Origin of the sequence: Dyadobacter sediminis, assembly GCF_005860765.1 — a bacterium.
Lineage (GTDB): Bacteria > Bacteroidota > Bacteroidia > Cytophagales > Spirosomataceae > Dyadobacter > Dyadobacter sediminis.
Map to the genome: position 1 here is coordinate 115,343 of NZ_VCEI01000029.1, position 230,686 is coordinate 346,028.

A 230,686-nucleotide genomic window follows, 5' to 3' on the forward strand; every position below is an offset into this window, starting at 1 on the left:
CTCCGGTTTCTTTCACCTTCAAGCCTTCGGCAAACAACTTCACCTGTAATTTTCGGGTATTCTTTGGTGCCGCATCAATGATAAAGTTCTGACGCACACCTTCCCTGCTATTGATATATTCTTCAACAAAGCCTTTATGCCTGATTTGCAGTTTATTTTCAATACTTTCCGTCATTGCATCAGATTGGGGCCGAAGGAACTTTCTTCCATCTGCGTAAATACCTTTATTCGTTAGTTTAAGCCTGAAATTATGCCCTGTGGAATCAATGCGGTTCTGAATGGCCAGTTCGCCGGACTTGTAATATGCCCTTAGATTTTGCCTCCGGTTTGGACTCTGAAGCAATCCGTTAGCAACATCTCTGGAAATGTAATATTCCCTATTTGCAAGTTCCTCCTGAATCTTCCCGTTTGTACCTTTCGGCATTTGCAGTGTCTTTGTTAGAGATCTGTTCTTCAAATTGGTTTCAGGTGCCGGATCAACAGGCCTGACAAGTAAATAATCCTTGCCTGCATAAATCGCGGCCAATGCAGTCATGGCAAATATCAGAACGAAAACAGGTTTGTAAGTGTGCTTCATATTTATTGGTTCTAAAATGATGGAATATAAACTGGGCCAGTGCGCTGCCGGTGTAAGTATATACAGTGCTTTTATATTTCCATGTATGAAGTTACCCAGTGGCAGGTATTAAGGAATATTCGGTTGATGCAGGTATAGCATCAGTAAATTATAATTTGAAAAGTCAGTTGCTGTGCAGCTGCATACCAGTCATTATAATTACACGGTGCAGGATTCATTTAGCACTGTCAAGCCTTTTACTCAACCGTTTACACCTCCGGCTAATTCTTTTCCAAATTGACAGCCAATAAAATCATCTTTGGTGATTCAAAAACGAACAAAATTTAACGCTCTTTTACTATGAGAAAACTTGTATTGCTTGCAGCGACTTTTGCCTGCAGCCATTGGCTACATGCCCAAAATGTAGGAATCAACACCATTACGCCTCATCCGAGTGCGTTGCTGGATATTCGGAAAATTGAGGGTCCACAGTTTAAAGGTGTTCTATTTCCTGAAGTAGATTTAACTAAAACTTCTCCGGTTGATCAGCTTAATTCTAAGCCAGCTCATAATCTTATAATATTTAACACCGGACAAACTCCTGTAGGATCCGCAGGAATAGGATATGATAGGGGACTCTATTACAATAATGGCAATGAGCAAAATCCATCCTGGATTGAAGTAGGTAAGGAAATTCCTCATGATGGATACTATAATCAAGATTATATTTTCAAAATAACAAATACAAAAAACGGAAACTTTAATTCTTCAATTTGGGGTGTTTCAGAAACTGATGGAATTGGTGTACGGGGTGAAAGTGACAAAGGAAGTGCGGTGTACGGCGAAAGCAAAGACGGAAACGGAGTTTATGCCGTAAGCGAAACCGGAAATGCATTGAACGTAAAAGGGAAAATAAGGCTGCAGAACAACGGAGAAGGAGCCGGAAAAGTACTTACTTCGGATGCGAGCGGCAATGCCTCATGGCAAGCTTCAGGAAGTTTACCAAATGTTGCTTTTTCTGTTAAAGGTATAGTCAATAATGATAGTGAAATAATGAGTGGCACTGCAAAAATTGTACATTTTGCTGCCGAAAAGTATGATTTAAATAATAACTTCAATTGTGCGTGTTTACAGCCACAGGTACAGCCTATAAGTAATTTTGTAGTACCTTATCATGGCATTTACCACTTTGATGCTTCTGTTATTGTTAATGAAAACGTCGGAGAAGGTGTGCCTCACTTTGTCGGTCAGGAAATGTATTTACGGGTACAAAGAGGAAATATTACATTTAAAGAAGCTGGTTATTATATTAGTATATGGGAAGATGGAGGCTCGGCAGAAGGCTCAGCCACATTGGTACTAAGTAAAGACGTTGAATTGTGGCCAGGTGATCTTGTTTCTATATTTTGTTCAGTTAAACCAACTGGATCACTGCCTACTTCAAGTCTCAAAACAAGTGAAGAAGATGCCTACTTTAATGGAAGATTAGTTATAAAACTAAACTAATATATAAATTCAATAATATTAAAGCCCGACTGTCTTTGTGAGCAACCGGGCTTTTTGTTTAAGATACTTTATTTGCTACTGCCTCAATTTACTTTCTTAAGGCAGCATTCACTTTTTCATTACTTTTTTCGTCACAACAATTCCATCTGTTCGGGTGGTTTTAATCAGGTAAATGCCGGAAGGCAGGTTTTGTAAATTAAACTCCTTTTTCCGCAGGTTGTCGTTAATGGATTGCATCGGTACAAACTGGGATTTACCGGAAGCGTTATAAATATCCACGCGCTTTATTTTTGTCCAGTCATCAGTTTCAATAACCATTTTTCCAGTAACCGGATTAGGATAAACGTTTAGTTCTTCATCACTATCAAAATGCAGATTCCTTATTTTACTGAATGTAAAAGTGCCATCGGTGTCAACCATTTTCAGCCTGTACAAATTTTCACCGGCAGCAGGGCCAAAATGCAGAAATGCATAGGACTTTAACGTTTTACTTTCGCCGTTTGCCTCCACTTGTCCAAGCAGATGCCATTCCTTGCTGTTTGTCCTATGCTGCACTTCAAAATAATCGCTGTTGATTTCCTCGGCAGTACTCCATAGCAGTTCAGCGTAATTCTCATTTTTTCTTGCTGTAAAGCCTACAAGCGTAACCGGATATGCACTGTTGCCGTCACCTGCTGTCATTCTGTAAAGATCAAGATTTGCAAAATTGTTGGAAACATAATGCAAGCCCGCATCAACCGTACTGCCGGATGTAATTACATATTTTTCAGCAGCTTTATGAATGATCTGTAAAATTGCTTCCGTGTTTCCGTTCAGCTCCGATGTGTTGTAAATAATTCCTGCCTTTCCACTAAAAGCGACTGTTTCATTGAATGTATAAACCCTGTTAATGCTATTTGTCGGTGAGCCCGGCACTGCTTTGGACGTTCTTGTCAAGGTTTTATTATCCAGTAGCAAATCTGTACCTGGAATAATGATCAGTCCGTCAAGAGAAACAGGAGTTGTCTTTGCAATAAAAAAATGGCCTGCAGTAAATGGCCCGTCCGGGTTATTATCGGGAAACGGGTTTTCAGGATTGCCATTGCCGGGATTTCCGTTGTCCGGATCAATGTCACCTGCAGCTGTTATTTTTTGCAAATTCCGGTTCTGGAAACTGTTGAAAACAAGATGTGCACCTGCTTCCACCGTATTTCCGGAAGTAATTACATAACCTTCGGCAAGGTTCCAGTAAACCATCTTAAGCGTGGCCTCAACATTACTGTTCAATTCCGAAGGAAGATAGATTATTCCTGCTTTTCCGGTAAAATTAATTTCTTCATTGAATGCATAAACCCGCTTGATACTGCTGAATGATGATCCGGTTACGGCTTGCTGCTCACGGGTCAGAATTTTATTATTTAATTGCAAGTCATTATCCGGAACAAGAACAAGTCCGTCAACAGAGACCACAGTTTTGCCTGAAATGAACAGACTGCCGGAATTGAATTGCGCCTGTACGCTTGAATGAAAAAGCAATGGCAATAAGACAGATGCCAGAAAGGAGACTTTTTTCATACCATGTTTAAATATTAAAAGGTTATTGGATTGCTTTGGTCATTCCGTATTGATCAGTACTTTTTGCGAATGTTGCGATCCGTCCTTACTGGTAATCATTACTACATACATTCCACTTGCAAAACTTCCGACATGAATCTCATTCTGAACTGGTTCAGCTTTATAAACTGATTTTCCATAAATGGTAAAAAGCTGAATACTTTCCATGTTGTCCCAATCCGGAGCGACAATAACAAGCTTGTCCCTAACCGGATTGGGAAACAAAGAAATAGTTAAAGAAGCGCTTACCTTATTCCTTACAGTATGATGCATACTGTCAAAAATATCTTTGGGTCTGACTTGTTTTTGACCAGACTGCGCCACCATTTTCTTTCCGGCAACTTCCAAAGTATCTGCGCTATCTGGTACATGCGGGCTAATGAAAGTATCCGTCTTACAATGCGGAGATCGCAGCATAACATCCAGACAAATTCTTTTTTGATTGTTCATGTACTTTACTGCAAGATCTTCACGATCGTCTGACAGCTTGTTGCCTTCATTTTTTATAACTTCTCTTCTTTTATTACCATAGATCTTTTCATTATCAATACAAAATTTCTTGGTTGTCCGGTACAATTTAACATTTTGATCATCAAGATCTGGCCTATTCTGAACAACCCGTTTTTCAGGTTTGTAATAAGTTCGAGTATTTTGTTCAGGGCTCGGGCTTGAAAATGGCTTATCCTTAATAGTGGTCCTGTATTCACTTCCAATCACATGATGTACTGCAACATTTTCCACTGCAAATGAATCTTTACTGTACCCGTTACTTACCGAATCGAAATCGTTAAAATTGGGATTTTTGTCAAAAAGCAGACATTCAGCAGCGATCAGCAATGCACCCATGAAAATGACAGGGAAAATACAAAATCGGAATATTGCCTTCATCTGATGATTTGGAGTGATGGTAACGATAAACATTTACGTATGCCTTAACAATGAGCATAGTAAATATTATAATCACTCTTGTACTTTCAGGAAAGCAATGATTTAAAGTAAACCATCAATTACCGAAAGGCAATCACTACCTAAATTACAGCATGCAGAAACCTTTTCAATCCTGAAATCAGGTTGTTTAGTAGGGAAATGAATTCATAAAACGATTCAGCACTAATTTATTCCCGTTTGTACTGTCGGCAGAAAAACAATACAATCCACGATTCCAGGCAAAGAAAGCAATTTTAGGACCAACCAAATGAATATAAGCAGGATCCGTTTCCAGATTAATCACAGACGTGGCATTGGCAATATGCATGTCAACTTCATCCATAATTACCTTCATTACTTCTTTTACATCATCTGAATGATCCTGACGGCTAAACAGCATAAATATTTCGCCATCTTCACTTTTGTACAAAGCCTCACCATCCTGTCCGGGCTCCGGAGCCTGATATTCTATACGAATAAATTCACCAACCTTTTCAGGAATCAATGCACTGAATTCAGATATTTCCGGAGCGGCCCGCTGGTCAACATGATAAGGAATTTGCTTTGACTTAACCTGACATACCGCATTATCAGAAAAAAGAATGAGACTAACAGACAGTGCTGAGCCTAAATAATTCAATTTCATACTCAAAAACGGTTAGGTTACACGGATAATATTGACATTAATGTTTCCATTTCCAAAGGCTTGGCAAAAAGACCCATAATAAGCGGATTCGTCCTAGCTTGTTCAATATGCTGCGGGTCCATGCTCGATGTTACCATAAAAATTTTGATCTTTTTCCGGATTGTATCGGGCAATGCTTCAAAACCTTTTATAAATTCAAACCCGTCCATATCAGGCATTTGCAGATCCAGCAGTATAATCGTTTCTACAAGTTGCTCTCCATGTTTTTTGATGTATTTCAATGCATTTCTGGGAACATTAAAAGCTTTTACGGATTTTGCCATTCCGGTCCTTTCAATAAGTACTTCATAAGTCATTAATACGAAAGAACTATCGTCTATCAATAAAAAATCCAGCTTCCGATTCATATAATTTGTGTCAAAATTTGATAGCATGTGTACCAATTATTTAAATAAAAAGACATTAATAACATAAGCGATTTTGTGGTATGGTTGTTTGCTCAATCGAAATAGTAAACTTTCCTAAACAAGCAACTTATACCCATTGCCATACAACCCTCTTACTTCATTGAAAACTTTCCTATACCACAGAATAAACTTATTTTGACTATGGATCAAATTGCTGTACATTAAAACACCTGCTTACACAACCATACGGGAACAACATACACGAGGAAGAAAATTGTAGCATCATTTGTACAAGTTTTAAGATTTCATTAATAGTTTATTGAGCACAAAGGAAAGATTAAGTTTTAAAATTAAGAAAGTACAATTACCCCACGACATGCCTCAGCTACCAATCGGAAAATAGAGACTTAATCATATGTAAATACTTCTAAGTATACCCTTACCTAACCGAAGAATAACTCAAATATGCCGATTGATAACTAATGGTATATTTTCTTTTATGTTTACATTGATATAGTATAGATTTATACACTTTGTTGCTTTTAAAAACAATATTATCTTACGTTGTCAAGCATTGAAGTATAGAACTTACTACATCAATTCTATTTCTATGTTTTGGTTTAAAGCAGGAGTTATTATTAACAGTATTGGAATTTTCCTAGTAATTGCCAATGCTGTTTATGATACACTTACATTAAATGAAAAGTACAATAATCATAATGGAGTATTAAACTTTATTGGCCTGGTGCTCATAATTGTTATTACAACCGCTTTCAGTTTAAAATTAACGGGTAAACTTTTAACTGCAAACATTATTTTATGGATTCCAGCTGCTCCTTTACTGCTGTTCCTAACATTCACGACACTTTATATGATGGTGATTGCTTTTTCAAAAAATAAAAATTGGCATTAACAATTTCTGAGTTAAACAAATAAAGACAGGCATTTGCCTGTCTTTATTTGTTTAACGTTTTTAACTTTGTATTAAATAAGATAGGTTATCTAATTATGTTTTTTATTAAGCCAGATAGCTGCTTTAAATGAACACTTAATCATTTGCATGAATTAACAAATCGATCTCTATAATATTTTGGCTTTACACCCGTAATTCTTTTAAAATGCCTGTAAAAATTTGAAATATTTTCAAATCCGCTCATATAACTGATCTGGGATACACTATGATTATTTTGCATCAGTAACTTACAGGCATGACTTACCCGAACTTCCGTAACGCAATCTGAAAATGTTTTAAGCGTATGATGCCTGAAATATCTTGAAAAAGAAGCCGGACTCATACTCAATAAAGATGCAACTTGCTCCACATAGATTTCCTGTGTATAGTTATTCTGAATAAATTCAAAAATCTTTGTTATTCTCTCAGTATCATAACTTTTACGAACAGAAACACTATTGGAAAGTAAAGGTTTCAATTCTTTACTCTCGGATAATTCAACAAGAATGGATAACAGACTTAATATTCGCCTTGTACCATTTTCTTCATTAAGCTGTTTAAGCTGTCTTGTGATACTTCTCTTTGTTTTACCATAAATTTCAAGCGCCAGTGACGAATTATCAAGAAGCCTTCTGACCGAATTCATTTCGGGAATATCAAAGAAACCGGAGCCAAGAAAGTCTTCCTTAAAATGAATAAAAACGGATTTTGCTTCCATCTCACCATTTTTCAAGTAATACTCATCACTGTTCCTGAACAAATGCGGAATGTTTGATCCGATCAATGAAAGATCCCCTTCATTAAAGTCACTAACATGGTCACCAATGTACTTTATTCCACTTCCTTTTTCGATCATAACAAGTTCATATTCCTTATGAAAATGCCATGGTTTATCAAAGTAGTGGCACTGCCATGTTTCGTAAAGAAACGATGTTTTTCCAGGAGGTATTAAACTGTGTAATTGCGGTTTCATAATCATATAAATCTCGGAACATTAACTTGAATAAGTCATTTACGTATTGTAAGCTAGTGAGACCTTACAGATTTTCTTTAGATTACCTTGCTGTCGGCCAGTTTGAATTATTTTACGGCTAATACTCTGCTTATTAAGCCCATACGAACTTCAATTTTTAGAATATTATATAACCTTACATTCAGGCACTGAATAGTGCCTTATTTGAAATTTGATTAATTAGTTATAATCTTTTAGCACTAACTAACGAGAAGTAAAAAATACTTCAATCTAACAAGTAACGTCTTTGTTAAAAAAGTATAAACAAGTAATCAAATAGCATAACTACAGCGCATTGCAAATGTATAATTTTGACATATTCAAATTGGTTTCATCATACCCACCCAAAGTACCTATTCATAAACTTTTGCAAGTCTGAACTACAATCGCATATAGAGTATAGATATTTGGAAAACGATATTCTATAAGTAAGTTTTTTAAAGCTTGTAAAAAGCCGGACTTTTAACATAACAAACCTGGTATTTGAAGATGTAGGTATTCTAAATTGAAAAAGTTATATGAAGGCACTCTTGTTTACAGCTTGTTTATTATGGTTCAATATAGCTGGTTATTGCCAGGATGAATTTTATATCAATGCTGATAAAAACAAGATAACCATTCGTGCAGGCATTGTTCAAAAAGTATTATCGATTGATCAATTTTCGGTTAATACGGAAAATATAAGTCTTAACAACCAGATTATTTCTGATCCGGAATCCAATGAACTTTCTATGTCTATTTATTATGCCAGTTCAAATAAAGCACCTGAAGGAATAATAGACACGGTGAATAATAATATAAGTCAGACTGCGCAAAAGGAAAATGCAACGGATATTCTGGAAGTTTCCAAAAGCAATGCAGAAGTTATACAAAATGCTTCCTGGATTAAAATAGCTGATTTACAAGCAAATAAATGGACCAATGCTTTTGATCATGTTAATTGTGCCGTGAGTGAGCCTGACAACACTATCAAAAGGCTTAACTTACGTGTAAGGGCAATTGAAAAAGAGCAACTGGCCAATGTTTCCATTAACATCTTCTATGAAATTTATCAAGGCCATTCTGCAATCCGGAAATGGGTTGAAATTTGCAACAATAGTCCTAAATGGTTAAAAGTTGACAATCTGAATCTTGACAATTTTATTATCTCGGAAAAATACAGAAACATCACTGAACTTACCCCTTCCGAACGCGGAGCAACTTCCAGTATTATCAGTTTTGGAAATAGCGATCATTCAGCGGGTGTAATAATAGGAAGCGAAGTGCCGTCAGCATTAAGATTTATTAATAATGACGGTAAGACGGGCTACGCTCCGGAACACTTTGAATGGGTGATTGGTCCTGCTGAGAAATTTGTATCAGAACCCGTATTTTTATATGCTTACAGCGGCGATAATGTTAAAACTGTCTCTGCAATATCAACCAGCTTGGACCGAACAGTTGAAGGGACCTACAAAAAGTTTCTTTATACAATTGTTGGTCTGAAAAAAACCACCCTGAAAGCCTTTGTACCACAATGGTGTACCTGGTCGAATTTCGGTGCATTTATTTCACATGACAATATTTGCCAAATGGCGGATATAGCTTCAGAAGCTGGTTTCAAATGTTTATTGCTTGATGCAGGCTGGGCGCAAAGTGAAAGTCCAGGCGCATGGGCTACGTCAAGTACAATCCCTGACAAAAATAAATTTCCGGATTTCTCACAAACAGCATCCTACATTAAAGAAAAGGGTATGAAGCTGGGATTATGGGTATCCTGTTATCGCAATCCCAGATTAGCTGCTGACTTCAAGAGCATTCAAAATGGATTTAGTATTCCTTTAATAAAACGGGACGGCGGTCTGGCAATGAGTTTCGCAAGTCAATGGCGCCATTACTACGCAAATGATATATCTTTTTTACATGACAAATATGGTGCAAGTTATTTCAAGCAGGATCTAACCAATATCAAATTTGGAGATATTGCCAAAGGACATGAAAGCAGGACACAGAAAGAATCACTTTTACGCGGGTTACGATCTCTGCTTGCAACAATGGATGAAATCAGCCATACATCTCCGGCCGTCCTGATGGACATAACGCATGAAATTTACTGGGGAACTCCGGGGGTACCCTGCGATCTGGCAGCACTTAAACATGTTTATGCCTATCATATTCCACCGAATGATTATTCCGGAGCAGGTAATCCTGGCCAACGTTACAGTCTTAACTGGAATTATCAACCTGATAGTATGAAAGCCAAGTTGATCGAAGGCTGTTTTAATGCAAGAAAAGAGCTGTATAAACATCGTGGACTTCCTTTACAATCTATTGAATACTACGGAGCAGCTACACTGAACTATAAAGGCAGCCTTACTCCAGATGTTCAAAAACGACAGGTTTGCAGTTGGCTGATGGGGGTACCTGCTGTATTTTCCGGTGACTTAGCTTCCCTGACAGAAGAAAATATAAGAGTATACCGCACCTGTTTTGATTTGCTGGAGAATCTGAATAACAAATACAGCATTTATCAAAATTTTCAGTTTAGCGGTGTTCCGGCACCTACGGATACCGATTGGCACTGGTGGGGCAAATTAAATGAAAAGGGAGAAGGTGCAGTAGTGGTTCTGAGAGGCAGCAAAGGAGAAAATTCCAGAAAAATAAACATTCCCTGGGTTTTACCGGACAAAACATACAAGCTCAGGCTCTGCTTTGATAAAACAAATAAAGGATCATATAAAGGAAAAGATCTGATTAATGGAGCATTGTCATTAGCACTTTCTACTTATAGCCAGGAAATTATTGAAATATCAGAAAATTGAAATTTGTCATTTTCCATTGATATAAACTTACTTAATTGATGAAAAAAGAAGTTTCAATTGCAAAAAATTTATCAAAGCAGATTTTGGATCGTCGTAAGTTTATTGGACTTGCAAGCTTTTCTATGTCTGAAATACTTTCTCCCTTTTACAAAACCAAGTTACATGGTAAAAAAACAATTATTTTAACAGAAGAATACAGGACTTTGCGTGATGGACATGTCTTTTGTAAAAATAATCAGGTGTTTGTCAGTGTTTTTAAGGCAATGCGATTTTCAAAGCCTATCCATGATGATTTATATAAAGAAATCAGAATCTATCGTACAGAATGCCCGGACTTTACATTTGGAACCGATTACGAAGAGTATTTTCATGCATTGGACTATAAACAAGCAACCCTTATTTTTCATGGCTCCATTAAACCTGCTCTTCAAAGCAAATTTTCTTTTACAGATGATCATGTAAGAACAGGAGTGGTATACTGTTACTGGATTGCATCATCGGATGGTGAGCCAGAAGGTCCTCTTCCGGTTAAAGTCAGAGATCCGGATGTTTGGTGGACTTTTGAGAAAGTTAAAGCTAAAATCGAACTCCTTAAAAATGCATATCCTAAATATATACAAGTCCAACAGATTGGATTTACAGCAAATCGTAAGTCAATAACCGGTATAAAAGTTGGCCAGGGTAAAAAGTGCATTGCATTGGTTGGTGCTGTACACGCCGGAGAAGCAGGACCTGAACTAATCATGTTTGTATTGGAGAATTTGCTTGATAAGCACCAGGATTTACTCAAGAAAGTCTCGGTCATTGCAATACCTTCAGCAAATCCTGATATGCGTGACAAATTAGCACTTGGAAATCCCTGGTATATAAGAAGAAATGCCAATCTTGTTGATATTAACAGAAATTTTCCGACTGACTGGGAAAAGACTGAACAGAACTATGGATATTCTACTGATGATTCTCAGGGATATACCTATCGTGGGCAATATGCGGCCAGTGAAAGTGAAACTGTTGCAATAATTGATTACATACAACAGGAAAAACCGGCAGCTTTATTTTCATTTCACTTTCTGGCAAGTATTGCTGGGGGCACTTTACTGACTTCAAAGGATGCTGTTAATGATAAGGAGTATGTTGATCTGTGTTATAAAATTGCCTGCCCTTACTGGAAAGGAATGAATTTGAATGAACCCACAAAAGAAGAGATTGTCTTTTACTGTACGGCCGGGAGTTTGCCGACCTGGGGTTACAAGTCATTAAGAATACCAACTTTCGATGTTGAAGATCCATTTGATTCAGCAGATTGGGCTCAATGTGCAAAAGATCAGACGGACCCTGTTTTGCTTCATAAATATCAGCAACTACAATTTCAGGGGTTTACTTCTTTGCTGCAAAGTATAAGTTCCTAATGATTGAAATTACAGATTAATTGCTACGTATATAGACATTAGTTAAAATCTGTACTAAAATAATTGTTTGCCATACTTTTTCAATTTAACCCATAAACTATGCGACACTCTGTATTACTTTCTATTTATGAACGAAGGAGTACCTGTTTACTCTTATGGCTATTCGTATACAGCACACTGGCTTTTTCTCAGAGTGTTACAGTCAGCGGTACAGTATCAGACTCTAACGAGAACATACTTTTACCAGGTGTTTCAATCAGAGTCAAGAACTCATCTGCTGGCTCAATTACAGATGTTAATGGGGCCTTTACTATTACAGCCCCAAGAGGAGAAACATTGATATTCTCTTTTATAGGATATGAAGCGCAGGAAGCAGTTGCCAATGATAATGTCGAGATGCAAATCAAGCTTAATCCACAAAGTAAAAACCTTAATGAAGTAGTTGTGGTTGGTTATGGTACCCAAAAGAAAGTATCGCTGACCGGAGCAGTTTCATCGATCAGTTCAAGAGATGTGAAAAATCAGATTACCAAGAACGTTCTGGAAGGAATAGCCGGACAAATTGCCGGAGTTCAGGTTACTGCATCAACCGGAAGGCCAGGAGCAGCGCCAGTAATCCGTGTTCGAGGCTCAGGTTCTATCAGTGCAGGAAATGAGCCCTTGTATGTTGTTGACGGATTGCCGTTAGGATCAGGGAGTGACATTAACACGATTAATCCCAATGATATAGAAACAATGGATGTACTCAAAGATGCATCTTCACAGGCTATTTATGGCTCGCGCGGATCGAACGGAGTTGTGCTGATTACAACAAAAAAAGGTAAAGCCGGCCAATCAAAAGTTGAGTTTAACTACTATACCGGTTTTCAAAATGTTCCCAAATTAATAGATGTGCTTGACCGTAATCAGGAAATACAATATTGGAAGGAAACCAGTTCAGCATTGTGGGCAGAAATGGGTGGAGATCCAAATGTTCCTAACGGCTCCAGAGTAGCTCCGGATGGCTCCAAAAAATTCATTAATTATCTTCCTGAATATGACAATCCATCCAGCCTGCCTAATACAAACTGGCAAAAAGAAATATTCAGAACAGCCCCAACCTCCAACTATCAATTATCGGTTCGTGGAGGAACTGACAAACTGCAATACTTTGTTTCAGGAAATTACTTTATGGGTGATGGCGTTTTAAAGGCTACGGACTGGAAGAGGTATACAGTGAGAATTAACCTGGATGCAACGGTTAATAAATATTTCCGCATTGGTGCAAATCTTTCGCCTTCCTATGTAGTTGAAAACAGAAGGTGGAGTGATGGATATGTTGATAGTCCAGATGGAGATGCTTCCGCTACTATGACAGCCATGGTACTTCCATCCAGTATTGCTCCAAAAACACCGGATGGACTTTATGACGGAACCGGCGGAGGAATTAACATACCTTATACTTCCATTGGTTGGGCTGGTGCCAATAATCCTTTACAACCGCTTGAAGACCCCAACTACAAATTCGTTGAAGAAAAAGCCCGGATAACTGGAATAACTTATGCAGAGCTGGAACCAGTCAGAGGATTAGTATTTCGTACTGATTTTGGACTGGACAGAATTGATGGTGTCATAAACAAATACCGCCCATCAACAGTATCAAATTATCCCAATCAGGTAAAAACGCGCTATCAGCCTTTGGCAAAAGCCATTACAATCAGATCATCCCAGCAGAATCTTCAGGACCTTACTTTTTCATGGAACAATACACTGACATGGCAAAAAATATTTGCGGAAGCTCATGAACTGAATATTCTGGCAGGGTACTCCTATCAAAAAGGTATTAACGAAACTGCAAGTCTTACCGGAGCAGCGGGAACTTACCAGAATGATGCCGTTCAATATGTTACCGGTGCTGCTACAATTAACGGGAATGCAGCTAAATCAGAATGGAACTTACTAAGCTATCTCAGCAGAATAAACTATTCGTATAAGGATAAATACCTGTTATCCGCCAGTGTAAGAAGAGATGGATCAAGCCGTTTTGGAAAAAACAACAGGTTTGCCATTTTTCCGGCAGCATCTATTGGATGGCGGGTAACAGAAGAACCATTCATGAAATCAATAACTAACCTGAATGAATTGAAGGTAAGGATTGGATATGGGAAAACAGGTAATTTTAATATTGGGAATTACTCATCCATTCCGCAGCTAACATCTGATAATTATAATTTCGGTGGCGGGTTGGCAGTTGGTTATGCTCCTCAAAGCCTTGCCAATGAGAATCTAAGCTGGGAAACCAATACTTCAATAGATGCTGGTTTTGACATGGGACTTTTCAAGAACCGACTAAATATTAGCTTGGATATTTATAAGAGAATAACAGACAATCTATTGTATAACCTGCCAATCCCCTCTCTTTCTGGATTTACAAGTGTATTTGCCAATATCGGGAAAATTGAGAATAAAGGCTTTGAGCTTTCTTTAAATACAATCAATTTCAGCGGGAAAAATTTTCAGTGGTCAAGTAGTTTTAACTTTTCCAGAAATAGGAACATTGTTTTACGGCTTGGCAAAGATAATTTACCTATCACCTCATTTTCTTCAGGAAATTACTCCATGCAACGAATGGAAGTAGGCAAACCACTTTCTTATTTTTATGGTTACAAGCTTGGAGGAATCTTTAAAGATCAGCAGGATGTAGACGCACATCCGGAGATGCGTCGCAAAAGCGCAACAGGCGAATTACTAGGTGAGCCAGGAGACAGCAAAATCGTTGATATTAACGGTGACGGCATAATTACACCTGATGACAGAACTGAAATTGGTGACCCCAATCCGGATTTTACTTATGGATTTACAAACCGGTTTACTTATAAAGCATTTGATCTTGACATTCAAATTCAGGGTGTTCAGGGAAATGATGTTCAGTTTATAACTGCCAGATACATTGGCTCAAATACGCTGGTATGGAATCAATTGACTGAAAGCGTATTGAATCGCTGGAAGTCACCATCTGAGCCTGGTAATGGAATATATGCAAGAGCAGAGGGGCCAATTGCTGCCGTAGGAAATGCTGAGACGCAATCAGACCGGTTTCTTCGCAACGGATCATACCTTCGCATACGAAATGTTACATTGGGCTACAACCTGCCTTCTTTACTAACAAAAAAGCTACATATCAGTTCTTTAAGAATATATGCAAGTGCACAAAATCTTCATACTTTCAGTAAGTATATCGGATATAATCCTGATGTAAGCGTTAATGGAGAAAGTGTTACATTGCCTGGAAACGATTTTGCTACATATCCATTAGCACGCACATTTACTTTCGGAGTTAATCTTGGATTATAAAATACATTTAAAATATTCAATCAATGAAATCCTATAAATTTTACACAACACTGCTCCTGCTTTTGGCAGGCTGCAAAGAGAATATTATAGATCTTGTTCCGGTAAGTACTCCTACAACCGAGACTTTCTACAAAACCAGTGACGATATGATTAATGCACTTAATGGAGTATATTATATACTAAGAACTAACGCGGCTGCTTCAACTGAATTTTTTTATGGCGATATAGCTACTGATGATGCCAGAGCTGTGCCTGGCTATCCAGATCATGCCGATTTCGATAACTTTACACTGAACCCTACTGCTACAGCACCGATCAATGGGCGCTGGAATGATGCGTATAAAGGTATAAGCCGTGCCAATATTCTGCTCGAAAAAATTGAGGCCATTTCAATGGACAACAATTTGAAAAACAGAATTATAGGTGAAACCAAATTCCTTAGGGCTTATTACTACTTTAATCTTGTGAAGGTATATGGTGATGTGCCATTAATTTTAAAGGAATTAAAAACGCCGGATGAGGCGTATACATATGGACGTGAGCCGGCTTCAAACATTTATGCACAAGTAGAAAAGGACTTTAACGATGCCATTCCTCTCTTGCCTGCCAGTTACCCGGCTGCTGAACTGGGCAGGGCAACAAGCGGAGCTGCCAAAGGAATGCTGGCCAGAGTTCTCATGTACGAAAAGAAATTTTCACAGGCAGCTCCTCTTCTTAACAGTATCATTTCTGAACAAGGCGAAGCCAAATATCAACTACTTCCAAATTATGCAGATGTGTTCAGGTATGATAATGGAAATAATAAGGAAATACTTTTTGCTGTACAATATACGCCCAACGCGGTGGTTAGCGGGCAAGGCTCTCCTCCAACATCTACTTTTGGACCCATAACAGGAGCAGATGTTCCGCTGTTTGGTTCGAATGCCAACCAGCCTACATTGGATATTTATAATGCATTTGAAAAAGGAGACTTGCGCAGAGATATTTCCATTGCATTTACAACCGATGCCAACAAGATGACATATGTTAACAAATTCATCAATAAAAGCGTGCTTTTACGGGCTGAAGATGGCACAGACTATCCCGTTTTAAGATATGCTGATATCCTGTTGATGTATGCGGAATGTTTGAATGAAGCGGGTACTCCCGCGCTTGCCTTGCCATATATTAACCAGGTCAGGGAACGGGCATTCGGAAATAACGCGCATAATCTTCAATCAACGGATCAGACAGCAACCTCTACTTACGTGTCTGGCCAAGCGGACTTGAGAGAAAAGATTCTGAAAGAAAGACGGTTGGAACTTTGCTTTGAAGGGTTGCGGTTTTTTGATTTGCTCAGAACCGACCATCTGGAATCTGTCTTGAATAATTATTTTACAAAAAATCAAGTAACGTTAAACGGAGCAATTATCCAGATTGGAGCCAACAACAAGCTGTTTCCAATCCCACAGGCTCAAATAGATGTTAATCCGTCGAAGATCAAACAAAATCCTGGATACTAATTATTAGTTGGATGATGAACCGGAAAAAAGTAATAATTTATATTTCTCTGTTTATACTCTTACTACAAAGCACCTATTCTAATGCTTTGCAACAGGATGAATTCGAGAGATATTTTAAGTTACTGCCAAAACCACAGAAAGTTGAGCTTACTAAAGGAAAACCGCATTTTTTTAATGATCTCAGGTTTTTGAATCTGAAAGGATTTACTGAAAAACCTGTACTTGGTGAAATACTAGCTGTGCTGCCAGTGCAGGACTCTGTTAAAGAAGGAACATTGACTCTGGAATTATCTTCCGATCCCATTTTACCTGCTTCTTCAGAAGGTTATATGCTTGAAATAAATGGAAGCCAGATTACAATCAGGTCGAAAGGAAAAGCAGGAATTTTTTATGGTTGCCAGACGCTTGTTCAACTGTTAGAAGATGCTCGGGATCAGCACGTATTAATTCCTGCCTGTAAAATTACCGACTTCCCGGATCTTGACTGGCGAGCAGTACATCTTGATTTGAAATACCACCTAGACGCCGGAAACTATTACTATGATCTGATTGACAGGCTTTCACATATCAAGGTTAATGCAATTATAGTCGAGTTTGAAGATAAATTACGATATCGAAAGAACCCGTTGGTTGGGGCCAGTCATGCCATTTCAATTGAAGAATTTACTGCGCTCAGCAACTATGCCAAGGATCGTCATATCGAAATCAGCCCACTGGTTCAGGGATTAGGACATGCTTCCTATGTATTGAAACACGACATGTACAAGAAGCTGCGTGACAATCCAAAGTCAGACTATGTTTTTGATCCTTTAAACCCGGAAACCTACAAGTTGCAGTTTTCGCTCTATGAAGAAGCTATGGCCGCAACGCCCCATGGAAAATACCTGCATGTGGGCGGTGATGAGGTTTACAATCTTGGAATGTCCGAACGCTCCAAAAAGTCTGGTTTAAAACCTTTCGAGTTGCAAATGCATTGGTTGAACAAGGTAAGTAAATTTGCCATTGAGCATAACCGGATTCCTATCTTTTGGGATGATATGCTTTTTTCATTATCGGGCTTATACAACACCATGCGGGATCCGATACCCGAGGAAAAAGTGGAAAAAGTATGGAATGAAAATGAACACAGACTCCGGGAAAATGTTGATCTTTTCCCGAAGAAATGTATTTACATGCGATGGAGTTATTGGGAGCCGGGAATATTGGGAAACCTGAAAGCCATGGATTGGCTGAAATCCCATAATTTCAATGTAATGGCTGCTACTGCTGCTCAGGATATGTCTCCGATGCTGCCACGGAACAATTCCAACTTTCTGCCTATAAAGGAATTTTGTAAAATTGCTGTTGATAAAAAGCTTAATGGAATATTGTGTACAACCTGGGAGGATTCTTCTCCGCATTTTGAAACGTTCTGGCGAGGACTTTATGATTTCGGAACACTAAGCTGGAATTATGAAGATATTCAAGTTCATGAGGCGCATGCCTTGTTCCGCCATCGTTTTTATTCTCCTGCATTCAGTGAAGTTTCATTTGAATTTCAGGATGATCTGGAACAAGCTCTTTCTTTTTGGGATACTGCTCTTATTGATCAGGATATGCCTGTTAAACTGGATCGCGGCCGCGGTGGCCGCATCGTATTTCCCAAAGTAATTGATCTGATTGAACTCCCCGATTCTCTTCAAATTGGAAAGTGGAGTAAAACCTATGCCCAGAGAATTATTATGGCACAACGCGAACTTTCCCGGTATGATTCAATAAAATCGAAAATTGGAATTGCTGAAAAGCTGGCAATCAGAAACAGTTACTCTGTTTCTCTGATGAAACAAATTAATGAACTGCAAATTTATCCCGCCAAGTTAATTTTACTTTTAAACAAGTATGACATTGCCACAGACAAGAATGAAAAGAAGATTGCACAAAGAGAAATCAGGGAATATGTAGCTAATTTTAAAGTAATAAGGAAATCTTTTGAAGATGTATTTTCTAAAACCCGTTTTATTAAAAATCCGGACGATTACATCAGAGATCAGAACAGTGGCAATATGCTGGCCAATGGCACCAGCAACAGTGACTGGATGCACGTTTATGAACTGGCTATGAATAAGCAAATCAAAAGCTGGCTGTCTGTTAAATAATCATTTGTAAAACATAAAGCGATGTCTGACTATATTTATATATACAACAGACATCGCTTGTTTTAAAACTGATTTATTAAAAATCTGGCTATGAAGCTGATTTTAAAGCATTAGTAAGTTGCTCTTCCGCCGGAAAGATCAAAAGTAAAGCCTGTGGTAAAGCTGCTTTCCTTGGAAACAATAAATGCTGCCATGTTTGCAACCTCTTCCAATGTGCCGCAACGTTTCATCGGTATTTTGTCCGTCATGTATTTGACCTGTATTTCAGGCATGGCATCCACAAGCGGGGTTTGTATTACTGCCGGAGCTAAAGCATTTACAGTAATGCCGCTTTCAGCATATTCCTTTCCCTGAACCTTCGTCATGCCAATAATAGCAGCTTTGGAAGCAGAATAAGCAAGCATTCCGGCATTTCCTTCTTTTCCTGCAATAGATGAAATATGTAAAATACGCCCATAATTGTTAGCCAGCATGTACGGTAAAACCATTTTTGAAGTATAAAAGCAACTCATAAAATTGACATTGAAAACCAGTTGCAGGTTTTCAGAACTTACTTCATGGCTTCTGAGATTGGTCATACCCGTAATCCCGACACAATTAACAAGAATATCTACTTTTCCAAACCGGTCAATGACTTTATAAACCGCATTCCGAACCTCATCTTCATTTGTTACATCGAGACCGACAATTTCGCTGTGATCTTTATATTCTGCAAATTCATCCCTCAGCATGCTTTCATTTATATCCAATAAGCCTGCATGTACGCCTTCATTTAACAGTTTATGTGCAATAACCAATCCTAGTCCGGATGCTGCTCCTGTAATGATTGCTACTTGCTTGCTGAAATTGCCCATTTTACTATATTTCTTTTGATTGTGACAAATGTGGTTGGATTCAAAAGTGTATTACGTCTTTTTTATAATTATAATATATTGATAATCCTTTGGTTAAGCTCTTTTATATAACGGATAGATGACGGATCAGGAATGTAAGCTGCTTTTCTTGAAATACTGTTTTTCAAGACCCCTCTTGCTATCAGCAGTTCTTTTTCGGCATAATGGAAAAGCTCCATGTTTTGTAATGCAAAAAATATTTGCGGCATCACTTTTTCGAAAAGGTCAAATGCTTTGCCATGCTCTCCCTTGGAACGAAGGTCAAATACATTTTGAAGAATATCAGCAACTGCCAGCCCGGGCATTACACCTGCAATCCCGATCGGAATCAGTTCCAGCATATACAATCCGCCCCAACCTTCAAAAAGACCGACTTTACCGCCTGTAGCTTTGATGATATTTTCAAATTTCGGAGCACATAAAGGTTCCTCCAGTTTAAGGTATTTAAAGTTGGCATGCGCATGCATCAGATCTTTTATAAATTCCACACTGACTGAAGATCCTCCGGGGTTAAAATCCTGGATAAGAACCGGCGTTTCAGGAACAGAATCAAGAAAATGTGACAAATATTCTTTCAGGGCATTTTCGGGTAAGCCAAAAATCCTGGGTACTGCCAGTGAAATCACATTTGCGCCCGCATGAACATTGGCCTTAGCCAAACTGATTGCAACATTTAAAGCAGGATGGTTGCATTGTGCAACAATTTTTAACCGGCCCGCTGCTTGTTCCACGGCAATACGTACAACCTGCAATTTCTCCTCATCAGTCAGTTTGTAAAATTCACTTGCATACGCCGGCAGGCATACAGCTTTTACTCCGCTCGTTATAGCAAAATCAATCAGGCGACGGAGTGCATCTTCATCAATTTCTTCTTTTTCATTAAAGGGAGTAGGAACAATTGGTACAACCCCGGAAAGCTCATTTTCAAAGTTTCTATTCATGACTTATGTTATTAATTGATCAATTTCCTTTGTTGCGCATTTTTATCAACGATTGTCAAAATCAGTGTTGAGGCAAGCACCAGAATACCGCCGATCACGGCCTGACTGTTCAGCGTTTCACCAAGGACAAATGCCGCAATCGGTAAACCCATGAAAGTGATCAGATAGTTGGACAATGCTACTTGCGTCGCGTCCAGTGATTTAAGTACCTTGAAAAACATGACCATGGACAAAAAGTTATGAAACAAGGTCAGCGCTATCATTCCGGTCCATGTTTGAGAAGTAAAATGAGGAATTTTTGAAAACATTTCCGGCTCATAGTATACGACGAGCGGTGCAAGAAGTACAACCATTACGAGATAGGTATAAAAAACCATTTCCACTTCGGTGTATTTCCCTGCAATCTGTTTACAGCCGACATTGTAGTAAGCGTTTCCTACAATAGCCAGAAAAATAAGCAGGTTTCCCGAAGCATAATCCGAGCTAAGGTCCATTTTCTTGATATCATCCGTTGAGCAAAGCAGTACTCCGGCAATTGCAACAATGAAACTCAGCCACCTTATTTTATTCATTTTTTCATTCAACAGCAGAAATGCAAATACGGCTGTGACAACAGGCAGTGCGAGCGCAAGAATAGCAGCATTGCTGGCCAGAGAATACTGTGTTCCCCATGTCATTAAGACCTGAGAAGGAAATGCACCCAAAATAGCCAGCTGAACGAAAACCACAACATCTTTTATCTTCTTGTCACCTTTTTGAAAATTTCGTATAACGGAAGGTGCCAGAAAAAGGGAAGCTACTAACATGGGCGCCCAAACGGTAAAGTAAGGCCCGACTTGCTCCTGAGTAAGTTTGATACAAGTAAATTGAAATGACCAGATCAGGTTACAGGCAAAAAGAATCAGCCATGACAGAAATGCTTTTTTCATCGGCCAAGAGATATATACTGGCCTGTCTGGTACTTTTCAATTGCTTTCTTATCCAGCTCGATTCCCAATCCGTGACCTTGCGGTACTTTTGCAGCTCCGTTTTGAAAATTTACAGGATCAATAATCAGATCATCCTCGCGCACCAGCTCACCAAAAATGTCGGAAGGCATGCTGCAGTTAATGCTTGCGGCTGCGATATGAAGGCCCATGGTTTCCGAAATCCCTAAATCTACTTCCGATCCGCGCCAGCAGGATTTACCTTCCAGATGAGCAATTTCAGCAAGCAATATGCAATTGAAAGCGGATCCATTGAAGTTGTAGCCATCTGCCGCATCCGCTCTTATATATGCAATGATATCTCTGATATCCTGCGTATAGGGAAGCGAGATATGTCTGAATATCGGAATTCCCAGATTTTCTTTCAGGAACTTGAATGCGTTAATATCACCATGCGGTACAGGATCTTCCAGGCCAAACATCATGTCAGGATCAACACCATTCATCAGCTTCATCGTTGTTTCCTTGTCATTCCAGCGTTGATTGGGGTCCAGCAGTACTTTGATTCCCTGATTACATTTTTTCTTTATTTCCTCTATCCACAGCTTAACGGGATCCTCATCAGAGCATTTGAATTTGAATACAGAATGACCTTTCTGCATAGCTTCAAAGGCCTTCGTTGCAGCATCTTCCGGTGTTCGCCTTCCGGTCCAGCCCATACAAGCGACAAAATCACGGTAGCTGCCTCCGAAAATTTGATAAACAGGCACTTTCAATATTTTTCCGACAAGATCCAGAACAGCACATTCAAATGCTTCATACATCCGCTGATCATCAATCGGAAGTCTTCGCCAGTTCATTTTAAGAATGTCCGTGCCCAGAAACGTGTGCATACCTTCCCTGATACGTTCAGCGGAAGCATTTCTGTACGTTTCGCCAATTCCAGTCAATCCATTTTCAAGTTCCAGTTCAATAATCCATTTGGGTTGGTTGGCAAAATCTGTCCAGCTTTCTCCTGTCAGGAATTTTTTTGCAAACTCAGAACTGTTATCAGATACCGATTCTGAATTTAGACTTCCGGGCTTTGCAGGTACGATTACTTGTGTTGCTTTGATTGAGGTTACAATGGTCATTCCGTTTCAGTTTGAGAATATTTTTCAGCCAGCCTTCTTATGTCATAGCTGAACTCAATGAATTTTTTCTCCCATCTGGCAGCCGTTTCTGTGGTATAAGGGTAGAATCCATTTGCATTGCTTATTCCTTTAGCTCCATTACCGACTATTTTTCTCAGCAAGTCCGGTGATTGGACCGCACGGTTCAAATCCGGGGCAAGATCCTCCATCACGGTCAGATAAGCCGGAATGCCCGTCAGATCCATAAACCGGAACGGGCCGGCAAAGGTCATCCAGTAGCCCATGTCATTCCGTAGCGATCTGTCCACATCCTCAACCGTTGCATATTCATTTTCTACCAGATAAAATGCTTCCCGAAGCATCGCATACATGATCCGGTTTGTTATAAATCCTCTTATATCTTTTTTCAATAAGGAAGGTTCTTTACCCCATGTCTCAGCCAAGACAATAAAACGGTTTGCATAGTCTGCCTCTGAATGCTTGCCGCATATCACCTCCATAAATCGGGTAATGTGTGCGGGTTCAGCCCAGTGAATGCCCAGCAAGCGCTGGGGGTATTTCAATTCACCTTGTAAAATCGAGACCGGAATGGCAGAAGTATTGCTTCCGATAATGGCCGTTGGTGAAATGACAGTTTCAAGGGATTGAAAAATTTGCTTTTTATCAGAAACACTCTCCTGAATGGATTCCAGGACAACTTCATGACCTGCGAGCAACGACACATCATCTGTAATTGTAATTCTTTGTATAACTGCTTCAGGTATTTCTTTTAACAAACCTTCTGCATACATTTCCTTTAAAAACACAAGGATCCGTTTCAGTGCATTTTCCCTTTCTTCGAGGTTTTTCACCAAAGATGTAACTTCATGTCCGGCTGCCAGAATACAGGTTGCAATGCTGCTCCCCATCAATCCGAGACCTACTGTTCCGATTCGCTGTTTTTCAATCATCATACTCAGTTCAGGTAAGCGTTTTTATAACCTTATTACGGAAAAACAGCAATGGCATCAATTTCCACTTTGATTCCATCTGCCAGCACAGACTGAACCGTTGTTCGTGCAGGACGTATTCCGGTAAAAATGGAAGCATAGGCCGCATCGAACCGGTCAAAATCGTTGATTTCACTCAGGTGTACCGTACATTTTACAATGTCTTCCATGTGCCCGCCTGCCGCCTCCACAATCTTCTTGATGTGAGCCAGCGTCAGCCATGTTTCTTCTTCAATTGTTCCGTGTATCACTTTGCCCGATGAAAGATCCAGCGGGCCTTGTCCGCTGATAAAAAGGGTTTTATCAACCAACACGCCTGCGGAATATGCTCCGGTATTTACAACTTTATCCGGATGTTTAATTTCTTGTCTGGACATATCAAACTGGCTTTTTCATACTAACTGATTTTAATTTGAAGCTTTTTTCACCTTTCAACATCTGATATTTACAGCAGCATTTTCACTACATAACATAGTCGGAAGTGTCATTCCTTTTTATCAATACGCCCCAGAAGCGGCCAGCTGTGAAATGCTGTAATGAACGTTTCAAGTGCCTGAACTGCTTGGTTAAAGAGGATTTCGCCTTTTTCCGCGGTTGCCAATTGCGGTTCTCCACTGTTCCCGTTACTGGATACGATCGAGGTTTGTTTAAACAAAGTCACTCCCCGATAAGGCTCGTCGTCTTCCCAGGCTACATAGCCGTTACTTTCCGGGCGCACAGATCGCTCCACATTTTCCATTCGGACCTTATCGGGAAAAAGATGCAGCATGAGGCTTGTTTCATATTCGCAGGCATGGCTTAGTGCCGGACTTTGCATCGGAAGCTGGCCGGCAAACGATTTTCCGGCCAGTTCCCAGTATGTCACCAACGCGATGTTAGGTTTGAGAGAGAAATCATACTGGCAGCTTAGCATAGCCAATGCCTGTTTCACCGGCGTTATATTCCCGCCATGACCATTTAAGAGCACTATTTTTCTGAACCCGCTTTCAACAAAAGACTTCACAAGATCCACTATGGTTTGCGTATATAACAACGGGTTCAAACTGACCGTACCTCCGAATGAAAGATGATGATGGCTGGACCCGAAAGGCAGTGTCGGGCAAAGAAGAATTTCATTGGTCATCCGCATTTCCGTTGCCAAAGCCAGGCGTGTTACAATATCCGTATCCGTAGAAACTGGCAAATGCAATCCATGTTGCTCCGTAGCTCCGAGCGGAAGCACAATGACCGCTTCTTCCGTCAGTTGGTTAATAACCGGATAACTCAGATTTGAAAACAGCATTTTCGAGTATACTCTGATTGTAATTTCAGGAATTCAGAATCAACTTTATTCATTTTGGAACCCGCAATTCATATGGTCAAAATTATAGATTGCTCAGATACCGGAATTATGCTTTTCAAGTGTTTGTATATACTTTTTTGATCATTTAAATCAAAAAAGTATGGGGCAATCAGCAGAAAACGTGCAGCAGAATAAGCCATGCATACAAAAAAACCGGTGAGAACCGGACGTCCCGAATCTGCCTTGTAAAGTGGCTTTCCGGCTAATACATGGAAGTAAAGTGTGAGGCAGAGTTTCATAAAAAAACCCGCCAGAACAAACTGGCGGGTTCAGAGTACATCGGAATGTAGTTGCTTTTGGCTAAATCAGTTCTTTTTTGCTTTTGAAGAAGCATCTGCTTTTTTATTGCTTCCGTTTTCACTTCCTCTCTGCAAAGGTCTCTGCAAAGGGCCGGGTGCCTTTGACCCTGCTTCGTTACCGTGCGCTTCGTTACCTTTCTTGCCTGTTCCCGAACTTGCATTGGAACCGTTCACCTGGCCTGCTCTGCCCGCCTGCGTTGCTGTATTGTTGTTATTTTCATGATTGGCGCCCTGAGTAGTTCCCTGCGTATCCGTTCCGTTGTTTGCCTGGTTGTTGCTGCCTTCATTGGCGGTTCCGGCTTGCTTCGGATTGGTTGAGTTGGTCGTTGACTGTGCAAATGCTGCTCCTGAAACTGTCAGGATAAATATCATGATGCTTGCTATCTTTTTCATGTTTGCTGATTTTTATTAAAATGGGAATCTTGATGATACATTACCTGCTTTAAAAATCATTCCAATACTTAAAAACCTCAGGTTCCGGTCTGTTTTCACTGCCGTACTCCGGAAAGTAGGCTTGTTATGGTCGGGCATCCGGCCTTATTCATTTCTTCCTTCTTTAAGTTCCCGCTTTTTGGCAATGGAATCTGCATCTGCATCCGGACCGCCTTTTCTTACCGCCGGCGTACTGTTTATATTGGGATCACTTTGAGGAATACTCTTTCTTAATTCAACTGAATTGGTATCTTTTCCGACTACTGCCGGATCTGTTGTACGATTGTTATTTTCATCATCGGATTTGGGTGTGCATGCGTTCAGATTTATGATTGTGAATCCAATGACAATGGCTAAAATGGTTCTCAGCTTTTTCATTTTTTCTCTGTTTACAGTTTGATGACATTTGATAAGAAAAAACCAGCATATAAAATCGTACCCAGCCTTTGCAGCTTGCTGATCGTCCTGTTTTTTACAGACGAGGTGCTTATTCCATTCATTTTTCCGGAAAGGATCATTGAAAAAGGCAATATGCCCTGCTTTCCTTGCAATATGCCCTGTTTTAGCCATCTGGCATGAATATTGATAATTCGGTAACGCATTTGAACAGTCAAATTTCTATCATAACTGAAAATATGGCCAAGATAAAATTTATAATTTCCCTGATAAAAGACAGCGCCAGCGAATTTGTTGAGGATAATTGCATGAAACTAAGTGCTGCTTTATCCTATTATACGGTATTTTCAATGGCTCCCATGCTTCTGGTCATCATCTCGATTGTGAGTATCGTATATGGTAAAGAGGCATTTCAGGGTGAACTTTTCGGGCAGATCAGCGGCCTGGTTGGAAAACAGGCTGCTGCCCAGTTACAGGAAATTATTAAGAATGCCGAACTGTCAAATAAATCGGGCATGGCTGCAACGATCGGTATTGTTACCTTGCTGATTGGTGCTACGGGTATATTTGCCGAAATTCAGGATTCGATCAATTATATATGGTCTATAAAATCAAAGCCTAAAAAGAGCTGGCTTCAGTATCTTAAAAACCGGCTTCTTTCCTTTTCCATTATCATTACTTTAGGATTTCTGCTTATCGTTTCACTAGGTGTCAATACAATGGTTGATCTGCTGAGCAGCAGGCTGGAGCGTTACTTTTCCGAGGTTTCCGTCATCCTTTTTTCAGCACTGAATATTGCTTTGGTACTTGTCATTATCACAGCACTGTTTACCGTTATTTTCAAGATTCTTCCCGATGGCCATGTGCGCTGGAAAGAATGCCTGGTCGGAGCTGCTTTTACTTCTGTTCTGTTTGCAATCGGTAAATTTGCAATCAGCTTTTATCTTGGGAAGCAAGATCTTGGCGCATCTTACGGCACTTCTGCCTCTATTGTTATCCTGCTTACGTGGATTTACTACTCATCCATCATTTTGTATTTTGGCGCCGAATTCACAAAAGTTTATGCAAAAACCGACGGCACAGGCATTTCCCCCAATGAGCATGCCGTACTGATGATCAGAAGAGAACAGGTAATACAAACGCCGGATATGCCGCAACCAATTTCTGGACATGCACTGAATGACTCTGGTGACGGAACAAAAGCCAAAGATGAAAAGAAAAGCCTGCTTGATACGGCAAGCAGCTTTCTGGATGCCAAGTTTCATGCCATTACCGTTGAAATAAAAGGCAGGCTTGCGGAGCTGGCAACGCCTGCATCATATTACGCATGGATTGCAGTGCTTGTCTTTATGGTTGTAATTTCCCTCATTCTTTTGCTGGGACAAATCCTGAATGAATTGTTTGACAGCAATTACCTCGGCTATGTAACTTTACTTGGCATTGCCATCATTGTGATGATACTGGGCTTGAAGTACCGTGTCAAAAGCATAGAGACGATCCGTAAGCTGCTCATGAAAACAGATCATAAGGCGTAACTTGTTTGAATAAAACAGAAATAAAAAAGGACAGCTTTAAAAGCTGTCCTTGGCATTAACTGCTGATGAAGGTATGTGATTATTGAAAATTCTGCTTTTGAATAACCCACATCCAGTTTGTAGGCCACAAGTCAGAATTTATTTTTTCGTGACTTACCAGTTCCTCGTTAACCATTTCATAGCCGATCAGCTTCCCTCCCTGGCTTTCTACATCCGCTCTTGCATAATCCTGCAACTGTATCCAGAATTCCGGAGAAATCAACTTCTCTGTAACAAAACCCACTTCTTCCCATTCGGGATCTGATGCTTTACTGACATATTTCAGCAGCAAATAATGCTTGAAACTGTCATTATTAAACGATAAAACAACACGCCCTTTTTTATCATGTACCATGTTCACGTAAATTTAAATAATCATACAGGTTGCTTGAAATCAGTTAATTCGTACACTAATATACATGGTGATTACTACAAATATCGTATTTGAGAAAAAATATTTTTAAATCGCTTTGTCTAAATACTAGTTATATAAAAAATTACAATTGTAATATTATTTCTATATCTTTATTATTAGTATTTTGGGTATTCGGAAAGGCTTAAAGCAGATTCCGATATGGCACAGCATTTGCATTGTACAATCAATATCAAAATCTATATAATTAACTAATGGTTACGTTGAAGTTTGTCAGAGATGACTGGGTGAAAGAAAAAAACGGATCCAGGCTTATGCAAATTGATGAATACCAGATTGTTGAAATTGTAACTTTTGAAAATGGCAATCTCTCCATGCCTGTGGTCAAAAGAGCTTATAATGGAAAAGTCTGGTGCACCTGGATTAATGAAAACAAGGCAGTTGTTACTCAGCCTTTTTGGGAAACCGATTTGGAAGCTGTGTCGCAACGCAGCGCCCGGGTATAGAAAATCAAATTATAACAATTGAGAGTTAATACGCTATTGATAACCAAATGCCAAACCCCGGGCAAAACAAGTTTGACGGAGGTTTGGCTTAAAATCACATCACGGCTTCCTTATCGAATCGGTTCTCGTATTGATTAAAGCTGTATCGGCATTCATTCCTCTTCTCTTGTTTTTACGGCGACTTACTTTATCGTTTTTTGTTGCAGAAGGCATTAAAGTGTCTTTGATTATTGCACCGGAACTTACTTGTCCTTTGATCAGAGTATCCTCGGAAGGTGTATTTGCAGGCCTTACAGGGGTCTGCGGAGCAGCAAACTCCTCCTTTTTTTCACTTGTTGGTGTCGTAGGAACCGAAGTTTGTTCCGGGGTGGATTGCGGCGTAGTCGTTTGGGCATAAGTAATGCCGGTTGATGCAAGCAATGCTGTTATTATGAGTACGTTCAGATTTTTCATTGTCAGCCTGTTTTCAGATGATCAGGAACCGATTCCGATCCCTGATCAATGTTATCCAAAAGCATTCCAGCTTTTGGATTCATCTGTAATCTGAAAAAGGTCTCCGGACCAAGCCAGGTATAACGCATGATGCAGGCTTACGGGCTGTAAAGCAAGAATATGAGCATTATATTTTAACACTTTTATCCCCAAACTGCGTATTCGTATACACATAGAACCATGCAGTTCAGGGAATAGTATTTGGAAAAAACATCAGAAATTGCCTAGCTGTAAACCCTTCTCATTCTTATTTTTTCGGCCGGCGTTAAAACAAGCGGCACTTTTTCCACCTTTACAGAACTGCTGTCCAGACCAAACCATTTATCCTCGGAAGTAGTAATGCTTTTGATTGTAAAATAGATTTTCATAATCAGTTCTTCCATAAAAGGCAGATTGTTTTCTATGGAAAGGTAACGTTCCAGCACTACAAACCGGAAGTCGCCGGTTATATTCTGGCGGTTCAAGGATTCATAACGGCTTGTGATATCCACTTCTTTGTTAAGAACCATGTCTTCCACAACTTTCCTGAAAAACAGATTGATCCGCTGTTCAATCCGGAAGCCAAGCCTGAACGTGACTTTAATAACATCGTCTTCGGCAATGATATTGACATGATAATCCATTGTATAAGGTTCATCCGTTGTTTCCACATGTATAAACCAATATATGTCCGCACGTTTTGGCCTTTTGTAAAAAATAGAATAAATAATCTTGTTTTCAATCTCCGATTCATGTGCTGCATTCGACATGAAAATCAGGTGTGTTGAGTATTTGGGAATGCTGATGTCGTTACTTAGTTCTTTCAGAGGCCCGATGTATTTTTCCAGACTTTCAAATTCTGTCAATCTCAGCTTGATGGAATAGGCCTTTAACCAAACCGTGATAACCAATGCAATAATAGTAGCCAGCAGAAGGGAAACCCAGCCTCCATGCGTAAATTTCAAAAGGTTTGCGGCCAGGAAAGACCCTTCAATAGCCAGGTAAACGATCAGAAAAATCCCAATGATCCATTTGCTTACATTGCTGAAATATAAATAGACTGACATCAGGATCGTAGTCATAATCATGGTCAGTGTGATTGCCAGCCCGTAAGCCGCTTCCATATGAGCGGACTCCTTGAAATAAAGCACAATGCCGACGCATCCTGCCCACAAAAGCCAGTTGACGCTTGGCACGTAAAGCTGCCCTTTTTTGTCACTCGGATAAATAAGCCTGACTTTTGGCCAGAAATTCAAACGGATCGCTTCTGAAATCAGTGTAAACGAACCGCTTATCAATGCCTGGCTTGCAATAATAGTCGCCATGGTAGCAATACAGATTCCCGGCAGCAGAAACCATTCGGGCATGATTTCATAAAAAGGTTTTCTGCCGCCCAGTGTCGTTCCGGCATGTACGATCAGCCATGCGCCTTGTCCGAAATAATTGAGCAGCAGACAAACTTTTACAAAAATCCAGCTGATCCGGATATTTCCTCTTCCGCAATGGCCAAGATCACTGTAAAGTGCTTCCGCTCCCGTTGTACACAGAAATACAGAACCAAGCATCCAGAATCCGCCGGGATGCTGGGCAAGCAGCTTGTATCCGTAATACGGATTAATCGATTTCAGGATTTCGGGATGGCCGATAACTTGCGAAACACCAAGCACTGCAAGCATCAGAAACCAGATCATCATAACCGGCCCGAACGCTCTTCCTACGATTGTGGTCCCAAAAACCTGAATAATAAACAGCAACGTAAGAATACCGATTACAATCGGGATGGTCTGGATATGCGGATAAAGTATTCTGAGCCCTTCAACTGCGGATGAAACCGAAATTGGCGGCGTAATGATACCGTCTGCAAGGAGCGTACTGGCTCCGATAATGGCCGGGATCGTAAGCCATGCTGCATTGCGCCTTACCAATGCATATAAAGCCAGGATTCCACCCTCGCCTTTGTTGTCAGCTCTGAGGATCAGTATAACATATTTTACCGTTGTCTGAAGGGTCAGTGTCCAGAAAATGCAGGAAACCGCACCATAAACTACTTCTTCTGATATGCTGTTATTGCCGATAATGGCCTGCATAACGTAGAGCGGAGACGTACCAATGTCTCCAAAAATGATTCCTAATGCAACCAGCAGACCCGCAGCGGAGGCTTTATCAAGATGTTTATGAGAGCTCATTTAAAATAAGAAATGAAATATAAAAGCATACTTTAAAAGCATATTCCGTTTAAAAAGTGTAAAATTCATAGTTTACTTTCCATGTGATTTCCTCATTCGGCTTTGCAGAAAGTCTGACATACGGTTCCGGGCATGATGTTGTCGGGCAAGCCCAGTACACCAGCTTTTCCAAGGCACGATCACTTGTGATCCGGACGCCGGCGCCTGTCTTCGTATTTTCAATTCGGATATCATAATCCTTGGAAGTGTTACCAAATCCCTGCAACCCGCTGCTAAAAACCTGATCCCCTTTTACAACTTCGCGCGTGTAACGAAGTGTTTTATCCTTCGCATTAATAATTGTACCAAAACCTTTGCCTTCTCCGGTAACATCAAAGGGAAAAACAATCCTGATGTTCTCATTGGAAGGCTCTTTGTCAATCATAAAAAAATTGTGATTATAGACGCTTGTATTGATTTCTTTAGTGCCTGTATTTTTAAGGCTATGCTCCAGAACCAGTTCAGGCTTTCCTTTCACGAGCCTGACTGTTTTTTTATAGATATAGGAAAATCCCGCTCCGTCCTGCATTACATGTGTAAATTCCACATGATCGCTTTTTTTGTTTACCGTCCATTTACCTGCATTTTTGATGGCATAATTAGTCGCAAATGAATACTTTTTGTCATCCGGTTTTATCAAAGTACCAACGCCTATTTTCAGGAATTCTTCTCCTGTTTTGGCTTCGTCGAAATTCAAAGGTGTAAATTCTTCAACCGGTCCCATAATGGCGTCGTGCAGTTTGGGATCATACGTGGAAAACCATTGTCCGAAATACGTATGTCCTTTGTATTCAAGGCTCGGGACTACGCCCGCCCAGTCAAAACGTGTTCCCTGATAATAACCGGCCGAGGCATCCGGCAAATACAGCTTTGCCTTGACAATTCCGTTATCTATTGCTGCTTCAGGAAATTCAACCAGACTGAACGCACTCAGGCCCAGACCAATCAGAAGGCAAATAGCAGTCATTTTCTTTTTCATATCATTGTCAAAGGTTACGGTTGCACAGGAAAAGGAATTGCTCGGCAATATGTTGTTGTAAAACAAAAGACAGAAAGATAAAATGTAATATTACATTTTATCTTTCTGTCTTAAATTGATTGGGAATAATATTTATGAAATGCCTTTAAAAGCTTCTTCGTTGATAAATGGCTGATTGCGCAATCGCTGCTTGGTTGCTTTGTAAAATGCATTGGCAACTGCGCCTCCGGCCGGCGGTAAAGCCGGCTCGCCAAGACCTGTAGGCGAAATGCCGTTATCTACAAAATGCACGTCCACTTCCGGGATTTCATTCATTCGGATCAGTCGGAAACCATTGAAATTACGCTGATCCGGCGCTCCGTCCTTAAACGTCATGTTGCCGTACATAGCATGTCCGAGGCCGTCTACAACACCGCCTCTAACCTGCTGCAACGATCCGCTTTTATTGATGACAATTCCGCAATCCACAGCAGCAATGACATTTTTCAGAACAGGTTTACCTTTTTCCATTACAACTTCTCCCACTTGCGCAACATACGACCGGTGAGAAAAATAAACGCTGAATCCCTGATAAACGCCTTTCTTTTTACCCCATTTGCTCTTTTCCGCCGCAAGCTTGACAACGCCGATCATTCGGTCCACATCATACTTGATATCTCCGACTGGCGACTTTTTGGCTTTTTCCAGCAATGCCAATCTGAATTCAACCGGATCTTTTCCTGCTGCTTCTGCTACTTCGTCCAGAAAAGACTGTTCGGCATAGGCAAGGAAATTGGTAATCGGTGCACGCCACGGACCGGTTGTAATCGGCGACTTATATTCAACAGAATCAATCAGAAGATTTTCAACAGAACCGGAAGGAAAATTATCCTCGCGTGTGGAATTTCCAGAATTCATTCCTACGCCCCGAAGCTTGTAACCGATCAGTTCCCCACTTTTATCCAGTGCGGCTTCAAAACGGTAACGTACAGCCGGACGGTAAATACCACCGGTCATATCATCTTCCCGTGTCCAGATTACTTTCACCGGCGCTTTCACCAGTTTGGAAACATTTGCCGCTTCCAGAACAAAATCGGCAGCCAGACGCCGCCCGAAGCCCCCGCCCTGACGAGTGATTTCCACGGTTATTTTTTCAGGAGCAATTCCGGTCAGTTTTGCCACTTCGGTACGCGCTCTTTCCGGCGTCTGCGTAGGCCCGATAAGCTCTACGCCATCTTCCCGCACATGCGCGAAAAAGTTCATGGGTTCCAGCGGGCTATGCGGCAGGAACGGGCACTGGTATTCGGATTTAATCACTTTTGCCGCATTCTTGAATGCCGTTTCCACATCACCGTTTTTACGGCGTACTGTAGCTTCCCCATTTTCCATTAATTGCTGGAAAATTCGGTTATGGTCCGCAGAACTTTCCAGTTCTGCTTCTTTTTCATATTCAATTTTCAGGGCATCCTTGGCCTTTTTCACCTGCCATGTGGACTTTCCAACGACAGCTACGCTGTTATCAAAAGTTACAACATCCACAATACCCGGCATCGATTTTACAGCTTCCTTCTGTACGGATTTCAGCTTCAGACCAAATGCTTTCGGACGCTGAATCATGGCAAACAACATGCCTTCTCTGTAAACGTCCAGGCCGAAAAGCGGTTTACCCGTTGCTATATTGTTATTGTCAACATTCCGGACCGATTGCCCGATCAGTTTGAAGTCGCTTTCCTTTTTCAGTTTCACCTCTGCCGGAGCCGGCATTTTCGAAGCAGCTTCGGCCAGTTCTCCGTAAGATAGGGATTTACCGGAAGTTCTGTGCAAAACCTTTCCATTCTCGGTTGTACATTCTGACGCCGGAACGCTCCATTGTGCCGCGGCTGCTTCCACCAGTAAATAGCGTGCAGTAGCACCGGCTTTGCGAAGGCGTTCCCATGAATGCGGAACAGCACCGCTTCCGCCTGTAACCTGCCGCTCGTAAATACCCGTATCCAGATTTCCCTGCACCGTTTTGACCTGTTTCCAGTCTGCATCCAGTTCCTCGGCGACCACCATTGGAAAAGCGGTCTTTATTCCTTGTCCGATTTCAGGATTCGGGGATATGATTGTAATGACATTATCCGTTCCGATGGACAGGTAACTATTGAAATTTACCAAACCTGCTGCGACTTTTTGAGCGTCTACAACCACCGGAAGCGCAGATGAATTTGACCAGTTGAAGCCCAGGAATAATCCGCCGCCTGCTGCTGCCGCAATTTTAATAAAATTACGTCTGGAAGTTTGTTCTGATGTCTGCATGATCAGTTGGTTTTAGATGCTGCTACTTTGACTGCTTCACGTATACGGTGGTAAGTTCCGCAACGGCAAATATTTCCGCTCATCGTCGAAACAATTTCTTCATCTGACGGCTTGGGATTTTCTTTCAGCAATGCAGCCGCAGTCATAATCTGTCCGGCCTGGCAATAACCGCATTGCGCCACGTCCACTTCGTCCCAGGCTTTCTGAACAGGATGATCTCCCTTTTCCGAGAGCCCTTCGATTGTCGTTACTTTCGCTTTTCCTACGGCCGATACTGGAAGTACGCAGGAACGTACCGCCTTGCCATCCAGATGCACTGTACACGCGCCGCATTGTGCAATTCCGCAGCCGTATTTGGTACCGACCAGGCCCAGATTGTCGCGCAGAACCCACAAAAGCGGAGTATCCTTCTCCACATCTGCATCATATGCACGATTGTTGATTGTAAGTTTAAATGACGCCATGATGAATTTTTAATGTTACATACGTGCTTTATAATAATACAAAGCAGACCAAGTAATTAGTAATGTAAGATTTACAAGAGGTTATACTGAAAGGGAACTACGTAATGGTTATTTCCGAGATTACAAACAATCTTCTTGTTTGATCCCGGCAAATACCATCAGACTAAATTATTGCAAATGCCGGATTATAATACCTTAAGAAGCCGGTATTAGAGTAAAAATAATGAAGTAACGTTAAAATTATTTTTTTCTTGCCAAACAAGCCATCAAGCTTCGCCGCCGGGACCGCCAAAGCTTATCGGAAAATTGAATGTCGGCTCATTGTCCTGAGAACTGGGGATTGTTCCATACTGATCTTCATACTTTTGAATGTTATCGGTCAAAGCAGCAATCAGACGTTTGGCATGTTCGGGCGTAATGATAATACGGGCTTTTACCTTGGCACGCGGAACGCCTGGCATGAGCCGGATAAAGTCCAGAATGAATTCGCTATTGGAGTGTGCGATCATGGCAAGGTTGGAATACACACCTTCCGCCATTTCTTCGGACAACTCCACATTTATCTGTTGCTCGCTTTCTTTATTGTTATCTTCCATTTGTAAGTTTTTCTGATTCAGGGTTTTTACAACATTTGGGTTTGCAGCCGGAAATTACTAAAAATAAACAGTATCAAAAAGCAAAGAGCCGGTTCCGCATAAGCAGAACCGGCTCTTTTTTATGAAAGATGATGTTTACACCAACTCCTTTTTCTTGCGTGATTGTTTTTCACGCGAATCAGTCAATGCATCAAATTCTTCTTTCGATCCAACGATCAGGTTTTCGTACTGACGCATACCTGTTCCGGCCGGAATCAAGTGACCTACGATCACGTTTTCTTTCAATCCTTTCAGTTCGTCGCGCTTTCCTCTTACGGCTGCTTCGCTCAATACTTTGGTTGTTTCCTGGAACGAGGCCGCAGAAACAAAACTTTCAGTACCCAAAGAAGCTTGTGTAATACCCATCAAAGTAGGTTTCGCAACAGCTGCCTGCGCATCACGTGCAGTAACCAGTTTCAGGTCACGACGTTTCAAGCTTGAATTTTCATCACGCAAACGGCGTACAGAAATGATCATACCCGGTTTAAGTGTTTCGGAGCTACCTGCGTCCTCAACTACTTTCATATCCAGAATCTTGTCATTTTCTTCACGGAATACTACACGGTCAACCGGTTGCATTTCAAGGAAGTTCGTATCACCTGCATCCAGGATTTCCACTTTCTGCATCATCTGGCGTACGATACACTCGATATGCTTATCGTTGATCTTCACACCCTGCAGACGGTATACTTCCTGAATTTCATTCACAAGATATTCCTGCACCGCAGTTGGTCCTTTGATGGAAAGAATATCAGCTGGCGTAATGGCACCGTCGGACAATGGATCACCTGCTCTTACAAAGTCGCCATCCTGAACCAGAATGTGTTTCGAAAGTGCCACCATGTAACGACGTTGTGTTCCGTCTCTTGATTCGATATGAATCTCGCGGTTACCGCGTTTCACACCTCCGTAAGAAACTACACCGTCGATTTCAGAAACCGTTGCCGGGTTAGACGGGTTACGTGCTTCGAAAAGCTCGGTAACACGCGGCAGACCTCCTGTAATGTCGCGGGTTTTACCAACAACACGAGGGATTTTTGCCAGAGGCTGACCTGCTTTAATGTTTGTTCCGGATTTAACAACCAGACGTGCTCCAACCGGAAGGTTGTAACCTTTTTCAGTCTGATCTTTCAGCAACGTTGACTTGCCTTTTACCACGATGGCCGGGTTTTTGGTTTTATCACGTGTTTCAATGATCACTGATTCCTGGAAGCCAGTCTGCTCATCAAATTCCTCACGGTATGTAATGCCTTCTTCAATTGCATCGAAGGAAACTGCTCCGGTGAATTCGGAAAGGATTACAGCATGATATGGGTCCCAGGTACAAAGTTCCTGTCCTTTGAACACCGTGTCGCCTTCTTTTACCAACAGGGTAGCACCGTAAGGCACGTTGTTGGAAATAAGCAGTTGTTTTGTTTCAGGGTGAATGATTTTCACTTCACCGGAACGTCCCATTACTACTGTAATGTCATCTCCTTCTGAATTTACAGACTGCACAAGTCGAAGGTCTTCAAATTCAATTACACCGTCGAATTTCGCCTTGATATTTGCTTCAACAGAAATGTTGGAAGCCGTACCACCAACGTGGAATGTACGGAGTGTCAGCTGCGTTCCCGGCTCACCGATCGACTGCGATGCAATTACACCCACAGCTTCACCAATGTTCACCATGTGTGCAGAAGCCAATGAACGTCCGTAGCATTTTGCACAAACACCATTACGTGTTTCGCAAGTCAGTACCGAACGGATTTCGACTGTTTCAATGCTGGTTTCATCGATGTATGCGGCGATTTCTTCTGTAATTTCCTGACCGGCAGTAAGGATAATTTCATTAGAAAGCGGATCGAACACATCATGAACGCTTACACGGCCAAGGATACGTTCAGAAAGCGGCTCAACAATATCTTCGTTGTCTTTCAAAGCAGAAATTGCAATACCGCGCAATGATCCGCAATCTTCTTCCACAACAACAACATCCTGTGCCACGTCATGCAAACGACGGGTCAGGTAACCTGCATCCGCTGTTTTCAAAGCTGTATCGGCAAGACCTTTACGTGCACCGTGTGTCGAGATAAAGTATTCAAGAACGTCAAGACCTTCTTTAAAGTTGGAAAGAATCGGGTTCTCGATGATTTCACCTGCACCACCGGCAATATTTTTCTGAGGTTTGGCCATCAGACCCCTCATTCCACCCAGCTGACGGATTTGCTCACGCGAACCACGTGCACCGGAGTGCATCATCATATAAATGGAGTTAAATCCACCCTGATCCGTTTCCAGCTGTTTCATCAATGTTTCTGTGATGCGTGAGTTAACACGAGTCCAGATATCGATAACTTGGTTGTAACGTTCGTTTTCAGTGATAAGACCCATCAAATAGTTACTCCAAACGTTCTCTACGTCACCTTTGGCTTGCTCAATGAGTTTCTCTTTTTCGTCCGGAACCATTACGTCATTCAATCCCATTGACAAACCGCCTTTGAAGGCCATCTGGAAACCAAGTTCTTTGATCTCATCAAGGAATTGAGCTGTACGGGCAACGCCGGCCATTTTAAAAACCAGACCAATTATCTGCTGAAGTTTTTTCTTCGTCAGCAACTCATTGATATATCCTACTTCCTCAGGAACAGCCTGATTGAAAAGAATACGTCCGGCTACGGTATCAACCAGTTTTGTTTCAAACGTTCCGTCGTCGTTACGTACACGCAGACGGCATTTGATATTGGCGTGTTTAGAAAGTTTGCCTTCATTAATGGCGATAACAACTTCGTCAGGGCCATAGAAAATTTTACCTTCTCCAATAATCGGATATTCAGGCGTACTTACACGGCCTTTTGTAACATAATACAGACCCAAAACCATGTCCTGTGAAGGAACCGTAATCGGTGCGCCGTTGGCAGGGTTAAGGATATTATGTGACGAAAGCATCAGCATCGAAGCTTCCAGTACGGCTTCCTGACCAAGCGGCACGTGAACGGCCATCTGGTCACCGTCAAAGTCAGCGTTGAATGCAGTACAAACCAACGGGTGCAACTGAATCGCTTTCCCTTCGATCAGTTTTGGCTGGAATGCCTGGATACCCAAACGGTGAAGCGTCGGAGCACGGTTCAGCAGAACAGGATGTCCTTTCAAAACGTTTTCCAGAATATCCCAGATCACAGGATCTTTACGATCTACGATCTTCTTCGCTGATTTTACCGTTTTAACGATTCCACGTTCGATTAGCTTGCGGATGATAAACGGCTTGAATAATTCTGCCGCCATATCTTTCGGCAAACCGCATTCGTGCAATTTCAACTCAGGTCCAACGACGATTACCGAACGACCTGAATAATCGACACGCTTACCAAGCAAGTTCTGACGGAAACGTCCCTGCTTACCTTTGAGCATGTCGGAAAGTGATTTCAATGCACGGTTTCCTTCAGAACGTACGGCATTTACTTTACGGCTGTTATCAAAAAGGGAGTCAACCGCTTCCTGCAACATCCTTTTTTCGTTACGCAAGATCACTTCCGGCGCTTTGATCTCGATCAGACGTTTCAAACGGTTGTTCCGGATGATTACACGACGATAAAGGTCATTCAAATCGGAAGTCGCAAAACGACCGCCGTCCAAAGGCACAAGCGGACGAAGTTCTGGTGGAATAACCGGAACCATTTTGATCACCATCCACTCCGGACGGTTTTCGATGCGTGTATTGGCATCACGGAATGCTTCAACAACTTTCAGACGCTTTAACGCTTCTGCTTTACGTTGCTGCGAAGTATCCGTTGCAGCCTGGTGACGAAGTTCATATGAAAGCTCATCCAGTTTGATCCGGTTCAAAAGCATTTCAAGTGCATCCGCACCCATTTTCGCGATAAATTTGTTTGGATCCGTATCCGGAAGCAACTGGTTTTCGCGTGGCAGTTTATCCACGATATCCAGGTATTCGTCTTCGGTAAGGAAATCAAGATAGCTAACGCCGTCCTCTTCTTTAATACCCGGCTGTACTACTGCATAGCGCTCGTAGTAAATAATCTGATCCAGTTTTTTGGTAGACAATCCAAGCAGATAACCTATTTTGTTAGGCAAGCTGCGGAAGTACCAGATATGAGCAACAGGAACGACCAGTTCAATGTGACCCATACGCTCACGACGTACTTTTTTCTCAGTAACTTCCACGCCGCAACGGTCGCAGATAATTCCTTTATAACGAATACGTTTGTATTTCCCGCAATGACATTCCCAGTCCTTTACAGGTCCGAAAATACGTTCGCAGAATAACCCGCCCATTTCCGGCTTGTAAGTCCGGTAATTGATGGTTTCAGGCTGTGTTACTTCACCGAAAGAACTCTCAAGAATCGATTCGGGTGAAGCCAGACTGATCGTCATTCTGGAAAAATCACTATTAAGTTTTTTGTTCTTTTTGAAAGACATAATTAAAAAGTCGTTTGTCTATAAGTCGAAACTCAATCTTTATTGCATTTCTAAGGAGAACTGTACTTTCGCACAATTCTCCTTACGACTATAAATTAGTCCAGCGTAATCTCCAAAGCCAATCCACGAAGTTCGTGAACAAGTACGTTGAAGGACTCCGGAATATTCGGTTTCGGAAGGTTTTCACCTTTTACGATTGCTTCGTATGCTTTGGCACGGCCAACAACATCATCGGATTTAACGGTAAGAATTTCCTGAAGAATATGCGATGCACCGAATGCTTCAAGTGCCCATACTTCCATTTCTCCGAAACGCTGACCTCCAAATTGTGCTTTACCACCCAAAGGCTGCTGCGTAATAAGCGAGTACGGTCCGATTGAACGGGCGTGCATTTTATCATCCACCAAGTGACCAAGCTTCATCATGTACATCAGACCAACGGTTACCGGCTGATCAAACTGCTCACCACTTAATCCATTGTAAAGATAAGTACGTCCCCAGTCAGGCAATCCTGCTTCTTTCAGCTCAGCTGCCACTTCGGCTTCGGTAGCACCGTCAAAAATCGGTGTAGCATACCTGCGGCCCAGTTTCAAACCTGCCCAAGCAAGAATTGTCTCGTAAATCTGGCCGATGTTCATACGTGAAGGTACACCAAGCGGATTCAACACGATATCAACAGGCGTTCCGTCTTCCAGGAAAGGCATGTCTTCATCACGAACAATACGGGCAACAACCCCTTTGTTACCGTGACGACCCGCCATTTTATCTCCAACTTTCAATTTACGTTTCTTAGCGATATATACTTTCGCCAGTTTCACGATTCCGGCAGGAAGTTCGTCACCGACTTCAAGCGCAAAACGATCACGTTTGAACCGACCCATCAATTCACTGCGCGCGTTCAAATAGTTCTTAAGAACCAATGAAACCTGTCTGTTTGTTTCTGCATCTTCAGTCCATGAATCAGTCAGAACATCACCAATCAGGTTTACTTCTTCTGCAACTGCATACTGGCTTTCGTCGCGGTAAGGGTTGTTTGCCGGGAACAAGTTTTCCGAGATATTTCTCACATTAAACTTCATTCCTTTTGAAATCAGCTCATCACCAAACTTATGCTTAACGCCTTGTGTCGTTTTGCCGTCAACAAGTTCAACCAGCTTTTCGATAATACGTCCGCGAAGCTGAGTCAGGTCACGGCTGTATTTTTTCATGAGCAGGCGAAGCTCGTCTTTATGTTTTGCACGTTCTTCTTTTGTTGGACGTGAGAACAATTTCGTATCAATAACAACCCCTTTCATGGATGGCGGTGCTTTTTTGGAAGCATCTTTCACATCACCGGCTTTGTCACCAAAAATGGCACGAAGCAGTTTTTCTTCAGGAGTCGGATCGGATTCTCCTTTCGGAGTGATCTTACCGATCAGAATATCTCCTTCTTTTACTTCCGTACCAACCTGAACGATACCGTTTTCATCCAGATTTTTAACAGTTTCCTCACTTACGTTCGGAATTTCAGCCGTAAGTTCTTCTTCTCCACGCTTGGTATCACGAACTTCCAATTCAAATTCTTCAATGTGAATCGAAGTAAAGATATCTTCCCGAACTACTTTTTCAGAAATTACAATCGCATCCTCAAAGTTATATCCCTGCCATGGCATAAATGCAACCAAAAGATTGCGGCCCAGTGCAAGTTCGCCGCCTTCGGTACCGTAACCCTGGCAAAGTGCTTCTCCTTTCTTCACTTTCTGGCCTTTAAGAACCATTGGCTGAAGGTTAAGGCAAGTATCCTGGTTGGTACGACGGAATTTTACAAGATCGTAAGAAACGCTGTCTTCAATAAAGCTCACGAGACGTTCTTCATCTGTTCTGTCGTATTTAACAACAATTTTCTTGGCATCTACAAACTCAATAACGCCATCTCCCTCAGCAACAACCAGCGCACGTGAATCCATAGCAACACGTTTTTCAAGACCTGTTCCAACAATCGGCGCTTGTGGACGCAGCAATGGAACACCTTGACGCTGCATGTTTGATCCCATCAATGCACGGTTGGCATCATCGTGCTCAAGGAACGGAATCAGAGAAGCCGCCACAGAAACGATCTGATTGGCAGCAACGTCCATATAAGATGCCTGAGAAGGATCAACCATCGGGAAGTCACCTTCAAAGCGTGTCTTGATTTTTTCTACGGTAAAGTTTCCTTTATCATCTACAGAAGCATTCGCTTGTGCAATGTATTTGGAATCTTCTTCTTCCGCAGTCATATATATCAGTTCATCCGTCAGCTTACCAGCGCCATCAATAACACGGTATGGCGTTTCGATGAAGCCCATTCCATTTACTTTTGCAAATACACAAAGTGAAGAAATCAGACCGATGTTCGGACCTTCTGGAGTTTCAATGGTACAAAGACGTCCATAGTGCGTGTAGTGAACGTCACGAACCTCGAAACCAGCTCTTTCACGGGAAAGACCGCCAGGTCCAAGCGCTGACATTCTGCGCTTGTGTGTAATTTCAGCCAATGGATTGGTTTGATCCATAAACTGAGACAACTGGTTTGTACCAAAGAATGAGTTGATAACAGAAGACAACGTACGCGCATTGATCAAATCAACAGGCTTGAAATCTTCGTTATCACGTACGTTCATACGCTCTTTAATCGTACGCGCCATACGCGCAAGACCAACACCAAACTGCGCATAAAGCTGCTCGCCTACAGTACGGACACGACGGTTTGACAAGTGATCAATATCATCCACAACCGCTTTTGCATTGATCAGACCGATCAGATACTTTACGATAGAAACAATGTCACCTGTTGTCAGAACGCGAACATCAAGGCTGGTGTCAGAACCCAGTTTTTTATTAATTCTGTAACGACCAACGTCACCCAGATCATAACGCTTGTCACTGAAGAACAAGCTCTGGATTACATCACGAGCCGTTTGTTCATCCGGTGCTTCTGCATTACGCAGCTGACGGTATATTTGCTCAACGGCTTCTTTATCAGAGTTAGAGCTATCTTTTTGCAACGTATTATAAATGATATTATAATCCGCTACATTCATATCTTCTTTATGCAGAATAACAGACTTCTGTCCGGATTCCACAATCACTTCGATGTCTTCCGGAGAAATCGTTGAATCACGTTCCAGCAATACTTCATTACGCTGAATCGAAACAACTTCGCCGGTATCTTCATCCACAAAGTCCTCAGTCCATGTACGAAGAACCCTTGCTGCCAAACGACGACCAACGGCCTTTTTGAGGTTTGCAGGTGTCGCACTAATTTCTTCAGACAATCCGAACAGATCCAGAATGTCTTTATCAGAACCAAAACCAATGGCTCTCAGAAGTGTAGTTACCGGAAATTTTTTCTTACGATCGATGTAAGCGTACATGACGTTATTCACGTCTGTAGAAAATTCAATCCATGAACCTTTAAACGGAATGATCCGCGCTGAATATAGTTTAGATCCGTTTGTGTGCTTGCTCATCGAGAAAAACACGCCCGGAGAACGGTGAAGTTGCGAAACAATCACACGTTCAGCACCATTGATTACAAATGAACCTCTTTCGGTCATGTAAGGAATATTTCCCAGGAAAACTTCCTGTTCAATGGTTTCAAATTCTTCGTGATCGGCATCATTACAGATCAGGCGCAATTTTGCTTTAAGCGGAACGGCATAAGTCAAACCACGATCAATAGATTCATCGACGGAATACTTTGGCGGTTCAAGGAGATAATCAATAAATTCCAGCACGAAATTGTCGCGTGAATCAGCAATTGGAAAGTTTTCAGCGAAAACTTTGTACAATCCTTCGCCGGACCGATCTTCAACAGATGTATCCAAACTGAAAAAATCCCGGAATGATTGTACCTGGATTCCCAACAGATCCGGATAATCGATAATCTGATTAATCCTCGAAAAATTTTTTCTAGGTGTTGCTTTAATTGTAGCCAAGGCTATGTTTGATTTGGGTTAGTAGACAAACTAATGCGTTGAAGTAACCTTTACAGCACGCAATGGTATTAATTAGTTTTAAACCTAATCTAATGCCTCGTAGAAGAATAAATAATTGTCCCTTTTCTGTCTTTTCTACGAATAAAGAAGTGTTTCGGACAAATTATTCAATATGGAGAAATACAACCTTAATAAATCGCAAAGGCTGTTATATACAAACGCAAAAAAAACGATTTTGGTTTAGTATGTATATAAAATAGGAAAAAGACCTGATGAAAACCAGGCCTCATTCCTAAAAGTTATAGGTTGACGTTGTAAGCAAATTATTTTACTTCAACTTCTGCACCTGCTTCTTCAAGTTGTTTTTTCAAAGCTTCAGCTTCGTCTTTAGCAACTCCTTCTTTAACAGGTTTTGGAGCACCATCCACCAATTCTTTCGCTTCTTTCAGTCCAAGTCCGGTAAGGTCTTTTACCAATTTAACAACCGCAAGTTTACTTGCACCGGCTGCTTTAAGAATAACATCAAAAGATGTTTTTTCTTCAGCTGCAGGAGCATCTGAACCACCACCAGCAGCAGGACCTGCCACCATTACTGCACCAGCAGCTGCAGGCTCAATACCGTACTCGTCTTTAAGAATTGCAGCCAATTCGTTCACTTCTTTAACCGTAAGGTTAACAAGCTGTTCTGCGAAAGCTTTCAAATCTGCCATTTTTATTTTGATTTTTTGATTATACAATAAGATGTTTTAAAAGCTCTGATTTACATTAACCCGGAGAGCTCAGCCTGGCTTTTTATATTAGTCTTCTTTCTCAGATAAAGTTTTGAGAATACCAGCCAATTTGTTTCCTCCGCTGGAAAGAGCAGAAATAACATTTTTGGCAGGCGATTGCAACAATCCGATAACCTCTCCGATCATTTCCTGTTTGGATTTCAGAGCGATCAGAACATCAAGCTGGTTTTCACCAACAAAAACCGACGAGTCAACAGAAGCTCCTTTGAACTTAAGCTTGTCGCTACCTGATTTTTTCTTGAATTCTTTAATCAATTGTGCAGGAACTTTACCTGACTCCGGGTGAAACATTACTCCGGAAAATCCCTTTAAAACTTCGTCAAAAGAGGAATAATCCGTATTTAATGTTTCCAGTGCTTTCTTAATCAATGTATTCTTAACAACACGATACTCAATTCCGCGTTCGAAGCAAAGGCCTCTAAGCTGGTTTGTTTCACCGACAGACATTCCGTTTGCGCTAGTGATATAGAAGTATGGAGTGCTAGCGAATTTTTGACTTAATTCGTCTATAATTACTGCTTTCTCTTCCCGTGTCATATTATAATCCTGGAATCGTGTTTTTATCAATAGTAACACCCGGGCTCATCGTACTTGACAAGTGAATGCTTTTTACGTAAGTTCCTTTTGCCGAAGATGGTTTAAGGCGAACCAAGGTATTGATAACTTCCTGAGCGTTTGCTACAAGCTGATCATTTCCAAAAGAAACTTTGCCTACACTGGTATGAATAATTCCTGTTTTATCAACTTTGAAATCGATCTTACCTGCTTTTACTTCTTTAACAGCTTTTGCAACATCCGGAGTTACAGTTCCTGATTTAGGATTCGGCATAAGTCCGCGAGGACCCAAAACTTTACCCAACCGTCCTACTTTTGCCATTACACTAGGCATAGTAATAATCACGTCGATATCTGTCCAGCCTTGTTCTATCTTTTGGATATACTCATCAAGACCAACGTAATCTGCGCCTGCTTCTTTCGCTTCTGCCTCCTTGTCCGGAGTACACAAAACCAATACACGAACTTCTTTTCCGGTTCCATGCGGCAATGTTACCACGCCACGTACCATTTGATCAGCTTTACGAGGATCAACGCCAAGACGAACGTCGATATCTACAGAAGAATCAAATTTAGTATAGGAAATCGTCTTAAGAACGTCCGCTGCCTGCTCAAGAGAGTAAGCCTGATTTGCATCGAATTTCGAAAGAGCTTCTTTTTGCTTTTTAGTCAGTTTTCCCATGTTCTTTTTTTCTTTAGCGTATTAATTTAATCTACGCTCAGTTGTTTTCTTCCCACGGGGCTTTGCCTGCTACAGTAATACCCATACTACGAGCCGTTCCCGCTATCATTTTCATGGCAGAATCAATAGTAAAGCAGTTTAAATCCGGCATTTTAGTTTCAGCGATCGTACGAACCTGATCCCATGATACAGAACCTACTTTTAAACGGTTAGGCTGAGCCGAACCTGTTTTTACTTTTGATGCTTCCAGAAGCAGAATTGCGGCCGGGGGAGTCTTGATGACAAAGTCAAAAGACTTATCCTTGTAGTATGTAATAACTACCGGCAATACCACACCCATTTTGTCCTGGGTACGGCCATTGAATTGCTTGCAAAACTCCATGATATTCAAACCCTTAGATCCCAGTGCAGGACCAATCGGAGGTGAAGGATTGGCTTGACCACCCTTTACCTGAAGTTTGACGTATCCACCTATTTCTTTTGCCATTGTTTTGTAAAATTTGTCGGTTCATTGATCATCTAACGGCTCACATGCAAGTGGAAGCTTACCTGCCCGCTAATTTTCAACTATCCTTTTCTACTTGTGCGTAACTGAGTTCCACGGGTGTATTACGCCCGAATATTTTTACAACTACATTGAGTTTTTTCTTTTCATCAAATACCTCCTCAACCAGTCCGATAAATCCGCTGAACGGCCCATCCACTACCTTAACAGTCTCTCCTTTTATAAATGACATACTAGGAGCTTCTTCATGCTGCTCTGCTTCATCTACTTTACCGAGAATTCTGTTAATTTCAGATTGGCGAAGTGGAACCGGAACTTTTGAAGTTCCTTCTGCATTGCCTAAAAAGCCAATTACGCCCGGAATACTGGTTATGATATGAAGTACTTCACCTTTTGATAAGTCTGCCGAAATGATTATGTATCCTGGAAAGAAGTTTTTTTCCCTAACACGTTTCTTTCCGTTTCGCATTTCATATATCTTTTCAGACGGAATCAGAATCTGCGGAACGAATTCATTAAGCTTTTGCCGTGCTATTTCATTTTCAATGTAGGACTTGATCTTTTTCTCTTGCCCTGACACTGCTCTCAATACAAACCAATTTAGACTACTCATATTATTATGGGGTTGCCGCTACAATAAATAGCCTTAGAAAGACTGATAAAACAGCTTCAATGCATTTTCAAAAACGAAATCCATTACACCTACCACAAAGGCAAAAATAAGGGATCCGACAAGCACTAAAGTTGTATTAGCCTGAAGCTCGTTAAAAGGAGGCCATGTAACATGCTGGGTTATTTCTTCCCAGGATGCTTTCAAAAAAGAAGTAAATTTTTCCATTTTCCTTTTTAATATGCACGGGTGGAGAGATTCGAACTCCCATCAACGGTTTTGGAGACCGCTATTCTACCCTTGAACTACACCCGTATTTGACACAACCCTAACTTTCGGGCTGCAAAGATACAATATATTTACAAAAAACAAGTGCATTTCTTCAGAAATGCACTTGTTCAGTATACTTATTGCAATTAATCTAGAATTTCAGTTACCTGACCAGCACCTACGGTACGTCCACCTTCACGAATCGCGAAACGAAGACCTTTTTCCATAGCAATTTTGTTGATCAATTTCACATCAATTGTGATGTTATCACCTGGCATAACCATTTCAACACCTGCAGGAAGTGAAATCTCACCAGTTACGTCCGTGGTACGGAAATAAAACTGTGGACGGTATTTGTTGAAGAATGGAGTATGACGTCCACCTTCTTCTTTTGAAAGAACGTAAACTTCACCTTTAAATGCAGCGTGAGGCTTAACTGAACCCGGCTTGCATATTACCATTCCACGGCGAATATCTTCTTTGTTGATACCACGAAGCAATAGACCTACGTTATCACCAGCTTCTCCGCGGTCAAGGATTTTACGGAACATCTCAACACCAGTAACGGTAGATTTAAGACCTTCTGCACCCATACCAAGAATATCAACAGCATCACCAGAGTTGATAACACCTCTTTCAATACGACCAGTTGCAACAGTACCACGACCAGTGATCGAGAATACGTCTTCAACAGGCATAAGGAAAGGAAGATCAGTCATACGCGGAGGAATTGGAATGTAGCTATCAACAGCATCCATCAAATCTTCGATCGTTTTAACCCACTTGTCTTCACCATTCAATCCACCCAAAGCAGAACCTTGAATAACAGGAATGTTGTCGCCATCGTAATCATAGAAACTCAGAAGTTCGCGAATTTCCATTTCGACAAGTTCAAGAAGTTCAGGATCATCAACCATATCCACTTTATTCATGAATACAACTAACTGAGGAACACCTACTTGACGAGCCAAAAGAATGTGCTCACGAGTTTGTGGCATGGGACCATCAGTCGCAGCAACTACGATGATAGCACCGTCCATCTGAGCAGCACCAGTTACCATATTCTTTACATAATCCGCATGACCTGGACAGTCAACGTGAGCATAGTGACGGTTTGCTGTCGCGTACTCAACGTGGGATGTATTAATTGTGATACCACGTTCTTTCTCTTCAGGTGCATTATCAATTGATGAGAAATCACGAAGTACTGCTAAACCCTTTTTCGCCAACACAGTTGTGATAGCAGCTGTAAGGGTAGTTTTACCGTGGTCAACGTGCCCGATAGTACCAATATTTACGTGGGGTTTCGAGCGGTCAAACGTCTCTTTTGCCATGACTTAAGTACGCTTAAAATTAAAAAGTTATTACGAATTTATTAAACACTAATTATTGATTCTGTTCAGCTTTATAGTACCAAGCCCTTCAAATCAATCACCAAATACATAGAACCAAAATCTTCGGAGCATTGAACGGGTCTAAACCATATCTTTTTTAATCCGATATTTTCAACCACAAAAATGCTCCTTTATGAGCCATTGGGGGGATTTGAACCCCCGACCTCTTCCTTACCAAGGAAGTGCTCTACCCCTGAGCTACAACGGCAAAATTTGTTATAACCAAAAAGCGATCAGCGAAAAAGTTTCAATTGAATGTTTTCGCTGATCGCTTCGATGGTGTTTCTATATGAGCGGAAGACGAGGTTCGAACTCGCGACCTATAGCTTGGAAGGCTATCGCTCTACCAGCTGAGCTACTTCCGCATTCATTTTGCCTTCTCCTGAACTGGTAATAAACAGGAGCAAATTTTCATATAGGCAGTGGGGGCGGATGGATTCGAACCACCGTAGGCATACACCAGCAGATTTACAGTCTGCCCCATTTGGCCACTCTGGTACACCCCCAGACAACATTTCAACACAACTGTGAAAACCGCTTGTTTCACTTTTGGAGTCGCAAAATTATACTCTTTTCTTAAATTCTCAAATTCTTTTTGAAAAAAAATAAATAAAAATAGCGACTCAAACAGAAAATGCCGTTTAGAGCCGCTATATGCACTATTTGTTTTTAAAATAACCTTATTCCAAAGCTCAGCATTCTGACGGAAGGACCTTTATTTTCTTCATAAAGCTTGTTCAGATCATAACTTACAAATAAATCCGGAAAATTCCTGAGCCCTATTTCAGCGCCTAGCCCGTACCTTAAATTCTCAATATGGAAATTTTGCCGGACATGATCAACATCTTTGCTTCCTTCTTCCCGGAGTTTCGTATAACTTCCGAGACGATAGCCTCCGTATACACCTGCACTGATGTAAGAAACAAACGACCTTGAAAAGCTAAGTGTCGGCATAATGGAAAAGTTAACATACGGAACAGTCAGCTTGCTCTTTTTCATGCTGATTTCCTTTCCTTCATCATCGGTGATCAACGGAAAATATACTTTTGAAGCATCTTTTGTAATGGTGTTGTTTCCATCAAACATCAAGTTGTACCATGAAAAATCTACTCCGAAATCAAGATGTAATCTGGCATTTTTACTACGTATAACGGTTGTACTTGCAATGTAACCCAAGCTCACAAAGCGTGATCCGAATGGCCGCAAGTCATAATCCGATTTTACATAGCCCGGTGTTGTTTCATTTGTTCCGTATGTATTCAAGCCGAGAGCGATGTTAAAACCTTTACGAGGACTAGAATTCCAACTCTTTTTATAAAAATGCTTTCCTTTCCGCTCGTATGTAGAATCACTTGACATAGAATCCTCATCCTTTACTTCCACGCCTTTTGCATTGATTGTGACTTCGGTGGCTCCGTCCTTGATATGAATTCCACGCAATCCAATTCTTACATAGTCTTTTTCATTATCCGATTTGTCTCTCAGGTATTTGTTTCCGTCAACTTCTTCTCTCAGATAAGTTGTGTCCGCACTTGTACTGTCTAAACGTATTTTCAGGTCATGCAGCAACGTATTCAGGTCATATTTCATGATTTTGTCCAATTCCTTCCGGTCTTCTCCGTAAATGATCAGACGTGTTTTGTTGCCAAATGTGACAATAATCGAATCCTTTTCCGTGGCATTTCTTACCAATTGCCGATTCGAGGCATAAGCGTTAACGTTTATTAAAAACAGGATCAGAACTAACGTGAAATATAGTTTCGTTTTCATGGCTGATGCAGATTACAATTTTGTTTTTTCTTTAAGATGATGGTATTTTTCTGACACTTTTTCTTCTCCGTTGCGCAAGTGGTCGTCTACTTTCGCAACAAGACTTTTCGGATTAAAGCCAATTTCTTCCCAATCCACTTGTTCGCCCGCTCTCGCATTTTTTAGCTGGCGAAATACACGTGAAAATTTGGAAGTTTTAGGCTTGTCTTCTTCATTACCCGAAGTTTCAACGGCTATAACAATTGTTCTTGAAAGCTCATTTGCAACAGTTTGCACCGGTAAAGGCTTTACCTCCGTTTTTGCATTTACCTCAATTTCCTCAGGAACGATTTCCGGTTTGATAACAGCCAACTCCGTTTCTTCTACAGCAATGATATTTTTCTCCTGGGCTGGTTTTTCCTGTTGTACAAGAGCTTTGTGCTGTAATTTCCCAGGTTGTTTTTTACTTATCCTGATTTCAGATTTTTTTTCAGAAACAGCCAGTTTTTCAGGCGTGCTATCTTGCCTGATTTGACTGTCTATTGGATCAGCCGGCATTTGTTTAACCGTAGCTGCAAGCCTTTCTGTACCTTTTCCCGGCATGGATGCATTGCCATTGTATTTCCATACTGCATATCCAGCGATTAAGGTCATTACGACACTTGCAGCCGCATACCAAGGCCAGCTAATTACTTTCCGGTTTCTTTTATTTTCCTTCTGAATTTTTTCCCATGCTGAAACAGAAGGTTTTTTTTCCCATTCCGACAGTTTGTGTTTAAAAAGATCATCAACAGGATGCTTTTTCATATGCTACTTTTTTTTTTAAATCACGATCCCAATCAGAAACCATTTTCTGCAACATTGCCCTCGCGCGGTGCAATTGTGATTTGGAAGTACTTTCCGTCACGCCCAACATCTGAGCAATTTCAATGTGTGCATATCCTTCAATTGCGTACAGGTTAAAAACTGTGCGGTAACCCACCGGCAATTCTTCAATCAGTTTCAGCAGTTCTTCGGCTTCCAGATGCTGATCGGCACTTGCATAATCCGGAATGTTAACAGCTTCTTCGGATAAAGTATCTTCCAGTATCCTTTTTTGTCTCCTCAGATAACCAAGTGCTTCGTTGACCATGATTCTGCGAATCCATCCTTCAAAACTTCCTTCGCCGCTAAACTGATCTATTTTACCAAATACCTTCAAAAATCCCTCCACCATTACATCCTCGGCCGCCATATCATCGCTTATATAACGAAAGCATAAACCCAGCATGCGAGCGCTGTATTTATCATAGACTTGCCGCTGCGCTTTCGGATCGTCTTTCCTGAGCGCTTTTACAAGCTGTGCTTCGTTACTAAAAAATGATAGAATTCGACCCATTTATTTTGGTGGTTTCAGTAGCAAGATGCTCATTGCAATTCTCAAGGTTGCATGCTGTATCAAAATTTTACGGTTTTTTTCAATTCAGGTTTTATTTTCCAGAACATTCTAATTTTTAAATAAGCAAAATCTCTCATTTACAACCATTTAAGTATCATTACTTTTTCGCCGCACGTTTCACATTGTATTTTATTCCGATTTAAAAATTTTATTAAATCCGTTCTTTTAGTTTTGAGCAATATATTTGACAATCATGAAAAGTTCTTTTTTCTCTCAACATGTTTGATTCATCAGCACCAATCGGGATTTTTGACAGCGGAATCGGCGGTATGACCGTTGCCAGTGCTGTGACCCGGCTTTTACCTCAGGAAAATACCATTTATTTCGGCGATACCGCCCATCTTCCTTACGGCGACAAGTCAACCGCTGCCATTCAGGCTTATTCCATCAAAATCTGCAACATGCTTTTACAGCAGAATTGTAAATTGATCCTGATCGCGTGTAACTCGGCTTCTGCCGCAGCTTACGAGCTTGTGCGTGAATATGTCGGAAGCAAGGCAAAGGTTATGAATGTAATTGATCCTGTTGTTGATTACATTAAGGAGCACTACGAAGGCAAAACAATCGGTCTGATCGGTACAAAGCAGACGGTGCTTTCCAATGTATACAAAAAGAAAGTGGATGCGATTGGAAAAAACATTCATCTGAAATCTCTTGCAACACCTCTGCTTGCCCCTATGATCGAAGAAGGTTTTTTTGATAATAATATTAGTGAAAGCATCATTGCAAGTTATCTTTCAGATGCATCTTTGTCCGATATTGAAGCATTGATTCTGGGCTGTACGCATTATCCGCTTATCAAAAATCAGATCAGCAATTTCTACATGGAATCCGTGGAAATACTGGATACTTCCGAAATCGTTGCAAATTCACTGCGTGCCTGGCTTGAACAGCATTACCTCGTCAATGAAAAAGGAGCAGGCAAAAGGGCGTTTTATGTTTCAGATTACACGCTTTCTTTCGAGCAATCCACAAACATTTTTTTCGGGCGCCAGATTCAGCTTGAACATTATCCGCTCTGGGAATAAATGGTCAGTAGTAAATCAGTTTGACAGGCCCGAGCAAACCCGAAGGCATTGGGTCCCATTTGGATGCGTCAAATTTTTTGTAGGTTATATCAACGATATTGATGTCGTAAAACTTTTTCCATTCCGGCGCCTGCTGATCGCGCAGGCGCATGTAATTGGCCGAAAGATTGGTTACTTCAATTTCCAGTATATTATTTTTTGATTTCAAAACTTTATTCAATGGAAGCTGAAATGGAATGCTCCAAGCAGTTCCTATAGACTTCCCGTTCAATGTAACCGTCGCTACTTCCCGGACATCGCCGAGATCCAGTAAAACAGATTTGCTGCCAAGCAATTGCCGGGGTATATCGAAACGAATTTTGTAGCGTGCCTTTCCTGAAAAATAAACTGCCGAATCCGGAAGCATTGTCCATGATTTCAGTTCGTTCAGCTTCGCAGCGGCAGGAATATGTGGCCTGCCTTCTAAAAATGTCAGTTCCCAGCTTCCATTGATTACTAATTCATTAGGTTTGAAATTCCTGAACGGGACAGTCGATGCAGTATGTGTTTCCTGTAAAAAGCAGGACTGGCCCGGAAGCAAGGACAAAAAAATCTCGGTTTTCCCCTTGTTGGTTCGGTGAGGCAACGATGATTCTCCTTGTAATGGATCGTACTTTGAGAACAGGGCCGGTTTACTTACTGCAATCCAGTCCTCCTTAAATGTATTTCCAAGATTCGCTACAAAGTAAAGTGCCTTTCCGTCACCGGTTTTTTTTCTGATAAATGAAAGTCCCTTGCCAGCCAGTTCTTCCTGCATCGCACCATTTGCAATCAGGTCCTTTGTGAGACTGCCCGATACTTTACTGTTTTTGTTCTTAAGCAAATTGCTGATATCATCAGCAAAACTTTTCTGTCGGCTTTCATGATTGTAAAAGCCGGTTATTTTAGCGGGAGTATGTTGATCAAAAATGATTTTCGCACCTGCCCCCGACAATCTTTTCAGTTCTGCCAATGTCTCTTCCGGCATGTACGTGCTGGCCGGAATCAGCACTGTTTTATAGGAAGTATTTCCTGTAATGACATTTCCGTTTTCATCAACATTCAACCGGCCGAGCTGTAAATCGGAAACGTAATCGAAAGTGAACCCTTCTTTCCACAGCCATTGTGCAAGCTTCCCGAACGGTAAATCAAGAAGCCAGCGATCCACATGATGCACTTCAAGCAAATGAACGTTGCCCGGAGATTTGGCTTGCGTTGCCCAAAGGTCATGAATCGGGAAATACAACAGAATATCATTGTCGGAAACACTGCTTTGAAGCCGTTCCTGCGTACGTTGTACATAATCATTCAGGAAAGGAAAATGCTCAGCAAAATGTGCGTTTTTTCCAAAGTTGGTTGAAGCATAGAATAGCCAGCCGGGATACGTTTCATTCTCCGGCGAATAAGTAGCCCCGTGATAAAAAATGTGATTGATTCCAGCCGTAAAAAGCTCATCTATCTGCGGCTTGATCTGTGACAGAGAAACTTTAAAATGATTGGCAAGCCATGTTCCCGTTTCTGAACTCACCAGCTTTTTTCCTGAAAAATTTGCAGCGGAAGAGGCGAACTTCATTGCAAGCGGATTGGGTGTTCCAAACTGATTAATGCTGTAATCGGGATCAATGCGTAGCCCGGGAATAGCAAAGCGGCTTGTACCAAAAGATTCTGTTTCGGGAATATCTGCTGTTTCATAAAGATCCAGCAAATTACCCGGAGAACCATGCGCCTGATACCGGGTCAGAAAACCATGCGCTTTACTCCACTGTGTCCAGGGCAAAGCATACCTTTCCCTCAGCAGCTCGGCCAAAGTCTGGTGATAATCTATTTTTACAAGAATCCCGTCTTCCTTGTTTGTTGAATCGATTAAAAGCGATTGTTGCTTTCCGATTTCGTATCGTCTTCTTTTTTGAAATTGTTCCGGAAAATCAGTTGTCCAGTTCGCTCCGTATGCTTCATAGGAATCATTGTACATGGAACGCGGCAAATTCCTGGCATTGGCAAAAGCAGAATCAAACCTTGAAAGGTATTGCGTCATTGCAGACGGATGAAACGGATCGAGCACGTAACCTTCGCCGCCCGGAGCAGCGCGCTTCACCTTTTGCTCAGTTAGCGTTACATCCAGCTTTTCATTTACTGGTTTCATATTTTTGGCTGCCCTATCAAGCGGCACATTCGGGCCTCCGAAAGGCCAACCGGTCCCTGTCGTCATATCTACGCCCATTCCCAAACGATTACCTTCCTGCACGGTATATTGCATCACATCAATCCATTCGGGACTTAGAAAAGGGATGTAGCCGGATTCGTAGCCCTTTGCTCCGTAAATCGGGATGATGTGTACACCTCCGATTCCTGCTTTATTAAAATATTCCAGTTGAGCAGAAATATCATTTTTGGTAACGGCACTTCCCATCCACCACCAGTATGTCCATGGCCTGGATGTTGAAACGGTTTGTGCTTTAAGTTGCACAGAAATAAAAAGAAGCAGCAGAGAAAGGATAAGACGCATAAAACAACTTTTTGATTAAAGTCCGAAAAGCAGTTTTCTACGCTTTGAATAAAAAGTATTAATTTGATTTTACATAAAAAAAGCGAAACCGTTCAGGCTCCGCTTGTACAAAAAATATGTCGGACATTCAGCTTTGAAACGCCGATTTCACACGGGATGCCACAAATTGGCGTTCCTGCATGTTTCGTTTGCTGTTGCGGTACCATAAATAGCCTATAACTGCCACTAGCAAATAAGGCATCACAAACAAAAATAAAATACCTGTATTCAGACCGATGCCTACATTATTACGACCATTCCCCATGGAACTTTCTACTGTGCCGCGGCACATGGCGCATTGCGCCCATACATTTGAACCGGTCAGAATGCATGAAATTATAAACCCTGTAATGATTAATGATTTTTTCATACGTAATAAGGACTGATCATCAGATAAACGGCAACTCCACTGATACTTACATACAGCCAGATCGGCAAAGCCCATTTTACTGCTTTTCTGTGCTGCATTAACTGGTTCGTATATCCGAAATAAACTGCTCGCAATACAAACCAAACGACTACGATCGACAATATAATGTGTGAAAGAAGTAAAAAATAATAAACCGGCCTCATGAATCCTTGTCCTCCGTATGAAGTAGAATCGTTTGAAATATGATACAAAATATAACATACAAGAAATACAGCACCTAGGATAAAAGCTGCTGTCATTGTCTGCCTGTGCGCATTCACATTTCTTTTTCGGATAAAGTAGAAGCCAGCAAGCAACAAAATCGCAGTAAGTGTATTGATCACACCAATAACATGCGGTAATACCTTTGTCCATGCACCCAAATCAATTTTCTGGCGGATACCCAGCAAAATTGCCACAGCTACAGGAATGGCAATTGCCAGAATATTAATAATGCGCTCGTATTTTGGTTTTTTCTCTAATATCAAAGTGGCCATGTTCTCAGTGTGTACTGTTTTTGTACTCGTATTGTAAAATTTTTATTTCAGCCATCAGACGGTCTGAATCCTCCGGATCAGCTCCCTTGTAATATCCTCTTGTATAACCATCCTTGTCAACCAAAACCAACATGTTATGCAAATCATCCTGACATGAACCAGACAATTTTTCCATAACATCTGTAGCTTCCTCTTTGCCGGTCAACAATATTTTCCAGTTTTGTTTTCCCAGTTCATCCGGATAGTCGGAATGTTGCATATATGCAGAATCGGCCAGCGTTGTAATGACAAGATCAGGAATATCAATCGTTAAATTATTTACTCTTTGAATCTGAGCCAGCATTAGCAAACACGAATCTTTGCAAACTGCCGGCAAATAATTTATAACGGTTATCTTTCCAGCAAGCTTTATTTCTGAGGATTTCAGTTTTATTTCCGGATTTTTTTTGAACAGCGTATCACCATTTTCAACTATAACCTGTCCGTTTGAATCTGTCTGCGGGTTATAATATGAAAGAACATAATGGTTTGTACCAAAAAATTTCAGAAACACAAAAATCAAAGCCGGAGTTACTAACGTTAAAATCAGTAATCCGGCCTTGGAAAAATTCTTCATATAGTTACTTAATCGAATACGGCATCAAAGATTGCATTTCCTTCAAGAAGAAGTGCAAGTATCAACCATGCAACAAAAACTACTGGAACTAAGATAGACCATATCAGTGATTTTGTCTCATGCTTCAAGTGCATAAATTCTCCAACGATGTAAAATGCTTTGACAATAGTCATCACAATGAATATGGTCACTTTCAGAATTCCATGAGGGACGGTAAAAGCAATCAAGAATTCAACTGCGGTTAGTATCAATAGTATCCAGAAAGTTTTCCAGATAGCTTTGCGCTGTTCTGCGCCGGCATTAGGATCCTGATTATGAATATGATGTATTTCTGCCATTTTGAGTTAGGATAAATCTTGTTAAATATTTTAAACCAGGTAAAAGAATGTAAATACAAATACCCAAACCAGATCTACAAAGTGCCAGTAAAGACCTACTTTTTCAACCATTTCGTAACTTCCTCTTTTATCGTAGAAGCCGGTTGCAGAACGGAAGAAAATAAGAATATTCAATATTACTCCACTAAAGACGTGTGTTCCGTGAAAACCGGTAATAAAGAAAAAGAAATCTGCAAACGCTGGCGGGCCATATTGGTTTTCAGTAAGATTCGCACCAAATACGGTTTTGTCAACCCAGACACCATCTTGAATCACTTTCATAACGCTTCCTGTATCCGTACCGTGAATGAAGTGGCTCCATTCCCAAGCCTGACATCCCAAAAATGTAAATCCTCCCAAGATCGTCCAAAGCATGTATTTTTCCACACTCTCCCGATCCATTCTGTGTCCCGCTTCTACTGCCAGAACCATTGTAACACTGCTGGCAATAAGAATAAATGTCATGATACCAACAAATACCAAGGGCAGCGTAACACCATGTAGGAACGGTACAGCTTCATATACTTTTTCTGGGATTGGCCAGTACATGTTTGAGAAAGTGAAGTCTTCTGCTTTTCCGGAAAACGCAGGAAAACTAAACCGTGCTGTGCCATATGCCACCAATAAGGCGGAGAAAGTAAAGGTATCCGAGATAAGGAAAAACCACATCATCAGTTTACCATAACTTGCTTTCATAGGCTCAATTCCCCCCATCCACATTTTGGGTTCTATCGCACCTGGTGTTGTTACATTTGCAGCCATTGATAAGAAATTATTAATTAAAGGTCAATAAAAAAACAAAAAGGTATAACCAGAGTATATCCAGAAAATGCCAGTAAGTGGCACAGATCTGAATACGTCTTAGATTCTTTGCATGCACTTTCAGACGAAAAGCTGCCATCCATGAAAATAACAGTACAATCAGACCGCTAATGATATGAAAACCATGTAATCCTGTAAATACATAAAAAAACGATCCAGAAGGATTGCCGACAAAGTAAACATTCATTGCAACCAGCTGTTTCCATCCTTCAAACTGCATCCACAAAAATGCCAGGCCAAGTACAAAAGTAATAGAAATTGCTATTTTCAATTGTTTGAACTGATCTTTTTTTGCTGCGAAATAAGCCCATTGCATGGCAATGCTGCTGATCAGCAATACAACAGTACTGTACCAGAAAATACGTGGCATCTCAAATTCAAGCCAGTTACCCTCAGCCCTGCGTACAAGGTATGCGCTGGTCTGTGAAGCAAACAACATAATAATACTTACCAGAAACAACCAGAGGATAAACTTCATTGGATCCATCGCCAATGTTTCCTGTGGTTCTTTTTCTACTTTATAATTGATACTTTCCATTTCTCACTTTCCTTTTCAACATTAAATTTTGTCTAACAAAAATGCGATCTGCACAATCGGCAGATAGATAAACGAACCAAACATCAATTGACGTGCAGTTTTGTCTGTACAAGTTCTCATTAAATGAAATGTTTGTGCCAGAAACAACACTCCAAAAATCGTTGCTATGAATGCAGAGTTGATTCCGGTCATTCCCAGTTTATACGGTAACCAGCCTACGGGCAAAAGAAACAGAGTATAAATCATTATCTGCATGGTTGTATCCAGATCTTTCAGGCCGTTTGCCGGCAAGAGTTTGAATCCTGCTCTTTTGTAATCTTCATCTAAAACCCATGCAATAGCCCAAAAATGTGGAAACTGCCAGAAAAATTGTATAGCAAACAAAATACCCGGTTCAAGCCCGAAATGGTTCGTTGCTGCAACCCACCCAATCATTGGAGGAAATGCGCCCGGAAATGCCCCAACAAAAACGGCAATTGGCCCTACTCTTTTCAATGGTGTATAAACAAAGCCATACAGCACCAGTGAAAGCAGGGAAATCAATCCAGTACTTAAATTAAAAACTGTTATAAATATAAACAAAGACGATATACCTAATATAACAGCCCAGATTGCTGCCTGCTCTTTGGTAATCCTTCCGCTTGGCAGTGGCCTGGAAGCCGTTCGTTTCATCATTTTATCCAGATCCTTTTCCAAGATCTGATTGATAATATTAGCTGCACCTGTAATACCGATTGAAGCCAGAATGAAAAGAATCATTTTATAAAATTCAACCTCTTTTGCTCCAAGGCTGTAACCCATTGCACCAGAAAATGCAATTAGGGAAGCTAATCTGAATTTCAATAACTCAAATAAAACTCCTATTCTTTCTTTGATTTTACCAACTCCTACTAAGCTACCTTCCGCTGATGTCATTCTATTAACTTTAACTAAATTGTAGTATGCTTAACTTTCAAATTATCTTTATAGACAAGGTATTTCTTCCCATTTGTCAGAAGCCAGATGATAAACTGTAATCCAATCAGCAATATGGCAAGTGTCAAGTGGATAGGCTGAGCAAAAGGCGGTACTCCAAAATAGGCCATTAAGATGCCCGTTCCAATTTCAGCAACAAGTATCCAAAGGCAAGCCGTGGCGATTTTACCAGCAACTGAACCTTTACCTTCTGATTTGATAATCAATGAAATCCAATAGATGTTAACTCCAAAGATTATTAAAGAAAAAGACCTGTGTATGTAGAACTCAAAACCTAAGGAATCCATCCACTGATTCCGGGCATCGTATCCCATTTTTACAATCACTTCATCCATCGTTTCCCGAACTTGCGTTCCCAGCAAAATCTGAGCAAGGGATAAAACAAGTATGATCAATCCTAACTTGTTCGCATTCTTATCATGAATGAGATTTAGTTTTAAAGGATTATTGGCATAGTATGCCCATGTGAACAGATACAGAAGTAAAAACACAATGACGATTGCCAAAAGCATGTGCAATGTTACAACTATCGGCAACAATTCATAAGAAACTACTTTTGCGCCTAACCAGCCTTGAAACCCGACCAAAATAAAAGCTGACAAGCTCAATAAAAAAATTTTGGTATTTCCAGATTTCAATATGGGAACAGATGCCAAAAGCGTAAGGAATATCATAATGCCGGTAAAAGCACCAAGAAGTCTGTTAACGTATTCAATCCAGGTTTTAATCGGATTGAACTCAATTTCACCCTTTAACTTCGCACCGTATATTTCCTTGTAATCAGCAGGCAATTGGGAAATTTCTGTTGGAGGTATCCATCTGCCGAAACATCTAGGCCAGTCCGGACATCCCATTCCTGCACCTGTACTTCTTACAACACCTCCTGCAATAATGAGAAAGTAGAGTGTAATGACAGTGTTTAAAGCCAATCGCCGAAATCGGCGATTGGCTTTGGAATCAATGTGCGTTTTTGAACTGGTCATTAAAGTTTTGCGACTCAATTGCTTTTTCAGTAGCAATTAATTCATTCTCATGTGGGAAGTTGGATTCCAGTGTCTGAGAATAAGGTATATTCTGTGGAATAAAATCTTCTTTAGCTCCCGGCTTGCTGTAGTCATATGACCAACGGTAAACTGCTGGAAGCTCGCCTTCCCAGTTACCATGACCGGGATTAATCGGTGCAGTCCATTCCAGTGTATTGGAGCGCCATGGATTTTGTGGTGCTTTTCTTCCTTTGAAAATGCTATAAAAGAAATTCCATAAGAAGATAAACTGCGCAACAAATGTGAATATTGCTGCTACCGAAATAAACATGTTCATATCCATGAACTTGTTTGTAAAATCATAGCTTGTAAACTGATAATAACGGCGTGGGAAACCAGCAATTCCTACATAGTGCATTGGAATAAACACTAGGTAAATACCAATAAATGTTAGCCAGAAGTGTATTTGTCCCAATGAATTGTTCATCATTCTTCCAAACATCTTAGGGAACCAGTGATAAACTCCGGCAAAAAGGCCGAAAGCTGAAGCAGCTCCCATTACAAGGTGAAAGTGAGCAACTACAAAATAGGTGTCATGCAATTGAATATCCAGCGCACTGTTTCCAAGTATAATTCCTGTCAATCCTCCGGAAACAAACAGAGAGACCAGCCCGATTGAGAACAACATTCCCGGAGTAAAAACGATATTCCCTCTCCAGAGTGTTGTAATGTAGTTAAAGCCTTTTACTGCAGATGGTACTGCAATGATCAATGTCAGGAACATAAATACTGATCCCAGAAAAGGATTCATACCTGTTACAAACATATGGTGTGCCCATACAATAAAAGCAAGAAATGCAATACCCAACATGGAAGCAATCATTGCACGGTAACCAAAAATCGGTTTACGAGAGTTTGTAGCAATAATTTCAGAAGTGATGCCTAGACCCGGTAAGAGTACAATATATACTTCCGGGTGGCCTAGGAACCAAAATAAATGTTGAAACAAAATTGGACTGCCACCTACGTTTGGAAGTGCTTCTCCATTGATATAAATATCAGACAGATAAAAACTGGTACCAAAATGACGGTCAAATATCAATAACAAAACAGATGATAAAAGAACCGGAAAAGATATCAATCCCAAAACAGCAGTAATCAAAAACGCCCAAATGGTTAGTGGAAGTCTGTCAAACGACATTCCTCTTGTACGCAAATTGATAACAGTAGTAATGTAATTGATACCACCTAATAATTGCGAAACTATAAAGAATGCCATACTTGCAAGCCACAAAGTCATTCCTAATCCGGAACCGGGATGTGCTTGCGGCAATGCACTTAATGGAGGATAAATCACCCATCCACCAGCGGCAGGACCTGTTTGTATAAACAGAGATGCAAACATGATTACACTGGCCAGAAAGAAAAACCAGTAAGAAAGCATGTTCATGAAACCTGACGCCATGTCTCTTGCTCCAATCTGAAGCGGAATCAGGAAGTTACTGAAAGTACCACTTAGACCTGCAGTTAGCACGAAAAATACCATAATGGTACCATGCATGGTTACAAGCGCAAGATAAAAATTAGGATCCAGTTTGCCGGAATCACTAATCCATCCGCCTAGAACAGGTTTAAGCCATGATAGATTGGCATCCTGAAATCCAAGCTGGATACGGAACACAATGGACATGGAAATTCCTATTACAGCCCATAAAATCCCTGTAATAAGGTACTGTTTTGCTATAACTTTATGATCTTCAGAAAATATATATTTCTGCCAAAAGTTAGGTGCCTCATGGTGGTGTTCATGCTCAGTATCATGATGATGAGCAGTTTCCAATCCTTCTATAGCTGACATATATCTTTAATGTATTTAAATTATTAAAATTAGCGTAAACTAGTGCTGCTTCCAGCGCCACCACCTGTTGAAGAACTATCTGCAGGTGCTGCGGCTTCCGCAGGAATATATTTCATTGCCTTAGCCTTCAGATTTTCAGGAACCTTCGCCAGATACTCCGGATAAGTTTGCAGAAATGTAGCTTGTTCCGAGCACCACTTTCTATAAGAAGCTTCGTCTTCTACAATCAAACGCATTTTCATCGAAAAATGTCCCTGTCCGCAAACTTCGGTACAAGCAATTTCGTAATCAAAATTTGGATTGTTTGTTTCTGATCGCATTTCAGCAGTTGTTTTATCCGGAACAAACCAGAATTTAGTTGGTAAGCCGGGAACTGCATCCATCTTAACACGCATATGAGGAATGAATACACTGTGCAATACGTCACGCGCTCTGATTTTTAACAGCACAGGACGATTTACAGGAATATGCATCTCACTAGGGTTTGTAAAATCATCAAATGAATTCTCATCAGACAAGTCAATTCCTACCTCATTTTGCGGATCAATCAATTTATAATTGTAATCACCCAACTTGTTATCGCTGGCACCAGCATAACGTACAATCCAGTTAAACTGCTTGCCTGTAATTTCAATTACTTCTGCATCGCGGGGTGCATCCGAAGTAATATCAGACCATGCTTTCCAACCTGTAAAAACCAACATAGCCATTACAATCGCAGGAACAATAGTCCATATAAGTTCTAATCTGTGATTATCAGGATAGAATGAAGCACGATGATCTTTTTTATACTGATATTTCCACGAGAAGAAGAAGATCAGGAAGTTCACGATGATAAATGGGATTGTAAGAATTCCCATTGAAAACCAGAACAAGTCATCAACTCGTCTGCCGTGTATAGAAGATGCAGTTGGAAGAAAATATTCACGCGAGTGAAGGTAAGACCAAGTTATAGCTACTGCCCCGATTATAAGCACAACTATAAACATAGCACCATTTATCTTGTTACCGGATGGTGCTGCATCAAGAAAATCTGTTTTGTTTACACTTTTAAGCACATTCTGAAGTCTGGCAACCACAACGCCGGTTAAAACCAGAAATACAAGTGCAACTAACGCGATAATAATATACATAATAATTAACTAGTTTAGCAATTAGGCAATATCGTGATGAAGTGATTCTTCCAACATAGGATGATTCCTTGGGATCAAATTCGCCTTTTCTAACTGAGATGCAACTGAATAGCCGAATGCACATATAAAAAGCAGGAAGAAACCCCACTCTAACGGACCGAAGCCAGCATTTGCTCCAAGCGTTCCCGGCATTATATTGGTATAGAAATCCATATAATGTCCGATAATCACACTCCAGCAAGCCACTTTAAGAATTGAGTGCGTGAACTTAGCATCTCTTGTCATTAACACAAGAAACGGAAAGAAGAAATTTAATAGCAAAGTGATGAAGAAAGGCGCTTTGAAAAAACCACCATGACCTCTGAACCTCTCTATATAATAAATATTTTCCTCCGGTAAGTTAGCATAATATATCAGTAAGAACTGTGCAAACCATACATACGTCCAGAAAATACTGAATGCAAATACAAATTTACCTAAATCCCTTAAATGGCTTGAATTAACTGCTCTCAAGTATCCTCTGTCTCGCAACATAACGATTATAAGTGTAATTACTGCCAATCCTGCAACATGCCAGCTCGCAAGTGTATACCATCCGAACATTGTGCTAAACCAGTGTGTATCTACTGACATCACAAAATCCCATGCAGAAGTAGAAGATGTTACTCCGAAAACAACCAAAAAAGCTGTTCCGAAACGAATTGATTTTTCGTAAAACTCCGTTCCACCAATTTCATCTTCTTGCAGAGATAGATTACGGATTACACGCCACATTCCATACCATACTACAAAATAAAAAACCAATCGGAAAATGAAGAAAGGGGTATTAAGGAAACCTCTTTTACCCGCAATAATAGGATCATATTCCGGACCTCCCACCTCGTACAACCCTTCATGTGTCCAGTGAAAAAGATCATGTCCACCCAGAAAAAATGTAACCAGCATAATTACTCCGGTAATTGGAAGAAATGCGGGAAGTGCCTCAGGAACTCTTTTAAAAACAGCCGACCATCCTGCCTGTGCAAGGTAATTGTAAGAAATAAAGAACATACCAATTACCGAAATACCGGTAAAATACACTCCGTTCACCCACAGATTAGCCCAAACACGTGTCATCCAGCTGGCACCATGACCTTCTGCAGCCTCATGCCCGGCTGATGCATGCTCTGCGGCTCCATGTCCAACAGCTGCTGCTGCATGTTCAGCTCCACTTGCTGCTGCTTCATGCCCGCCACCGCCAGTTGCTGCAAGATAAACTCCAAGTAAAACCAATCCAAGGCCGATGCCTCCACCAATTAGTAAGTTCCTTTTAGCCCCTGATGTAAATTCAAACCGTTCTTCAATAGAAGGAATCGAATGTGCTGATGCCATTATTTATTTAATTTCGCTGTTATCAATTGTATTTAAGCTCCCTTTTGCAACTTCTGTACATAATGTACAATCTTCCAACGTTCCTCGGGATTTATCTGAGATCCATGTGGCCACATCCTGTTTCTTCCATGTGTAATAACATGAAAAATGTGTCCTTCATTCAAATTCTTGTAAGCGTCGCTTGCATAGTTTGGTACACCTTTATAGGTAGCACCAACTTTGCCATCGCCTGCGCCCGTTGCACCATGACAATGCTGGCAATATCTTTCATACAGGACTTTTCCCTCTGCTAACGTATTATCATTTAAAGGAACCGGATTTTTTAATACCCTTTCAGAAATGGAAATGCTATCTGCTGGAATATTGTATACCATCAGATCCCTAGTTGCGGAGTCACTGTCTCCGAATGACGTACGGTAATTTCTTCTGGATACGGTTCCTGCTACCGGAAGGCGCATTGTTAAACCCATTGGGTTTACAGGATTGGCTTTTTCCTGCTTGTAAGGCTCGTAACCAACTGGGAGATACATATTAGGAGCATATTCTTTTCCAGGATCGTTCGGATCTCTCTTGCAGCTGGCTGCTGCTATGATAATGACTCCTCCTAACAATAAATATTTATATAAATCTTTGAATTTCATTTCTCAAACTCCATTAAAATTGCTTGATGTTGACTTCTTCAGCCCCACTATCTTTTAGTGCTCTTGATATATCTTCAATACTCATAGAGTTTCTTCCCAAATCAATCGCCATAACAAATTTATTATCCGTTGAACGAACATCAAACCTAGGATGAAAATGTGTTCCGGGTCCTAGTCCATTGGAAATAAAAAAAGTAATGACCATTCCAAATGCAGTGAACAATACAGTCAGCTCAAAAGTAATCGGAATATAATTTGGAATTGAAATAGGATCTTTACCACCAACAATCATGGGCCAGTCAATACCCATCATCCAGATCATCATGGTTAATGCAGTACAACATCCTGTAACACCAAACATAAATGCCGCAATACCAATTCTTGTTCTTGGATGGCCTAATGCTTCGTCCAGTCCATGTATTGGAAATGGAGAATAAACTTCTTTAATCTTTACTCCGGCTTTTCTGAGCCTTGGCACTGCATGAAGTACAGTATCGTCGTCGTCATAGACTCCAACCAAATATTTACCAGATAATTCTGCCATGTTATGCTATAATTAGAAAACTTACTTCTGCTGTTTATTCTTTATCCTTATTGTAAACGGGTTCAGCTGTTCCACGCTGTCTTACTTTGGCAACACCAGCAATTTTTTGTGGTAAGTTGGCAGATGTTGAACGTATTACAGCCTTAACCTCAGCCATATTCACAACGGGTAGATACTTGGAGAACAGTAAGAATAATGTAAAGAACAAACCGAATGAAAAGATATAATCACCGATATCGTACCTTGTCGGAGAGAACATTGTCCAGCTTGATGGCAGGTAGTCTCTGTGCAAGGACGTTACAATAATTACAAAACGCTCGAACCACATACCAATATTTACCACGACGGAAATAAAGAATGTAAATGTAATACTGCGACGTAGTTTTCTGGACCAGAATAGCTGTGGAGAAATTACGTTACAAGTCATCATAGCCCAGTATGCCCACCAATAAGGACCAGTCATACGGTTAAAGAATGCATAATATTCGTATTCTACACCTGAGTACCATGCAATAAAAAACTCCGTAATATAAGCTACACCCACCACTGAACCGGTAAGAGTGATTACTTTGTTCATTGTTTCAATGTGCTCCAAGGTAATATAATCTTCCAGACGGTAAACAACTCTGGTGATCAGCATCAGGTTTTGTACCATGGCAAATCCTGAAAAAATGGCACCTGCCACAAAGTATGGAGGAAATATGGTTGTATGCCATCCCGGAATAACCGATGTTGCAAAGTCCATACTTACAATAGTGTGCACTGATAGTACGAGCGGAGTTGATAAACCTGCGAGAATTAAGCTTATGTATTCATAACGGGCCCATGTTTTTGCCGATCCATCCCAACCCATTGCGAAAGTTCCATACATGAAGCGTGAAACCTTGCTGGTTGCACGGTCACGGATAGTAGCTAAATCAGGAATTAATCCAATATACCAGAATACCAGAGATACTGAAAAATAGGTACTGATTGCAAATACGTCCCAAACCAATGGAGAATTGAAGTTAACCCATAACGAACCAAATGCATTTGGCAAAGGAAGTGCCCAATAGGCCATCCATGGACGTCCCATGTGCATAAGGATAAAGGAAGCAGCGCAAATAACCGCAAAAATTGTCATTGCTTCAGCTGCGCGGTTAATGGATGTTCTCCATTTCTGACGGAACAGCAGCAAAATTGCTGATATAAGAGTACCTGCGTGACCGATACCTACCCACCAAACAAAGTTTGTAATATCCCAAGCCCAACCTACGGTTTTGTTAAGGCCCCACACACCAAGTCCTTCCCACCAGGTCCATGCAAGACAAACAGATCCATATGCCAACACGATAAGGGAGATTCCAAAAGCAATTTTCCATTCCTTTGTTGGAGATCCCTCTACATGGCGGCATATATCTTCCGTCACGTCTGCGTACGTTTTTCCACCCTGAATTAGCGGTTCTCTTACAGGCGAAGTAACATGCATACTACTATAATTTATAATGATTTAATCTTCAACAACTTTATGATACAATCTTTATGCCGGCTGCTTATTGCTAGCAACATCCTTGTTTCTCACCTTCGTAAGGTATGAAACCTGTGGACGCGTATTAATTTCCTCCAACATGTGGAATGCACGTCCTTCTCTTTCTACTTCCAGCATTTTGGAAATATTGCTTTCCGGGTCATTCATATCACCAAATGTGATTGCATTGGTTGGACATGATTGGGCGCAGGCCGTAACAATTTCTCCATCTGCAACGCGTCTTCTTTCTTTTCTTGCTGTAAGCTTTCCTTCCTGAATACGCTGAACACACATAGAACACTTTTCGATAACACCTCTTGAACGTACAGTTACATCCGGATTTATGGCCATTTTGCCTAAATCATTATTGAAGTTGTAATCGAAATTATCATTATCAAAATACTTGAACCAGTTGAAGCGACGAACCTTGTATGGACAGTTGTTTGCACAATAACGGGTTCCTACACAACGGTTGTAAGTCATTTGGTTCAAACCTTCTGAACTGTGAGTGGTTGCAAGTACCGGACAAACAGTTTCGCAAGGTGCATTGTTGCAATGCTGACACAACATTGGCTGAAAGGTCACTTCAGGGTTATCCGAAGCAACTTCCATAGCTTTGTAATCACCAATTTCGGCATCCGTACTGTAATAACGGTCAATGCGCATCCAGTGCATTTCACGACTATTTATAACTTCCTGACGGCCAACAACCGGGATATTATTTTCTGATATACAACTTACTACACATGATCCGCATCCCACACAGGAATTAAGATCAATAATCATTCCCCAGGAGTGATTTTTATATTTATGTCCATTCCATAGTGTCAGATCTGTGGCATTAACCGGTCCTTCTGCAGTTTCTACTTTTGGTATAAATCGCCCTGCAAGCGGATCTTTTTGGAATTGCCCCAAGACAGTTTCCTGAAGAACTGACTTACGGCCCATAACTGTATCATGCGTCTGAGTCTGTGCAATTTCACGGAAGTTACCCGTTTTAGATATGGTTGCTTCACCAGGATACAATGAAACAAATCCGCCGGAAATAACAGCTAACGGGTAGACGTTTTTACCAACACCATCTCCGGATTTACCTGACTTCTCACGACCATAGCCAATTGAGATTGCAACGGTTCCAGTTGGTTGACCTGGCTGGATAATCACAGGAACTTCAACAGATTTTCCTTTGACATCAACCTTAACGACATCGCCTTGAACCAAGCCAAGATCAGTAGCTGTTTTTTGAGATACGCAAGCATAATTGTCCCACGTTGCTTTGGTAACTGGATCTGGCAGTTCCTGTAACCAAGGATTATTTGCACAAGCTCCTGTTCCAATAGCTACATTTTCATATAATGCCAGTTCAATACCCGTTGTGGCTTTTGCATTTCTTGCGATTGCAGCAGCAGCTTCGTCAATATTGCCTGTAAATGAGGTTCCTGAAGAAGCAACAGGTTGCTGAGCTTGATAAACTCCGTCATGCAGGGATTGAACCCAGAAGTTTTCAAAGTTACCGGTTCCTCCTTGTGTAAAGATATTTTTTCTCCAGTACGATTTTATATATTCATGATAATCATCAGGTAAACCGGCCCATTTCAGTAAGCTGGCTTGTGCCTGACGAGTACTGAAAATCAAGCTGATTGTTGGCTGACCTAAACTGTACATTCCAGCCATTGGCTCTGCATCATTCCAGCTTTCCAGATAATGCGGCGCCGGGCAAATGTACTGAACCAAAGATGCTGTTTCATCCGCACGGTCATTAAAAGAAATACCCAGTTTAACTTTCGGAAGTGAGCTGGCCAACTCAGCACCACGTGGATGATCATAAACCGGATTAGCACCATATATGATGACAGCAGCCACTTTCCCTCCTTTAACTTCGTCAATAAACTCGTTCATCTGAACGTCGTTCCCTTGACGCAAATTTAATGGAGTATCCAGATTGATTGTAGCCCCGTAACTGCCAAGCATAGCATTTAGTGCATTCACAACCGTCTGAACCGAGGGATCGTTGATTCCACAAACAACAAGAGCCTGGCCCTTGGCTGCAATCAGATCCGTCGCAGCTTTATCCAAATTTGAAATTTGAAGTGCAGTTCCGGAAATGCTTTTTCCACCTAGTTTGGAAGCAACTTTGTTGTACAAAGAAGTAACCACCGAACCAATTTGTGAAGGTTTAACGCCGGAACGGTAATCTGCATTGGAACCAGTCAAAGACAATGTTGTCTCAAACTGATAATGCCTTGACATATCTTTTTTGCCATCCTTTGCACTGCTAATTCTTCTGGTTTCTGCATATTTGCTGGCAAATCCGTCAGCCATTACCCATGAACCAAGGAAATCGGCATCAATACCAACAATAACCTTTGCTTTGCTGAAATCATAGGATGGAAATACTGCTTTGCCAAATGAAAGCTCATTTCCTTTTACAATACCGTAAGATGAATTTGCGTCATACATGATGTGACGCGTTGTTGGGTACTTTGCAGTAAAGTCAGCAATAACAGCTTTTGTGGAAGGACTTACAATTGTTGGTGAAACAATTCGGATTGCACCGCCGCTTGCCGCAATCTGGCCAAGTTGCTGTTGAATCTCTTTGTCAATTGTATCCCAGCTAACTTTCAGATCACCACCTTTTTTCGGACCTTTTAATTTTTCATTGTCGTATAAACCTAAAAGCGATGCCTGAACCCTTGCGCTGGTTCCGGTAGAGATTTTAGATAAAGCATTGCCTTCAATTTTGATTGGCCTGCCTTCGCGTGTTTTAACTAAGATGCTGGCGTAATCACCACCATCCAAGTATGTTGACGCGTACCAGTTTGCTATTGTTGGAAATTCTCCCTCAGGTTTATTAACGTAGGGAATCGCTTTTTTTACCGGTGTTTCACATGCAGCTAATGACACTGCTGCCATTCCAAATCCAAGTACTTTAAGAAAATCACGTCTATGGGTACCAGATCCGTCAAGCAAACTTTCATATTGGGTTTGAGCAGGAGCATCGCCGAATTCTGAACTTGCGTTTTTAATGAATGATTCGTCATTACGCAACTCCTCGAGTCCTCTCCAATATCTTTTATTAGTATTTTCCATAAAACTTTTCAATACAATGAGTTGTATTCGGGTATTAATATTTTCTGATTAATAATGGCATTTAGAACACTCCAACCCACCTATATCCGCCACCTTAAGTGCTTGCTTGCTTTCTCCTGAGTGCAGCTGTACCAATTTATCGTAATACTTGTTATCTTTTGTATTTACTTCAGTTTTACGGTGACAGTCAATACACCAGCCCATTGTCAGTGAAGAGCGTTGTTGTATCACTTCCATTTTTTCAATTTCACCGTGGCAATTCTGACACTCCAGACCACCAACATTAACGTGTTGAGCGTGGTTAAAATAAGCAAGATCCGGAAGATTGTGCACCCTTACCCATTCAATAGGCTGGTTGTTTTCAATAGAAGTATAAATTTTCTGGATTTCCGGAGATTCTTTTTTAATGACTCCATGACAGTTCATACAAATATTTGCAGAAGGAATATGTGCAGACTTTCCTCTGTTTACACCTGTATGGCAGTAGTTACAATCTATTTTATACTCACCTGCGTGTAGCTTATGTGAAAATGCAATTGGCTGTTTTGGAGCATAACCTTGCTGAACACCTACATTATAAGCGCCATCTATGGTAGCCTTAAGTACAAGCAGTACAAAAATCCAGATTGTTGCAGATCTTATGGCAGGATCACCAGCTATTCCTTTGAGTGTATTGCCTAGTCTTGCTATAAAGTCTCCTTTGTTAACAGTATCTGTTTCAGTACCCACCGCCTTGGAAAGCAAGGATACAATTACAAGCAAAACTCCCAGAACCAGTAACATAACAATTACAAGAGCAGCCAGTACAAGTACAAATAAATCAGAAGGCCCACCACCCTGCGCAGAAGCAGTACCACCAGAAGCACCACCTCCTGTTGCTGGTGCAGCCGCCGCCGGTGCAGCAGTACCAGCCTTATCCACATAAGCAAATATTCCTTTTATATCATCATCTGATAAATTGGGAAAACTTGTCATTTGTGCTTTGGCATACTCATTGTAAATTTTTACTGCATAAGGATCACCGGATGCAATTACAGCCTGAGAGTTGCGTACCCATTTTGACAACCAAGCAAAATCATGACGTGCACTTGCTCCTTTCAGACCAGGCCCTACAACCCGCTCTTCAGTTACAGCATGGCATTGCGCACAATTATTTTTAAACAAAGCTTCACCCTTTGCAGCATCGCCACCGCCTGCTCCTCCTGCCGGGGCTGCTCCGGCTGCCGCAGTACTATCTTGTGCATGCACCAAGACGGGTAAACTTAATAACATAGCTATTATTATAGCTACAAAAGTTTTTGAGTAATTTGAGAAGGAACAAAACGCAGCGTCCTTTCGAAATGGTATATACATAATCAACTATTCATTATTCTTCAACAGACAAAACTAGCTTACGATTTTTTATCCACAAAAGTATTTTGGCACTATTTTGACCCTCCAACTTATTTATAATTTGTCTAATTTAGGAGCTTTGTGTTAAATTAACATGATCTATATTAAAGCCTTATAATCAAGTACTTAAAAGGAAAAATGCCATTTGTAAAACGTATAGACCGTTTTTAACAAATGGCATTTATATGCTACTTTATATACGTTACAAGTATAATAACATACCTGCTTTTTGAGGTTCCGAGCGGATTCGAACCGCTGTACGAGGTTTTGCAGACCTCTGCCTAGCCACTCGGCCACGGAACCAGTTTGGATTAGCTGTTACCAGCAGTGATATCAGCTAATCCGGGTGCAAAAGTATCAAAATTTTTCGCTACTCCGCACTTATAATTATTTTTTTCCTTTCTTTTCGCTTTCTTCCATCTGTTCTTTCAAAGCAGACAATACGCTAAGGTCACCGAAAGTTGATTTTTCACCTTCCTTGCTGGAGCTTTCTGCTGGTGCAGCACTTTTTGCAGGAGCTGAAGCCTGCTTAGCTGGCTTATCTTCTTTCTTCTCCTCCGCTGCAGGTGCAGCTTTTACTTTGGAATGCGTAAGAACAATCTTTTTCTCATCTTTCAGGAATTCCAGAACGGTGAAGTCAAGGCTTTCACCTACTTCTGCAAATGTTCCGTCTTCTTTTGCAAGATTTTTGATTGCTGCTACACCTTCAATTCCGTATGGAAGTTCAAGTGTAGCAAATTTGTCGCCTTTTGCAACAATTGTGCTCTTATGAACAGATCCAACTTCAAAGATGGTTTCAAAAGTATCCCATGGATTTTCTTCCAGTTGTTTGTGACCTAGCGCAAGACGACGGTTTTCTGCGTCAAGTTCAAGAACGACAACTTCAAGTTCATCATTGACTTTTACAAAGTCTGAAGGATGTTTGATTTTCTTGGTCCATGAAAGGTCAGAAACGTGAACAAGGCCGTCTATACCTTCTTCAAGCTCGATGAACAAGCCGAAGTTTGTCAGATTACGAACAACACCTTTGTGACGCGTTCCGATTGCATATTTTTCTTTAAGCGAACCTTGTGTCCATGGATCTTCAGTCAGTTGTTTGATTCCAAGTGACATTTTGCGTTCCTGACGATCCAGTGTCAATACAACGGCACTGATTTCGTCATTTACGTTCATGAACTCCTGAGGATTGCGCAGGTGCTGAGACCATGACATTTCCGAAACGTGGATCAAACCTTCAACACCTGGTTTGATTTCAAGGAATGCGCCGTAATCAGCAACATTAACGATACGTCCTGTAACTTTTGATCCAACCTGAATTTCTTCATCCAAAGAATCCCAAGGATGTGACTGAAGTTGTTTAAGACCTAGTGAAATACGTTTTTTCTCTTCATCAAAGTCAAGAACAACTACGTTCAGTTTCTGATCCAGTGCCAGAAGGTCAGACGGGTGATTGATACGTCCCCATGAAATATCTGTAATGTGCAGCAGACCGTCAACACCACCAAGGTCGATGAACACACCGAAGTTGGTCATGTTCTTGATCACACCTTCCAGAACCTGGCCTTTTTCAAGATTGTTCAGGATTTGCTGACGTTGTGCTTCAAGATCTTTTTCAATCAGTATTTTGTGAGATACAACTACGTTATCATTCGCATAATTGATCTTAACCACTTTAACCTCCATGCGCTTTCCGACAAAAATATCGAAATCACGGATTGGCTTCACATCGATCTGTGAACCTGGCAAGAAAGCTTCAATGCCGAATATATCAACGATAAGACCACCTTTGGTTCTTCTTTTCACATTTGCATCAATAACCACATCCTCGTCAAATGACTTCTGGATATTATCCCATGCAGTTATTACTTTCGCCTTTTTGCGTGAAAGTACAAGCTGACCTTGTGCGTCTTCCTGGTTTTCTACGTAAACTTCTACTTCATCACCGATTTTCATTCCGGGCAAATCACGGAATTCGTTGGATGATACAATTCCATCAGATTTGAAACCGATGTTAAGGATCACTTCACGATCCGTAATACCAACTACAACACCTTTTACTACTTCTTTTTCCTGAACCGGAGAAAGCGTAGTTTCGTACATTTGTTCCAGACGGTCACGATCAGCGTTTGAATAACCTGTACCAAAACCTTTGTCTGCTGCTTTATCCCAATCGAAATCAGGAATTGGTTGATTTTGTATTTCCTTAGACATAAATAGGAATTATTGCTCTTTATACATCAGCTCCCGAGCTAAATAGCTGAAAATTAGTTAAAAAAGTTTTTTTTTGAAAAATCAGAGCGCAAAGGTACAATTTTTCCCAAATATTTTCGATAGGGAAAACATAAATTATGCAGAAAAGCAAAGCATTCGGATGAATGCTGCATGAAGGAAGCAAAGATAATCAGTAAGTTCTTTCTTTTACGCCCAGGTAAGGCAGCCATTCGTCATCTGCCAAACCGGAGAAGTCCCGGATAAACATCAGAAAAGAAGGGCGGAAAGGACGTTGGCGAAGCGGCATGCCCATTTCTTCCGGCGTATGATCGCCTTTTCTGGAATTGCAGCGTTTACAGGCTGTTGCAAGATTATCCCACGTTGTTTTACCGCCTCTCGATTTGGGAATTACATGATCCAGCGTCAGGTTATCGTGCGTTCCGCAATACTGACAGCGGTTGCCGTCCCGTTTGAAAAGGTTCTGCCGCGTCATCACAACTCCTCTGTACGGAATGTGAATGTAACGGTTAAGGCGGATAACGACCGGCATCGGATACTGGTCCTTAACAGTTCTCAAATATTGCTTCTGAGATTCGGCGAGCATTTCAGCCTTGTTCATGTAGACTAAAAGAAACGCCTTCGGAACTGTGCAAATACTTAACGCACTATAATCTTGATTAAGAACCAGTACTTTACCCATGAGCCCTTTAGGTGTTAATTCTGACAATATAAGAATTTTTCAGCATAAAAAACGCTCCAGAAATTCTATTATTATCAATAAACATCAGGCAATCTGCACCTTAGTAGCCTATACGCTCATTCTCGCGCTTTATGTCTTTTTCCTTGATAGAATCCCTTTTATCATAAAGCTTTTTCCCTTTTGCCAAGGCAATATGCAATTTTGCAAAACCGCGTTCACTGGTAAACAGTCTTACAGGAATTATGGTCAAACCCTGATCTTTGAGATTTTCTGTCAATTTCTTTTTTTCCCGCTTGGTAATTAGCAGCTTCCGATCGCGCATCGGATCGTGATTATAATGCGTTCCTTCCGTGTAGGGCGAGATATGCAGGCTCCGTATAAAAAGCTCTCCGTCCATAAATAGACAGTAAGCATCCTGAAAGTTTACTTTTCCCTGCCGTATGGATTTGATCTCGGTTCCGGTCAGCGCCATGCCAGCGGTAAATTCTTCAAGGAAAAAATATTCGAATGAAGCACGTCTGTTACGTATATCTACTTTTTTTACTATTTTTTCCGACATATTAGATTCTTTATTAGCCAAAGAGGCGCAAAATTAACTTTTTGCTAAAACTATACCAACAGATGAGATTTACACATAGCCGTCCTTTAAAGAACCTTGTCTTGCCGGCAATATTTTGTATGCTTGCTGTACATGTTGTAAAAGCGCAGGAGAACGAAAACGTGCGCAAGGCCGTAGATCTTTTGTTTGATGGAATGAGAACAGGCGATTCCACATTACTGCGAAAAGTTTTTAATCCTAATTCCTCACTGACTTCTTTTTCCAGAAATGAAAAAGATTCCGTTATCATTCACAAAAGTGATGCAGAGAGTTTTATTAAAGCAGCAGGAAAGCCGCACAAGGAAAAATGGGATGAAAGAATTTATGATGTGAAAATACTTATTGATGATATGATGGCCACTGTTTGGGCACCGTACAAATTTTATCTGGGCGATACATTTTCACATTGCGGTGTCAATGTATTTTCCATGATCAAGACTGCAAGCGGCTGGAAAATTTATGAAATAAAGGATACTCGCCGCAAAACAGAATGTCTCTGATCAAAATTTTACCATTTGCTTCCACGTGCCTTTGATACGGTTGTATTTGATTGTGCTTGGCAGTGCTTTCCACCAGTATTTGTTCATTTCCACAGCAAAGGACGGCTGCATGTAACAATTGATTGCACAGCCTTCACAAGCTGGCAGCTTGCCTTCCAGCGCCACCAGTTTTTGCACTTCGTCGGAATGGTACAGATCAAAAAGTTTTCCTTCAATGGCAAAGTCTTTTAATCCCAAATGGTAGCATGGCAGAACAAGCTTGTTTTCAGGAGAAATTACAATCGTTGTGCTTGCTGCCTTGCAAACCGGATCAGCAACTTTATTTCCGCCGTCAAGCCGCAACTGGATAAATGCTTCGTTGAGGTAAACATTTTTCTGCTTTCCCCACCATTTCAGTTCGTTCAGTGCTTCGGGAGAAAGACTGGAACCTACGTTATTGTATTCAAAAACAGGATTCAGAATCAAGATCAGGTTATTCGGCAGACAAACCTCTTCCCACATCTGACGTATTTTATGGACGTTGTCTTCAAATACGGTAAAAATAATGTCCGGCCTTTCGCCAAGTGCCTTGGCAACGGCAATGGATTCCATTACTTTATCAAAACATTTGACATTTCTTGACTTGTCATGCTCCTCGCGATCCGGAGAATCCAGAGAGAAATGGAGCATATCAACAAGCCCTTTCAGCTTTTCCGCATATTTTGGATAAAGCAGGCCGTTACTCGTAACGGTCGTTATCATGCCCTGTGACTTTGCTTCTTTCAGCAGTAAATCCAGTTGCCGGTGAAGCAAAGGCTCTCCGCCTGTAAAATCAATAACCTTTACACCGAGCTTTTTGAGGTCCCGGATATTTTCTCTCAGATTTTCAACGGTAATGTAAGGCGAAGGTTTTTCCCATATGTCACAGAAACTACATGATGCATTGCAGCGGTAGGTCACATAGTAATTGCAAAGGACAGGATGAGAAATCAAACGCATATCAACGTAGCATGGTAAGCAGGCTTGTTAGTTTATCCTTCAGATCTTTCCTGTCAACAATGAAGTCCAGAAATCCGTGCTCCAGAACGAACTCGGCACTCTGAAATCCTTTCGGAAGATCTTTGCCGATTGTTTCGCGGATCACACGCGGTCCTGCAAATCCGATCAATGCTTCCGGCTCGGAAATATTGAAGTCACCCAGCATTGCATAAGAAGCAGTTACACCTCCGGTTGTCGGATCGGTAAGTAAAGAAATATATGGAAGTTTTGCTTCGGATAATTGTGCAAGCCTCGCAGAAGTTTTAGCCATTTGCATCAGTGAAAATCCGGCTTCCATCATACGCGCCCCGCCTGATTTGGAAATCATCAGAAACGGAAGTTTGTTTTCCAGTGCATATGTAATGGCGCGTGCTATTTTTTCACCAACAACTGAACCCATTGATCCGCCAATGAAATTGAAATCCATACATGCGATCACAATTTCCAGATCGTTCATTTTCCCATAAGCCGAGCGTACAGCATCTTTCAAGCCTGTTTTCTGCATCGTTGACTTGATCCGGTCCGGATACGCTTTTGTATCGACAAACTGAAGCGGATCTGCGGAAGTCAGATTTTCATCCAGCTCGGTGAATTGATTTTCATCAAACAAAATGCTGAAATATACTTCCGATCCTACCTTTTCGTGATAGTTGCAATGCGGACAAGTAAAAGCATTTTGCTTATGTTCTCTGGTTGGTGTAATTTTTTTGCAATTGGGACATTGATACCATAAACCATCAGGCGCTTCGCGCTTCATTTCTGTTGGTGTATTAATGCCTTTCTCTTTCCGAATAAACCAGGACATATTATTCTGTGGGTTAATACTAATAAAAGCTTGAAAATTAAGCCGTTAATATATTTTCATAATGAATAAGAACCTCAAATATAACAATAATTGTTCGCTAAAGTGAAAGCACGACAATTATCGTTCATGTTATCTACTTCCATTTTTGTAGCATCCGGCTTTGTTTGAACAAATTTGGTCATAAATTGTTACTGAAACATAACTACTCACCCGGATAAACTATACCTGCTTTTACCAATAGCCTAGAAATGACTTTACCAACTTCTCCAATTGTGATTATTGTCGGGACAAACAGACCGAATTCCATGTCGCGAAAAATTGCCGAGTATTATCAGGACATTCTGAATCAGCTTCATGCGCCCAGCATAATTCTGGATCTTGTTAATCTTCCGCATGATTTTACCGTTTCCGCATTGTATGAGAATTCAGGAAAAAATGAAGAATTCAACAGCTTGAAATCACTTCTGGAGCAAACAGACAAATTCGTTTTTATTGTTCCGGAATATAACGGATCCTATCCGGGTGTGTTAAAAGCATTTATAGACGGGCTTCCTTATCCAAACAGTTTTTCAAACAAGAAAGCGGCGTTGGTCGGATTGTCTTCCAACATGCAAGGTGCTGCAATTGCCATGAGCCATTTAAACGATGTATTCAGCTATTTGGGCATGAATACGTTAGCGATGAGGGTGAAACTTGCACAAATTCGTAATCATTACAGTGACAAGGTTATTTCCAATGCATTATATAAAGAACTGCTGGAAATTCAGGCCGGACAACTAATTCATTTCTAAAACAAAAGAGAGCGCATTGCGCTCTCTTTATTATTTCAACCAATGTTGTTCCATTTCGCTGGCCGGAATGGCAGGTCTTTTCCAGAGCTCCACTCTGCTTCTGCGATAAGCCGGGCCTTCCAGATCCGAGTATTTAACAAGTCCGTCTCTAAAGGACTTGATCATTAATTCCAGATTTTCCGTTTCTTCATTCGACCAGTCTTTGTTCTCTTCGGTATGATGAGAAACAGATATGTTTTCCGGTCTGTATTCTATCGAAACAATATCTTCTTCAATAACGAGATCAATTGTGCTTGTGGGTGTATTTACTTCCAGTTCACTGGTCAGAACCAATTCCTGAGCAGGAGTATCCATCATGTTTTTGTTACCATAACTGAATTCTATAACCGGCTCGATTTTCTTTCCTTTGTTACCGTTTCTCAGTTCAATTCCCGGAATCGGAGATTCAATGCTGTCAAAGCCTGCCGCTACGATTGTTACCCTCAATTTATCCCCAAGAGAATCGTCTGTAATGGTCCCGAGCTTAAACATACGGGCTTCGCCTCCAACCTGTGAAAGGACATAACGCCAAATTTCGCGCTGCTCTTTCATCGTCGCCTCTTTTTTCTTGCTTGTAGCCAAAGTTACAAGTATGCGTTTTGCGCCACGAATGTCTCTGTCATTAAGCAATGGTGAATCCAGTGCTTCTCTGATGGCAGTCTGAGCACGATCCGCTCCGGTGGACTCGGATGTTCCCATAACGGATTGCCCGGCATTTTTCAGAACTTTTTCAACGTCTTTAAAGTCTGTATTGATATTTCCGTTTGTCGTAATGATTTCGGAAATACTTTTAACTGCATTCAAAAGAATTCCGTCTGCTTCGGCAAATGCCTGTGTCAGTGTCATATCTTCATACAGTTCTTCCAGCTTGTCGTTCAAGACGACGAGAACAGTATCGCTGTATTCCTTCAACTGCTCAATTCCTTCCAGTGCCTGTTCTTTTTTATCAAGTCCTTCCCAGGTGTAAGGCGCAGTCACAACGGCAACGGTAAGTTTACCCATTTCCTTGGCCAGCTGCGCAATCACCGGAGCAGCACCTGTTCCGGTTCCGCCGCCCATACCTGCGGTAATGAAGACCATTTGAATGGAACCTCCCAGCAAACCTTTGATTTCTTCAATTGTTTCCAGAGCGGCTTCTTTTCCCTTGGCTGCATCTGTGCCGGCACCAAGGCCCTGCGTCAGTGTTGCACCCAGTTGAATTTTTACAGGAACCGGACTATTGGCAAGAGCCTGGCGATCTGTGTTGCAAACGGCAAATTCCACATCCTTGATTTTATTCTCAAACATGTAGTTAACCGCATTACTTCCTCCTCCGCCAACTCCTATCACCTTGATGATTGCAGGCTCATTACGGCTTGTATCATTAGGTTGATCTTTTATGATTTCATTCACAATGTAGTCCTGATCTAAAGAGTGCAACAAGCTAGTATTCATAATTTCGACGTTGATAAGGTGCTACTTATGCTTTATATTTTCAATAGTCTCCCAGACTGTCATCTTTTTTACCGATAAGGCTGTTGATATTATCCCAAAAGCTTCCGCCGGATTTTTTTACCGGTTCTTTTACTTCCTTCGGTTTTTCTTTCTGGACAATACCCGTGTTGAAAGCAGTTGCCGGCTTGCATACGGATTTTACTCTGGGATCAATCGGTTTAAGGCCTGCCCATGCAAGCCCTATTGCTGTACTGAATGTCGAATTGCTTACTGCATCTGCCTTGGCGGTACGTTCCAGATTTTCCGGATAACCTACCCTGACAGACATATCCGTTACTTTTTCAAAAAGCACTTCTATTTCATCAATGTTTGCAGAACCACCCGTAAGTACAATGCCGCCAATAAGTTTGTCGAGGTACCCGGACTTTATAATTTCCGCATACACCATTGCAGCGATTTCTTTCAACCTTTCCTCAATAATCAGGGCTACATTTTTTTTCAGCACTTGTTTTGGCGGCCTGCCCGCCAGGAAATTCACAAGCACTTCAATATTCAAAGGAATATCAGCTGAAACAGCAGCTCCATACTCTTTCTTTAATTGTTCCGCATTTTCAAGCTGGATGCCGCAACCGATTGCCAGGTCACTGGTTATATGCCTGCCTCCGATTGGAAATGTTGCAATATGACGAATGATACGGTCCTGATAAATAATCAGATCCGTTGTATGATCACCGATATCGACCAGCGCAATGCCGGCTTTTATTTCATTATCTGTAAGAACCGCGAGACTTGTGGCAAGAGGGCCAAAAACCATTTTATCGCATTTGAGATTCTGATCCGCATCCGCCAGACTCTTTTTAGTACGCTGAATGGATTGGTTATTTGCGGATACAATCAGGAAATTTCCGCCCAGTTTGATTCCGGTTCTTCCTACAGGCTCGCGAACACCTACGGAATTATCCACGACAAATTCCATCGGCAACACATGCAGCACATCGTAATTGGGTTCGATCTTGGCCCGGTACATATCATCCACCAGCTGATCCACATCCCTTTGTGTCACTTCCTCACCCGAAGAAGCAGACGGACGTATAACACCATCGCTGTGAGAACTTATTTTTACCTGCGTACCTCCGAAGCTGACATTTACAACACCAATATCAAGATCTGACCGTAAGGATGCTTCTGACAATGCTTCTCTGATTGCACTTCCGACTTGTTTTATATTTTCAACAGAACCATTCACAACGGCTCCTGCAGGCACAGGAACTTCACTGAAACCTAAAATTTCAATATTGCTTTGGCGAGATCCTGATGATGTTCCCTGTGCAGCAACCACGGCTATTTTCGTGCTCCCGATATCTACTCCAACTACAATTTTGTCGTGTGCCATGCTGATGGTGAATTATTATTCACAAACTATTTGATCTTGAAATTTAACACTTATTCTTTTATATCTGCTCCAGTCCTGGCTTAGCACTTTTCCGTAAAACATTCTCAGTTTTTTGAACTTTGGCTCATAATTCTCTGCTGTACCAAATTCTATCTGCTGATCACCCAAAACGGTCAGAAAATGAATTTCACCATCTTTGTCAACGTCCAGCTGAGCTATTTGTGCTTTCCAGAAAGGATCTGTATTAAGAAAACGCAGCAGAGCCACCAGTGAAGCTCCCTTTTTTGTCTCTAGATTCTTAGGATTTTTGAAAAAGGGTCCGGAAACCAGCAAGGTTCTTGCTGAATAACTTTCTGAAAGTGGAAAAAAAACGCCTTCTTCATTGATATAGTAACCCGATGTATTTTGCAATTCTTCATTCTGAGAAGTCTGGATCCATCGTGCTAATGGCCTCTCCTGCTCAACTTTGACTACGATATTACCCTTTAAATCCCGAAATACCTGACATTTCTTTATCAATTTATTTCTACGAACGCGGCTCTCAAGATCATGCAGGGCTACATCGTCCAGTTTGTTACCCATCAGTGGGTCTCCTCCATTCTCTGTCACAAGCATTTGAACGTCCATCTGATTCAAAAAGCGCGTACCCGAATCACCCTGAATATCTATCACCAGATTTGTACATCGTTGATTACCAAGCTTATTTTCTGCCATACCTATGCCTATAACCGGCATAATGAGCCACAAACTACGTTTAAACAAAAGCCATGGATAGTCAAATTTACGTAACATCTTAGTAATATTAAAAATGCTTGCACTAATTATTCGTAAATGAATTGTTCAGCCAGTTTTTCACCGGTTCCACTAAAGTATCAATATCTCCGGCTCCAATTGTAACGACTATATCCGTTTTCAAATCAGCTAAAACATTAAGGACATCTTCTTTAGCTGCTAATTGTTTGTCTGCAATACTTACTTTTTCCAGCAGCATACCAGCATTTACGCCTTCTATCGGCAACTCTCTTGCAGGATATATTTCAAGCAAAATCAGCCTGTCTGCCAAGGACAGGCTTTCTGCGAACCCGTCTGCAAAATCGCGTGTTCTCGTAAAAAGATGCGGCTGAAAAATGGCCGTAACATGCCTTCCCGGATACAATCCTTTAACCGAAGACAAAAATGCCTGAATCTCTGCCGGATGATGCGCATAATCATCAATGTAAATGTGAGAACCATTTTCAACCTGATACTCAAAGCGTCTTTTTACACCTTTATAATTCTCGAGAGCCTCTTTAATTTTTTCCGGCTTCACACCCAGGTGCATAGCTACGGCACTGGCTGCAATGGAATTCTCGATGTTATGATACCCGGGAATTTTCATTGCTATACCGGCAATCTTTCCTTCCGGATGTTCCAGGTCAAAAACAAAACGGGCATTGCTGATGTGAATATTGGATGCATGATACTCACCGCTGTTCAGACCATAGGTAAAAACCTGTGCTTTGGTTGCAGATGCAATTTCAAGCCCGTTTTTCATAAATAATATGCCATTATCATCAATCTGCCCAACAAATTCACGAAAAGATTCCAGTACTGCTTCGTGCTTGCCATAAATATCCAGATGATCTGCGTCTGTGGACGTCACAATGGCGATTTCCGGAAAAAGGGTCAGAAAGGATCGGTCAAATTCATCTGCTTCGACTACACAAATTACTTCTTCCAAATGGTGAGTTGGCTCATTAAGCAGAAGGTTGGTACCATAATTCTGTGTAATCCCGCCCAGAAAAGCCGTGCTGTTGACATGGGCATGACGAAGAATATGCGCAACCAGGGATGAAGTAGTGGTTTTTCCGTGTGTTCCGGCCACACCGACGGTACGCAAGTTTCTGGTCAATAATCCCAGTACCTGCGATCTTTTCAGGATCAGGAAGTTTCCATCCCGGAAGTAATTCATTTGCTTGTGCTGAACAGGAACTGCAGGTGTATAGATAATCAGTGTCTGTGCCGAATCTTCTCTGAATGCAGCCGGAATAGTTTCAACTTCATCATCCAGATTAACTGCTATGTCTTCTTCAATCAATTTCTGGACCAGCGGAGTCAGTGTTTTGTCATACCCGGCAACATGAAAGCCATTGGCTTTAAACCATCTTGCCAGCGCGCTCATGCCGATACCGCCGATTCCTACAAAGTAAACATATTTCCAATCCGTCATTGAAGATGACATAAGCACTTAAATTTCTGATAATTATTTAAATTAATTTTAATACCTCCAGAGCTATATCGTTCGCAGCTGATGGCCTTGCCAGTTTTCTGATATTGGTTTTAAGTTCTTCCTGTTTGCCTATATCGCTCATCAATGCAAGCACATCCGGAATCAGATCTTCTTTCGCTCTGGAATCGCGGATAAGCAAAGCTGCCTGCTGCGATACGAGAGTCAAGGCATTTTTGGTTTGATGATCTTCGGATGCCAATGGATAAGGCACCAGAATTGCAGGCTTGGCCGCAAGGCACAGTTCGGAAACGGACAATGCGCCGGCCCTTGAAATGACTACATCCGAAACGGCATACGCCAGATCCATTTCATAGATAAACTCAAAAACCTTGATTTTATTGGTTTTAAGCTTTTCAACAGCTGCTTTGGCTGTATCAATATATGCTTTGCCCGTCTGCCACAAAACCTGATGCCCGGCTTCAATCAGCTTGCCTAAACCTGCATCTATACTCTCGTTTATAGACCTTGCACCCAGACTTCCGCCCATGATAAACAGCGTTTTGTCTGAATCCGACAAACCAAAATGAACTATTCCGGCTTTTCTTTTGGACGATACATCCACAATATCATTCCGGACAGGATTGCCTAAAAGCGCAATTTTCTCTTTTGGAAAGAATGCTTCCATTTCAGGATAAGCAACACAGATCTTTTTTGCCCTTTTAGCCAACAATTTGTTGGTAATTCCCGCATAGGAATTCTGTTCCTGAATCAGGGTGGGAATGCCGGCAAGTGAAGCCATCATCAGCAGAGGCCCGCTGGCAAATCCGCCAACCCCAACGGCTACATCCGGCCTGAAATCACGGATGATCTGCCTGGCTTTTGACAAGCTGTTAACGAGTTTGAAAGGGAACGCAAGGTTGTCGAGAGACAACTCTCTTTTGATGCCGACTATGGGCAAACCGACAATTTCATACCCTGCGCGCGGCACTTTTTCCATCTCCATTTTACCCAGTGCACCTACAAACAGCACTTCCAGATCAGGAACCTGCTGTTGTAATGCGTTTGCAATGGCAATAGCCGGATAAATATGTCCGCCCGTTCCGCCTCCGCTGATAATTACTCGTTTTGACATTTTTTAAATCCTTTTTTCTTCAAGCGTTTCTCCACGACTCACACTAAGGATCATTCCCATAGCAATACCTGTAAAAATCAGGGAAGTTCCCCCCTGACTGAAAAACGGCAATGTCTGACCGGTAACAGGAACCAGCCCGACCGTCACTGCCATTGCAGAAAACGCCTGACTAACCACAATAAATGTCAGGCCAGCTGACAGAAGTCCGCCGAAAGGCCTTTTTGTAGCTTCAATTGCTTTGAGTCCCCGGTACAAAAGGATCAGATAGAAAACAATCAGGATCGTGCCCCCGACTGTTCCGTATTCTTCAACGGCAACTGCGAAAATAAAGTCTTTTTGAGGTTCCGGAAGAAATCGCTTCTGTCTGCTTTTGGAAACACCTTCTCCGTATAAACCGCCACGCGCCATCGCCATGTAAGACTGCTGAGACTGGTAAACGACAACATCTTTATCAAAAAAAGTAGCAATTCTGCTCTGTGCCGTTCCCGAGCGTTGAGTAGAATTAAGAAGGATTGCAATCGTGGCAAAAAACACTAATCCAAGCGCCGTAAACAAGAGATAATGCAAAGGAACTTTTCCTACGAACATAAGTAAAAAACAAATGCCCGCAAGCATCACAGCCGTTGAGACATTACTGGTAAAAATCAGTCCGCATACGACACCGACCAATGCAAGCGGCTCCATAAAAAGCTCACGGGTGTTCCAGCCACCTTTGATATGACGTGCGAGGATAAGCGACAAATGTGCAATCAGAGCAACTTTTGCCCATTCGGATGGTTGAAATCGCTGCCCGATAATCGGAATTTCAATCCATCTGGCAGCATCATTTACAGACCGCCCGAAAAACATGGTAAAAATCAGCAGCAGAATAGAACTCCATACAGCCAGCCTTGTAAAATAGACAAACCGTATATAAGGAATCCGGTGCACAAAAAACATCACGACCAGGGAAACGACACACAACAGTACATGCTTGTAAAGATAATACTCCGTGTCCCCCCCCATCTGACTATACGCATCTTTAACACTCGCACTATATACTACTACAATACTCCACAGTAGCATGATAATGCATATTCCCCATATCCATGGATCACCTTTCAGATTCTTTGCAATCCATGCCTGCGTATCTTCCCTCGATTTTGTCAAAAAACTCATATTAACTGCCTGAAATGTGTGAAGCTGAAATACTATGAATGAACAAGATTTCTTACAGCAGCCTTGAACTTGTTACCCCGGTCTTCGTAATTCTGAAACAAATCGAAACTTGCACAGGCCGGTGAAAGCAAAACAACATCGCCCGGAACACTCCATTCCTGCGCTTTGTTCACTGCATTCTGGACATCCTGCGTGGTATATATATGTGCGACTATTCCCGTAAAATAGTCTCTAAGCTTTTCAAAATCTTTGCTTAAAATAATCAGCCCTTTGACCTTGTTTCGTACAAGTTCTTCAATCTGGCTGTAATCATTTCCTTTATCAACGCCTCCTGCAATCAAAATAACAGGTTGTTCAAAACTGCCCAAAGCATAAAATACGGAATCGACATTGGTTGCTTTGGAATCATTGATATAAGTCACCTCATGAATCGTTTCCACTTCTTCCAGCCTGTGCGGGGCATTCCGGAAAGAAAGCAATCCTTCACGTATGGCAACCGGGTTCAAGCCGCAAAGCTGGGCAATCGTTATTGCAGCAAGTGCATTTACCGCGTTGTGCGGGCCTTTTACAGGCAATTCTGCAAAATCCTCTTCAAACGATTTTCCGCTAACGTTCGAGATCAGTTTTCTGTTAAAGAAATACGCACCTTGTTCTGTTTCGCTTTCAAGAGAAACTGCCAGCATGGAAGAAGGAATATTTCTTTTCTCGATTTCTTTTCTGATTACTTCACTGTCCTGAAAATAAATAAAATGATCTTCCGCTGTCTGGTTACGAATGATATTGAATTTGGAATCAATGTAGTTTTGAAAATTATAATCATACCGGTCCAGATGATCCGGCGTAATATTGAGCAGAACGGCCATATGCGGCCGGAAATGAATGATATTGTCCAGCTGAAAACTGCTTATTTCCAGAACGTAATATTCATAATCTTTTTCAGCAACCTGCCATGCAAAGCTATCGCCGATATTGCCTGCAAGTCCGACATGAAGGCCTGCATTCTTTAATAAATGATAAGCAAGAAGCGTAGTAGTAGTTTTACCGTTGCTGCCGGTAATCGCTATTATTTTTGCATCGGTATAGCCGGAAGCAAATTCAATTTCAGAAATAACAGGAATTTCTTTTTCCTTCAATGCCCGGATTAAAGGCACCGTATCCGGAATTCCCGGACTTTTAATGACCAGATCTGCATCAAAAATCCTTGCTTCAGAATGGATTCCCTGTTCGAAAGGTATATTTTCACGGGTCAGAATGTCACTGTATTTCTGGTGCAATTGGCTGCGATCTGATAAAAACACATCAAAACCTTTATTTCTGGCCAGAATTGCAGCTCCGACTCCGCTTTCTCCTCCACCCAAAACAATAACCTTTTTTTGCACAAGAATTTATTTAATCGTTAAAGACAATCATCCGATACGAAGGTAAATCTTTTAAAGAAAATTTTTTTTACTCTTGTCGAATAACTATAATAAAAAAGAGACGCATGTGCATGCGCCTCTTTTTCCCGATTTATTTTTGCCCGGAAACTTTTTTGATGTATGTCTTTAAATAGTTTGAGTTACTGAATTTTAAAAAGTTCCGTTCCGGAAATTCTTAACTCAAATAGTATTATTTAAAAGTGTATAAAAAGCCGATGCTCAGTGCTTGTGCAAACTGGACTTTCCGGCTTTGATCTTCATCATAAACGATGATAGCGCCCAGATTGGCATTGATGTATTTGTTTACTTTTGCTGTAAACATGGCATCAAGCCGGTTATCCGTATTAAAAGGCTTTGCAAAGCCGGAAAACAGCTGATACCTGAATTTCAGGTTTACATTTTTAGCAAGGTCTTTGTCGAAATTGGCAACAATCTGTAATAATGCAGCTTCATTCCTTAATCTTTTTCCGATTGGAACACCATAATTTTGTTGATCCGGCGTGTTGACGTATAAATATCTGTCCATAACGATGGTTTGACGAAGTGCGCCGGGCGCAAAATCAATAAAGAAATAAGAAGCGGGCCGGAACTCAATACCGATTGCCTCGGTTACATAGGCCGGCGAAAACAATCCGGAAACTTTTCTTTTGAAGAAAACAGAATCTGTTGCTGACGAATAATTGTAGCCCGGCGAGAATTGGGAAAGAAAATTGATGTTTGTAAACAAGCTCCATTTCGCAGTCAGTTCACGGTTATACTTTGTATCAAAGAAAATCCTGTCCGCATTTTTACGGCTTTCCTGTCCTTTGTTCCTGACAATGCCGTATTGCGACTGAAAATCGTTCCGCCATGCATTCCGGCCTGATTTCTTTTCTTTCAATGCATTGAAAAACAGCCCAACGGCAACCGAGTTTACGCCTCCACCCGTCCAGTTCGAGCTGAAAGATCCCTGATTTAAGTTCGCACCAAACTCAATTTTCTGCCATATGGTATCTTTTTGTAATTTAAGTTTTGCAAGGTTAACAGGATTGGTAAAATCAACAATACGTTGCGAATATCCGGGTAAGACTGCAGCAATCAGAATTAAAAGAAAAAGAAAGCTGCTACGAAATTCCTCACTCATTTACTTTAATATTAGTGAACATGCCTGCCTAACAAAATCATATGGCCGGTTAAATTTCAATGCCATAATTCTGTAAACAATTGTAAAATTAGTTACATCAAACAGCTAAAATAAAACATTTTCACCTACTTTTTAAAGTTATTCATTGAAAGAGGAGTGCTTCGTAATACTTTCTTTTCAGCTTTTCGCGTGATCGCATCAGCCGCATTTTTACAGCACTTTCGGTCAGCTTGAATGTTTTTGCAATGTCCCGGATGCTCAGATCGTCCATATATTTCATGAACAACAACGCTTTATCATCCAGAGTCAGCTGGTCCAGAGCATGTTTGAGGCTTTGCATATTTACTTCATCTGCTTCAAAGACGGCCAGTATATCATAGTCATCAACGAGATCGGCTGTTTCTTCGTACACAGTCACAACCCTCTTTTTGTTGGAGCGCAGCAGATCCATACAGTGGTTGTAAGTAATTGAAAACAGCCAAGTTGAGAATTTGGCATCTTCCTTAAACGTATCCATTTTGAATATCAGTTTAAGAAAAACATCATGGGTAAGATCTTCGGCCTTGGAAGCGTCCTTGATCAGGGAAAGGCACTTTTGATACACTTTAAAGGAGTATCTTTCATAAAGCTTTTCAAAATAACGATTGTCCTGCGATTCGAGGAAAAGCTTGACTAACTCTTCATCCGTTGAATTATGCCGTGCATAATTATCTAATTGGGATTTAACCATTCTGATTTCACAATGTCGCCGATAGTGTGTGTTCAAAAAATTAACCGGAATTAATTTTTTGTAAATATTAAAAAACAACGCCTGGTATACAAGCAGATACCAGGCGTTGTCAATATTATTTTGTTATGCGCAATTACTATGCACCAATTGCTACACGCTTGAAGGATTTAACCGTAAGTCCTTTTGCAGTTTTTTCTAGTAACTGGCGGATGGTTAATGAAGAATCTTTTACAAATTCCTGGTTCAAAAGTGTATTGTCTTTGTAGAACTTCTGAAGTTTTCCCTGAGCAATTTTCTCAAGCATTGCTTCCGGCTTGCCTTCTGCTCTTGCCTGCTCTTTTCCGACTTCGATTTCACGTTCAACCGTTACAGAATCCACTTCATCTTTATCCAGTGCAATCGGCTTCATCGCGGCAATCTGCATGGCAACGTCCTTACCAAGTTCGTTAACATCAGTTCCGTTTACTCCGGTAAATGCGACAAGCACACCCAGTTTGCCATTGGAGTGGATGTATGGAACAACCTGATCAGCCGTAACATTTTCGTAAGCAGTAATTTCGAGTTTTTCACCCAGTTTGCCTACAAGGTCAACGATATGCTCGCTTACCGGACGGCCATCGGCCAATGTAGCGGACAATAAAGCTTCTTTATCCGCAATGTTATCAGCTACGGCTTTATCCAAAATGCTTTGTGCAAGATTTTTGAAATCCTCAACATTGGAAACAGGTTCCGTTTCACAGGCCAGAGCGATCAGTTTTCCGTTTGTTCCGTCTTCACTGATTTTTACGAGTACAGTTCCTTCTGAAACAGCGTTATCTGCGCGCTTTGCAGCTACTTTCTGACCTTGTTTACGTAGGATATCAACAGCATTGTCAAAATCGCCATCAGCTTCCTGAAGTGCTTTTTTGCAATCCATCATGCCCGCGCCAGTCATCTGGCGGAGTTTGTTTACGTCTTGAGCGGTAATTGCCATGATTTGGTTAAATATGATTTATTAATGTTTGATAGAAAAGACCGGAGTTACCCATTTTTGAACAGCTCTGATCAGTTTCCGGTTGAATTAAAAAAACTGTAGCCCATAGCAAAAAGGCTATGGGCTACTTTTATCTGTTCAGACAGGAAAGGTTGCTGGAACCAAGTCCATATCGCCCTGATTATTCTTCAGTATTTTCAGCTACGCTTGTTTCTTCAGCCGCATTTGTTTCAACAGCTATTTGCGTACGAAGTGCAGGGGCTGCTTCTTCATTGCCTCTGTCCACCTGACGTTTAGCTTCTTCTTCCTCTACAAGGCGCTGATCGTCTTTATCTTGCTTGCGTTCCATCAAACCTTCCTCGATCGCTTTTCCGATTGCCAGTGTGATCAATGAAATTGCTTTGTAAGCATCGTCATTGCTCGGAATAGGAAAATCAACCAGTTCAGGATTTGAATTTGTATCGCAGATTGCAAAAATTGGAATGTTCAGTCTTTTTGCTTCTGCAACCGCAATGTGCTCGCGTTTTACATCAACGATGAAAAGTGCGGCAGGAAGACGAGTAAGGTCAGCTACACCACCTAGTACTCTTTCCAGCTTGTCCTTTTCACGTGTAAGCATCAGGCGTTCTCTCTTCGCTATGTTGTTAACCGTGGTTTCGTCTTTCAGCATCTTCTCAAGAGTCTGCATTTTTTTCAAAGACTTGCGAATTGTGCCAAAGTTTGTAAGCATACCACCTAACCAACGATCAGTTACATAAGGCATTTTAAGGCGTTTTGCCTCTTCCGTTACGATTTCCTGCGCTTGTTTTTTAGTAGCAACAAACATGATCTTACGTCCTGAACGAACGATCTGCTTCAGTGCGGCTTCTGCCTGATCGATGCAGTTAAGGGTTTTGTTCAGGTCAATGATGTGGATTCCGTTTTTCTCCATGAAGATGTATGGAGCCATACGTGGATCCCACTTGCGGGTAAGGTGACCAAAGTGTACACCTGCATCCAATAGTTCTTTATATTCTATTTGTGCCATTACAGATTAATGTTTTGAAAAAATGTCTTAATGAAATTACGCAGCACAGCACATCGGGCACGATAAGTACTGTCTGGACATTTGCATATTAACGTTTCGAGAACTGGAATCTCTTACGAGCCTTAGCACGGCCGTATTTCTTACGTTCCACCATACGCGGGTCACGTGTAAGAAATCCTTCTTTTTTCAAAGCGCCACGGAATTCTCCGTTATATTCGCAAAGTGCACGGGAAACTGCCATACGGATTGCTTCTGCCTGACCCGTAATTCCGCCGCCTCTTACATTTACTTTAAGATCGTAACCATTTCCTCCGCTGATCACAGCAAAAGGTTGCTGAAGAACAATCTGGTGAACTTCAAATGGAAAGTATTCTTTGTAATCGCGTCCGTTTACTTTGATATCTCCTTTACCCGGCGTCATGTAGATACGGGCTACGGCTGTTTTTCTTCTGCCTATTGTGTTGATCACTTCCATGAATTACAACTTGATTTCTTTTGGTTGCTGAGCGCTGTGCGGGTGTGTTGCATCAGCATAAACAAACAGATTTGTAAATAAACGACGTCCCAAACGGTTCTTTGGAAGCATGCCTCTTACGGCTTTCTCGATTACACGACCCGGGTGTTTTTCGAGCAACTCGCGAGGAGTCTGAAAACGCTGACCTCCTGGATAACCTGTATGGCGAACATAAATCTTGTCCGTCATTTTCTTTCCTGTCAACTTGATTTTATCGGCGTTGATAATGATAACATTATCACCACAGTCCACATGAGGAGTGTAACTTGCCTTGTGTTTGCCTCTGATAATTTTCGCAACTTCACTGGCCAGACGACCTAAAATTGCATCCTGAGCATCCACAACAACCCACTCCTTGTTCACTGTGTTTTTGTTCGCCGAGATGGTTTTGTAGCTTAACGTATCCACGATTAACAAAAATTTTAATTGATTTTCAATATATTACACTGTAACAAGACAGTCCATCGCAAAATGGGAGTGCAAATATAGAGTTTAACAAATTGAATTACAAGTATGTTAAGAAATTCTGTCAAACCATAGTGCCGCAAATGCTTACTTTCCCGGCCAGATTACCTTTTCAAAAACCCAAATTACATGTGCAGACTTTACAGCAGTCCTGAACCAAAAACTTCCTTAACCTTTATGAAACCGTTCACTGTCATTCTTTTTCTGATGCTATGCAGCGTTCCTGCAAAATCGCAAGGCTTTGAAATGCTGTCCTTCAAACCGCTTTTCAATGGCAAAAACCTGAAAGGCTGGATTGATGTAAATACTTCCAAAGAAACCTGGAAAGTGAAAAAAGGTACGCTTGTATGTTCCGGAAAACCGATCGGTGTCATGCGTACAGAAAGGCAGTACGAGAATTTCATTCTGGAAATTGAATGGAAACACATGGAGGCAGGCGGCAATTCAGGCGTTTTTGTATGGAGCGAAGGTACGCCTTTTGAAAATGACCCGTTAACAAAAGCCATCGAAGTACAAATGCTAGAACTGGACTGGGCCAATCAGCATAATGCAACGGATGCTTATGTGCATGGCGAACTGTTCCCGACGATGGGCATGAAAGCCATTCCTGATAATCCAAGAGGAACCCGCAGCAAATCCATTGAAAAAAGATGCTAGGGCAAAGGTGAATGGAACAAATACGTCGTCGTATGCGTGGACGGAATGGTAAAATTATCCGTTAATGGAAAATTTGTAAACGGGCTGCGCGGTTCCGAACGCAAAAGAGGTTACATATGCCTTGAAGCAGAAGGCGCCGAAATCCATTTTCGCAATATCCGGATTCTCGAACTGCCGGACGGTGTAACAAGCCCGGAACAAATTGCTCCGTTGGTAAATTGATTTGCAAAATTGATTTTCTGATCTAACTTAGAGCTGTTATAAACCCTTTTACATGAAAATCTCCTTTGTTGGTTCAGGAAATGTCGCCTGGCACCTTGCTCAGGCTTTTGAAGATGCCGGTCACTGGATTTGCGAAGTTTACAGCCGTGACACCCAAAAAGCCCGTCAGCTTGCTTCATATTTGTATGACACCGACATTCAGCCGGACCTTAATTTCTCTGAAAGTGAAGCGGAACTGATCGTCATTGCCGTAAGCGACGATACCATCGAAAGCATCATTGAACGCATTGTGCTGCCCGAAGGCGTTATCCTTGTTCATACTTCCGGAACCCGTTCCCTGGCGGAATTTCAGAAACTGGTTGAGATTTACAGCGATGTATACGTTCACACCGGCGTTTTTTACCCGCTTCAAACTTTTACAAAAGAGGTGGAGATGGACTATAAAGAACTGCCTTTTTGCATTGAGTCCAAAAACGAACTTATTGAAAACAAGCTTATTCAACTGGCGCAGACAGTAAGCAACAATGTAAACCGGATGGATTCGGATGAAAGGTTCATACTGCATGTCGCGGCCGTTTTTGCAAGCAACTTCACCAATCATCTCCTGACCATTTCTCATTGCCTGCTGGAAAAAGAACAACTGAAATTCGATCTGCTTAAACCACTTATTCAGACAACATTCCGGAAAGCATTAGAATCGGACGATCCGTCACTCGGACAAACCGGCCCTGCAAAGCGTGGCGACTGGAAAACCACCGGAAGGCATCTGGAATATCTGCAGGAAACCGATGAGGACTGGACTGAAATTTACAGGCTTCTTACCGATAAAATCAGGAATTTCTATATTTCTAAATGATCCTAAGGCTGCGGTCCGGAAAAAAGTTAGGCTATCTTTGCAGAATTCATCATTTGGTTGGTCATGGATTCTACATTAACGGATCGCTTCAGGCGCATTACTACTTTTATATTTGATATCGATGGCGTCATGACGGACGGAAGCGTTATTGCGCTTGAAACCGGTGAACAGCCGCGTACTTTTAATGTCAGAGACGGCTATGGTATCAACCGTGCCGTCAGACTTGGTTACCGCGTTGCAATTATTTCTGCCCAAAATCAGGTTGGTGTTCGCAAGCGTCTCGAATATCTTGGCGTTACGGATATTTTCATAGGAACTTCTCCGGATGGAAAATTGCCGATTTTTAAAAAATACCTCGCAGAAACCGGCATTACTGAAGATGAAATTGTTTTCATGGGCGATGACCTGCCCGACTATGAAGTAATGCAGACCGGTGTTCTCAAAGCTTGTCCGGCTGATTCTGTTGATGAAATTCTTGAACTTGCCGATTACATTTCTTCGAAAAATGGCGGTCACGGCGCAGTCCGCGATCTGATCGAACAGGTGATGAAAGCGCAGGGCAGATGGATGACATGGTTTGATCAGGCAAAGTAAGCAGCAATTGAAAGCGGATTAGTGGAAAAAAAGCGTTACTTCCCAAACCTGAACGGCATACGCTGCATTGCAGCTTTTCTGGTCATTTTCCATCATCTGGAACAGGCCAAGCATGCAATGGGAATTTATAATTTGTACGAAATTGCTCTTGTTCAGCATGCCGGACGACTTGGGGTCGGGCTTTTCTTTGTGCTGAGCGGTTTCCTGATCACCTATTTGCTGCTGGAAGAAAAAGGCCGGTTTGGAAATGTGGATACAGGAAAATTTTACCTGCGCAGGGTTTTCCGGATCTGGCCAATCTATTTTCTGATCGTCTTCTTGTCCTTTTTTGTATTTCCGCACATTGATTTACTTGCTTTTCCCGGAACAGACGAAAAACTGCAAACCCACGTTACCGAACGCCTCACCCTGCTTTTCCTCGTGTTGCCCAACTTTGCTTTTGTGCTTTACGATCTTCCTTACTGGTGCGCGCAAACATGGTCAATCGGCGTGGAGGAGCAATTTTACTACTTATGGCCATGGCTGATCAAATATCCCAAAAAGCGCATTTTTATCCTGCTGCTGTTTCTGGCAATTACTGCAGGGCTTTTGTATCTGGGATTACAGCTTGTGCATGTTCCTGAACAAACGCAAAATGCCATGATCAGTACATTTCTGGGTCAGTTCAGAATACAGACCATGGCGTTGGGCGGATTTTGCGCATGGCTTGTCTACAATCGCAAAATGCGCTTTCTGGAATTTATTTTCAGAAAAGACATCCAGATTGCAGCTTATGGTATGCTTGCCGTTCTGTTCTTTTCAGGACTTCATTTTTTCGGTTTTCTGGAAGTTTACGCCTTTTTCTTTGCCTTTTTTGTGCTGAATGTTTCCTGCAATAAAAACACGATTGTGAGTCTGGAAAATCCGGTTATGAATCATCTCGGTAAAATATCGTACGGACTTTACATTTATCATGTTTTCGTCATTGTTCTAATCATCAACTTTTCAAAGCGCTATTTTCCTGATTTTACCGGAATTTATTATCAGATCGGGCTGTATATTTTAAGCTTTGCCGGATCTGTTCTGGTCGCTTCATTTTCTTATTTTTTCCTTGAAAAACCGTTGCTGGCATTTAAAGACAAACGGTTCGGACGTTGAATTCAGAATGCATTCTTGTTTACATCCGGAAGCTGTGACATCGTATAAAATTTCAGATTCCGGCGTTGGGCTTCTTTAAGGATTTTTTCTAAAAAACGTACATCAAATCCATATTCTCCGTTTTGCGGCGCCGAATGCAAAGGCGCATGCCCGAACAGCATTAAAGCCGAATTGGTCTGCTTTGCTTTTTCAATGGCTTCATTCATTTCTTCTTCCTTCAACTCGGCGTCCGTATCAATCAGAAGGGCGTCCACTTTCCGCTCATGCCCGAAAGGATAAAATATCCAGCTCATGATTCTTGGAGCCAGCGTATAAACCGGAATCCCGTATAATTTCCGCCTGGAAATGGCCACGTCCCGAAGTATCTTAAAACCATTGGCAAACAAAACAGAATCCGCTTCATCATTATGATTGCCGCCCGGATGTGCATAGGATTTCGGGTAAAAGCCGGCTTCCGATAAATAGTTCAGACCGGGAAAAAGCTCCGTTTCAGCAAACTTTTGCGGACCCAGTGATGCAATAAGTTCCGTAGACTTCCCATGAATGGTTCCGTGAAAGCCAATTTCATGACCGTCTTCCTGCAATGCTTTTAATTGACGGATTTCTTCTTCCGTCAGGCTTTTTCCACAGGTAATAAAAAAAGTAACCTTTGCATTGTATTTCCGGAACAAAGGCCGCAAATCATGCCATTCATTGATAAAATGATCATCAAAAGAAATGGCTATTCCACTGTTTTCATGATTTTCCGAACTTTCCCGGCAGGAAATCAGAAATATGCTCATGAACAAAAAACTTGTTTTCCAGAAATACAGGAACCCTGGCCTTGTCGTTGAATATTCCAATACTTAGCGGACGAAATGTTAATTTCGCTAAATTAATTACACAAAATGAAAATTCTCCATACCGCCGACTGGCATATCGGCAAAAAGCTTGACAACCATTCCCGGCTCGATGAACAAAGGCTTGTACTGGATGAAATATGCGCTATTGCAGAGCAGGAAATGGTGGATGCCGTCATTGTTGCCGGAGATCTGTTTGATAACTTCAATCCTTCTTCCGAAGCCACCGAATTACTGTACAGCACTTTGCACCGGCTTTCTGCCAATGGAAGCAGGGCTGTTGTGGCCATCGCCGGCAATCACGATTCACCCGAACGCATTCAGGTTCCGGATGCGCTGGCAAAAGTCTGCGGAATTATTTTTGTCGGCTTTCCGAATACAGAAATCCTGCCGTTTTGCACACAAGGAAAAGTGGAAATCATGCGTTCGGCAAAAGGATTTATAGAACTCAAACTGCCCAATTCCGATATTCCGCTCCGGATCATACACACGCCTTATGCAAATGAACAGCGTCTTAAAACTTTTCTGGGTACCGAAGATTCGGAAGAAGCGTTAAGAATCCATCTTCAGAATCACTGGCAGGAATTGGCTGATCAGTATTTTGATAATAAAGGCTTTAATCTGCTGACCACGCATTTGTTTGTCATGCAGAAAGGCGAACCGATGCCGGAAGAACCCGATGACGAACGCCCGATTCTTCATATCGGAGGTGCGCAGGCCATTTACACAGACAACTTCCCGAAAGAAGTTCATTATGTCGCGCTCGGACATTTGCACCGTTATCATGTCATTTCGCAAAATCCTGCTCCGGTTATTTATTCGAGCAGCCCGCTTGCTTACAGTTTTTCCGAAGCAAATCAGTCCAAATACGTCATTATAATAGAAGCAGAAGCTGGATTACTGGCCGGTTACAGACCGATTGAACTGCAGAAAGGCAAGAAGCTGCGAAGAAAAAGTTTTCAGGATATTGAAGAAGCCATTGTCTGGCTGAAAGAAAATCCGGAAGATCTGGTGGAATTAACCATTGTTTCGGATCATTATCTGGAAGCGGCGGACAAGAAGCGGCTGACAGAAGCACATTCCGGATTAATCCAGATTATTCCGCAGATCAGGAAAGAAGAACTTTCCGATTCGGCATCTCAAATTGACTTGTCGCTAAGCGTTGAAAAATTGTTTCTTGAGTATTTCAAGAATAAAAACAAAGGCCAGGAACCTTCGGAAGGTTTGATGGAAGTGTTCAGGGAAGTTCTGGGAAGCGAAGAAGATTAGGATCAGAAGACAAAAAGCCTGAAAGCTGTCCGGAATGCAGGCAACTTTCAGGCTATATTTATATTAGAAAGCTTAACTCGCTCTTTTCAGTTTTGCTTCAATGGTTTGCTGGGTATGCGGCACAATTCTCAGCCTTTCTTTCGGGATCAGTTTTCCGGTATCGATGCAAATTCCGTAGGTTCCGTTTTTAATCCTGACCAAAGCATTTTCCAGCTGAATGGAATACTTCTGAAGTCTGGCAGCTAACTGGCTCAGGTTTTCGCGCTCACTGGCATCGGCGCCGTCTTCCACAAGCTTGGCAGAACCCGCAGTAACATCTGTACCGCTGTCATTTTTTTTACTCAAACCTCCTTTGATATAATTCAGCTCGCTCATTGTCGCCTGCAATTTTCCGCGAATGAGCTCTTCAAATTCCTTCAATTCTTCTTCGGAATATCTTGTACGTTCTTCTTGCATAATCTTAATTGAATTTGTTATCAGTATGAAGGAGCGTTTTAAAATACAAAAGTACTAGTATTCTGTTTATTTCGAAATAGTATTTTATCAATATAGCTTTCTATTCTGAAAGTAACTGTAAAATTTGCTCAAACCGCTATAAAGTAACAAAGCCATAACCTTTACGGTTATGGCTTTACTTAAATATTTAGCGAACTACTTGTACAAAACCGATTTTACGGCTTCAATGACACGCTTTGTGCTTGGCAGGATTTCCTCAATCAATGTGGGCGCGTACGGAAGCGGTACATCGCGGTTTGTAACCCGGATCACCGGCGCATCCATATAGTCAAATGCATGACGCTGAATATGATAAGTGATTTCTGTGGATATCGAAGCCAGCGGCCAGGCCTCTTCCACGACTACGCAGCGGTTGGTTTTTTTCACCGATTCAATGACTGCAGCATAATCGATCGGACGAACGGTTCTGAGGTCCAGAACTTCTACATCAATGCCTTCTTTTTCCAGCTGAAGTACGGCCGGCATCACTACTCTCGGGATCATTTTACCAAATGAAACAATGGTTACATCTTTACCCGGACGTTTGATGTCGGCTTTTCCGAGCGGAATCAGATATTCTTCCTCCGGAATCATCATTTTATCGCCGTACATTACTTCCGATTCCATGAAAATAACCGGGTTATTGTCGCGGATCGAAGATTTCAGAAGCCCTTTTGCATCATACGGATTGGAAGGAACCACTACTTTCAGGCCGGGCGTATTTGCAAACCAGTTCTCGAAGTTCTGCGAGTGCTGCGCTCCAAGCTGTCCTGCATTACCCGTCGGTCCACGAAAAACGATCGGACAGCCATATTGGCCGGCCGACATGGAAAGAATTTTGGCCGCACTGTTGATAATCTGGTCAATGGCAACCAGAGAAAAGTTGAAAGTCATGAATTCAACGATCGGGCGAAGTCCGTTACCGGCTGCTCCTACTGCAATCCCGGCAAAGCCAAGCTCCGCAATAGGCGTATCGATGACACGATCAGGTCCGAATTCATCCAACATTCCCTGACTGGCTTTGTAAGCGCCGTTATATTCCGCAACCTCTTCGCCCATAAGAAATATACTTTTGTCAAGGCGCATCTCTTCCGACATGGCGTCGCGAATGGCATCTCTGAATGCTAATTCTTTCATCCGTAATTTTATAATTATTTAATTCTAGAAGAAACCATCACAAAATTCTCATATCCGAAAGGATATAAACCTGTGCGGTTCATTAAAACAGGTTTGTATGCTTATTTCAAAAATGATCTGGTAAAATTAGAGAAACAAGGCCAATTCTCAAATCTTTACGGTAAGCATTCCGATAAAATGGAATTAAATACGCAACTTATTATCTGCTATAAAGGAATTACATCCACTTCCACCGAAAGCGTGTGTTTGCCATAACTGAAAATAATGCCTTTCAGCGGCGGAACGTCGTTGTAATCACGGCCCCAGGCTGTGACAATATGCCTCTCTCCGGGCACCACATTATTGGTCGGATCAAAATCGCACCAGCCGTAATCCGGAATGTAAACCGAAATCCATGCATGCGAAGCGTCTGATCCCTGCATTTTCTGCTTTCCGGGCGGCGGCAGCGTTTCCAGATAACCGCTTACATACCGTGCTGCAAACCCGAAACTCCGGATGCATGCAATGGCCAGATGCGAAAAATCCTGACAAACGCCTTTTCTGGCGGCAAGCACATCTTTGATCGGCGTATGGATCGTGGTAAAATCAGAAACAAATTTGAATTCGGTATAGATTTTCCTGCATAAATGCTGCACGCATTCATAAAGCGGCTTGTCGTCCAGAAAACATTCCTGTGCAAAATCCATTATTTCCTGATCCCATTTCACAAACGGGCTTGGAAGAATATATTCCAGAAAAGCGATTTTCAGCGACCGCTCGTTCAGCATGCGGTTTCTGGCTTCTCGGCAGGTCACTACGGAAGGAATGAACAAAGATCCGGTCATTTCGCTCTGTCTTTCTACCATTCCGGTCGTGAGCACAGTCAGTTTTTTATGCGGGGAATGCAGCGAAAAATAATGCGTTTTGTTGCCGTAAAAATCGGTTCTTTCAAAAATCTGACTAGGTTCCGGCGTTACTTCTATCCTGAATTCCGTGCATAGCTGATCCGGCAAAGTTCTGGGCGTAAGGCATAGCAAGCTGTGGTAATTGCTTACCGGCTCGGCATACCTGTATTCTGTTTTATGGATCAGCTTATATTTCATCCTTATTGTAATCCACAGGTTCGAAAAAAGAATGATGCATGATGGTATGGCTGAAATACATGTTGGTCAGGTTAACGGAAACGGAGCTGATCAGCCTGGATACTTCTGACAACAGTTCAAAAAGCTCCGACCTGTCTGATTTTCCATTGCTTTTGCTGAGAGCGGGAATGTCTGCAAGCTTGATTAAAGTTGAAGCTTGCAATACGTATTTCTGTGCGTCGTTCAGCCGTTCTCCGCGTGTAGTGGACGGCAGTCGGCCAAGATTGCTTTTCAGTTCGTCCAGCATATACACCAGTGAAAACGGCAATGTTTTTTCCAGCAGAATCATATCCAGCATGGCTTCCACGCTCAGATGTGATTTGTATATCTGACGGTAACTGACCAGCAGATGATGATTGATCAGCGTTGCTTCAATCAGCTCGTTCTCAACTCCCGACGAATTTTTTACACCAAAGTTGGATTGTATCACACTGATTCTTGATAAAATCCGCTCGATCAGTTTTCCGGTTTCAAGCAGTAAAAAACTGTTATCCCTCGGCATGCTTTCAGCAATGATGCCCAAGAAGGTGAACATGTTATTGAACAATCCGTCCAGCGTTTTCTGAATGTTGTTGCTGTTCATATGACCGGCATTCCTGATTTCCTGAAAACCGTTATCAATCAGATCCACAATGCGCCATGTTTCCATGTTCCATTGATTTCGTACGGCGCTTACGGCATTCAGAAACGAACTGATGCTGGATGCAATGCTTCCCGGACGGTTTGTATTTGAAACAAGGTCAATAATTTCCTTATATGGGTCAGACATCCGTTCTTCCTCTTCCAGAAAACCCGGATAAGTTGCAGAAAGATGCGTTAAGGACTGAAGGAGAATTTTGATATGTTCCTGTTTTGCCGAGCCGCCAAAGTTCCGGTCCAGGTTAAGCACATTGATCGTAATGTTCATAAATTTAATCACAGCCATTGTCCGCTCGCAGTAACGGCCAATCCAGAACAGATTCTCAGCACTCTGACTGGGCAGGGAAATATGCTTGTTAACCGAAGCGGGTGCTGTATAGACTATTTTCTCAGGCACTTCACCGGTTTTATCCGAAACGATCCAGGTATCTTTTGACAAACCGCCGTACTGATTGGAAATCACAAACCGGTCTTTTACCGGCGAACTTCTTGTAAGCCCTCCCTGCATGACATGGTATTCATTGCCATTTGCAACCAGAAAAGCCCGCAATGCGGCATAGCGCGGTACAATGTTCCCGTCAATCAAAGACGGGGTTGTGGAAAGGCTTATTTCCTGCTGCGCAATGAATTCATGCGGTTTCTGCGAGATCATTCTTTTAAGCTCGTCCTTTTCGGAAGCAGACAGCAGGCGCCCGTAAATAGACCTGAATTTTGTTTTCCGATTTGCTTTCTTGATAATCAGTTCGTCCATGTGTGACAGTACATAATTCAGCTCTTTCACATGTCCGCACCACCACGTAGCAACAGAAGGCATAATCAGTTTTTCCCCCAGAAAATACGTGCAGATATTTCCCATAAAAGCATGAAACGCATGATTTTCCAGCACGCTCGAACCGGGCGCGTTCAGTACCTGTACGTTTCCCATTCGAATAGCTTGTAGCAAGCCCGGAACGCCGAGGCGGGAGTCTTCGCGCAGTTCCAGCGGATCACACCAGTCGTCATCAATCCGGCGTATAATGACGTCTACTTTCTGCAAGCCTTCAATGGATTTGAGCCACACGCTTCCGTTGCGCACAAGCAGATCGTCGCCTTGCGCCAGTGTATAGCCAAGGTAAGAAGCCAGATAGGCATGCTCAAAATACGCTTCATTGTTCGGACCCGGCGTCATGTAAACGATATTGGGCGCTTCCTTGCTTTTGTCCGAAAGTTTCAGAACGGTATTCTGCAGACTGTTAAAGTAAGGCGACAGTTTGCTTACATACATGCCATCCGCAAGTTCGGGCAGCAGCTTGCTCATCACAATCCTGTTTTCCAGCGTATAACCGGAACCCGACGGAGCCTGCGTACGGTTATCGACAAGCCACATTTGTCCGTCCGGGCCGCGCGCCATGTCAGCGGCAAATAAGGTCAGCTGTTTATCGGAAGAAAGTTTTATGTCTGTGCACGGCCTGAAAAATCCGGCGTTGTCAAAAACAAGCTCGGCCGGAATGATGCCGTCTTTAATCAGGTTTCTTGGTCCGTAAAGATCTTTTAATATCAAATCCAGCAGCACTGCCCTTTGCTGAAGACCTTTTGCGATTCCGTTCCATTCTTTTTGTTCAATTAAAAAAGGGATCGGGTCCAGCTGCCACGGACGGTTCAGGCCGTCGGGTGTTCCGTACACGTTATAGGTAACACCGTTTTCCCGCAGCTTGTTTACGATTTCCTTGTTCCTGTTTTGAAGTTCGTCAATTCCCAGTTTTTCCATCGTGGAAAAAAGTGCTTTCCAGTAAGGTTTTATTCTTCCATTCAAATCCAGAACTTCGTCATAAGAACTAAGTCCGCTTTGATAAGACTGCAGCAGGTTTACGGAAGCTTCGGCAAGCATAATTAATTAACGGTTGTGCGTTCTGAAAGAAGAGAAAATATTGTCAGGAATGCACGTATGCGATAATTATACCACTGCATGACATTCCGGACAACATTCCTGAAAATACTTTATTTAACCTGGATTCCAGCTGTTTTACTATTCTTTTGATTTCCAGAATTTACGCAAATCCAGCGTGTTCGGATATTCCGGATTGATCAGTTCTATCGGCGTGTCGCTTCGCATTTCTTTTTTTGTTTCGGCTACAAAGCGGGAAACACTTCCGGTCGATTTTTCCAGAATCGGAACTTCCTGCTTGGCAGAAGGCGTATGCCCGAAACCCTGAAACAAACTTATTTTTCGCGATTCTGCTTCAAAACTGTTTACGGGATACGTGTCAAAACTGCGTCCGCCGGGATGTGAAACAAAGTAAGTGCATCCGCCCAGAATACGGTTGTTCCAGGTATCCACAATATCAAAAACCAGCGGAGCATCCGCTCCGATCGTTGGGTGCAATGCAGATGGGGGGTTCCATGCCTTATAACGAATTCCGGAAACATACTCGCCTTTTATGCCTGAGCTGCGAAGCGGAACGCGGCAGCCGTTACACACCAGAATATGCCTTCCTTCTACAAAACCGCTTATTTTTACCTGCAGTCTTTCCAGGGAAGAATCTACAAAACGGGCTGTGCCCGAGTTGGAAAGTTCTTCACCCAGTACATGCCAGGGTTCAATTCCAAGCCGCAGATCAAGCTGGATATTATCGACTTTAATACCGCCGTAATGTGGAAACCGAAATTCGAAGAACGGATCAAACCATGAAATATCGAAGTTGTAGCCTGCTGATTTCAGGTCATTTACGACATCCACCATATCCAGATAAGCAAAATGCGGAAGCAGGAACCTGTCGTGCAGCTCTGTTCCCCAGCGGATCAGCTTGTGCTTGTAAGGTTCTTTCCAGAATTTGGCGATCAATGCGCGTACAAGCAGCGTCTGAACAAGGTTCATATGCTTGTGCGGCGGCATATCAAAAGCCCGGAATTCGAGTATTCCCAGTCTTCCGGTCGAAGAATCGGGCGAATACAGCTTGTCCATGCAAAATTCGGAACGGTGCGTATTTCCGGTAATATCAACAAGTAAGTTCCGGAATATCCTGTCCACCATCCAGAATGGCACTTCTTTGTCTTCGGGGATTTGTTCAAAAGCAATTTCAACTTCATACAACCTTTCGTCGCGGCCTTCATCAATACGCGGTGCCTGGCTTGTAGGGCCAATAAACGGCCCGGCAAACAAGTAGCTCAGTGCCGGATGATGCTGCCAGTAAGTGAGCAGGCTTCTCAGTAAATCAGGACGGCGGAGAATCGGGCTGTCGGAAGGTTTTGCACCGCCGATGGTTACGTGGTTTCCGCCGCCGGTTCCGGTATGGCGGCCGTCGACCATGAACTTGTCGGTTCCCAGCCTTGAAAAAAATGCCTCTTCATAAAGCGCACTGATGTTATCAACAAGTTCCTGCCAGTTTTTGGCCGGATGGATATTCACTTCAATCACGCCCGGATCGGGTGTAACAATCAGTTTTTGCACGCGGTAATCGGACGGAGCCGGATAACCCTCAATCCGGACCGGCATTTGCAATTTCTCTGCTGTAGCTTCAATGGACGCCATCAGATCCAGATAATGTTCCAGATAATCCGTTGGCGGCAGGTAAATGTAAATAATACCGTCACGCTCTTCTACGCAAAGTGCCGTTTTGATAACCGGAACCTGAAATAGCAGCGGATCTCCCGTTTGTTTTTCTTTTTTACTCTTTTGGTCGTCTTCTTCCTCTTCTTCCGGCAATGCATTTACAGGAAGTTCATAAGCCGGCGAAACCGTTCCGTATCTTGCTTCTGCAACCGGCTTGTAATCCGTCAAGGCTGGCAAGTCTTCAAAAAGGCTGCGTTCAACGGGTTGCTCGCGATTTTCTCTGGCTACTTCGGGAAGTGATTTTAGCGGCAGCCGGAAACCGATGGCGGAATTTCCCGGAATCAGAAAGCAATGATTCCGCTTGAACTGCCACGCAGAACTTGACCAGTGTTTTCCTTCTTCGTTCCATTTGACGGGCAGCACAAACCCGGCCGGATTGTTCAGTCCTTTTTCCAGCAGTTTTGCAAGCGTCCTTCTTTCAATGGAATCTTTGAGATTTACTTTCAGCGGATCTACATTCACAGGCAGCTTGCCTTCTTCCATGGCCCAGTAAATCGGGTCTTCGTAGGCCGGCGTAATGTTGTTGGTATCAATCCCCAGATATTTTGTCAGTTCTGTCGTAAAAAGTTCTGCTTCGCGAAAAGTATATTTTGTCTGGTTTTCCTTGGCTACAAGGTCATCGTTGCGCCACATGGGAACGCCGTCATTTCTCCAGTATAAAGCATATTGCCAGCGCGGGAACGGCTCGCCCGGATACCATTTTCCCTGTCCGAAATGCAGCAATCCGCCATGTGCAAAACGCTTTTTAAGCCTCAGTGACAAGTCGTACGCCAGTTGTCTTTTCAAAGGCCCGTCCGCTGCTGTGTTCCATTCCGGCGATTCAAAATCATCAATGGAAATAAAAGTCGGTTCGCCGCCCATGGTCAGCCGCACGTCGCCTTCCTGCAAATCTTTTTCCACGGCATTTCCGACTTCCATAACAGCCGTCCACTGTTCTTCGGTATACGGTTTTGTAACGCGCGGATCTTCATGAATGCGGAAAACCCGGTTATCAAACTCGAATGTAACCTGACAAATATCCGTAGCGCCCGAAACCGGCGCAGCACTCGCATAATCGGGTGTGCAGCACAACGGAATATGGCCTTCGCTTGCAAAAAGGCCGGAAGTCGGATCAAGCCCGATCCAGCCTGCGCCGGGCACATAGGCTTCCGTCCACGCATGAAGGTCTGTAAAATCGGCTTCCGGTCCGGACGGACCGTCCAGTGACTTGATATCCGACGTAAGCTGGACAAGATACCCGGAAACAAAGCGGGAAGCAATGCCCAGATGCCTGAGTATCTGTACAAGCAGCCATGCCGAATCCCGGCAGGAACCGCTTTGGATGTCCAGTGTTTCCTCGCAGGTCTGCACTCCGGCCTCCATTCTGATATTGTAATGAATAGCCTTGTAAAGTTCCTGATTCAGATGAACAAGGAAATCTACAATCTTGATGTCACGGTTTACTTTGGTTTTTTCAACCCATTGCATCAGTTTCGGCCCCGATTCACGCGGTTCCAGATACGGGCCGAGTTCCTTCTTCAAAGTAGCTTCGTAATCAAACGGATATTTTTCGGCATATTCTTCTACAAAAAAATCGAATGGGTTAATCACCTGCATTTTGGCAATCACTTCCACTTCAATGCTCAGTTCTGTTGTCTTTTCCGGAAAAACAACTCTTGCCTGATAATTTCCGAAAGGGTCCTGCTGCCAGTTTATAAAATGATTTTCAGGCTGGATTTTCAGCGAATAGCCTTCAATGGCCGTTCGGGAATGAGGCGCGGGGCGAAGCCGGAAAATATGCGGTGAAAGTGAAACACTCCGGTCAAACTGGTATTTTGTTTTATGTGAAATTGCAACTTTTATAGCCATAATTGGAGTAAAACGATAGTCTTGAATGATTTGAGAACCTGAAAAATGCCAGATCCGGAAAAATCGTATTATACTAAATTTTTGAAAATGTAGCCTTATAATATATTTAAATTTTGCCTAATGTAGTTTTTGTACAATTAAATTTCCTTCAAATACATTTTCGTAAAATTCTCATTTATATTGGAAATAAGCTTGGATACAATATTATAATTAAATAAACATGTAATGCACTTTGTATTTTTTTATTCATTTTAACCAATTGGTAACTGACTTCAGCCGGTAATTCATTGATTATCTGTTAATCAAAAATCTTCTGTTTTGTTTGTCGCAAAAGAGCGGTGTAATCAATGACAAAATGAGATCTGAGCCACACTATAAAAAGGATAACCCGGATAGAAAGATAAACGTGCTTGTCGAAGATGAACTTTCTGTGAACCCAAAAACAGACAGAAATCCATCTCACTATGCCGTTCAGGGCCTGCTTACATTGGCAGCACTGGCTTTATTCCTTCTGGTTCAGAATTTTCTGGGAAAAGCAGTGTTTGAAAAAGTGAAGTTTTACAAAGAAGAGTTTAATGCAAGAAGAAAAGCCATTGACACCGATTTGCTGATGGGCGAAAGATTCGGTCTGGATTATTTGTTGCCCAAGTATCTCACTGAAATCATGAAGCCCCAACCTGTCGTACTGCTTACTTCGCCGGCCGCTTATACCAAAAAATACATCAAGAATTCATCCTCTTTTTCACTTACCAATCCGGTTTACATGTTCTATATGAATGATGCAATCCGGACCGTTTCGATGGACAGCAAAGATTATAAAAAGGCAAATTGTACTATATTGATTGACGCAGAAGGCAATTGTTATCCGCTTAAAATCACGAACAACGAAGATCTGGCATTTGCAAGAAACCTCTTTCTCGAAGATGTTCCGTATACGCCAAAGAAATAAGCGGTCATTTTCTGTCAATTTTTCCCATTCCGATGCTGTTTATCTGTATTCTGTTACTGCAATTTCTTGCCGGCTTTGGAATTGTTGACCGGTTTCCTGTCCTGACGCGATTGGCCCAGAAAATTTCCTTGTCCATTCTGACCGGCTTCTTTCTGTCAACGCTGGCCGTTTATGTGCTGGAAATTCTGCATTTTCCGATTTCAACTTTTTCAGTACTGACCGCAAATGTCTTGCTTGCAGCTTCCGTTAATTATCATCCTGCAAAACTGATCAGAAGCCTTAAACTGCTTGTTATCAAGGAAAATGTTTCCATTCAGATTTATGAAATCATTTTCCTGACTGCCATTGCATATCTTCTGTTTTTCAGCTTCTGGCGAACATACAGCATTCCGGTTACGCCTTACGACTCCATCGTCGGCATTGATCTGGTTGCCCGGCGGGCACTTAAAGAAAGTCATATTGTTTCCTCCCTGTTTTTTCGCGAGGATTTCCGGCCTTATCTGTCAACACAGCCGTATTACGCGCCGTTCACCATGCTGATGCAGATCATTTACCGTTCTGTCGGTTTACCGTTCGGACAAGTCTGGCTTGGGCTGCTTACAGTTTGCTTTTTTGTGTTTGCTTATAGCAAAATGTGTGAAAAAGTACATCCAATTATTGCAGGTTTCTGCATACTTCTTCTGTTATGCGCGCCTGAATTATATGCTTACACCTTTCTGCTGCAAACCGATTTTTCCAATGCCGTTTTCTTTGCCATCGGAATGATCTTTACGGTTAACTTTTTAAGATCAAGAAATCTGCAGCATTTCACGCTTGCGGCCATCTTTATGTCGGCGGCATGCTGGACACGTACGGAAACCATTATCATCGTAGCTGCCATTGCATTAATCCTGGCTATTTTGCTGTATTCGGAATTGAAGTTCAGAGCGATCCAACTTGCTTGCATTTATCTGGCTGCATCTGCGGCATCTACTTTTTTATGGAATGTCATTTTTTTTAAATTCTACTTTCCCGTCACACCGCAGGTCAAGGAACAGATAATCTGGAAAGGACTATACTCTTACGAGAAAACCAGCACAATTTTTCATGGCATGAACTTCTTTCTTTTCAGCATGGATTACTGGGGATTTACATTGTACCTTTTCATTCTGCTCTGGCTGATCAATTTCTTCATTTCCCGCAATGGAAAAGCATGGGCGAATCTTGGCTGGCCATTGCTTATTTACATTTGCTTTTTTGTTATGCTGCATCATTTCAGTCTGATGAATATTGAATACACATTCCGGAGAGGCGTCATGAAATTTCTGCTTGTCATGTGCCTGCTTACTTCCGAATTTCCCATTTTGAACAAGCGTTTCGCGTTTTCGCAAAAATCCTGACGTTTGTTGGCGAAAGAAACAATATATCAGAACAGTCGTGTCAGCAGCTTTCCGGCGATTTCCGAGCAAATTATATTAAACCGCCTTTCCGCTAATATTTGTCTAAAAGTTGCGTAATTCGCTTAAACCTGAAATACCAATCTTATCTGAAATGAAAATTGCAATCATCGGATGCGGCAATATGGGCATGGCCTTTGCCCGCGCTTTCCTGAAATTTGATCTTGTAAAGAAAGAAGACTTCCTGCTTGTCGAGAAAAGTGAAGATCGCATGGAAAGCCTGAACAGCTTTCAGCCCGGCGTAATTACCGGCATTATCGGCCCGCAGATCAGCAGTTACGACCTGATTATCCTTTCTGTAAAACCGCAGGACTTCACATCTGTTTCACAGGCTTTGCGCGAAGTTGTCAGGCCAAATCAGGTTGTACTTTCCATTATGGCCGGTGTTACGATCCAGATCATACAAAACGCACTGAACCATAAAGCCGTGATCCGCGCCATGCCCAATACGCCGGCCATGCTGGGAATGGGCATTACCGCTTACTCCGCTTCTCCGGAAGTAGATATCAATCAGTTACGAAAAATTGAAAACCTGATCAATGCGACGGGCCGTTCGGTATTTCTGGAAGATGAGGAACAACTGAATGCCGTTACGGCGCTGAGCGGTAGCGGGCCTGCTTATTTCTTCTATGTAGTAAAAGCGATGATCGAAGCCGGGAAACAGATGGGTTTTGAAGAATCTGTTGCTGCTTTACTTGTAAAACAAACCATGCTGGGCTCATTCCATCTGATAAATACTGCCGACAAATCGCTTGATGAACTTATAAAAGCAGTAGCTTCCAAAGGCGGAACGACCGAAGCGGCCCTGAAACAATTTGAAACCGGAAAGCTGGACGAAACCTTGAAACAGGGAATCATTGCGGCACAAATCCGTTCTTCAGAATTATCCAAAGGCTAGCCTACCAAATCTTCATCAACAAACATACAGGCTTTTCTTACGCTTATCCGATTGTCATGCCGGAAGCCAAGGCAGTTTACAATTCATTCATTGACCAGAAAATGTACGATCCGGCATGCGGCACCGGTGCTTTTTTCATTTTTGTCGCTGGAAATGGTCAGTTGCAAAGTATGCCGCCCGGAGGAAAGTTCGTCGTTCAGCATCAGATACCACGGCAGATGCAGCTGCGTGCTCCATTCCGTGAACAAGTCCAGCGTTCGCGGATTCTTGCCATCAATCGTATAAGTAATTTTTCCCGCATCCGGACCTGAAATAATGGCAATGCCAATTCCCCGGCCTTTAAAATCGAGCGTTAATGCTGCATTTGCTTTTTCACCGACGAGCATGGGAACATTTACAAATCCTTCTCTTGTAGAAACGTTATCTTCGGGCTTCCATGCCGGAATCAGCGTAAATCCTTGCAGGTTTCCGGCTTCATTGATGGAACGATACCCTGCCTTTTCATACGAGAATTTATCCAGCGGAGCGGGCAGCTTTGTGTCACTGGACGCGGCAGACGGTTCTGTTTTCAGCAGTTCTTTTATCGTCTGGAAATATACTTCCTGCCCGTATGGAGAAGGATGAAGATCTTTAAAATCGTATTCCCATGAAAATTCTCCGGCTTTTACCCGGTCGTAAACTTCACGCGCCAGATTCATGTAAGCAGCTCCGTAATACTTTGCCAACTTCTGATGCACGCCAACTTCAACAGGCTCTTTGCCGGCGTTATAATCAGCGCTTTTATCCGGATCTGCAAAGGCCATCATAACAACATTTGCCTTTGGATTTGCAGCATACATCTGGCGAAGAATGCCTTCCAATCCACGAACCTGCGCCTTTTCACGGAATCCGTTTGCGCGGTCATTTACAGCAGCTTCCACAAAAAGCAAATCAGGAATTCCTTTTGCCAAAACATCTTTTCCAAAACGGAATGCATGCGGCGTGCTGCCCAGCGAAGGAATCCCGGCAGCGATGAAAGTGAATCTGGTATCAGGAAAATGTTCCTGCAGATATTGCGACGTCTTGTTGCGCCAGCCGGGATTATGCGTAATGGAACCGCCCAGAAATGCAACGGTACCTTTTTTCAGCGTTCTGAATTTTTCAAATGCATTGCCCAAACCTTTGTTAGCTTCGATATAGGGCAAATGCGGCAAAGGTTTTTGTACGGGAACGCTGTTCTGTTCAATAAAACGGGCAAAAAATTCCGGATGCTCAATCGGAAAATGATGGCCTTCCAAGGTCTGTTGGCCGCGTGTCATCGGGTATACACTTACCGGTCCGCCGAGTTTCATGTAGTTTGCAACGAGCAAATCACTGTTTTCAGCCGCGGGTACATATTTGTCATGGAGGCCAATAACGTGCAAAACGGGCACTTTGAATGCAGCCAGTCCTGCCAGATCATTGAGCGGAATGTCACTGAGTTTTACAGCTTCTTCTTCCGACAATCCGTAGATTTTCAGAAATGCAGCCCAGTCTTTTTCCGAACCCAGCCCTTTTCCTTTTCCGCCGGGCCAGCTTTTCGGATCACAAACCGGCGCCTCGGCATAAATGCAGCTTACTTTATCGGGATTTCTTTTTGCCCAGCCATACACATACAATCCGCCGCGGCTCACGCCTTCCAGTGCCGGTTTGGGTGAAAACTGTTTTTCTTTGACAAGGTAATCGTAAAAAGAATCCCAGACCTGCATGGCCGAAGGATACGCAAAAAGATCGTTGGTATTTACGTATGCGATATAAAAACCTCTGGAAAGCAGTATGCTGTCCATTTCGGTATGCCAGTCGGGAAAGTGCGCTCGCCATACCCAGGGATTGCCTTCAATAGCTTTTTGAGGTTTCACAAACCACGCTTTTCTGTTTTCAAAAGTGAACTCCACTTTGTCAAACCCTTTCCATTTCACAATATTTTCCGAAGGCTGTGCGAGTACCGGATTTCCTGCAATCAACAGCATTACGGCATAAAACCAGATTTTGCAATTCGTTTTCATACAACGTCAAAGCAATATTATGGAAGGATTTACCGACAGATCATTTGGCACTGGTACGATAATTGAACTGGTAATTTCAAATTTCAAACAGAATATATGAACAATATAGAAAAGTATAAAAGCATGGAGAAGATTCTCCGTGAAATTGAAGACCTGAAAAACAGCGAGACTGCGGTCATTAAGAAAATCGGGCAGATTGAGACAGAAAACATGAACCTGAATGTTGAAAATCTTGATAAATCGTTGACTGACATTTATGACGGCGTATATCAGAATCTTCAGCATGTAGAAGATCTTCATACCTCATTTACAGAAACTGTTGCTGACTTCAAGGCAAAAAACAAAATTACTGATGAGATGTTGCTTGAAATAAGAGAGTAGTTCCATTCAGTGTTTTAATGAACAAAAAAGCTGCTAAAAAGCAGCTTTTTTGTTTTGCTATAATCCGGCATCATCGGAAGCGCCCATGGCAAGTGCTCCCCAGTCTAGGTTTTCACGGCCTTTTGCCAATGCGGATACAAACCGGTTACGAAGCAGGTCGGCAATGGGCATGGAAACATGCACGCTTGCCGCTGTCTGTAAAGTAAGGTTAATGTCTTTGAGTCCGAGCGGCAGTTTAAAAGCAGCAGGTTCATACGTATGCTGCGCTACTATTTTGCCGTAGTTCTGAAAAATAGGTGCTGCAAACAAAGTCTGCGTAAGCATTTCGTAAATACTCTGACGCGGAATACCGTTTTTTTCGGCCATCGTAAATGCCTCAGCCATCATTTCCATACTTGCCGCGATCATAAAATTTCCCGCAAGCTTGATCACGTTGGCTGCGCCCGGATCTTCGCCAAAATCAAAAACGCCTTTAACAAGTGTCTGTACAACAGGCTTTACTTTCTCTTTTGCGTCTGCATTTCCCGAAATGCAAATGTTGCCGACACCGGATTTCACAGCTTCGGGTCTTGCAAAAATGGGTGCTGCCACGTACGCAACATCATATTCCTGATGATTCCTGCTCAGCTTTCTTGACGTTTCCGGCGAAATGGTACTCATGGAAATATGGATTCCGCCTTTGCCCAGTTTTTCAAGAAGCTCGTTTGTGAAAGTTTCTTCTACGGCCGCATCATTGGACAATACAGAAATTACAAAAGCGCCGGGCGTAACTGCTTCCGCCGGAGTTTGGGCCACTTTGGCGCCCAGCTTGGCAAGTTCTTCGGTTTTGGAAATTGTTCTGTTCCATACGGTCAGTTCGTAGCCGGAGTGGATCAGGCGTTCAGCAATGGGAGTCCCCAAGTTTCCCAGACCCAGAAACGCAATTTTTTCGGACATCATATTGGAATAAAGTAAGTGGAAGTTTGAAGTATAAATATCTGTCTGGATTTTCCTAAAAAATCAAACCTGCATGATACCCATGTTAAATTTCTTTTCAATCGGCGCCTGATCTGCGGCTGCAATGCCAGCAGAAATGATTTTTCTGGTTTCAGCCGGATCAATAATGCCATCGACCCAGAGCCGAGCGGCCGCATAATACGGAGAAAGTTCGCGGTTGTAACGTTCTGTAATTTCTTCCAGCAAGGCTTTTTCTGCTTCCGGCGTGATAATTTCACCTTTGGCTTTCAACGTTGCCGTTTGCACCTGAAGCAGCGTTTTGGCTGCCGTAGCTCCGCTCATGACTGCCATTTGAGCCGTTGGCCATGCAAATAGCAACCTGGGATCATACGCTTTCCCGCACATGGCATAATTGCCTGCACCATAAGAATTCCCGACAATAAAAGTGAATTTGGGAACAACCGAATTAGCGACCGCACTGACCATTTTAGCACCGTCTTTCACAATTCCGCCCTGTTCTGCACGGCTCCCGACCATAAATCCGGTTACATCCTGAAAAAAGATCAGCGGAATTTTTTTCTGATTACAATTCATAATAAAGCGGGCAGCCTTATCTGCAGATTCGCTGTAAATAACACCGCCCATCTGCATTTCACCTTTTCCGGATCGCACCATTTTTCGCTGATTGGCTACAATCCCGACAGCCCAGCCATCTATGCGTGCATAAGCGCATAGCAAGGTTTTCCCATAATCCGGCTTGTACTCGTCAAGTTCGGAGCCGTCCGCAATGCATTCCAGAACGGGAAGCATATCATAAGGTTTGAGCCGGTCAGCAGGCAACAAGGTATAAATTTCTTCGGGATTTCTTTTTGGTAAAATGGCGGCTTTACGGTCGAAACCTGCTGAAAGCGGCTTCCCGATTTTGTCAATATGCCTTTTGATCGCATCCAGACAGGATTGATCATCCGGAAACTTGTTATCGGTAACGCCGGAAATTTCACAGTGCATGGCCGCACCGCCGAGTAATTCGGCATCAATGTCTTCACCGATGGAAGATTTTACAAGATATGGCCCGGCCAGAAACAGCGAACCGGTTCCTTCCACAATAAATGCTTCATCGGACATAATCGGCAGATAGGCGCCACCGGCTACACAGCTGCCCATAATGGCGGAAATCTGAACGATACCCATGGCAGAAATCTGTGCGTTATTCCTGAAAATGCGTCCAAAATGTTCCTTGTCGGCAAAAACTTCGGCCTGCATAGGCAAATATACGCCAGCGCTGTCAACCAGATATATAATCGGAAGCCGGTTTTCCATCGCAATTTCCTGCGCACGAAGGTTTTTCTTGGCAGCAACCGGAAACCACGCGCCCGCTTTTACTGTGGCGTCATTAGCTACGATCATGCATTGTTTCCCGGATATGTAACCAATTCCGGCAATCACGCCGCCGGAAGGACAGCCGCCTTCTTCTTCATACATGCCGTCGCCGGCAAATGCACCGATTTCAAGAAAAAAAGTATCCGGATCAATCAGAAAACTGATTCTTTCACGTGCGGTCAGTTTTCCTTTCTTGTGTTGAGCATCAATTTTTTTCTGTCCTCCGCCGAGCTTTACATTTTCGTATTTCCGATTAAGAAGATCGATTAGTTCCGGAAGGCTGGGTTGATTTGTCATAGCGCGTAGTGTAAATAATGAATGACCGGCTGCTGTAAAATGCCAGTTTCAATCAAAAATAAAAAGTCGTTCACCGGTAAGCAAACGACTTTGGATTTATATAATTGAAGCGATTTTTTATCTGATCTGAGTGGCAGTATCCAGCGGTGATTCCGACGGGCCTTTGTCTTTTTTGCCGAATACAGAAATGTTGATGTAGCGTTTCGGATGTTCGCGCAGATTCGTCAGCAGCTTGTTAAGACTTACAATGGTGCGGTCGATGTTATTGTAAAGCGTTTCGTCCTTGATCAGTTTTCCCGCTGTTCCCTGCCCGGATTCCACGCTGGCCAGCAACGTATGCAGTTCGCCTATAGTACGGTTCGCATTCTGAACGGTTTCTCCGAGCCGCAAGGCATTTAGTGAATCCGCCAGCGTTCCGGTTTTGGCAAGAAGCGGTTTCAGTTCTTTTTCGGTTTCAACCAGCGAAGTGGAAAGTTTGTTGAGATTACCCGTCAGCGTAAGCAAATTACTGCGGTTTTCAGAAAGTAATCCCTGCAAACTGCTTCCCGTCTGATTATAGTTTTTTAAAACTTGGTTAAGGATCAAGCCTGTTTCCTTGAAACCTGCAACAACCTGATCCAGATTTTTGACCAAGGAATCCGCGTGTGTAACCAATGGCAATGCCTGCTGCTGCAAAACAGCCGAAATCCCGGCTTCTTTTTTCGACAGCAGCGTATCGCCATCCTGCAAAGCTGCTCCCGAGCCTACGGCCAGATTAACGACTTTGCCGCCTAGCAAACCGCCATCGGCCAGTACGGCTGCTGTTCCGGAAGGCAGCACAACACCTTTCTGAACATCAATGGCAACCAACAAATGATTTTTTTGATTCTGCAACAACCTGATTTCCTGCACTCTTCCTACATTTAGGCCGTTCAGAAGTACCGGATTGGATGCGGTAAGTCCGTCAATATTATCATAAATTACATAATACCGGAATGTGCGGGAAAAAACATCGGAGCCTTTGAGGATATGAAAGCCGAAATACAGCATAACCATTGCGAAAATTGCCATTATTCCGACTTTTGCTTCTTTTGATACTTTCATGGACTATTTAATTTGCCTGCGTCATACTTTGCCAGGCTTTAACGCAAAAATATTGGGATTAGATTTAATTCGACCTCGCTTTACTGTTAACACCAAAGTATCAAAAAATGTTTTGACAAAACAAAACATCGGTTACAAGCTTTATTTATCGGTCCATTTCTTTTTTATACAACATAAATGCCTGATGAATGGAAGCGGCAACCTCTTCCTGCCCGTCATCGGAGCTCAGATAATCTTCTTCATCGGGTGTTGACAAAAAACCTGTTTCGATCAGCACGCTCGGCATGGCGCATCGCCACAAAACAAGAAACCCTGCCTGCTTTACTCCTCTGCTGTCACGTCCGGAGACGGACTGGAACTTTCTTTCAACATGATCGGCAAAGCGTAAACTGCTTGAAATGAATGCACTCTGATAATTGGCGAGCATAATGTGCGCAAGCGGTGAATTGGGGTCAAAGCCTTTGTATTTCTGTTTATAATTGGTTTCCTGAAGAATAACCGAGTTTTCCCGCCTCGCAACTTCCAGGTTGCCTTCGGTTTTGTGCAAACCCATCACAAAGGTTTCAGTGCCCCGTACCGACCGTGACTTTAGCGTTGCGTTACAATGGATGGAAATAAAAAGATCGGCATTGTTACGGTTTGCAAAGGCGGAACGCTCGCCAAGTTCAATAAATACGTCCGTAGATCTTGTGTAAAGTACTTTTACGTCAGGCGTTTCCTGTTTGATTTGCCGGCCAAGTTCCAGCGCAACCGCAAGCGCAACGTCTTTTTCCCTGATTTTCCGACCGCGTGTACCCGGATCTTTACCGCCATGGCCGGCATCAATTACGACTGTATTCACTTTACCGGGTTTTGCAGGAACGACGGATTTTGAAGAAGCAGGCTCATTCCGGAATACAAAGGCAAGGCTCGTCAGCAGAAAACTTGCCAGAACTACTAATTTAAGAACTTTTAACATTATTTTTTAATTAGGGCGTTACTCGTTAGAGGTTTCTCTGCTAATTTTGAAATTCTTTATGCAAAAATACGCTATTTGTTAGAACTGAAAAGAAAGGCGATTATTATATCGTCAGTAGTGGCAGCGTTTATGCTGTTCTGTACAGTAGCTTGTGTACAGCAGCGCACCAAGAGAACCGGAAAAAATGCAGGCAGTCAATCAGTTACCAAAACTGCCCAACAGAAGGCGGATTCTCTTCTTATTGCAAAGCAGCAATCCGGTACTGACACCACAGGCACCGGTAAACGCGGCACGTCCGTCAACGGAATAGCTGCAAAAAGCGATACTTCCCTGACAAACAATTCATTAGCAACTGCTGATTCTACTGCTACAGATACCCTGTCCAATCCGGATGATCTTCAGAATACCGTTGAATACACAGCTGAGGATTCCACGATTATGGATGCGGTCCTGAAACAGGTGCATTTGTACGGCAATGCAGAAGTTAATTACGGAACAATCAATCTCAAAGCAAGTTACATCCGCCTCAACTGGATTACCAATGAAGTTTATGCCGTCGGAATGTATGATTCCACAGCTAAAAAAATAGCCGGAGACCCGATTTTCCAGGATGGAGCCGAAACGTATAATACCAAAGAAATCCGGTATAATTTCAAGTCCAAAAAGGCATTGATCCAGGGAATTGTAACGCAGGAAGGCGACGGCAATATCCGGGGTGAAAAAGTAAAAAAAGATGATGTCGGAAATTTTTATATCCGGCATTCCATGTACACAACCTGTAATCTTACGCATCCGCATTATTACATCAATGCGCCGAAGATTAAAATGGTTAATAAAAAACAGGTTATTTCAGGTCCGTTCAATCTGGTTATCAGTGACGTTCCGCTGCCTATTGCCCTGCCCTTCGGATTTTTCCCTTTTCCAAAGAAAAAGGAAAGCGGAACTTCGGGCATTATTTTCCCTACTTACGGAGAGGAACCAAACGGACGCGGTTTTTACCTGCGTGAAGGCGGGTATTACTTTGCAATCAGTGAATACGTCAACGCGACGGTAACCGGTCAGATTTATTCCACAGGCAGCTGGGGATTGGGCCTGGCTTCCACGTATTCAAGGCGTTATCAGTATAACGGTAATTTTGCGCTGCGGTTTAACAAGAATAAATCCAGTGACGAAATACAAAGAGATCTGGGGCGCGGAACGACCAATGATTTCAGCATTGTATGGTCACATGCGCCGCGGCCACGAGGAAATTCCACTTTTTCGGCCAACGTTAATGTAACGAGCAACAGTTATAACCAACTTCAGGAATTTGATACACAAAAGTATATTTCCAACGTTGCCAGTTCTTCCGTTCAGTATAACCGAACTTTTGGTCAGTATATGCGTGCAGCGGCAAGTTTACGGGTAAACCAGAACTTCGGTCAAAGGAATGAAACTTTAAACAGACGAGAAGGCGGAAAAACGAATATTTCAACAGATTTTAACTTTGGTGTAAACCAGATTGCACCATTCGCCATCAAAGGAGGAAGCGGGCGCTGGTACGAAAGCTTCCGGCTTGGACTGGATTTCAGCGGTAACTACATGCTTACAAACTCGCTGACACCCATTGATACGTCGTACAGCAGCCTGGGTTTTGCCCTGACAAATACGGAATTCATTGATACAACCCGGCTGAATACAACAAAAGTAGTACCATTCAATTTGAACAATTTGCCGGACATGCTGAAAGATGCACAGTTTACCGGCCGGTACAGTCTGCCCATTTCATTGCCGAATTTCAAGGTGCTTCGGTTTATCAATATAACGCCAAGTTTGTCGCTTCAGGGCGAGGTTTTCACAAAACAGTACAAGTATACAGTCGTTGAAAACAAGGTAAATATTGATACTTTGAAGCAAGTGGGAACGGAATATTCCTACAACTTCGGAGCGGGAATGAATACGCGTTTTTATGGAACTTTCTTTGTAAGAGGCAAGCGGCTTGAAGCCATCCGGCATACGGTTATTCCTTCCTTGTCTTTTACTTATACGCCTGATTTTACCGGAGATGCATTCGGCTTTTATGAAAAAATCAATATCAAAGACCGGGCAGGCGTTGACAAAGAATTATCGTTATCGCGTTTCCGCGGGGTTGGTACCAGCGTAAGCAACGGCCGTGCTTCCAGCGTCGTTTCATTCAGTCTGAACAACTCTTTTGAAATGAAACTGAAGACCAAAAGCGATACGGCTGCAAACCAGTTTGAAAAAGTATCTTTACTGGATAACCTGAGTCTGGGCGGAAGTTACAATTTACTGGCAGATTCGCTTAACCTTTCCAATATCACAGTTAATGCGAATGCAAGAATCGGCAAGAACCTGAACCTGAACTTCAATATGAACCTGGACCCTTACGCTTATGAAGCCAACCCACGGGTTTTGACAAACCAGATTGGTTACAAGGTCAATAAATACGCCATTACGCAAGGTCAGGGCTTGGCCAATCTGCAGAATCTCGGTTTTACGCTGGGAACAAGCTTTTCACCAAAAGGCTCAACGGATAAAACAAAAACAACGCCGAACACCTCAGCCGATCCTGCCAAAGAAGCACAAAAGGAATTTATTGCCCAGAACCCGGAATTGTATGTTGATTTCAATATCCCGTGGAACGTATCACTGAACTATAACTTCGGCCTGACAAAACCGGGGCTTTCCAAGGCATCGCTGATCCAGGCCGTTCAGGTAACGGGCGACCTTAGTTTGTCAAAAAACTTTAAAATAAGTGTAAATACCGGATTTGACTTTACGGCATTTCAGCCAACGATCACTTCCCTGACCCTTTACCGCGACCTGCATTGCTGGGATATGAGTTTCAGCTGGACACCATTTGCAGGAAGTGCTTCCCGTGTAAGCAATTACAACTTCACACTGAAAGTAAAATCCAGCATTCTGCAGGATCTCAAAGTAACGCGCCGCCGCTCTTTCTACGACCGTTCGGCTTATTAACCTGACATACATACAAGAAAAAATGGCTGCCCGATCGGACAGCCATTTTCTGGTATAATTTCAGTTTCCTGAATTATTTGGAAGACTTTGCTGCTGCTGTTTTCGGTACTACTTCACCGTTGAGATATAAAGTGATTGAGCCGCCTTCAGTGTTGCTGAAAACAGTCACAGGCTTGTTGAAAGGACCTGCTGCTGCTGCATTGAAAGTAGCTTTAACCGAACCGGTTTTGCCTGGAAGTACAGGATCTTTGGACCATACCGGCGTTGTACATCCGCATGAAACGGTCACGTTCGAAAGAACAACAGGATCCGTTCCGGTATTTGTAAAAGTAAATTCGTGTGTTACAGGAGTGCCTTGGGGAACTTTACCAAACTTGTGCGTTTCTTCCTTGAACTTCAAAACGCCTTTCTGGGCAAAACTGACGGTTGTCAAACCGATCATTAAGACCAATGCTGAAAAGAATACTTTCATAGTTGTAACTATAAATTTAGTGGTGAAAAATATTTAGCAAACAAGATTAATGGATAAAGTTTGAATTTAATAATCATTAACCAATATTAACAATGCAGCTATAAGTTATACGTATTAATAGAAGGATTATTATTTTCCTGTATAATTTTGGCTTGCGTTCAAAAAACAGTAATTTAACTAACGGATTCAAACCCGAAACTTTTGCTTATGCCTCAAAATGATAGTTTGACCGGTTCCAATGTTTTAACAAAAGAAAATATTACAAACGATTACCGCCTCGCTTGCGAGAGTCGTCAGGTAAGTTTGCTGGGGAGAAAGGATACAATGGGAGGCCGTTCCAAATTTGGCATTTTCGGTGATGGCAAGGAATTAGCACAGATTGCTCTTGCAAAAGCTTTTAAACCAGGAGATTTCAGATCAGGATATTACAGGGACCAGACGATAGAAGCAGCTTTGGGCAATTTGTCATGGCAGCAGTTTTTTGCCCAGATGTACGCACATGCGGATCTGGCGCACGAGCCGAGCACAGGCGGAAGATCCATGAACGGGCACTTTTCCACACGCTGGCTGGATGAAAACGGCCAGTGGCTGGACCAGACCAAGCTTTTCAATTCCGTATGCGATATTTCCTCTACTGCCGGGCAGATTCCACGTTCCATCGGACTGGCATATGCTTCAAAACTTTACCGGAACAATAAAGATCTTTCATACCTTTCCCATTTCTCGCATCACGGAAATGAAATCGTTTTTGCCACAATAGGCGACGCATCTACTTCTCAGGGCATGTTCTGGGAAGGCATGAATGCCGCAGGCGTTCTCCAGATTCCGCTGCTGACTTCCATTTGGGATGACGGGTACGGGATTTCGGTCCCGGTTGAATATCAGACTACCAAAGGAAGTATTTCAAAAGCCATGGCCGGTCTTCAGCGAAATGAAGATGAACTCGGAATGGAAATCATGACTGTTGCCGGATGGGATTATCCTGCGCTCATTGAAACGTATCAAAAGGCAGCAAAAATCTGCCGCGAAGAACAGGTGCCCGTTTTGGTGCATGTAACCGAGCTGACACAGCCGCAAGGACATTCCACTTCCGGATCGCATGAAAGGTATAAGTCCAAACAACGTCTTAAGTGGGAAAATGAACGTGACTGCAATCTGAGATTCAGAGACTGGATCCTGAAAAACGGTTATGCCACAGACGAAGAGCTGGAACAGATAGAAGCAGAAGCCAAGGAATATGCAACGCAGGCACGGAACCAAGCCTGGCAGGCTTACAGAAAAGAACTGGACAAAGAATATCTGGAAACCATTCAGTTACTTCAGGAAGCAGGTCAGGAAAGCAGGCATGGCAACGAACTTAGCAATGTGACCCTTGAGTTATCAAAAACCTATTTGCCTTTACGCCGGGATTTTGTTTCCAGCATCCGTAAAGCATTACGGATTATCGGTAAAAACGAGAACCCTCACAAAAATTCTCTCCAGCAGCTTTTACGCAAAAATCTCCTGGAAAATAAAGAGCGGTTTAACACGCATCTTTATAGTGAAACAACCGAATCTCCGATGCACGTACAGGCAGTAAAACCTGTATTTTCAGATAACAGCCGGACTGTTGACGGACGTGAAATCATAAGGTCCTACTTTAATGCACTTTTTGAAAAAGATCCAAGAGTCATTGCACTGGGCGAAGATATTGGCATGATCGGCGATGTAAATCAGGGTTTTGCAGGCTTGCAGGAAAAGTATGGCGAACTCCGAATTACAGATACGGGAATTCGTGAAACCACCATTGTCGGCCAGGGCATCGGACTGGCTATGCGCGGATTGCGGCCCATTGTTGAAATTCAGTATTTTGATTATATCTATTACGCACTGGCTACGCTGACGGACGATCTTGCATCCTTGCGTTACCGTACTGCCGGCGGCCAGAAAGCACCACTGATTGTACGTACCCGCGGTCACAGGCTGGAAGGAATATGGCATTCGGGTTCGCCAATGGGTGCCATGCTGGGCAGCCTGCGCGGAATGCATGTTGCAGTTCCAAGGAATTTTACACAAGCCGCAGGTTTTTACAATACATTGATGCAAGGCGATGATCCTGCACTGATCATAGAACCGCTGAATTCCTACCGCCAGAAAGAAATACTTCCGGACAACATCGGTGAAATATGCGTTCCGCTGGGTATTCCCGAAATAATTCGTGAAGGAAAAGACATTACCATTGTGACTTATGGCTCCATGTGCCGTATAGTAATGGAGGCGGCTGCTCAGCTGCACGATCTGGGAATTGAGGCGGAGGTAATTGATGTGCAGACACTTTTACCGTTCGATATTCACAGCAGCATTGTTGAGTCCATAAAAAAAACGAACAGAGTAATCTTTGCCGATGAAGACCATCCCGGAAGCGCATCCGGTTATATGATGCAGCAGGTTCTGGAAAAGCAAAATGCATACCGCTGGCTGGATTCAGCTCCGGTTACGATCTCTGCAAAGGATCACCGTACGCCATACGGATCTGACGGTGATTATTTTACGAAGCCCAATATGGACGATATTATTGAAACTGCGTACCAGATTATGCACGAAGCCGATCCGAGTAACTATCCGGAACTATTCTAGGCGGAAAATGAATGTATATCAGATCAGGAAAAAGAATTTTTGACATTTTCATTGCGGCAGCCGGACTAATCCTCCTGCTGCCGCTTTTTATTTTGCTCGTTCTTCTGCTTTCGTTTGTCCATAAAGGAAAGCCATTCTTTTTTCAGCAACGACCCGGACTGAATGAAAAGATTTTTACCATTATCAAATTTCGTACGATTAATAATACGGGAAAAATTGGAATGCAGCTTGCAGGCGATGTTTCAGTTACAGGAAATTTTCTCAGAAGAACATCGCTTGACGAAATTCCTCAGCTCTGGAATGTAATCCGCGGCGAGATGAGCATTGTCGGGCCGAGGCCTTTGCTGACAGAGTATCTTGAACTTTACAGTGAAGACCAGCGCAGGCGGCATGCTGTTCTCCCGGGAATAACGGGCTGGGCACAAGTAAAGGGAAGAAATCATTTAGCATGGGAGCAAAAGTTTGAGTACGATCTCTGGTATGTCAAAAACAGGTCATTCCGGCTTGATATGAAAATCATCTTCCTGACAATTTCCCGTGTGTTCAGGAAAGAAGGAATCAATTTCAGATGCGGATCACACATAGATAAATTCAGCAACTGATCAAAAATTACAATTATTACACACTATTTAACTGATATAAAAATGCTTCTGTACGGAGCCGGCGGACATGCCGGAGTTGTTGCCGGAATCGCCAGGGATTGCGGCAAAATAATAAAAGCTTTGTTTGATGATGATTTACAAAAGATTGCAGTTGCAGGCACTCCGGTTACAGGAAGTTACAACACCGAGTTATTTGTAAATGAACCCATTGTCATAGCCATTGGAAATAACAGGATCCGCCGTCGGATTTCCGGTCAGATTACCCATTGCTTTGTCAGCTTGATCCATCCTTCCGCTTTGATTGACAAAACCGTTACGATCGGAACAGGAACTGTAATCGTGCATGGCAGTATCATTCAGGCCAATTCACGAATCGGGAACCATGTAATTGTAAATACCGGCGCCACAATTGACCATGATTGTGAAATTGCGGATTACGTTCACATTGCTCCGGGTGCCGTACTGTGCGGGAAGGTATGCATTGGCGAAAGTTCACTCATTGGAGCGGGAAGCTGTATTGCACCAAATCTTGTAATCGGGAAAAACTGTATAATCGGTGCAGGCAGCATTGTTACCGTAAATATTCCCGATAGCGCCGTTGTTCGCGGTAATTCGAGTAGAGTAATCCGGCTAAATGCATGATGAAACCCAGAATATATCTTTCTTCTCCGCATATGAGCGGAGAAGAAATGGCGTATGTACAGGAAGCATTTGACTCTAACTGGATTGCACCTCTCGGATCAAATGTGAATGCATTGGAACAGGACATTTGCAGATTTACCGGTAGCCGATATGCTTTGGCACTTTCGTCCGGTACGGCTGCAATTCACCTTGCATTGATTGTAGCAGGCGTTCAGAAGGATGACATTGTACTTTGCCAGTCGCTTACATTTGCGGCAAGTGCCAATCCGATTTTATATCTGGGCGCAATTCCTGTATTCATCGACAGTGAGCCGGTAACCTGGAATATGTGTCCCGATGCACTCGAAACAGCCATAAAGCATTACTTGCATTCCGGTAAAAAGCCCAAAGCAGTAATTCTTGTTCATCTGTACGGAATGCCGGGATTTTTGAAAGAAATTATTCTGATTTGTGAAAAATATGATATTGCCTTGATTGAAGATGCAGCAGAAGCATTGGGCTCTGCTTATTTCAATCAAAAGCTGGGAACATTCGGATCTCTGGGTATATTATCTTTCAATGGCAATAAAATCATTACAACATCCGGCGGCGGTGCGCTGCTTTGCCAATGCCAGGAATATTTGACAAAAGCCGGCTTTCTTGCTTCACAGGCGAAAGACGATGCACCGCATTACGAGCATTCGGAAATCGGCTATAATTATCGTTTAAGTAATGTTCTGGCAGGAATTGGAAGAGGTCAGATGAAAGTTTTACCGGACCGGATTCAAAAGCGCCGTTCGAATTTTGATTTTTACAAAAAAAATCTGGCGCAACTTCCCGGAGTAACTTTTCAGGAAGAACCAAATGGCTCTTTTTCCAATCGATGGCTTACGGTTATTCTTTTCGACCCGGAAGTTTCTTCGGTCAGACCGGAACATGTAAGCAAAATTTTAACACAGAACAATATAGAAACGCGTCCGTTATGGAAGCCGATGCATTTACAGCCTTTGTTCAGGCAAGCTTCGTATTTTGGAGGAAACGTAGCAGAAAACCTGTTCATGCGAGGATTATGCCTGCCGTCAGGCTCCGGTTTATCGGAAGACGAATTGTTGCGTATTACAGATCATATCCGATCCGTTTTTTGAAAACATAAAAAAGCCCCCAAAAAGTTGAACACTTTTTGGGGGCAGTGCAAAATAATAAGGCCTTTTCCGAACAAGATTATTTACGGTAAAACTTCAATTTCAAACTGCAATGGCGAATAAGGCAAAATACTGCGATTTCCATTTTTTCCATAGCCCAAAGCTGAAGGAAATATGATAATTGCTTTTTCTGTCTTGCGCATCTTGCGAATGGCACGGTCAAATCCGGGAACAGCACTGTTAGTGCCTGTTACAAAAGAAAATGTTCCTTCATCAAACTTGGTATCATTCAGCAGCTTGCCAACATATTTGATGTTTACTGCTTTGCCTGATCCGATTGTGTCGCCTGTGACGGTATTGGATCTTACGATAACCAGGTTATCAGCTGTTCTTTCTGAAACCTTAAATTGTTTTGCAGCAAGAAAATCATCTATTTGTTGAACTTCTGTTCTTGTTTTAACGAATTCCATTTCCAAACGAATTGGAGAATATGCCGGAATATTCACTTTATCAGTGTTACCCGATGCAAGGTAATACGGAAGCAGCAAAGTAGCTTTTTCACCGGTTTTCATCAGAAAAATTCCTCTTTCGATTCCTGTCCAGTAAAGATATCCTTCTACCGGAAAGGTGAAATCCGTCTTGTTATTATCCGAAGAAGATATAACCTTGGTACCATCCAGCAAGTAGGCCGTATACTTGATCGTAGCCGCATCGCCTCTTTTGGCAAGCTGTCCGCTAGGGTTACTGAGCCGTTTGATATAGTAAAGCCCCGAAGTATCTTTAACCGCCTGGCTTCCGGCGCTATCAGTTTTCAGATAAGCTTCAATAGCAGCAGTGTTTTCGGTAATTTTTTCGTCATCCTTGTTTTCTACAGTATCCATACAGGATGACAAACTGAAAATACCAGCCAGCAAAAAATACAATGATAAATTAAAACGCTTCATTTCGTTAATACTTTCTAAATTAAATGGATTGATTACTATTGCTTATAGACTCCGTCAACTGCCAAATAGTTGTAATCAGGATTGTAAAAGGCCGGTTTTCACATTATCCTCAAAATACTTGCAAAAAGAAGTAAGCGGGCACTCTGAACATTTGGGACTTCTGGCGATGCAAATGTAACGGCCATGAAGAATAAGCCAGTGATGCGCTTTGTACACCAGAAATTTAGGTAGATATTTCAACAGGCCCATTTCGACGGCAAGTGGCGTGGAGGCGGTCATCGGTACAAGACCGAGCCGGCGGGAAACGCGGAAAACATGCGTGTCAACCGCCATTGCAGGCTGGTTATAAACAACCGATACAACCACATTGGCCGTTTTACGGCCTACTCCGGGCAGCTTTTGCAACTCCTCGACAGTCGCCGGAATATCGGAATTGAACTGTTCCACAAGCATCCTTGCCATTCCGATCAGATGCTTGCTCTTGTTATTCGGATAGGAAACGGATTTAATATAAGTAAACACTTCCTCCACGTTGGAGGCTGCCAGGGATTGCGGATCGGGAAAACGTTCGAACAGAAGAGGCGTAACGAGGTTAATCCGCTTGTCCGTGCATTGTGCAGAAAGGATAACTGCAACAAGCAGTTCGTAAGGGTTCCTGTAATGTAATTCGGTTTCGGGTTCGGGAAAATTCCGGGTAAAATAATCCAGAAAAAATTTGAATCGGTCTTTTTTAAGCATATAAAAAAATATTTTCCAGAAGAAAACCAAAATCCTCTTCTGGAAAATAATACGGAATGGATTAGAAATAATTAATCCTGATAATAAATTATAACAATTAACAACCTTTTAAAACGAAAGCGTTGCAGGTCTTTTCAGTGAAAACTGTTGAGAGTACCTGATGATTTCTGAAACAGCCCTATCCGAAGGGATCCGGACGATTTTGTTCATCTGATTCTGTATTTCAAGAGAATCGATGTAAAAACTCATCAAATCATCATCAAGTGCGAGAGCCTCGACAATCAGATCATTTTCATTTTCTGTTGTTTCGGCATATAAATACCTTACAACATCATCGTAGGTAAAAGTTTTTGTCATATTGTGGGGCACGTTGGTTGAATTGCTTACGCAAGTTTATCAACGCGTAACGCATCCTTCCCAATGCCGTATTAATACTCACTCCTGTTGCATCGGCAATTTCCTGAAAGCTCATGTCCTCGTAATGGCGCATGATCAGTACTTGCTTTTGCACATCAGGTAACCGCTGGATCATCTCCCGCAGTTGCTCATGCGTCTCCTGACGAATCTGGACCGACTCAACGGAATCCTCCGAAAAATCCAGTGTATTGAAAACACTGCTTCCATCTTCGAATACTACATTGGGGTAGCGTTTATCGCGTCTGAAATAATCAATAGCGAGGTTGTGTGCGATACGTATAATCCACGGAAGGAATTTCCCCTCATCATTATATCTGCCACCTTTTATCGTATCTACGGCCTTAATAAATGTATCCTGCAATAAATCTTCGGCTACATACTGATCCTTGACAATAAGATAAATAGTGGTGTATATTCTTGATTTATGGCGCTGAACCAGCTTCTCAAAAGCTTTTTCATTGCCGTGGATATACAATGTTACCAACTCACTGTCGCTAACTTGGACTTTCTCCATTTTTACTATTCGATTTAGTTAACGTAGAGCAGTTCCTCGATATTGTTTCTCCTTTCTGTTTAGTGAAATATTTGAAGTGACTTTTTTGTATTCTGAATTATATATATCAAAGAAATAGATTTGACAAATAATTTGCAAATGTTTATGTTTCTTTTTTTTATAAATAAATTTACATTAACAGATGTTAACAATAATCTGGCTTTCTGGATATTTATTGATCATAAACCATCATGTCTAGGCCAATTATAACAAATAATAGTACATATTTAATAAATATACGTATATAGTCCACAATTTGGATCATTTTCTACACAATATATTTGGTTAAATGATCAGGTGCATAAATTGAATTTTATTAACAAATATTGAACTTTTTCCAGATATGCGATACAAACATCTTTTCTTCGATCTTGATCATACACTATGGGATTTCGAAAAAAATTCTTCCGAATCGCTGGAAGAAATTTTTCATTCTCTGATGCTGATACAGTACGGAATTTCTTCCATGGACGCATTTATCGGGTCATTTCTGAGAATCAACACAGAATTATGGAATGCGTTTGACACCGGAAAATTACACCATACCTATATACGTGAGAACCGTTTCAAGCTGGTGTTTGAAGACATCGGCGCTACTTGTCCGCCAAACCATTCGGAAATAAGCGAAACGTACCTCCGCACGCTTCCCGATAAAAAGCATTTGCTCGAAGGCGCACTGGATTTGCTGAATTATGCTTTCTCCGCCGGTTATCGGATGCACATCATAACAAATGGCTTCAATGATGTTCAGGCAAGGAAAATAGCGAGTTCAGAAATCAGTCATTTTTTTGAAAACATTGTAACTTTTGAAAGCGCCAATGCCAAAAAGCCGGATCCCAGAATATTTGCCTACGCGCTGGAAGTTGCCAATGCCTTGCCGGAAGAAAGCATCATGATCGGTGATAACTGGATTGCCGATATTCTGGGCGCTAAGCAGTTTGGAATGGATACGGTTTATTATAACCCAGCCGGACTGCAGTTTGATGAAGCTCCGACTTACGACATTCGCAGGCTGGAAGAACTCATGCTTATTTTATAGAAACCGATTGCTGTTTCAGCAGTTTACTACCTGCTCATTCTGTTTCGTCAGCTTCAAAAAACGTAATGTTTTTTTCCCTGAGAAACTGTTTGATCACGTCCACATGAACGCACTGGCCCACGTTCAGGAAAGGATAGTTTGAAACTTTTTTACGGTGGCCGTCCGTAATTACTTCTCTGTTCACCTGATCGAATCCAAGATGCAGATGCCGGGTTGAGCTTTGCATGCCGTAAATAGTGCCTTTTCGGTCAAAAAGCGGCCCTCCGCTTTGCCCCCGCAAGCCGGGCGTACTCATTTCAATACCTGTGACAGCATTGCTTTCGCCAATATGCCGGGTAATGATCCCGTCGATCGGAAAGCTTGGTGTGTTTACGCGGCCTTCTTTGGTCCATTCTATGTCGCCTGTATTCTTGTTGTACTTATAATTTGTAAATTCCGGAAAAGGATATCCCAACCGGCACAAATATCTGCCTTGCTTCACTTGCCGCGAATCTTTCAGAAATTTTGCATAACCCTGATACTGCCTGGAATTAAAATCCCGAAACTGAATAATGGCCAGATCCTGCGTCGGATGCAAATGAATTGTCAGGCCTTTGTAGGAAGCACATTTAATAAAATTAAACAGAATGCGGATCGGGTTCTCTGAATTGATCTTGTATTTGGATTCCAGAAACAAACGTTGTGTTTCAAAACCGGGATCCTTTTCAAACCTTCTCAGCTCGCCCTTGAATTTCTGATAATTCTCGTAAATGGAACTGGAGTATAAAATTTGTCTGGCTACATGCCGGCAGGTGACAGCAAAGCCGTCTTCATTTACAAAAAACAAAGTAGCCGTTCCGGGCACAATATCACTTCCGGTATAATAACGAAGTATAAAATGAACAGGACGTGTAAACTGATCTACTTTCTCAATGGCTTCAACGAACATAAGGTGCTCTTAAGGCAATGGTTACTGACGGGTAAACGGAACCAGCGCTTCGGTCTGATCCCAGCTTAAAACCATGTTTACGCCTCCGGGTATATTTTCAAAATAAATTTTAAATAATTCCTGAACTTCCGGTCTGATGCGGATCGGTACTTCGACGCTCAGCACGTCTTTGCCGTCGTTATAGGCTGTTCCCCATTGTCCCGTTTCGGAGTTCAGTATGATTTTCCAACTGCTTTGCCCGGGAACGGAGTACAGCGAATAGGCACCTGCTTTAACCGGCTTTCCGCCCAGATACAATCCTTCGCCCAGTTCAATGATGGTTGCTTCGTTGGCTCCTGTCCGCCAGACTTTTCCATAAGGTAATAACGCCTTATCTTCTTCCCTTCCAAAAAGCAATCTCCCCTTTTTACTTGGCCTGCTGTATTTAACCCGGATATTAACGCCGTTTTCAGTTGTTTCAGCAATTGCTTCCGGACTTAAAGACCGGGTATATTTGCGGTATCCGAAAAAACCAATCAAAACAAGTGCAACCAGAAAGGAAGCGAGGAGGATATTTCTTTTCATACCCGGTTACGGACAGACGATTTTATAAAAGGTATAACTTACAGAAAGACGCACGTAATAATAATTGTCTTTCAGCGACGGGTCTCCTTGCTGCAGTTTGTCCGTATTAACCGGCTGGCCACCCAGGTTGTCCAGATAATCTGTAAATGTTTTCCTTGTGCCGTATTCCAGTCCGATATTCCAGGGTTTTCGAATCTGGTATTTAATTCCTACGCCATAAGGCATCACCAATGTACTTGTTTTATAGGAAGCAGTTTGTGGAGTAACATTGAATTTGGCCAGGCCCATACCTCCGAATACGTACGGACTCCAGTTTACTGCAAATCGCCGATCCTGAAAGTTCAGAAAGTTGTATTCAGCCACAGCACTTGCTTCCAGAATCCGGCTTTTAAACGACATATTCCTGGCTTGCTGAAAAGGGTCTTTGCTATGCTGATCGTCAGCTCCCGTTAAACCCAAAGCAGCTTCGGCCCGCAAAGAGAGCGCCTGGGTTGGATTGTATCTGAAGAACAAACTTCCGCCGGGCCGGAAAAACCGGAACCTGAATGTAGGAGAAATGTCACCTCTGTAATTGAAAGCGCCGATTCCAGCGCCAAGCTCAATCTTTTGCGCATGAACGTTACCGACAGCTGCCATTAAAAAACAAATACCTGCCAGTGTAGAAAGCAAGTATCTGTTATTCAGATAATGAAAAGAATAATTCAAGAACATTATTTTAACGGTGGACATTTAATCTGAGCAGGCAGCATGTAATTAAGATGGATCATGCAGAACAAATAATTATCCTTTTGTGTAGGACTGTTTCCGCGGAACGATCCCGGAGCAGCAAAACCCGTTGTAGGCAAAGTTGCCAGCGGATCATTGGAGTCAATGTTATAGTTGGCACGCAGGAATTTTTTAAGTGATTCTGTACGGTCTGCGCCTTTTCTCACAGCGACAGGATCTGTACTTCTGTTGGAAAATTTGAGTGCAAGCGGATTGTCTGCAAACAAGGCCGGATCGGCATAGTTCCCGTGTGTATCGTCCAGATAATCTGTGAAGGTTTTTCTGAAACCGAATTCCGCTGAAATATCAAACCTTGAATTTATTTTATACCGCACGCCTATTCCGACAGGAATGGCAAACTGAACAAGGGAATACGGTTTTGCATAACCTTCATTGCCTTGTCCCTCGGTACCCAGCGGCTGCAATTTAACCCAGTCTCCTTTCAATGTGTCCAGTGCTTTCGGGTTATGCGCGGTCAGTGCGATACCTGCAAAAAGATAGGCTCCGAATTGCGGCCTTCTGTCATAACTGCGGTTATCGGGTATTAATTTATAAATTCCCTGAACTGAAAATTCTTTAAGATCATTGCGGAAATGCAGGTTCCGGGCATAAAAAATGCTGGCATCATGCTTGGAATCACGGTTCATAATGTAATCATCACCGGCGATCCGGGCATATGTGAAACTGGCTCTGGCAGCAATCCGCGGAGTAAAATGCCTTGTATAATTTCCGCCTATACTCCATCGCATCATTTTGAAAGTGGAGGAAAGCGGTCTTCTGTACGGTGCCATGTCACCGTAGTAATTGGATGTTCCGATGCCGATGCCTGCCGTAGAGTAAGGAACAAAAATGCCGCGGCTCTGCGCCTGAACGTTCCGGTTAGTCAACAACAGCCCAAAAGTTAAGATCAACGTCAGCGCCCCGGACAATCTTCTCAATTCAAAATTTATACGCATTTTCAGGTCAATTTTTTGCAAAAATAGAATAGTTGTTGGTTTTCTTAAGGTTATATCACCATTTCAACGTATTTCCGATTGATTTATTTGTGAAGTCTGGATTTTTAGTCTTTATCGATTGCAACAAATTCCGCAACCTGCGGCATTGTGCCGGATTGGTCCATAATATCCGTGTTTTGATGAAAAAGAAAATAAAACTTCATTATCATTGCATACTGAAAAAGCACGATCCATGATTACCGGTACCAACCTGCGCTTCGCGTATTCTGCTCAAAAAAAGTTTAATTTTCCAGATATCAAATGCAAGAACGGCGAAACGCTGCTGATTCTCGGCCAGTCCGGAAAAGGAAAAACAACGCTGCTGCATTTGCTTGCCCTGCTGCTGAAACCGGATTCAGGCGAGATCATGATTGCCGGTACTTCTGCAAACAACCTTTCCAGCTCGCAGCTTGCGCAGGTCAGGGCAAAAAACATCGGCATTATATATCAGCGGCCCCATTTTGTAAGTTCTTTATCGGTTCTGGACAATATTCTGCTATCCAATTACCTTGGCGATAAAAAGCCGGATAAAGCCAAAGCAACAGCACTGGCAGAACAGCTTGGATTTGCAGACCATTTGTCAAAAAAACCTTCAAGGCTAAGTCAGGGCGAACAGCAGCGCGTAAGCATTGCACGCGCGCTGATGAACAATCCGAACATTATACTGGCCGACGAACCGACATCCAATCTCGACGACAACAATTGCCAGCGAGTCATTGAACTGCTGAAAACCCAGTCCGCCTCCATCGGCGCAAGTCTGGTTGTCGTTACGCATGATCAGCGTCTGAAAGATGTTTTTTCCAATCAGGTTTTTCTGTAAGCCATTCGGAAATGCAGGATTGACTTTCGCTTGTTCCAGTAAAAAATAATTTCCCGATGAATCTTCTTAAAATCAGCATAGCCAATCTTAAGGAAAAAAAGCTCAACAGTTTTCTGAGTGCACTGCTTCTGACCCTCGGAATCGGTATGATATCGTTGCTGCTATTGCTTAACAAACAACTGGATGAGCAATTTCGCAGGAACATCAAAGGCATAGACCTCGTCGTCGGAGCCAAAGGAAGCCCGTTGCAACTCATTCTTTCGAGCATATACCAGATCGATGCGCCGACAGGCAATGTACCTTTGTCGGAAGTAAACAGTTTAAGAAAGAATCCGTTTGTCAAAACCGTCATTCCGCTTTCCATGGGCGACAGTTATCAGGGATTCCGGATTGTGGGAACCACTCCAAAATATACCGAGCATTTTCAGGCAAAAATTGCGCAGGGACATCTTTACAATGCATCCATGGAAGTGACAATCGGCAGTAAAGTGGCAAGGAATACAGGCCTGAAAATCGGTGATACCTTTTCCAGCTCACACGGACTGGATTCCGAAGGCGACGTGCATGGAAACAGGAAATATGTTGTAAAAGGCGTTTTTGAACCAAACGGATCCGTTGTGGATCAGTTGATTTTGACCCGGCTTTCGAGCATCTGGGATATTCACGAACATGCGGAAGAAAATCATGAGGTGGAAAAACATACGCTGGGACCGGAGCATGAAGATGAAGACAAACAAGTAACCAGCGCACTCGTACAGTTCCGGAATCCGATGGGACTGATGACCATACCTCGGCAAATCAATGAAAATACATCCATGCAGGCCGCATTGCCAAGCATTGAAATAAACCGTTTGTTTTCGCTGCTTGGAGTCGGCATTGAAACACTTCGTGCCTTGGCGCTTGTCATTATCATGATAGCCGGTGCGAGCGTTTTTATTTCACTTTACAACTCGCTGAAAGAAAGAAAATATGAAATGGCGCTGATGCTTTCCATGGGTGCAACGCGTACAAAGCTGTTTCTGATGCTGCTGCTGGAAGGATTAATGCTGGCCATAATCGGTTTTGTGGCAGGAATCGTATTGAGCCGCATCGGATTATGGCTGTTTTCACGTGCTGCCGAACAGGATTTTCATTATTCCATTCGCCAGTTCGGTATATTGCCGGAAGAAATTTATTTGTTTTTTGCGGCGTTGTTCATCGGGTTGCTTGCGGCTGCATTGCCTTCGCTGGGCATTTACAAGCTTAATATATCACGGACACTGGCGGAGGAATGATATTCTGTGTAAATTTGTTAGTGAAGCAAATATCAAAAGACCAAATACAAGCACGATGAAATCTGTAAAGATCCTATTACTTCTTTTTTGTATTACTTCCCTTTCTGCTTTTGTGCCTGCCGGCAATCCGGTCAAGCTCACGTGGGAGACTTTGCGCGATGTTACTTTCAAAAAGAAATGGTATGCAGAAGAATCCATTTATATGCTTCACCCTACTTTCGGGCCGAGCGTTCAGAAACTGAAAAACCAGCAGGTAGCAATTACGGGTTATATTCTGCCTGTAGATCTGGATGCCAATTTATACGTATTGTCTGCATTTCCGTTCAGTGCCTGTTTCTTTTGCGGAGGTGCCGGCCCGGAAACAGTTATGACATTAAATTTCAAAAAGAAAGACGGCAGAAAGTTCAAAACAGACGAACGGCTGACTTTTGTCGGAACTTTAAAGCTGAATGCAGACGATATTTACCAGATGAACTACATTCTGGACGGTGCTGAAATAGCGGAATAAACCGGGAATGCTTGTTTATCAAATACCTGCCAGCCGCCAGATTCCGGATATAAAAAACAGCACCAGTCCAACGGGCGTAAGTACTTTCCAGCCAAGGTACATCAGCTGATCCACGCGTAAACGGGGCAAAGTCCATCTTGCCCACATCTGGATCAAGATTCCAAAAATGGCTTTGCTGAGCAGCCAGAAAATTCCGGTTATATAGCCAAACCCGGTTCCCGGCTCTCCGCTTGTCCATTCAGCCAGTTTTACCGGGCCCATATTGGGTAAAGGTGTGTTCCAGCTTCCCAGAAACAGTATGGCACCTAAAAGGCATACAAGCAGCATCATTCCGTATTCCGATAACATGAACAATGCCCAGCGCATTCCGGAATATTCTGTATGAAAACCGGCCACGATTTCGGATTCTCCTTCCGGCAAGTCAAAAGGCGCGCGATTGCATTCGGCCAGTGAAGCAATAAAAAAAACGACGTATGCAATAATGAGAAACGGGTTTCGTACAATGTTCCAGGCCAGAAATCCGCCGACATTTGTGACATCTATTCCAAGCTTCCGCATGCCGAAAAGATAAACCGTTTCATTGGCATAAATGCCCTGCTGAAAACTGATTACCTGCAAATCGAGCGTTTGCGTGAGCATAACAACGCATAAAATGGATAATCCGAGCGGGATTTCGTAGGAAATAATCTGCGCAACAGCACGCATGGCACCAAACAGAGCATATTTGTTATTGGAACCCCAGCCCGCCATCAACAATCCGATAACGTCAACGGATACAATTGTCAAAAGGAAAAAAACGCCGACAGCTGCTCCCGAACCAGCCAGATCAGGCGCTAGCGGAACAATGGCAAAACCGGCAAAAACAGAAACAAAGATGACAAACGGCGCAATCAGAAACAGCCTTCGGTCGGCGGCTTTGGGAACAATGTCTTCTTTCTGAAGTAATTTCAGCAAATCTGCAAACAACTGCAATAAACCCCATTTTCCGACTTCCATCGGCCCCATCCGATCCTGAATGAAAGCAGAAACCTTGCGCTCCAGATAAACGCCGACAACTACAAAACCAGGAACGACGAGTAAGAAAATGAGAAGTGTAAATGGAAAAGGCATCAAATGCGATTTGAAGTACGTTACAGATGTCACAAAAGTAAGTAAAAAACTTACTCCTCTTCGTCCGGCTCACCTTTATAACCCGATTCCTGCAAAATCCTTCCTGCATTATCAATTTGCATCAGTTCGGGCAAGGTTATTTCAGGCTTTTTGGCAATAAAACGGTTTACAATGCGCCACCCGACCCACCGTGCAATAGCACCCGGGACTTTCGATCCTATTTCGGAAGTAAACGGCCGTTCTTCAATAAATTTCCTTTTTTTCAGATCACTTTTTTCATAAAGCAATTTGCTTGCAACGAAGTACGACCATATTTCCTGCTGGCTGTTGTAAGTCCGCCGGAGATTCTCCTCTGAATACCCTGAAATCAGGCTGTCGGGCGTATCCGGCATGACCTGTTTTACAAATTCATACGCTTTTCCGTACCCGATCATATCCGCCAAAAGCGTCTGATCCTGCGCATTCATCCGGTTATAGCGGTTGGATGTAAAGAAGACAATGGAGGGTACAATGTATTCCTTGCGGTATCTTCTCAGCTGATAATCATATACATCCGGGCGATAACGAGCATTTGGCCCGCCAAAATAATCCAGACCGATGATCACCAGCGAATCTGAAACGTACAGGTCATTTCCTTCAAATCCGGTGGTTATAAACTGGATTTTAGGCGCATTGAAATTCGGGTAATGATATTTGATCTGCTTATATGCCTTTAAAAGCGGTGACAAAACAGTCGCTTCACGATCACCGATCAGCGAATCCAGATCCTCTTTGAAACTTTGAAAACCCGGGTTCTGGAGAATATTGAAAAGGTGCGAGGCAAGCTGTGCCGAATCTCCCGGGAAATCAGTAAAATACGCCTTTTGCAGGTAATTATACTTTTGCAGAAAATTTTGTACATCTTTAACCGATTTACAGGAAAACAGTTCTGCATCCAGATTTTCTGAAACCAGTTTCATCTGAATGGAGCTGGTATCTGCTTCACGGGTTTCATTGTTGTTGCAAGACGTCGCGACAACAGCCAGCAAAAAGAAAAACAGCAGGATTCTGGAATTAACCATTTGATTGGATAAAAAGTAAAATGACAGATCAGAAACCAAAAATAGAAAAAAACCGGATAAGCATTCTGGGTTGCGGCTGGCTTGGGTTTCCATTAGCTCAACGTCTGCTTGCGTCCGATATTACAACGAAAATCAACGGCAGTACAACATCTTTGCCAAAACTGGAAAATTTTAAAGCAAAAGGAATCAACGGCTATTTGCTGGAACTGAATCCCGGATTTGAAAATGAAAGTGCTTTGACGGAATCCTTTTTTAACGCAGAAACGCTGATTATTTCGCTGCCGCCGCGTGCCGGAAAAAACGGACCGGGATTTTACGTAAAGCAAATGGAAGCCGTAATCAGTGAAGTCAGAAAGTCGCCTGTCAATGATGTTGTGTTTATCAGTTCAACAGGCATTTATCCGGAACTAAACCGGATCGTGACTGAAGATGACGTTGATTTACCCGAACAATCCGCTTCGGAAGACATGGTCACTGCGGAAGTAATGGCAAAATCATTGCGACTGGAACAAACTGTAACGATTCTGCGGCTCGGAGGGCTGCTTGGCTACAACCGTATTCCGGGAAAATACGTAACCGGGAAAAAAGATCTGACAACCGGCGGAATTCCGGTAAATTACATTCACCGCGACGATGCCATCGGAGTTATAATGAAAATGCTGGAAGACGGACTGGTTAATGAAACTTTCAACATTGTAGCGCCGCTGCATCCTTTACGCCGTGAGATTTATGAAACATCCTGTGCGCAGTTCGGCTGGAAAGCGCCGGAATTTGCTGTTCCTGAAAAAGAACAGGATTTCAAAATTATTTCCGGTGAGAAGCTGAACCGGTTTTACAACTATGATTTTAAATTTCCTGATCCCGTAAATTTCTTTTACAGTCTGGAAGATCATGAAATGTGAAAAAGCATATTTTAAAATTCTCTAAAACAGAAAAGATCCGTAATATGAATTTTACGGATCTTTTCTGTTTGTTTCTTTAAATTTTACTGCGCTCCCAAAAGCTCTTGAAGTTTGCTTTCCAAAGCAGGGCCGCGCAAGTTTTTAGCAATTATCTTTCCTTCCTTATCCAGTAAAAATGTAGCCGGGATCGCATTCACGCCATAAGCCTGCGCCACGCCGGAATTCCATTTTTTCAGCTCCGATCCGTGCTGCCATTTCAGGTTATCCTTTGTAATGGCCGTTTTCCAGGCTTTTTCATTATCATCAAGCGAAACGCCATATATATCAAATCCTTTATCCTTGAACTTGTCATACATGCGGACAACATTGGGGTTTTCCATACGGCAAGGTCCGCACCACGATGCCCAGAAATCAATCAATACAAACTTGCCGCGCAGTGAAGACAATGCAACCGGCTTTCCTTCGGGGCTCGTCAGCGTAAAATCAGGAGCCTGTTGCCCTACTGCTACGCCGGCCATTCTTTTTACCGTACCGATAAACCCTTTTGCAAGTGTTGGCGTAGGCTGGACTTTTTCGTAATCTTCTGCCAGTTTTTTCAGTACATCAAGATCGTTTTCGGGACTCAGAAAATTGTTGGCCGTAAAAAGAGCAACCAGTGAAGTGCCCATTTCCGGTAAAAGTTTCTTGATAACATCCAGCCGTTCCTGATCTGCTTTTGCAAAAGACTGCTGTATTTCCTGATTTTTTTTAGTGTCCTTTTTTTCCTCTGCCTTGGCATATTCCTCATTCCATACTGTAACCTTTGCGGCAAAATCCTGCATCAGCTGATCAATTTTGGAATAGTACTCCATGTTTCTGGAGCCCGTAATTTCCACTTTCCCGTTGTTCCCTTTGCTGTCTTTTCCAACGCCGTCGGCCGTAACGTTAAAAGTTTCGCCGCCTTCCACAAGCAGAACCACTTTCTGGCGATCGGCTATATTGAGGACAAAGAAACTTCCTCTGTCCTTTTCAACTCCTTTCAAGGAAAATGTGCCGTCAGCGGCAAGCTGTGCAGAATCCAGTTTGACAGGAGATCCGCCGGATGCAGACCTTGCAAGAATCACTTTTTCTCCTTTGGAACCGTTTTTGACTTTTCCGTTGATGGTAAAATCCTTTGGAGCAAGTTCCTGAGCCATGGCACAAAAGCCCAGCAAAGCAAAGCTGCAAATGAAAATACTTTGTCTGAATAATCCTTTCATGATCTTCTGTATTGTAAATGGATTAGTTTTTGAAATTTCAGAGTTTTTCAGCAAGCATCTGATTGATCAGCTTGGGATCAGCCGTACCGTTGGATTTTTTCATCACCTCTCCGACAAACAATCCCAACAATCCCTTTTTACCTTTTCTGTAAGCTGCCACTTTGTCCGGCATTGCATTCATAACCTCCGTAATCAACGTTTCAAGCTCGTTTGTATTGCTGTTTTGCAGCCAGTTATTTGACGATGCAATTTCAGAAGGCTGCCGTTCCGGTTCTTCCAGGAGTACGGGGAATATTTTCTGTGTCGCCACAGAATTGCTTATCACGCCGGATTCGCTAAGCTGGATCAGATCGGCCAGGATTTCGGGACTGATTGGAAATGTTTCAATGTTTCCGCCATGATCATTCAAATAGGATTTCACCGGTCCCATCAGCCAGTTGGAGGCAGCTTTAAAAGCGGATGTTTCCGAACATACCGCCTCAAAATACGCGGCAATTTCCCGTGTATCTGTCAGCACCATGGCATCGTAAGCCGGTATTCCATATTGATTTACAAATTTTTCACGCAGTTGCTGCGGCAAAGCCGGCATGCTTTCCCGAATCTTTTCCAGCCATTCCTCCGAAACTACAACCGGACTCAGATCCGGATCAGGAAAATAGCGGTAATCGTTCATGGTTTCCTTTACCCGCATACCGTAGGTCTGGCCGCTTTCGACATCGAACATCCTTGTTTCCTGCTGAATCCCCGCGCCATTTTCCAGCAATGCAACCTGTCGTTTTTCTTCAAAACTGATCGCGCGCATCATATTGCGGATCGAGTTCATGTTTTTTATTTCAACCTTGGTTCCAAGCCGGGCTTCTCCTTTTTTCCGGATAGAAACGTTTACGTCGCAGCGCAGCGAACCTTCTTCCATATTTCCATCGCTGATTTGCAGATACCGGACAAGACGACGGATTTCTGTAACAAACGCGCCTGTTTCTTCTGCCGACCTTAGATCAGGCTCGGAAACCATTTCAACAAGCGGTGTTCCCGCGCGGTTATAATCCAGGAGCGTTTCCGTTTCACTGCCGTCATGAACAGATTTGCCTGCATCTTCTTCCAGATGAATATGATGAAACCGGATCCACTTTTCAATTATTTTTCCTTCCGCATTTTTGATTGCGATTGTAATACCGCCGTTCTCACAGATTGGTTTTTTGTCCTGTGAAATCTGGTACCCTTTTGGAAGATCGGGATAAAAATAGTTTTTCCGGTCAAAAATGGTTCGTCTGCTGATGGAGCAGCCGCAGGCAAGTCCAAGCCGGATGGCGTACTCCACTGCTTTTTTATTGATTTTTGGCAATGTTCCGGGCAAAGCCAGTGTCAGCGGGCCAATATTTGTATTGGGCTCCGTGCCAAACCGGTTACGGTCCTGAGCAAATAGTTTGGATTCTGTCAGAAGCTGGCAATGCACTTCGAGCCCGATTACGGTTTCATAAGTTGCCAGAAGTTCATCCGTTATATCAGAAGGTTGAATTGCGCTTTCAGTCATATATAATTACAAATGCTTTTACAAAGATACAATTAGTGACCTAATTAGCATTTTCTGATGTAACATATAAGTCTTCTTAATACAATGTCAGCTTCCCTTCCCGTGGCATAGTGAAAATCTGTGATCCGTATACGATGTCAATATCGTCGTTTTTAATTGTTACGATCCCGATATTATAGTCTCCCGGCTCGGTTGTATCCTGAAAGATATTGACCGTGAAGCCGGAACTGTATTGCTTCTTCATTTTCAGGAATGACATATAACCTTGATTTCTGTTCCACTCGGGTGAGAGAATGTACGTTTTGTCTTTTGAAACAGACTTTAAAATCAAATAGGTTTCAGCAGTTTCGGGATGAACAATATCATCGGAAAAAATCTGATAGTAATAAACTCCTCCGTAAGCCGGAAGTATTTTATTCTCAAAGCGAAATTTCAGATCCTTATTAACCTGCCGGCTTGCATTAGTATCGATCCGGTTGCCGACTTTGGTAAAAATTGTTTGTGGAAATTGGTAGATGCCTGCTTGTAGTGCATCCTCAAATTGCTCGGCACCTTTTTTCGTAAATGGATAAAGCTTTCCTTGTATTGTCTGGTTTTTCTGAAGCATATAAACATCTGTCTGAAGAGAATTTTGCCAGTGCGCCACAACCGGACCATAGTGCCAGTGCATGTAAGCACAATACAAAAACGAGAACGGAATAGAAACAAGCAGAAAGTAATTACGCCAGGAACCTCTGAACGAAAACAGTAAGAGGCAATATACCATGACAACAATAAGTACGGAGTAAACTTCATAACGGTCAATGATCAGTGTAGAGCTGTTTTGTCCACGAGAAATCGCTGCTCCTGCTGCCGTGATGACAAAAGACACAGCTGTAAAAAAGATGACAAATTCGCTGGATTCTTTATCGGAAAGGCTGGAATTACGCTTTGTAAAATAATTCAATAGGAACTTTACAGAAATAAACAGCATCAGCGCAGACAGGATGCCGCCAACTACAACAGCATCTGCGGGTTTTAACCTGATAGCAAAAAAAGTACTCCCCATAAAGCTGAAAAAGCAACACAAAATACGCAAAGGTGCATTAAGCAATTGTTCCGACTGGTTGGAATAGCCATTCAGACCTACGACGGTCGGCATGCCCAGATAGAATACACATGCATACAAACCAACAAACAGCGTCCATATTCCGGCTTTTTTGTAGTCATGCATGCTAATCAGCTGAGCGATTCCTAACATGATAACATAAATTCCATTTCCGTTTGTGCAAGGATGCAGGGCGGCCAGTATCAAGGCTGCTATAAAACCTTTGTTACTGCGTTTTGAAAGGCAGTAGAACATGGCGATTGTCAGAAAAACCGAAAACATGTACTGCAATGTGCTGATTGGCCAGAAAATATTTCTGTGGACCGACGGCTGGAACATCAGCAGAGCGACCGGAATCATTGTAACCGGTGACTGTCCGGCACTGCGCATTGTGAAAAACGTTATAACAAAGAACATTGCATAAACACTGGTGCCGAGTAGCATCATTGATCTCAGGTTATAGCTTCCTTCAACATAGTAATCGAGCAATGCAATGGAAAACGGAAAACCGAAACGGTGGCCATTAAAATTCTGAAATAATTCGCCAAAGCGGGTTAAAGGGCTTTCTGAAACCCGCCGGATTATGGATATCACTCTGAAATCATCGAAATACGGTGCGTTGAAAGCATGCTTGGAAACAAAGAGAAAGAAGTAAAACATAACCAGGCCAAGCGTAAAGAATACGATCCATTTCTGGAAAATGTACTGTTTTGGTGTGTGCAAGTGCATTATACATGTGAATTGGGTACTTGTTAAATATATCAGGTATTTAACAGGTAATCTGCCAGCCATATGTCATTAATGAGCCATTGCCAATCTGTAATTATCTAACGTAGCCTACACGCTTATATCCGGCATAATAAACAAAAACGTCCGGCCTGATTCAGGCCGGACGTTTTTGACAATCTTAATTTGTAATGCAGCTTACAAGGAATTGATCCAGTTCGCTATAACTACAATTTCTGCTTTGGGAACTTGTGGAAACGGTGCCATTGGAGGGTAACCCGGCCAGTGCTCAGGCTTTGGCGCATGAACAAGTTCCACGATCTGATCCGCTGTATATTTCCTTTTGGCAACTTCCGCATAGGCCGGCCCGATTACTTTGTCATAAGCCTGATGACAGGCCAGACATGCATGCTTGTTTAGTAGCGCCGAAACATCCGCCGGAATTGGTTTACGTTTTGGAGCAGCATTTGCTGCCGGTGCTGCGCCAGCCGATGCCGTGCCAGCCGCAGCTGCGCCTGTTGCACTACCGGAAGAACCTGCTGCCGAAGTGCTGTCACCAGTTTTGCCTGTTTCTGTACCAGAAGCCGCAGGCGACGTTGTTGCCGGTGCGCGAACAGGTTCAGGCTGGTTTCTTCTTTCATTCTGAAGCGTCACAAGCGCCGCTTCTTCTCTTGATTTACTGCCGGAACCATAATAGTAATCGTATTTTTCACGGTCTTCCTTTGAAGAACAGCCGATGCAGAAGGAAACTGCCAGGGCAACAAGCGCCAAAGAAGTACTTTTTTTAAGTGTCATTGTTTTAAAATTTTAAATAATTTCCGCCAGATAAGGATTTCACAATAATTTGCCACACGAAGAAAGCAAGTTTGTACTAGATTTCCTTCATATCGCTTATAGAAATTAGCAGTGCCTCAAATATTATGCCGCGTTATCGGTTTGTTCTCCAATTTGTTAAGGCTTATTCCAAAGTAACGGAATCGTTAAAAAATTAATCTTTATTTAAAACATAGTATTGTGAATAAAACGAAATGTTATTACTTTTGCAGTCCTATTTGTAAAACGATGTAAAGTAATGGCTAAGAAAGGTAATAGAGTACAGGTTATATTGGAATGCACAGAACAAAAAGATAGTGGTGTTCCGGGAATGTCACGTTATGTGACTACAAAAAATCGGAAAAATACGCCTGGCCGTATGGAACTGAAAAAATTCAATTCATTTCTGAGACGCTATACAGTCCACAAGGAAATTAAATAAGTTGATTGTCATCCGTTAGCTGCGTAAGTGACCGGAAATCAGTATTTGACAGTACGCTTATAACAGTTAATATTCATAATACTATTTAAAATATACAGATATGGCAAAGAAAGTAGTTGCTACCCTGAAAAAAGAAGGCGGTAAATCATTTGCCAAAGTGATTAAAGCCGTAAAATCTCCTAAAACCGGAGCATATACCTTCAAAGAAGAAATTGTGCCTCTTGACGGTGTTCAAGGCGCATTAAAAAGCTGAGCCTGAAAAGGTTCTGTCATTGAGTTTGTAAAAAGTCCCTTTCGGGACTTTTTTTGTTTATTTTTGGGCACACATGCGCTGTAACTGATTTTACCCAATTCATACTATTATGAGCCTATTCGGTTTTTTTTCAAAAGAGAAAAAGGAAACACTTGATAAAGGGCTGGAAAAAACCAAAGACAGTTTCTTTGGCAAATTGTCCCGTGCCATTGTCGGTAAAACCACGATTGATGAAGACGTTCTGGACGAACTGGAAGATATTCTGGTCAGCTCCGATGTCGGCGTCGAAACGACGGTTAAGATTATCAAGCGTATCGAAGAGCGGGTTGCAAGGGATAAATATGCAACAACTGCCGAGCTGAACGGCATACTGCGTGAAGAAATTGCAGCACTTCTTACCGAAAATAAATCCGTAGATATCAAGGACAGTTTTGAAACCGAGCATTTGCCCAAACCTTATGTCATTATGGTTGTAGGCGTAAACGGCGTTGGCAAAACGACAACAATTGGAAAACTTGCGCATCAGTTTCATCAGCGCGGACATAAAGTGGTGCTTGGCGCAGCCGATACATTCCGCGCGGCAGCCGTAGATCAGCTCAAACTATGGGGAAAACGTGTAGATGTTCCGGTGATTGATCACGGCATGAACACCGATCCGTCTGCAGTAGCTTACGATGCATTGCTGAAAGGCACTGAAACCGGTGCCGATGTCATTATCATTGACACGGCCGGCCGCTTGCATACGAAAGTTAACCTGATGAATGAACTGGCTAAAATCAAGCGTGTCATGCAGAAAATCATTCCCGATGCACCGCATGAAGTACTGCTCGTGCTCGACGGAAGCACCGGCCAGAACGCTGTGATCCAGGCAAGGGAATTTACCAAAGTAACCGAAATCACGGCACTCGCCGTAACAAAACTGGACGGAACGGCAAAAGGCGGCGTTGTAATCGGGATTTCGGATGAATTCAAAATTCCGGTAAAATACATCGGTGTCGGTGAAAAAATGGATGATCTGCAGGTATTTGATCGCAGCGAATTCGTCGATTCTCTGTTCAAGAAAATAGGCTGACACAGATTTCCCGAACTTTGCGCTTCGTTTTATGGTTCATTATCAATCACTTTGCTGATAAAAGATAATCTCTATTTTTAATTAAAATCAATAGCTAGCGGCCAGTTGCTAATAGCTGACTCCAATGAAAACCAAAGGAATTGTCAAGAATAAAGTAAATATTGTAACGCTGGGCTGCTCTAAAAACCTGGTCGATTCCGAAGTGCTTTATACACAACTGAAAGGAAACGGATTTACTGTCGCACATGAATCCAAAAAGGATGATTCACAGATCGTTGTAATCAATACCTGCGGATTTATCGATAATGCCAAAGAGGAATCGGTAAATACGATTCTGCGCTACGCCGATGCAAAGGCAGCCGGAATGGTGGATAAAATTTATGTGACAGGCTGCCTTTCACACCGCTACAAAGATGAACTCTCTGTTGAAATACCAACTGTAGACGCATGGTTTGGAACAAACGAACTTCCGAGGCTGCTTAAAACACTGAAAGCGGATTACAAGCACGAACTGGTCGGAGAACGCTTGCTGACGACGCCTGCGCATTATGCATACCTCAAAATTGCAGAAGGCTGCGATCGTCCATGCAGTTTCTGCGCCATTCCGATCATGCGTGGAAGCCATGTTTCACGTCCGATTGATGAACTGGTAAAAGAAGCTAAATCGCTGGCGAAACGAGGCACTAAAGAACTGATTCTCATTGCGCAGGACCTTACTTACTACGGTCTGGATATTTACAAGAAAAGGAATTTGTCTGATCTTATTGCAAGGCTTTCCGATGTGGAAGGCATTGATTGGATCCGCTTGCAGTATGCTTATCCGGCCGGTTTTCCGATGGATATTCTGGATGTGATGAACGAACGAAGCAACGTTTGCAAATACCTGGATATGCCTTTGCAGTCCGGCTCAACCGAAATCCTGAAATCCATGCGCCGCGGTATTACGCGCGAAAAAACAGAGGCTTTGATTGAAACGATCCGCGATAAAGTACCGGGAATCGCATTAAGGACTACGCTGATCGTCGGGCATCCGGGTGAAACGGAAGCTTTGTTTGATGAAACTTACGAGTTTGTGGAAAAAATGCGTTTTGACCGGCTCGGTGCGTTTCAGTACTCGCATGAAGACAATACGCATTCCTATACCATGGCCGACGACATTCCGGAAGAGATCAAACAGGAACGTGCAGATGCCATTATGGAACTTCAGCAGGGAATTTCCTACGAGTTGAATCAGCAGAAAATCGGCAATACCTATAAAGTCCTTTTTGACCGCAAGGAAGGCGGTCATTTTATTGGGCGTACCGAGTTCGATTCGCCGGAAGTGGATAATGAAGTACTTGTTCCTGCAAGCCAGTATGTAAGGCTAGGCGATTTTGCACGCGTAAAGATTACTTCTGCAGAGGAATTTGACTTGTACGGAGAAGTAGTTCCCGATTTTCTTTAACTCTGTTCCGACTTTAGTAAATTTGTGCATTACGCAGCACAGAAAAATATTTTAATTACAATGTTACAAAGAATTCAGACCGTTTTTTTAGCCATTACAATCATCGGAATGGGCGTTTTTCTCTCTTTTCCGATATGGAGCAAAACTGCCATTGCAGGAGAAGAAAGAGCAGATCTTACCGCCATCCGATTGAATCACGAAATCAATGCCGTACAATCCAATGTGCAGCCGGTATATTATCTTATTATTCTGGCCATACTTGTAGCCGGCGTTGCGGCTTATGCCATATTTCAGTACAAAAACCGGGTTTTGCAATCGGCACTTTGCGCAGTGAACTCCATTTTAATGACCATTACAATGGGGCTTGTGATTTATTTCACTTTTTATAAAACGGCCAAATTGTTTGATCCAAATTCTCCGGGCAATTACGAAACCGGATTTTACGGCCTTGTGGCGGCCATGCTTGCCAATGTTTTCGCCAATCGTTTCATCCGGAAAGATGAACGCACGGTGCAGCAATCCAAAAGATTCAGATAAAACAGAAAACAGCCAATTTGATGTAACATCAAATTGGCTGTTTTCTATACAAGCCCTTCCCGCAAAAGATCGTGCAGGTGAACAAAGCCCAGCACTTTTTCATTTTCCACAACGACAATCTGCGTTATACTTTTTGCCTGCATGATTTCCAGCGCTTTCACCGCGTATTCGTCTGGAGAAACGCATACTGGAGAAGTTGTCATGATGTCGCAGGCTTTCAGGTGTAAAATGCTGTCTCCGGCATGCAGATTTAGCATCCGCCGCAAATCTCCGTCTGTAATAATTCCGGCCATATCGCCCGAGGCTTTTTCAACAACAGTCGCGCCGAGCCTTTTGGAAGTAATTTCAAGTATGACTTCTTTCAGTGTGGCATTTTCCTGTACGACAGGAAGTGCATTATTGGGATAAATGTCACAAACTTTCAGATAAAGCCTTTTTCCCAAAGAACCTCCCGGATGAAATCTTGCAAAATCGTCATGCGTAAATCCTCTTGCTTCCAGCAGACTTATGGCCAGCGCGTCGCCCAGCGCCATGGCAACGGAAGTGCTTGTCGTTGGCGCAAGATTCAGTGAATCGGCCTCGACCGGCGCATATGCATGCAAAACATAATGGCTGTTGCGTGACAAGTACGAATCATTGTTGCTGACCATCGCGATCATAACAACGCCCGTCCGTTTCAGAAGCGGAACCAGCACTTTTATTTCAGGCGTATCGCCGCTTTTGGAGATCACAATCACAACATCGTTTTGCTGTATCATGCCCAGATCACCGTGTATGGCATCAGCCGCATGCATGAATAATGCAGGTGTTCCGGTGGAATTCAGCGTCGCCACAATTTTTTGCCCGACGATCGCACTTTTCCCGATTCCGCTGATTACAACCCGTCCGCCAGAATTTAATATGGCATATACGCATTTTTCAAATTCATCATCAATCAAATCGATCAGATTATGCAAAGCTTCAGCCTCCTGCCGCAATACATCTTTTGCTATTGACTGAATATTTTTTATTAATTTCAAATCTGAAACACTGTTTTATTAAGAACCAATTGTAATTGTCAATTTCAAAAGCAAAGATATAGAAGTTTGGGATAACCATTTTGTTAACAGAGTATGGTAAAGAAGGTTGATACAGTCGTACTAGACACGTTGAAAGAAAGACTTAAAGAAATATTCGGATACAGTCAGTTCAGGGGAGAGCAGGAAGTAATTATTCAGAATATCCTGCTTGGCAAAAATACATTCGTGATTATGCCGACAGGCGCAGGAAAATCACTTTGCTATCAGCTGCCGGCCCTTGTCAGTGACGGTTTGACGATTGTCATTTCACCGCTGATCGCCTTGATGAAAAATCAGGTGGATCAGCTGACAGCGTTCGGGATTAATGCACAGTTTCTTAATTCCACGCTTACAAAAGCAGAAATGACAAGGGTAAAAACCGACGCACTCGACGGAAGCCTGAAATTACTTTATATCGCACCGGAATCACTTACCAAAGAAGACAATCTGGATTTTCTTAAAAAAGTAAAAATATCCTTTGTCGCTATCGACGAGGCACACTGTATTTCAGAATGGGGGCACGATTTCAGGCCGGAGTACCGACGCATTTACGGGATTATTGAAAACATCGGCAACCTTCCCATCATTGCGCTAACGGCAACTGCAACGCCGAAAGTACAGCAGGATATCCGCAAGAATCTGCAGATGGAAGAAGCCGAAACCTTTAAATCTTCTTTTAACCGTAAAAACCTTTACTACGAAATACGTCCTAAGAAAGACGTAAAAAAGCAGCTGATCCGGTATGTGCGCAACAACAAAGGCAAATCCGGAATTGTATACTGCCTCAGCCGCAAAACGGTGGAAGAAGTGGCCGAGCTGCTGACCGTTAACGACGTACGTGCGTTGCCGTATCATGCCGGGCTCGACAGCAATACACGCATGGCCAATCAGGATGCATTCCTGAATGAAGAAGCAGACGTCATTGTGGCGACAATCGCTTTCGGAATGGGCATTGACAAGCCGGATGTTCGTTTTGTGATCCATTACGACGTTCCCAAATCGTTGGAAGGATATTATCAGGAAACGGGCCGGGCCGGAAGAGACGGGCTGGAAGGAAACTGCCTGATGTTTTACAGCTACGAGGACATTCAGAAGCTGGAGAAATTCAATAAAGATAAAACCGTTACCGAACGCGACAACGCACGCCATTTACTGAATGAAATGGTGGCTTATTCTACCTTGGGCGTTTGCCGGCGGAGACAATTGCTGAGTTATTTCGGTGAATATTTCGAAAAGGACTGTGGTTTTTGTGACAACTGCATCAAGCCGACTGAAAAAACCAAAGTTCAGGATGATGTTATTCTGGTGCTGAAAGCAGTTCAGCTGACTGAACAGCGCTTTGATGCCGACCATATCGCCGATCTTCTCACAGCTACTGAAAATCAGTATGTAAAAAGCTACGAGCATGATCAGCTGGAAGTTTATGGCAAAGGTCTGGAACTGAATGAATCCAGAGATTACTGGGTTTCGGCAATCCGCCAGCTTGTGATTTTCAATTACCTTGAAAAAGACATAGAAAATTACGGCGTTATTAAACTGGGAGAAAAAGGTGCTAATTATCTGAATGATCCGTATCCGGTTACGCTGCACAAAGACCATAATTTTGACGAAGAAGAAGTAAAACCCGAAGACGACGATAAGGATGCTGCGACCGGCGGCGGAAGTGCGCATGCTTATGACGAAGCGCTTCTTGGCATGCTTAAAGCCCTCAGAAAAAAAGTAGCCAAAGAGAAAAATCTCCCGCCATATGTTATCTTTCAGGATCCTTCCATGGAAGAAATGGCCACGACTTATCCTACTACCCAGCAGGAAATGGCGCAGATCAACGGCGTGGGAATGGGAAAAGTCCAGAAATTCGGACGTCAGTTCCTGGATCTGATTACAAGATATGTTGAAGAAAATGAAATAGAAACCGCGAAAGATGTCGTTATCAAATCGACGGTCAATAAATCCAAGATCAAAATATTTATCATTCAGCAGGTTGACAGGAAAGTAAGTCTGGACGAAATTGCCGAAGTGAAAGACCTTGCATTGGCTGATGTTATTGAAGAAGTGGAACATATCTGTTATTCCGGCACCAAATTAAATCTGGATTATTATATTAACCAGGTTATTGACCGCGAACGGCAAAAAGATATTTATGACTACTTTATGACAGCTGAAACAGACAACATCGCTGCTGCGTTGGATGAATTTGCCAATGATGAAATAAGCGAAGAGGAACTTCGGCTGATGCGTATCAAGTTTTTATCAGAACTGGCAAACTAACAGTCTGAAAACTTGTTATCAATGCTAAGTGAAACAATAACCATTTATGAACATACTTATATTGGGATCGGGCGGGAGAGAACATGCTTTTGCCTGGAAAATTGCCCCAAGCCCTCTTTGTGACAATTTGTTTGTAGCACCCGGAAATGCCGGTACCGCAAATATTGCAACAAACCTTTCGATAACTTACAACGACTTTGAAGCCATTGCAGATGCTGTTCTGGAAAATAATGTCGAGCTGGTTATTGTTGGCCCGGAGGAACCTCTTGTCAACGGGATCGTTGATTACTTTGCATCAAGGCCGGATCTTTCCAGAATAAAAATCATAGGCCCGAACAAAGCCGGCGCTCAACTGGAAGGAAGCAAGGATTTTTCCAAACAGTTTATGCAGAAGTACGGCATTCCAACCGCTTCTTCCAGAACTTTTACTGTTGAAACCCTGACGGAAGGTCTTAAATATCTGGAAAACCATCCGCTTCCGATCGTGCTTAAGGCAGACGGGCTTGCGGCTGGTAAAGGCGTTATTATAGCTGAAAAACATGCGGAGGCCGAGCAGGCGTTCAAGGAAATGTTGCTGGATGGCAAATTTGGAGAAGCAGGAAGTAAAGTGGTTATTGAACAGTTTCTGAAAGGAATTGAATTGTCGGTGTTTGTACTTACAGACGGCGAACATTATAAAATACTGCCCGAAGCAAAAGATTATAAAAGAATCGGAGAACATGACACGGGACTGAATACAGGCGGAATGGGAGCTGTTTCTCCGGTACCTTTTGCCGATGCGAATTTTCTGAAAAAAGTAGAGGAAAAAGTGGTCAAGCCTACTTTAAACGGCCTGAAAAAGGAAGGAATCAAGTATGTCGGCTTTATATTCATAGGATTAATGAATACAAAAGGCGAACCTTATGTTATTGAGTATAATGTACGGATGGGTGATCCGGAAACGGAAGTTGTCATACCTCGTATTCAATCTGATTTTGCGATGCTGATGGCTTCTACAGCCAAGGGAACGCTGAATGATTTTGAACTTCAGATTTCTCCTCAGACAGCCGTTACAACGGTGGTTGTTTCGGGCGGCTATCCGGGCGAATATGAAAAAGGGAAAGTGATTTCCGGAAGTGAAAAAGTAGAAGACGTATTTTTGTATCATGCCGGAACCACTTTCAACGGAAACACCGAAATCGTGACAAACGGAGGAAGGGTAATGGCACTTACCGGTCTTGCCAATTCCCTTGAAAACGCCGTGCACAAGTCGCAGCGTGCTGCGCAGGCCGTTCAGTTTGAGGGAAAATATTTCCGGCATGATATCGGTGTGGATTTAATTCGGTACAATGATTGATGAATATGTGTAATTATGGGATGTGGATCATGTTCATCCGGAGGATGCGGCACGAGTGAATCGGCTGTTTCCGGATGTGGAAGTAAAGGAACCTGTGGAACAGGCGGATGTAATAAAATGAATGTTTTTGACTGGCTGAGCCACATGGATGTGCCCGCCAGCCAGCGTTTTGATGTAGTAGAAGTAAAGTTTAAAGGCGGAAGAAAAGAATACTTCCGGAATATAAATCAACTGGAATTTGTCACAGGCGATTACGTTGTCTGTGAAATGGCTTCCGGCCAGCATATCGGTGCCATTTCCTTGCAGGGTGAATTGGTAAGGCTTCAGATGAAACGGAAAAACGTCGTGATAAACGACGACATGCACGTGATTTATCGTATCGCAACCGAGAAAGACCTTGACAAGCATACGCAGGCAATGGCCCGTGAGATGCCGACGCTTTACCGGACGCGCGAAATCATTCGTGAGATGAAGCTGAATATGAAGCTGTCGGACGTTGAATTCCAGTCGGATAATACCAAAACAACTTTTTACTACTCATCCGAAGAACGGGTTGATTTCCGTGAGCTGATCAAAGCATTGGCATCGGAATTCAAGGTAAGGATTGAAATGCGGCAGATCAGCCTGCGGCAGGAAGCAAGTCGTTTGGGCGGTCTGGGTTCATGCGGACGCGAATTGTGCTGTTCAACATGGCTTACGGATTTTAAAAATATATCAACGGCTGCCGCCCGCTATCAGAATCTTTCGCTGAACCCGGCCAAGCTTTCCGGACAATGCGGAAGACTGAAATGCTGCCTCAACTACGAGCTGGAAACTTATATTGATGCCTTGCGCGATATTCCGACCGTAGACGCACCGCTGAAAACCAAAAAAGGAAATGCCGTTTTGCAGAAAACAGACATTTTCAAAAAAATCATGTGGTTCGGGTTTGATAAAGATACAAACTGGTATCCGGTCGCCATTGATAAAGTAATGGAGATCATTGCATTGAACAAAAAGGATATTCTTCCGGAATCTCTCGATATCCTGACGCCGGAACCTGAAAAAGGCATTGAAAAAATTCCTGGCAAACTGAACAGTGATCTTGAAAACCTTGACAAGAAATACAGCGAGGAACAGAAGAAGAAAAAGAAGAAAAAAAACAAGTCCGGTAAAAATAAGAATAATGCAAACAAACCGCAGGCTACTGCTTCACCGGCAACCGATAGTAAATAACAGGGATGGAACATCTCTTGAAAAGAAGTCAGGTTTTAAAGCTTGACTTCTTTTTTTACACTTTATATTCTATGAAAAAACACATAGAGAAACTTTACGGAATTGCCGGCAAAAAAAGCAGGCGCATTGTCGGGTTGATGTCCGGTACTTCGCTGGACGGATTGGACGTAGCCTTGTGCAACATTGAGAACAGCGGAACCGATACGATCCTGAAAATGGAAAATTTTGTAACGGTACCCTATTCTGATGATTTTCGGAACGAGATCCGCAAGATCTTTGCCAAAAGGGAAATTGATTTCCAGCAACTCTGTCTTTTAAATCCCTACATCGGCAGTGAACACGGGAAAATCATTCTGGATTGCCTGAAACAATGGAATATTGCACCAGAGGAAATTGACCTGATTGCAAGTCACGGACAAACCGTTTTTCATGCGCCTAAAAAGCAGCACGGACAAAGCCTGTTCCCCGATTCGACCCTGCAGATCGGCGACGGTGACCATATCGCCGTAAAGACCGGAATCATCACCTTGAGCGATTTTCGTCAGAAGCACATCGCAGCAGGCGGAGAAGGCGCTCCGCTCGCCGTGTACGGCGATCATTTCCTGTTTTCCAAAAAAGGTGAAAACCGCATCCTGCTGAACATGGGCGGCATTGCTAACTTTACTTTCCTTCCCGGAAACCAGGATACCGCAGCGGTTTTCACCAGCGATACGGGTCCGGGAAATACATTGATTGATGCCTACACAAGAAGATTTTTTCATAAACCATTTGACGAAAACGGCGAAATTGCTGCCAAAGGAAAAGTAAATGCTCCGTTACTGGAAGCATTAAAGTTGTTCCCTTTTTTCAAGCAGCCATTTCCAAAAACAACGGGTCCTGAGATATTTAATTTTGATTACGTGGAAGCAGCCATTCAGAAAGCAAAACTTACGTCGCTGTCGCGGCAGGATATCATTGCTACACTCACCCGTTTAAGCGCCGATACCATTACCGATGCAATAAAAAGCGTAATGAGCCAAAATGATTCCTATACGGTTTATGCCAGCGGAGGCGGTGCGCATAATCCCCTGCTGATGCAGGCCATTCAGGAAGAACTGAATGCTCCGGCCAAACTGATTGATGAGCTTGGTGTTCCCGGAGATGCCAAAGAAGCCGTACTTTTTGCAGTTCTGGCCAATGAAGCCATTGCAGGAGATCAAAGTCACTTTGGAGAAAAAGAAGGCGTTCCAGGCATATCAATGGGGAAAATATCACTTCCTGCGTAATTTTCGGATCAAACAAGCAGTAATTTATATTTCATGTACGATATTACAGTTATAGGCGGCGGCATTGTCGGCCTTGCTACCGCGCTTCGGATCAAGGAGCAAAAACCTTCATTGAAACTGCTTTTGCTGGAAAAGGAAAATGAAGTTGCAAAGCATCAGACCGGACACAACAGCGGCGTGATTCATTCCGGACTTTATTACAAGCCGGGAAGCCTGAAAGCAACAAACTGCATCCGCGGATATCAGATGCTCATCGATTTCTGCGACCGTGAAGGCGTTTCTTATGATCTGTGCGGTAAGATCGTTGTGGCGACCAGCGAAGATCAGAAACCTTTGCTGCGCAACCTTTACGAACGAGGCATGCAGAATGGCCTTGTAAAAAATAAAATGATTTCCAAAGCTGAAATCCGCGAAATTGAACCGCACGTAACGGGAACAGAAGGTATCTGGGTTCCTTACACAGGCATTATCGATTACAAATCGGTTTCTGAAAAGTATGCCGAATGCCTGCAAAAGCTGGGAGGTGAAATCCGGTTCGGTGAAAAAATAATTGATATAAAAAACCGCAATACTCATTCCGAAGTTGTTTCGGCAACAGGTAAAGTTTTTGAAACATGCCTGATCGTGAATTGTGCCGGATTGTATTCAGATAAAATTGCACAGCTAACGCAGCCGGAAAATATAAAGGTGCGGATTATTCCTTTTCGCGGAGAGTATTACAAAATTGTTCCGGAAAAACAATATCTGGTCAAAAACCTGATTTATCCCGTTCCCGATCCGAATTTTCCATTTCTGGGCGTGCATTTTACCAGAATGATCGAAGGAGGTGTTGAAGCCGGCCCAAACGCTGTTTTTGCATTCCGACGTGAAGGTTACCGTAAAACAGATCTGAATGTCGGTGAAATGATGGAATCGCTGGCTTGGCCGGGCTTCCGCAAAGTTGCCGCCAAATACTGGAAAACAGGCATGGGCGAATATTATCGTTCTTTTTCCAAAGCAGCTTTTACAAAAGCACTCCAGGGCTTGATCCCGGAAATCCAGAGTGAAGATCTTGTTCCCGGCGGTGCGGGCGTACGTGCGCAGGCTTGTGATTACGATGGTGGCTTGCTGGACGATTTTTCCATTATCGAAAACAAGAATGCAATCAACATTTGTAATGCCCCGTCACCGGCAGCAACTTCTTCATTGTCAATAGGACAAACGGTCTCAGAACGGGTTCTTGCAAGGATATAGCTGTTGGCTGTTGGCTGTTGGCTGTTGGCTGTTGGCTGTTGGCTGTTGGCTGTTGGCTGTTGGCTGTTGGCTGTTGGCTTTAAAATAAAAAGTCTTGCTCCCAGGTTCCTGAAAGCAAGACTTTTTTACGATTATTCAGAACTGTTTAGCAGTTAGCGTTCAACTGCCAGCAATCAGCTTTTGGTTAAAGTCACAAATCAAAAACAACCAATGACAACAAATGACCATCACTGACAATAAATCACCGTCACCCACTCAAAACCTACTCTCTTCCCAACTTACTGTTCTTCTTGCCATAGCCGAAATAAACCACAAGACCCAGCGCAAGCCAGATTGCCAGACGAAACCAGCTTTCTACCGGTAAAGAATACATCAGGTAAACACAAACTACAATACCCATAATTGGTACAAACGGAACGAGCGGAGTGCGGAATGAACGCGGAAGATCAGGCCTTTTTACACGCAGCATCCAAACGCCTACACAAACCAGGCAGAATGCAAACAATGTTCCGATACTTACCATATGGCCAAGATCACTCACCGGAACAAGCCCGGAAAAGATACTTACAAATGCCATAAAGAAAAGGTTTGTTTTCCACGGTGTATGGAATTTGGCATGTACATCGCTGAAAAATCCAGGCAGCAGCCCATCTTTACTCATGGAATAAAATACACGGCTCTGGCCCAGAAGCATCACAATGATTACAGAAGTATATCCCGCCAGAATCGCGATGATCAATCCGGTCTGAAGTGAATCGTAGCCAGTTTTGGCAAAAGCCGTTGCAGCCGGTTTGGCATCATTTGCAAATTCAGTATATTTTACCAAACCCGTCATGACATGCGCAAAAAGCACATACAGGATTGTACAGACAACCAATGAACCCAGAATTCCGATTGGCATTCCTTTTTGCGGGTTTTTAGCTTCCTGCGCGGCAGTTGAAACCGCATCAAATCCGATAAAGGCAAAAAATACTACGGCCGCTCCGGTGGCAATGCCTGTCCAGCCAAAGTTTTCATAATTTCCGGTATTTTCAGGAATATAAGGAACGTAATTCTGCGGATCAATATGGCTCCATCCCAATGCGATGAATATCAGTACAACTGCTACTTTCAGGATAACAAGCAAATTGTTCAGGAAAGCAGAACTTTGCGTTCCTCTGATCAAAAGCAATGACAGCAAGCAAACAATGATGATGGCCGGCAAATTGACAATGCCATTATCGATAACCGTTCCGTTACTCAGTTTAACTACTTCAAAAGGAGAGCAAACAAGCTGAGTAGGAAGATGAATATCAAACTTATTAAGGAATTCGAGCAGATACCGCGACCAGCTTACAGAAACGGTTGCGGCACCGAGCGCATATTCCAGAACAAGGTCCCAGCCTATGATCCAGGCTACGAATTCGCCCATTGTAGCGTAGGAATAAGTATAAGCACTTCCTGCAATGGGTATCATGGAAGCAAACTCAGCATAGCACAGTCCTGCAAATCCGCAACCAACGGCGGCCAGTATAAATGAAATGGTAACTGCCGGTCCGGAATGTTCTGCGGCGGCAATTCCTGTTAATGAAAAAAGTCCTGCACCAATAATGGCACCAATTCCAAGTGCAACCAAACTGGCTGATCCCAACGATCGTTTTAATTGGTTTGCTTCTCCGGTTGATTCCTGTAATAATTTTTCAATAGGCTTTTTAACCCATAATTGATTTGCCATATAAAGCGCTTAGTTGTAGTTATAGTAACAGCATAAAACTAGAATAAAATTTGTCAAGTATGTATAGCTACAAAATAAAAAGGGGAAAAGTATAAAACTTACCCCCTTTTATTCTTTAAAACCTATGCTTTAATTTTTTTTCCAGCAACCGGTGAAGTAGTATCTGTAACAGTAAGTGCCGGCTCTTTTGATTTCTCACGCTGTAAAAGATCCACAACAATCGGGGCTGCCACGAACAGAGAAGAATAAGTACCAACAATTACACCAAGCAGCATACAGAATGTAAATCCGCGGATGACAGCACCGCCGAAGATCATCAATACAACCAGTACAAGTATTACCGAGATACCCGTTACGGCCGTACGGCTGAGCGTACTGTTCAATGCGTTGTTGATAACCGTTGACATGCTTTGTCCGCGTGACCGTTCATCGTTCAGATAATCACGGATACGGTCATAAATTACAACGGTGTCATTCATTGAATATCCGATCATGGTCAGGATTGCACCGATGAAAGCCTGATCAATGTCCAGCGACCATGGCAGCCATCCGTTGAACAAGGAGAATATGGCAAGAATAATCACAACGTCATGCGCAAGCGAAACAACAGCGCCGTAACTGAATGCAACACGTTTGAAACGAATCAGAATGTAGATAAAGTTGGCAGCAAGCGCAAGCAGAATGGCATACACAGCAGATAACAGCGTATCGTAAGCCATTGTAGGACCCACTTTATTGGAGCTGACAATTTTTGCAGGGTTGCCCTTTATCTGGGAAATACCCGACAGGATTTTAGCCTCGGCCTTCTGGTCTGCATCCGGCCTTGTGTCTTCAATCAGATAAGGCGTTGTAATTTTAACCTGATCAAGGCCACCAAAAGTTTTAACTTCTGTTGTAGAACCCAGTTCCGTATCCATAATTGTTCTCAGATCATCCGCATCAACCGAATTCTCAAAACGGACAACATAAGAACGTCCTCCTTTGAAATCAATACCCAGACCAAATCCTTTGAAAATAAACGATCCTACTCCGATGGCAATGATAATCGTAGAGATAATGTAGAAACGACGACGCTGCGAAACAAAGTCAAAGTTGTTGTCCTTAAACCAGTTTTTGGTAAGGTTAGTATAAAAATTAAAGGTCTTCCCGTTTTTAATCTGGTTTTCAAGCAACAGACGTGTGATGAAAATAGCCGTAAACAAAGAAGTAATCAAACCAATTACCAGCGTTGTTGCAAAGCCAAGCACAAGACCCGTTCCGAAAGTATAAAGGATGATACCGGTAAGCAACGTTGTAACATTGGAGTCAATAATGGCAGTCAGCGAGTGCTTGAAACCATCCTGCACAGCCTGTCCGAATGGCTTGCCGTCTGCCAGTTCCGCCTTGATCCCTTCATAGATCAGTACGTTCGCATCCACGGCCATACCGATGGAAAGCACAATACCTGCAATTCCTGAAAGCGTTAAAACGGCTCCCAGAGATGCCATTACTCCCAAAAGGAAGAACAAGTTGATAAGCAATGCAATATCCGCGATCCAGCCAGCCTTGTTGTAGTAGGCAACCATGAAAACCAACACGATAACCAGACCGACAACTGAAGAGAGGATACCGTCACGGATTGCTTCCGCGCCCAGTGAAGATCCTACAACAGCTTCTTCCACAATGTGCGTCGGAGCAGGCAATTTACCGGCTTTAAGCACGTTGGACATGTCTTTTGTTTCTTCAACGGTAAAGTTTCCTGTAATGCTCGAATTACCGTTCGGAATTTCACCTTGCACTGTCGGAGCCGTATAAACCAGATTGTCAATAATAATGGCAACCGGACGGTTAATGCTGCGGGCTGTTAATGAACGCCATTTACGTGCGCCTTCACCGTTCATACGCATTGTAACTTCTGGACGACCGCGTTCATCGTAGTCATGCGTTGCATCCACGATTACGTCACCTTCCATTGCAGGCTCGCCATTTGCCTTTTTGATAAAGTACAAAGGCAGGATCAATTGATTGTTTGCACCTTCAGTTCCTTTACGGTCCCACATGAAAACAAGGTCTGCAGGAAACAGTGAACGAACTTCCGGACGCTTAAGGATTTCGTTTGCACGTGCTGTATCTTTCAGGTAAACGCCCAGTCCCTGCGGCATTGGCACAAACAGGCTGGTTAAAGCTGCGCTCTGAGCTGCAAGCGCGGAAGAATCGGAAACTGTAGAATCGGATTTCTGTTCAAGCTGTGCGGCCAGTCCGCCCAGGCCTGTTTTCTTCGTAGTATCTGTTGCTGCTGCGGTAGCGGCAGGCTTTGCAGTGGCTTTTTTGATTTCATCCTGTTTGGCCAGGTATTTTCCTAGTCCGTCCAGCGCAGGCGCAACTTCATTGGTAAGATATACTTCTGCAAATTCCAGTCTTGCAGCGCCGGAAAGCAAACGACGTACACGCTCCGGATTGTCAACGCCCGGAAGTTCTACTAGAATGCGGTTCTGACCCGGAAGACGCTGAATATTCGGGTTTGTAACACCGAATTTGTCAATACGCGCCTGTGTAATCTGAAATGCGCGATCGATGGAACCATTGATTTCCGTATTCAGCATTTTGATCACATCGCCATCTGAAGAGTTGCTGCTGATTTTTCCACGGTTGGCACTTGTTGCAAAAATGCTCGCCAGACTGGTGTTCGGAGCAGCTTCTTTATATGCCGATACAAAGCGATTGATAAAAGTGCTGTTGCTGGCTGCTTTATCTTCACCGGCTTTTTTCAAGGCACTCTGAAATGCCGCACTGCGCGCATTTCCGCCTGCCATTCCTTTCAGAATGTCGGCAGGAGAAACTTCCAGCACAACGTGCATACCGCCCTGAAGGTCAAGTCCCAGGTTAAGTTCGCGTTCGGTAACTTCCTGCAAAGTATGTCCTAAATAGACATCTTCACGCCACAATGAGTCAATATAGCGTTGCTTTTTTGACATATCCACTTCACCTTTTGCATCCGTTGCAAAAGTCAGCGCTTTGTTCTTTATGTTCCTTGAAACGAAGGTAAAAGAAAGATAATAGACGCTGATCAGGGCAATCACAATGGTTAGCCCTAATATTCCATTCCTATTGGCCATTTGGTTTGATTATAAAAAATTAAATAAAATTCTGTGAATATAACGAAGTTGTAAAAAGCCTGTAAACAGGCAACGAAAGCTGAAAAATCAATGATTGAACAAATCAAGGCATTTAACAGAGACAACGGAAACAGGCTGTATCAAGTATATGGAGAAATAACGTTCAATCGCCTGAAAAGGTATTCAGGGCGCGTTGGTGACTAACGTTCTTCCGAAGATCCGGTGAAAGTAGGAAAAAAAGAAAAAAGGCTCTTCAAAAGCAACTTTTACAATTGCCTTACCGGAAACAAAATGCCAGTCAGGCTGCGGCAGAAAATAAAAATAATGGGAAAAATCGTATGAAATGGCGGGCGTGATAACCGCATCAAGCGACAGCGTACTTACTTTCGCCTGATCGGACTTCGATGAGCCCGAAAAATCCTTTTTTGTAAAATCCTTGCTTGCTTTCTCAGCCTTTGAAGCATAATCCTGAACGGAACCATGATGTGCAGGCCAAGACCGCATTCCTGCAACCATCAGAAGGATGATGGCCAGCATTAAGCTGATTGTCTGATTAATAACCTTTGCAGTCTTCAAGTCCAAGAGCGGGATTCCAATTAAACGGCAAATTTTCATTTAAAAAATCACAATCGCAAATTTTTTATGAGGAAAGAATAAAAAGTCGGGCAAAGTATCGGCTATTGCTTCAATCTGCCATATTTTCGCATGATTCCCAGCAGTTTATCTTTCGGAAGTTCTTCAACCTTGTGGCCTTGCGTGCCCTCCGAAGTACGCGCCATCAAAAGTGAATTGATAATGGCTTCCTCCGTAGATTCCATGGCAGCAAGAAAAAGCGGCGACACATAATCATTATGCAAATAGTTGGCACTGAAAGTGGATTCCGAAGTTTCATGCAAAACCCGGTTGGCAGTAGAAAAGGCAATTACATAATCGCCGCTGCCGTTTGATGCAATGCCGCCTGTTTGCGCCATGCCCATAAAAACCCTTTTGGCAAGTCGTTTCAGATTTCTGGCGTCCAACGGCGCATCCGTAGCTACAACCATCATGCATGAGCCGTCCGAAGATTTATCCAGCGATTCCTTGAATGCGTATTTTCCCATTTCTTCACCTACAGGTACGCCGTTCACTTTCAGCACACCTCCAAAGTTGGTCTGCACCAGAACGCCGACCGTGTAGCCGCCCAGATTTTTAGGAAGTTTCCGGGATGACGTTCCGATGCCTCCTTTCCAGTTGAAACAGACCGTTCCCGTTCCCGCGCCTACGTTGCCCTCTGTTACCGGCCCGCTTGCTGCCTGCGCCAACGCGTTGAGGACATGCTCCTTTTTTATATATCTGCCTCGGATATCATTCAGGTAACCGTCGTTTGTTTCTCCTACAACCGGATTTACAGATCTTACATTTTCATTGCCTTTCTGCATTAATGTCCAGTCAATGATTGCATCCGCTGCTGTTAGGACACTCAGCGTATTTGTCAGTATAATCGGCGACTCCAGCGTTCCAAGCTCTTCCACCTGCGAGTAGCCGGCCAGTTTACCAAAGCCGTTGCCGATATACATGGCAGCCTGTACTTTCTGCTGGAAAAGATTTCCGTCATGCGGAAGTATGGCCGTTACGCCCGTTCTTACATCAGCACCTTCCGACAAAGTAACCTGCCCGACTTTTACGCCTGCAACATCAGTAATGGCATTGAGGCTGCCCGGAGAAAGCACGCCGATTTTAATCCCCAGTTCCCTCGAACGTTTCTGTGCAGCAGCAGAAAAAGTTAAAAGCATTAAAATGACCAGTATGTTTATTTTCATGATCGGGTGTTTGATGTAGCTGGTGGCTGTTAGGAAAATACGCATTTAGTAAAGACAGACTTTAAAAACTTTCATTCAGCTTGTTTTTACCTTCCTTATATTGAAATAAGCAGTTGATTGAATTTAGCCCGGATGAGCATCTTTTACAAACTAAAAGCTCAAAGCTAATCGCCAGAAGCTGTTTATAACAAAAAACCGCTGGCAAACTGAATTGCCAGCGGAACATCATTTTATAAAAAACCTTAATCATCGTCCGGACGGGCTTTTGCCGGATCAATAACCGTTTCTTTCCGACTGATTGCCGAAGCGCCAAAAAAGCCAAGTGCCTTCGGCCCGTCTGGATTTGCATTGATGACATTGGACCGGATATTCGTGATCGGCGTTGCAAACAATCCGCCGTTGGAAGCCTGTTCACGGATCTGGTTCAGGTATTCAAAAGTTTCATTGGTTATGCTGTGAAGTTCCACACCCACGGATGCACCGGCAGAATATAGTGAATCCGTTGTAATGGATTCACGCAGCGGAAGGATAAAAATCAGTCCGTCCGTAGCTGCGCCGGAGCCAAATGCGGCGTCATATGCAATGGAAATATTGACGGCTTTGTCCACAACTGCTTTGCCGCCTACATATGGTTTTATCCAGTACGTATCGCCTGAGCCGGCGAAATCCCTTGCATAAAATTGCGCTACAAATCCTTCTCTCGGACCTTTGTCGGGTTCAAAAGGCAGCTTTTCATTTCGGTAAACCACAGAATCCACGGCCGGAACCCGTTTTATTTCGGTAACTGCGGAATACATTTCTGCGCCGTTCCTGATTTTTAATGTATAAGTTCTTCCGATCTGCCCCAAAGTATCGGCATTGGAAGCGCCCCATATATACGTTCCGTTTGCATCGGCATCTTCAAATTCAAAGGTTTTTCCAAGATTATCCGTAACGGTAACTTCCGCGTTCAGTACAGGCTTTGGCGCATTGTTATTGAAATAATTTGCGGACCAGGTCAGTTTGATGGTTTGCGGACCGGCTTCATTCGTAATCCATCCATCCACAACCATTTGCTCCGGGCCGGTTTGTGTTTCAAGGTCAATAACATCTTCACAGCTTATAAAAAAGAAACAAGCGGCTGCACAAAGCATGTTTACGGCTGTATTTCTGACTTTTACATGTTGCAGGAAATTTTTCATCATCCGATTTTTTTCTGGCATAAGAAACTGGTTTTTACTTGTAAAAACCAGTTTCTAGAATTTAAAGTTATAAGTAATTGTCGGAATGAAGCTCCCGATAACCGCGTAACGGATGGCCTCGGTCTTGAGCGGCGTATCTTCATTGGACCTTGTATAAACCGAGAATGGATTCCGGCGGTTGTAAACATTGTAAACTGAAAGCACCCATTCGCCTTCTCCGGATCTAAACAGTTTGCGTTTTGCCTTTAACGTTGCTGCAAGGTCAAGACGGTGATAGGCAGGAATTCTGTTGTTGTTTCTGGAACCGGCATAATTGTTTGCAATCGGCCATCCGCCCCATTCGTAACGATTGGTCGGAAATGTTGCCGGCGTTCCGGAAGTAATCGTAAAGTTGGCCGAAAGCGACCATTTTTTGTTCAGGTCGTAAATAGCAACGGATGTAAAGTTGTGCGGCTTGTCAAAACGCGCAGGAAACCATTCATTATTACTGACTGTCTCCACAAGCCGTTCCGTGCGTGAAAGCGTGTAACTTACCCAGCCGGTCAGTTTTCCTTTATTTTTCTTTACATAAAATTCAGCGCCGTACGCCCGGCCTTTTCCAAAAAGGAGATCACCGGCAACAAACCGGTTCAAAAGCAGATCGGAACCCGGCACATAATCAATCTGGTTATAGAGTTTTTTATAATAAACCTCAATCGAAGCTTCATACGTATTATCCCTGAAATTCTGGAACCAGCCCAACGCAACCTGATCGGCTTTTTCCGGGCGGATATTGACTGAACTTAATGTCCATACGTCCAAAGGCGAACTGGCAGCCGTATTGGACAAAAGATGCAGATATTGCGCAGTACGATTGTAACTTGCTTTAATAGAAGCATTGGAAGTCAGGCCGATATTCAGCGAAGCACGTGGTTCCCAGTTTCCGTAACTTTTAATTACATCTCCTTTTTCATACTGGTTGCCGGGAAATACAGGCCGCTTGCGCTGCCCTTTTGAAATTTCGGCATACTGATATTCCGTTCCTGGCCCAAGACTTCTGAAATAGGAATACCGAATGCCGTACTGCAAGGAAATCCGGTCTGAAAATTTCTGTTCGTTGCCGATGTACAAAGCCGACTCGTCCGCATACCTCGGATCCAGGCTGATGTCCGTACTCTGGCCTTCCGAAACCGCCGTTGCTCTTCCGGGACGCGTATCGTAATAAATGTATTGTCCGCCAAAAGTCAGCTGATTATTCGGCGTAATGTAAAAAGTGAAATCGGGCTTTATGCTTTTACTGATGATTTTGGATTTCCAGTCAAAGCGGTCCTTGGCACTCGGGTCGTTCTGGTTCTGGCCGAGCGAATAATCGTAATTACTGTAAAAACCGGTCAGGTTCATAAATAATTTATTCGAGAAAATATGGTTCCAGCGGGCCGTAGCCGTAGCATTTCCCCAGCCAAAGCCAAAATCGCCGCCACCGAAAACATCTTTTCCAAAATAGCCTGAAGCATAAAACGTATCCTTGTTTCCAAGCTGATAATTCACTTTGGCCGTAAGGTCATAAAAATAAAATCTTGAATCTTTCAGATCGGAATTCAGAAACGGTTTTGCCAGAATGTCAATATAAGACCGGCGGCCGGCTACTATAAATGATCCTTTTCCTTTTGCAAACGGCTGCTCATACGTAAGTCTTGAAAAAATAGTCCCGATTCCGCCGTTTATTTCACGCTTTTTTGAATTTCCTTCTTTCATCCTTACATCAAGAATGGATGAAATACGCCCGCCGTACTGCGCCGGGATTCCGCCTTTAATCAGCTTTACATCTTTGACAGCATCCGGATTGAAAACCGAGAAAAAACCAAATAAATGGGATGAATTATAAACCGGAGCTTCATCCAGCAAAACCAGATTCTGGGAAATATCGCCTCCACGCACATTGAACCCGGACGCGCCTTCTCCAACGGAAGTAACGCCCGGCAAAAGCTGAATGCTCCGGATCAAGTCCACTTCACCGAGCAAGGCAGGCATTTTGCGTATGGTTTTCATTTCCACTTTGTTTACGGACATTTCGATGCTCCGGACATTTTCATCTTCCTTTTGCGTAGAAACCGTTACTTCCTGAAGTTCATTGCTTTCGGTTGTCATTTCGATGCTTTCCGTTTTGTCAGCATCAAGGGAAATGGATTTGGTTACTTTCTGAAAGCCGATATAGCTGAAAACAAGTGTATAGGAACCTGCCGGAAGTGTTATCGAGTAAAATCCGTACGCGTTTGTAACCACGCCGGTGCTCGCTTCCCGCACGTAAACCGATACGCCGATAAGCCCTTCGCCATTGGACTGATCCTTGACATATCCGCTGACGGTATGCCGGTTCTGAGCTTCTGCCGGCAGGCTTATGCTGAATATACCCAGTAAAAGAAAACAACAAAGTACCTTATATTTCATATGCTTTATTTTGATAATTTTAAAAGACAAAATAGAACTTTTCTGTTTTGCCGAAAATGCTTGGATCAGGATTCGAAACCTGTTTTCTGATAATACAATTCAGGCTTATGACAAGTCGCAGACAAAGCAAGTGTTAATCAGCTTAATATGACACAAAAAAATGATGAATCCCTCAAAATAAAGAATAAGTGGCTAAAAGCCCTGAATGAAAAGCCAGATCCAAATAGCATTTTTTTAGGAAATCCGCGCGACTATGCCTTCATCACTGCATTCGGACAACAACTGAAAAGAAGTTTTATGAAGAAGCGGGTTAATGAAGTCCGGCGCTATTTCAGCCAGCGGGATTAAAGTAAAGCGGCGGTCCTGCAGGCGTGGGTGCGGTACGGTAAGCCGGGCACTGTCCAGAATCAAATTGTTATAATAAAGCAGATCAATATCAATAACCCGTGCGCCCCAGCGTTCGTAACGGACCCGCCCGAGCTCATGCTCAATATCCAGAATATTTCTTAGAATTTCTTCCGGCTCCTGCTCCGATTCGACAACAATCACCTGATTCAGAAAAGCGGGCTGATCCGTAACGCCCCACGGTGCCGTTTCATAAACGGCAGACTGAATGCTTATCTTTCCGACTTTTTCACTAATCATTTCACGAGCCATGGCAAGCGTATGAAGCCTGTCGCCCAGATTGGAGCCCAAAAGCAGAAAAATCCCTGAATTGTCAGTCATAACCGGAATATGAATTGGAAATGTACTTTACAAAAAAAGGACTTCCCGCATTGAGAAGCCCTTTTCAATAAATTCGTAAATTTTCTTTCAGAAGGTAAGCGTTCCTTTGTCGTACGCTTTTTGTATAGTTGCCTCGATACCGTTTTTGTTAATAGTACGAAGTGCAGAAGCTGCTACTTTCAACGTAACCCATTCTCCTGAAGAAGGAAGGAAGAAACGTTTCTTTTGCAAATTCGGGAAGAATTTACGCTTTGTTTTATTGTTAGCGTGAGAAACGTTATTTCCAACGCGTGTTCTTTTACCTGTAATTTGACAAACCTTAGCCATAACCTTGCAATTTTTTCAAATGAGGGTGCAAATATGCATTATTATTTTTCTTTCAGCAAATAACCGGCAAACAAATTTTATAAAAACATTGTTTACCAACGCATCCGAAAGCCAACGCCGTGTACATTATCAATGCGTATATCCGGATCGCCGGACAGATATTTTCGCAAACGGGATATAAAAACATCCAGACTACGGCCCATAAAATAATCGTCGTCGCCCCAGATCGCTTTCAAAAGTTCATCTCTGCGGATAACCAGGTCGGGGCGTTCCGCGAGGTATTTCAATACTTCGGCTTCGCGAAAAGTAAGGTTTTGCGTGCTTCCGTTTATAGCCAGTGTAAGTTTCTGAAAATCAAACGCGTATTTACCGATTCTTGCAGCATCCGTCCTGGATGCTTCCGGCTTGTCCGATTTGCTGCGGCGTAGGAATACATCAATGCGCAGTTTCAGTTCTTCAATGCTGAACGGCTTTGTTACATAATCGTCAGCTCCGAGTTTAAGTCCTTTGATCTTGTCTTCCTGAAGAGCGCGCGCCGTGAGGAACAATATTGGAACCTGACTGTCGGAACTCCTGATTTTTTCTGCCAGCGTAAAACCGTCCATTTTCGGAAGCATGATGTCGAGCACGCATATATCGAAATGCTCTTTGCCGAAAAAATCCAGTGCCTCAACGCCGTCCGTCGCATGCACGACTTCATAATCATACTCTTCCAGATTATCTTTGGTGGCAAAGGCCAGGTTCGGATCGTCTTCTACGTATAAAATTCGTTTTTTCATCAGGCTTGTTTCTGAGGTATGGTTATTCTGAATGTGCTGCCTTTTCCAAGTGTGCTTTCCAGGTCAAGATGCCAGTGATGGGCCCGTGCAATCTGCTTTACATAGCTTAACCCGATTCCAAATCCTTTTACATTATGTACATCGCCGTAAGGAATCCTGAAAAACTGGTTAAAAATCTTTTTCTGATACTCCGGTGCAATGCCGATTCCTTGATCACAAACGGCAATAACAAGGCTTTTTTCCTGATTATATGCTTCGATTTTCACATCCGGATCGCCGTTGGAATATTTCAATGCATTGTCAATAAGATTGGTGATCATGCAGCGAAAATGGAACGGATCGGCTTCAACAAAGTTATTTTCAGCTTTTGAATCAAATCTGATCCTGTCTTCAAATGGCAGCAGAATGGATTGAATTACGTTTTCTGCATTCAATATTTCCTTATTCAGCGTAAGCGCATTGCGTTCGGCTTTGGCCATTGAAAGCACCATTTCCACTTGTCCCTGCAATCGCAGAATTTCTTCCTGTACAATGCTGACGTATCTTTTATGCCGCGTTGGCTGCGATACAATCGTTTCAGAGTTGAGCACGTCGGCAGCAATGCGGATCGTGGAAATCGGTGTCTGAAGTTCATGCGTCATGTTATTGACAAAATCGCGCTGTACTTCGGAAAGTTGCTTCTGCCTTAAAATCACAAACAGTGCATATGCAAAAAAAGATACCGCCACAAGCACCAGAATCGACGACCAAATGGCACCGTTAATGCTGCCGGCAAAATACGCTTCCTGCTCCGGAAAACGTACACCGAAATAATAAGGATACTTGTCTGTTTTAATCCAGTTCGAGGTTTTGGTTGGAATCTTGTCGTTATTTTTGGTACTCAGCGACATGCCGTAACGCATCCGGTTGGTCGTACAGTCGTATATCCCAACTTCGAAATCCGCAATCAGATTGTGTTTCTGAAAGCTGTCTTTAATAAAATGTTCAAGCAAGTCCGGCTGCGTCGTTGCATTGGTATTAACAAGAAAATATTCGGGCGAAAGCTGTTCTACAGGATTGGTGGTCTGCATCACGCCATTGACCTTGGCCAGTTTTCCGGCAACATCCTGCAATGCCACATGCGCATTCTGATTGAATTGCCGGTGCCGAAGATCAAGTGCCTGTTTTACCCAGAATATCTGTGTGATGACTACGCCGATAATGAGCAGCGCAGAAAAAACAGTAAGTAATTGGATCGTGCGTCTCGACATGACAGTTTAACAAACAGAAATTTATTTTATTGTTTATCCGTCATATAATATTGTACCAGCCCTTCCAGCGGGGATTTCAGGATTCGTCCCGACCTCAGCCCTTTTCTTTCCAGTTCCTTTTTTAAAACATCCCGGTAATGCCATGCAACTGATCCGGTAAAATGCACCGGATATTTTTCTGCATGCGCATGTTTGCAAATGTACTTTTCTGTAAACAGCCTGAACGCATTCCCAACCATTTCCTGTAAAAAAGGATGACCAATATGCGCCGCTATAAACATAGAATGGGACGCAAAATACCGGTTTGGATACGGCTTTTTATACGCATTGTCCAGAACCCGCAGCCGGTCGGTTCCGGGATAAGCAAGGTTAAATGCTTCATGAAGATCCGGCGGCAGCTCATTCTGAAGAAAATGCACAACCAGTGTTTTTCCAAGATACGAACCGCTGCCTTCATCTCCGAGCCAGAACCCGAGCGAACCGATGGAATGAACAATATTTTTGCCGTCGTAAAAAGCATTGTTGGCGCCGGTTCCCAGTATGCAGGCCAGTCCGGGCTCGTGTCCGCACAGCCCGCGTGCAGCACCCAGCATGTCCGTAGCCACTTCTATTTTACCCGCAGCATTTACAACCTGACGCAATGCATCAAATACCGGTTTGCTCGTTTTTTCATCTGCACAGCCGGCACCGTAGAAAAATATACTTTCCGGATCTTCTGTCAGGTTAGGCAAAACCTGCTTCTGCAGAACCGGAACAATTTCCTCTGCAGTCTGGTAAAAAGGATTGATTCCATCCGACTGAAACCGATGCATGCCGTTCTTGCCGGCCAGAATCCAGTCCGTTTTGGTAGAACCGCTGTCAGCGATCAGATAAATTTTTGGGAGCATTTCTATAAAATGGCTATGATTCAGAAACAGGCTTCAAACGACCGATTACACTAAAACGTGCGAAAACTTTTTCCGTATGCGGCGCATCGCCAAGTTCTTTTGTAAGGTCCTGCCCTGCCCAATGTTCGTAATGATGTCCGTTCCGCCAGAGCCGCGACGAACTCACGTCGTAAATCTTTCCTTTATATGCGCACCATATTTCTTCCCGGTCCTGACCGTTTCGGAGCGCCAGCTGCGCCCGTGTATATCCTTTCATGCTATTTTCTAAAACCGCAAATTAGCAATAATGCCCTTCAGACAGGAAAATAAATGATCTTGCCGGAATATTTTGACAATAAGACTAAAATGTAGGAACTTGGCGTTTTGTTAGTAAATTCATGAAAAAGAAAATATGAAAAAAAGTTACTCTCTTCTTTGGTGTACCATGCTGGTGCTTGCAATGGCTGCAACAGGTTGTAAGGAAAAAGTAAAACCGGTTTCCGAACGTATCGCCAAAGCCTGGACTGCGGAATCTGTGAAGCACGGAAGCACGGTTGTATACACAAGAGGCGGATCAAATAACCAGACACCCGCATACTCGGCGTTCAGACTGACGCTTAATAATGCATCCGGTGCAAAAACAGCTACTTATACAGAATTTGACGGAAATACTTTCAACGGAAGCTGGGATGTTGAAAATGATAATAAATTGATCCTGAGCGGCCTTACTCCCGCTCCGACCGGAAGCGGCGGAAGAATTGAATTTACCATTACTTCCATTGAAGACGCCAAACTGGTATTGACAAGGTTAACGACAAGCCCGAAAACAGGCGGTTCCATTAATGAGTATACACTGACCAATCCATAATTACAGAGCTTTTTCCGGATAACAGTACACAGGCCGAAGCCGTTTCACAAAGAAGCGGCTTCGGCTTTTTTTACCTAATTTTGCAAGATGGAAACAAGAACTGAAATAAGCAGTCTGGGAGAATTCGGACTGATAAAAAGGATCAATAAAGGAATAAAGACCCAATTGCCGGATACAATCAAAGGAATAGGTGACGACGCTGCCGTAATTGATTCCGGTGAAGAATACGGATTGCTTACTTCCGACCTCCTGCTGGAAGGCGTCCATTTTGACTTGACTTTCTTTCCTTTAAAACACCTTGGCTACAAAGCCATTGCTGTAAATGTATCGGATATTGCGGCTATGAACGGCATTCCGCGTCAGGTTACGGTAAGTCTTGCATTGAGCAACCGCTTTTCGGTTGAAGCCGTTGACGAACTGTATGCCGGAATGAAAGCTGCCTGTACCGATTTCAACGTAGATCTTGTTGGAGGCGATACTTCTTCTTCCCGTTCGGGCCTGCTGATTTCCGTAAGTGTATATGGAAAAGTAAAAAAGGATAAAATAACGTACCGCAATACGGCAAAGCCCAACGATCTGTTGTGCGTAACCGGTGATCTTGGCGGCGCATATCTTGGCTTGCAGCTGCTGGAAAGAGAAAAACAGGTTTTTCTTGCCAATCCGGAAATGCAGCCCGAACTCGAAGGAAAAGATTATGTAATTCAGCGGCAGCTGAGGCCGGAAGCAAGAATGGATGTTGTGTATGAACTGGCCGAGGCCGGCGTACTGCCAACGGCCATGATTGATGTTTCCGACGGTCTTGCCTCCGATTTGCTGCATATATGCGCGCAATCCGGCGTTGGCGCTGTCGTTTTTGAAGAACGCCTTCCAATCGATGAACAGACTTTCCTTGCAGCATCGGAACTGAACATCGGCCCGGTAACGGCCGCATTGAACGGCGGAGAAGATTATGAACTGCTCTTTACCGTTCCGCAGGCTTCCTATGAACTGATCAGAAATAATCCCAAAATCAGCTTTATCGGCTATATCACGGATAAAAAAGATGAAGTTGTGCTGCATACCAAAGCAGACAGCCGCGTTCCGATTACGGCTCAGGGCTGGAACTGAAACAGCATTGACAAGTGAAAAAAGCACAGCCCAACGGTTGTGCTTTTTCGTTTACAACCTCACGCAACCTCCGCGCCGGTTCCATCGTAATGGCTACTAACCAATTCATCTCTAACAATAAATAATCATTACAATGACAATCTTAAAATTTACGCGCTGGCTCTTTGCAATGGGGCTTTTGGTTGCTGTCAGTATTTCCTGCTCGGATGACGACAACAATGACAATACATCGCCTGTTCCGGCAGTGGATGTGATGATCAAGGAAACAACCCTTGGAAAAGTGCTTACGGACGGAAGCGGAAAAACGCTTTACTTCTTTACAAAAGATGTAGCCGGCAATTCGGCATGTACGGGAGGCTGCCTCACGGCGTGGCCTGTTTTCTCCGTTGCCAGCCCGCGCCTTGAAGCCGGCCTGAACCCTGCCGATTTCACTACAATCACGCGAGCTGATGGCAAGGCGCAGATTGCGTACAAAGGCTGGCCAATGTATTATTACAAAGATGACGTTGCGGCAGGCGATGTAAAAGGAGAAAATGTGAACGGCGTCTGGTTTGTTGCCAAAACGGATTATACCATGATGCTTGGCAATGCGCAGCTCGTAGGAAATGACGGAAAATCGTACAAATCGGATTATACGGAAGGAACTGCCGATACGCAATTTCTTGTGGATTCGCTCGGACGTACGCTGTATGCTTTTATCAATGACAAAAAGAACGTGAACAAGTATACCAAAGCAGATTTCAGCAATGACGATTTCTGGCCGATTTACTATGCTGATATCAAGTCGCTTCCTTCTACAATTGACAAATCGCTTTTTACAGTGATTGATGTTTTTGGCAAAAAGCAGCTGACTTACAAAGGATGGCCTTTATACTATTTCGGACCTGATAGTAAAACAAGAGGAATGACAAAAGGTGTGAGCGTTCCCAGGCCGGGAGTCTGGCCGATTGTCAACAAGGAATCACCAAATGCGCCTGACTAATTCTGATTTATTACATGTAACCCGGAAAACGGCTGGTCATCTGATCAGCCGTTTTTTTATTTTCCCCAGTCTGCAACCAGGTCTTCGAACAACTTTTGCAAAAAGAGCGTCTGTTTTCCTGCAAGCCCGTTTCCTACGGCTGCATCCCCGATCTGGACAATAGGCATAACCCATTTGGTTGTGCTGGTTGTAAACACTTCATCTGCCGTAAGCACTTCTTCATACGATACGGTCCTTGTTTCCACTTCAAAATAAGACGCTGCAAGTTCCATAACGACGCGTCGTGTAATGCCGTTCAGAATGTTACGGTTGGAAGTAATGAGCTTGTTTTCACGGAAAATAAAAACATTGCTTCTTGTCAGTTCGCTTATTTCCCCGTTTTTGTGAAAAAGCAGATCGGATGCCTGCGTACGTTTCATTTCATCCGCCATCAGCACCATATGCATGTAATTGGTCGTTTTAATTTCCGGCAGGTCACGTACGTATTCATATGGCAGCACTTTTATACCTTTGAGCCGGCCAGCCGGATTATCCTGCGGCAATGCTTCCGTTCTGATCAGAAAATTGGGCTGGACTACATTGACGCTGTCCGGTGCATAGCCGCCGGTAAGTACAAAGCGAAAAGCAACTTCGCGTTCACCGCACATGGCATGCAGATCGGCCAGCATTTTTGCTGTTTCTTCCTGTGAAACCGGTAATGAAAGTTTTAGTAAACGAGCTGAATTTTCAAACCGCTGCCAGTAATCGTTCCAGCGGAACGGAATGCCGTTGTACGTCCTGAAATAATCAAACAAGCCGTAACCGCGCAGCAATCCGAGATCGTTGGTTTTGAAAAGCGGGCTGTCAACCGGAAAAATTTCTCCGTTGAAATACTGATGAAATGCCATAATTTTAAATGCAGGATTGGAAATTGTTCAGGACAGAAAACACCAAAAGGCTGCTTTTCCGCTCCGAAACTAACATAAATCGGATGCAATGACGAAAGTTGTGACGTATAATTACAAATCTGGTTATTAAATTTTCCTACTTTGCACAAACGCTGGCTGGAATTACAGCGTTGATTTTTATCCGGCAGAACAACTCGCGGCAGATTTTTACAAATTAAAATGATTAGTATCGAGCAACTACTTGAAAAGCTTCAGGCTGAAATTGAAAGTCATTCCTACGGCGAAAATCCGGCGGAACTTTATGATCCCATAAAATACATGATGTCTCTGGGCGGAAAACGGTTTCGGCCGTTGCTTACATTGATTGCAGCTTCCATTTATACCAATGAATGGGAAACGGCCATCAAACCTGCCATGGCGGTTGAAGTTTTTCACAACTTTACTTTGATGCACGACGACATTATGGACCGTGCGCCTTTGCGTCGCGGTGAGCCAACTGTCCATGAAAAATGGAACGCCAACACGGCAATATTGTCCGGTGATGTCATGCTGATCCGCGCCTACGACCTGTTGCTGGATATACCGAAAGAACGCTTAAGGCTTGTTCTGGAACGGTTCAACTGCACAGCAGGCGAAGTTTGCGAAGGCCAGCAGCTCGACATGAACTTTGAAACGCGCTGGGATGTGAGCGAAGAGGAATATCTTGAAATGATCCGTTTGAAAACTTCTGTACTGCTCGGCTTTGCGCTGGAACTGGGCGGAATAATCGGCAGAGCGGATGAAAAATCCATAAAACTGCTGTATTCGGCAGGCGAAAATATCGGAATCGGGTTTCAGCTGAAAGACGATCTGCTGGATGTATACGGCGATCCTTCCAAGTTCGGAAAGCAGGTCGGCGGCGATATTATTTCCAATAAAAAGACTTTCCTGCTTATTGAAGCACTTTCCAGAGCAGGTGGCGACATACTTGCCGATCTGCAGAGATGGATTGCAATGGAAACTTTTGAAAAAAATGATAAAGTTAATGCGGTCCGAGATATTTATGAAGCACTGGATATCCGTAGCTTTACCGAAGAAAAAATCAAAGCGTATTTTACACGCGGCATTGACTGTCTGAAACAACTGGATATTGACAATGACCGAAAAACTTTTCTGCTCGCGTTTGTTCAACAGCTTGTCGAGCGCGAAAAATAACTTACTCCAAAGTTGCCTGAATTATGTCAATTACATTATTACTGATCATCATCACGTGCGGAATCAGCTATTATGCCTTCAATAATCCCGATCTGATGGACAGGCTGATTCTCAATCCATACCGGATTACGAGCCGCAACGAATACTATCGTTTTGTAACATCCGGATTTATCCATGCGGATTTTGGCCATTTGATATTCAATATGCTGAGCTTATGGTTTGTAGGAGAAGGAATTGAACGGCTTTTCGGAATGCTGTTTGGCTCCGGCGGCTCCTTGTATTTTTTATTTTTGTACCTGGTCGGAATTATCGTTTCAGATATTCCGACATTCTTGAAGCACCGCAACAGTTCGAGTTACAATTCGCTGGGTGCTTCGGGAGGCGTTTCGGCCGTTTTGTTTGCTGCCATTCTCTTCGCCCCTACCATGACAATTTCCCTGTACTTCTTCATCAGAATGAAAGCATTCATCTTCGGGATTCTGTTTCTGGGATATTCGTTTTACGAGGCTAAAAAAGGCACAAGTTACGTCAATCACAGCGCACATATGTACGGTGCAATTTTCGGGATGGTGTTTATGGCAGTTGTATATCCGGCGTCCGTTCCCGGCTTTTTCGCGCAGATCGGTGAGTGGATAGGAACTTTAAGACCCTGAGTTATTTTAATTCGGCAAGAACCGTTACACTGCCTATCGTTTTATCCTGAAGGTTTACTTTTATGTCTGCATCCAGCGGCACAAAAATATCCACTCTGGAGCCAAACTTGATAAAACCCATTTCGGTACTCTGCTCTACTTGGTCGCCTTCTTTTACGTACCAGCGGATGCGGCGGGCAGCGGCTCCGGCTATCTGGCGAAAAAGTACGTCTATGCCTTCCACCGTTCTGATTACGACCGTTGTGCGCTCATTGTCCGTGCTTGATTTCGGGTGCCAAGCCACCAGATACAGGCCGGGATGATATTTAAAATACTGGATAACGCCACTTACCGGATTCCAGTTGATATGCACATTAAGCGGTGACATAAAAATGCTTATTTGTCTTCTCGGACCTTTAAAGTATTCACTTTCAACAACTTCTTCAATAACCACAACTTTGCCGTCACACGGAGCAACAATCTGCCGGTCGCTTTTATAAACGATTCTTTTAGGAACTCTGAAAAACTGGACAACGAGCAAAAAAACAATAATGCTCCCGATCAAAACCAATCTTGGAATCCAATAACCGTCAGGAAGGAGATAATGAACACCTAAGTTTATCAATATCAATACAATGGCAGTTACCGCCATAATCGTATAACCTTCTTTGTGTAATTTCATTCAGGGCAATGTTTGGTGAGTATCGATCTTACAGGTACAAATATCGTATAAATCCTGATTTACTTTCAATCAAAAGCCCTGCCAATCCGATTTTGAAAGGCAGGGCTTTGTATTTGATCAGGTATATAAAAGCATGGTCAGAAACTTTATTTTAATCAGAATACTTCATTTTAAATCAACAGAAGTACCTCTGATCGTTCCTGACAAAGTTAATTACGGATTATTCAATTACTACGCATTCTCCGTTTTTAACTTCCTGCTCTACTTTTTTAAATTTCACATCGCGTAAAATCCGTCCGTCGCGGTACTGAACCGATACTTTCTGATTTCTGTCCGCTACTTTAATCGTACGCACAGGCTGCGCTTTGGTTGTCGATTCCATCTGGCGGGCATATTCGTTCGGCCCGTCCAGCTCGGTATCAAATTCCTCTTCCCGGTTTGTATGCAAAGCCGGCGCAGGAACCGGTGCAGGACGACGTACTGTTTGTTGAACTGCAGTAGCCGGCACAGCTTCTTCCTGAGGAATATCCGCCTTCATCAGGAATGAAATCATGTCAAAGTTAACCTTGCTCAAAAACCGCTTGAAAAGTTCTACGGATTCAAACTTGTAAATCAGCAAAGGGTCTTTTTGTTCAAAAACGGCATTCTGCACGGATTGTTTAAGGTCGTCCATTTCACGCAAATGCTCTTTCCATTCCTGATCGATCAGCGAAAGCACAATGGCTTTTTCCATTTCGTGCGTGATTTCGTGACCTTCATTGGCAATTGCCTTTTTAAGGTTGACTACAACGCCTGCCTGACGGATTCCATCACTGAAAGGAATCATGATCTCTGAAATCGTAGCACCGCGGTCTTCCAGAATGGATGTCAGTACGGGCAATGCTTTTTGTGAAATAGCATTGTTTTTGTCCTGATAATGCTTTTCAGCTGCTTCGTAAAGCTTCTGAGAGCGGTCAGCAGGCTTAAATGACCCGTATTCTGTTTCTGTAAACGGAAGCTCCATTCCGAGTGTGGTGATTACGGCCAGTTCCAGTTCCGTATAAGTACCGGCATTTGTGACAATTTCGTCGCATACGTCATACAACGTATTGGCAATATCCACTGCCAGACGATCACCGAACAAGGCGTTACGACGACGCGTATAAATGGCATCGCGCTGGTAATTCATGACATCGTCATATTCCAAGAGACGCTTGCGCATGCCGAAGTTATTTTCCTCCACTTTCTTCTGCGCTCTTTCAATGGATTTGGTGATCATGCCGCTCTGGATCACTTCGCCTTCTTCAAGGCCCATCCGGTCCATTACTTTCGCCATCCGGTCGGAACCGAAAAGGCGCATGAGGTTATCTTCCAGCGAAACAAAGAACTGCGATGAACCCGGGTCGCCCTGACGTCCGGAACGTCCGCGCAGCTGCCTGTCCACACGCCGGCTTTCATGACGCTCCGTACCGATAATGGCCAGACCGCCTGATTTTTTTGCTTCCGGAGTCAGTTTTATATCCGTACCACGGCCCGCCATGTTCGTTGCAATCGTAACGGTTCCGGGCTTTCCTGCTTCTGCCACCACTTCCGCTTCGCGCTGATGCTGCTTGGCGTTCAGCACCTGATGCTGGATTTTGCGGAGTGTAAGCATCCGGCTGATAATTTCTGAGTTTTCAACCGAAGTCGTACCCACCAGAACCGGACGACCTGCTTCCACAAGCTCCACGATTTCATCCGTAACTGCATTGTATTTCTCCCGAACCGAACGGTAAACCTTGTCTTCATGATCCTTACGAACAGCCGTTACGTTAGTAGGAATGGAAACAACGTCCAGTTTGTAGATTTCCCAGAATTCGCCTGCTTCTGTTTCCGCCGTACCGGTCATACCCGCCAGCTTGTGATACATCCGGAAATAGTTCTGAAGTGTAATCGTTGCATACGTTTGTGTAGCGTCTTCAACCCTTACATTTTCTTTTGCTTCAATGGCCTGGTGCAAACCGTCGGAATAGCGACGGCCATCCATGATACGACCGGTCTGTTCATCAACGATTTTAACCTTTCCGTCCATGATTACGTATTCCACATCTTTTTCAAAAAGCGTAAATGCCTTTAAAAGCTGGTTTACGGTGTGGATACGCGCTGTTTTTACAGAATAATCACGGATCAGTGCTTCTTTTTTGATAATTCTTTCCTGTTCATTCAGCGAAGAATCTTTTTCAATGGCATCCAGATCTACGGCTATATCCGGTAAAATAAAGAAATTGGTTTCATCCGATTCGCCTGTAAGGAAGTCAATCCCTTTTTCAGTCAGTTCAATGCTGTTGTGACGCTCATCAATCGTAAAATAAAGAGGCGCATCCGCAACAGGCATCAGTTTCTGGTTTTCCGCCAGATAAATGGATTCAGCCTCCTGCATGGTTGCCTTGATACCCGATTCACTCAGATATTTAATCAAAGGCTTGTATTTCGGCATACCGCGGTGTGCGCGGAACAAGGCAAGACCGCCTTCTTTTTTGTCGCCTGCTGTAATTTTCTTCTTGGCATCGTTCAGAAAATCCATTGCGAGTTTTTTCTGAGCTTCCACGATTCTTGATACACGCGGTTTCAGTTCCAAGTATTCCTGCTCGTCACCACGCGGAACCGGGCCGCTGATAATCAATGGCGTACGCGCATCATCGATCAAAACGGAGTCAACCTCATCGACCATTGCAAAATGGTGCTTGCGCTGCACCAGTTCTTCCGGCGTACGTGACATATTGTCACGCAGGTAATCAAAACCGAATTCGTTATTGGTTCCGTACGTAAGATCCGCCTTGTATGCATTTCTGCGGGCTGTTGTATTGGGTTGATGACGGTCGATACAGTCCACGCTCATGCCATGGAATTCAAAAAGCGGCGCATTCCATTCGGCATCTCTTTTTGCAAGATAATCGTTGACGGTGACGATGTGAACGCCCTGTCCGGCCAGCGCATTCAGAAACGCCGGAAGTGTTGCAACCAGCGTTTTACCTTCACCCGTAGCCATCTCGGAAATTTTTCCCTGGTGCAAAACCACGCCACCGATCAGCTGCACATCGTAATGCAGCATGTTCCATTTAATGGGTTGCCCGATTACATCCCAGGTTGTATTCCAGTGTGCTTTATCGCCTTCTATAATGACATGAGATTTTCTTGCTGCAACTTCACGGTCGAAGTAGCTGGCTGTAACTTCCAGTTTATCATTTTCCTTGAAGCGGCGTGCAGTTTCCTTTACAATGGCAAAAGCCTTTGGCAGAATATCCAGCAGTATTTTTTCCAGTTCTTTGTTGCGATCCAGTTCCAGGGCGTCAATTCGCTTGAAAACAGCTTCTTTCGCATCAACATTCGGCTCATCGTTTGCCTGTTGCTTCAACACAGCAATCTGATCGTCAATGGATTTGAGTTTTTCTGAAATATGTTGTTTCAGTTCTTCGGACTGAGCGCGGAGTTCATCGTTGGATAGTGAAGCCAGTAATGCATATTCGGCATTGACTTTATCAACATACGGGGTTAATTCTTTCAAATCCCGTTCTGACTTTGTGCCAAATAGCTTGGAAAATATTTTAAACATGATTCTAGTATATGTTTTAACCTAACATTTTATTGAAAATATTGATCCTGCACCGATTTGAATGTCAGATTGTCAGCAACAATATCCTATTCAGCCCCAAAGGTAATTCATTGCCAATAGTATTGTGCAACTTCTTTGATAATCCGTCATACAACTCTAATCATTTTTCATCAAAACTCATACAATTATATCGCCCGTACTAATCCAGGATGACCGTTTATACCAAAACAGAAGGACTACTATGCATTACACAGTACCTTTGGATCATCAAACAAAATAAAGAGCCATAGCCATGAACAACAACAGATTATTTCGCGATACCAACCATAAAATGATTGGCGGGGTTGCTGCCGGACTTGCCGAGTACCTGCAAACAGATGTAACGATCATCAGGATACTTTTTGTACTCGCAATCTTTATTCCGCTCAATTTTCCGGTTGTCCTATTTTACATTATCCTCTGGATCGTCATGCCTGATGTAGCAAAACGCCCGAAAATACTGCAAAACAGCCATATTCCATCCTGAAATATTCTGTTAATGAAATAAATAAGGCAGTCCCGAACCGCCGGAAAACAAATTCCGGCGGTTTGTTGTTTTATATATAATTGCTATTTTTACAATGGTATGCAGGCATACTAACCCGTGTGGAAAACTGCATCCAACAACCGATCAAAAACTTGTAATATGAATGCATATATAGTTGCCGGATACCGCAGTGCAGTTGGAAAAGCTTCAAAAGGCGGCTTTCGGTTTACCCGCCCGGATGATCTTGGCGCAACGGTTATCAAGCATCTTCTGGAAAAACTGCCCGCACTTGACCCGGCCAGAGTTGATGATGTCATTGTAGGAAATGCCGTTCCGGAAGCAGAACAGGGCATGCAAATGGGACGATATGTGGCTTTGCTTGCATTGCCCAAAAATGTATCCGGCATAACAATTAACCGCTATTGCGGCTCCGGCGTGGAAGCCATTGCGATGGCTGCTGCCAAAATCCATTGCGGAATAGCTGACTGCATTATTGCAGGCGGAACAGAATCCATGTCGCTGGTACCGACTATGGGCTGGAAAACAGCGCTCAACTATGAAATCGCACATAGTAATCCCGATTATTATCTCAGCATGGGACTGACTGCCGAACAGGTTGCAAAGGACTTTGATATCAGCAGGGAAAAACAGGATGAATTTTCATTTCAGTCGCATCAAAAAGCATTGCGTGCCCAAAAAGAAGGCTGGTTTGCAGACGGCATTGTGCCGGTGACAGTTAAAGAAACCTATTTTGACGCTGCAAGCGGCAAGAAAAAGACAAAGGAAATCGTAGTAACGCAGGACGAAGGCCCGAGAGCGGATACAACGCTTGATGCTTTGAACAAACTGAGACCGGTTTTTGCTGCCGGTGGGACGGTTACGGCAGGAAACTCTTCTCAGACTTCCGACGGTGCTGCATTCGTGATGGTGATGTCGGAAAGCATGGTTAATGAACTTAATCTGAAACCCATAGCAAGAATGCTGTCTTATGCAACTGCGGGAGTGGACCCGAGAGTAATGGGAATCGGTCCGGTTGCCGCCATTCCGATTGCCCTGAAACAAGCCGGACTGAAACTGAACGATATAGAACAGATTGAGCTGAATGAAGCATTTGCCGCACAGTCGCTGGCGGTTATTCAGAAGCTGGACATAAATCCGGAAATTGTGAATCCAAATGGCGGCGCCATCGCCTTGGGCCATGCATTGGGATCAACCGGAGCAAGGCTTTCCGTACAGCTTTTTAATGAAATGAAGCGCAGAAACCAGAAGTACGGCATGGTGACGGCATGTGTCGGCGGCGGACAGGGTGTGGCAGGAATTTATGAAAGGCTGAATTAAGCCGGAGGATAAACAGAACATACATATTTGAGGGTCTCCCGGGAAGATAAATCATTCTTCCCGGGAGATTCTTTATTTTTGCCCGTTAATCATCTCGGATTTTTCATGGATGTATCCATTATTATTATCAATTACAGAACGCCGGAGCTCATTCTGAACTGCCTGGATTCCATTTACAGGTTTACATCCGGCGTAAGTTTTGAAATAATTGTGGTTGATAATGATCCTGAAAACGGAAACGGCGCAATGGTCCGGAAAGCATATCCGGATATTCACTGGATCGACATGGAATACAATGCCGGCTTCGGCAGAGCCAATAACAGAGGAATGTCGGAGGCAAACGGAACGTATTTTTTACTGCTGAACGCAGATACGCTTGTTACGGATAATGTGATTGGCCGGTGTTTTGTGCGGATGAACAAAAGACATGACGTTATTGCCTGCGGCGCACTTCAGTATTATGCAGACGGCACGCCGATGCCTTTTTACAAAAGTTTCAATGAATTCAGAAAGACCTTTTTTATTCTTCCGCCAAGTGCGCTGTTTACAAGAATCCTGAACAAAATGTACCCCGAGCCACAGTACGCTGATCCCGAACAGCACGACTGGCTTGTTGGCGCATTTATATTTCTAAGGAAAGAAGGGTTTGAAAAAACAGGCGGTTTCAGCAGTCATTTTTTTATGTACGGCGAAGATGTGGAATGGTCTGCAAGGCTGGGAAAATGGGGCAAACTCTGTTATTTCAAGAACTGTACCTTCATTCATCTGGAAAACAAAAACCCTTTCCGACGCACCAATATTTCCTGGATCAACCGTTTCAGCACGCAAATGCAAGTTTCCAATTTCTTATGGGTACGAAAGCAATACGGCCTGTTTCAGTACCTGCTGCTCATTGCAAATTATATACTGATGATCCCCGTTATTTATATCTGGAAAATGATCATGAACATCAAACAGAACGGAAACCCGTTTTCCGAACTCCGCACGCAGCACATCTATGTAAGGAAAATACACGTACTTTTAAAATATTTCATAAAAACAGTACGCCTGAAAAATGAACTTTTCAGGATCGGCCCAAATGAGAATATAGACTTGTTAACTTCCGCTAAATGAATAGTACCAAGAAAAAAATTCTCTTTTTTACCCCATATGCCACAAGGACAGGATCTGAAATGATGCTGCTTTACATTCTTGAAAAACTGGACCGCACCCGCTTTGACGCAGGCATCGTCAGTTTTGCAGATGGCGAATTGCTGAAAGAATTTCCTGAAGATATTCCCGTTTACATCGTTCCGAAAAATTTTAACCTGTTCCAGAAGATCTCGTTTCAGCTCGGCGTCAACCCGACGCTGGAATTTCTCAGAAAACTGGCCAAATCGTTCAAGGCTGACTTCTGGTATATCAATACGACCATGATTCCCGAAGCCGTAGCCATAGCCAGAGAATTTTCTATAAAAATGGTTACGCACTTTCATGAACTGCCATTAACGTATGCTTACCTGAAAAAACCGGAATTCAAAAGTATTATCGATGATTCGGATTTGCTCATCGGATGCTCGCAGGCAACCTGCAAAGCATTGCAGGATTCCGGTGGTAAAAATGTAAGCCTGCTTTATTCTTTTATAGACCCTAACAAAGTAAAAAAAGACGATCAGCGTGCCGGTGAACTGAAACAAAAGCTAGGAATTCCGCAAGGTGATTTTGTATGGGTACTGTCCGGCATCACTTCCGAGCGGAAAGGATTCGATCTGCTGCCGGATATAGCGCAAGAATTGAATGAATCCGGCGTTCATCTGGTATGGGTCGGGAAAAAGCTGGACGACGGTCTTGTTTATTATACCGAACAGCGCAGCAAGCATTCCAGTGCCGCAACCAGAATCCACTTTGCCGGAGAACAAAAGGAAGATTATTACAACTATCTGAATATGGCAAACGGATTTCTGCTCACTTCGAGACAAGACCCGTTTCCGCTTGTCATGATTGAAGCTGCATTGCTCGGCAAACCGATCGTTTCTTTTCCTTCCGGCGGCGCATCCGAGTTCGTTCAGGAAGGAATGGGAATTGTAACCGAAGATATCAGCGTAAAACAGCTTGTGAATGCAATGCGCTCGGTCATGAACGGGCAGACAACTACAGACAGTACCAAAAGTATTGAAGTGGCCAGCCGGTTCAACGTGGAAAACGGGTATAAAAACTGGATCGAACTCATAGATAAAAATTACTAGCATGGACAAACTGATGCATACTTCCCGTTTGCCGGCCCGGATCCTGTTTTGCTTTTTTTGCTGGATTCTTTCTGTAAAAACGGCTTACGCCCAAATCAGTCAGTCAACAACCGAAGCTGATCCGCAGCGCTATCTTGCCCTGATGCTTCTGAACCTTACCGAGGCCAGTAACCGCGGTCCGGAACCTGATCTGATACGCACTTCCCGGCAATATGGCCTCAATGCGGTTTACATCAATATTCCATGGGACAAAGTTTATGACAAATCTCCCGCTGACGCGCCGAACTGGGCGAAATACGACGAGCAGATTAAAATTGCTACGGACCTTGGCATGAAAGTGGCATTGCGGATCAACATTGCACGCCACAACTCACGGATCAAGGGATACTGGGAAGTGTCCGACAGCCAGATCAGTCAGCAGGGCAAACCTTTGCAGGGCGGTTACGGAGATACTTTTGTCGGATTTGATAACCAGCCCATTATTAACAAAGGCATCGGATTCGTCAGGGAAGTTGTAGCGCATTACAAACATCTTCAGACCAGCAACAGCCTTTTATTTGTGTCTGTAACCAATACACCGACGCAGGAAGGAGAATATCCTAGCGTGCTGATCACCGACGGAAAAGAAATTCCGGCCGTTTACGATTACTCCACATCCATGGTAAAAGGCTTTCAGGCATGGCTTAAAAGTAATTACAAGAAAATAGAGCGCCTCAACTTTCTCTGGGGAACTGCATACAAATCCTTTGATAATGCTCCCGCCCCTTCCACTCCATGGGAACCAGCCAGTTCTTTCAAGCAGCGTTACGGCAAAGACTGGTATATTTACAGGCATCTGGTATTCAAAAACTATACGGAACAGATGATTGCTGCCGTAAAATCCATTGATCCGACTATCAAGTTTGTTTCCGATTATGGCTCTGTTTTTGACGCGGCTTCTGTTTCCAGAGGAACTTTGGGTTTCCGCAGCCTTAACGAAAAATCGGACGGAATCAAGGTGAATGATGCTTTGGCCGTTTATGATCACAGATGGTCCGTGGATATCATCAAAAGCACTTCCCGGCCTAATTTCATTACAGCCAATGAATTGTTTGTCAGCTCATTCTTTGACAGCAACATACATCTGAAACAGATTAATGAAAATTTTGAGCACGGCGCCAATATCGTAGCTGCTGTCATTTCAACGCCGGATCAGCTGGCGAGGTCTGAGAACTTTCTCAGGCAGGCATCGTCTAACTGGCTTGGCAAACCCATACCTCCGATTATTTATACGGATTCGGTTGGATACCGCCTGTCTGCAGCAGTTGAAAAATCAGGTGCAACCAATGTGATTTACAGTGAATGGGCAAGAAGGGCCTACGCAGATCCTGCCAATCCGAAACCGGTATTGATCCGTCTGGATGAAGACCTGCTTTCGCCCGATTACTGGAAAGATGCATCCAATTATGCTCCCTATGTTTTCAGGCCGGTTCCGATGCAGATCATTGCGGTAAACAAGGAATTTACATACAAACTGCCGACAGACACTTTCTCGGATGTGGACGGAACTATTGTGCGAACAGAAGTAACCGCATTGCCGGGCTGGCTGCGGTATGAAAGCGGACAGCTGAGAGGCAAACCTACTGTTTTGGGTGATTTTCGCATCACTGTAAAGGGAATTGATGATGAAGGCGGTTCTGCGGAAGCGTTTTTTACCATTCGGGTGGATGCAAGTGAAAACGCCAATCATCCGCCGACTGTAGACAGCAATTTCTCCAATCAGCTTGTTGCGGTAAATACTCCATTTAACCTTGTTATTCCAAAAGGCGCCTTTAAAGACAGTGACGGACAAATAACGAAAATAGAAGCCAGCGAACTTCCCGAGTGGGTAAAATTCAACGGCACGGCGCTGAGCGGCATGCCTGCAAAACTGGGTGAATACCGTATTATCCTGAAAGCGTATGACAATCAGAATGCTTTTGTAGAAACGTACTTTACGATCCGGGTCGTTGAACCGCAGTTCCTGAATGCACCTCCGTTTGCAAGCAATACGCTTCCGGTCAAATATGCACAGGTGAATATGCCGTTCAACTACATTCTGCCGGTCAATATCTTTGGTGATCCTGACGGCTATATTTCATCCATAACAATTCAGAACAGACCGTCGTGGCTGGACTTTTCGCTGAATGTGCTTTCGGGAACGCCAACCGAAGAAGGAGAATACCGCCTGATCGTTCGGGCGTATGACAATGCCGGCGCTTATGTCGAGATTCCGTTTATCCTGATTATAGAAATTCCCGAACTTCGTTTTGAACTCGTGAGAGGCGGCAGTAAAGTAGAGCAGCAGGTTATACAAAAATTAAATGCAGACGACGTGCTTCCATATAGTGAAATGCCTTCGCTGCTGAACATTTATGCGTACGGTAATTTTGAATATGACCATGTAACTTTCAACCTGAACGGTCCTTATCGCCGACAATCGACTACTTCCAAATTCCCGTATGCACTTTACGAAAACGGTTCCGGCTTTGCGCCTTACATTGGCCGTTATACTCTGAATGTCACAGCATTCAAGGCAGATTCTGCCGTTGTAACGAATTCCGTACAGTTCAGCATTTCCTATGGCGACTCGGTCAATATTACGAAAGATCTGGAAGCATGGCGGTTTTATCCGAATCCGGTCGAAAATATATTCAATATCAAGCTGCCGGAGCAACAATTGCAGGAAGAACTGAATTTTGTCCTCATCAACGCTTCAGGAAACAGCATAACCATTCCTGAAAATTTCATTTCTGTTTCCGACAATCTCGCCAGCATTGATCTGTCCGCAGCGAGCCTTTCGGCCGGCATTTATTTTATCCATGTTGAAAGTAACGGAATGCTGCTCAAACAGTTCAAGGTCTTCAAAAAATAGGCTGTATATCAGACTTGTTCCTGGAATTTATTTCGCTGTTGTTATGCTTGCATAATGAATAAAATTTATATTTGTAATCACGATAATAGTATGCACGCATACCTTTTAATTCAAACCTGATCAATAAAAAATATGGCTGTTGCAGAAGATAAAAAAACGTCTATTAAAGGCGGTGAATTTTTGATTAAAGAAACTTCCGCCTCACAGATTTTTATTCCTGAGGAATTTACCGAAGAGCAGCGTATGATTGCAGATACCTGCAAAGATTTTCTGAGCAGAGAAATCTGGCCGCGGCTGGATGAAATTGACAATGCAAAAAGTCCTGATCTGATATCGGGCCTGATGGATAAAGCCGGCGAACTGGGATTGCTCGGAACAGCAGTTCCGGAAGAATATGGCGGTTTCGGGATGAATTTCAATACTTCCATGCTGGTGGCGGAAGCAACCGGCGCAGGAAATTCGTTTTCCGTTGCACTGTCCGCACATACCGGAATCGGCACCTTGCCGATCCTTTATTATGGAAATGAAGAACAAAAGTCAAAATACCTGCCCAAACTCGCAACAGGCGAATGGAAAGCAGCTTACTGTCTGACAGAACCCGACTCCGGATCGGACGCCAATTCTGGAAAAACAAAAGCCCGGCTTACTGAAGACGGAAAACACTATGCGATAACCGGGCAGAAAATGTGGATTACAAACGGCGGTTTTGCAGATATTTTTATTGTTTTTGCCAAAATAGAAGAAAATGGCCAGATTGATAAAAACCTGACGGCCTTCATCATTGAAAAGTCTTCAAACGGCATTACAATGAATGAGCCCGAGCATAAAATGGGCATCAAAGGTTCTGACACACGCCAGATTTTTTTCAATGACTGTCTGGTTCCGGCCGAGAACATGCTTTCGGAAAGAGGAAACGGCTTCAAAATTGCGGTTAACATCTTAAATATCGGCAGGATCAAACTGGCAGCAGCTGCACTCGGAGGCGCAAAAATGGTCACAAGACAAGCCATTCAGTACGCAAATGAACGCAAACAATTCGGAACGGCCATTTCCGGTTTTGGCGCCATCAAATACAAGCTCGCGGAAATGGCAGTCGGCATGTTTGCAACAGAATCGGCATCGTACCGCGTCGGACAAAATATTGATGACCTGATTACCGCATTTCAGGAAAAAGGAATGCCGGATTCAGAATCCAAGCTCAAAGCGCTGGAAGAACTGGCCATAGAATGCGCCATTATGAAAGTACACGGCTCCGAAGTACTGGATTATGTTGTGGACGAAGGCGTTCAGATTTACGGCGGAATGGGCTTTTCAGCGGATGCGCCTATGGACCGCGCTTACCGCGACAGCCGGATCAACCGTATCTTTGAAGGAACTAATGAAATCAACCGGTTACTGGTTGTGGATATGCTCCTGAAAAGAACCATGAAAGGCCAGCTGGATCTGATGGGCCCGGCAATGGCTGTTGGAAAAGAAATCATGTCCATTCCGGATTTCAGTTCAGATGAAGATGAATCGCTGTTTGCGGCAGAAAAGAAGGTAATCCGGAGTCTTAAAAAAGCCGTTCTGATGATTGCCGGAGCTGCCGTTCAGAAATTTATGATGAAGCTTTCGGAAGAGCAGGAGATTATCATGAATCTGGCCGATATGATCATAGAAACATACGTTGCGGAATCGGTGTTGCTGCGGGTGGAAAAACGGATCGGGCTTCTGGGCGCCGATGCCAATGCACTTCAGAAGGATATGGCGGTCGTTTACCTCAACAAAGCCGTTGAAAAAATAAATAACGCCGGAAGATCGGCCATTACAAGTTTTGCAGAAGGCGACGAACTCCGCGTAATGCTGATGGGACTGAAACGGTTTACAAAAACGGAGCCTGTAAACCTGAAAGATGCACGCCGCCGTATTGCAGATAAGCTGATTGCAAAAAATGACTACGCTTTCTGAAACAAAAAGGCACTCGATGTCATTATTAACTGTACAGGAAATCAATACCGATTATCAGGAAAGCCGAATCTGCCTCAGATGCGGCTTTTTTAATACGCCTGAAAGGTTTTTTATTCTACCTCAAATTACGCAATTTTGGGAAACCAAAATCAGGAACTTTCTCGTTACGTTTAAAAGGTTCTTTTGATCTCAATATCGCAAAATTAACTACGTTGGCTTCTATACCCGCTACTGAAAAATCCGCTTTCATGAGTCTGCAATCGCTAGATCTGCGCAGAACTGGACAATTCCCTGCTTTCCTTCTGGATTATCTGGACGGAAAAACGGAACTGAAAGAATTTTACAGTATCTATCCCACGCTGGAAAATGCGAAGGAAGCCATCTTACGCAAAAAAGATTTTGATCCGGAAAAACGCAAAACGCTTGTTGACGTACTGACAAGGCAATACAAAGGACTTCCCGATTTGCCGGATTTTTCTGCTCTGCTGGATGAAAATACCTTTACCGTTACGACCGGGCATCAACTGAATATTTTTACCGGGCCGCTTTATGTTGTTTACAAAATCGTAACGACAATCAATCTGGCGCAAGCGCTGAAAAAAGCATATCCGGAATACAATTTTGTCCCGGTTTACTGGATGGCGTCCGAAGACCACGACTTTGAAGAAATTGCTTCATTTCATCTTTTCGGGCAAACACACAAATGGGCCGGCGAGCATAAAGGTGCCGTTGGCAGGCTTGATCCGCGCGAACTGGAAAGCATTATCAAACAGCTTCCTTCAAAGCCGCTTTTATTTGCAAAAGCATACCTTGAAAACAGTACACTTGCTGATGCAGCCCGATGTTACATGCACGAGTTGTTCGGACAATACGGACTGATTTCCGTTGATGCCGATCATACGGACTTGAAAAGGCATTTTCTTCGGGTTATCAAAGACGAACTTACGCAATCCTCTTCTGAAAAAATCTTTACGGAAACCGCTGCAAAGCTTGAAAAACTGGGTTATGATCCGGGGCTGCACGTCAGGGAAATAAACCTTTTTTATCTGGATACCAATCTGAGGGAACGCATTGTCAAAGAAGACGGCATTTACAAAGTCCTGAACACGGAACTGACTTTTACAGAAGAGGAAATTCTGGATCTTGCTGAAAAAAGTCCCGAAATGTTCAGCCCGAATGTGATTCTCAGACCGTTGTACGAAGAAATCATTTTACCCAATCTGGCGTATATCGGCGGGCCGTCAGAACTGCCTTACTGGATGTCGCTGAAAGGGATTTTTGATTATCACAACGTTCCTTATCCCATGCTGATTCCGAGGAACTTTGCGATGTATGTAACGAACGAGCAGGTAAAAAAAGCAAAGAAACTCAAAGTAGACTGGGAAGAACTTTTCAAGGATGAATTTTCACTGCGCAGAAATTACGTTCTTCAGAATACGACGAACAAGCTGAGCCTGCAATTTCAGAAAGATGCTTTCAGAAAAATAATGGATGAAATTGTAGCGCAGGCCGTTCAGGTGGACCCGACGATGAAAGGCGCGGTGGAAGCCGAACATACACGACTTTGTAACTCGCTGCAAAAGCTGGAAAAACGGATCATCAAAGCCGAGGAACACAATCAAGAATCGAATATCAGCCAGTTGCTGAACCTTAAAAACAAGCTGTTCCCGGGCAGAAGTGCCCAGGAACGCTACGATAACTTTCTGAATTTTTACATCAACGATCCCGAATTTATTCAGAAACTTTTCAGGGCATTTGATCCGCTGGATTTCAGGTATAATATCCTTTTGGAAGAATAAACCGTTAGTTTCATTAATCTTTCAGCTTTACGTCGCCGAAACGGGAGTTTACAGTAATTTTTGTACCGGAACCCGCTCCTACTTTTCCCTGATATTGCCTTACTTTATACGAAGCGGTTTCCCCTTTTGCCGGCTGCATTGAAAAATTGACGTTGCTGGAAGGATAACTGAAATTCCCGTAAGTAACCGTTACATTAAACTGATTGGCTTCTGCAGGCAGAACTACCGAAGAATAGGAAGCCTGAATATCCACGTTTTCCGCAGAATTGGTCAGTTCGTCGATCCTGAAATTTCCTGAGTAATTCAGCTTGATTTTTCCCGATCCGCGGATGGAGCCGATTTTCGCTCCGGAATAATCGATATCCGCATTCAGGTTGATAACGTCGCCAATGTTCAGTTCTCCGAATTTGTTGCTGAGAAATAACTTTTTTGCATGATCCAGTTTGAGATCCGAATACTGAAACTCCAGTTTTCCGCCATCCATTTTCCCGATTTTTGCACTTCCGTAACGCACATCAATCGTGTTTTCAGCATTTTCAAGAAGGTTTGCGACAAAATTGCCATACTTTGAATCAATGGTTAACGGCGCATGAAAAGACGGAATGTCCGTATCTCCAAACTTGTTGCGGACGACCAAAGCATTCTCCTTGGGCATATAAACGGTATAGTCGATTTTTATAAAGTTCTTCTCGCCTTTTTTATTGTTCCAGCCATTGTTGCCAAACTGTCTTCTGTCAATATCCGTTGTCAGCATAATCTGGTTTTTTGTCCTTTTTTCATCAATATTTACAGCACTGAGGTATTCCGAAGCCCTTCCGTCCGTAGCTGCATTGGCGGTAATGACAATTTCAACCTTGATTTCTTCCTTGCTCCACAAATTGATCTTGACTTGCCCGAACTGGTTGTCAACAACCAGCATATCGTCGGTCTTTACATCAAAAACCTTTACGACATTCCTTCTTTTTTCAACGAGCGTATTCTGTTCCGGATCAGGATGCACGGCATACGCCAGCATTGGCAGCAAGGCAATCAGGTTAAATAACAGGTGTATTTTTATTTTCTTTATCGTTGTCATCTTTTACTTTGTTAATGCGTTGCAGAATATGAAGTTGTTGGTTGAGCAAATCAACCTGTAATTGTAAGTTCCGGACCATAGCTTCCAGCAATGCTTCCTGGTTCGGCGCAGTGGACAAGCTGGAACGCAGATTCCGGTAACTCACTTCCAGACTTTCCAGATCTGCAGAGAAATCCTTGTAAATCTCGGGATTGTTACGCGCCAGTTTGATAATCTCTTCTCTTTTCTGCTCTATTGCATTGTTATACTGATTGAATTCGCGTGCATAAGTAGGAACTTTCAACGCTACACGCGGGTCACGTGTAATGCCGTATTCATTATTCAGATATACCAGAAAACCGACTCCAAGCGCAAGGAACACGCCGGCCGCAATGCGCCAGTCGAAATACGGATTGTTTAACCGCCGGATTTTTTTTCTGGATTTCTCGGATACTACCGGAATTTCGTTGTGAAGTTTGCTTTCAATCTGGCCCCATAAAGAATCCTGCGGTAAGAAAGTATCAAATCCATCCCTGTTATCTCGCACAAACCGCTCCAATCGATCCTTTTTATCAGAAGAACTTTTCATAGATTCATTAACTTGTCAAGTGTAAATAATTGTCTCAAATCATTCATTTTTTAAGTAAAAACTCAGGCCCGGCATTACTTTGAAACGGCAATAATTACCGGACCAGCATTTCGGTCAATTTTCTTTTAGCCCGCATATACTGGGTTCGCGACGTTGTTTCACTGATCCCGAGCACTTCCCCGATTTCTTCATGGTCATAACCTTCGAACAGATAAAGGCTCAGCACCACCCTGTAACCGTCGGGAAGTTTCTGCATCATGTTGCGGACCCGTTCCACTTCCAGCGACAATTCATTTTCGGAAAGCCCGGTACTTTCCTCCAAACTGCTGTATGCTTCAATGGCCTCCTGATGTTCATCAATTTCCACCCACTTCACTTTTCTGCTTCTCATATGGTTGATTGCCTTGTTCACGACGATCTGCTTCAGCCATGCACCGATTGTGGACTGGTGCCTGAACTGATGAAGGTTTGTGAATGCATCCACAAACGCCTCCTGCAAAGCGTCTTCTGCTTCACCCATATGGTTCAAGATCCGCATGCAAATGTTGAACATGGCCTTAGAGTAACATTTGTAAAGTTCGTACTGAGCCTTACGCTCGCCGAGTTTACAACGCTCTACCAGTTCGACATGCCGGTCGGGGTACAATTGTGTTTTCAAGCAGAAGGTTTAATTTGAACGTTCCGGATAAAGACAATCTTTTTATTTACATGTTGCACGGATTGAAAAGATATTTTTGCAATATGTTGCGGCTGAACAAAGTTTAATAAGCTGTTGTTCTTGAAAAGGTGAATGTAATTTTTGAATATTGGTAATGAAATATCCTGATCTGTTACCTGCAATCTATCAATTTAGTCAATGAAAACGTTTAATATTCCTGATTTTTACCGGAGCCGGATTATAACCCCGATTAAGGAATTCCGTCGTAAAAACGATAAACTGAAACGTGATTATGCTCCTACATTGCTGGATTTCGGCCCGGTTCAATTCCTGATCGCACGTCATTTCGGATTTTGCTATGGTGTTGAAAACGCCATTGATATTGCCTATAAGGCCATTAATGAAAATCCGGACAGACGTATTTTCCTGCTGAGTGAAATGATCCATAATCCGGACGTAAACCGTGATCTTACCGACCGCGGCGTACGTTTTATGATGGACACCAAAGGAAACCAGCTTATTCCATGGGAAGAACTGACGCCTGAAGATATCGTCATTGTGCCGGCATTTGGCACCACGGTGGAAAACCAGAAGAAGCTCGCCGAGCTCGGGATCAATTCGTATGTTTACGATACAACCTGTCCTTTTGTGGAAAAAGTATGGAACCGCGCTGCGCAGATCGGGGAAAAGGATTATACGATTATTGTTCACGGCAAGCCCAATCATGAAGAAACAAGGGCTACTTTCTCGCACAGCAAGGAAAATGCCCCGACGATTGTGATCAAAGACCTGAAACAGGCCGTACAGCTTGCAAAATACATGACGGGCGAAGTTCCACTTTCCGGCTTTGCAACAGATTTTCAAGGCCAGTTCTCGGAAGGTTTTGATCCGAAAAAGGATTTGCAGCGCATTGGCGTTGTCAATCAAACGACTATGCTGGCTTCTGATACACAAGGCATTGCGGATTACCTTAAAAATGTGATGATCAAACATTACGCACTCAAACCGGAACAGGTGGAAGAACGGTTTGCGAATACCCGCGATACGCTTTGCTATGCTACCAATGATAATCAGGACGCTACTTATGCCCTGCTGACCCATCAGGCGGATCTTGTGATTGTAGCAGGCGGCTACAACAGCTCAAACACATCGCATCTGGTGGAACTTTGCGAACAGAAATTCCCGACTTACTTTATTGAATCGGTTAATAAATTGCTTGACAATGAGTTAATAAGGCATTTTGATCTTTTCAAAAAAGAAGAAGTTGTAACGAAACATTATCTTCCGGAAACTACGCCGGCGCGCATCATGCTTACTTGCGGCGCTTCCTGCCCGGATGCTGTTGTAGAGGCAATTTTGATGCGTCTGCTTTCTTTCTTTGAAGGCACCAAACCCGTTGAAGAAGTGATGCAGGCATTTTAATCCGACCGTAAAAATAGTCACAATTGCCGATTGCTCATTTTACGTATACAATTTGACCGGGTTGATTTATAAAGATTAATTTCGAAGGATGGATTTTCAGAAATTCATCCTTTTTTATTGCATTGGATTTATCGCGCATGTTCCAAACAAATGATTTCCGCGTACAGTCGCACGCTCTCCTATTTATGAAAAATTATTCAGTTGCCTTTTGCATTTTCGTCGTTGTTTCACTGCTGTTTGGCGGCTGTTCCCCGGTGAACGAAGTGCGTGTTTCCGGTACGAATTTCACTAATGAAATCAGTCAGTCGCAGAACCTGATTTTCACATTCAACAAAGATCTTGTTTCCAAAAACGAGCTGAATGACTGGGATTCCACGCAGTATATTGCCTTTGAACCGGCCGTACGCGGAAAATTCAAATGGACTGCTCCGAATGAGCTGGTTTTTTCTCCGGTAACAGGATTCGGCGCAGCCACTGCATACAAAGCAAAACTGACCGAATTTCTGATTTCCAAAACCGGTCCGGATAAAAAGTTAGGCATTTCCAAAGAACCCGTTGATTTTCACACCCCTTACCTTCAATTAACCGAAACCGAAAGCTGGTGGACTATTTCACCGGAAAGCGGAAGGCAGGAAGCAAGGCTGAAACTGATTTTCAATTATCCGGTCAATGCGCAGGATGTAGCGCAGAAATTAAAGGTTTCACTTTCCGGCAAACCACTGGATTACAGAATACTGACTTCCACAAACGATCATATTGTGACGCTTGCACTGGCCAACACTGGCAAAGCCGACAACAATCCCGCACCGATCAAGTTAACAATTGAAAAGGGGCTGAAAGCACAAAATACAACGTATTTAACCCAAGAAATTCTTGTGCATAATGCCAGTTTGCCATCCCCGCTGCATCTGGAAATCACGGATATCAAGACCGGTTTTGAAAACAATACGCCATTTGTCCGCATCATTACAACACAGGAACTGAACCGTGAAAGTATTGAAAAAGGCTTCAGTATAAATCCAGCCGTTACTGCCAAGGCGGAACCCGTTGAAAATGGTTTTACGATCAGCGGTGATTTTAATGAAACCGATACGTATGCATTGATCGTCAATAAAGCACTGAAAGGAATTCTTGGCCCGGCTCTGGAAGAAGAAACTTCGCGGGATTTATTCTTTGGCAAAATGCCTCCGGGAATTTCATTTGTAAATAAAAAAGCACTTTATCTGACGCCCAAAGGTTCCAAAAACATTGGCGTTCAGATTGTCAACATCCCGAAGGTACAGGTGCATATATCCAAGTTGTACGCCAATAATATTCTTGCCTACATCCGGAATAACCGTTGGAACAATTATGACTATGTTGACGAAGAATGGCTTCCGTCCGGAACTTTCAATTTCAGTGAGGATATGAACGGCGATTTCAGCGATGTACTTGTGGATAAGTTAGTCGAAACTGAAAACCTGCCTAAAAACAAAGGGATTTCTGCATTGAACATTGCACTGCCCGATGACAATCAGCGGCACGGAATCTATGTGGTTTCGGTCAATTCCAGCGAAGACCGGTTCAGAGGAGCTACCAAACTGGTTTCTATTTCGGATATCGGACTCATTGCAAAACAGGGCAAAGATGAAATTTGGGTATTTGCCAATTCCATCAAAACCAACGAACCGCTTTCGGATCTTGAAATTACATTGGTCAGCTCAAATAATCAGAATATTCAGACCGTCACTACGGACGCAGAAGGCATTGCGCATGTTGACAAACTGAGCGAGAAAGCGCCGGGTTTTAAAGTTGCAATGATTACTGCAGAAAACAAGGAAGACTTTAATTACCTCATTCTGAATGACACCAAAGTTGAAACGTCACGCTTTGAAGTAGAAGGACGGCGCGATAACGCTTCCGGTTTTCAGGCTTTTGTTTATGGTCAGCGGGATATTTACAGACCCGGCGAAACCATGCATTTCAACACCGTGCTGAGAATGCAAGGCTGGCAGAATGCAGGAAATATTCCTTTGAAACTGCGCATGCTGACGCCGAACGGACGTGAATACCGAACCTGGCGAAAGAGTACAAACGAGCAGGGTGCCGTGGAAACCGAAGTAAAAACGGACGCAGCCGTACTCACCGGCACTTACGTACTGGAAGTGTATAATGCCAATGACGTTTTGCTGACTTCCCAATCGGTAAGCGTGGAAGAATTTATGCCCGACCGGATCAAAGTAGATCTGAGCGGCGCTTTAAAAAAGTATACTTCCGGCACAACTATCGCACTGACCGCAACTGCTGTAAACCTCTTCGGCCCGCCCGCAACCGGACGTACTTATGAAATGCAGTCGTTGCTGGACAGTAAAGCTTTTGCTGCGCCTGACTTTCCGGAATATACTTTCAACATTCCCGTTGAAACCATATTGGCATCAGAAAGAAGGCAAGGTATTACCAATGAACAGGGACAAGCAACAGAAAAATTTGAAGTTTCACCCGAGCTTAAAGACAAAGGCTTGCTGGAAGGCAAGATTTTCGTAACTGTGTTTGATGAAAATGGCCGGCCGGTTAATCGTTTGCACCGGTTTGAAGTTTTTACACAGCCTGTATTTTACGGAATAAAACTGCCGGATTCGTATGTCGGCATCAATGCACCCGTGCCGATTGAGGTTATCGGTGTAAATAACAACGGGTCGTTACAAAAAGGAGCTTCCGCAAAAGTGGAAGTTGTGCGTCTGGAATACCAGACTGTTGTTGAAAAAAAATATGACCAGCTTCAGTATACTTCCAAAAAAAGTGAAAAAACAGTTTATTCCAATGCATTGAATCTTGCTAATGGAAAAACCCTTTTTCAATACGTTCCGACAGTTTCCGGTGAATACGAAATCCGCGTAAGACGGCCTGGAGCAGAACATTACACACTGGCCAATTTCTATGCGTATGGCTACGGCTACACGCAGTATTCGTCTTTTGAAGTAAGTAATGAAGGAAGAGTAATCATGAAAACCGATAAGGATCAGTATAAAATCGGAGAAAGTGCCACTATTTTGTTCAAAACGCCATTTGATGGAAGGCTGCTCGTTACCGTCGAACGGAACAGTGTTTTGGAACAGCATATTCTTACTACTGAAAAAAAGGCTGCCGAGCTGAAAATCAATCTGAAAGAAGCTCATTTGCCAAATGTTTACGTGACAGCGACCTTGATCCGGCCTTTTGATTCTTCGGATTTGCCGCTTACTGTCGCGCATGGATTTACGCCGGTTCTTGTGGAAGATCCCGACCGCAAGCTGAAAGTTGACATAACATCTGTCGAAAAATCACGATCCAAAACCAGACAGCATATCAAAATAAAAACGCAGCCTGGTGCGGAAGTTACACTGGCTGTTGTGGATGAAGGAATTCTTCAGATCAAGAACTCAAAGACACCGGACATTTACGGGCATTTTTACAGCAAACGCGCACTCGAAGTCACCAGCCATGATTTGTATGCGCAACTGTTTCCCGAACTGACAATAACCGGAACGTCCAGCTTTGGCGGTGACGGCTATGATCTGGAACGGAGAATAAATCCGTTAAGCAACGGACGTACGGAACTCGTTTCTTTCTGGAGCGGCATTCTGAAAGCAAACGGAAATGGAGAAGCGACTTTTGATGTGGACATTCCGCAGTTCAGCGGTGACTTGCGCATAACGGCCGTTGCCTATAAAGACCAGGCTTTCGGATCGGCAGCAAAAAACATGAAAGTAGCCGACCCGATTGTGATCAGTACGGGATTACCGCGTTTTCTGAGTCCCGGTGATGAATTAACGCTGCCTGTCAATATCAGCAATACAGAACAAAAAGCAGCCCCGGCAACTATTACATTGCAATTAAACGGGCCGTTAACTTCTGAAAAAGCATCTTCAACACAAAAGATCGTGATTCCTGCGGGCAAAGAAATGCGTTCGGTATTTTCGGTGAAAGCATTGCTGGCCATAGGTACCGGAAATGTGACGATCAAAGTAAATGCATTTGGAGAAACCTTTGTAAATCAGACACAATTAACGATACGACCAGCGTCTCCGCTTTTAAAAACCAGCAATTCCGGCACCATTGCCGGCGGAAAACAAGGTTTGATCGATCTAACCTCTTCTTTCATTCCGGCAACAAGCCGAAGTCAGGTTGTGTTCAGCCGCTCGCCTTTGGTACAAGGCGGCGGAAAAGCACTTTCCACATTGCTTGGCTATCCGTACGGTTGTCTGGAACAAACGATCTCGAAAGCATTTCCGCAAATCTACTTTTCTGATCTGGCCAAAGCCATGGCAGCACCGGTTTATATGGTCAAAAGTGGTGAAAGCGATTTCAATCCGATGACCAATGTGCAGCAGGCTATCCGCAAAACAGAGTCCCAGCAATTGTTCAACGGCGGTATGGGCATGTGGCCCAGCGCAACACAGGAAGATTGGTGGACAACCGCGTATGCAGTCCATTTTCTGGAAGAAGCACGTAAAGCAGGTTTCGAAACCAATGCCAAAACAATGAGCCGCGCCTTGGATTATTTGACAGCACAAACCGGAACAACGGCGAACAGGGAAATTGTGCTTGCCAGTACCAAAAATGATCTGGCTTATGGCAGCGAGCCTTCACCGGGTTCGCAGATCAGGAAAACGGTTGTACGCCGCGAGGCCATTTACTCGCTTTATGTACTGGCATTAACCGGTCATCCCAATCGAGCGTCCATGAATTATTACAAGCAAAATCCTCAGTTACTCACCATTGATTCAAAATATCTGCTTGCCGGCGCATTCCAGCTTTCCGGCGATGCGAGAAGCTTTGCTTCCCTGCTGCCAAAAAAATATGCAGCGGAAAGCAGTTCGCAAGTTTCTGATGACAGCTATTCTTCTCCTTTAAGGAATATTTCTCTGGTTTTAAATACTTTACTGGAAAGCGATCCTGACAATCTGCAGATTCCGGTACTGGCAAGGCAACTTTCAAAAGCAATCCAGTCAACAGCTTATATCAATACGCAGGAAGCAGCTTTCGCAGTGCTTGCTTTGGGAAAAACAGCCAAAAGTACTTCCGCTTCAACTGTAACAGCAACTATTTCCGCCAATGGAAAAGCCTTATCCACGTTCAGCGGGAAAGAGATCAAGCTTGCAAAAGGCATTAACAATAAAAAACTGGCGGTTACAACACATGGAAACGGTAGTGTGTACTGGTTTTCACAATCGGAAGGGATGTCGGCTGCGGGCTCTTATGTGGAAGAAGATCAGGGATTAAGCATACGCCGGGAATTTCTGACGCATGACGGAAGTGCGGCACAGACATTCCGGCAAAATGATCTTGTTGTTGTCAAGTTAACCCTGTCAAGCATTAACGGTTTGCCAATCGAAAACGTAGTTGTAACGGATTTGCTTCCAGCCGGCTTTGAAATTGAAAATCCGCGCATAACGGAGCCACGTGACATGCCGTGGATAAAAAATGCAGCTGTGCCAGAATATTATGACATCCGCGACGATCGCATTCACTTTTTTACAACTGCTGAAAGCCAGCCAAAAACGTTTTATTATCAGGTCCGGATTGTTTTCAAAGGTACATTTACAGTCGGCCCGGCTGCTGCCGACGCCATGTATGAAGGTGAATACAGAAGTTACTCCGGCGGTAGCAAGATTAAAGTGGAGTAAGTTGCTCAATATAGTATTAAATAAAAAATGGGCGACCTGTCAATGAATGATTTTCTAAATGGAACCTGACCTCCAAAAATGAATTTTATAAGATTAAGAACTTGTAGTATAATTTATCTGTCCATTCCAAATCTGATTTTTAGCTGGGCCTGGTTTCGGTGGGAGGTGGCTTTGGTAATGACCGTTTGCTATGCACTTTTAGTTAAACATACTTTATTTGATAATGAAGAAGCCAGCCCTCTTACCACAAGAACAGGCGACATCATTTTTATTCTTTGTTACAGTTTTATCTGGACATCTGTTATGGGAGTTGGAGGATTTTTTTCTCAAACACTTGATTTTGTAGGACATAACACCAAGCATTATGATCTTTTCAAAAGCACTTGGCCAATCATTTTTAATGAAGTAAATCAGTACGCCTGCTACTACTTTGGATATTACCTTTTTCCCGCTTTAATATCTAAAATGCTGGGTACTTTCTCGGTTGCAGTAATTTTTATATGGTCCTGGACAGGAATGGCCCTTGGTACTTTTTGGGTGTATATGATTATTGAAAAGAATAAATTTTTGATGCTCGTATTCCCATTTGTATGGACTATTACATTCATCATACCCAAATTTCTTGCATGGCTGATACCAGTATTTCCAGACACATACTATTTCGAATGGATGTGGGGGCTTTTTAATCAGTCATTATGGGTTGTAAATCAAATTATTCCTTCATTGATCGTTGCCGGACTTATTCTATACAGTACATCTTATGAAAAATCTCCTCTGAAAAGTTTTTTTCCAGTAATTCTCTGTTTCATCTGGGCAGTATTTCCCGCGGTAATTTTCGGTCTCATAGCTTTTCTAATTGCAATTACCTCCAGGTACTCAAGATTTTCAACTGCCAATATCTTAAATCATATCATCCTTCCCGGAATCATCTTTATTCCCGTTGGTCTTTACTTAACATCATCTGACGGTCTTCCGGTGAAAGGATTTATGTGGGAATTTTATAGCTTGGCAACCATAATCGAACAATTTTCTGCAGGAATTATTTTTGAAATAGTAGTTCTTGCTGCTCTGAGCTTTCTGCTTTTTAAATACTCAAATCGTTTTTCCGGCTCCTTGCTTGTTTGTGTTTACATTGCCGTAATTCCCTTGCTTCTTTACAAAATTGGTTTTGCAAATGATTTTCAAACAAGAGGCATATTGCCTATTGGAATTATGGGGGCAATAATTTTTTTACACCTTGTATCCAAAGCGATGGCTCAACTAAAATTAGCAAATTTCAATTTTTACTATTGCCTTGCTTTTTTTATGTGTCTGTCATTCTATAAACCACAAGGAGTTGACAGTAAACTACTTCAAAATAAGCTGATGAGCCGTTTATTTCCAGGGCGCTTTGAAGCCCACGTCTACGAATATGATACTTACTCAAACACATATCAGATGTTATTGCAAGAGTATAGTAACAAGGAAGCAAAGCAATATTTGGGTAGAAAAAATTCTGTTTATGAAAGATTTTTGATGAGAAAAGCTATGGTGAGTCAAAATAACTGAAAATCACTTTAGACGATAATCCATATAGTGTCATTAACATCCTGTTCGTTGAACTCTTTTTGCATTAATCATTTGACAAGCCATACCAATTTTCCCAGCATTTACCGGAGTATTGCGAATCAGCTGCGGAAAAATCAAAGTGGAATGATCAGAAATAAAAAAACCGTAGTACAAGTCCGCTTGCGATAGCACCCAGAACGGGTGCTACTACAGGAACCCAGCCATATTCCCATTCTGAACTTCCTTTATCATGAACCGGCAGAATAGCATGCGCTAATCTTGGCCCAAGATCGCGGACGGGATTAATGGCGTAACCCGTTGTTCCACCCAGTGACAATCCGATACTCCATACCAGCATGCCAACAAGATACGGTGAAATTCCAGACGGAATTCCGCCTCTTTCCGGATCAGAGGTGCCTGCATAGCCAATCGCAACCACACCGACGATAAGGAGAAATGTGGCTATAAATTCGCTCAAAAAATTATAAGGAGCCGTTCTGATAGCGGGATTGGTCGCAAAGCAGGCCAGTTTCGAACCTTTGTCTTCCGTTGCACGCCAATGCGGGAAATACTGCAGCCATACGAGAACGGCACCAAAAAATGCACCGATCAGTTGTGCAGGAATATAACTGGCAATTAAGCTGTAATCTTTTCTTAAAACGGCAAATGCAATGGTTACCGCAGGATTCAGGTGAGCAGCGGCGCTGCCAAATGCATTCGCCGTAAAAATCCCAATCATGACTGCAAACCCCCAGCCGGCCGTAATCACGATCCAGCCGGCGCTTTCACCCTTTGTTTTTTTAAGCACAACATTGGCAACAACGCCGTTACCAAGTAAAATAAGAACCATTGTTCCTACTAATTCTCCAAGAAAAGGGGAAGGCTGCATGATTTGAAAAGATCAGGTTAATTCAGCGAATATGCGAATTGTTTTATTAGTTCTGTTACAAATACCAAAAAGAATATTTCATGCCGTTTATACCATTTTTGGAAGATGAATTCTACTAACTTTGCCGAATAATTTATTTTGTATTGAAAATCATGTCTTTAAATCAACTTACGGCTATATCACCTGTTGACGGCCGTTATTACAAACAAGTATCCGAACTATCTGCCTATTTCTCTGAATATGCACTTATATATTACAGAGTATACGTAGAGATTGAATATTTCATTGCTCTTTGTGAAATCCCTTTGCCGCAACTGGCAGAATTTGATAAGAAGAAATATGCCTCACTGCGAAAAATTTATGAAGATTTCAGCGAACAGGACGCGCTTCACATCAAGGATATTGAAAAAGTGACAAATCACGATGTCAAGGCTGTCGAGTATTTTATAAAAGAACAATTTGAAAAACTGGGAATCGAGTCCTGCCAGGAATTTATCCATTTTGGACTTACTTCGCAGGATATCAACAATACGGCTATTCCGCTTTCACTGAAAGATGCGATGGAGCGGCAGATCAAGCCCTTGTTCCGCCAGGTTCTTTTTGTGCTGAGAAGGATGTCCATTGAATGGAAAAATGTGCCGATGCTTGCTTATACGCACGGCCAGCCTGCATCGCCTACGCGTGTCGGAAAAGAATTCATGGTTTTTGTGGAAAGGCTTGAACGTCAGTTGGAAATGCTTGACAAAATTCCGGCATCGGCAAAATTCGGCGGCGCAACGGGTAATTTCAACGCGCATCATGCAGCTTATCCCAAACAGGACTGGATGGCTTTCGCCAATCATTTTGTAGAAGGACTCGGTCTGAAAAGAAGTCGCCATACTACTCAGATTGAGCATTATGACAATCTTGCTGCTACTTTTGACTGCCTGAAAAGGCTGAATACAATCCTTACGGACCTGAACCGGGATATGTGGACTTACATTTCCATGGGTTATTTCAAACAAAAGATCAAAGCGGGCGAAGTGGGTTCTTCTGCAATGCCGCATAAAGTAAATCCGATTGATTTTGAGAATTCTGAAGGAAATCTCGGCCTTGCTTCGGCATTGTTTGAACACTTTGCAGCCAAGCTTCCGATTTCGCGCATGCAGCGTGACTTGACGGATTCTACGGTACTCAGAAATATCGGTGTTCCACTTGCGCATCTGGCCATCGCGCTGAACTCTTTACTGAAAGGTCTTGGAAAACTGGAACTGAACGGAGAAGTACTGAAAGCGGATCTGGAAGAAAACTGGGCAGTCATTTCAGAAGCAATCCAGACGATCCTGAGAAGAGAAAGTTACCCGAAACCGTATGAAGCATTGAAAGAACTGACGCGTACCAACGAAAAAATTACACGTGAGTCTATTTCCCGCTTCATCGAAACCCTTGACGTTTCTGAAAAGATCCGCGAGGAACTGCGTGCATTGTCGCCGTTCAATTATTTAGGAATCATAGAGGATACTTACTGATTTTTGTAAAAACAATAGAGCCTTGCCGGACAAATCCTGCAAGGCTCTATTGTTTTCATTTCGGCTTGCTTATCCGCATTTGGAAGAACCGCAGTCCTTGCATGTCAGGCAGCCTTCCTGATAAAGCAGATTCGTTGAATTGCAGTTCTGGCATTTCTGTTTTACAGCTTCCGTTCCGTCCGGAATATAGTGTTTCAATGCACGCGCCACGCCGTTTTTCCATGTATTGATGGATTCGTCCAGTTGCAGGCTGCTGATCAGATCAACGACTTTCTCAATCGGCATTCCATGACGTAAAGTACTGGAAATCAACTTGGCATAATTCCAGTATTCCGGGTTAAACTTGTAAGACAAGCCTTCAATAGTCGTTTTGTAACCCCGCGTGTTTTTGTACTGAAAATCATATCTCGAACTTCCGTCTGCTTCCCGGTTTTTAATGATCAGGCCGTGATTGACCCATCTTGGCAGCAAAATTCCGTCGTCATCATCGGCCATACCGGTGAAAATTTCATACGGTCTTCCGTCAATAATCCCGATAAACGCAATCCATTTATCTTTTTTATTCTGAAAACGGACAATATCGGCTTCCAGAACCTGCGGCCTTATGGTTGGAAAAGGAATGTTGATTGTTGTTCCGGTTTCTTCTTTTTTTTCCGTATTGGCAATCAGAACGCCTGAACGCGAGCCGTCCCGGTAAACGGTAACGCCTTTGCAACCCGCTTTCCAGGCTTCCATGTAACATTCACCAACCAGTTCTTCCGTTACGTCAGCCGGCATATTAATGGTTACGCTAATGGAATGATCAACCCATTTCTGGATCGCACCCTGCATTTTTACCTTATTAAGATAATCGACGTCGTTGGAAGTGGCTTTGTAATAAGGCGATTTTTTAACCAGTTCATCCAGTTCCTTCTGCGCATAATTTTTATCAACGTCGTAGCCATTTACTTCCATCCATTGTTTGAAACGGTGATGAAAAACGACGTATTCTTCCCAGGAATCACCGATATCGTCAACAAAATCAATCCGCACATCCTTGTCATTGGGATTTACTTTTCTCCTGCGCTTGTAAACAGGCATAAAAACAGGCTCGATCCCGGAAGTGGTCTGCGACATCAGGCTTGTAGTTCCTGTCGGCGCAATGGTCAGCAGTGCAATATTCCTTCTTCCGTATTCCAGCATTTCATAATAAAGCTGCGCATCCGCCTCTTTCAGCCTTTGAATAAACGGATTATTTTTTTCCCTTTCCGAATCATAAATAGCAAAAGCGCCTCTTTCCTTCGCCGTGTGAACAGAGCTCCGGTATGCTTCCAGCGCAACGGTTTTATGAATTTCAACGGCAAATTCGCTTCCTTCGTCACTTCCGTAACGCAGGCCGAGTGCGGCGAGCATGTCGCCTTCTGCTGTAATGCCGATACCGGTTCTTCTTCCTTCTTTGGCTTTCTTCTGGATATTAAGCCATAAGTTCCGTTCTACACGCTTTACTTCTTCTTCTTCCGGATCTTCATCAATTTTCTGCAGAATGGCATCTATTTTTTCCAGTTCAAGATCAATAATGTCGTCCATCATGCGCTGTGCTGCGCCAATATGCTTTTTAAACAATTCCCAATTGAACTTTGCCTGAGGCGTAAAAGCGTCTTCTACATAAGAAAACAGGTTAATAGCCAGCAAACGGCAGGAGTCGTAGGCACATAAAGGAATTTCTCCGCAAGGATTGGTCGAAATGGTCTCATAGCCAAGATCCGCATAGCTGTCCGGCACCGATTCGCGAATGATTGTATCCCAGAACAGTATGCCGGGCTCGGCGGACTGCCATGCATTATGCACGATTTTTTTCCAGAGTGCACTGGCGTCAACTTCCTTCTGATGCGTCGGATTATCGCTTTTAACCGGATATTGCTGGATGTATGGAACTCCCGATTCCACAGATTTCATGAACTCGTCATCAATCCGTACCGAAACATTGGCACCTGTTACTTTGCCCTGTTCCATTTTGGCATTGATGAAATCCTCGGAATCCGGATGGCGGATAGCAACGGAGAGCATCAATGCACCGCGACGGCCATCCTGCGCAACTTCACGTGTGGAATTTGAAAAACGTTCCATGAAAGGCACAATGCCGGTCGAAGTCAGCGCAGAATTTTTCACCGGCGAACCTTTCGGACGGATATGCGACAGATCATGGCCGACGCCGCCGCGCCTTTTCATCAGCTGCACCTGTTCCTGATCTATTTTCATAATGCCTCCGTACGAATCCGAAAAGCCGTTGTTTCCGATCACGAAGCAATTGGACAAAGAAGCAATCTGAAAAGGATTCCCGATTCCCGTCATCGGGCTGCCCTGCGGAATGATGTATTGAAAGTTTTTTATAAGATCAAAAATCTCGTTTTCGGATAACGGATTGGTATATAGCTGTTCAATGCGTGCAATTTCCCTGGCAATACGGCGGTGCATATCGTCGGGAGTAGCTTCGTAAATCGCTCCGTAAGAATCTTTCAATGCATACTTAGTAACCCAGACGCGGGCTGCCAGATCATCGCCTTTGAAGTATTCCAGAGAGGCCTGAAATGCTTCATCACTCGTATAAGTACGCTTTTCCTGTGTAAATTCCTCTATTTTTTCCATTAGCGCCGCTAAGTAAATGATTGGTTCTTAATGGAAGCAATTTACAAAAATTAAATCTGTCGTGTGTACTTAAAAAATAATGTTTGCAATTTTAAGATGATAAGTAGCTGATTATAAAAGTATTAATTTAAAATAACTTTGATAAAGTTTACAAAAAAAGTAAAATCCTTTGTTTATCCTTTTAATAATCAATATCATTTTATTAAAACAAAAAAGAGCCGGTTCATATGGAACGGCTCTTTCAGATTACTATGGCGAAATTTATTTTATCTTCAAGGTTTTATCAAATAATGATTAAAGCTGTGCTGAAACTGCAATGCACTGGAATCCATTCAATTCCTTTTCAGGCCAGAAATCCTTCTCAGCAATCCACGCAAAATGTACATCGTGTAAGTAATCCGGCCAGTTTATTTTAATATGGATGGTTACAAAGGTAAATATAGATTATAATTTAGAATTGGTATAAATAATACGCATTATTTTACTTTGTAATCCCAAATTCCGTCTTGGCACTTTTATTATTGTATATTCAAAAATTACACTGTTCCCGAACGACATACCATCATCTTCCTTTCCGATCCCATACTTTTAGACATTTTGAATTTTGAAAAAGTTATTTACCAACCTTACTTTCTGGGTTCTGACCGCGATTACTTGCGGAGCGCTTCTTGGTCATTATGACCCGGAAACAGCAGTAAAAATGGACTTTCTTGGAAAAGGGTTTATTCAGATTGTCAAAATTTTTATCAATCCGATCATTTTCCTGACCATTACGCTGGGAATTATCGGAATGGGCGATCTGAAGAAAGTAGGCAAAGTAGGCGCGAAAGCACTGATCTATTTTGAAGTAATTACGACACTGGCATTAATCGTCGGCGTAATCGTCGCCAATATCATCCGGCCGGGAGAAGGCGTAGCGACGAGCAATCTTGAAAAAGGCGATATTTCGGTTTACGCCAGCAAAGTCCATGATTTCAGCTGGCTTCAGTTTTTCTTCGATAATGTTACGCTGCAGGTTTTGCTATTTTCGCTTGTTCTCGGAACGGTACTGAGCAAATATTCCGGGAAAGACAAGATTATTCACTGGCTGAATTTTGCTTCCAAATACGTTTTCCGCGCCCTGCACTTTGTCATGATCTTTGCACCGATCGGAGCATTCGGCGGAATGGCTTATACAATCGGAAAATACGGAATCCATACGCTGCTGCCGCTTGCCAAACTGATGGGAACCGTTTATGCCACAATGGCCATCTTTGTTTTCGGCGTGCTGGGACTTGTGCTGAGAACTTACAAAATCAGTTTGTGGTCGTACCTGAAATACATTCGTGAAGAACTGCTGATTGTACTCGGGACTTCTTCTTCGGAAGCTGCATTGCCGTCTTTGATGGGAAAACTGGAAAGAATGGGCTGCTCCAAACCCGTTGTCGGCCTTGTTGTTCCCGCCGGTTATTCCTTTAATCTGGACGGAACCACGATTTATCTTTCGATGGCTACGATATTTCTTGCGCAGGTTTTCAACGTTCACCTTACGCTTGCACAGATTTTTTCACTGATCGGTATTTTAATGGTTACTTCCAAAGGAGCCGCCGGCGTAACGGGAAGCGGTTTTGTCGTTTTGGCTTCTACTTTGACGGCTATAAAAGTGATTCCGCTGGAAGGCCTGGCTTTGCTGCTTGGCGTTGACCGGTTTATGTCCGAAGCGCGCGCGATCACCAACTTTATCGGAAACGGCGTTGCAACCATTTGGCTGGCCAATAATGAAAAGGAATTTGACAGAGAGAAAATGCATTTCGCCTTTGCAAACGTGAAGGAAACTGAAAACATAGTTACGGATAACCTGACGGATGTTACGCAGCAGGAACATTCCTGATCTGCGATCCGGCATTGTACTTTTTACGGATTCAATCTTAACTTTGAGCATTCCAATTGCACCAAGAAACTTATGACCAGTCAAGAAAACATAGCAGTTCCGACCCGCGCCGCAAGGGTATTTATCGGAGAAGAATTTGACCTTAAAAAATGGGAAGACGTTGAGCCGTTTTTTGAAAACCTTAAGAACCGTGAAATCAATTCTGCCGAAGAACTAAGGCAGTGGTTTTCGGACCGCAGTGAAATCGAATCCTACTTATCAGAAAATTTTGCATGGCGCTACATCCGCCAGACCTGCGATACGGCCAATACGAGCCTGATCAACGCATTGCAGTTTTTTATCACCGAAATACAGCCGAAACTGGCCGAATACGGAAATGCGCTGGATAAAAAAGTGGTTGAAAATCCGTTTCTGAGCGAGCTTAAAGAGCCGGGATATGAAATTACGTTGCGCGGAATGAAAAAAGCAATCGAGATATTCCGTGAAGAAAGTATTCCGGTCATAACCGAAATGCAGACAGAAGAACGCCGTTACAGTGCCATTGCCGGAGCCATGACAGTTACGATTGACGGCGAAGAAATGACTTTGCAAAAGGCTTCGGACCGGCTGCAGGCCACAGACCGTGCTGTCCGCGAAGAAGCATGGCGCGCAATCAGCGACAGACGTTATGAAGATCATGCGCAGCTGGACGAATTGCTGAACAAGCTTGTAAGCCTGCGTGACAAAGTCGGGAAAAATGCCGGTTTCAGTAATTACCGCGACTACATGTTTGCCGCGATGGGCCGATTTGATTATACGCCCCAGGATTGCTTCAACTTTCATGATTCGGTAAAAAAGGCGGTTGTTCCCATGCTGGACGAAATGGCTGTCAGCAGAAAGGAAGCCTTGAAAGTGGATGCGCTGCGTCCATGGGACACTAAAGTGGACCCGCACGGACTGGCACCGTTGAAACCATTTGAAAATGGCAACGATCTGCTGGACAAAACCATTCGCTGCTTTTCGCGCCTGGACCCGTTTCTGGGCGATTGTCTGCGGACGATGAAAACGATGAAACATCTGGATCTGGAATCCAGAAAAGGAAAAGCGCCCGGAGGCTACAATTATCCGCTGGACGAGATCGGCGTACCTTTCATTTTCATGAACGCTACTTCCAACCTTCGCGACATGATCACACTTCTGCACGAAGGCGGCCACGCGGTGCATTCGCTTGTGACGCGGAATCTGGCGCTTAATTCGTTCAAGCATACGCCTTCGGAAGTTGCCGAACTTGCTTCCATGTCCATGGAACTGATTACCATGGATTTCTGGGACGAATTTTTCGAGAATGAAAATGACCTGAAACGCGCTAAAATCCAGCATCTTGAATCCATTATAGAAACATTGCCATGGGTTGCAACCGTGGACAAGTTCCAGCACTGGATGTACGAAAACCCGCAGCACGATGCCGGGCAGCGGAAAGAAGCATGGATTGATATTTACGGAGCATTTACGGACAACGTCATGGATTGGTCCGGCCTGGAAGAATACCGCAAATATCTCTGGCAGCGTCAGCTTCACATTTATGAAGTGCCGTTCTACTATATCGAATACGGCATTGCGCAGCTCGGTGCCATCGGTGTCTGGAAAAATTACAGGAACAATCCGGAACAGGGACTGAAAGGCTATCTGGACGCGCTGAAACTGGGTTATACGGCAACGATCGGGGAAATTTACAAGGCCGCCAATATTCCTTTTAACTTTTCAGAACAGCATATAACGGAGCTGATGCAGTTTGTGCATCAGGAACTCGCGCAGTTAAAAAATTAGGATTTCATTTCCATTCAATTTGGTGGTTATGAAAATGGCGGTTATTTTTGTGAGTATTACTTATGAACGATCGAGAAATGAAATCCAATAAAATAGTGGCGTTTGTTGCAGGCCTGGCTTTGATGACTTCCTGCGAATACCAGAAATACAATCATATAGAGCAAAAAGATGTGAATACTGGCAATGACTATGTTTATGGTGTAAGCCCGGATTCATTGCCTCGTCAGCTGGCGAACAAATACGAGCCGAAACCGGAACTGGATACGCGCGTAAATGCCATCCGTGCAAAATTATTTAGCGGTACGAGCAACGCTGTTGTAAAGCAATAATATCTTCCAGACATAGATAGAAAAGATATCTCTTCACAAAGAGGTATCTTTTTTTATTTTTTCCATTATTGAATAATTTTAATATTGATTTTTGCGTATAATCCATACATTCATCTTCCGCAGGATAATCGCATTATAACAATTGAACAATTTTAATTTACTTTACACCGCATAGGTTAATACAGCCATATATTATAAGTAATGTATAAGCTGTTAAATATAAAATCAACATGAATATAGCTTTGGTTACCGGCTCCGCCGGACTGATTGGAAGTGAATCGGTCGCATTTTTAGCTGATAAATTTGATATTGTAATTGGCATTGATAATAACCTCAGGGAATATTTCTTCGGGGCTGACGGAAATACCGAATGGAACCGCAACAGGATTCAAAATGCATTCGGTAATTACAGGCACTACTCTGCAGATATCCGGGAAGTAAGCCAGCTTGAACCCATTTTCAAGGAATACGGAACCGATATCAAACTCATTATACATGCAGCTGCACAGCCAAGTCATGACTGGGCTGCCAAAGAGCCGTTTACTGATTTCGGCGTAAATGCCGTCGGAACCCTGAACATGCTGGAAATGACCCGGCTTCATACACCGGAAGCGGTTTTTATATTTACATCGACAAACAAAGTTTACGGCGACAATCCTAATTATCTTCCTCTGATCGAGCTGGAAACACGCTGGGAAATCGATGAAAACCATCCTTATTTTGAAAATGGCATTGATGAAAGCCATAGCATAGACCATACAAAGCATTCTGTTTTCGGCGCGTCCAAAGTTGCAGCGGATATCATGGTGCAGGAGTACGGACGTTATTTCGGAATGAAAACGGCTGTCTTCCGCGGCGGATGCCTCACCGGCCCGAACCATTCGGGTGCTCAGCTTCACGGATTTCTGGCTTATCTGATGAAATGTGCGATTACCGGAAATCATTACACCATTTTTGGTTATAAAGGCAAGCAGGTTCGTGATAATATTCACAGCCATGACCTGGTAAATATGTTCTGGCATTACTACCAGAATCCTCGTCCCGGAGAAGTGTACAATGCCGGAGGTGGCCGTTTTGCAAATTGTTCCATGCTGGAAGCTATTGCTTTATGCGAGCAGATCACCGGAAATAAATTATCCTACTCCTATTCGGAAACAAACCGGATCGGAGACCATATCTGGTATGTAAGCGACCTTACCAAATTCAAGTCCCATTATCCCGGCTGGAACTGGGAATTCGGGCTGGTCGAAACGCTTACACAAATTCATGACGGCATTTCTTCCAGATTAGGAGCGAAAATGGCTTAAAAAGTTTTGTGACCTCCGTGATCATAAAAAGGTTGCGGAGGTTTTTTAAATTCCTCCTATGGCAGAAAACTATGTTATTGTAATTCCCCAATTCAACGACTGGGAAGCGCTGAACCTGCTGATAGAAAAGATAAATGCAGATCTTGACCCGGCTATCTTGCAGCAATCAACAATACTCATTGTAGACGACTGTTCAACCAAAGCCAGAGTAAACCCGTTTGTCAGTTTTGGAGGAAAAGCAATCAAGGTATTGAAGCTGTACCGCAATCTCGGTCATCAGAGAGCCATCGCAATCGGATTATCCTATATAGCTGAAAATGTTGAGGCAGACAAGGTAATCGTAATGGATGCTGACGGAGAAGATGCTCCCGGCGATATCAACAGACTTGCTGCCAAATCTCTGCAGGAGCCTGACAAAATCATATTTGCCAAAAGGAACAAGCGTACCGAAAGTTTTCTGTTCCGGTTCTTCTATGTAATTTACAAGTCTGTCTTCAAACTGCTGACCGGAAAAGTAATTACATTCGGCAATTTCAGCCTGGTTCCAATACAGAGATTACAGAATCTCGTCCGTGTTTCAGAAATCTGGAACAATTATCCCGGTGGAATTATCAAGTCAAAAATACCTTACGATTCTGTACTTACAAACCGTGCAAAACGGCTGGCAGGAGAAAGCAAAATGAACTTTGTTTCCCTGGTGCTGCATGGGTTAAGTTCTATTTCTGTCATGATCGACACCACAGCTGTCCGAATACTGATCTTTTCCATATTCATGTCGGGAATTGCCATTACATTCATTGTTGTAATCCTCTTTCTCAAACTGATCGGGAATGCGACACCCGGCTGGGCCTCAACATTGGGAAGTACTTTAACCATTCTGATGCTGCAATCATTTCTGATTTCACTGTTTCTGGTATTTATGGTTTTACAGTACCGCTCGCAGCAACATTTCATTCCGGCAGTTCATTACCGGGATTTTGTAGAAAAAGTAGATACCTTCAGCTAATTGTATGATCAGCTTTGACAACTCTCCAACAGTGTACTGGTTTGCCGGTTACATTCTGGCAGGAATTGTCATTGTCGCAGGCATTTTCCGGCTTGTTCCTGAAAGGGTTTTTATGGGTCTGAGTATACTGCTGCTCATTTTTATGCGTCTGCCGGTGATTGTTTTCAACAAGGAACTGAATCCGGACGAAAGCCAGATGCTTAGCCACGCCATCACACTGTTCCGGGATCCGCTCTACTGGCGTTCCGTGGATGGCACGACAATCGGACCGTTGGATAATTACCTGCTCGTTGTTCCACGTATTCTGGGCTTTCAGCTTAGTTACATTTCCGCCCGATTGATAGGTATTCTTTGTACCTGCGGTTCGCTGCTCTTTCTTTTTTTTACATTGAAAAACTGGTTTGGCAATGTTACGGCACGTACAGCATTTGTCCTTCCACTTGTATTTCTGTCATTTACGCAGGAAAAAGACTTTGTTCATTACTCCAGTGAACAATTGCCGATACTTTTGCTTTCCCTATCCGTATGGCTGCTTTCAAGAATAACAACGCATTCCGGTTCTTTAAAATCAAATGCATTATTTCTTGGATTAACAGCCGGTACTATTCCATTCGCCAAACTTCAGGCTGTACCGCAGGCATTGGTTATTGTCTTCTGTGCATCGTGGGTTTGTTACCGCTGGTTCCGGCTCAGAGAAGATCCCAGGCCTTTGCAAATGCTTTTACTTGGCGGGCTTACTTTTCCGGTTATTACTTTCACCTGGGCTTATTTCTATCAAGTTCTGACGGATCTGATTGATTTTTACCTCTTTGGAAATGTTATCTATGCAAATGGGAATGAAAAAATTTCCATTTTATCACAATTGTTACTGACAATTAATCAGAGTGCAGACTTCATAAGCTTTACAATCATTCTGATGATTCCGTTTATCGTAGCGGTAATCAGGATTTTCAAGAGATTGCCAGACAGGAAAGAGGAGTATATAATCCGGTTTACAATTCTGCTTTTGATTGTAACCACCATTTACGCCGTTACCAAATCGGGAAATAATTTTATTCATTATCTTAATTTCTGCCTTATTCCCTGGACTCTGCTTGCGGCTTATGGTTTGGAAAATTTCAAGCAATGGTGCATCGTTCCTTCTGTTTTGCTGCTGATCTGGTTCGCTGCCAAAGATGCTTACTTTTATGTAAAAGAGCATAGACTGAACGATTATGCATCTCATGACAAAACTGATTTTGAAGAGAGTGCTGTTGTAAAAGCATTGAGAAAATACAGCAAACCAGATGATTATATGGTTGTGTGGGGATGGCAAAGCGGATATTACGTAGAAGCGCAATTACCGCAGGGAACAGCCGAGAGCCACTCCGAACGTTCCATATTCAACCATCCGATGCGGCAAAAATACTTTAACCGCTATGTGAAAGATATAAAAAGGACCAAACCAGCCATTATTCTGGATGCAGTCGGGAAAAACAGCCTTTGGCTGCAGGACAAGAAAACACAAAGCATTGAAAGCTTTCCCGGCATATACACTTATATACAAAAAAACTACAGTTTGGTCGGCAGCTTTGATGATACAAAGCTTTATGTCAGGAAAGACCGTCTATAATCGTGATAAAAGATCTGATGTGGAAGCATTTTCAGCCTGAAGCAGATCATTCAATGTCGTTTTATCCAGAACCGCAAGGTTTGCATCTCTCCATCTTTCCAGAACAGACCGCAAGCTGCATGTTTCCTCATCTTTACAGTCATCGCATTTACCGTAAAAGAACATAGAAACGCATAATACCGGCGCAATCGGGCCGTCAATAATCCGAAGCACTTTTGAAAAATTCACTTCTGCCGGAGACATTCTCAGCAAGTAACCGCCACCCTTTCCTTTCTGGCTCTGAAGTACGCCGTTATTTCTGAGATCGAGTAAGATTGCTTCCAGAAATTTCTTGGGAATCTTTTCTTTTTCAGCAATATACGATATCAGAACCGGACCTTTTCCATATTGTTCCGCCAATACTTTCAAGGCTTTCAGAGCATATTTGGCTTTCTTTGAAATCATTGTTTATCAATCCTTTTTAAAGAACCTGGTTTGTCTGATGATGAACTGAATCCGGAAAAATTATAACTGATTAATTGCAGTATATAACTTTTCACGGAATTCTGTTGATTTTAGAACATAATTTCAATAAACAATAATTCCATCAGGCCGTATACGTCTGGCTTTATAATACGTTGCCTAATTTCTTGGCGGCTTCCCACCGTTGAGTAATCCCTGCATTCTTTCAAGTGTTTTCCTTTCGCCGCATAACGATAAAAAAGCTTCCCGTTCCAGATCCAGAAGATACTGTTCCGTTACATTCTGAGGATAACTCAAATCACCGCCATTGATCACATAAGCCAGTTTATTCGCAATTTTCGCATCGTGATCCGTGATGTAACCAGCCAGGCGCATTTGTGCAATACCGGCCATAAAGAGTGCAATACCCGTTTTTCCCTGAACTTTGATGTCATTCCGCTGCTTGGGCTGCGTGTAACCATTGTCTGCAAGGTCTATCGCAGCCTGTTTTGCTTCCGCTATAAGCCGGGACCGGTTCAGGACGATCTGGTCTTTATCCTGAAGATAATTCATTTCTCTGGCTTCGCGGGCCGAAGATGAAACTTTTGCCTGCGCAATATTCATGAATGCAGCCTGCAGAATATTCAGTTCCGGATCTCCGGACTGATACATATCCGAGCATCTCAGCGCCATTTCCTTGGTTCCTCCTCCCGCCGGAATAATCCCGACACCAAACTCCACAAGTCCCATGTACGTTTCTGCATGTGCCACAACTTTATCTGCGTGCAGATTCAGCTCACAGCCGCCGCCCAGTGCAAGCGTATGCGGCGCAGTTATAACCGGGATTGAAGAATAACGTGCACGCATCATCGTTTGCTGAAACTGTCCGATAACCATATTGATCTCGTCAAACTCCTGCTCGATGGCGAACATAAACAGCATGGCCAGATTGGCTCCCGCTGAAAACGCCTCGCTGGATTCATTGCCGATCACAAGTCCGCGAAAATCTTTTTCGGCCAGGCTGATTCCTTTTTGTATTCCTTCAATTACTTCGGAGCCCATGGTGTTCATTTTGGACCTGAACTCTAGATTCAGAATGCCGTCACCGATATCGTACAGATTTGCTCCGGCATTTTTCCAGACCACCTTTTCGGAAAGATTACCAAGTATCACGAAGCTTTCCTGGCCGGGTATTTTTTTATAGGATTTTGAAAGAACATCGTAGTAAAACCGCTTGCCGTTTTCCACTTTATAGAATGAAGAGTGGCCGTTCTCAATCATTTCATAAACCCATGAAGCCGGTTTCAGATCGAGCGCTTCCATAACGGAAAGCATCTCTTTTACGCCAATGGCATCCCAGGTTTCAAAAAGTCCGAGCTGCCAGCCGAACCCAGCCGATATGGCCTGATCGATCCTGAAAATTTCATCCGAAATTTCCGGAACACGCAAGGTGGCATAGCGGAAAATATCAGCAAATGTTTTCCGGTAAAATTCTCCGGCCTTGTCCTTGCCCGCAATCAGTACTGCAAACCTTTTGGAAACATCACCGATGGCTTTGGTACTTTCCAGCGTAGCGAACTTTACTTTTTCAGAAGGTTTATATTCAAAGGAATCAAAGTCCAGCGCAAGAATGACCGATTTGCCTTTTTCGTCTTTTATTTTTTTATAAAAACCCTGTCCGGTTTTATCGCCCAGCCATTTGTTGTCATAAAGCCTTTGCATGACATCAGGAAGTACAAAGGCATCGCGGGACTCGTCATTTCCTTCGCCGGAAGCATACAGATTATGGGCAACGTGCACCGTCGTATCCAAACCCACTACGTCCGACAAACGGTATGTTCCCGACTTCGGACGCCCGGCAACCGGCCCGGTCAGTTTATCGACCTCGTCTACACTCAGCTTCATTTCCGATGCTACACGAATGGTCTGGATCAATGCATAGATTCCCAAACGGTTTGCAATAAAACCTGGCGTATCCTTGCACAAAACGGTTGTTTTTCCCAGGAATAGATCGCCGTAATGCATCAGAAAATCAATAACAGACGGTTCCGTTTCGGCTGTTGGAATAATTTCCAGCAAACGAAGGTATCTGGGCGGATTGAAAAAGTGGGTTCCGCAGAAATTCTTTCTGAAATCCTCGCTTCTGCCTTCCGCCATGAGGTGAATGGGAATTCCCGAAGTATTGGAAGTCACCAGCGTACCCGGCTTGCGGAGTGCATCCACTTTTTCGTAAAGGCTCTTTTTGATGTCCAGCCGTTCTACAACCACTTCAATAACCCAGTCGTAATTTTTAATTTCCTGCAGGTTGTCTTCCAAATTCCCAAGCTTTATCCGGGAAGCAAATGAAGGACTGTACAAGGAAGCCGGCGTTGCTTTCAAAGTTTGCTGAAAAGAATCGTTGACGATTCTGTTGCGGAAAGCCGGATGACTGGCTGTAATGCCTTTTGCAGCTTCGGCTTCGGAAATTTCTTTTGGAACAATGTCCAGTAACAAAACTTCAACTCCTATATTGGCAAAGTGACATGCAATTCGGGAGCCCATTATTCCCGAGCCAAGTACGGCAACTTTACGGATTGAACGATTCATGGGTTTATGGTTTTTGGCGATTTGCTTTTTAGCTGTTGGCTTTTAATGATTTTTTACAGAACTATTCTTTTTGATCAATGATCAAATCTTAAGAGGCAATGGCAAACAGAAAATGAAAATTTCCGGTGGCTAAAAGCTAACGGTTAATCGCCAAAAGCTTTTCCTATTCAAAATCGTCTGTTGTTTCTCCGGCTTTCAGTTTCTGGTTTTCTTCTTCCACCAGCCTGTTGATTTCTTTAATAACGTCAAAGAAAGTCACCAGCTTGTCGAGCGGGATTTTATCGCGGATCATTGTATTGAAGGAAATGACGCCTTGCTTTGCTACTTCTCTTTTTTCCTTTCCAAGATCGGTCAATACAATCCGTACAAAGCGTTTGTCATTTTCACTTACTTCCCTTTTGATCAGGCCGCGTTCTTCCAGATTTTTAAGCATCCTGACGAGGCTTCTCGGCTCCATTCCGAGCAAAGGCGCAATTTTGGTTGCCGGGGTTCCTTTTTCAATGTCAATGTTCAGCAGCACGTAGCCTGCTGCCATTGTGGTATCATAACGCGCAGCATACGCATTGTACATTCTTGAAATGGAATGCCATGCCCATTTTATCTGGAAATCAATTGTTTTTTCCTTACGCATCCTTATTCATGTAAGTAGCTGTCAGCCATTAGCTTCTAGCTGTTAGGAAGATAAATGTTCAATAAAGAGCAAATTGTAAAACGGATCATCACAATGGATTGTAAGCAATTACATCTGATTTTACAGCCTGTTTACAAATGTAAGGAAACGGCCTACTATTATGCAAGCATACTAATTTGAGTTTAAATAAAAAATGCGCCGGAAACTACATCATCCGGCGCATTGCAGCATGTTGATCATTTTTCGCTGATCAGTTTATTCATCAGGTTGTTAAAATCAGCAACAAACTCGTCGTAATACTTGCCTGTTCCCGGACCTGAAAAGCCGGTATGGATCTCGCGTACCTTGCCTTTTTTATCAATGAAAATAGTTGTCGGATAAGACATGACTTTATTGAGCATCGGCAATGCTTTGCCCGTTGCTTCGTCGGTGTTGGTGCCGGCAAGCAAAACCGGGTATGCAATATCAAGACGTTCAACCATTCTTTTGATCTTTGGCCCGGAGATTTCCGGCTTGTCGGAACGTTCGAAAGCAAGCCCGATTATTTCCACGCCGCGATCCTTGTTTTTTTTGTACCATGGCGCAAGGAAGTTGGTTTCATCCATGCAGTTCGGGCACCACGAACCCAGAATCTGGATAATGACGGCCTTGTTTTTGAAACGCGGATCTTTCAGCGATATATTTTGCCCGTTTGCATCCGGAAAAGTAAAATCCACAGTTTTATAGCCTGGTTTCAGAAATGTAAGTTTGGTCGCATCCGGCAATGCAGCATTCGGGTCAAGACGCGCCGTCCAGCTTTTATAGCCTTTAAGCCCCGACCATAAACCGCCTTTCAGCGTTCCGTCATTCTGGATTGCTGCTTTAAACAACATCGCATTGGAACCATCGAAAGTGGACAGATACAAACTGTCACCGTTCAGACTTCCGGTTAAAAAACGGTAATCGCCGGTTGGCGTCAGAAACGAGCCTTCCACATTGCTTCCGGTTTGGGTAAGACTTCCTACGGCAAGCGTTGTATCTCCCGTTGTCTCATTTCTGAAAGTTGTTGCCCATTTGCCTGAAACATTTTTGGTCGTTGAAGCTTTTCCTTCCTGAAAGAATTTATAATTTTCTCCAAAACGTGCCTCAAACGGCAAAGAGCCCGCAACAGCCCCGTTGCTGTAACGGTAATATTTTCCTTTCAGCTGATCTCCATCTGCTTTCGCCACGATTTTGGAATCAAAAAGCTGCATGGGAATAACGAGTGAATCATTTTCAAAGTAAACCGAATCCATACGCAGCCTTTCTTTTCCGTTCACGACGTAAACGGCATATGTTTTAGCACCGGCATTTTTCGTTATATCAAGCAGTAAAGGCAAGGTTTGTCCTTCGCGGCTGAGGCTTGCGCGCCATATTCCGGTCTTTAAATCCTTTTCAGCTGATGATTTGCAGGCAGCCGGTATAATCAGTGTCAAAACACTCAGAACATAAATGATTAACTTCATATCAATAAACGATTATAAAATAACCTGCGCATTATTAATTAAATCCCTTGTAAACCGCAATTCCTACGCTTGAAAATTGCTAAGTTTGTAACTGCCACCCGGCAAGAAATAGTTCCTAATACGTTCCTTTTAACAAATGGATTTACAAAGTACATATCACGAGCCTGTCATGTTAACTGAATGCCTGGAAGGGCTTGCGATTAAACCTGAGGGCACTTATGTGGATGTGACTTTTGGCGGAGGCGGCCATTCAAAGGCAATTCTTGAGAAACTGACAACAGGCCGGCTGCTGGTTTTTGACCAGGACCCGGATGCTGCTGCCAACGCTGAGGCGCTTAAAGATAATGAAAGATTTACATTTATCGCCGCCAATTTCAGGCATCTCAAACGCTATCTCAAACTGCATAAAGCGGAAAAAGTAGACGGCATTCTGGCGGATCTGGGTGTGTCTTCACATCAGATCAACACGCCGGTAAGAGGATTTTCAACGCGCTTTGATGCCGATCTGGACATGCGCATGAATCCAAACATCGAAAAAACCGCACGTGAAGTCCTGAATTCTAGGTCTTCCGCCGAACTTCAGCGCATACTCGGCATGTATGGCGAAGTCACCAATGCACGCACGGCAGCGGAAGCGATTTTTGCAGCACGGCACAATTCACCGATTGAAACCGTCAGTGAGCTCAAAGGAATTCTGATGCGTTATGCACCCAAGCATCGTGAAAATAAATATTTCGCGCAGGTTTTTCAGGCATTGCGCATTGAAGTGAACGACGAGCTGAGCGTTCTGGAAGAGTTTCTGACACAGGTTCCGGAAGTGCTTAATTCCGGCGGAAGGCTTGTAGTCATGTCTTACCATTCGCTGGAAGACCGGCTTGTCAAAAATTTTATCCAGAAAGGAAAATTCGACGGGGAAATGGAAAAGGATTTTTACGGTAATGTCATCAAACCGCTCACAAGCGTCACCAGAAAGCCGGTAGAAGCCACTGCAGAGGAAATTGCAGCCAATCCGAGAGCGCGTAGCGCCAAATTGAGGATCGCAGAAAAGTCGTAAGCAATGAACATGTGCTTCTGGCAACTGGCTTTTAGCCGTTTGCTTTTAGGAATACAGATGTTTGACATGATCTTAAAAACGGATCGCTGCTGTTAAATTTAAGTAATAATTATCCTGACAATTTCTAGCCATGTCGGAAAATAAAAGAAGACCGAAACCTGTTCCGCCAAAACCGCCCAAACGCAAAAGGGAATACCATTTATTTAACTGGCTGAATCGTTTTTTGCCGCTGGACAAAGCTTTCGGAGAAAGGATTCCCGGAAAAGAGGAACGCTTGCCCGTTAAGTATTTTTACTATTTCGGCTGGGTTGTGATGCTTCTGGTGGCTTATGAAAGGATCGGTTTCCAGTCGGAACAATATGTAAGGAACAGCATCAAGCTCAAAAAGGAAGTAGATGACCTCCGTGCCGAATATACTTCCATTCATGCGGAATATATGAAAAGCGGGAAACAGTCGGTCGTGATTGAAAAGGTAAAAGCAGAAGGGCTGGAAGAGAACCTGAACCCGCCCAAAAAGATCATTATAAAAGAAGATGAATAGCTGTTCCGGCTTTTTCAGGACGCAATGAGTATTCTAAAATCAAGGCACTTTTCTCAAAATGGGTACAAAGAATGATATAGAAAGCGGTTCAAACAACAAGAAAGCGCTGATTAACCGGGCAAGGACGGTAGGCTGGCTGTTGTTTTGCCTTGCCATTATGGTTTTTGTCAAACTCATCCGCGTTCAGTATTACGATGAATTCAAAGGAAAGACGTGGGCTGAATATTCTGTAAAAAATGACCTGAAACTGGACACGATTCCGGCCATGCGCGGCAATATCTATTCCAGTGACAACAGCTTGCTGGCTACTTCGCTTCCTTACTATTATGTCGGATTTGATACAAAGGTGGCCGATTCGGTCTATTTTGATAATAACATTGACAAACTTGCCCGACTGCTTGCTACCAATTTCGGAGAAAATACGGCGGGCGAATACAAAGCCAAGATCAAACGTTACCGTAAAAGCAAAACCAAAAGATATTTAAGACTTAAAAGCCGGCAGATAAGCCATCTTGAAAGGGAGAAAATTAAAAGCTGGCCGTTTTTCAACCGCGACCGGAAAGGCGGCGGCGGAAAATTCGAAACCATTTACAGGCGATACAAACCTTTCAGTCCGATGGCCGACCGAACTGTAGGCGGCATTGACCCGAAAAGCGGAAGAGGATATATCGGCATAGAAGCCAGTTTTGATAAAAAGCTGGAAGGAAAATCCGGCATCGGTTGGGTGGAAATGGTGGAAGGCGGCATGAAAATTCCGGTCGGCGACGCACTGAACGTACAGCCCGAAGCCGGAAGAGATGTGTACACAACGCTGGACATGAACTTTCAGGATATGGCCGAAATTGCGTTGCGCCGGAAACTGACCGAAAGCATGGCCAATTTCGGCTGCGTGATCGTGATGGAAGTGGCAACCGGAGAAATCCGCGCCATGGCAAACCTGACCAAAAGAGGCGATGGAAAATACGAGGAAGTATTTAACTACGCCGTGGCAGGAAGTGCCGATCCCGGCTCAACCTTCAAACTGCCGACGATGATGGCCCTGCTGGAAGAAACAAAACTGGATCCGGACCGTGTTACGGTTAATACGGGTTCAGGTTCGGTAAGGTTCAGGGGAACGCAGATCAATGATTCCAAAAGAGGCGGGCACGGCGTGCTGACAGCTACACAGGTTTTTGAAAAATCGTCCAACATCGGCGTGCATCTGCTGATGCAGCGGTATTTTTTTTCCAAGCCTGATACATATCTTTCTTATCTCAAGAAATTTCACCTGACTACGCCGACCGGCATTCACATGAAAGGAGAAAAGCCTCCTTATATCAAAGACCGGACGTCCAAGCGGTGGAGCCATTATTCGCTCACTTTCATGTCATACGGATATGAAATGCAGATGACACCGCTGCAAACGCTTGCCTTGTACAATGCGGTTGCCAATGACGGTTACTGGGTACGGCCGATGATTGTCCGTGAAATCAGAAATGCTGAAGAAATTGAAGATAAAATGGAGCCATATGTTGAAGACAAACCGATTTGTTCTCCTGAAACCATCCGGAAAGTTAAAAAAATGCTGGAAGGCGTTGTAAACGAAGGTTCGGCAAAAAATATCAGTTCGGAACTTTATCAGATTGCAGGAAAAACCGGAACGGCGCAGAAGCTGATCAACGGCCAGTACACGGCCGGAAAATATTACACTTCGTTTGCGGGCTACTTTCCTGCCGACAAACCAAAATACAGCTGTATTGTCATCATTGATACGCCTCAGGGAAAAGGCGCAAACTATACGTTGTACGCAGGAAGCGTGGCCGCGCCTGTTTTCAAGGAAGTTGCAGACCGCATTTACGCCTATGACGTAAGCATTCAGAAACCGGTAAAAGACTCGCTTCCGGAAACATCGAAAGATGTGAAATGGGCCGGCAGATCTTCTGACCTGAAAATAATCAGCAAGGAACTAAATCTTACACCGGCTCCCGAAGATACCGAATACGCCGCTGCTTCTCTTTTCAAAAAAGGCAAAACCAAGTGGACGCCGCGCAGCGTTGATTCCAAAGATGTTCCCGATCTGCAGGGTATGGCCATGCGCGATGCCTTGTACATTCTGGAAAACAAAGGTTTCAGGGTTACTTTCAAAGGATCGGGAAAAGTTGTGGAACAATCGCTGCCGCCCGGCACCAATAAAACCGGAATAAAAACAATCCTTTTAACATTACAGTAATTCCTTTTATGGAAAGCAATCAGGAAAAAAAACTCAGCGACCTTTTAAACGGAATTCCGGTAATTACAATATCAGGTTCACAAGACGTTACGATCAGTAGTATTATCATAGATTCCAGAAGAGTCTTGCCGGGAAGTATGTTTGTGGCACTGCGCGGAACGCAAACGGACGGGCATCAATTTATTGAAACAACCGTGAATGCCGGCGCAAGCGCCGTACTTTGCGAAGCATTGCCTGAAAAATTGAATGATAAGGTCACTTATATTCAAACTGAAGATTCTGCGGCAGCAATGGGAATGATAGCTGCGGCTTTTTATGGCCATCCTTCGCAAAAACTTTCACTGGTCGGCGTTACGGGAACCAACGGTAAAACGTCCGTTGCCACATTCCTTTTCCAGCTTTTTCGCGCGCTGGGTTACCGATGCGGGCTTTTGTCGACCGTTCAGAACCAGATTGAAGATGAGATCATTCCTTCCACGCATACAACGCCGGATGCCGTTGCACTGAACAAACTGCTTTCGGAAATGCTGGAAAAAAACTGCAGCCATGTTTTTATGGAAGTAAGCTCGCATTCCGTGGCACAGCACCGCATTACCGGTTTGCATTTTGCAGGCGGCATTTTTACCAATATCACACACGATCACCTCGATTTTCACAAAACGTTCGATAATTACATCAAAGCCAAAAAAGGCTTTTTTGACCAGCTTCCAAAGTCTGCATTTGCGCTTGTGAATGTGGACGACCGCCGCGGATCGGTTATGGTGCAGAATACCAGAGCAAAAGTGGAAACGTATTCGCTGCAGACACTGGCTTCGTTTAAAGGCAAGATTATTTCCGATACACTGGCGGGCATGCACATGGAGATTAATCAGCAGGAAGTATGGTTCCGCGTAATCGGCCGTTTCAATGCGTATAATCTGCTGGCTGTATATGGCGCTGCGTTGCTGCTTGGCGAAAGTTCCGGAGCTGTGCTTACCGAACTTTCCAATCTGAAAAGCCCTCCCGGGCGGTTTGAACAATTTCATTCCGCCGACAATATCGTTGGCATTGTGGATTACGCACATACGCCGGACGCGCTTGAAAACGTGCTTGAAACCATTACGCATCTGCGTCATGGAAATGAAAAAGTAATTACGGTCGTTGGCTGCGGAGGAAACCGCGATGCAGAAAAAAGGCCGAAAATGGCTGCTATCGCATGCAAATACAGCAATCTTGTCATTTTGACCTCAGACAATCCGCGCTATGAAGACCCGCTGGATATTCTGGAACAAATGCGCAAAGGCGTTCCTGCGCAGGATTATAAAAAAACAATTGTAATTCCCGACAGACGTGAAGCGATTTTCAAAGCCGGCCTGGAAGCAAACCCGGAAGATATTATTCTGATTGCAGGAAAAGGCCATGAAAATTATCAGGAAATAAATGGTGTCAAGCATCATTTTGACGATAAGGAAGTTTTGCTTGAAGTTTTCAAAAAGCATCTTTCCAACTGAATTTCTGCTGTTAAAATCTGAACTTCGCTATTTCCGGATTAATAATAATCCGGAAATACGACTTTAAACCGGAAGGCCTTTTGCTTAATCTCTGAAAAAAAGCAACTTTGCAGCCATTATCCCAACACGTTCTTCAATGCTCTATTATTTATTCGATTATCTCGACAGAAATTTCAATATACCCGGTGCCGGTGTATTTCAATATATTTCTTTCAGAGCGTTAGGTGCGACGGTACTTTCGCTCTTTATTGCCGCTACTTACGGAAAAACCATCATTAATTTTTTGCGTAAAAAACAGATGGGCGAATCGATCCGTGACCTCGGGCTTGCCGGGCAGATGGAAAAAGCCGGAACGCCAACAATGGGCGGGTTCATTATTCTTGCTTCCCTGCTGATTCCCGTACTGCTTTTTGCCAAGCTAAGCAACGTATATATTATTTTGCTGATCATCACTGCTTTATGGACCGGACTGATCGGGTTTGTAGATGATTATCTTAAAAAATTCAAAAATAACAAAGACGGCCTTCACGGAAAGTTTAAAATTGTCGGACAAGTCGGCCTCGGACTGATTGTAGGCCTGACGCTTTCTTTCAGCGATAATGTAAGAATCCGGATTTATGAAAAACCGCTGCTGAGTTCCAACCTGGGCGAAATCCAGCGGTACAGAGATATGATTCATCCGACCATTACGACCATTCCTTTTACCAAAAACAACGAGTTTGATTATAAAACACTTTTGTTCGGCTGGCTTCCGGAGGAATATACCTGGGTTATTTACACCATTGTGGCTATTTTCATCATAACGGCAATCTCGAACGGTGCAAACATTACAGACGGAATTGACGGGCTGGCAGCGGGCGTTTCCGGAATTATTGCGCTTACATTGGGCGTTCTGGCTTATTTGTCGGGTAATACCAAGTTTTCACAGTACCTGAACATCATGTATATTCCGAATTCGGGTGAGCTTGTTATTTTTTGTGCGGCATTTATCGGAGCCTGCGTCGGGTTTTTATGGTATAATGCTTATCCGGCCCAGGTTTTTATGGGCGACACGGGAAGTCTGATGCTCGGCGGAGTCATTGCCGTGATTGCGCTCGCAATTCGCAAGGAATGGCTTATCCCGATTATGTGCGGCATATTCATTGCTGAAAACTTGTCCGTAATCATTCAGGTCAGTTATTTCAAATATACGCGAAGGAAATATGGAGAAGGGCGCAGGGTATTTTTAATGTCGCCTTTGCATCATCATTATCAGAAAAAAGGAATCCACGAATCCAAAATTGTAACCCGTTTCTGGATCGTAGGCATTATCCTCGCCATTCTTACTTTGGCAACTTTGAAATTAAGGTAGTTTTATCAAGCTGAAAGCTGTTGGAAAGCGGCTCTGCCGTATTGGGAACTTTGTGGTAAAAGTCATGGATTGTCATGGAAAGTCATGAGTTGTTATGCAGAGTTATGAGTTGTCATGGATTGTCATTAATTGTCATGGATTGCTACAAAAGTCATGGATTGTCATAAAAAGTCATTAGTTGTCATGGATTGTAATTGAAGAGTTATAAATTGTCATTTTTAATAAAGGCAAAAGCGTAAATAAACAGCTGCACTAAACACAACAACCCATGACTAAAAATGACAACCTATGACTAAAAATGACAATATTTGACAATAAATGACAACCCATAACTACAAATGACAATTCATAACTAGATATGACAATACTTGACTTTCCATGAAAACCCTTCCTTCCAGCTACCTTCCCACCTGCTCGCTGTATCTTCTCGGATCGTAACCTTTTGCAAAAAGCGGGTACTGGTCAAAAATACGTCTTACAACGCTCCTGTAATGGTTGTTTGAGTTTTCAACGCCATTGAAAATGCCCGAAGCATAACCTCTCCACACAACCTGATCGCTTTCTGCATCAATGAGCGAAACAATCAGCGTTCCTTTATCCAGCGCATATTTGATAGGCTCGTAGCGGAAACCGTCATTTTCGGTATCGACCCAGTTTTTGATAACCGGCTGCATATATCCCTGATAACGGAGGTTATCGTAGAAAATACCGTAATTAACGAGCAAAGTAGGTTTTTCCGCAGTCAGCTTGTAACCTCTTACCTGCATCTGGCGGCGGATGGCCTCATATATTTCTGTACAGAGATTGTTGGTATCTCTTTCGCATTCCAGAAAAGTATAGGAAGAGTAATCTTTAAAGTTGGTTTCGTAACTGTAATCGTGTTCTACAAACACCTTCCGGCCAGTGGAGCATCCTGCAATGATCATTACGAAAAGTAAAGCGGTATAAATTGTAACGTACTTCAACATAAGCATTTAATTTGTCAGGTTGTGAATAAAAATTATATAATGAATGATTTGAATTCATCTTCAATGACCAATAGCTTATGCTGATGCCTTGTTAGAACTATCCCAAATAGTAAGCTATTGCTTTACGCATTTCAGAAGCAGCTATTACTACATCGTATTCGCATTGCCCCGCTTCTTTAAGCAATGAAAACCGCACTTCTTTTCCTTTGTTCTTTTTATCCTGCCGGGTCAGCGCAATGATTTCTTCTATGTCTTCTGCCGAAATATTTACTTTTCCGTATGTTGCAAACAGAAATTCCTCGATGTCCGTCAGTGTCTGCTGATCAATCATTTTTCTTGCGAAGGACAAGTAACTTTCCATGATCATGCCGATGGCAATGGCTTCTCCGTGAAACAACCTTTGTCCTTGCGGCTTGTTTAAAAAGCACGTTTCAACCGCATGCCCGAGTGTGTGTCCGAAATTCAATATCTTCCTTAATCCCTTTTCTTTCGGGTCCTGCTCCACAACCTGCTGCTTGATCTTTACAGAATGTGCGATCAGATCCTGCCAGTTCTGGTCTTCAAAATCTTTCTGTCTGATTTCCTCCCACTTTGCCGCGTCAGCAATCAGACAGTGCTTTATAATTTCAGCAAAGCCCGACCTGATTTCCCTTTCCGGCAATGTGTTCAGGAAAGCCGGATCAATTAAGACCTTTTCGGGTAAATCAAAAACACCCAAATGGTTTTTAAATCCCTGAAAATCAATCCCCAGCTTACCGCCTACACTGGCATCCACCTGCGAAAGCAAAGTCGTTGGCACCTGTATAAAATGTATTCCACGTTTGTAAACTGCCGCACAAAATCCGCCCATATCTCCGATTACGCCCCCCCCGATATTGATCACCAGCGCATGACGGTCCAGTTCCTCTTCCGTCATTGCTTTCCAGATTTTTTCACACGTTGCCAGCGTCTTTTGCGATTCGCCTGCGGGAACCGTAACAAGGCTATGTTTCGGCAAAATTTTCTTCAAAACCGGATAACAATGCTTCTTTGTATGGTTATCAGCAATTACGATTATCTTGGAATACTGATTTGAACTTATAAACTCGGATAAACTTTCGGAAATCGGTGCAATGACTACGGACTGATTCATTCTAAAATTAAATTGAGACCCGGCCCGTCGTATATACAGCTGTATATACGACGGGTGCTTCCAAATGGATGCGTTGATAACCAGCTTTTTAAAATAATATTCTGGAAATCTCATTTAAATATATGAATTATTATGTTCATCAAATAATCAATCCGGTTCTGTATCCCAAGAAATTTTTTCTACACTCCACACTTTTATCCCAATTACACTTCGAAAGATCTGATATCGCATTTATTTTGTAAAATTGCTTTTGCTTTGACCCTTTAACCAATTTGTTTTTACAGCTTTAATTTATCTCAACAAATGAGTGCTCCGCTAATATCAGGAATTCAACAAGTAGGAATCGGTGTTCAGAATGTACCTGAAGCCTGGAAATGGTACCGCCAGATTCTTGGCTTTGACGTGCCGGTATTTGATGAAAAAGCCGAAGCACCGCTTATGACGCCGTACACCGGAGGAGCAGTTCATCAGCGGCATGCCGTGCTGGCCATTAATATGGCGGGAGGCGGCGGACTTGAGATCTGGTCATTTACAAGCCGCGTGTCGCAACCTGCTGCTTTCAGGGCCGAGCTCGGCGATCTTGGTATCAATGCAATCCGGTTCAAAACCCGGGATGTAAGAAAAGCGCATGAATGGGTACAAAGCCGTACAAACAACTCTGCAGGCGATCTGGTGAGATTTCCGGACGGCGAGGGTTTCTGGGGAAATGATCCTTACGGAAATACTTTCCAGATTACAGGCGATCAGTCCTGGTTCCAGAAAACGGACAAAGCAATTGGCGGCGTTTCCGGCGTTGTAGTCGGCGTCTCCGACATCGATAAATCGCTGGCTTTTTATAAAAGTCTTTTGCAGCCGCTGGAAGTAGTTTATGATAAAACCGGTTTTTTCAAGGATCTGCCTGCTTCCGTTTCCGGCCAGCGGTTCCGCAGAATGTTACTGCGCAAAAGCTTTACACCCGACGGCGCTTTCAGCCGGTTACTGGGCGATACAAATATTGAACTGATTCAGGCACTGGACCGTGAGCCAAAGAAAATATTCGAAAACCGGTTTTGGGGCGACTGCGGATTTATCCATTTATGCTTTGATGCGCTGAATATGGATGCACTGAAAACGAAGCTGCAATCGGAAGGCTATCCGTTTACGATTGACAGTGAAAGGTCCTTCGGTATGGAATCCGCAGCCGGCCGATTCGCCTATCTGGAAGATCCCGACGGAACTTTGATCGAACTGGTCGAAACGCACAAACTGCCGATTCTGAAGAAAATAGGCTGGTTTCTGGATATACAAAAAAGAAAAGACCAAAAACCATTGCCCGACTGGATACTGAAACTCATGAGTTTAAGCCGGGTTAAAGATTGATTTTTATAAAACAGTTTTACAAGTGATTGTAGTGATTTGAAAATGGCAATCACTTGTAATATCTTCCGCAAAACCAGGCAAGCAAAGGAAGCGCAAAAAATAGAATTAAACCCGCCTGCCAGCCAGCAAAAATCCCCAGAATTACAGAAAGCAGCAATACAGTAAGCGGATACAGGTACATAAGCAATCCAAACAGGACGGAATCATAAAACACGGATCGTGCCGTAAGCTTTGCCGCTTTTTTCTCAAAAAACGAATACAATGGCTTATGGATCGTACGTCCGAGCCAGCCAATCGCCCGGAACAATGCATTTCCCCTTTCAGGAACCGTGCAGTTTTCAAAAAAAGCGTTTAATTCCTTCGTATGCTCGTCTTTCGGCAAATCAGCCGGCAAAGTCAGAATTTCGTTGTTCATGCGTACGGTAAGAATCTCATTGAACTCGCGCAGCCATTTTTCATATTCCAAAGGGCTTGTCAAAATGTCGTCCTGACTGATTTCCTTTCCAAAACGCAGCATAACCCGTTTTCCCGGACCGCGGAAATGTTCATAATTAACGCCGGTCGGGATTACTTTCATGTCGGGCAAAGCGTCGTCGCTGAACCAGATCTGATGTGCCATGCGCGCCGTTCCTTTTCCCAGCGGCCTGAGCCGCCATTCATTGACACAAACCCCTTCTGAAAAAACAACAACCGAGTCGCCGGCTTTCAGTGCATTATGGCTTTCCTGCGCCGTATTGTCATGATTTTTAAGATATTGCCTTCCTTCCGACCCGCGAAAAACGGGAATAAGGTTGATCTGGCGAAGCCAGAAAGCAACGGCAGGCTTTTTGAAAACATCACCGCGTGTGAGCGTATGA

At 43.0% G+C, this 230,686-nt stretch carries 191 protein-coding genes, 5 tRNA genes and 1 pseudogene (2 of these 197 cut by a window edge); 69 read left to right on the forward strand and 128 right to left on the reverse strand.

All coding sequences use genetic code 11. The features are described from left to right. On the reverse strand, positions 1-577 hold the 5' end (the start) of the coding sequence (locus FEM55_RS19930) for an FG-GAP-like repeat-containing protein (RefSeq protein WP_138283162.1). It extends 3,707 nt beyond the left edge of the window; only the first 577 of its 4,284 coding nucleotides appear in the window; its start codon is at positions 575-577; its stop codon lies off the left edge, out of view. 339 nt (positions 578-916) lie between these two features. Here FEM55_RS19930 and FEM55_RS19935 point away from each other — a divergent pair, with 339 nt between their 5' ends. Continuing rightward, the gene (locus FEM55_RS19935) at positions 917-2,062 is read left to right on the forward strand and encodes a phage tail-like protein (RefSeq protein WP_138283163.1); all 1,146 of its coding nucleotides are present in this window, start codon (positions 917-919) and stop codon (positions 2,060-2,062) included. Positions 2,063-2,170: 108 nt separating this feature from the next. Here FEM55_RS19935 and FEM55_RS19940 read toward each other — a convergent pair whose 3' ends face one another. From FEM55_RS19940 to FEM55_RS19955, 4 genes are all read right to left on the reverse strand, one after another. Further along, positions 2,171-3,616, reverse strand: a complete 1,446-nt coding sequence (locus FEM55_RS19940) for a T9SS type A sorting domain-containing protein (RefSeq protein ID WP_138283164.1) — start codon at positions 3,614-3,616, stop codon at positions 2,171-2,173. Between the two features lie 39 nt (positions 3,617-3,655). After that, positions 3,656-4,576: a T9SS type A sorting domain-containing protein gene (locus FEM55_RS19945; RefSeq protein WP_138283165.1), complete on the reverse strand. Its 921-nt coding sequence runs from the start codon at positions 4,574-4,576 to the stop codon at positions 3,656-3,658. Between the two features lie 154 nt (positions 4,577-4,730). Then, complete coding sequence (locus FEM55_RS19950) at positions 4,731-5,228, reverse strand: hypothetical protein (RefSeq protein ID WP_138283166.1); 498 nt, start codon at positions 5,226-5,228, stop codon at positions 4,731-4,733. A 17-nt stretch (positions 5,229-5,245) separates the two neighbouring features. Beyond that, positions 5,246-5,635: a response regulator gene (locus FEM55_RS19955; protein ID WP_138283167.1), complete on the reverse strand. Its 390-nt coding sequence runs from the start codon at positions 5,633-5,635 to the stop codon at positions 5,246-5,248. Between the two features lie 610 nt (positions 5,636-6,245). On the opposite strand from FEM55_RS19955, the gene FEM55_RS19960 reads away from it, so the two are divergent. Continuing rightward, entirely contained in the window at positions 6,246-6,548 is a 303-nt protein-coding gene (locus FEM55_RS19960; RefSeq protein ID WP_138283168.1) for a hypothetical protein, read from the forward strand. A gap of 139 nt (positions 6,549-6,687) precedes the next feature. Here FEM55_RS19960 and FEM55_RS19965 read toward each other — a convergent pair whose 3' ends face one another. Continuing rightward, positions 6,688-7,560 (reverse strand): AraC family transcriptional regulator, encoded by an 873-nt coding sequence (locus tag FEM55_RS19965; protein ID WP_138283169.1) that lies wholly within the window; start codon positions 7,558-7,560, stop codon positions 6,688-6,690. Between the two features lie 557 nt (positions 7,561-8,117). On the opposite strand from FEM55_RS19965, the gene FEM55_RS19970 reads away from it, so the two are divergent. The 5 genes from FEM55_RS19970 (at position 8,118) to FEM55_RS19990 (ending at position 18,779) form a co-directional block, all read left to right on the forward strand. Further along, the gene (locus FEM55_RS19970; protein WP_138283170.1) at positions 8,118-10,400 is read left to right on the forward strand and encodes an alpha-amylase family protein; all 2,283 of its coding nucleotides are present in this window, start codon (positions 8,118-8,120) and stop codon (positions 10,398-10,400) included. 38 nt (positions 10,401-10,438) lie between these two features. Continuing rightward, entirely contained in the window at positions 10,439-11,809 is a 1,371-nt protein-coding gene (locus FEM55_RS19975; protein WP_138283171.1) for a M14 family metallopeptidase, read from the forward strand. A 99-nt stretch (positions 11,810-11,908) separates the two neighbouring features. Beyond that, entirely contained in the window at positions 11,909-15,142 is a 3,234-nt protein-coding gene (locus tag FEM55_RS19980) for a SusC/RagA family TonB-linked outer membrane protein (protein ID WP_138283172.1), read from the forward strand. 23 nt (positions 15,143-15,165) lie between these two features. Next, entirely contained in the window at positions 15,166-16,644 is a 1,479-nt protein-coding gene (locus FEM55_RS19985; RefSeq protein WP_138283173.1) for a RagB/SusD family nutrient uptake outer membrane protein, read from the forward strand. A 188-nt stretch (positions 16,645-16,832) separates the two neighbouring features. Continuing rightward, positions 16,833-18,779 (forward strand): glycoside hydrolase family 20 zincin-like fold domain-containing protein, encoded by a 1,947-nt coding sequence (locus FEM55_RS19990; protein WP_171036617.1) that lies wholly within the window; start codon positions 16,833-16,835, stop codon positions 18,777-18,779. A 110-nt stretch (positions 18,780-18,889) separates the two neighbouring features. On the opposite strand, the gene FEM55_RS19995 is transcribed toward FEM55_RS19990, so the two are convergent. From FEM55_RS19995 to FEM55_RS20035, 9 genes are all read right to left on the reverse strand, one after another. Then, a complete protein-coding gene (locus FEM55_RS19995) occupies positions 18,890-19,633 on the reverse strand; it encodes an SDR family NAD(P)-dependent oxidoreductase (RefSeq protein WP_138283175.1) in 744 nt (247 codons plus the stop codon). Between the two features lie 68 nt (positions 19,634-19,701). Then, on the reverse strand, positions 19,702-20,613 hold the full coding sequence (locus FEM55_RS20000; RefSeq protein WP_138283176.1) for a dihydrodipicolinate synthase family protein: 912 nt from the start codon (positions 20,611-20,613) through the stop codon (positions 19,702-19,704). 11 nt (positions 20,614-20,624) lie between these two features. Continuing rightward, positions 20,625-21,542: a DMT family transporter gene (locus FEM55_RS20005; RefSeq protein ID WP_138283177.1), complete on the reverse strand. Its 918-nt coding sequence runs from the start codon at positions 21,540-21,542 to the stop codon at positions 20,625-20,627. Then, positions 21,539-22,672 carry a mandelate racemase/muconate lactonizing enzyme family protein gene (locus FEM55_RS20010; protein ID WP_138283178.1) on the reverse strand — a complete coding sequence of 378 codons (1,134 nt, stop codon included), beginning with the start codon at positions 22,670-22,672 and terminating at the stop codon, positions 21,539-21,541. Before FEM55_RS20010 ends, FEM55_RS20005 begins: the two co-directional genes overlap by 4 nt. Further along, positions 22,669-23,625: a 3-hydroxyacyl-CoA dehydrogenase family protein gene (locus tag FEM55_RS20015; protein WP_308420237.1), complete on the reverse strand. Its 957-nt coding sequence runs from the start codon at positions 23,623-23,625 to the stop codon at positions 22,669-22,671. The genes FEM55_RS20010 and FEM55_RS20015 overlap by 4 nt, the downstream gene beginning before the upstream one ends. A gap of 32 nt (positions 23,626-23,657) precedes the next feature. After that, positions 23,658-24,038: a RidA family protein gene (locus tag FEM55_RS20020; RefSeq protein WP_138283179.1), complete on the reverse strand. Its 381-nt coding sequence runs from the start codon at positions 24,036-24,038 to the stop codon at positions 23,658-23,660. A gap of 107 nt (positions 24,039-24,145) precedes the next feature. Continuing rightward, positions 24,146-24,943, reverse strand: coding sequence for a creatininase family protein (locus tag FEM55_RS20025; protein WP_138283180.1), 798 nt, complete (start codon positions 24,941-24,943; stop codon positions 24,146-24,148). 365 nt (positions 24,944-25,308) lie between these two features. Then, the gene (locus tag FEM55_RS20030; protein ID WP_138283181.1) at positions 25,309-25,695 is read right to left on the reverse strand and encodes a hypothetical protein; all 387 of its coding nucleotides are present in this window, start codon (positions 25,693-25,695) and stop codon (positions 25,309-25,311) included. Between the two features lie 144 nt (positions 25,696-25,839). Then, positions 25,840-26,112 (reverse strand): hypothetical protein, encoded by a 273-nt coding sequence (locus tag FEM55_RS20035; RefSeq protein WP_138283182.1) that lies wholly within the window; start codon positions 26,110-26,112, stop codon positions 25,840-25,842. A gap of 257 nt (positions 26,113-26,369) precedes the next feature. On the opposite strand from FEM55_RS20035, the gene FEM55_RS20040 reads away from it, so the two are divergent. Next, positions 26,370-27,665 carry a YihY/virulence factor BrkB family protein gene (locus FEM55_RS20040; RefSeq protein WP_138283183.1) on the forward strand — a complete coding sequence of 432 codons (1,296 nt, stop codon included), beginning with the start codon at positions 26,370-26,372 and terminating at the stop codon, positions 27,663-27,665. Between the two features lie 79 nt (positions 27,666-27,744). On the opposite strand, the gene FEM55_RS20045 is transcribed toward FEM55_RS20040, so the two are convergent. After that, entirely contained in the window at positions 27,745-28,059 is a 315-nt protein-coding gene (locus FEM55_RS20045) for a hypothetical protein (RefSeq protein ID WP_138283184.1), read from the reverse strand. 332 nt (positions 28,060-28,391) lie between these two features. Between FEM55_RS20045 and FEM55_RS20050 the strand changes: the two genes are divergently transcribed. Further along, positions 28,392-28,583 carry a hypothetical protein gene (locus FEM55_RS20050; protein ID WP_229209350.1) on the forward strand — a complete coding sequence of 64 codons (192 nt, stop codon included), beginning with the start codon at positions 28,392-28,394 and terminating at the stop codon, positions 28,581-28,583. A 99-nt stretch (positions 28,584-28,682) separates the two neighbouring features. On the opposite strand, the gene FEM55_RS20055 is transcribed toward FEM55_RS20050, so the two are convergent. From FEM55_RS20055 to FEM55_RS20160, 22 genes are all read right to left on the reverse strand, one after another. Continuing rightward, the gene (locus FEM55_RS20055) at positions 28,683-29,036 is read right to left on the reverse strand and encodes a hypothetical protein (protein ID WP_138283186.1); all 354 of its coding nucleotides are present in this window, start codon (positions 29,034-29,036) and stop codon (positions 28,683-28,685) included. 263 nt (positions 29,037-29,299) lie between these two features. Then, positions 29,300-31,240, reverse strand: a complete 1,941-nt coding sequence (locus FEM55_RS20060; protein ID WP_138283187.1) for a KUP/HAK/KT family potassium transporter — start codon at positions 31,238-31,240, stop codon at positions 29,300-29,302. A 49-nt stretch (positions 31,241-31,289) separates the two neighbouring features. Further along, positions 31,290-32,258: a hypothetical protein gene (locus tag FEM55_RS20065; protein WP_138283188.1), complete on the reverse strand. Its 969-nt coding sequence runs from the start codon at positions 32,256-32,258 to the stop codon at positions 31,290-31,292. Positions 32,259-32,390: 132 nt separating this feature from the next. After that, positions 32,391-34,535, reverse strand: a complete 2,145-nt coding sequence (locus FEM55_RS20070) for a xanthine dehydrogenase family protein molybdopterin-binding subunit (protein ID WP_138283189.1) — start codon at positions 34,533-34,535, stop codon at positions 32,391-32,393. A 2-nt stretch (positions 34,536-34,537) separates the two neighbouring features. Then, positions 34,538-34,999 carry a (2Fe-2S)-binding protein gene (locus tag FEM55_RS20075; protein WP_138283190.1) on the reverse strand — a complete coding sequence of 154 codons (462 nt, stop codon included), beginning with the start codon at positions 34,997-34,999 and terminating at the stop codon, positions 34,538-34,540. Between the two features lie 266 nt (positions 35,000-35,265). Then, positions 35,266-35,595, reverse strand: coding sequence for a DUF3467 domain-containing protein (locus FEM55_RS20080; protein ID WP_138283191.1), 330 nt, complete (start codon positions 35,593-35,595; stop codon positions 35,266-35,268). Positions 35,596-35,730: 135 nt separating this feature from the next. After that, positions 35,731-40,053: a DNA-directed RNA polymerase subunit beta' gene (gene rpoC, locus FEM55_RS20085; RefSeq protein WP_138283192.1), complete on the reverse strand. Its 4,323-nt coding sequence runs from the start codon at positions 40,051-40,053 to the stop codon at positions 35,731-35,733. 95 nt (positions 40,054-40,148) lie between these two features. Beyond that, positions 40,149-44,012: a DNA-directed RNA polymerase subunit beta gene (gene rpoB, locus FEM55_RS20090; RefSeq protein ID WP_138283193.1), complete on the reverse strand. Its 3,864-nt coding sequence runs from the start codon at positions 44,010-44,012 to the stop codon at positions 40,149-40,151. 323 nt (positions 44,013-44,335) lie between these two features. After that, positions 44,336-44,722, reverse strand: coding sequence for a 50S ribosomal protein L7/L12 (gene rplL, locus FEM55_RS20095; RefSeq protein ID WP_138283194.1), 387 nt, complete (start codon positions 44,720-44,722; stop codon positions 44,336-44,338). A gap of 87 nt (positions 44,723-44,809) precedes the next feature. Beyond that, positions 44,810-45,340, reverse strand: a complete 531-nt coding sequence (gene rplJ / locus FEM55_RS20100) for a 50S ribosomal protein L10 (protein WP_138283195.1) — start codon at positions 45,338-45,340, stop codon at positions 44,810-44,812. A 1-nt stretch (position 45,341) separates the two neighbouring features. Beyond that, complete coding sequence (gene rplA / locus FEM55_RS20105) at positions 45,342-46,040, reverse strand: 50S ribosomal protein L1 (protein WP_138283196.1); 699 nt, start codon at positions 46,038-46,040, stop codon at positions 45,342-45,344. A gap of 37 nt (positions 46,041-46,077) precedes the next feature. Next, positions 46,078-46,527 carry a 50S ribosomal protein L11 gene (gene rplK / locus FEM55_RS20110; RefSeq protein ID WP_026631777.1) on the reverse strand — a complete coding sequence of 150 codons (450 nt, stop codon included), beginning with the start codon at positions 46,525-46,527 and terminating at the stop codon, positions 46,078-46,080. Between the two features lie 76 nt (positions 46,528-46,603). Next, positions 46,604-47,158: a transcription termination/antitermination protein NusG gene (nusG, locus tag FEM55_RS20115; protein ID WP_138283197.1), complete on the reverse strand. Its 555-nt coding sequence runs from the start codon at positions 47,156-47,158 to the stop codon at positions 46,604-46,606. Between the two features lie 33 nt (positions 47,159-47,191). Continuing rightward, positions 47,192-47,383 carry a preprotein translocase subunit SecE gene (secE, locus tag FEM55_RS20120; protein WP_031528323.1) on the reverse strand — a complete coding sequence of 64 codons (192 nt, stop codon included), beginning with the start codon at positions 47,381-47,383 and terminating at the stop codon, positions 47,192-47,194. A 16-nt stretch (positions 47,384-47,399) separates the two neighbouring features. Next, positions 47,400-47,470: transfer RNA gene (locus tag FEM55_RS20125), tRNA-Trp, on the reverse strand. Positions 47,471-47,571: 101 nt separating this feature from the next. Beyond that, positions 47,572-48,759 (reverse strand): elongation factor Tu, encoded by a 1,188-nt coding sequence (gene tuf, locus FEM55_RS20130; protein ID WP_138283198.1) that lies wholly within the window; start codon positions 48,757-48,759, stop codon positions 47,572-47,574. 196 nt (positions 48,760-48,955) lie between these two features. After that, positions 48,956-49,027, reverse strand: a tRNA-Thr gene (locus FEM55_RS20135). Between the two features lie 84 nt (positions 49,028-49,111). After that, positions 49,112-49,184, reverse strand: a tRNA-Gly gene (locus FEM55_RS20140). Between the two features lie 58 nt (positions 49,185-49,242). Then, positions 49,243-49,325: transfer RNA gene (locus tag FEM55_RS20145), tRNA-Tyr, on the reverse strand. A gap of 163 nt (positions 49,326-49,488) precedes the next feature. Beyond that, positions 49,489-50,589 (reverse strand): outer membrane beta-barrel protein, encoded by a 1,101-nt coding sequence (locus FEM55_RS20150; RefSeq protein WP_138283199.1) that lies wholly within the window; start codon positions 50,587-50,589, stop codon positions 49,489-49,491. Between the two features lie 12 nt (positions 50,590-50,601). After that, complete coding sequence (locus FEM55_RS20155; protein ID WP_138283200.1) at positions 50,602-51,375, reverse strand: hypothetical protein; 774 nt, start codon at positions 51,373-51,375, stop codon at positions 50,602-50,604. Next, the gene (locus FEM55_RS20160; protein ID WP_138283201.1) at positions 51,356-51,946 is read right to left on the reverse strand and encodes an RNA polymerase sigma factor; all 591 of its coding nucleotides are present in this window, start codon (positions 51,944-51,946) and stop codon (positions 51,356-51,358) included. The genes FEM55_RS20155 and FEM55_RS20160 overlap by 20 nt, the downstream gene beginning before the upstream one ends. Positions 51,947-52,224: 278 nt before the next feature. Here FEM55_RS20160 and murI point away from each other — a divergent pair, with 278 nt between their 5' ends. Further along, positions 52,225-53,034, forward strand: a complete 810-nt coding sequence (murI, locus tag FEM55_RS20165; RefSeq protein ID WP_138283202.1) for a glutamate racemase — start codon at positions 52,225-52,227, stop codon at positions 53,032-53,034. Positions 53,035-53,038: 4 nt separating this feature from the next. Here the strand turns inward: murI and FEM55_RS20170 are convergent, their stop codons facing one another. The 21 genes from FEM55_RS20170 to smpB all read right to left on the reverse strand — a co-directional run bounded on the left by FEM55_RS20170 (position 53,039) and on the right by smpB (position 75,820). Next, positions 53,039-55,558 (reverse strand): glycosyl hydrolase, encoded by a 2,520-nt coding sequence (locus tag FEM55_RS20170; RefSeq protein WP_138283203.1) that lies wholly within the window; start codon positions 55,556-55,558, stop codon positions 53,039-53,041. A gap of 127 nt (positions 55,559-55,685) precedes the next feature. Continuing rightward, the gene (locus FEM55_RS20175; RefSeq protein ID WP_138283204.1) at positions 55,686-55,967 is read right to left on the reverse strand and encodes a CAMCR motif-containing small membrane protein; all 282 of its coding nucleotides are present in this window, start codon (positions 55,965-55,967) and stop codon (positions 55,686-55,688) included. Then, the gene (locus FEM55_RS20180; RefSeq protein ID WP_138283205.1) at positions 55,964-56,503 is read right to left on the reverse strand and encodes a DUF420 domain-containing protein; all 540 of its coding nucleotides are present in this window, start codon (positions 56,501-56,503) and stop codon (positions 55,964-55,966) included. Before FEM55_RS20180 ends, FEM55_RS20175 begins: the two co-directional genes overlap by 4 nt. Before the next feature lie 4 nt (positions 56,504-56,507). After that, entirely contained in the window at positions 56,508-56,846 is a 339-nt protein-coding gene (locus FEM55_RS20185; RefSeq protein WP_138283206.1) for a hypothetical protein, read from the reverse strand. 281 nt (positions 56,847-57,127) lie between these two features. Beyond that, positions 57,128-57,457, reverse strand: a complete 330-nt coding sequence (locus FEM55_RS20190) for a cytochrome C oxidase subunit IV family protein (protein ID WP_138283207.1) — start codon at positions 57,455-57,457, stop codon at positions 57,128-57,130. A gap of 30 nt (positions 57,458-57,487) precedes the next feature. After that, positions 57,488-58,258 carry a cytochrome c oxidase subunit 3 gene (locus FEM55_RS20195; RefSeq protein WP_138283208.1) on the reverse strand — a complete coding sequence of 257 codons (771 nt, stop codon included), beginning with the start codon at positions 58,256-58,258 and terminating at the stop codon, positions 57,488-57,490. A gap of 13 nt (positions 58,259-58,271) precedes the next feature. Continuing rightward, positions 58,272-58,856, reverse strand: a complete 585-nt coding sequence (locus FEM55_RS20200) for a cytochrome c oxidase subunit 3 (protein WP_138283209.1) — start codon at positions 58,854-58,856, stop codon at positions 58,272-58,274. A 21-nt stretch (positions 58,857-58,877) separates the two neighbouring features. Beyond that, positions 58,878-59,771, reverse strand: a complete 894-nt coding sequence (gene cyoE, locus FEM55_RS20205; protein ID WP_229209351.1) for a heme o synthase — start codon at positions 59,769-59,771, stop codon at positions 58,878-58,880. Between the two features lie 14 nt (positions 59,772-59,785). After that, positions 59,786-60,814 (reverse strand): COX15/CtaA family protein, encoded by a 1,029-nt coding sequence (locus FEM55_RS20210; RefSeq protein ID WP_138283210.1) that lies wholly within the window; start codon positions 60,812-60,814, stop codon positions 59,786-59,788. Further along, entirely contained in the window at positions 60,789-62,672 is a 1,884-nt protein-coding gene (locus FEM55_RS20215) for a cytochrome c oxidase subunit I (protein WP_138283211.1), read from the reverse strand. The genes FEM55_RS20210 and FEM55_RS20215 overlap by 26 nt, the downstream gene beginning before the upstream one ends. Before the next feature lie 29 nt (positions 62,673-62,701). Then, positions 62,702-63,805, reverse strand: a complete 1,104-nt coding sequence (locus FEM55_RS20220; RefSeq protein WP_138283212.1) for a cytochrome c oxidase subunit II — start codon at positions 63,803-63,805, stop codon at positions 62,702-62,704. Positions 63,806-63,826: 21 nt separating this feature from the next. After that, complete coding sequence (locus FEM55_RS20225; RefSeq protein ID WP_138283213.1) at positions 63,827-65,176, reverse strand: quinol:cytochrome C oxidoreductase; 1,350 nt, start codon at positions 65,174-65,176, stop codon at positions 63,827-63,829. Between the two features lie 32 nt (positions 65,177-65,208). Beyond that, positions 65,209-65,817, reverse strand: coding sequence for a c-type cytochrome (locus FEM55_RS20230; protein WP_138283214.1), 609 nt, complete (start codon positions 65,815-65,817; stop codon positions 65,209-65,211). 13 nt (positions 65,818-65,830) lie between these two features. Continuing rightward, positions 65,831-66,361 (reverse strand): DUF3341 domain-containing protein, encoded by a 531-nt coding sequence (locus FEM55_RS20235; RefSeq protein WP_138283215.1) that lies wholly within the window; start codon positions 66,359-66,361, stop codon positions 65,831-65,833. A gap of 34 nt (positions 66,362-66,395) precedes the next feature. Continuing rightward, positions 66,396-67,829 carry an NrfD/PsrC family molybdoenzyme membrane anchor subunit gene (gene nrfD, locus FEM55_RS20240; protein ID WP_138283216.1) on the reverse strand — a complete coding sequence of 478 codons (1,434 nt, stop codon included), beginning with the start codon at positions 67,827-67,829 and terminating at the stop codon, positions 66,396-66,398. A 51-nt stretch (positions 67,830-67,880) separates the two neighbouring features. Further along, positions 67,881-70,958 carry a TAT-variant-translocated molybdopterin oxidoreductase gene (locus tag FEM55_RS20245; RefSeq protein WP_138283217.1) on the reverse strand — a complete coding sequence of 1,026 codons (3,078 nt, stop codon included), beginning with the start codon at positions 70,956-70,958 and terminating at the stop codon, positions 67,881-67,883. A 48-nt stretch (positions 70,959-71,006) separates the two neighbouring features. Further along, on the reverse strand, positions 71,007-72,311 hold the full coding sequence (locus FEM55_RS20250) for a c-type cytochrome (protein WP_138283218.1): 1,305 nt from the start codon (positions 72,309-72,311) through the stop codon (positions 71,007-71,009). A 271-nt stretch (positions 72,312-72,582) separates the two neighbouring features. Further along, positions 72,583-72,653: transfer RNA gene (locus FEM55_RS20255), tRNA-Cys, on the reverse strand. 84 nt (positions 72,654-72,737) lie between these two features. Next, positions 72,738-74,561: a 30S ribosomal protein S1 gene (gene rpsA, locus FEM55_RS20260; RefSeq protein ID WP_138283219.1), complete on the reverse strand. Its 1,824-nt coding sequence runs from the start codon at positions 74,559-74,561 to the stop codon at positions 72,738-72,740. Between the two features lie 190 nt (positions 74,562-74,751). Next, a complete protein-coding gene (locus tag FEM55_RS20265) occupies positions 74,752-75,261 on the reverse strand; it encodes an HNH endonuclease (protein WP_138283220.1) in 510 nt (169 codons plus the stop codon). Positions 75,262-75,361: 100 nt separating this feature from the next. Further along, entirely contained in the window at positions 75,362-75,820 is a 459-nt protein-coding gene (gene smpB, locus FEM55_RS20270; RefSeq protein ID WP_138283221.1) for an SsrA-binding protein SmpB, read from the reverse strand. A 119-nt stretch (positions 75,821-75,939) separates the two neighbouring features. Between smpB and FEM55_RS20275 the strand changes: the two genes are divergently transcribed. Continuing rightward, positions 75,940-76,359 (forward strand): nuclear transport factor 2 family protein, encoded by a 420-nt coding sequence (locus FEM55_RS20275; protein ID WP_138283222.1) that lies wholly within the window; start codon positions 75,940-75,942, stop codon positions 76,357-76,359. Here the strand turns inward: FEM55_RS20275 and FEM55_RS20280 are convergent, their stop codons facing one another. Beyond that, entirely contained in the window at positions 76,360-77,337 is a 978-nt protein-coding gene (locus FEM55_RS20280; protein ID WP_138283223.1) for a radical SAM protein, read from the reverse strand. Position 77,338: 1 nt separating this feature from the next. Beyond that, positions 77,339-78,181 (reverse strand): acetyl-CoA carboxylase, carboxyltransferase subunit beta, encoded by an 843-nt coding sequence (gene accD / locus FEM55_RS20285; RefSeq protein ID WP_138283224.1) that lies wholly within the window; start codon positions 78,179-78,181, stop codon positions 77,339-77,341. A 248-nt stretch (positions 78,182-78,429) separates the two neighbouring features. Here accD and FEM55_RS20290 point away from each other — a divergent pair, with 248 nt between their 5' ends. Beyond that, a complete protein-coding gene (locus tag FEM55_RS20290) occupies positions 78,430-78,972 on the forward strand; it encodes an NADPH-dependent FMN reductase (protein ID WP_138283225.1) in 543 nt (180 codons plus the stop codon). Between the two features lie 30 nt (positions 78,973-79,002). On the opposite strand, the gene ftsZ is transcribed toward FEM55_RS20290, so the two are convergent. The 13 genes from ftsZ to rplM form a co-directional block, all read right to left on the reverse strand. Then, on the reverse strand, positions 79,003-80,445 hold the full coding sequence (gene ftsZ, locus FEM55_RS20295) for a cell division protein FtsZ (RefSeq protein ID WP_138283226.1): 1,443 nt from the start codon (positions 80,443-80,445) through the stop codon (positions 79,003-79,005). Between the two features lie 40 nt (positions 80,446-80,485). Next, on the reverse strand, positions 80,486-81,838 hold the full coding sequence (ftsA, locus tag FEM55_RS20300) for a cell division protein FtsA (RefSeq protein ID WP_138283227.1): 1,353 nt from the start codon (positions 81,836-81,838) through the stop codon (positions 80,486-80,488). Between the two features lie 15 nt (positions 81,839-81,853). Next, positions 81,854-82,630 carry a cell division protein FtsQ/DivIB gene (locus FEM55_RS20305; RefSeq protein WP_138283228.1) on the reverse strand — a complete coding sequence of 259 codons (777 nt, stop codon included), beginning with the start codon at positions 82,628-82,630 and terminating at the stop codon, positions 81,854-81,856. Between the two features lie 25 nt (positions 82,631-82,655). After that, on the reverse strand, positions 82,656-84,059 hold the full coding sequence (murC, locus tag FEM55_RS20310; protein ID WP_138283229.1) for a UDP-N-acetylmuramate--L-alanine ligase: 1,404 nt from the start codon (positions 84,057-84,059) through the stop codon (positions 82,656-82,658). 25 nt (positions 84,060-84,084) lie between these two features. Then, positions 84,085-85,179 carry an undecaprenyldiphospho-muramoylpentapeptide beta-N-acetylglucosaminyltransferase gene (murG, locus tag FEM55_RS20315; protein ID WP_138283230.1) on the reverse strand — a complete coding sequence of 365 codons (1,095 nt, stop codon included), beginning with the start codon at positions 85,177-85,179 and terminating at the stop codon, positions 84,085-84,087. Positions 85,180-85,182: 3 nt separating this feature from the next. Beyond that, positions 85,183-86,337: an FtsW/RodA/SpoVE family cell cycle protein gene (locus tag FEM55_RS20320; protein WP_138283231.1), complete on the reverse strand. Its 1,155-nt coding sequence runs from the start codon at positions 86,335-86,337 to the stop codon at positions 85,183-85,185. A gap of 32 nt (positions 86,338-86,369) precedes the next feature. Beyond that, positions 86,370-87,722: a UDP-N-acetylmuramoyl-L-alanine--D-glutamate ligase gene (gene murD, locus FEM55_RS20325; protein ID WP_138283232.1), complete on the reverse strand. Its 1,353-nt coding sequence runs from the start codon at positions 87,720-87,722 to the stop codon at positions 86,370-86,372. Positions 87,723-87,945: 223 nt separating this feature from the next. Next, positions 87,946-88,878 (reverse strand): DUF3078 domain-containing protein, encoded by a 933-nt coding sequence (locus tag FEM55_RS20330; RefSeq protein ID WP_138283233.1) that lies wholly within the window; start codon positions 88,876-88,878, stop codon positions 87,946-87,948. A gap of 142 nt (positions 88,879-89,020) precedes the next feature. After that, on the reverse strand, positions 89,021-89,608 hold the full coding sequence (locus FEM55_RS20335; protein ID WP_138283234.1) for an RNA polymerase sigma factor: 588 nt from the start codon (positions 89,606-89,608) through the stop codon (positions 89,021-89,023). Positions 89,609-89,744: 136 nt separating this feature from the next. Beyond that, positions 89,745-90,581 carry a translation elongation factor Ts gene (gene tsf, locus FEM55_RS20340; RefSeq protein ID WP_138283235.1) on the reverse strand — a complete coding sequence of 279 codons (837 nt, stop codon included), beginning with the start codon at positions 90,579-90,581 and terminating at the stop codon, positions 89,745-89,747. Positions 90,582-90,762: 181 nt separating this feature from the next. After that, positions 90,763-91,608 carry a 30S ribosomal protein S2 gene (gene rpsB, locus FEM55_RS20345; RefSeq protein WP_138283236.1) on the reverse strand — a complete coding sequence of 282 codons (846 nt, stop codon included), beginning with the start codon at positions 91,606-91,608 and terminating at the stop codon, positions 90,763-90,765. Between the two features lie 88 nt (positions 91,609-91,696). Continuing rightward, on the reverse strand, positions 91,697-92,083 hold the full coding sequence (rpsI, locus tag FEM55_RS20350) for a 30S ribosomal protein S9 (protein WP_138283237.1): 387 nt from the start codon (positions 92,081-92,083) through the stop codon (positions 91,697-91,699). A gap of 3 nt (positions 92,084-92,086) precedes the next feature. Next, positions 92,087-92,530 carry a 50S ribosomal protein L13 gene (gene rplM, locus FEM55_RS20355; protein ID WP_138283238.1) on the reverse strand — a complete coding sequence of 148 codons (444 nt, stop codon included), beginning with the start codon at positions 92,528-92,530 and terminating at the stop codon, positions 92,087-92,089. A gap of 303 nt (positions 92,531-92,833) precedes the next feature. Here rplM and FEM55_RS20360 point away from each other — a divergent pair. The 4 genes and pseudogenes from FEM55_RS20360 (at position 92,834) to FEM55_RS20375 (ending at position 96,053) form a co-directional block, all read left to right on the forward strand. After that, positions 92,834-93,466: pseudogene (locus tag FEM55_RS20360) on the forward strand (3-keto-disaccharide hydrolase). A gap of 52 nt (positions 93,467-93,518) precedes the next feature. Further along, positions 93,519-94,322, forward strand: a complete 804-nt coding sequence (locus FEM55_RS20365; protein ID WP_138283239.1) for a Rossmann-like and DUF2520 domain-containing protein — start codon at positions 93,519-93,521, stop codon at positions 94,320-94,322. A 63-nt stretch (positions 94,323-94,385) separates the two neighbouring features. Beyond that, entirely contained in the window at positions 94,386-94,916 is a 531-nt protein-coding gene (locus FEM55_RS20370; protein ID WP_138283240.1) for a KdsC family phosphatase, read from the forward strand. Positions 94,917-94,937: 21 nt separating this feature from the next. Next, complete coding sequence (locus tag FEM55_RS20375; RefSeq protein WP_229209353.1) at positions 94,938-96,053, forward strand: acyltransferase family protein; 1,116 nt, start codon at positions 94,938-94,940, stop codon at positions 96,051-96,053. Between the two features lie 2 nt (positions 96,054-96,055). On the opposite strand, the gene FEM55_RS20380 is transcribed toward FEM55_RS20375, so the two are convergent. After that, complete coding sequence (locus tag FEM55_RS20380; protein ID WP_138283242.1) at positions 96,056-96,835, reverse strand: polysaccharide deacetylase family protein; 780 nt, start codon at positions 96,833-96,835, stop codon at positions 96,056-96,058. Positions 96,836-96,940: 105 nt separating this feature from the next. Here FEM55_RS20380 and FEM55_RS20385 point away from each other — a divergent pair, with 105 nt between their 5' ends. Then, positions 96,941-98,161 carry a metallophosphoesterase family protein gene (locus tag FEM55_RS20385; protein ID WP_138283243.1) on the forward strand — a complete coding sequence of 407 codons (1,221 nt, stop codon included), beginning with the start codon at positions 96,941-96,943 and terminating at the stop codon, positions 98,159-98,161. A 72-nt stretch (positions 98,162-98,233) separates the two neighbouring features. On the opposite strand, the gene FEM55_RS20390 is transcribed toward FEM55_RS20385, so the two are convergent. The 5 genes from FEM55_RS20390 to FEM55_RS20410 all read right to left on the reverse strand — a co-directional run bounded on the left by FEM55_RS20390 (position 98,234) and on the right by FEM55_RS20410 (position 106,990). Then, complete coding sequence (locus FEM55_RS20390; protein WP_138283244.1) at positions 98,234-98,620, reverse strand: TraR/DksA family transcriptional regulator; 387 nt, start codon at positions 98,618-98,620, stop codon at positions 98,234-98,236. Between the two features lie 192 nt (positions 98,621-98,812). Next, the gene (locus FEM55_RS20395; protein ID WP_138283245.1) at positions 98,813-99,793 is read right to left on the reverse strand and encodes a pyruvate dehydrogenase complex E1 component subunit beta; all 981 of its coding nucleotides are present in this window, start codon (positions 99,791-99,793) and stop codon (positions 98,813-98,815) included. Between the two features lie 206 nt (positions 99,794-99,999). Beyond that, on the reverse strand, positions 100,000-100,875 hold the full coding sequence (locus FEM55_RS20400; protein WP_138283246.1) for a transglutaminase family protein: 876 nt from the start codon (positions 100,873-100,875) through the stop codon (positions 100,000-100,002). Next, a complete protein-coding gene (locus FEM55_RS20405; protein WP_138283247.1) occupies positions 100,865-103,420 on the reverse strand; it encodes a circularly permuted type 2 ATP-grasp protein in 2,556 nt (851 codons plus the stop codon). Before FEM55_RS20405 ends, FEM55_RS20400 begins: the two co-directional genes overlap by 11 nt. A 138-nt stretch (positions 103,421-103,558) precedes the next feature. Beyond that, positions 103,559-106,990 carry a transglutaminase family protein gene (locus FEM55_RS20410; RefSeq protein ID WP_138283248.1) on the reverse strand — a complete coding sequence of 1,144 codons (3,432 nt, stop codon included), beginning with the start codon at positions 106,988-106,990 and terminating at the stop codon, positions 103,559-103,561. A 355-nt stretch (positions 106,991-107,345) separates the two neighbouring features. On the opposite strand from FEM55_RS20410, the gene FEM55_RS20415 reads away from it, so the two are divergent. The 3 genes from FEM55_RS20415 (at position 107,346) to proC (ending at position 110,273) form a co-directional block, all read left to right on the forward strand. After that, positions 107,346-107,939 (forward strand): hypothetical protein, encoded by a 594-nt coding sequence (locus FEM55_RS20415; protein ID WP_138283249.1) that lies wholly within the window; start codon positions 107,346-107,348, stop codon positions 107,937-107,939. 32 nt (positions 107,940-107,971) lie between these two features. Beyond that, positions 107,972-109,318, forward strand: a complete 1,347-nt coding sequence (locus FEM55_RS20420; RefSeq protein ID WP_138283250.1) for a hypothetical protein — start codon at positions 107,972-107,974, stop codon at positions 109,316-109,318. Between the two features lie 151 nt (positions 109,319-109,469). After that, positions 109,470-110,273 carry a pyrroline-5-carboxylate reductase gene (gene proC / locus FEM55_RS20425; protein WP_138283251.1) on the forward strand — a complete coding sequence of 268 codons (804 nt, stop codon included), beginning with the start codon at positions 109,470-109,472 and terminating at the stop codon, positions 110,271-110,273. Between the two features lie 83 nt (positions 110,274-110,356). Here proC and FEM55_RS20430 read toward each other — a convergent pair whose 3' ends face one another. Next, positions 110,357-112,297 (reverse strand): SGNH/GDSL hydrolase family protein, encoded by a 1,941-nt coding sequence (locus FEM55_RS20430; protein ID WP_138283252.1) that lies wholly within the window; start codon positions 112,295-112,297, stop codon positions 110,357-110,359. Positions 112,298-112,393: 96 nt separating this feature from the next. Between FEM55_RS20430 and FEM55_RS20435 the strand changes: the two genes are divergently transcribed. After that, complete coding sequence (locus FEM55_RS20435) at positions 112,394-112,678, forward strand: hypothetical protein (RefSeq protein ID WP_138283253.1); 285 nt, start codon at positions 112,394-112,396, stop codon at positions 112,676-112,678. Positions 112,679-112,735: 57 nt separating this feature from the next. Here the strand turns inward: FEM55_RS20435 and FEM55_RS20440 are convergent, their stop codons facing one another. From FEM55_RS20440 to FEM55_RS20455, 4 genes are all read right to left on the reverse strand, one after another. Further along, the gene (locus FEM55_RS20440; RefSeq protein ID WP_310588664.1) at positions 112,736-113,665 is read right to left on the reverse strand and encodes an NAD(P)-dependent oxidoreductase; all 930 of its coding nucleotides are present in this window, start codon (positions 113,663-113,665) and stop codon (positions 112,736-112,738) included. Positions 113,666-113,677: 12 nt separating this feature from the next. Next, the gene (locus tag FEM55_RS20445; protein ID WP_138283255.1) at positions 113,678-115,291 is read right to left on the reverse strand and encodes an acyl-CoA carboxylase subunit beta; all 1,614 of its coding nucleotides are present in this window, start codon (positions 115,289-115,291) and stop codon (positions 113,678-113,680) included. A gap of 117 nt (positions 115,292-115,408) precedes the next feature. Continuing rightward, on the reverse strand, positions 115,409-116,374 hold the full coding sequence (locus FEM55_RS20450; RefSeq protein WP_138283256.1) for an MlaD family protein: 966 nt from the start codon (positions 116,372-116,374) through the stop codon (positions 115,409-115,411). A 145-nt stretch (positions 116,375-116,519) separates the two neighbouring features. Beyond that, positions 116,520-117,332 carry an N-acetylmuramoyl-L-alanine amidase family protein gene (locus FEM55_RS20455; protein ID WP_138283257.1) on the reverse strand — a complete coding sequence of 271 codons (813 nt, stop codon included), beginning with the start codon at positions 117,330-117,332 and terminating at the stop codon, positions 116,520-116,522. A 75-nt stretch (positions 117,333-117,407) separates the two neighbouring features. Between FEM55_RS20455 and FEM55_RS20460 the strand changes: the two genes are divergently transcribed. After that, positions 117,408-120,311: a putative LPS assembly protein LptD gene (locus FEM55_RS20460; protein WP_138283258.1), complete on the forward strand. Its 2,904-nt coding sequence runs from the start codon at positions 117,408-117,410 to the stop codon at positions 120,309-120,311. A 73-nt stretch (positions 120,312-120,384) separates the two neighbouring features. On the opposite strand, the gene FEM55_RS20465 is transcribed toward FEM55_RS20460, so the two are convergent. Beyond that, complete coding sequence (locus tag FEM55_RS20465; RefSeq protein WP_138283259.1) at positions 120,385-120,783, reverse strand: DUF1573 domain-containing protein; 399 nt, start codon at positions 120,781-120,783, stop codon at positions 120,385-120,387. A 207-nt stretch (positions 120,784-120,990) separates the two neighbouring features. Here FEM55_RS20465 and FEM55_RS20470 point away from each other — a divergent pair, with 207 nt between their 5' ends. From FEM55_RS20470 to FEM55_RS20485, 4 genes are read left to right on the forward strand one after another with little or no spacing between them, the layout of a single operon-like run. Further along, complete coding sequence (locus tag FEM55_RS20470) at positions 120,991-123,399, forward strand: alpha-ketoacid dehydrogenase subunit alpha/beta (protein WP_138283260.1); 2,409 nt, start codon at positions 120,991-120,993, stop codon at positions 123,397-123,399. A gap of 11 nt (positions 123,400-123,410) precedes the next feature. After that, positions 123,411-124,001, forward strand: a complete 591-nt coding sequence (locus FEM55_RS20475; protein WP_138283261.1) for a sugar transferase — start codon at positions 123,411-123,413, stop codon at positions 123,999-124,001. A 42-nt stretch (positions 124,002-124,043) separates the two neighbouring features. Next, positions 124,044-124,643 carry an acetyltransferase gene (locus tag FEM55_RS20480; RefSeq protein WP_138283262.1) on the forward strand — a complete coding sequence of 200 codons (600 nt, stop codon included), beginning with the start codon at positions 124,044-124,046 and terminating at the stop codon, positions 124,641-124,643. Further along, positions 124,640-125,767 (forward strand): DegT/DnrJ/EryC1/StrS family aminotransferase, encoded by a 1,128-nt coding sequence (locus FEM55_RS20485; RefSeq protein WP_308420235.1) that lies wholly within the window; start codon positions 124,640-124,642, stop codon positions 125,765-125,767. The genes FEM55_RS20480 and FEM55_RS20485 overlap by 4 nt, the downstream gene beginning before the upstream one ends. Before the next feature lie 80 nt (positions 125,768-125,847). On the opposite strand, the gene FEM55_RS20490 is transcribed toward FEM55_RS20485, so the two are convergent. From FEM55_RS20490 to FEM55_RS20505, 4 genes are all read right to left on the reverse strand, one after another. Then, positions 125,848-126,645, reverse strand: a complete 798-nt coding sequence (locus FEM55_RS20490; RefSeq protein ID WP_229209354.1) for an FKBP-type peptidyl-prolyl cis-trans isomerase — start codon at positions 126,643-126,645, stop codon at positions 125,848-125,850. Between the two features lie 138 nt (positions 126,646-126,783). After that, complete coding sequence (gene nth, locus FEM55_RS20495) at positions 126,784-127,446, reverse strand: endonuclease III (protein ID WP_138283264.1); 663 nt, start codon at positions 127,444-127,446, stop codon at positions 126,784-126,786. Between the two features lie 108 nt (positions 127,447-127,554). Continuing rightward, positions 127,555-127,803 (reverse strand): hypothetical protein, encoded by a 249-nt coding sequence (locus FEM55_RS20500; RefSeq protein WP_138283265.1) that lies wholly within the window; start codon positions 127,801-127,803, stop codon positions 127,555-127,557. Then, entirely contained in the window at positions 127,778-128,377 is a 600-nt protein-coding gene (locus tag FEM55_RS20505; protein ID WP_138283266.1) for an RNA polymerase sigma factor, read from the reverse strand. Before FEM55_RS20505 ends, FEM55_RS20500 begins: the two co-directional genes overlap by 26 nt. A 382-nt stretch (positions 128,378-128,759) precedes the next feature. Here FEM55_RS20505 and FEM55_RS20510 point away from each other — a divergent pair, with 382 nt between their 5' ends. After that, on the forward strand, positions 128,760-129,455 hold the full coding sequence (locus tag FEM55_RS20510; RefSeq protein WP_138283267.1) for a YjjG family noncanonical pyrimidine nucleotidase: 696 nt from the start codon (positions 128,760-128,762) through the stop codon (positions 129,453-129,455). Positions 129,456-129,489: 34 nt separating this feature from the next. On the opposite strand, the gene FEM55_RS20515 is transcribed toward FEM55_RS20510, so the two are convergent. The 4 genes from FEM55_RS20515 to FEM55_RS20530 are packed head-to-tail and all read right to left on the reverse strand — an operon-like array spanning position 129,490 to position 132,668. After that, the gene (locus FEM55_RS20515; RefSeq protein ID WP_138283268.1) at positions 129,490-130,383 is read right to left on the reverse strand and encodes a trypsin-like peptidase domain-containing protein; all 894 of its coding nucleotides are present in this window, start codon (positions 130,381-130,383) and stop codon (positions 129,490-129,492) included. A 21-nt stretch (positions 130,384-130,404) separates the two neighbouring features. Next, positions 130,405-130,947 carry a DUF2911 domain-containing protein gene (locus tag FEM55_RS20520; protein ID WP_138283269.1) on the reverse strand — a complete coding sequence of 181 codons (543 nt, stop codon included), beginning with the start codon at positions 130,945-130,947 and terminating at the stop codon, positions 130,405-130,407. Positions 130,948-130,953: 6 nt separating this feature from the next. After that, positions 130,954-131,658 (reverse strand): type IX secretion system protein PorG, encoded by a 705-nt coding sequence (gene porG / locus FEM55_RS20525; RefSeq protein WP_171036618.1) that lies wholly within the window; start codon positions 131,656-131,658, stop codon positions 130,954-130,956. Beyond that, positions 131,658-132,668, reverse strand: coding sequence for a DUF6089 family protein (locus FEM55_RS20530; protein ID WP_229209355.1), 1,011 nt, complete (start codon positions 132,666-132,668; stop codon positions 131,658-131,660). The genes porG and FEM55_RS20530 overlap by 1 nt, the downstream gene beginning before the upstream one ends. A gap of 232 nt (positions 132,669-132,900) precedes the next feature. Here FEM55_RS20530 and FEM55_RS20535 point away from each other — a divergent pair, with 232 nt between their 5' ends. Genes FEM55_RS20535 through FEM55_RS20545 form a run of 3 tightly spaced genes read left to right on the forward strand, consistent with a single transcriptional unit; the run spans position 132,901 to position 135,309 of the window. Then, entirely contained in the window at positions 132,901-133,527 is a 627-nt protein-coding gene (locus FEM55_RS20535; protein ID WP_138283432.1) for an ABC transporter ATP-binding protein, read from the forward strand. Between the two features lie 56 nt (positions 133,528-133,583). Continuing rightward, positions 133,584-134,801, forward strand: a complete 1,218-nt coding sequence (locus FEM55_RS20540; RefSeq protein WP_138283271.1) for an ABC transporter permease — start codon at positions 133,584-133,586, stop codon at positions 134,799-134,801. A 55-nt stretch (positions 134,802-134,856) separates the two neighbouring features. Then, a complete protein-coding gene (locus FEM55_RS20545) occupies positions 134,857-135,309 on the forward strand; it encodes a YEATS domain-containing protein (RefSeq protein ID WP_138283272.1) in 453 nt (150 codons plus the stop codon). 18 nt (positions 135,310-135,327) lie between these two features. On the opposite strand, the gene FEM55_RS20550 is transcribed toward FEM55_RS20545, so the two are convergent. Continuing rightward, a complete protein-coding gene (locus FEM55_RS20550) occupies positions 135,328-136,419 on the reverse strand; it encodes a complex I subunit 1/NuoH family protein (protein WP_138283433.1) in 1,092 nt (363 codons plus the stop codon). A gap of 50 nt (positions 136,420-136,469) precedes the next feature. Continuing rightward, complete coding sequence (locus FEM55_RS20555; protein WP_138283273.1) at positions 136,470-137,480, reverse strand: gliding motility protein GldB-related protein; 1,011 nt, start codon at positions 137,478-137,480, stop codon at positions 136,470-136,472. Positions 137,481-137,500: 20 nt separating this feature from the next. On the opposite strand from FEM55_RS20555, the gene FEM55_RS20560 reads away from it, so the two are divergent. Beyond that, entirely contained in the window at positions 137,501-138,382 is an 882-nt protein-coding gene (locus tag FEM55_RS20560; RefSeq protein ID WP_138283274.1) for a Rossmann-fold NAD(P)-binding domain-containing protein, read from the forward strand. Positions 138,383-138,465: 83 nt separating this feature from the next. Here FEM55_RS20560 and FEM55_RS20565 read toward each other — a convergent pair whose 3' ends face one another. The 4 genes from FEM55_RS20565 to FEM55_RS20580 all read right to left on the reverse strand — a co-directional run bounded on the left by FEM55_RS20565 (position 138,466) and on the right by FEM55_RS20580 (position 143,759). After that, positions 138,466-139,620 (reverse strand): TlpA disulfide reductase family protein, encoded by a 1,155-nt coding sequence (locus FEM55_RS20565; RefSeq protein WP_138283275.1) that lies wholly within the window; start codon positions 139,618-139,620, stop codon positions 138,466-138,468. Positions 139,621-139,657: 37 nt separating this feature from the next. After that, on the reverse strand, positions 139,658-141,151 hold the full coding sequence (gene gatB / locus FEM55_RS20570) for an Asp-tRNA(Asn)/Glu-tRNA(Gln) amidotransferase subunit GatB (protein WP_138283276.1): 1,494 nt from the start codon (positions 141,149-141,151) through the stop codon (positions 139,658-139,660). A gap of 76 nt (positions 141,152-141,227) precedes the next feature. Continuing rightward, positions 141,228-142,967: a hypothetical protein gene (locus tag FEM55_RS20575; RefSeq protein WP_138283277.1), complete on the reverse strand. Its 1,740-nt coding sequence runs from the start codon at positions 142,965-142,967 to the stop codon at positions 141,228-141,230. A gap of 195 nt (positions 142,968-143,162) precedes the next feature. Continuing rightward, a complete protein-coding gene (locus FEM55_RS20580; RefSeq protein ID WP_138283278.1) occupies positions 143,163-143,759 on the reverse strand; it encodes a c-type cytochrome in 597 nt (198 codons plus the stop codon). 277 nt (positions 143,760-144,036) lie between these two features. Between FEM55_RS20580 and rpmG the strand changes: the two genes are divergently transcribed. The 5 genes from rpmG to FEM55_RS20605 all read left to right on the forward strand — a co-directional run bounded on the left by rpmG (position 144,037) and on the right by FEM55_RS20605 (position 147,525). Beyond that, complete coding sequence (gene rpmG / locus FEM55_RS20585) at positions 144,037-144,219, forward strand: 50S ribosomal protein L33 (RefSeq protein ID WP_026632037.1); 183 nt, start codon at positions 144,037-144,039, stop codon at positions 144,217-144,219. Positions 144,220-144,319: 100 nt separating this feature from the next. After that, on the forward strand, positions 144,320-144,472 hold the full coding sequence (locus FEM55_RS20590; RefSeq protein WP_138283279.1) for a DUF4295 domain-containing protein: 153 nt from the start codon (positions 144,320-144,322) through the stop codon (positions 144,470-144,472). A 109-nt stretch (positions 144,473-144,581) separates the two neighbouring features. Continuing rightward, entirely contained in the window at positions 144,582-145,544 is a 963-nt protein-coding gene (gene ftsY, locus FEM55_RS20595; protein WP_138283280.1) for a signal recognition particle-docking protein FtsY, read from the forward strand. Between the two features lie 124 nt (positions 145,545-145,668). After that, positions 145,669-146,988 carry a 30S ribosomal protein S12 methylthiotransferase RimO gene (rimO, locus tag FEM55_RS20600; protein ID WP_138283281.1) on the forward strand — a complete coding sequence of 440 codons (1,320 nt, stop codon included), beginning with the start codon at positions 145,669-145,671 and terminating at the stop codon, positions 146,986-146,988. A gap of 60 nt (positions 146,989-147,048) precedes the next feature. Then, complete coding sequence (locus tag FEM55_RS20605; RefSeq protein ID WP_138283282.1) at positions 147,049-147,525, forward strand: DUF4293 domain-containing protein; 477 nt, start codon at positions 147,049-147,051, stop codon at positions 147,523-147,525. A 44-nt stretch (positions 147,526-147,569) separates the two neighbouring features. On the opposite strand, the gene FEM55_RS20610 is transcribed toward FEM55_RS20605, so the two are convergent. After that, a complete protein-coding gene (locus tag FEM55_RS20610) occupies positions 147,570-148,544 on the reverse strand; it encodes a KpsF/GutQ family sugar-phosphate isomerase (RefSeq protein WP_138283283.1) in 975 nt (324 codons plus the stop codon). A 93-nt stretch (positions 148,545-148,637) separates the two neighbouring features. Between FEM55_RS20610 and recQ the strand changes: the two genes are divergently transcribed. The 5 genes from recQ to lhgD all read left to right on the forward strand — a co-directional run bounded on the left by recQ (position 148,638) and on the right by lhgD (position 155,900). Then, a complete protein-coding gene (gene recQ, locus FEM55_RS20615) occupies positions 148,638-150,851 on the forward strand; it encodes a DNA helicase RecQ (protein ID WP_138283284.1) in 2,214 nt (737 codons plus the stop codon). A gap of 46 nt (positions 150,852-150,897) precedes the next feature. Next, the gene (gene purD / locus FEM55_RS20620) at positions 150,898-152,187 is read left to right on the forward strand and encodes a phosphoribosylamine--glycine ligase (RefSeq protein WP_138283285.1); all 1,290 of its coding nucleotides are present in this window, start codon (positions 150,898-150,900) and stop codon (positions 152,185-152,187) included. Positions 152,188-152,304: 117 nt separating this feature from the next. Next, entirely contained in the window at positions 152,305-153,402 is a 1,098-nt protein-coding gene (locus FEM55_RS20625; protein WP_229209356.1) for a PSP1 domain-containing protein, read from the forward strand. Positions 153,403-153,473: 71 nt separating this feature from the next. After that, on the forward strand, positions 153,474-154,667 hold the full coding sequence (locus tag FEM55_RS20630; protein ID WP_138283287.1) for an anhydro-N-acetylmuramic acid kinase: 1,194 nt from the start codon (positions 153,474-153,476) through the stop codon (positions 154,665-154,667). Between the two features lie 33 nt (positions 154,668-154,700). Next, positions 154,701-155,900, forward strand: a complete 1,200-nt coding sequence (gene lhgD / locus FEM55_RS20635) for an L-2-hydroxyglutarate dehydrogenase (protein ID WP_138283288.1) — start codon at positions 154,701-154,703, stop codon at positions 155,898-155,900. Between the two features lie 262 nt (positions 155,901-156,162). Here the strand turns inward: lhgD and FEM55_RS20640 are convergent, their stop codons facing one another. The 12 genes from FEM55_RS20640 to FEM55_RS20695 all read right to left on the reverse strand — a co-directional run bounded on the left by FEM55_RS20640 (position 156,163) and on the right by FEM55_RS20695 (position 170,341). After that, entirely contained in the window at positions 156,163-157,614 is a 1,452-nt protein-coding gene (locus FEM55_RS20640) for an amino acid permease (protein ID WP_138283289.1), read from the reverse strand. A 122-nt stretch (positions 157,615-157,736) separates the two neighbouring features. Further along, positions 157,737-160,709 (reverse strand): protein translocase subunit SecDF, encoded by a 2,973-nt coding sequence (secDF, locus tag FEM55_RS20645; protein WP_138283290.1) that lies wholly within the window; start codon positions 160,707-160,709, stop codon positions 157,737-157,739. A 183-nt stretch (positions 160,710-160,892) separates the two neighbouring features. Beyond that, on the reverse strand, positions 160,893-161,246 hold the full coding sequence (locus tag FEM55_RS20650; protein WP_138283291.1) for a hypothetical protein: 354 nt from the start codon (positions 161,244-161,246) through the stop codon (positions 160,893-160,895). Positions 161,247-161,386: 140 nt separating this feature from the next. Continuing rightward, positions 161,387-162,508, reverse strand: coding sequence for a DmpA family aminopeptidase (locus FEM55_RS20655; RefSeq protein WP_138283292.1), 1,122 nt, complete (start codon positions 162,506-162,508; stop codon positions 161,387-161,389). 242 nt (positions 162,509-162,750) lie between these two features. After that, a complete protein-coding gene (locus tag FEM55_RS20660; RefSeq protein ID WP_229209357.1) occupies positions 162,751-163,710 on the reverse strand; it encodes a DUF4249 domain-containing protein in 960 nt (319 codons plus the stop codon). A 33-nt stretch (positions 163,711-163,743) separates the two neighbouring features. After that, a complete protein-coding gene (locus FEM55_RS20665; protein WP_138283293.1) occupies positions 163,744-166,116 on the reverse strand; it encodes a TonB-dependent receptor in 2,373 nt (790 codons plus the stop codon). A 234-nt stretch (positions 166,117-166,350) separates the two neighbouring features. Beyond that, positions 166,351-166,842 (reverse strand): 2-amino-4-hydroxy-6-hydroxymethyldihydropteridine diphosphokinase, encoded by a 492-nt coding sequence (gene folK, locus FEM55_RS20670; RefSeq protein ID WP_138283294.1) that lies wholly within the window; start codon positions 166,840-166,842, stop codon positions 166,351-166,353. An 87-nt stretch (positions 166,843-166,929) separates the two neighbouring features. Then, entirely contained in the window at positions 166,930-167,169 is a 240-nt protein-coding gene (rpmB, locus tag FEM55_RS20675; protein WP_090384950.1) for a 50S ribosomal protein L28, read from the reverse strand. A gap of 92 nt (positions 167,170-167,261) precedes the next feature. Beyond that, a complete protein-coding gene (locus tag FEM55_RS20680; protein ID WP_138283295.1) occupies positions 167,262-167,948 on the reverse strand; it encodes a response regulator transcription factor in 687 nt (228 codons plus the stop codon). Next, positions 167,948-169,198 (reverse strand): sensor histidine kinase, encoded by a 1,251-nt coding sequence (locus tag FEM55_RS20685; RefSeq protein ID WP_138283296.1) that lies wholly within the window; start codon positions 169,196-169,198, stop codon positions 167,948-167,950. Before FEM55_RS20685 ends, FEM55_RS20680 begins: the two co-directional genes overlap by 1 nt. A 26-nt stretch (positions 169,199-169,224) precedes the next feature. Next, positions 169,225-170,085: an N-acetylglucosamine kinase gene (locus FEM55_RS20690; RefSeq protein ID WP_138283297.1), complete on the reverse strand. Its 861-nt coding sequence runs from the start codon at positions 170,083-170,085 to the stop codon at positions 169,225-169,227. Positions 170,086-170,098: 13 nt separating this feature from the next. Next, positions 170,099-170,341: a cytochrome b5 domain-containing protein gene (locus FEM55_RS20695; protein WP_138283298.1), complete on the reverse strand. Its 243-nt coding sequence runs from the start codon at positions 170,339-170,341 to the stop codon at positions 170,099-170,101. 135 nt (positions 170,342-170,476) lie between these two features. Here FEM55_RS20695 and FEM55_RS20700 point away from each other — a divergent pair, with 135 nt between their 5' ends. From FEM55_RS20700 to FEM55_RS20710, 3 genes are all read left to right on the forward strand, one after another. Continuing rightward, the gene (locus FEM55_RS20700) at positions 170,477-170,932 is read left to right on the forward strand and encodes a hypothetical protein (protein WP_138283299.1); all 456 of its coding nucleotides are present in this window, start codon (positions 170,477-170,479) and stop codon (positions 170,930-170,932) included. An 87-nt stretch (positions 170,933-171,019) separates the two neighbouring features. Beyond that, a complete protein-coding gene (gene thiL, locus FEM55_RS20705; protein WP_138283300.1) occupies positions 171,020-172,039 on the forward strand; it encodes a thiamine-phosphate kinase in 1,020 nt (339 codons plus the stop codon). 133 nt (positions 172,040-172,172) lie between these two features. Further along, positions 172,173-173,021 (forward strand): hypothetical protein, encoded by an 849-nt coding sequence (locus FEM55_RS20710; protein WP_229209358.1) that lies wholly within the window; start codon positions 172,173-172,175, stop codon positions 173,019-173,021. A gap of 56 nt (positions 173,022-173,077) precedes the next feature. On the opposite strand, the gene FEM55_RS20715 is transcribed toward FEM55_RS20710, so the two are convergent. Then, complete coding sequence (locus tag FEM55_RS20715; RefSeq protein WP_138283301.1) at positions 173,078-173,908, reverse strand: aminotransferase class IV; 831 nt, start codon at positions 173,906-173,908, stop codon at positions 173,078-173,080. A gap of 222 nt (positions 173,909-174,130) precedes the next feature. Between FEM55_RS20715 and FEM55_RS20720 the strand changes: the two genes are divergently transcribed. Then, on the forward strand, positions 174,131-175,102 hold the full coding sequence (locus tag FEM55_RS20720) for a polyprenyl synthetase family protein (RefSeq protein ID WP_374756486.1): 972 nt from the start codon (positions 174,131-174,133) through the stop codon (positions 175,100-175,102). Between the two features lie 23 nt (positions 175,103-175,125). Further along, positions 175,126-175,755, forward strand: coding sequence for a rhomboid family intramembrane serine protease (locus tag FEM55_RS20725; protein WP_138283303.1), 630 nt, complete (start codon positions 175,126-175,128; stop codon positions 175,753-175,755). Position 175,756: 1 nt separating this feature from the next. Here the strand turns inward: FEM55_RS20725 and FEM55_RS20730 are convergent, their stop codons facing one another. Continuing rightward, positions 175,757-176,416 (reverse strand): phosphatidylserine decarboxylase family protein, encoded by a 660-nt coding sequence (locus FEM55_RS20730; RefSeq protein WP_138283304.1) that lies wholly within the window; start codon positions 176,414-176,416, stop codon positions 175,757-175,759. Positions 176,417-176,636: 220 nt separating this feature from the next. Next, positions 176,637-179,987: a preprotein translocase subunit SecA gene (gene secA, locus FEM55_RS20735; protein WP_138283305.1), complete on the reverse strand. Its 3,351-nt coding sequence runs from the start codon at positions 179,985-179,987 to the stop codon at positions 176,637-176,639. A 292-nt stretch (positions 179,988-180,279) separates the two neighbouring features. Here secA and FEM55_RS20740 point away from each other — a divergent pair, with 292 nt between their 5' ends. The 7 genes from FEM55_RS20740 (at position 180,280) to bshC (ending at position 190,715) form a co-directional block, all read left to right on the forward strand. After that, entirely contained in the window at positions 180,280-180,513 is a 234-nt protein-coding gene (locus tag FEM55_RS20740) for a PspC domain-containing protein (RefSeq protein ID WP_138283306.1), read from the forward strand. Positions 180,514-180,672: 159 nt separating this feature from the next. Beyond that, complete coding sequence (locus FEM55_RS20745; RefSeq protein ID WP_138283307.1) at positions 180,673-181,851, forward strand: acetyl-CoA C-acyltransferase; 1,179 nt, start codon at positions 180,673-180,675, stop codon at positions 181,849-181,851. A 105-nt stretch (positions 181,852-181,956) separates the two neighbouring features. Next, complete coding sequence (locus FEM55_RS20750) at positions 181,957-182,964, forward strand: glycosyltransferase family 2 protein (RefSeq protein WP_138283308.1); 1,008 nt, start codon at positions 181,957-181,959, stop codon at positions 182,962-182,964. Further along, positions 182,961-184,076: a glycosyltransferase gene (locus tag FEM55_RS20755; RefSeq protein ID WP_138283309.1), complete on the forward strand. Its 1,116-nt coding sequence runs from the start codon at positions 182,961-182,963 to the stop codon at positions 184,074-184,076. The genes FEM55_RS20750 and FEM55_RS20755 overlap by 4 nt, the downstream gene beginning before the upstream one ends. A 1-nt stretch (position 184,077) precedes the next feature. Further along, the gene (locus FEM55_RS20760; protein ID WP_229209359.1) at positions 184,078-186,969 is read left to right on the forward strand and encodes a putative Ig domain-containing protein; all 2,892 of its coding nucleotides are present in this window, start codon (positions 184,078-184,080) and stop codon (positions 186,967-186,969) included. A gap of 132 nt (positions 186,970-187,101) precedes the next feature. Beyond that, a complete protein-coding gene (locus tag FEM55_RS20765) occupies positions 187,102-188,916 on the forward strand; it encodes an acyl-CoA dehydrogenase FadE (RefSeq protein WP_138283310.1) in 1,815 nt (604 codons plus the stop codon). A 248-nt stretch (positions 188,917-189,164) separates the two neighbouring features. Then, positions 189,165-190,715, forward strand: a complete 1,551-nt coding sequence (gene bshC, locus FEM55_RS20770) for a bacillithiol biosynthesis cysteine-adding enzyme BshC (RefSeq protein WP_138283311.1) — start codon at positions 189,165-189,167, stop codon at positions 190,713-190,715. Between the two features lie 13 nt (positions 190,716-190,728). Here the strand turns inward: bshC and FEM55_RS20775 are convergent, their stop codons facing one another. The 3 genes from FEM55_RS20775 to FEM55_RS20785 form a co-directional block, all read right to left on the reverse strand. Next, positions 190,729-191,790 (reverse strand): hypothetical protein, encoded by a 1,062-nt coding sequence (locus tag FEM55_RS20775; protein WP_229209360.1) that lies wholly within the window; start codon positions 191,788-191,790, stop codon positions 190,729-190,731. Continuing rightward, positions 191,750-192,358 carry a hypothetical protein gene (locus FEM55_RS20780; RefSeq protein ID WP_138283312.1) on the reverse strand — a complete coding sequence of 203 codons (609 nt, stop codon included), beginning with the start codon at positions 192,356-192,358 and terminating at the stop codon, positions 191,750-191,752. Before FEM55_RS20780 ends, FEM55_RS20775 begins: the two co-directional genes overlap by 41 nt. Positions 192,359-192,452: 94 nt before the next feature. Continuing rightward, entirely contained in the window at positions 192,453-193,016 is a 564-nt protein-coding gene (locus tag FEM55_RS20785) for an RNA polymerase sigma factor (protein ID WP_138283313.1), read from the reverse strand. 198 nt (positions 193,017-193,214) lie between these two features. Between FEM55_RS20785 and FEM55_RS20790 the strand changes: the two genes are divergently transcribed. The 3 genes from FEM55_RS20790 to FEM55_RS20800 all read left to right on the forward strand — a co-directional run bounded on the left by FEM55_RS20790 (position 193,215) and on the right by FEM55_RS20800 (position 201,631). Further along, positions 193,215-194,438, forward strand: a complete 1,224-nt coding sequence (locus tag FEM55_RS20790; protein WP_138283314.1) for a 4-hydroxy-3-methylbut-2-enyl diphosphate reductase — start codon at positions 193,215-193,217, stop codon at positions 194,436-194,438. Between the two features lie 185 nt (positions 194,439-194,623). Beyond that, positions 194,624-200,083, forward strand: a complete 5,460-nt coding sequence (locus tag FEM55_RS20795) for an alpha-2-macroglobulin family protein (RefSeq protein ID WP_138283315.1) — start codon at positions 194,624-194,626, stop codon at positions 200,081-200,083. A gap of 78 nt (positions 200,084-200,161) precedes the next feature. Then, positions 200,162-201,631 (forward strand): hypothetical protein, encoded by a 1,470-nt coding sequence (locus FEM55_RS20800; protein ID WP_138283316.1) that lies wholly within the window; start codon positions 200,162-200,164, stop codon positions 201,629-201,631. 148 nt (positions 201,632-201,779) lie between these two features. On the opposite strand, the gene FEM55_RS20805 is transcribed toward FEM55_RS20800, so the two are convergent. Next, a complete protein-coding gene (locus FEM55_RS20805; protein WP_138283317.1) occupies positions 201,780-202,520 on the reverse strand; it encodes an MIP/aquaporin family protein in 741 nt (246 codons plus the stop codon). 152 nt (positions 202,521-202,672) lie between these two features. On the opposite strand from FEM55_RS20805, the gene purB reads away from it, so the two are divergent. Continuing rightward, positions 202,673-204,028, forward strand: coding sequence for an adenylosuccinate lyase (gene purB, locus FEM55_RS20810; RefSeq protein ID WP_138283318.1), 1,356 nt, complete (start codon positions 202,673-202,675; stop codon positions 204,026-204,028). 69 nt (positions 204,029-204,097) lie between these two features. Here purB and FEM55_RS20815 read toward each other — a convergent pair whose 3' ends face one another. Beyond that, on the reverse strand, positions 204,098-206,653 hold the full coding sequence (locus FEM55_RS20815; RefSeq protein ID WP_138283319.1) for an adenosylcobalamin-dependent ribonucleoside-diphosphate reductase: 2,556 nt from the start codon (positions 206,651-206,653) through the stop codon (positions 204,098-204,100). 604 nt (positions 206,654-207,257) lie between these two features. Here FEM55_RS20815 and dctA point away from each other — a divergent pair. The 6 genes from dctA (at position 207,258) to FEM55_RS20845 (ending at position 214,583) form a co-directional block, all read left to right on the forward strand. After that, on the forward strand, positions 207,258-208,523 hold the full coding sequence (gene dctA / locus FEM55_RS20820; RefSeq protein ID WP_138283320.1) for a C4-dicarboxylate transporter DctA: 1,266 nt from the start codon (positions 207,258-207,260) through the stop codon (positions 208,521-208,523). Between the two features lie 72 nt (positions 208,524-208,595). After that, on the forward strand, positions 208,596-210,329 hold the full coding sequence (locus FEM55_RS20825; RefSeq protein WP_138283321.1) for a M3 family oligoendopeptidase: 1,734 nt from the start codon (positions 208,596-208,598) through the stop codon (positions 210,327-210,329). Positions 210,330-210,391: 62 nt separating this feature from the next. Further along, positions 210,392-210,658, forward strand: coding sequence for a hypothetical protein (locus FEM55_RS20830; RefSeq protein WP_229209361.1), 267 nt, complete (start codon positions 210,392-210,394; stop codon positions 210,656-210,658). A 230-nt stretch (positions 210,659-210,888) separates the two neighbouring features. After that, positions 210,889-211,965 (forward strand): NAD-dependent epimerase/dehydratase family protein, encoded by a 1,077-nt coding sequence (locus tag FEM55_RS20835; RefSeq protein ID WP_138283322.1) that lies wholly within the window; start codon positions 210,889-210,891, stop codon positions 211,963-211,965. A 58-nt stretch (positions 211,966-212,023) separates the two neighbouring features. Then, positions 212,024-212,971: a glycosyltransferase gene (locus FEM55_RS20840; protein ID WP_138283323.1), complete on the forward strand. Its 948-nt coding sequence runs from the start codon at positions 212,024-212,026 to the stop codon at positions 212,969-212,971. Between the two features lie 4 nt (positions 212,972-212,975). Continuing rightward, positions 212,976-214,583 carry a hypothetical protein gene (locus FEM55_RS20845; protein WP_138283324.1) on the forward strand — a complete coding sequence of 536 codons (1,608 nt, stop codon included), beginning with the start codon at positions 212,976-212,978 and terminating at the stop codon, positions 214,581-214,583. Here the strand turns inward: FEM55_RS20845 and FEM55_RS20850 are convergent. The 4 genes from FEM55_RS20850 to FEM55_RS20865 all read right to left on the reverse strand — a co-directional run bounded on the left by FEM55_RS20850 (position 214,578) and on the right by FEM55_RS20865 (position 219,725). Beyond that, positions 214,578-215,027, reverse strand: coding sequence for an RrF2 family transcriptional regulator (locus tag FEM55_RS20850; RefSeq protein WP_138283325.1), 450 nt, complete (start codon positions 215,025-215,027; stop codon positions 214,578-214,580). The two genes, FEM55_RS20845 and FEM55_RS20850, sit on opposite strands and share 6 nt — an antisense overlap. A gap of 177 nt (positions 215,028-215,204) precedes the next feature. Further along, complete coding sequence (locus FEM55_RS20855; RefSeq protein WP_138283326.1) at positions 215,205-217,610, reverse strand: 3-hydroxyacyl-CoA dehydrogenase/enoyl-CoA hydratase family protein; 2,406 nt, start codon at positions 217,608-217,610, stop codon at positions 215,205-215,207. 163 nt (positions 217,611-217,773) lie between these two features. Next, entirely contained in the window at positions 217,774-218,241 is a 468-nt protein-coding gene (locus FEM55_RS20860; protein WP_138283327.1) for a MarR family winged helix-turn-helix transcriptional regulator, read from the reverse strand. Between the two features lie 236 nt (positions 218,242-218,477). Beyond that, positions 218,478-219,725, reverse strand: coding sequence for a TlpA disulfide reductase family protein (locus tag FEM55_RS20865; RefSeq protein ID WP_138283328.1), 1,248 nt, complete (start codon positions 219,723-219,725; stop codon positions 218,478-218,480). Positions 219,726-219,861: 136 nt separating this feature from the next. On the opposite strand from FEM55_RS20865, the gene rsmH reads away from it, so the two are divergent. The 5 genes from rsmH (at position 219,862) to mraY (ending at position 226,370) form a co-directional block, all read left to right on the forward strand. Continuing rightward, positions 219,862-220,779 (forward strand): 16S rRNA (cytosine(1402)-N(4))-methyltransferase RsmH, encoded by a 918-nt coding sequence (gene rsmH, locus FEM55_RS20870; protein WP_138283329.1) that lies wholly within the window; start codon positions 219,862-219,864, stop codon positions 220,777-220,779. Positions 220,780-220,909: 130 nt separating this feature from the next. Then, positions 220,910-221,320 (forward strand): FtsL-like putative cell division protein, encoded by a 411-nt coding sequence (locus tag FEM55_RS20875; protein ID WP_138283330.1) that lies wholly within the window; start codon positions 220,910-220,912, stop codon positions 221,318-221,320. Positions 221,321-221,378: 58 nt separating this feature from the next. Beyond that, the gene (locus tag FEM55_RS20880; protein WP_138283331.1) at positions 221,379-223,529 is read left to right on the forward strand and encodes a PASTA domain-containing penicillin-binding protein; all 2,151 of its coding nucleotides are present in this window, start codon (positions 221,379-221,381) and stop codon (positions 223,527-223,529) included. Between the two features lie 8 nt (positions 223,530-223,537). Next, the gene (locus FEM55_RS20885) at positions 223,538-225,019 is read left to right on the forward strand and encodes a UDP-N-acetylmuramoyl-L-alanyl-D-glutamate--2,6-diaminopimelate ligase (protein ID WP_138283332.1); all 1,482 of its coding nucleotides are present in this window, start codon (positions 223,538-223,540) and stop codon (positions 225,017-225,019) included. Between the two features lie 136 nt (positions 225,020-225,155). Then, the gene (gene mraY / locus FEM55_RS20890) at positions 225,156-226,370 is read left to right on the forward strand and encodes a phospho-N-acetylmuramoyl-pentapeptide-transferase (RefSeq protein ID WP_138283333.1); all 1,215 of its coding nucleotides are present in this window, start codon (positions 225,156-225,158) and stop codon (positions 226,368-226,370) included. A 398-nt stretch (positions 226,371-226,768) separates the two neighbouring features. Here the strand turns inward: mraY and FEM55_RS20895 are convergent, their stop codons facing one another. Further along, positions 226,769-227,338 (reverse strand): DUF4136 domain-containing protein, encoded by a 570-nt coding sequence (locus tag FEM55_RS20895; protein ID WP_374756485.1) that lies wholly within the window; start codon positions 227,336-227,338, stop codon positions 226,769-226,771. A gap of 97 nt (positions 227,339-227,435) precedes the next feature. After that, complete coding sequence (gene aroB / locus FEM55_RS20900) at positions 227,436-228,470, reverse strand: 3-dehydroquinate synthase (RefSeq protein WP_138283335.1); 1,035 nt, start codon at positions 228,468-228,470, stop codon at positions 227,436-227,438. A 303-nt stretch (positions 228,471-228,773) separates the two neighbouring features. On the opposite strand from aroB, the gene FEM55_RS20905 reads away from it, so the two are divergent. Continuing rightward, positions 228,774-229,829, forward strand: a complete 1,056-nt coding sequence (locus FEM55_RS20905) for a VOC family protein (RefSeq protein ID WP_138283336.1) — start codon at positions 228,774-228,776, stop codon at positions 229,827-229,829. 49 nt (positions 229,830-229,878) lie between these two features. On the opposite strand, the gene FEM55_RS20910 is transcribed toward FEM55_RS20905, so the two are convergent. Then, a protein-coding gene (locus tag FEM55_RS20910; RefSeq protein WP_138283337.1) for a 1-acyl-sn-glycerol-3-phosphate acyltransferase crosses the window boundary here: on the reverse strand, positions 229,879-230,686 show its 3' portion. It continues 176 nt past the right edge of the window; the window shows 808 of its 984 coding nt (coding positions 177-984); its start codon lies off the right edge, out of view — the gene reads right to left on this strand; its stop codon occupies positions 229,879-229,881.

What these genes read in the sequence shown, in the direction of transcription:
- FEM55_RS19935 (WP_138283163.1), top strand. Translation starts at nt 917, where the DNA reads ATGAGAAAACTTGTATTGCTTGCAGCGACTTTTGCCTGCAGCCATTGG.
- FEM55_RS19940 (WP_138283164.1), bottom strand. Translation starts at nt 3,616, where the DNA reads ATGAAAAAAGTCTCCTTTCTGGCATCTGTCTTATTGCCATTGCTTTTT.
- FEM55_RS19945 (WP_138283165.1), bottom strand. Translation starts at nt 4,576, where the DNA reads ATGTTTATCGTTACCATCACTCCAAATCATCAGATGAAGGCAATATTC.
- FEM55_RS19950 (WP_138283166.1), bottom strand. Translation starts at nt 5,228, where the DNA reads ATGAAATTGAATTATTTAGGCTCAGCACTGTCTGTTAGTCTCATTCTT.
- FEM55_RS19955 (WP_138283167.1), bottom strand. Translation starts at nt 5,635, where the DNA reads ATGAATCGGAAGCTGGATTTTTTATTGATAGACGATAGTTCTTTCGTA.
- FEM55_RS19960 (WP_138283168.1), top strand. Translation starts at nt 6,246, where the DNA reads ATGTTTTGGTTTAAAGCAGGAGTTATTATTAACAGTATTGGAATTTTC.
- FEM55_RS19965 (WP_138283169.1), bottom strand. Translation starts at nt 7,560, where the DNA reads ATGAAACCGCAATTACACAGTTTAATACCTCCTGGAAAAACATCGTTT.
- FEM55_RS19970 (WP_138283170.1), top strand. Translation starts at nt 8,118, where the DNA reads ATGAAGGCACTCTTGTTTACAGCTTGTTTATTATGGTTCAATATAGCT.
- FEM55_RS19975 (WP_138283171.1), top strand. Translation starts at nt 10,439, where the DNA reads ATGAAAAAAGAAGTTTCAATTGCAAAAAATTTATCAAAGCAGATTTTG.
- FEM55_RS19980 (WP_138283172.1), top strand. Translation starts at nt 11,909, where the DNA reads ATGCGACACTCTGTATTACTTTCTATTTATGAACGAAGGAGTACCTGT.
- FEM55_RS19985 (WP_138283173.1), top strand. Translation starts at nt 15,166, where the DNA reads ATGAAATCCTATAAATTTTACACAACACTGCTCCTGCTTTTGGCAGGC.
- FEM55_RS19995 (WP_138283175.1), bottom strand. Translation starts at nt 19,633, where the DNA reads ATGGGCAATTTCAGCAAGCAAGTAGCAATCATTACAGGAGCAGCATCC.
- FEM55_RS20000 (WP_138283176.1), bottom strand. Translation starts at nt 20,613, where the DNA reads ATGAATAGAAACTTTGAAAATGAGCTTTCCGGGGTTGTACCAATTGTT.
- FEM55_RS20005 (WP_138283177.1), bottom strand. Translation starts at nt 21,542, where the DNA reads ATGAAAAAAGCATTTCTGTCATGGCTGATTCTTTTTGCCTGTAACCTG.
- FEM55_RS20010 (WP_138283178.1), bottom strand. Translation starts at nt 22,672, where the DNA reads ATGACCATTGTAACCTCAATCAAAGCAACACAAGTAATCGTACCTGCA.
- FEM55_RS20015 (WP_308420237.1), bottom strand. Translation starts at nt 23,625, where the DNA reads ATGATGATTGAAAAACAGCGAATCGGAACAGTAGGTCTCGGATTGATG.
- FEM55_RS20020 (WP_138283179.1), bottom strand. Translation starts at nt 24,038, where the DNA reads ATGTCCAGACAAGAAATTAAACATCCGGATAAAGTTGTAAATACCGGA.
- FEM55_RS20025 (WP_138283180.1), bottom strand. Translation starts at nt 24,943, where the DNA reads ATGCTGTTTTCAAATCTGAGTTATCCGGTTATTAACCAACTGACGGAA.
- FEM55_RS20030 (WP_138283181.1), bottom strand. Translation starts at nt 25,695, where the DNA reads ATGAAAAAGATAGCAAGCATCATGATATTTATCCTGACAGTTTCAGGA.
- FEM55_RS20035 (WP_138283182.1), bottom strand. Translation starts at nt 26,112, where the DNA reads ATGAAAAAGCTGAGAACCATTTTAGCCATTGTCATTGGATTCACAATC.
- FEM55_RS20040 (WP_138283183.1), top strand. Translation starts at nt 26,370, where the DNA reads ATGGCCAAGATAAAATTTATAATTTCCCTGATAAAAGACAGCGCCAGC.
- FEM55_RS20045 (WP_138283184.1), bottom strand. Translation starts at nt 28,059, where the DNA reads ATGGTACATGATAAAAAAGGGCGTGTTGTTTTATCGTTTAATAATGAC.
- FEM55_RS20050 (WP_229209350.1), top strand. Translation starts at nt 28,392, where the DNA reads ATGCAAATTGATGAATACCAGATTGTTGAAATTGTAACTTTTGAAAAT.
- FEM55_RS20055 (WP_138283186.1), bottom strand. Translation starts at nt 29,036, where the DNA reads ATGAAAAATCTGAACGTACTCATAATAACAGCATTGCTTGCATCAACC.
- FEM55_RS20060 (WP_138283187.1), bottom strand. Translation starts at nt 31,240, where the DNA reads ATGAGCTCTCATAAACATCTTGATAAAGCCTCCGCTGCGGGTCTGCTG.
- FEM55_RS20065 (WP_138283188.1), bottom strand. Translation starts at nt 32,258, where the DNA reads ATGAAAAAGAAAATGACTGCTATTTGCCTTCTGATTGGTCTGGGCCTG.
- FEM55_RS20070 (WP_138283189.1), bottom strand. Translation starts at nt 34,535, where the DNA reads ATGCAGACATCAGAACAAACTTCCAGACGTAATTTTATTAAAATTGCG.
- FEM55_RS20075 (WP_138283190.1), bottom strand. Translation starts at nt 34,999, where the DNA reads ATGGCGTCATTTAAACTTACAATCAACAATCGTGCATATGATGCAGAT.
- FEM55_RS20080 (WP_138283191.1), bottom strand. Translation starts at nt 35,595, where the DNA reads ATGGAAGATAACAATAAAGAAAGCGAGCAACAGATAAATGTGGAGTTG.
- rpoC (WP_138283192.1), bottom strand. Translation starts at nt 40,053, where the DNA reads ATGTCTTTCAAAAAGAACAAAAAACTTAATAGTGATTTTTCCAGAATG.
- rplL (WP_138283194.1), bottom strand. Translation starts at nt 44,722, where the DNA reads ATGGCAGATTTGAAAGCTTTCGCAGAACAGCTTGTTAACCTTACGGTT.
- rplJ (WP_138283195.1), bottom strand. Translation starts at nt 45,340, where the DNA reads ATGACACGGGAAGAGAAAGCAGTAATTATAGACGAATTAAGTCAAAAA.
- rplA (WP_138283196.1), bottom strand. Translation starts at nt 46,040, where the DNA reads ATGGGAAAACTGACTAAAAAGCAAAAAGAAGCTCTTTCGAAATTCGAT.
- rplK (WP_026631777.1), bottom strand. Translation starts at nt 46,527, where the DNA reads ATGGCAAAAGAAATAGGTGGATACGTCAAACTTCAGGTAAAGGGTGGT.
- nusG (WP_138283197.1), bottom strand. Translation starts at nt 47,158, where the DNA reads ATGAGTAGTCTAAATTGGTTTGTATTGAGAGCAGTGTCAGGGCAAGAG.
- secE (WP_031528323.1), bottom strand. Translation starts at nt 47,383, where the DNA reads ATGGAAAAATTTACTTCTTTTTTGAAAGCATCCTGGGAAGAAATAACC.
- tuf (WP_138283198.1), bottom strand. Translation starts at nt 48,759, where the DNA reads ATGGCAAAAGAGACGTTTGACCGCTCGAAACCCCACGTAAATATTGGT.
- FEM55_RS20150 (WP_138283199.1), bottom strand. Translation starts at nt 50,589, where the DNA reads ATGAAAACGAAACTATATTTCACGTTAGTTCTGATCCTGTTTTTAATA.
- FEM55_RS20155 (WP_138283200.1), bottom strand. Translation starts at nt 51,375, where the DNA reads ATGAAAAAGCATCCTGTTGATGATCTTTTTAAACACAAACTGTCGGAA.
- FEM55_RS20160 (WP_138283201.1), bottom strand. Translation starts at nt 51,946, where the DNA reads ATGGGTCGAATTCTATCATTTTTTAGTAACGAAGCACAGCTTGTAAAA.
- murI (WP_138283202.1), top strand. Translation starts at nt 52,225, where the DNA reads ATGTTTGATTCATCAGCACCAATCGGGATTTTTGACAGCGGAATCGGC.
- FEM55_RS20170 (WP_138283203.1), bottom strand. Translation starts at nt 55,558, where the DNA reads ATGCGTCTTATCCTTTCTCTGCTGCTTCTTTTTATTTCTGTGCAACTT.
- FEM55_RS20175 (WP_138283204.1), bottom strand. Translation starts at nt 55,967, where the DNA reads ATGAAAAAATCATTAATCATTACAGGGTTTATAATTTCATGCATTCTG.
- FEM55_RS20180 (WP_138283205.1), bottom strand. Translation starts at nt 56,503, where the DNA reads ATGGCCACTTTGATATTAGAGAAAAAACCAAAATACGAGCGCATTATT.
- FEM55_RS20185 (WP_138283206.1), bottom strand. Translation starts at nt 56,846, where the DNA reads ATGCTGGCTCAGATTCAAAGAGTAAATAATTTAACGATTGATATTCCT.
- FEM55_RS20190 (WP_138283207.1), bottom strand. Translation starts at nt 57,457, where the DNA reads ATGGCAGAAATACATCATATTCATAATCAGGATCCTAATGCCGGCGCA.
- FEM55_RS20195 (WP_138283208.1), bottom strand. Translation starts at nt 58,258, where the DNA reads ATGGCTGCAAATGTAACAACACCAGGTGCGATAGAACCCAAAATGTGG.
- FEM55_RS20200 (WP_138283209.1), bottom strand. Translation starts at nt 58,856, where the DNA reads ATGGAAAGTATCAATTATAAAGTAGAAAAAGAACCACAGGAAACATTG.
- cyoE (WP_229209351.1), bottom strand. Translation starts at nt 59,771, where the DNA reads ATGACATCAGCGGAAGGTAGCTTAGTAGGAGTTGGTAAAATCAAAGAA.
- FEM55_RS20210 (WP_138283210.1), bottom strand. Translation starts at nt 60,814, where the DNA reads ATGACCAGTTCAAAAACGCACATTGATTCCAAAGCCAATCGCCGATTT.
- FEM55_RS20215 (WP_138283211.1), bottom strand. Translation starts at nt 62,672, where the DNA reads ATGTCAGCTATAGAAGGATTGGAAACTGCTCATCATCATGATACTGAG.
- FEM55_RS20220 (WP_138283212.1), bottom strand. Translation starts at nt 63,805, where the DNA reads ATGTATATTATTATCGCGTTAGTTGCACTTGTATTTCTGGTTTTAACC.
- FEM55_RS20225 (WP_138283213.1), bottom strand. Translation starts at nt 65,176, where the DNA reads ATGGCATCAGCACATTCGATTCCTTCTATTGAAGAACGGTTTGAATTT.
- FEM55_RS20230 (WP_138283214.1), bottom strand. Translation starts at nt 65,817, where the DNA reads ATGAAATTCAAAGATTTATATAAATATTTATTGTTAGGAGGAGTCATT.
- FEM55_RS20235 (WP_138283215.1), bottom strand. Translation starts at nt 66,361, where the DNA reads ATGGCAGAATTATCTGGTAAATATTTGGTTGGAGTCTATGACGACGAC.
- nrfD (WP_138283216.1), bottom strand. Translation starts at nt 67,829, where the DNA reads ATGCATGTTACTTCGCCTGTAAGAGAACCGCTAATTCAGGGTGGAAAA.
- FEM55_RS20245 (WP_138283217.1), bottom strand. Translation starts at nt 70,958, where the DNA reads ATGGAAAATACTAATAAAAGATATTGGAGAGGACTCGAGGAGTTGCGT.
- FEM55_RS20250 (WP_138283218.1), bottom strand. Translation starts at nt 72,311, where the DNA reads ATGTATATACCATTTCGAAAGGACGCTGCGTTTTGTTCCTTCTCAAAT.
- rpsA (WP_138283219.1), bottom strand. Translation starts at nt 74,561, where the DNA reads ATGTCTAAGGAAATACAAAATCAACCAATTCCTGATTTCGATTGGGAT.
- FEM55_RS20265 (WP_138283220.1), bottom strand. Translation starts at nt 75,261, where the DNA reads ATGGGTAAAGTACTGGTTCTTAATCAAGATTATAGTGCGTTAAGTATT.
- smpB (WP_138283221.1), bottom strand. Translation starts at nt 75,820, where the DNA reads ATGTCGGAAAAAATAGTAAAAAAAGTAGATATACGTAACAGACGTGCT.
- FEM55_RS20275 (WP_138283222.1), top strand. Translation starts at nt 75,940, where the DNA reads ATGCTTGCTGTACATGTTGTAAAAGCGCAGGAGAACGAAAACGTGCGC.
- FEM55_RS20280 (WP_138283223.1), bottom strand. Translation starts at nt 77,337, where the DNA reads ATGCGTTTGATTTCTCATCCTGTCCTTTGCAATTACTATGTGACCTAC.
- accD (WP_138283224.1), bottom strand. Translation starts at nt 78,181, where the DNA reads ATGTCCTGGTTTATTCGGAAAGAGAAAGGCATTAATACACCAACAGAA.
- FEM55_RS20290 (WP_138283225.1), top strand. Translation starts at nt 78,430, where the DNA reads ATGACTTTACCAACTTCTCCAATTGTGATTATTGTCGGGACAAACAGA.
- ftsZ (WP_138283226.1), bottom strand. Translation starts at nt 80,445, where the DNA reads ATGAATACTAGCTTGTTGCACTCTTTAGATCAGGACTACATTGTGAAT.
- ftsA (WP_138283227.1), bottom strand. Translation starts at nt 81,838, where the DNA reads ATGGCACACGACAAAATTGTAGTTGGAGTAGATATCGGGAGCACGAAA.
- FEM55_RS20305 (WP_138283228.1), bottom strand. Translation starts at nt 82,630, where the DNA reads ATGTTACGTAAATTTGACTATCCATGGCTTTTGTTTAAACGTAGTTTG.
- murC (WP_138283229.1), bottom strand. Translation starts at nt 84,059, where the DNA reads ATGTCATCTTCAATGACGGATTGGAAATATGTTTACTTTGTAGGAATC.
- murG (WP_138283230.1), bottom strand. Translation starts at nt 85,179, where the DNA reads ATGTCAAAACGAGTAATTATCAGCGGAGGCGGAACGGGCGGACATATT.
- FEM55_RS20320 (WP_138283231.1), bottom strand. Translation starts at nt 86,337, where the DNA reads ATGAGTTTTTTGACAAAATCGAGGGAAGATACGCAGGCATGGATTGCA.
- FEM55_RS20330 (WP_138283233.1), bottom strand. Translation starts at nt 88,878, where the DNA reads ATGAGTGAGGAATTTCGTAGCAGCTTTCTTTTTCTTTTAATTCTGATT.
- FEM55_RS20335 (WP_138283234.1), bottom strand. Translation starts at nt 89,608, where the DNA reads ATGGTTAAATCCCAATTAGATAATTATGCACGGCATAATTCAACGGAT.
- tsf (WP_138283235.1), bottom strand. Translation starts at nt 90,581, where the DNA reads ATGGCAATTACCGCTCAAGACGTAAACAAACTCCGCCAGATGACTGGC.
- rpsB (WP_138283236.1), bottom strand. Translation starts at nt 91,608, where the DNA reads ATGGCACAAATAGAATATAAAGAACTATTGGATGCAGGTGTACACTTT.
- rpsI (WP_138283237.1), bottom strand. Translation starts at nt 92,083, where the DNA reads ATGGAAGTGATCAACACAATAGGCAGAAGAAAAACAGCCGTAGCCCGT.
- FEM55_RS20365 (WP_138283239.1), top strand. Translation starts at nt 93,519, where the DNA reads ATGAAAATCTCCTTTGTTGGTTCAGGAAATGTCGCCTGGCACCTTGCT.
- FEM55_RS20370 (WP_138283240.1), top strand. Translation starts at nt 94,386, where the DNA reads ATGGATTCTACATTAACGGATCGCTTCAGGCGCATTACTACTTTTATA.
- FEM55_RS20380 (WP_138283242.1), bottom strand. Translation starts at nt 96,835, where the DNA reads ATGAGCATATTTCTGATTTCCTGCCGGGAAAGTTCGGAAAATCATGAA.
- FEM55_RS20385 (WP_138283243.1), top strand. Translation starts at nt 96,941, where the DNA reads ATGAAAATTCTCCATACCGCCGACTGGCATATCGGCAAAAAGCTTGAC.
- FEM55_RS20395 (WP_138283245.1), bottom strand. Translation starts at nt 99,793, where the DNA reads ATGAAAGAATTAGCATTCAGAGATGCCATTCGCGACGCCATGTCGGAA.
- FEM55_RS20400 (WP_138283246.1), bottom strand. Translation starts at nt 100,875, where the DNA reads ATGAAATATAAGCTGATCCATAAAACAGAATACAGGTATGCCGAGCCG.
- FEM55_RS20405 (WP_138283247.1), bottom strand. Translation starts at nt 103,420, where the DNA reads ATGCTTGCCGAAGCTTCCGTAAACCTGCTGCAGTCTTATCAAAGCGGA.
- FEM55_RS20410 (WP_138283248.1), bottom strand. Translation starts at nt 106,990, where the DNA reads ATGGCTATAAAAGTTGCAATTTCACATAAAACAAAATACCAGTTTGAC.
- FEM55_RS20415 (WP_138283249.1), top strand. Translation starts at nt 107,346, where the DNA reads ATGAGATCTGAGCCACACTATAAAAAGGATAACCCGGATAGAAAGATA.
- FEM55_RS20420 (WP_138283250.1), top strand. Translation starts at nt 107,972, where the DNA reads ATGCTGTTTATCTGTATTCTGTTACTGCAATTTCTTGCCGGCTTTGGA.
- proC (WP_138283251.1), top strand. Translation starts at nt 109,470, where the DNA reads ATGAAAATTGCAATCATCGGATGCGGCAATATGGGCATGGCCTTTGCC.
- FEM55_RS20430 (WP_138283252.1), bottom strand. Translation starts at nt 112,297, where the DNA reads ATGAAAACGAATTGCAAAATCTGGTTTTATGCCGTAATGCTGTTGATT.
- FEM55_RS20435 (WP_138283253.1), top strand. Translation starts at nt 112,394, where the DNA reads ATGAACAATATAGAAAAGTATAAAAGCATGGAGAAGATTCTCCGTGAA.
- FEM55_RS20445 (WP_138283255.1), bottom strand. Translation starts at nt 115,291, where the DNA reads ATGACAAATCAACCCAGCCTTCCGGAACTAATCGATCTTCTTAATCGG.
- FEM55_RS20450 (WP_138283256.1), bottom strand. Translation starts at nt 116,374, where the DNA reads ATGAAAGTATCAAAAGAAGCAAAAGTCGGAATAATGGCAATTTTCGCA.
- FEM55_RS20455 (WP_138283257.1), bottom strand. Translation starts at nt 117,332, where the DNA reads ATGTTAAAAGTTCTTAAATTAGTAGTTCTGGCAAGTTTTCTGCTGACG.
- FEM55_RS20465 (WP_138283259.1), bottom strand. Translation starts at nt 120,783, where the DNA reads ATGAAAGTATTCTTTTCAGCATTGGTCTTAATGATCGGTTTGACAACC.
- FEM55_RS20470 (WP_138283260.1), top strand. Translation starts at nt 120,991, where the DNA reads ATGCCTCAAAATGATAGTTTGACCGGTTCCAATGTTTTAACAAAAGAA.
- FEM55_RS20475 (WP_138283261.1), top strand. Translation starts at nt 123,411, where the DNA reads ATGTATATCAGATCAGGAAAAAGAATTTTTGACATTTTCATTGCGGCA.
- FEM55_RS20480 (WP_138283262.1), top strand. Translation starts at nt 124,044, where the DNA reads ATGCTTCTGTACGGAGCCGGCGGACATGCCGGAGTTGTTGCCGGAATC.
- FEM55_RS20485 (WP_308420235.1), top strand. Translation starts at nt 124,640, where the DNA reads ATGATGAAACCCAGAATATATCTTTCTTCTCCGCATATGAGCGGAGAA.
- FEM55_RS20490 (WP_229209354.1), bottom strand. Translation starts at nt 126,645, where the DNA reads ATGGATACTGTAGAAAACAAGGATGACGAAAAAATTACCGAAAACACT.
- nth (WP_138283264.1), bottom strand. Translation starts at nt 127,446, where the DNA reads ATGCTTAAAAAAGACCGATTCAAATTTTTTCTGGATTATTTTACCCGG.
- FEM55_RS20500 (WP_138283265.1), bottom strand. Translation starts at nt 127,803, where the DNA reads ATGACAAAAACTTTTACCTACGATGATGTTGTAAGGTATTTATATGCC.
- FEM55_RS20505 (WP_138283266.1), bottom strand. Translation starts at nt 128,377, where the DNA reads ATGGAGAAAGTCCAAGTTAGCGACAGTGAGTTGGTAACATTGTATATC.
- FEM55_RS20510 (WP_138283267.1), top strand. Translation starts at nt 128,760, where the DNA reads ATGCGATACAAACATCTTTTCTTCGATCTTGATCATACACTATGGGAT.
- FEM55_RS20515 (WP_138283268.1), bottom strand. Translation starts at nt 130,383, where the DNA reads ATGTTCGTTGAAGCCATTGAGAAAGTAGATCAGTTTACACGTCCTGTT.
- FEM55_RS20520 (WP_138283269.1), bottom strand. Translation starts at nt 130,947, where the DNA reads ATGAAAAGAAATATCCTCCTCGCTTCCTTTCTGGTTGCACTTGTTTTG.
- porG (WP_171036618.1), bottom strand. Translation starts at nt 131,658, where the DNA reads ATGTTCTTGAATTATTCTTTTCATTATCTGAATAACAGATACTTGCTT.
- FEM55_RS20530 (WP_229209355.1), bottom strand. Translation starts at nt 132,668, where the DNA reads ATGCGTATAAATTTTGAATTGAGAAGATTGTCCGGGGCGCTGACGTTG.
- FEM55_RS20535 (WP_138283432.1), top strand. Translation starts at nt 132,901, where the DNA reads ATGATTACCGGTACCAACCTGCGCTTCGCGTATTCTGCTCAAAAAAAG.
- FEM55_RS20540 (WP_138283271.1), top strand. Translation starts at nt 133,584, where the DNA reads ATGAATCTTCTTAAAATCAGCATAGCCAATCTTAAGGAAAAAAAGCTC.
- FEM55_RS20545 (WP_138283272.1), top strand. Translation starts at nt 134,857, where the DNA reads ATGAAATCTGTAAAGATCCTATTACTTCTTTTTTGTATTACTTCCCTT.
- FEM55_RS20550 (WP_138283433.1), bottom strand. Translation starts at nt 136,419, where the DNA reads ATGCCTTTTCCATTTACACTTCTCATTTTCTTACTCGTCGTTCCTGGT.
- FEM55_RS20555 (WP_138283273.1), bottom strand. Translation starts at nt 137,480, where the DNA reads ATGGTTAATTCCAGAATCCTGCTGTTTTTCTTTTTGCTGGCTGTTGTC.
- FEM55_RS20560 (WP_138283274.1), top strand. Translation starts at nt 137,501, where the DNA reads ATGACAGATCAGAAACCAAAAATAGAAAAAAACCGGATAAGCATTCTG.
- FEM55_RS20565 (WP_138283275.1), bottom strand. Translation starts at nt 139,620, where the DNA reads ATGAAAGGATTATTCAGACAAAGTATTTTCATTTGCAGCTTTGCTTTG.
- gatB (WP_138283276.1), bottom strand. Translation starts at nt 141,151, where the DNA reads ATGACTGAAAGCGCAATTCAACCTTCTGATATAACGGATGAACTTCTG.
- FEM55_RS20575 (WP_138283277.1), bottom strand. Translation starts at nt 142,967, where the DNA reads ATGCACTTGCACACACCAAAACAGTACATTTTCCAGAAATGGATCGTA.
- FEM55_RS20580 (WP_138283278.1), bottom strand. Translation starts at nt 143,759, where the DNA reads ATGACACTTAAAAAAAGTACTTCTTTGGCGCTTGTTGCCCTGGCAGTT.
- rpmG (WP_026632037.1), top strand. Translation starts at nt 144,037, where the DNA reads ATGGCTAAGAAAGGTAATAGAGTACAGGTTATATTGGAATGCACAGAA.
- FEM55_RS20590 (WP_138283279.1), top strand. Translation starts at nt 144,320, where the DNA reads ATGGCAAAGAAAGTAGTTGCTACCCTGAAAAAAGAAGGCGGTAAATCA.
- ftsY (WP_138283280.1), top strand. Translation starts at nt 144,582, where the DNA reads ATGAGCCTATTCGGTTTTTTTTCAAAAGAGAAAAAGGAAACACTTGAT.
- rimO (WP_138283281.1), top strand. Translation starts at nt 145,669, where the DNA reads ATGAAAACCAAAGGAATTGTCAAGAATAAAGTAAATATTGTAACGCTG.
- FEM55_RS20605 (WP_138283282.1), top strand. Translation starts at nt 147,049, where the DNA reads ATGTTACAAAGAATTCAGACCGTTTTTTTAGCCATTACAATCATCGGA.
- recQ (WP_138283284.1), top strand. Translation starts at nt 148,638, where the DNA reads ATGGTAAAGAAGGTTGATACAGTCGTACTAGACACGTTGAAAGAAAGA.
- purD (WP_138283285.1), top strand. Translation starts at nt 150,898, where the DNA reads ATGAACATACTTATATTGGGATCGGGCGGGAGAGAACATGCTTTTGCC.
- FEM55_RS20625 (WP_229209356.1), top strand. Translation starts at nt 152,305, where the DNA reads ATGAATGTTTTTGACTGGCTGAGCCACATGGATGTGCCCGCCAGCCAG.
- FEM55_RS20630 (WP_138283287.1), top strand. Translation starts at nt 153,474, where the DNA reads ATGAAAAAACACATAGAGAAACTTTACGGAATTGCCGGCAAAAAAAGC.
- lhgD (WP_138283288.1), top strand. Translation starts at nt 154,701, where the DNA reads ATGTACGATATTACAGTTATAGGCGGCGGCATTGTCGGCCTTGCTACC.
- FEM55_RS20640 (WP_138283289.1), bottom strand. Translation starts at nt 157,614, where the DNA reads ATGGCAAATCAATTATGGGTTAAAAAGCCTATTGAAAAATTATTACAG.
- secDF (WP_138283290.1), bottom strand. Translation starts at nt 160,709, where the DNA reads ATGGCCAATAGGAATGGAATATTAGGGCTAACCATTGTGATTGCCCTG.
- FEM55_RS20650 (WP_138283291.1), bottom strand. Translation starts at nt 161,246, where the DNA reads ATGCTGGCCATCATCCTTCTGATGGTTGCAGGAATGCGGTCTTGGCCT.
- FEM55_RS20655 (WP_138283292.1), bottom strand. Translation starts at nt 162,508, where the DNA reads ATGAAAATAAACATACTGGTCATTTTAATGCTTTTAACTTTTTCTGCT.
- FEM55_RS20660 (WP_229209357.1), bottom strand. Translation starts at nt 163,710, where the DNA reads ATGCCAGAAAAAAATCGGATGATGAAAAATTTCCTGCAACATGTAAAA.
- FEM55_RS20665 (WP_138283293.1), bottom strand. Translation starts at nt 166,116, where the DNA reads ATGAAATATAAGGTACTTTGTTGTTTTCTTTTACTGGGTATATTCAGC.
- folK (WP_138283294.1), bottom strand. Translation starts at nt 166,842, where the DNA reads ATGACTGACAATTCAGGGATTTTTCTGCTTTTGGGCTCCAATCTGGGC.
- rpmB (WP_090384950.1), bottom strand. Translation starts at nt 167,169, where the DNA reads ATGGCTAAGGTTTGTCAAATTACAGGTAAAAGAACACGCGTTGGAAAT.
- FEM55_RS20680 (WP_138283295.1), bottom strand. Translation starts at nt 167,948, where the DNA reads ATGAAAAAACGAATTTTATACGTAGAAGACGATCCGAACCTGGCCTTT.
- FEM55_RS20685 (WP_138283296.1), bottom strand. Translation starts at nt 169,198, where the DNA reads ATGTCGAGACGCACGATCCAATTACTTACTGTTTTTTCTGCGCTGCTC.
- FEM55_RS20690 (WP_138283297.1), bottom strand. Translation starts at nt 170,085, where the DNA reads ATGCTCCCAAAAATTTATCTGATCGCTGACAGCGGTTCTACCAAAACG.
- FEM55_RS20695 (WP_138283298.1), bottom strand. Translation starts at nt 170,341, where the DNA reads ATGAAAGGATATACACGGGCGCAGCTGGCGCTCCGAAACGGTCAGGAC.
- FEM55_RS20700 (WP_138283299.1), top strand. Translation starts at nt 170,477, where the DNA reads ATGAAAAAAAGTTACTCTCTTCTTTGGTGTACCATGCTGGTGCTTGCA.
- thiL (WP_138283300.1), top strand. Translation starts at nt 171,020, where the DNA reads ATGGAAACAAGAACTGAAATAAGCAGTCTGGGAGAATTCGGACTGATA.
- FEM55_RS20710 (WP_229209358.1), top strand. Translation starts at nt 172,173, where the DNA reads ATGACAATCTTAAAATTTACGCGCTGGCTCTTTGCAATGGGGCTTTTG.
- FEM55_RS20715 (WP_138283301.1), bottom strand. Translation starts at nt 173,908, where the DNA reads ATGGCATTTCATCAGTATTTCAACGGAGAAATTTTTCCGGTTGACAGC.
- FEM55_RS20725 (WP_138283303.1), top strand. Translation starts at nt 175,126, where the DNA reads ATGTCAATTACATTATTACTGATCATCATCACGTGCGGAATCAGCTAT.
- FEM55_RS20730 (WP_138283304.1), bottom strand. Translation starts at nt 176,416, where the DNA reads ATGAAATTACACAAAGAAGGTTATACGATTATGGCGGTAACTGCCATT.
- secA (WP_138283305.1), bottom strand. Translation starts at nt 179,987, where the DNA reads ATGTTTAAAATATTTTCCAAGCTATTTGGCACAAAGTCAGAACGGGAT.
- FEM55_RS20740 (WP_138283306.1), top strand. Translation starts at nt 180,280, where the DNA reads ATGAACAACAACAGATTATTTCGCGATACCAACCATAAAATGATTGGC.
- FEM55_RS20745 (WP_138283307.1), top strand. Translation starts at nt 180,673, where the DNA reads ATGAATGCATATATAGTTGCCGGATACCGCAGTGCAGTTGGAAAAGCT.
- FEM55_RS20750 (WP_138283308.1), top strand. Translation starts at nt 181,957, where the DNA reads ATGGATGTATCCATTATTATTATCAATTACAGAACGCCGGAGCTCATT.
- FEM55_RS20755 (WP_138283309.1), top strand. Translation starts at nt 182,961, where the DNA reads ATGAATAGTACCAAGAAAAAAATTCTCTTTTTTACCCCATATGCCACA.
- FEM55_RS20760 (WP_229209359.1), top strand. Translation starts at nt 184,078, where the DNA reads ATGGACAAACTGATGCATACTTCCCGTTTGCCGGCCCGGATCCTGTTT.
- FEM55_RS20765 (WP_138283310.1), top strand. Translation starts at nt 187,102, where the DNA reads ATGGCTGTTGCAGAAGATAAAAAAACGTCTATTAAAGGCGGTGAATTT.
- bshC (WP_138283311.1), top strand. Translation starts at nt 189,165, where the DNA reads ATGAGTCTGCAATCGCTAGATCTGCGCAGAACTGGACAATTCCCTGCT.
- FEM55_RS20775 (WP_229209360.1), bottom strand. Translation starts at nt 191,790, where the DNA reads ATGACAACGATAAAGAAAATAAAAATACACCTGTTATTTAACCTGATT.
- FEM55_RS20780 (WP_138283312.1), bottom strand. Translation starts at nt 192,358, where the DNA reads ATGAAAAGTTCTTCTGATAAAAAGGATCGATTGGAGCGGTTTGTGCGA.
- FEM55_RS20790 (WP_138283314.1), top strand. Translation starts at nt 193,215, where the DNA reads ATGAAAACGTTTAATATTCCTGATTTTTACCGGAGCCGGATTATAACC.
- FEM55_RS20795 (WP_138283315.1), top strand. Translation starts at nt 194,624, where the DNA reads ATGAAAAATTATTCAGTTGCCTTTTGCATTTTCGTCGTTGTTTCACTG.
- FEM55_RS20800 (WP_138283316.1), top strand. Translation starts at nt 200,162, where the DNA reads ATGAATTTTATAAGATTAAGAACTTGTAGTATAATTTATCTGTCCATT.
- FEM55_RS20805 (WP_138283317.1), bottom strand. Translation starts at nt 202,520, where the DNA reads ATGCAGCCTTCCCCTTTTCTTGGAGAATTAGTAGGAACAATGGTTCTT.
- purB (WP_138283318.1), top strand. Translation starts at nt 202,673, where the DNA reads ATGTCTTTAAATCAACTTACGGCTATATCACCTGTTGACGGCCGTTAT.
- FEM55_RS20815 (WP_138283319.1), bottom strand. Translation starts at nt 206,653, where the DNA reads ATGGAAAAAATAGAGGAATTTACACAGGAAAAGCGTACTTATACGAGT.
- FEM55_RS20825 (WP_138283321.1), top strand. Translation starts at nt 208,596, where the DNA reads ATGACCAGTCAAGAAAACATAGCAGTTCCGACCCGCGCCGCAAGGGTA.
- FEM55_RS20830 (WP_229209361.1), top strand. Translation starts at nt 210,392, where the DNA reads ATGAACGATCGAGAAATGAAATCCAATAAAATAGTGGCGTTTGTTGCA.
- FEM55_RS20835 (WP_138283322.1), top strand. Translation starts at nt 210,889, where the DNA reads ATGAATATAGCTTTGGTTACCGGCTCCGCCGGACTGATTGGAAGTGAA.
- FEM55_RS20840 (WP_138283323.1), top strand. Translation starts at nt 212,024, where the DNA reads ATGGCAGAAAACTATGTTATTGTAATTCCCCAATTCAACGACTGGGAA.
- FEM55_RS20845 (WP_138283324.1), top strand. Translation starts at nt 212,976, where the DNA reads ATGATCAGCTTTGACAACTCTCCAACAGTGTACTGGTTTGCCGGTTAC.
- FEM55_RS20850 (WP_138283325.1), bottom strand. Translation starts at nt 215,027, where the DNA reads ATGATTTCAAAGAAAGCCAAATATGCTCTGAAAGCCTTGAAAGTATTG.
- FEM55_RS20855 (WP_138283326.1), bottom strand. Translation starts at nt 217,610, where the DNA reads ATGAATCGTTCAATCCGTAAAGTTGCCGTACTTGGCTCGGGAATAATG.
- FEM55_RS20860 (WP_138283327.1), bottom strand. Translation starts at nt 218,241, where the DNA reads ATGCGTAAGGAAAAAACAATTGATTTCCAGATAAAATGGGCATGGCAT.
- FEM55_RS20865 (WP_138283328.1), bottom strand. Translation starts at nt 219,725, where the DNA reads ATGAAGTTAATCATTTATGTTCTGAGTGTTTTGACACTGATTATACCG.
- rsmH (WP_138283329.1), top strand. Translation starts at nt 219,862, where the DNA reads ATGGATTTACAAAGTACATATCACGAGCCTGTCATGTTAACTGAATGC.
- FEM55_RS20875 (WP_138283330.1), top strand. Translation starts at nt 220,910, where the DNA reads ATGTCGGAAAATAAAAGAAGACCGAAACCTGTTCCGCCAAAACCGCCC.
- FEM55_RS20880 (WP_138283331.1), top strand. Translation starts at nt 221,379, where the DNA reads ATGGGTACAAAGAATGATATAGAAAGCGGTTCAAACAACAAGAAAGCG.
- FEM55_RS20885 (WP_138283332.1), top strand. Translation starts at nt 223,538, where the DNA reads ATGGAAAGCAATCAGGAAAAAAAACTCAGCGACCTTTTAAACGGAATT.
- mraY (WP_138283333.1), top strand. Translation starts at nt 225,156, where the DNA reads ATGCTCTATTATTTATTCGATTATCTCGACAGAAATTTCAATATACCC.
- FEM55_RS20895 (WP_374756485.1), bottom strand. Translation starts at nt 227,338, where the DNA reads ATGTTGAAGTACGTTACAATTTATACCGCTTTACTTTTCGTAATGATC.
- aroB (WP_138283335.1), bottom strand. Translation starts at nt 228,470, where the DNA reads ATGAATCAGTCCGTAGTCATTGCACCGATTTCCGAAAGTTTATCCGAG.
- FEM55_RS20905 (WP_138283336.1), top strand. Translation starts at nt 228,774, where the DNA reads ATGAGTGCTCCGCTAATATCAGGAATTCAACAAGTAGGAATCGGTGTT.